The organism is Microtetraspora malaysiensis (assembly GCF_001528665.1).
In the GTDB taxonomy this organism is placed as follows: Bacteria; Actinomycetota; Actinomycetes; order Streptosporangiales; family Streptosporangiaceae; genus Microtetraspora_A; species Microtetraspora_A malaysiensis.
The window spans coordinates 114,267-344,952 of sequence record NZ_BBYJ01000004.1 but is presented as its reverse complement, the minus strand read 5'-3'; the positions used below and the strand labels follow the sequence as shown (position 1 = coordinate 344,952).

Annotated in this window: 198 protein-coding genes, 1 tRNA gene, 2 pseudogenes and 2 riboswitches (2 of these 203 only partly in view); of the genes and pseudogenes, 117 read left to right on the top strand and 84 right to left on the bottom strand. The window is 71.1% G+C overall.

The genetic code is table 11. The annotated features are described in order from the left end of the window. From AWQ71_RS01510 to AWQ71_RS01495, 4 genes are all read left to right on the top strand, one after another. Positions 1-650: the end of a peptidase domain-containing ABC transporter gene (locus tag AWQ71_RS01510; protein ID WP_067125253.1), read on the top strand. Its footprint begins 1,483 nt before the window's first position; 650 of the gene's 2,133 nt are visible here — the last part of the coding sequence; the start codon falls outside the window, past its left edge; its stop codon occupies positions 648-650. Between the two features lie 184 nt (positions 651-834). After that, on the top strand, positions 835-1,395 hold the full coding sequence (locus tag AWQ71_RS01505; RefSeq protein WP_067125250.1) for a hypothetical protein: 561 nt from the start codon (positions 835-837) through the stop codon (positions 1,393-1,395). Positions 1,396-1,407: 12 nt separating this feature from the next. After that, a complete protein-coding gene (locus AWQ71_RS01500) occupies positions 1,408-3,555 on the top strand; it encodes a flotillin family protein (RefSeq protein ID WP_245658056.1) in 2,148 nt (715 codons plus the stop codon). Positions 3,556-3,640: 85 nt separating this feature from the next. Further along, positions 3,641-8,806, top strand: coding sequence for a DNA repair ATPase (locus tag AWQ71_RS01495; protein WP_067125247.1), 5,166 nt, complete (start codon positions 3,641-3,643; stop codon positions 8,804-8,806). Positions 8,807-8,857: 51 nt separating this feature from the next. Here AWQ71_RS01495 and AWQ71_RS01490 read toward each other — a convergent pair whose 3' ends face one another. The 6 genes from AWQ71_RS01490 to AWQ71_RS41230 all read right to left on the bottom strand — a co-directional run bounded on the left by AWQ71_RS01490 (position 8,858) and on the right by AWQ71_RS41230 (position 16,992). Beyond that, positions 8,858-9,919, bottom strand: a complete 1,062-nt coding sequence (locus AWQ71_RS01490; RefSeq protein ID WP_245658055.1) for a DUF2293 domain-containing protein — start codon at positions 9,917-9,919, stop codon at positions 8,858-8,860. 69 nt (positions 9,920-9,988) lie between these two features. Then, positions 9,989-11,038 carry a D-alanyl-D-alanine carboxypeptidase family protein gene (locus tag AWQ71_RS01485; protein WP_084258312.1) on the bottom strand — a complete coding sequence of 350 codons (1,050 nt, stop codon included), beginning with the start codon at positions 11,036-11,038 and terminating at the stop codon, positions 9,989-9,991. 28 nt (positions 11,039-11,066) lie between these two features. Then, positions 11,067-12,896 carry a PH domain-containing protein gene (locus AWQ71_RS01480; RefSeq protein WP_067125242.1) on the bottom strand — a complete coding sequence of 610 codons (1,830 nt, stop codon included), beginning with the start codon at positions 12,894-12,896 and terminating at the stop codon, positions 11,067-11,069. Continuing rightward, on the bottom strand, positions 12,893-13,393 hold the full coding sequence (locus AWQ71_RS01475; protein WP_084258310.1) for a PH domain-containing protein: 501 nt from the start codon (positions 13,391-13,393) through the stop codon (positions 12,893-12,895). Before AWQ71_RS01475 ends, AWQ71_RS01480 begins: the two co-directional genes overlap by 4 nt. Before the next feature lie 67 nt (positions 13,394-13,460). Further along, complete coding sequence (locus tag AWQ71_RS01470; RefSeq protein WP_067125237.1) at positions 13,461-16,703, bottom strand: S41 family peptidase; 3,243 nt, start codon at positions 16,701-16,703, stop codon at positions 13,461-13,463. A gap of 139 nt (positions 16,704-16,842) precedes the next feature. After that, positions 16,843-16,992 carry a hypothetical protein gene (locus AWQ71_RS41230; protein ID WP_157570125.1) on the bottom strand — a complete coding sequence of 50 codons (150 nt, stop codon included), beginning with the start codon at positions 16,990-16,992 and terminating at the stop codon, positions 16,843-16,845. Between the two features lie 207 nt (positions 16,993-17,199). Between AWQ71_RS41230 and AWQ71_RS01465 the strand changes: the two genes are divergently transcribed. Both AWQ71_RS01465 and AWQ71_RS01460 read left to right on the top strand, forming a co-directional pair. Continuing rightward, complete coding sequence (locus AWQ71_RS01465) at positions 17,200-17,430, top strand: DUF6158 family protein (RefSeq protein ID WP_067125234.1); 231 nt, start codon at positions 17,200-17,202, stop codon at positions 17,428-17,430. Positions 17,431-17,436: 6 nt separating this feature from the next. Next, positions 17,437-17,745 (top strand): helix-turn-helix domain-containing protein, encoded by a 309-nt coding sequence (locus tag AWQ71_RS01460; RefSeq protein ID WP_067125230.1) that lies wholly within the window; start codon positions 17,437-17,439, stop codon positions 17,743-17,745. A 169-nt stretch (positions 17,746-17,914) separates the two neighbouring features. Here the strand turns inward: AWQ71_RS01460 and AWQ71_RS01455 are convergent, their stop codons facing one another. Further along, a complete protein-coding gene (locus tag AWQ71_RS01455) occupies positions 17,915-18,292 on the bottom strand; it encodes a DUF8711 family protein (RefSeq protein WP_067125228.1) in 378 nt (125 codons plus the stop codon). A 130-nt stretch (positions 18,293-18,422) separates the two neighbouring features. Here AWQ71_RS01455 and AWQ71_RS01450 point away from each other — a divergent pair, with 130 nt between their 5' ends. The 7 genes from AWQ71_RS01450 to AWQ71_RS01420 all read left to right on the top strand — a co-directional run bounded on the left by AWQ71_RS01450 (position 18,423) and on the right by AWQ71_RS01420 (position 27,830). Then, positions 18,423-19,415, top strand: a complete 993-nt coding sequence (locus AWQ71_RS01450; protein WP_067126090.1) for a LacI family DNA-binding transcriptional regulator — start codon at positions 18,423-18,425, stop codon at positions 19,413-19,415. Between the two features lie 124 nt (positions 19,416-19,539). Then, complete coding sequence (locus AWQ71_RS01445) at positions 19,540-20,556, top strand: LacI family DNA-binding transcriptional regulator (protein WP_084258397.1); 1,017 nt, start codon at positions 19,540-19,542, stop codon at positions 20,554-20,556. A gap of 334 nt (positions 20,557-20,890) precedes the next feature. Continuing rightward, a complete protein-coding gene (locus AWQ71_RS01440; protein WP_067125220.1) occupies positions 20,891-22,264 on the top strand; it encodes an ABC transporter substrate-binding protein in 1,374 nt (457 codons plus the stop codon). Positions 22,265-22,331: 67 nt separating this feature from the next. Continuing rightward, positions 22,332-23,249, top strand: a complete 918-nt coding sequence (locus AWQ71_RS01435; protein WP_067125217.1) for a carbohydrate ABC transporter permease — start codon at positions 22,332-22,334, stop codon at positions 23,247-23,249. A gap of 15 nt (positions 23,250-23,264) precedes the next feature. Continuing rightward, complete coding sequence (locus AWQ71_RS01430) at positions 23,265-24,263, top strand: carbohydrate ABC transporter permease (protein ID WP_084258308.1); 999 nt, start codon at positions 23,265-23,267, stop codon at positions 24,261-24,263. Positions 24,264-24,315: 52 nt separating this feature from the next. After that, positions 24,316-25,896 (top strand): glycoside hydrolase family 13 protein, encoded by a 1,581-nt coding sequence (locus tag AWQ71_RS01425; protein ID WP_067126084.1) that lies wholly within the window; start codon positions 24,316-24,318, stop codon positions 25,894-25,896. A 305-nt stretch (positions 25,897-26,201) separates the two neighbouring features. Next, a complete protein-coding gene (locus AWQ71_RS01420) occupies positions 26,202-27,830 on the top strand; it encodes a glycosyl hydrolase family 8 (RefSeq protein WP_067125214.1) in 1,629 nt (542 codons plus the stop codon). Between the two features lie 123 nt (positions 27,831-27,953). Here the strand turns inward: AWQ71_RS01420 and AWQ71_RS01415 are convergent, their stop codons facing one another. Together AWQ71_RS01415 and AWQ71_RS01410 are read right to left on the bottom strand one after the other, a co-directional pair. Then, positions 27,954-29,606 carry a serine/threonine-protein kinase gene (locus AWQ71_RS01415; RefSeq protein WP_067125211.1) on the bottom strand — a complete coding sequence of 551 codons (1,653 nt, stop codon included), beginning with the start codon at positions 29,604-29,606 and terminating at the stop codon, positions 27,954-27,956. Beyond that, a complete protein-coding gene (locus AWQ71_RS01410; protein ID WP_067125209.1) occupies positions 29,593-30,597 on the bottom strand; it encodes a LacI family DNA-binding transcriptional regulator in 1,005 nt (334 codons plus the stop codon). Before AWQ71_RS01410 ends, AWQ71_RS01415 begins: the two co-directional genes overlap by 14 nt. Before the next feature lie 404 nt (positions 30,598-31,001). Here AWQ71_RS01410 and AWQ71_RS01405 point away from each other — a divergent pair, with 404 nt between their 5' ends. The 3 genes from AWQ71_RS01405 to AWQ71_RS01395 all read left to right on the top strand — a co-directional run bounded on the left by AWQ71_RS01405 (position 31,002) and on the right by AWQ71_RS01395 (position 32,900). Beyond that, complete coding sequence (locus AWQ71_RS01405; protein WP_218001597.1) at positions 31,002-31,694, top strand: DUF305 domain-containing protein; 693 nt, start codon at positions 31,002-31,004, stop codon at positions 31,692-31,694. Between the two features lie 225 nt (positions 31,695-31,919). After that, positions 31,920-32,525, top strand: coding sequence for an AfsR/SARP family transcriptional regulator (locus tag AWQ71_RS39755; RefSeq protein WP_084258306.1), 606 nt, complete (start codon positions 31,920-31,922; stop codon positions 32,523-32,525). A 27-nt stretch (positions 32,526-32,552) separates the two neighbouring features. Then, positions 32,553-32,900, top strand: coding sequence for a cold shock domain-containing protein (locus tag AWQ71_RS01395; protein WP_067125203.1), 348 nt, complete (start codon positions 32,553-32,555; stop codon positions 32,898-32,900). Positions 32,901-33,034: 134 nt separating this feature from the next. On the opposite strand, the gene AWQ71_RS01390 is transcribed toward AWQ71_RS01395, so the two are convergent. Beyond that, on the bottom strand, positions 33,035-34,219 hold the full coding sequence (locus AWQ71_RS01390; protein WP_084258304.1) for a PucR family transcriptional regulator: 1,185 nt from the start codon (positions 34,217-34,219) through the stop codon (positions 33,035-33,037). 114 nt (positions 34,220-34,333) lie between these two features. Here AWQ71_RS01390 and AWQ71_RS01385 point away from each other — a divergent pair, with 114 nt between their 5' ends. The 5 genes from AWQ71_RS01385 (at position 34,334) to treZ (ending at position 43,451) form a co-directional block, all read left to right on the top strand. Continuing rightward, positions 34,334-35,608 carry an MFS transporter gene (locus AWQ71_RS01385; RefSeq protein WP_067125200.1) on the top strand — a complete coding sequence of 425 codons (1,275 nt, stop codon included), beginning with the start codon at positions 34,334-34,336 and terminating at the stop codon, positions 35,606-35,608. Beyond that, positions 35,605-36,852 carry an alkyl sulfatase dimerization domain-containing protein gene (locus AWQ71_RS01380; protein WP_067125197.1) on the top strand — a complete coding sequence of 416 codons (1,248 nt, stop codon included), beginning with the start codon at positions 35,605-35,607 and terminating at the stop codon, positions 36,850-36,852. Before AWQ71_RS01385 ends, AWQ71_RS01380 begins: the two co-directional genes overlap by 4 nt. A 171-nt stretch (positions 36,853-37,023) precedes the next feature. Continuing rightward, positions 37,024-39,141, top strand: a complete 2,118-nt coding sequence (gene glgX / locus AWQ71_RS01375) for a glycogen debranching protein GlgX (RefSeq protein ID WP_067125194.1) — start codon at positions 37,024-37,026, stop codon at positions 39,139-39,141. Positions 39,142-39,398: 257 nt separating this feature from the next. Next, on the top strand, positions 39,399-41,672 hold the full coding sequence (treY, locus tag AWQ71_RS01370) for a malto-oligosyltrehalose synthase (RefSeq protein ID WP_067126075.1): 2,274 nt from the start codon (positions 39,399-39,401) through the stop codon (positions 41,670-41,672). A 3-nt stretch (positions 41,673-41,675) separates the two neighbouring features. Then, complete coding sequence (gene treZ / locus AWQ71_RS01365; RefSeq protein ID WP_245658054.1) at positions 41,676-43,451, top strand: malto-oligosyltrehalose trehalohydrolase; 1,776 nt, start codon at positions 41,676-41,678, stop codon at positions 43,449-43,451. 38 nt (positions 43,452-43,489) lie between these two features. Here the strand turns inward: treZ and AWQ71_RS01360 are convergent, their stop codons facing one another. Both AWQ71_RS01360 and AWQ71_RS01355 read right to left on the bottom strand, forming a co-directional pair. Beyond that, a complete protein-coding gene (locus AWQ71_RS01360; RefSeq protein WP_067125191.1) occupies positions 43,490-44,155 on the bottom strand; it encodes a response regulator in 666 nt (221 codons plus the stop codon). Continuing rightward, positions 44,143-45,279, bottom strand: coding sequence for a sensor histidine kinase (locus AWQ71_RS01355; RefSeq protein WP_067125188.1), 1,137 nt, complete (start codon positions 45,277-45,279; stop codon positions 44,143-44,145). The genes AWQ71_RS01360 and AWQ71_RS01355 overlap by 13 nt, the downstream gene beginning before the upstream one ends. 131 nt (positions 45,280-45,410) lie before the next feature. Here AWQ71_RS01355 and AWQ71_RS01350 point away from each other — a divergent pair, with 131 nt between their 5' ends. The 10 genes from AWQ71_RS01350 to AWQ71_RS01310 all read left to right on the top strand — a co-directional run bounded on the left by AWQ71_RS01350 (position 45,411) and on the right by AWQ71_RS01310 (position 56,686). Then, the gene (locus AWQ71_RS01350) at positions 45,411-46,415 is read left to right on the top strand and encodes an AF_0692 family protein (protein WP_067125185.1); all 1,005 of its coding nucleotides are present in this window, start codon (positions 45,411-45,413) and stop codon (positions 46,413-46,415) included. 103 nt (positions 46,416-46,518) lie between these two features. Beyond that, entirely contained in the window at positions 46,519-47,580 is a 1,062-nt protein-coding gene (locus AWQ71_RS01345; RefSeq protein ID WP_067126070.1) for an ATP-binding protein, read from the top strand. Position 47,581: 1 nt separating this feature from the next. Continuing rightward, on the top strand, positions 47,582-49,396 hold the full coding sequence (locus AWQ71_RS01340) for a vWA domain-containing protein (protein WP_067125182.1): 1,815 nt from the start codon (positions 47,582-47,584) through the stop codon (positions 49,394-49,396). Between the two features lie 97 nt (positions 49,397-49,493). Next, a complete protein-coding gene (locus AWQ71_RS01335) occupies positions 49,494-50,231 on the top strand; it encodes a lysoplasmalogenase (RefSeq protein WP_067125179.1) in 738 nt (245 codons plus the stop codon). A gap of 194 nt (positions 50,232-50,425) precedes the next feature. Further along, positions 50,426-51,658 (top strand): MFS transporter, encoded by a 1,233-nt coding sequence (locus AWQ71_RS01330; protein ID WP_169806496.1) that lies wholly within the window; start codon positions 50,426-50,428, stop codon positions 51,656-51,658. A 124-nt stretch (positions 51,659-51,782) separates the two neighbouring features. Then, positions 51,783-51,917, top strand: a complete 135-nt coding sequence (locus tag AWQ71_RS44245; RefSeq protein WP_281195008.1) for a hypothetical protein — start codon at positions 51,783-51,785, stop codon at positions 51,915-51,917. A gap of 295 nt (positions 51,918-52,212) precedes the next feature. Then, entirely contained in the window at positions 52,213-53,295 is a 1,083-nt protein-coding gene (locus AWQ71_RS01325) for a ThiF family adenylyltransferase (RefSeq protein WP_169806495.1), read from the top strand. Beyond that, complete coding sequence (locus AWQ71_RS01320; RefSeq protein ID WP_067125165.1) at positions 53,283-54,593, top strand: PqqD family protein; 1,311 nt, start codon at positions 53,283-53,285, stop codon at positions 54,591-54,593. Before AWQ71_RS01325 ends, AWQ71_RS01320 begins: the two co-directional genes overlap by 13 nt. Positions 54,594-54,631: 38 nt before the next feature. Beyond that, positions 54,632-55,507, top strand: coding sequence for a hypothetical protein (locus AWQ71_RS01315; protein WP_067125163.1), 876 nt, complete (start codon positions 54,632-54,634; stop codon positions 55,505-55,507). Positions 55,508-55,753: 246 nt separating this feature from the next. Further along, positions 55,754-56,686 carry a hypothetical protein gene (locus AWQ71_RS01310; RefSeq protein ID WP_067125160.1) on the top strand — a complete coding sequence of 311 codons (933 nt, stop codon included), beginning with the start codon at positions 55,754-55,756 and terminating at the stop codon, positions 56,684-56,686. Positions 56,687-56,848: 162 nt separating this feature from the next. Here AWQ71_RS01310 and AWQ71_RS01305 read toward each other — a convergent pair whose 3' ends face one another. After that, on the bottom strand, positions 56,849-58,189 hold the full coding sequence (locus AWQ71_RS01305; RefSeq protein ID WP_067125158.1) for a carotenoid oxygenase family protein: 1,341 nt from the start codon (positions 58,187-58,189) through the stop codon (positions 56,849-56,851). Between the two features lie 79 nt (positions 58,190-58,268). On the opposite strand from AWQ71_RS01305, the gene AWQ71_RS01300 reads away from it, so the two are divergent. Beyond that, a complete protein-coding gene (locus tag AWQ71_RS01300; protein WP_067125156.1) occupies positions 58,269-58,820 on the top strand; it encodes a PadR family transcriptional regulator in 552 nt (183 codons plus the stop codon). Positions 58,821-59,159: 339 nt separating this feature from the next. Here the strand turns inward: AWQ71_RS01300 and AWQ71_RS01295 are convergent, their stop codons facing one another. The 6 genes from AWQ71_RS01295 to AWQ71_RS01270 form a co-directional block, all read right to left on the bottom strand. After that, a complete protein-coding gene (locus tag AWQ71_RS01295; protein WP_067125154.1) occupies positions 59,160-59,498 on the bottom strand; it encodes a hypothetical protein in 339 nt (112 codons plus the stop codon). A gap of 24 nt (positions 59,499-59,522) precedes the next feature. Further along, positions 59,523-60,200 (bottom strand): uracil-DNA glycosylase, encoded by a 678-nt coding sequence (locus AWQ71_RS01290; protein ID WP_067125152.1) that lies wholly within the window; start codon positions 60,198-60,200, stop codon positions 59,523-59,525. 205 nt (positions 60,201-60,405) lie between these two features. Then, positions 60,406-61,293 (bottom strand): carbohydrate ABC transporter permease, encoded by an 888-nt coding sequence (locus tag AWQ71_RS01285; RefSeq protein WP_067125150.1) that lies wholly within the window; start codon positions 61,291-61,293, stop codon positions 60,406-60,408. Continuing rightward, the gene (locus AWQ71_RS01280) at positions 61,290-62,777 is read right to left on the bottom strand and encodes an ABC transporter permease (protein WP_067125148.1); all 1,488 of its coding nucleotides are present in this window, start codon (positions 62,775-62,777) and stop codon (positions 61,290-61,292) included. The genes AWQ71_RS01285 and AWQ71_RS01280 overlap by 4 nt, the downstream gene beginning before the upstream one ends. Before the next feature lie 12 nt (positions 62,778-62,789). Then, entirely contained in the window at positions 62,790-64,118 is a 1,329-nt protein-coding gene (locus AWQ71_RS01275; RefSeq protein ID WP_174550659.1) for an ABC transporter substrate-binding protein, read from the bottom strand. Positions 64,119-64,121: 3 nt separating this feature from the next. Further along, entirely contained in the window at positions 64,122-65,387 is a 1,266-nt protein-coding gene (locus AWQ71_RS01270) for an ABC transporter substrate-binding protein (RefSeq protein WP_067125145.1), read from the bottom strand. Positions 65,388-65,526: 139 nt separating this feature from the next. Here AWQ71_RS01270 and AWQ71_RS01265 point away from each other — a divergent pair, with 139 nt between their 5' ends. The 5 genes from AWQ71_RS01265 (at position 65,527) to AWQ71_RS01245 (ending at position 71,475) form a co-directional block, all read left to right on the top strand. Further along, the gene (locus tag AWQ71_RS01265; RefSeq protein ID WP_067125143.1) at positions 65,527-66,033 is read left to right on the top strand and encodes a PadR family transcriptional regulator; all 507 of its coding nucleotides are present in this window, start codon (positions 65,527-65,529) and stop codon (positions 66,031-66,033) included. A gap of 64 nt (positions 66,034-66,097) precedes the next feature. Then, positions 66,098-66,844: an ABC transporter ATP-binding protein gene (locus tag AWQ71_RS01260; protein WP_067125141.1), complete on the top strand. Its 747-nt coding sequence runs from the start codon at positions 66,098-66,100 to the stop codon at positions 66,842-66,844. Positions 66,845-66,847: 3 nt separating this feature from the next. After that, the gene (locus AWQ71_RS01255) at positions 66,848-69,106 is read left to right on the top strand and encodes an ABC transporter permease (protein ID WP_067125139.1); all 2,259 of its coding nucleotides are present in this window, start codon (positions 66,848-66,850) and stop codon (positions 69,104-69,106) included. Between the two features lie 104 nt (positions 69,107-69,210). After that, positions 69,211-70,422 (top strand): hypothetical protein, encoded by a 1,212-nt coding sequence (locus AWQ71_RS01250; protein WP_067125137.1) that lies wholly within the window; start codon positions 69,211-69,213, stop codon positions 70,420-70,422. Between the two features lie 186 nt (positions 70,423-70,608). Continuing rightward, a complete protein-coding gene (locus tag AWQ71_RS01245; protein ID WP_157570124.1) occupies positions 70,609-71,475 on the top strand; it encodes a hypothetical protein in 867 nt (288 codons plus the stop codon). Positions 71,476-71,568: 93 nt separating this feature from the next. Here the strand turns inward: AWQ71_RS01245 and treS are convergent, their stop codons facing one another. The 3 genes from treS to AWQ71_RS01230 form a co-directional block, all read right to left on the bottom strand. Then, positions 71,569-73,239: a maltose alpha-D-glucosyltransferase gene (treS, locus tag AWQ71_RS01240; RefSeq protein ID WP_067126064.1), complete on the bottom strand. Its 1,671-nt coding sequence runs from the start codon at positions 73,237-73,239 to the stop codon at positions 71,569-71,571. A gap of 498 nt (positions 73,240-73,737) precedes the next feature. Beyond that, a complete protein-coding gene (locus AWQ71_RS01235; protein WP_067125132.1) occupies positions 73,738-75,495 on the bottom strand; it encodes an adenine nucleotide alpha hydrolase family protein in 1,758 nt (585 codons plus the stop codon). 102 nt (positions 75,496-75,597) lie between these two features. After that, entirely contained in the window at positions 75,598-76,869 is a 1,272-nt protein-coding gene (locus AWQ71_RS01230; protein WP_245658053.1) for an ATP-binding protein, read from the bottom strand. Between the two features lie 321 nt (positions 76,870-77,190). On the opposite strand from AWQ71_RS01230, the gene AWQ71_RS01225 reads away from it, so the two are divergent. The 5 genes from AWQ71_RS01225 to AWQ71_RS01205 all read left to right on the top strand — a co-directional run bounded on the left by AWQ71_RS01225 (position 77,191) and on the right by AWQ71_RS01205 (position 84,046). Continuing rightward, the gene (locus AWQ71_RS01225) at positions 77,191-79,314 is read left to right on the top strand and encodes a glycosyltransferase family 2 protein (RefSeq protein ID WP_067125128.1); all 2,124 of its coding nucleotides are present in this window, start codon (positions 77,191-77,193) and stop codon (positions 79,312-79,314) included. 44 nt (positions 79,315-79,358) lie between these two features. Next, positions 79,359-80,033 carry a DALR anticodon-binding domain-containing protein gene (locus AWQ71_RS01220; protein WP_067125126.1) on the top strand — a complete coding sequence of 225 codons (675 nt, stop codon included), beginning with the start codon at positions 79,359-79,361 and terminating at the stop codon, positions 80,031-80,033. Positions 80,034-80,288: 255 nt separating this feature from the next. Continuing rightward, a complete protein-coding gene (lysA, locus tag AWQ71_RS01215) occupies positions 80,289-81,668 on the top strand; it encodes a diaminopimelate decarboxylase (protein ID WP_067125124.1) in 1,380 nt (459 codons plus the stop codon). Further along, the gene (locus AWQ71_RS01210; RefSeq protein WP_169806494.1) at positions 81,665-82,963 is read left to right on the top strand and encodes a homoserine dehydrogenase; all 1,299 of its coding nucleotides are present in this window, start codon (positions 81,665-81,667) and stop codon (positions 82,961-82,963) included. Before lysA ends, AWQ71_RS01210 begins: the two co-directional genes overlap by 4 nt. Positions 82,964-83,116: 153 nt before the next feature. After that, on the top strand, positions 83,117-84,046 hold the full coding sequence (locus AWQ71_RS01205) for a polysaccharide deacetylase family protein (RefSeq protein ID WP_067125122.1): 930 nt from the start codon (positions 83,117-83,119) through the stop codon (positions 84,044-84,046). A gap of 10 nt (positions 84,047-84,056) precedes the next feature. On the opposite strand, the gene AWQ71_RS01200 is transcribed toward AWQ71_RS01205, so the two are convergent. Genes AWQ71_RS01200 through AWQ71_RS01185 form a run of 4 tightly spaced genes read right to left on the bottom strand, consistent with a single transcriptional unit; the run spans position 84,057 to position 90,485 of the window. Beyond that, positions 84,057-85,799, bottom strand: a complete 1,743-nt coding sequence (locus AWQ71_RS01200) for a glycosyltransferase family 2 protein (RefSeq protein ID WP_067125119.1) — start codon at positions 85,797-85,799, stop codon at positions 84,057-84,059. Next, entirely contained in the window at positions 85,796-87,793 is a 1,998-nt protein-coding gene (locus tag AWQ71_RS01195; RefSeq protein ID WP_084258295.1) for a glycosyltransferase, read from the bottom strand. The genes AWQ71_RS01200 and AWQ71_RS01195 overlap by 4 nt, the downstream gene beginning before the upstream one ends. Continuing rightward, positions 87,793-89,379, bottom strand: a complete 1,587-nt coding sequence (locus AWQ71_RS01190; protein WP_067125116.1) for a glycosyltransferase — start codon at positions 89,377-89,379, stop codon at positions 87,793-87,795. Before AWQ71_RS01190 ends, AWQ71_RS01195 begins: the two co-directional genes overlap by 1 nt. A gap of 11 nt (positions 89,380-89,390) precedes the next feature. Next, positions 89,391-90,485, bottom strand: coding sequence for a class I SAM-dependent methyltransferase (locus tag AWQ71_RS01185; RefSeq protein ID WP_067125114.1), 1,095 nt, complete (start codon positions 90,483-90,485; stop codon positions 89,391-89,393). A 347-nt stretch (positions 90,486-90,832) separates the two neighbouring features. Here AWQ71_RS01185 and AWQ71_RS01180 point away from each other — a divergent pair, with 347 nt between their 5' ends. Both AWQ71_RS01180 and AWQ71_RS01175 read left to right on the top strand, forming a co-directional pair. Continuing rightward, positions 90,833-91,972, top strand: coding sequence for a glycosyltransferase family 2 protein (locus tag AWQ71_RS01180; protein ID WP_067125111.1), 1,140 nt, complete (start codon positions 90,833-90,835; stop codon positions 91,970-91,972). Then, the gene (locus AWQ71_RS01175; protein WP_067125108.1) at positions 91,972-93,666 is read left to right on the top strand and encodes a glycosyltransferase family 2 protein; all 1,695 of its coding nucleotides are present in this window, start codon (positions 91,972-91,974) and stop codon (positions 93,664-93,666) included. Before AWQ71_RS01180 ends, AWQ71_RS01175 begins: the two co-directional genes overlap by 1 nt. A gap of 87 nt (positions 93,667-93,753) precedes the next feature. On the opposite strand, the gene AWQ71_RS01170 is transcribed toward AWQ71_RS01175, so the two are convergent. The 3 genes from AWQ71_RS01170 to AWQ71_RS01160 all read right to left on the bottom strand — a co-directional run bounded on the left by AWQ71_RS01170 (position 93,754) and on the right by AWQ71_RS01160 (position 99,635). Then, positions 93,754-97,326 carry a WD40 repeat domain-containing serine/threonine protein kinase gene (locus AWQ71_RS01170; RefSeq protein WP_067125105.1) on the bottom strand — a complete coding sequence of 1,191 codons (3,573 nt, stop codon included), beginning with the start codon at positions 97,324-97,326 and terminating at the stop codon, positions 93,754-93,756. 101 nt (positions 97,327-97,427) lie between these two features. Continuing rightward, on the bottom strand, positions 97,428-97,841 hold the full coding sequence (locus tag AWQ71_RS01165; protein ID WP_157570123.1) for a hypothetical protein: 414 nt from the start codon (positions 97,839-97,841) through the stop codon (positions 97,428-97,430). A gap of 216 nt (positions 97,842-98,057) precedes the next feature. Next, positions 98,058-99,635: a glycosyltransferase family 2 protein gene (locus AWQ71_RS01160; protein ID WP_067125099.1), complete on the bottom strand. Its 1,578-nt coding sequence runs from the start codon at positions 99,633-99,635 to the stop codon at positions 98,058-98,060. Between the two features lie 214 nt (positions 99,636-99,849). Between AWQ71_RS01160 and thrC the strand changes: the two genes are divergently transcribed. The 3 genes from thrC to rho all read left to right on the top strand — a co-directional run bounded on the left by thrC (position 99,850) and on the right by rho (position 104,350). Further along, positions 99,850-100,908, top strand: coding sequence for a threonine synthase (gene thrC / locus AWQ71_RS01155; RefSeq protein ID WP_067125096.1), 1,059 nt, complete (start codon positions 99,850-99,852; stop codon positions 100,906-100,908). 110 nt (positions 100,909-101,018) lie between these two features. Further along, on the top strand, positions 101,019-101,954 hold the full coding sequence (gene thrB / locus AWQ71_RS01150; RefSeq protein ID WP_067125094.1) for a homoserine kinase: 936 nt from the start codon (positions 101,019-101,021) through the stop codon (positions 101,952-101,954). 368 nt (positions 101,955-102,322) lie between these two features. Then, positions 102,323-104,350, top strand: coding sequence for a transcription termination factor Rho (rho, locus tag AWQ71_RS01145; RefSeq protein WP_067125091.1), 2,028 nt, complete (start codon positions 102,323-102,325; stop codon positions 104,348-104,350). An 84-nt stretch (positions 104,351-104,434) separates the two neighbouring features. Here the strand turns inward: rho and AWQ71_RS01140 are convergent, their stop codons facing one another. From AWQ71_RS01140 to AWQ71_RS01130, 3 genes are all read right to left on the bottom strand, one after another. Then, complete coding sequence (locus AWQ71_RS01140; RefSeq protein WP_067125089.1) at positions 104,435-105,397, bottom strand: hypothetical protein; 963 nt, start codon at positions 105,395-105,397, stop codon at positions 104,435-104,437. Position 105,398: 1 nt separating this feature from the next. Then, the gene (locus AWQ71_RS01135; protein ID WP_067125086.1) at positions 105,399-105,926 is read right to left on the bottom strand and encodes a SigE family RNA polymerase sigma factor; all 528 of its coding nucleotides are present in this window, start codon (positions 105,924-105,926) and stop codon (positions 105,399-105,401) included. A gap of 150 nt (positions 105,927-106,076) precedes the next feature. Then, positions 106,077-107,222, bottom strand: a complete 1,146-nt coding sequence (locus AWQ71_RS01130) for a hypothetical protein (protein ID WP_157570122.1) — start codon at positions 107,220-107,222, stop codon at positions 106,077-106,079. Positions 107,223-107,794: 572 nt separating this feature from the next. On the opposite strand from AWQ71_RS01130, the gene rpmE reads away from it, so the two are divergent. From rpmE to AWQ71_RS01100, 6 genes are all read left to right on the top strand, one after another. Next, positions 107,795-108,016, top strand: a complete 222-nt coding sequence (rpmE, locus tag AWQ71_RS01125) for a 50S ribosomal protein L31 (protein ID WP_067125081.1) — start codon at positions 107,795-107,797, stop codon at positions 108,014-108,016. Positions 108,017-108,136: 120 nt separating this feature from the next. Continuing rightward, positions 108,137-109,183: a peptide chain release factor 1 gene (gene prfA, locus AWQ71_RS01120; RefSeq protein WP_067125078.1), complete on the top strand. Its 1,047-nt coding sequence runs from the start codon at positions 108,137-108,139 to the stop codon at positions 109,181-109,183. An 8-nt stretch (positions 109,184-109,191) separates the two neighbouring features. After that, entirely contained in the window at positions 109,192-110,046 is an 855-nt protein-coding gene (prmC, locus tag AWQ71_RS01115; RefSeq protein WP_067125075.1) for a peptide chain release factor N(5)-glutamine methyltransferase, read from the top strand. Between the two features lie 34 nt (positions 110,047-110,080). Next, the gene (locus AWQ71_RS01110; RefSeq protein WP_067125072.1) at positions 110,081-110,731 is read left to right on the top strand and encodes an L-threonylcarbamoyladenylate synthase; all 651 of its coding nucleotides are present in this window, start codon (positions 110,081-110,083) and stop codon (positions 110,729-110,731) included. Between the two features lie 107 nt (positions 110,732-110,838). Continuing rightward, positions 110,839-113,184, top strand: a complete 2,346-nt coding sequence (locus tag AWQ71_RS41225; protein ID WP_067125062.1) for a hypothetical protein — start codon at positions 110,839-110,841, stop codon at positions 113,182-113,184. After that, positions 113,181-113,567, top strand: coding sequence for a hypothetical protein (locus AWQ71_RS01100; protein WP_245658052.1), 387 nt, complete (start codon positions 113,181-113,183; stop codon positions 113,565-113,567). Before AWQ71_RS41225 ends, AWQ71_RS01100 begins: the two co-directional genes overlap by 4 nt. Positions 113,568-113,723: 156 nt before the next feature. Here the strand turns inward: AWQ71_RS01100 and AWQ71_RS01095 are convergent, their stop codons facing one another. After that, positions 113,724-114,185 (bottom strand): class F sortase, encoded by a 462-nt coding sequence (locus tag AWQ71_RS01095; RefSeq protein ID WP_218001595.1) that lies wholly within the window; start codon positions 114,183-114,185, stop codon positions 113,724-113,726. A gap of 346 nt (positions 114,186-114,531) precedes the next feature. On the opposite strand from AWQ71_RS01095, the gene AWQ71_RS01090 reads away from it, so the two are divergent. The 15 genes from AWQ71_RS01090 to AWQ71_RS01025 all read left to right on the top strand — a co-directional run bounded on the left by AWQ71_RS01090 (position 114,532) and on the right by AWQ71_RS01025 (position 126,971). Beyond that, a complete protein-coding gene (locus tag AWQ71_RS01090) occupies positions 114,532-115,692 on the top strand; it encodes a glycosyltransferase family 2 protein (RefSeq protein ID WP_218001593.1) in 1,161 nt (386 codons plus the stop codon). Next, a complete protein-coding gene (locus tag AWQ71_RS42495) occupies positions 115,693-115,857 on the top strand; it encodes a hypothetical protein (RefSeq protein ID WP_169806493.1) in 165 nt (54 codons plus the stop codon). 186 nt (positions 115,858-116,043) lie between these two features. Then, positions 116,044-117,309, top strand: coding sequence for a serine hydroxymethyltransferase (gene glyA, locus AWQ71_RS01085; protein WP_067125056.1), 1,266 nt, complete (start codon positions 116,044-116,046; stop codon positions 117,307-117,309). Positions 117,310-117,366: 57 nt separating this feature from the next. Continuing rightward, on the top strand, positions 117,367-118,626 hold the full coding sequence (locus tag AWQ71_RS01080) for a glycosyltransferase family 4 protein (protein ID WP_084258283.1): 1,260 nt from the start codon (positions 117,367-117,369) through the stop codon (positions 118,624-118,626). Between the two features lie 152 nt (positions 118,627-118,778). Next, positions 118,779-119,201 (top strand): Cg1360 family ATP-synthase-associated protein, encoded by a 423-nt coding sequence (locus AWQ71_RS01075; RefSeq protein ID WP_067125053.1) that lies wholly within the window; start codon positions 118,779-118,781, stop codon positions 119,199-119,201. A gap of 63 nt (positions 119,202-119,264) precedes the next feature. Next, positions 119,265-119,480, top strand: a complete 216-nt coding sequence (locus AWQ71_RS01070; RefSeq protein WP_067126044.1) for a hypothetical protein — start codon at positions 119,265-119,267, stop codon at positions 119,478-119,480. A gap of 67 nt (positions 119,481-119,547) precedes the next feature. Next, complete coding sequence (gene atpB, locus AWQ71_RS01065; protein ID WP_067125050.1) at positions 119,548-120,339, top strand: F0F1 ATP synthase subunit A; 792 nt, start codon at positions 119,548-119,550, stop codon at positions 120,337-120,339. A 64-nt stretch (positions 120,340-120,403) separates the two neighbouring features. Continuing rightward, a complete protein-coding gene (gene atpE, locus AWQ71_RS01060; protein WP_067125047.1) occupies positions 120,404-120,631 on the top strand; it encodes an ATP synthase F0 subunit C in 228 nt (75 codons plus the stop codon). 29 nt (positions 120,632-120,660) lie between these two features. Beyond that, a complete protein-coding gene (locus AWQ71_RS01055) occupies positions 120,661-121,203 on the top strand; it encodes a F0F1 ATP synthase subunit B (RefSeq protein WP_067125045.1) in 543 nt (180 codons plus the stop codon). A 55-nt stretch (positions 121,204-121,258) separates the two neighbouring features. Beyond that, positions 121,259-122,068 carry a F0F1 ATP synthase subunit delta gene (locus AWQ71_RS01050; RefSeq protein ID WP_067125042.1) on the top strand — a complete coding sequence of 270 codons (810 nt, stop codon included), beginning with the start codon at positions 121,259-121,261 and terminating at the stop codon, positions 122,066-122,068. Between the two features lie 23 nt (positions 122,069-122,091). Beyond that, complete coding sequence (gene atpA / locus AWQ71_RS01045; RefSeq protein WP_067125039.1) at positions 122,092-123,738, top strand: F0F1 ATP synthase subunit alpha; 1,647 nt, start codon at positions 122,092-122,094, stop codon at positions 123,736-123,738. A gap of 3 nt (positions 123,739-123,741) precedes the next feature. Beyond that, positions 123,742-124,644 carry a F0F1 ATP synthase subunit gamma gene (locus AWQ71_RS01040; protein WP_067125036.1) on the top strand — a complete coding sequence of 301 codons (903 nt, stop codon included), beginning with the start codon at positions 123,742-123,744 and terminating at the stop codon, positions 124,642-124,644. A gap of 9 nt (positions 124,645-124,653) precedes the next feature. Next, positions 124,654-126,081, top strand: a complete 1,428-nt coding sequence (gene atpD / locus AWQ71_RS01035; protein WP_067125033.1) for a F0F1 ATP synthase subunit beta — start codon at positions 124,654-124,656, stop codon at positions 126,079-126,081. A 66-nt stretch (positions 126,082-126,147) separates the two neighbouring features. After that, positions 126,148-126,549 (top strand): F0F1 ATP synthase subunit epsilon, encoded by a 402-nt coding sequence (locus AWQ71_RS01030; RefSeq protein WP_067125025.1) that lies wholly within the window; start codon positions 126,148-126,150, stop codon positions 126,547-126,549. 23 nt (positions 126,550-126,572) lie between these two features. Then, positions 126,573-126,971 (top strand): DUF2550 domain-containing protein, encoded by a 399-nt coding sequence (locus AWQ71_RS01025; protein ID WP_067125023.1) that lies wholly within the window; start codon positions 126,573-126,575, stop codon positions 126,969-126,971. Positions 126,972-127,210: 239 nt separating this feature from the next. Here the strand turns inward: AWQ71_RS01025 and AWQ71_RS01020 are convergent, their stop codons facing one another. The 5 genes from AWQ71_RS01020 to AWQ71_RS01000 form a co-directional block, all read right to left on the bottom strand. After that, positions 127,211-127,996 carry a cytochrome d ubiquinol oxidase subunit II gene (locus AWQ71_RS01020; protein ID WP_067125021.1) on the bottom strand — a complete coding sequence of 262 codons (786 nt, stop codon included), beginning with the start codon at positions 127,994-127,996 and terminating at the stop codon, positions 127,211-127,213. A 32-nt stretch (positions 127,997-128,028) separates the two neighbouring features. Next, complete coding sequence (locus tag AWQ71_RS01015) at positions 128,029-129,282, bottom strand: cytochrome ubiquinol oxidase subunit I (protein WP_067126040.1); 1,254 nt, start codon at positions 129,280-129,282, stop codon at positions 128,029-128,031. A 118-nt stretch (positions 129,283-129,400) separates the two neighbouring features. After that, on the bottom strand, positions 129,401-130,069 hold the full coding sequence (locus tag AWQ71_RS01010; RefSeq protein WP_067125019.1) for a response regulator: 669 nt from the start codon (positions 130,067-130,069) through the stop codon (positions 129,401-129,403). A gap of 12 nt (positions 130,070-130,081) precedes the next feature. Beyond that, positions 130,082-131,233, bottom strand: coding sequence for a sensor histidine kinase (locus AWQ71_RS01005; protein ID WP_067125016.1), 1,152 nt, complete (start codon positions 131,231-131,233; stop codon positions 130,082-130,084). A gap of 199 nt (positions 131,234-131,432) precedes the next feature. Beyond that, positions 131,433-132,026, bottom strand: coding sequence for a cob(I)yrinic acid a,c-diamide adenosyltransferase (locus AWQ71_RS01000; protein WP_067125013.1), 594 nt, complete (start codon positions 132,024-132,026; stop codon positions 131,433-131,435). A 357-nt stretch (positions 132,027-132,383) separates the two neighbouring features. Here AWQ71_RS01000 and AWQ71_RS00995 point away from each other — a divergent pair, with 357 nt between their 5' ends. Continuing rightward, positions 132,384-135,821 (top strand): M28 family peptidase, encoded by a 3,438-nt coding sequence (locus AWQ71_RS00995; protein WP_067125011.1) that lies wholly within the window; start codon positions 132,384-132,386, stop codon positions 135,819-135,821. Between the two features lie 6 nt (positions 135,822-135,827). On the opposite strand, the gene AWQ71_RS43570 is transcribed toward AWQ71_RS00995, so the two are convergent. Together AWQ71_RS43570 and AWQ71_RS43565 are read right to left on the bottom strand one after the other, a co-directional pair. Then, positions 135,828-135,992 (bottom strand): helix-turn-helix domain-containing protein, encoded by a 165-nt coding sequence (locus tag AWQ71_RS43570; RefSeq protein ID WP_245658078.1) that lies wholly within the window; start codon positions 135,990-135,992, stop codon positions 135,828-135,830. A gap of 2,282 nt (positions 135,993-138,274) precedes the next feature. After that, a pseudogene (locus tag AWQ71_RS43565) lies at positions 138,275-138,727 on the bottom strand (ATP-binding protein); the annotation flags it as partial. A 320-nt stretch (positions 138,728-139,047) separates the two neighbouring features. Between AWQ71_RS43565 and AWQ71_RS00985 the strand changes: the two are divergent. Genes AWQ71_RS00985 through AWQ71_RS00970 form a run of 4 tightly spaced genes read left to right on the top strand, consistent with a single transcriptional unit; the run spans position 139,048 to position 142,809 of the window. Beyond that, complete coding sequence (locus AWQ71_RS00985) at positions 139,048-139,926, top strand: ABC transporter ATP-binding protein (RefSeq protein ID WP_067126037.1); 879 nt, start codon at positions 139,048-139,050, stop codon at positions 139,924-139,926. Beyond that, entirely contained in the window at positions 139,923-141,023 is a 1,101-nt protein-coding gene (locus AWQ71_RS00980) for an ABC transporter permease (RefSeq protein WP_067125008.1), read from the top strand. The genes AWQ71_RS00985 and AWQ71_RS00980 overlap by 4 nt, the downstream gene beginning before the upstream one ends. 14 nt (positions 141,024-141,037) lie before the next feature. Further along, positions 141,038-142,219: a sensor histidine kinase gene (locus AWQ71_RS43125; protein ID WP_245658051.1), complete on the top strand. Its 1,182-nt coding sequence runs from the start codon at positions 141,038-141,040 to the stop codon at positions 142,217-142,219. Then, a complete protein-coding gene (locus tag AWQ71_RS00970) occupies positions 142,216-142,809 on the top strand; it encodes a response regulator transcription factor (RefSeq protein WP_067125003.1) in 594 nt (197 codons plus the stop codon). The genes AWQ71_RS43125 and AWQ71_RS00970 overlap by 4 nt, the downstream gene beginning before the upstream one ends. A 36-nt stretch (positions 142,810-142,845) precedes the next feature. Here AWQ71_RS00970 and AWQ71_RS00965 read toward each other — a convergent pair whose 3' ends face one another. From AWQ71_RS00965 to nucS, 6 genes are all read right to left on the bottom strand, one after another. Further along, a complete protein-coding gene (locus tag AWQ71_RS00965; protein ID WP_245658050.1) occupies positions 142,846-143,451 on the bottom strand; it encodes a TetR/AcrR family transcriptional regulator in 606 nt (201 codons plus the stop codon). 184 nt (positions 143,452-143,635) lie between these two features. Beyond that, entirely contained in the window at positions 143,636-144,253 is a 618-nt protein-coding gene (locus AWQ71_RS00960) for a response regulator (protein WP_067124997.1), read from the bottom strand. Then, entirely contained in the window at positions 144,250-145,599 is a 1,350-nt protein-coding gene (locus AWQ71_RS00955) for a sensor histidine kinase (protein ID WP_067124994.1), read from the bottom strand. The genes AWQ71_RS00960 and AWQ71_RS00955 overlap by 4 nt, the downstream gene beginning before the upstream one ends. Further along, entirely contained in the window at positions 145,596-146,447 is an 852-nt protein-coding gene (locus tag AWQ71_RS00950; protein WP_067124991.1) for an ABC transporter permease, read from the bottom strand. Before AWQ71_RS00950 ends, AWQ71_RS00955 begins: the two co-directional genes overlap by 4 nt. Continuing rightward, positions 146,440-147,273 (bottom strand): ABC transporter ATP-binding protein, encoded by an 834-nt coding sequence (locus tag AWQ71_RS00945; RefSeq protein ID WP_084258279.1) that lies wholly within the window; start codon positions 147,271-147,273, stop codon positions 146,440-146,442. The genes AWQ71_RS00950 and AWQ71_RS00945 overlap by 8 nt, the downstream gene beginning before the upstream one ends. A gap of 85 nt (positions 147,274-147,358) precedes the next feature. Continuing rightward, positions 147,359-148,021, bottom strand: coding sequence for an endonuclease NucS (gene nucS, locus AWQ71_RS00940; protein WP_067124985.1), 663 nt, complete (start codon positions 148,019-148,021; stop codon positions 147,359-147,361). A 68-nt stretch (positions 148,022-148,089) separates the two neighbouring features. On the opposite strand from nucS, the gene AWQ71_RS00935 reads away from it, so the two are divergent. The 5 genes from AWQ71_RS00935 to AWQ71_RS00915 all read left to right on the top strand — a co-directional run bounded on the left by AWQ71_RS00935 (position 148,090) and on the right by AWQ71_RS00915 (position 152,524). Then, complete coding sequence (locus AWQ71_RS00935; protein WP_067124982.1) at positions 148,090-149,598, top strand: 3-hydroxyacyl-CoA dehydrogenase family protein; 1,509 nt, start codon at positions 148,090-148,092, stop codon at positions 149,596-149,598. A gap of 113 nt (positions 149,599-149,711) precedes the next feature. Next, positions 149,712-150,065 carry an Rv1322 family protein gene (locus AWQ71_RS00930; protein ID WP_218001591.1) on the top strand — a complete coding sequence of 118 codons (354 nt, stop codon included), beginning with the start codon at positions 149,712-149,714 and terminating at the stop codon, positions 150,063-150,065. 62 nt (positions 150,066-150,127) lie between these two features. Further along, positions 150,128-150,838: an alpha/beta hydrolase gene (locus AWQ71_RS00925; RefSeq protein WP_067124979.1), complete on the top strand. Its 711-nt coding sequence runs from the start codon at positions 150,128-150,130 to the stop codon at positions 150,836-150,838. A gap of 58 nt (positions 150,839-150,896) precedes the next feature. Then, positions 150,897-151,682, top strand: coding sequence for an SDR family NAD(P)-dependent oxidoreductase (locus tag AWQ71_RS00920; RefSeq protein ID WP_067124977.1), 786 nt, complete (start codon positions 150,897-150,899; stop codon positions 151,680-151,682). A 71-nt stretch (positions 151,683-151,753) separates the two neighbouring features. Then, positions 151,754-152,524, top strand: coding sequence for an alpha/beta fold hydrolase (locus AWQ71_RS00915; RefSeq protein WP_067124973.1), 771 nt, complete (start codon positions 151,754-151,756; stop codon positions 152,522-152,524). Between the two features lie 157 nt (positions 152,525-152,681). On the opposite strand, the gene AWQ71_RS00910 is transcribed toward AWQ71_RS00915, so the two are convergent. Continuing rightward, entirely contained in the window at positions 152,682-153,650 is a 969-nt protein-coding gene (locus AWQ71_RS00910) for a GlxA family transcriptional regulator (protein ID WP_067124970.1), read from the bottom strand. Between the two features lie 100 nt (positions 153,651-153,750). On the opposite strand from AWQ71_RS00910, the gene AWQ71_RS00905 reads away from it, so the two are divergent. Further along, positions 153,751-154,335, top strand: a complete 585-nt coding sequence (locus AWQ71_RS00905) for a hypothetical protein (protein ID WP_084258275.1) — start codon at positions 153,751-153,753, stop codon at positions 154,333-154,335. A gap of 335 nt (positions 154,336-154,670) precedes the next feature. Continuing rightward, a complete protein-coding gene (locus AWQ71_RS00900) occupies positions 154,671-155,654 on the top strand; it encodes a winged helix-turn-helix transcriptional regulator (protein WP_169806492.1) in 984 nt (327 codons plus the stop codon). A gap of 76 nt (positions 155,655-155,730) precedes the next feature. On the opposite strand, the gene AWQ71_RS00895 is transcribed toward AWQ71_RS00900, so the two are convergent. Together AWQ71_RS00895 and mce are read right to left on the bottom strand one after the other, a co-directional pair. After that, on the bottom strand, positions 155,731-157,023 hold the full coding sequence (locus tag AWQ71_RS00895) for a DivIVA domain-containing protein (RefSeq protein WP_067124964.1): 1,293 nt from the start codon (positions 157,021-157,023) through the stop codon (positions 155,731-155,733). A gap of 188 nt (positions 157,024-157,211) precedes the next feature. After that, complete coding sequence (gene mce / locus AWQ71_RS00890) at positions 157,212-157,634, bottom strand: methylmalonyl-CoA epimerase (RefSeq protein WP_067124961.1); 423 nt, start codon at positions 157,632-157,634, stop codon at positions 157,212-157,214. Between the two features lie 143 nt (positions 157,635-157,777). Between mce and AWQ71_RS00885 the strand changes: the two genes are divergently transcribed. Both AWQ71_RS00885 and meaB read left to right on the top strand, forming a co-directional pair. Continuing rightward, the gene (locus AWQ71_RS00885) at positions 157,778-158,971 is read left to right on the top strand and encodes an acetyl-CoA C-acetyltransferase (protein ID WP_218001590.1); all 1,194 of its coding nucleotides are present in this window, start codon (positions 157,778-157,780) and stop codon (positions 158,969-158,971) included. Positions 158,972-159,132: 161 nt separating this feature from the next. Then, a complete protein-coding gene (gene meaB / locus AWQ71_RS00880; protein WP_067124958.1) occupies positions 159,133-160,110 on the top strand; it encodes a methylmalonyl Co-A mutase-associated GTPase MeaB in 978 nt (325 codons plus the stop codon). A gap of 16 nt (positions 160,111-160,126) precedes the next feature. Here meaB and AWQ71_RS00875 read toward each other — a convergent pair whose 3' ends face one another. After that, on the bottom strand, positions 160,127-160,816 hold the full coding sequence (locus AWQ71_RS00875) for a DUF4230 domain-containing protein (RefSeq protein WP_245658049.1): 690 nt from the start codon (positions 160,814-160,816) through the stop codon (positions 160,127-160,129). A gap of 65 nt (positions 160,817-160,881) precedes the next feature. Next, positions 160,882-162,249, bottom strand: coding sequence for a hypothetical protein (locus AWQ71_RS00870; protein WP_157570121.1), 1,368 nt, complete (start codon positions 162,247-162,249; stop codon positions 160,882-160,884). A 343-nt stretch (positions 162,250-162,592) separates the two neighbouring features. Here AWQ71_RS00870 and AWQ71_RS00865 point away from each other — a divergent pair, with 343 nt between their 5' ends. After that, positions 162,593-163,099 (top strand): MarR family winged helix-turn-helix transcriptional regulator, encoded by a 507-nt coding sequence (locus AWQ71_RS00865; protein ID WP_067126017.1) that lies wholly within the window; start codon positions 162,593-162,595, stop codon positions 163,097-163,099. Positions 163,100-163,199: 100 nt separating this feature from the next. On the opposite strand, the gene AWQ71_RS00860 is transcribed toward AWQ71_RS00865, so the two are convergent. Beyond that, complete coding sequence (locus tag AWQ71_RS00860; RefSeq protein ID WP_245658048.1) at positions 163,200-164,918, bottom strand: S8 family serine peptidase; 1,719 nt, start codon at positions 164,916-164,918, stop codon at positions 163,200-163,202. 180 nt (positions 164,919-165,098) lie between these two features. On the opposite strand from AWQ71_RS00860, the gene icmA reads away from it, so the two are divergent. From icmA to AWQ71_RS00840, 4 genes are all read left to right on the top strand, one after another. Further along, the gene (gene icmA, locus AWQ71_RS00855) at positions 165,099-166,772 is read left to right on the top strand and encodes a coenzyme B12-dependent isobutyryl-CoA mutase large subunit (RefSeq protein WP_067124949.1); all 1,674 of its coding nucleotides are present in this window, start codon (positions 165,099-165,101) and stop codon (positions 166,770-166,772) included. 148 nt (positions 166,773-166,920) lie between these two features. Further along, positions 166,921-167,841: a tetratricopeptide repeat protein gene (locus tag AWQ71_RS00850; protein ID WP_067124946.1), complete on the top strand. Its 921-nt coding sequence runs from the start codon at positions 166,921-166,923 to the stop codon at positions 167,839-167,841. A 256-nt stretch (positions 167,842-168,097) separates the two neighbouring features. Further along, positions 168,098-169,507 (top strand): NAD-dependent malic enzyme, encoded by a 1,410-nt coding sequence (locus AWQ71_RS00845; protein WP_067124943.1) that lies wholly within the window; start codon positions 168,098-168,100, stop codon positions 169,505-169,507. Positions 169,508-169,602: 95 nt separating this feature from the next. Further along, positions 169,603-170,181 (top strand): YqgE/AlgH family protein, encoded by a 579-nt coding sequence (locus AWQ71_RS00840; RefSeq protein WP_067126007.1) that lies wholly within the window; start codon positions 169,603-169,605, stop codon positions 170,179-170,181. Positions 170,182-170,265: 84 nt separating this feature from the next. Here the strand turns inward: AWQ71_RS00840 and AWQ71_RS00835 are convergent, their stop codons facing one another. Both AWQ71_RS00835 and AWQ71_RS00830 read right to left on the bottom strand, forming a co-directional pair. Continuing rightward, positions 170,266-171,669, bottom strand: coding sequence for a cellulase family glycosylhydrolase (locus AWQ71_RS00835; protein ID WP_067124940.1), 1,404 nt, complete (start codon positions 171,667-171,669; stop codon positions 170,266-170,268). A 198-nt stretch (positions 171,670-171,867) separates the two neighbouring features. Further along, positions 171,868-172,467: a TetR family transcriptional regulator gene (locus AWQ71_RS00830; protein WP_067124937.1), complete on the bottom strand. Its 600-nt coding sequence runs from the start codon at positions 172,465-172,467 to the stop codon at positions 171,868-171,870. 135 nt (positions 172,468-172,602) lie between these two features. On the opposite strand from AWQ71_RS00830, the gene AWQ71_RS00825 reads away from it, so the two are divergent. The 5 genes from AWQ71_RS00825 to AWQ71_RS00805 all read left to right on the top strand — a co-directional run bounded on the left by AWQ71_RS00825 (position 172,603) and on the right by AWQ71_RS00805 (position 178,504). Further along, the gene (locus tag AWQ71_RS00825; RefSeq protein ID WP_067124934.1) at positions 172,603-174,171 is read left to right on the top strand and encodes a DHA2 family efflux MFS transporter permease subunit; all 1,569 of its coding nucleotides are present in this window, start codon (positions 172,603-172,605) and stop codon (positions 174,169-174,171) included. 134 nt (positions 174,172-174,305) lie between these two features. Beyond that, complete coding sequence (locus AWQ71_RS00820; protein ID WP_067124932.1) at positions 174,306-174,557, top strand: DUF3039 domain-containing protein; 252 nt, start codon at positions 174,306-174,308, stop codon at positions 174,555-174,557. Positions 174,558-174,809: 252 nt separating this feature from the next. Continuing rightward, positions 174,810-175,556 carry a zinc metalloprotease gene (locus tag AWQ71_RS00815; RefSeq protein WP_245658047.1) on the top strand — a complete coding sequence of 249 codons (747 nt, stop codon included), beginning with the start codon at positions 174,810-174,812 and terminating at the stop codon, positions 175,554-175,556. 102 nt (positions 175,557-175,658) lie between these two features. Then, complete coding sequence (locus AWQ71_RS00810) at positions 175,659-176,435, top strand: hypothetical protein (protein WP_067124929.1); 777 nt, start codon at positions 175,659-175,661, stop codon at positions 176,433-176,435. A gap of 317 nt (positions 176,436-176,752) precedes the next feature. Beyond that, a complete protein-coding gene (locus AWQ71_RS00805) occupies positions 176,753-178,504 on the top strand; it encodes a DEAD/DEAH box helicase (protein WP_245658046.1) in 1,752 nt (583 codons plus the stop codon). Positions 178,505-178,675: 171 nt separating this feature from the next. On the opposite strand, the gene AWQ71_RS00800 is transcribed toward AWQ71_RS00805, so the two are convergent. The 3 genes from AWQ71_RS00800 to AWQ71_RS00790 form a co-directional block, all read right to left on the bottom strand. Further along, complete coding sequence (locus AWQ71_RS00800) at positions 178,676-179,275, bottom strand: hypothetical protein (RefSeq protein ID WP_157570120.1); 600 nt, start codon at positions 179,273-179,275, stop codon at positions 178,676-178,678. Positions 179,276-179,471: 196 nt separating this feature from the next. Next, the gene (locus tag AWQ71_RS00795; RefSeq protein WP_067124923.1) at positions 179,472-180,044 is read right to left on the bottom strand and encodes a nicotinamidase; all 573 of its coding nucleotides are present in this window, start codon (positions 180,042-180,044) and stop codon (positions 179,472-179,474) included. Between the two features lie 64 nt (positions 180,045-180,108). Then, a complete protein-coding gene (locus tag AWQ71_RS00790) occupies positions 180,109-181,392 on the bottom strand; it encodes a nicotinate phosphoribosyltransferase (RefSeq protein ID WP_439650344.1) in 1,284 nt (427 codons plus the stop codon). 56 nt (positions 181,393-181,448) lie between these two features. Here AWQ71_RS00790 and clpS point away from each other — a divergent pair, with 56 nt between their 5' ends. The 5 genes from clpS to AWQ71_RS00765 all read left to right on the top strand — a co-directional run bounded on the left by clpS (position 181,449) and on the right by AWQ71_RS00765 (position 184,230). Further along, positions 181,449-181,718, top strand: coding sequence for an ATP-dependent Clp protease adapter ClpS (gene clpS / locus AWQ71_RS00785; RefSeq protein WP_439650348.1), 270 nt, complete (start codon positions 181,449-181,451; stop codon positions 181,716-181,718). Between the two features lie 88 nt (positions 181,719-181,806). Beyond that, positions 181,807-182,331, top strand: a complete 525-nt coding sequence (locus AWQ71_RS00780) for a DUF2017 domain-containing protein (RefSeq protein ID WP_067124914.1) — start codon at positions 181,807-181,809, stop codon at positions 182,329-182,331. Between the two features lie 4 nt (positions 182,332-182,335). Beyond that, positions 182,336-182,752 carry a M67 family metallopeptidase gene (locus AWQ71_RS00775; protein ID WP_067124911.1) on the top strand — a complete coding sequence of 139 codons (417 nt, stop codon included), beginning with the start codon at positions 182,336-182,338 and terminating at the stop codon, positions 182,750-182,752. 234 nt (positions 182,753-182,986) lie between these two features. Further along, a complete protein-coding gene (locus AWQ71_RS00770; RefSeq protein ID WP_067124908.1) occupies positions 182,987-183,265 on the top strand; it encodes a MoaD/ThiS family protein in 279 nt (92 codons plus the stop codon). Positions 183,266-183,282: 17 nt separating this feature from the next. Further along, entirely contained in the window at positions 183,283-184,230 is a 948-nt protein-coding gene (locus AWQ71_RS00765) for a PLP-dependent cysteine synthase family protein (protein WP_067124906.1), read from the top strand. 141 nt (positions 184,231-184,371) lie between these two features. Here AWQ71_RS00765 and AWQ71_RS00760 read toward each other — a convergent pair whose 3' ends face one another. After that, complete coding sequence (locus AWQ71_RS00760) at positions 184,372-185,970, bottom strand: DUF3352 domain-containing protein (protein WP_067124903.1); 1,599 nt, start codon at positions 185,968-185,970, stop codon at positions 184,372-184,374. A 154-nt stretch (positions 185,971-186,124) separates the two neighbouring features. Here AWQ71_RS00760 and AWQ71_RS00755 point away from each other — a divergent pair, with 154 nt between their 5' ends. Beyond that, positions 186,125-186,919 (top strand): thioesterase family protein, encoded by a 795-nt coding sequence (locus tag AWQ71_RS00755; protein WP_067124900.1) that lies wholly within the window; start codon positions 186,125-186,127, stop codon positions 186,917-186,919. A gap of 13 nt (positions 186,920-186,932) precedes the next feature. Here the strand turns inward: AWQ71_RS00755 and AWQ71_RS00750 are convergent, their stop codons facing one another. Further along, the gene (locus AWQ71_RS00750) at positions 186,933-188,282 is read right to left on the bottom strand and encodes a sensor histidine kinase (RefSeq protein WP_067124897.1); all 1,350 of its coding nucleotides are present in this window, start codon (positions 188,280-188,282) and stop codon (positions 186,933-186,935) included. Beyond that, positions 188,279-188,959 carry a response regulator transcription factor gene (locus AWQ71_RS00745; RefSeq protein ID WP_067124894.1) on the bottom strand — a complete coding sequence of 227 codons (681 nt, stop codon included), beginning with the start codon at positions 188,957-188,959 and terminating at the stop codon, positions 188,279-188,281. The genes AWQ71_RS00750 and AWQ71_RS00745 overlap by 4 nt, the downstream gene beginning before the upstream one ends. A gap of 102 nt (positions 188,960-189,061) precedes the next feature. On the opposite strand from AWQ71_RS00745, the gene AWQ71_RS00740 reads away from it, so the two are divergent. The 9 genes from AWQ71_RS00740 (at position 189,062) to AWQ71_RS00700 (ending at position 198,177) form a co-directional block, all read left to right on the top strand. After that, positions 189,062-189,769, top strand: coding sequence for an ABC transporter ATP-binding protein (locus AWQ71_RS00740; RefSeq protein WP_067124892.1), 708 nt, complete (start codon positions 189,062-189,064; stop codon positions 189,767-189,769). Beyond that, positions 189,766-192,078 (top strand): ABC transporter permease, encoded by a 2,313-nt coding sequence (locus tag AWQ71_RS00735; protein WP_067124890.1) that lies wholly within the window; start codon positions 189,766-189,768, stop codon positions 192,076-192,078. Before AWQ71_RS00740 ends, AWQ71_RS00735 begins: the two co-directional genes overlap by 4 nt. 93 nt (positions 192,079-192,171) lie before the next feature. Then, positions 192,172-193,083, top strand: a complete 912-nt coding sequence (gene murI / locus AWQ71_RS00730) for a glutamate racemase (RefSeq protein ID WP_084258266.1) — start codon at positions 192,172-192,174, stop codon at positions 193,081-193,083. Then, positions 193,080-193,832 carry an MBL fold metallo-hydrolase gene (locus tag AWQ71_RS00725; protein WP_067124888.1) on the top strand — a complete coding sequence of 251 codons (753 nt, stop codon included), beginning with the start codon at positions 193,080-193,082 and terminating at the stop codon, positions 193,830-193,832. Before murI ends, AWQ71_RS00725 begins: the two co-directional genes overlap by 4 nt. A 5-nt stretch (positions 193,833-193,837) precedes the next feature. Next, entirely contained in the window at positions 193,838-194,554 is a 717-nt protein-coding gene (gene rph / locus AWQ71_RS00720; protein ID WP_067125962.1) for a ribonuclease PH, read from the top strand. A gap of 48 nt (positions 194,555-194,602) precedes the next feature. Continuing rightward, the gene (locus AWQ71_RS00715) at positions 194,603-195,214 is read left to right on the top strand and encodes an XTP/dITP diphosphatase (protein ID WP_067124886.1); all 612 of its coding nucleotides are present in this window, start codon (positions 194,603-194,605) and stop codon (positions 195,212-195,214) included. Positions 195,215-195,281: 67 nt separating this feature from the next. Continuing rightward, complete coding sequence (locus AWQ71_RS00710) at positions 195,282-196,988, top strand: sulfite oxidase (protein ID WP_067124884.1); 1,707 nt, start codon at positions 195,282-195,284, stop codon at positions 196,986-196,988. Between the two features lie 125 nt (positions 196,989-197,113). After that, entirely contained in the window at positions 197,114-197,932 is an 819-nt protein-coding gene (locus AWQ71_RS00705; RefSeq protein WP_245658045.1) for a toxin glutamine deamidase domain-containing protein, read from the top strand. Beyond that, on the top strand, positions 197,929-198,177 hold the full coding sequence (locus AWQ71_RS00700; RefSeq protein ID WP_067124878.1) for an SUKH-4 family immunity protein: 249 nt from the start codon (positions 197,929-197,931) through the stop codon (positions 198,175-198,177). Before AWQ71_RS00705 ends, AWQ71_RS00700 begins: the two co-directional genes overlap by 4 nt. A gap of 64 nt (positions 198,178-198,241) precedes the next feature. Here AWQ71_RS00700 and AWQ71_RS00695 read toward each other — a convergent pair whose 3' ends face one another. The 4 genes from AWQ71_RS00695 to AWQ71_RS00680 all read right to left on the bottom strand — a co-directional run bounded on the left by AWQ71_RS00695 (position 198,242) and on the right by AWQ71_RS00680 (position 203,535). Beyond that, complete coding sequence (locus AWQ71_RS00695) at positions 198,242-200,743, bottom strand: ABC transporter permease (protein WP_067124875.1); 2,502 nt, start codon at positions 200,741-200,743, stop codon at positions 198,242-198,244. A 3-nt stretch (positions 200,744-200,746) separates the two neighbouring features. Then, a complete protein-coding gene (locus tag AWQ71_RS00690; protein ID WP_067124871.1) occupies positions 200,747-201,490 on the bottom strand; it encodes an ABC transporter ATP-binding protein in 744 nt (247 codons plus the stop codon). A gap of 115 nt (positions 201,491-201,605) precedes the next feature. Further along, positions 201,606-202,274, bottom strand: a complete 669-nt coding sequence (locus AWQ71_RS00685; protein ID WP_218001589.1) for a response regulator — start codon at positions 202,272-202,274, stop codon at positions 201,606-201,608. Between the two features lie 79 nt (positions 202,275-202,353). Beyond that, on the bottom strand, positions 202,354-203,535 hold the full coding sequence (locus tag AWQ71_RS00680; RefSeq protein ID WP_067124868.1) for a sensor histidine kinase: 1,182 nt from the start codon (positions 203,533-203,535) through the stop codon (positions 202,354-202,356). 170 nt (positions 203,536-203,705) lie between these two features. Between AWQ71_RS00680 and AWQ71_RS00675 the strand changes: the two genes are divergently transcribed. After that, positions 203,706-204,590, top strand: coding sequence for a hypothetical protein (locus AWQ71_RS00675; RefSeq protein ID WP_067124865.1), 885 nt, complete (start codon positions 203,706-203,708; stop codon positions 204,588-204,590). A gap of 111 nt (positions 204,591-204,701) precedes the next feature. On the opposite strand, the gene AWQ71_RS00670 is transcribed toward AWQ71_RS00675, so the two are convergent. From AWQ71_RS00670 to bcp, 9 genes are all read right to left on the bottom strand, one after another. Continuing rightward, positions 204,702-204,774: transfer RNA gene (locus tag AWQ71_RS00670), tRNA-Leu, on the bottom strand. After that, entirely contained in the window at positions 204,765-204,896 is a 132-nt protein-coding gene (locus tag AWQ71_RS44575; protein WP_439650347.1) for an HNH endonuclease, read from the bottom strand. The genes AWQ71_RS00670 and AWQ71_RS44575 overlap by 10 nt, the downstream gene beginning before the upstream one ends. A gap of 529 nt (positions 204,897-205,425) precedes the next feature. Further along, positions 205,426-206,520 (bottom strand): branched-chain amino acid ABC transporter permease, encoded by a 1,095-nt coding sequence (locus tag AWQ71_RS00665; RefSeq protein WP_067124862.1) that lies wholly within the window; start codon positions 206,518-206,520, stop codon positions 205,426-205,428. After that, the gene (locus tag AWQ71_RS00660; protein ID WP_067124859.1) at positions 206,517-207,383 is read right to left on the bottom strand and encodes a branched-chain amino acid ABC transporter permease; all 867 of its coding nucleotides are present in this window, start codon (positions 207,381-207,383) and stop codon (positions 206,517-206,519) included. Before AWQ71_RS00660 ends, AWQ71_RS00665 begins: the two co-directional genes overlap by 4 nt. 58 nt (positions 207,384-207,441) lie before the next feature. Next, the gene (locus AWQ71_RS00655) at positions 207,442-208,137 is read right to left on the bottom strand and encodes an ABC transporter ATP-binding protein (protein ID WP_067124856.1); all 696 of its coding nucleotides are present in this window, start codon (positions 208,135-208,137) and stop codon (positions 207,442-207,444) included. Continuing rightward, on the bottom strand, positions 208,134-208,910 hold the full coding sequence (locus AWQ71_RS00650; protein WP_067124854.1) for an ABC transporter ATP-binding protein: 777 nt from the start codon (positions 208,908-208,910) through the stop codon (positions 208,134-208,136). The genes AWQ71_RS00655 and AWQ71_RS00650 overlap by 4 nt, the downstream gene beginning before the upstream one ends. Then, positions 208,907-210,109 (bottom strand): substrate-binding domain-containing protein, encoded by a 1,203-nt coding sequence (locus AWQ71_RS00645; RefSeq protein WP_067124851.1) that lies wholly within the window; start codon positions 210,107-210,109, stop codon positions 208,907-208,909. Before AWQ71_RS00645 ends, AWQ71_RS00650 begins: the two co-directional genes overlap by 4 nt. Before the next feature lie 325 nt (positions 210,110-210,434). Next, complete coding sequence (locus AWQ71_RS00640; RefSeq protein WP_245658044.1) at positions 210,435-211,796, bottom strand: extracellular catalytic domain type 1 short-chain-length polyhydroxyalkanoate depolymerase; 1,362 nt, start codon at positions 211,794-211,796, stop codon at positions 210,435-210,437. A 256-nt stretch (positions 211,797-212,052) separates the two neighbouring features. After that, positions 212,053-212,520: a thioredoxin-dependent thiol peroxidase gene (bcp, locus tag AWQ71_RS00635; RefSeq protein ID WP_067124848.1), complete on the bottom strand. Its 468-nt coding sequence runs from the start codon at positions 212,518-212,520 to the stop codon at positions 212,053-212,055. 167 nt (positions 212,521-212,687) lie between these two features. Here bcp and AWQ71_RS00630 point away from each other — a divergent pair, with 167 nt between their 5' ends. Further along, positions 212,688-213,002, top strand: coding sequence for a DUF3618 domain-containing protein (locus AWQ71_RS00630; RefSeq protein WP_067124845.1), 315 nt, complete (start codon positions 212,688-212,690; stop codon positions 213,000-213,002). Between the two features lie 82 nt (positions 213,003-213,084). Here AWQ71_RS00630 and AWQ71_RS00625 read toward each other — a convergent pair whose 3' ends face one another. Beyond that, the gene (locus tag AWQ71_RS00625) at positions 213,085-214,254 is read right to left on the bottom strand and encodes an amino acid deaminase/aldolase (RefSeq protein WP_067124842.1); all 1,170 of its coding nucleotides are present in this window, start codon (positions 214,252-214,254) and stop codon (positions 213,085-213,087) included. Between the two features lie 185 nt (positions 214,255-214,439). Here AWQ71_RS00625 and AWQ71_RS00620 point away from each other — a divergent pair, with 185 nt between their 5' ends. Then, entirely contained in the window at positions 214,440-215,042 is a 603-nt protein-coding gene (locus AWQ71_RS00620) for a DUF6286 domain-containing protein (RefSeq protein WP_157570119.1), read from the top strand. 2 nt (positions 215,043-215,044) lie between these two features. Next, complete coding sequence (locus tag AWQ71_RS00615; protein ID WP_067124836.1) at positions 215,045-215,521, top strand: Asp23/Gls24 family envelope stress response protein; 477 nt, start codon at positions 215,045-215,047, stop codon at positions 215,519-215,521. Here AWQ71_RS00615 and AWQ71_RS00610 read toward each other — a convergent pair. Together AWQ71_RS00610 and AWQ71_RS00605 are read right to left on the bottom strand one after the other, a co-directional pair. Then, the gene (locus AWQ71_RS00610; protein ID WP_067124833.1) at positions 215,450-216,844 is read right to left on the bottom strand and encodes a hypothetical protein; all 1,395 of its coding nucleotides are present in this window, start codon (positions 216,842-216,844) and stop codon (positions 215,450-215,452) included. The two genes, AWQ71_RS00615 and AWQ71_RS00610, sit on opposite strands and share 72 nt — an antisense overlap. A 130-nt stretch (positions 216,845-216,974) precedes the next feature. Next, complete coding sequence (locus AWQ71_RS00605) at positions 216,975-217,934, bottom strand: sugar kinase (protein WP_067124830.1); 960 nt, start codon at positions 217,932-217,934, stop codon at positions 216,975-216,977. A 71-nt stretch (positions 217,935-218,005) separates the two neighbouring features. Here AWQ71_RS00605 and AWQ71_RS00600 point away from each other — a divergent pair, with 71 nt between their 5' ends. Further along, the gene (locus AWQ71_RS00600; protein ID WP_067124827.1) at positions 218,006-218,215 is read left to right on the top strand and encodes a hypothetical protein; all 210 of its coding nucleotides are present in this window, start codon (positions 218,006-218,008) and stop codon (positions 218,213-218,215) included. Here the strand turns inward: AWQ71_RS00600 and AWQ71_RS00595 are convergent. Genes AWQ71_RS00595 through gcvT form a run of 3 tightly spaced genes read right to left on the bottom strand, consistent with a single transcriptional unit; the run spans position 218,202 to position 221,081 of the window. Beyond that, complete coding sequence (locus AWQ71_RS00595; RefSeq protein ID WP_067124824.1) at positions 218,202-219,575, bottom strand: L-serine ammonia-lyase; 1,374 nt, start codon at positions 219,573-219,575, stop codon at positions 218,202-218,204. The two genes, AWQ71_RS00600 and AWQ71_RS00595, sit on opposite strands and share 14 nt — an antisense overlap. 34 nt (positions 219,576-219,609) lie before the next feature. Beyond that, on the bottom strand, positions 219,610-219,999 hold the full coding sequence (gene gcvH, locus AWQ71_RS00590) for a glycine cleavage system protein GcvH (protein ID WP_067124821.1): 390 nt from the start codon (positions 219,997-219,999) through the stop codon (positions 219,610-219,612). Continuing rightward, positions 219,996-221,081, bottom strand: coding sequence for a glycine cleavage system aminomethyltransferase GcvT (gene gcvT, locus AWQ71_RS00585; protein ID WP_067124814.1), 1,086 nt, complete (start codon positions 221,079-221,081; stop codon positions 219,996-219,998). Before gcvT ends, gcvH begins: the two co-directional genes overlap by 4 nt. A 30-nt stretch (positions 221,082-221,111) precedes the next feature. Beyond that, a riboswitch (glycine riboswitch) is annotated at positions 221,112-221,209 on the bottom strand. Continuing rightward, a riboswitch (glycine riboswitch) is annotated at positions 221,210-221,308 on the bottom strand. A 277-nt stretch (positions 221,309-221,585) separates the two neighbouring features. Here gcvT and AWQ71_RS00580 point away from each other — a divergent pair. Further along, entirely contained in the window at positions 221,586-222,200 is a 615-nt protein-coding gene (locus AWQ71_RS00580; protein ID WP_067124812.1) for a VOC family protein, read from the top strand. A gap of 102 nt (positions 222,201-222,302) precedes the next feature. Beyond that, positions 222,303-222,431: pseudogene (locus AWQ71_RS44835) on the top strand (AraC family transcriptional regulator); the annotation flags it as partial. A gap of 244 nt (positions 222,432-222,675) precedes the next feature. Here AWQ71_RS44835 and AWQ71_RS00570 read toward each other — a convergent pair. Further along, complete coding sequence (locus tag AWQ71_RS00570) at positions 222,676-223,227, bottom strand: GNAT family N-acetyltransferase (RefSeq protein ID WP_067124808.1); 552 nt, start codon at positions 223,225-223,227, stop codon at positions 222,676-222,678. Positions 223,228-223,278: 51 nt separating this feature from the next. Between AWQ71_RS00570 and AWQ71_RS00565 the strand changes: the two genes are divergently transcribed. After that, positions 223,279-223,914, top strand: a complete 636-nt coding sequence (locus AWQ71_RS00565; RefSeq protein ID WP_218001588.1) for a TetR/AcrR family transcriptional regulator — start codon at positions 223,279-223,281, stop codon at positions 223,912-223,914. Between the two features lie 197 nt (positions 223,915-224,111). Here the strand turns inward: AWQ71_RS00565 and AWQ71_RS00560 are convergent, their stop codons facing one another. After that, positions 224,112-225,110 (bottom strand): helix-turn-helix domain-containing protein, encoded by a 999-nt coding sequence (locus AWQ71_RS00560; RefSeq protein ID WP_218001587.1) that lies wholly within the window; start codon positions 225,108-225,110, stop codon positions 224,112-224,114. Positions 225,111-225,249: 139 nt separating this feature from the next. Continuing rightward, positions 225,250-225,825 (bottom strand): PadR family transcriptional regulator, encoded by a 576-nt coding sequence (locus tag AWQ71_RS00555; RefSeq protein ID WP_084258258.1) that lies wholly within the window; start codon positions 225,823-225,825, stop codon positions 225,250-225,252. A gap of 73 nt (positions 225,826-225,898) precedes the next feature. Here AWQ71_RS00555 and AWQ71_RS00550 point away from each other — a divergent pair, with 73 nt between their 5' ends. Together AWQ71_RS00550 and AWQ71_RS00545 are read left to right on the top strand one after the other, a co-directional pair. Next, entirely contained in the window at positions 225,899-226,609 is a 711-nt protein-coding gene (locus AWQ71_RS00550) for an ABC transporter ATP-binding protein (RefSeq protein ID WP_067124802.1), read from the top strand. Then, positions 226,606-229,419, top strand: coding sequence for an FtsX-like permease family protein (locus AWQ71_RS00545; protein ID WP_067124800.1), 2,814 nt, complete (start codon positions 226,606-226,608; stop codon positions 229,417-229,419). Before AWQ71_RS00550 ends, AWQ71_RS00545 begins: the two co-directional genes overlap by 4 nt. A gap of 13 nt (positions 229,420-229,432) precedes the next feature. On the opposite strand, the gene AWQ71_RS00540 is transcribed toward AWQ71_RS00545, so the two are convergent. Both AWQ71_RS00540 and AWQ71_RS00535 read right to left on the bottom strand, forming a co-directional pair. Then, complete coding sequence (locus AWQ71_RS00540; protein WP_067124797.1) at positions 229,433-230,290, bottom strand: SDR family NAD(P)-dependent oxidoreductase; 858 nt, start codon at positions 230,288-230,290, stop codon at positions 229,433-229,435. 181 nt (positions 230,291-230,471) lie between these two features. Beyond that, positions 230,472-230,686: the 3' end of a TIGR03619 family F420-dependent LLM class oxidoreductase gene (locus AWQ71_RS00535; RefSeq protein WP_067124794.1), read on the bottom strand. Its footprint extends 703 nt past the window's final position; only the last 215 of its 918 coding nucleotides appear in the window; its start codon lies beyond the right edge, outside the window; the stop codon is at positions 230,472-230,474.

The window sequence follows — 230,686 nt, the reverse complement described above, 5'->3', positions numbered from 1 at the left end:
CGCTCGCGGTCGGACCCGGGCAGAAGATCGCCCTGGTGGGCAGTTCCGGGTCGGGCAAGAGCACGCTGGGACGGATCCTGCTGGGCCTGTACCAGCCGGTCGAGGGTGACGTCTGGTACGACGGGATGCCTGCGTGGGACATCGACGCGCGCTGGTTGCGTAGCCGCTTCGGCGTGGTCACCCAGGAGCCGCACCTCTTCACCGGGACCATCAGGGACAACATCGGCTTGGCCGTTCCCGACGCCTCGCTGGAGCAGGTGGTGGCGGCGGCCAGGATGGCCTGCGTCCACGACGACATCATGGCCATGCCCATGGGGTACGAGACGATGCTCACTGAGGGCAGCGGCATCTCCGGCGGGCAGCGGCAGCGGATCGCGCTCGCGCGGGCGCTCCTGCCCCAGCCCAGGGTCCTGCTGCTCGACGAGGCGACGAGCCATCTCGACACCGCCGCCGAGGCCGCGATCGAGCGGAACCTCGCCTGGCTGACCCAGACCCGCATCGTGATCGCCCACCGGCTGAGCACGGTGCGCGACGCCGACCAGATCCTCGTCGTCGAGAGGGGCCGGATCGTCGAACGGGGCACCCACGACGAGCTGATGCGGCACGGCGGCCGGTATGCCGCCCTGACCGAGCGGCAGACCATCCGCTGACCAGCCGGTTCGCCGCGCGGGCGAGGCCCTCGCGCTGGAAGTCCCGGTGGGTGCGGGCCTCTGCATCAACGGCGCGAACTTCTCAATAGTTCCCATTATTCGCATTGAATTCGTGCTGACTTTTATTGCGACTTTACGCAATAATTGCAGTTGTCTCTGGGGGCCGGGATAACGGTGGGAGTCAATGGCGCGGTTCGTCGATGCGGTGCTGGAGTTTCCGGCGGTGCTGTTCAGCTTCATGCTGATCGTCGTCATCGTCTATTGGGCGCTCGTGCTGCTCGGCGGACTCGGGATGGAGCTCCCCGACGATTTCCTCGCCGGTCTCGGCCTACGGGGAGTGCCGGGTGCCGTGGCGCTGTCGCTGCTGGTCGTGGTCGCCTGGTTCGTCAGCCTGGTCGGCGTGGTGCTGGCCGAGGGGCCTCCCGCTCGGTGGGCGGTGCTCGTGGTCGCGCTGCTGGCCGGATGGCTCTGCGCCCGCCTGGTCGCGCGGGCGAGCCGCGCCCTGTTCCCCGCGGTGGCTTCGCCGTCCCGGGCCGATTTCGTCGGCCGCATGTGCGTCATCCGCACGGGACGGGTCGGGCACGACTTCGGTCAGGCCGAGGTCACGGCCGATGACGGCTCCTCGGCCCTTGTGCAGGTGCGCCAGACCGGAGACGAGGATCTGCGTGCCGGCAGCTCCGCTCTGATCTTCGACTATGACCCGGAGGGCGAGTTCTTCTTGGTCATGCCTTACGACCTTCAATAGCAGGGATCTTCGATGGTGGATGTGATCAGCACCGGGACGGGCGTGCTTCTCGCCGTTCTCCTTCTTGTCGTCATCGGCGCGGTCGTCGTCGTGAGCCGCCTCTATCGCAAGGTCGAACAGGGCATGGCGCTGATCGTCTCCAAGACGCGGCGGGTCGATGTCACCTTCACGGGCGCCGTCGTGCTTCCCGTTCTCCACAAGTCGGAGGTGATGGACATCTCCGTGAAGACCATTGAGATCACGCGTACCGGGCATGAAGGGCTGATCTGTCGCGACAATATCCGGGCGGACATCCGGATCACGTTCTTCGTACGGGTCAACAAGACGGTCGAAGACGTGATCAAGGTCGCGCAGGCGATCGGCACGGTACGCGCGAGCGACGAGACGACCTTGCAGGAGCTGTTCAACGCCAAGTTCTCCGAGGCGCTCAAGACGGTCGGAAAGCAGCTCGATTTCGTCGATCTCTATACCAAGCGCGACGAATTCCGGGACCAGATCATCAGGGTGATCGGAACCGACCTGAACGGCTACAGCCTGGAGGACGCCGCGATCGACTTCCTGGAGCAGACCCCGCTCGCCCAGCTCGACCCGGCGAACATCCTCGACGCGCAGGGCATCCGGAAGATCACCGAGCTGACGGCGATCGAGCACGTGCGCACCAATGAGTACCAGCGCAACGAGGAGAAGGAGATCACCCGCCAGAACGTCGACGCGCGGGAGGCCATCCTCGAACTGGAGCGGCGGCAGGCCGACGCCGAGGCCAAGCAGCGGCGCGAGATCGACACCGTGCGGGCGCGGGAGGAGGCCGAGACGGCCCGGGTGCAGGCGGAGGAGCGGCTCAAGTTCGAGGCGGCCAACATCCGTACGGAGGAGCAGCTCGGCATCCAGCGCGAGAACCGCGAGCGGGAGATCCAGGTCGCGGGGAAGAACCGCGAGCGGGTCATCGCCATCGAGAGCGAGCGGATCGAGAAGGATCGCCTGCTGGAGGTGATCTCCCGCGAGCGGGAGACCGAGCTGTCGCGCATCTCCAAGGACAAGGAGCTCGAAGTCGAGCGGCGGGCCATCGCCGAAGTGACCCGCGAGCGGATCGCCGTGGAGAAGACGGTCGCCGAGCAGGAGGAGAACATCAAGCGCCTGCGCGTCGTCGAGGAGGCCGAGCGGGTCCGTCAGGCGCTGGTGATCCAGGCGGAGGCCGAGGCACAGGAGAACCTGGTCAAGGACATCAAGGCGGCCGAGGCCGCGGAGCAGGCGGCCACGTTCAAGGCGCGCGAGGAACTCGTCCTGGCCGAGGCGCGGCAGCAGGCGGCCGAGCTCGACAGCCAGGCCAAGATCCGCCTCGCGGAGGGGCTGCGGGCCGAGGCGGCGGCCGCCGGGCTCGCCGAGGTGCAGGTACGCGAACGGGACGCCGAGGCGATCGAGAAGGTCGGGCGCGCGGAGGCCGCCGTGGAGCGGGAGAAGGGCCTGGCCGCCGCGCTCGCCGTCGGCGAGCGGCTCAAGGCGGAGGCCGAGGGCGAGCAGGCGAAGGCCCTCGCCGCTGCCGCCGCCGTGGGCGAGAAGCTGAAGGCGGAGGCGGAGGGCCTCAAGGAGAAGGCCGAGGCCATGGCGGCGCTCGACGAGGCGAGCCGGGGCCACGAGGAGTACCGGTTGCGGCTGGAGGCCGAGAAGGAGATCCGCCTCAAGAACATCGACGTCCAGCGGGAGATCGCGGACGCCCAGGCGACCGTGCTCGCCGCGGGCCTGGAGAACGCCGACATCGACATCGTGGGCGGCGACACCGTCTTCTTCGACCGGTTGATGAACTCGATCACGGCGGGCCGGAGCGTGGACGGCTTCGTCGAGAACTCCGCGGTGACGCGGGCGCTGGCCGGGCCATACCTGGACGGGACGGCGAGCCTGCCCGCGGACCTGATGCGCCTCGTCGGCTCGGTGGACACCGCCGACGTACGGAACCTCACGCTCTCGGCCGTGCTGCTGAAGCTGATCAACGCGGGTGGCCCGGACGCGGGCAAGCTCCAGGATCTGCTGAGCGCCGCCCGCAGCCTCGGCGTCGCCGACCGGTCGCTCTCGGCCGTCGCCGGGGCGACGGGTACGGCGGCCGGCTCGAGAACCGGTGCACCGGCCGAGGCCGGTTCGGCGCCGGCCAACTCGGCGAAGCACTGATGGTGCGACCCGGCACCGAGGACCACGTGACGCGCCCACGACAGCGCTGATGAGCACACCGATGAGCACACCGATGAGCACGCCCATGAGTACGCCGACGACCACATCCGCGGCCACGACGACCACACCGGCGGAGGCCGGGACCGGGCCGTCGGCCGCACCCGCCGAGCTGGACTCCAGCACGTACGAGGTGCTGCGAGACAGGCTGGCCACGCAGGCGAAGGAGCTGCTGCGCCGGACCGAGGAGCTGAACGCGCGGCGGCTGGAGGTCTTCGGCGGAGCGGATTTCCGCCTGCTCGGCACCGCCCGCGTCCGCACCGAGAACAACTGCGTGCCCCGCGACAGCGTCTCGCTCGGCGAGGTCATGCTGTTCGGCTACAACGTGTTCATCGGACTGAAGTCGGGGACCACCCCCCGGGACGTCTTCTCGTTCCACCGGTTCACCCGGGACGGGGACACGTTCCGGTTCGACGAGGTGCCGGGGCTGTTCGACGACCCGGCGTTCGAGCGGGACTTCGCCGAGCTGTACCGCTACTACAGCGAGACCAGGCTGTTGCAGCTCCGGCGGCTGGAGGGGCGGCTGCTGGCCGTGTTCCAGACCGGGCCGCAGGACATCCGGGTCCTGCGGTGGAGCGTCGCGACCGACGGCACAGTCCGCTATGTCGACAATCGGGGCGAACGCGACCACGTCTTCCCGCCGTCGCACGACTTCGAGTGGATCGAGACCACGCGGGACGACCACGTCCTCGGCCGCCATCCGCACATCTCGATCGAGGACGAGGTGTTCGTCGAGACGGTCGGCGGCGACCTCACCATCAAGATCGAGAACAACACCGAGACCGGTGAGGGCATCTACCGGGAACCGGTCGTGGAACCGCTGCAGAGCCTCGCCGACGCCGACGTCCACTACGCCAGGGTCGGGCCGCTGATCCTGCTGCGCGTACGGCCGTACAACGAGAAGGAGTGGCGCCACCTGGTGTTCAACACCAGGACCAGGAAGGTCGAACGCCTCGACGGCATCGGGCAGGCCTGCCAGCGGCTCCCCGAGGACCAGGGGATCGTCTTCCCCGGCGGATACCACCTCACCACCGGCGTCGTGAAGACCTTCGACCTCGACGTCGCCGAGCTGGAGTTCGAGCGCCTCATCCGCTCGCCCAACGGCGAGGACGTGCTGTACGTGTTCCACGCGCGGGCGGAGGGCCGGTCGCTGCTCCTGCCGTACAACGTGATCCGCAAGGAGGTGAGCAACCCGATCACGTGTCACGGGTACTCGCTCTTCGAGGACGGCACGCTCGTGTACTTCCGGACGCCCGCGCCGGTCGCGGGCGAGCAGGGCCGGACCGTACGCGAGGAGCCGACCCGGGTCCACCTGATGCAGATCTGGCAGACGCCGTACGTGTCGGACGTGTTCGAGGCGGCCCGGCCGGTGGGCACGGGGCCGCTGGAGCGGATCGGCAACGCCGACCTGGTGCGCGGGATCTCCGACTGCCTCTCCGTCGTGCGGATGGCCGACGCGATGGAGCCGTCCGTTCCGGTGTTCGAGGGGCTCATCGCGGCGTGCGTGCGGATCGCCGACCAGTACCACTGGCTGGACGAGCACGACCTGCGCTCCGGCGTCGGGGCGGTGCGCGCGACCGCCGAGCAGGTGCTCGACGAGTTCGAGCGGGTAGAGTCGCTCACCGCGCAGGCCGCGGCCGCCCTGGACGAGGCCGCCGAGAACGTCGCCCTTCTCGCCCGGCAGGTGCGCGGAGAGGCGCCGGCGTCGGCGGGCGAATGGGTGGCGCGGCTGGCCGAGCTGCGCCGCGCCCAGGGCCGGCTCGCGACGCTGCGGGAGGTTCGCTACGTCGACGTCGAGCGGCTGGACGCGCTGGCGGGCCGATTCGACACCGAGATCGCGGAGGCCGCGCGGAGAGCGGTCGAGTTCCTCCGGGGCGCGGACGCGTTCACCGGATATCACGCGGACGTGGACCGGCTCACCGCCGAGGCGCAGGCGATCGGGACCGTGGCGGAATCCGGCCCCGTGGCCGAGCGGCTGGCCGGGCAGACCGAAGGCCTTGAGGTCCTGACCGAGGTCGTGGGCGGGCTGGACATCGCGGACGCGACCGTACGCACCGGCATCCTGGAACGCGTCGCCGAGGTGCTCGCGGGGATCAACCAGGCGCGGGCGACGCTCGCCGCGCGGCGCCGCGAACTGCTCGCGGGTGAGCAGAGAGCCGAGTTCGCCGCCGAGTTCGCCCTCCTCGGCCAGGCCGTCAGCGCCGCGCTCGCGCTCGCCGGCACACCGGAGAGCTGCGACGAGCAGATGGGGAGGCTGCTGCTCAGGCTGGAGGACCTGGAGTCCCGGTTCGGGGATTTCGACGACTTCGTGGCCAAGCTGGAGGCCAGGCGCGGGGACGTCTACGAGGCGTTCTCCTCGCGCCGCCAGACGTTGCTGGACGCCCGGGCCCGGCGCGCGGAACGGCTGGTCGCCTCCTCCGGCCGCATTCTGGAGAGCGTCCGCAGGCGCGCCGGGAGCCTCGGCTCGATCGACGAGGTGAACACGTACTTCGCCTCCGACCCGATGGTGGCCAAGCTCCGCGCGGTCGCCGACGAGCTGCGGTCCCTCGGCGACCAGGTACGCGCCGACGAGCTCGACGGGCGGGTCAAGGCGGCCCGCCTCGACGCGGGGCGGGCGCTGCGCGACCGGCTCGACCTGTACGCCGACGGCGGTGAGACGATCCGGCTCGGCCGCCACCGGTTCTCGGTCAACACCCAGCCCATCGACCTCACCATGGTCCCGGTGGACGGGCGGATGGCGTTCGCGATCACGGGTACCGACTACCGGTCGCCGGTGGACGACGAGGCGTTCCACCGCACCAGAGCGTTCTGGGATCAGGTGCTCGTCTCCGAGTCACCCGAGGTGTACCGCGCCGAGCACCTGGCCGCGTCGATCCTCGACCTGGCCGAGTCGGCCTCCGGCGGCGGTCTGACGCTCGACGAGCTGCACGCCGCCCTCGCCGGAGGCGGGCTGCCGGACCTCGTCCGCCGCCTGGCCGAGACGCGGTACGACGAGGGGTACGAGCGCGGCGTCCACGACCACGACGCCGCCGCGATCCTCGGCGCGCTGCTCCCGGTGTACGCGCGTGCCGGGCTGCTGCGTTTCCCGCCGTCGGCGCGGGCCGCCGCCCAGCTCTTCTGGACCTTCGGCGCGGGTGCGGCCCAACGCGAGGCGTGGACCACCAGGGCCAGGTCGCTGGCCAGGGCGCGCTCCCTGTTCAGGCGCGGGGCGGACACGTCCGGCGCGCCGGACGCCCCGGCGGTCGACGGTGACGCCGTACGGGACCACGGCGACGCAGTACGGGATGACGGGGTCGGCGGCGCGATCGGGGAGCTGCGCGCGGAGTTCGCGTCGGCGATCGCCGCCTTCCTGCGCGACCGGGGCGTACGCCTGGACGACGCCGAGCCGGCCGGGGACTACCTGTTCGACGAGCTCGCCGTCTCAGAGGCGGGGTTCACGACCGGCCCGCTCGCCCGGCGGCTGGTCGAGCGGTTTCGCGAGGCGCTCGGCGGGTCGGCCGCGCAGTTCGACGCCGAGCTCCGGGCCCTGGGCGACGACCTGGCCGCCAGGCACCAGCTCGTCATGGCCTGGCTGACGGCGTTCCTCGGCACGTCTCCCGATCTCGTGTCGCCGCTCCGGTCGGGAGCCGTACGGCGAGAAGGCGGCCGGCCGGGCACAGCGGCGGACGTGCGCGCCGGAGATCTCGCCGAGGCCGTCGCCGTCCTGCTCTGCGACCTGCCGCGGCGCGAGGCGTCGATGTCGCTCACGGTCACCGTGGAGGGGCTGCTCGGGGCGCACCCCCGGCTGAACGGACGGACCCTGACGCTGCGCCTCGACGAGGTCCTGGCCCGGACCCGGCGGTTCCGGACCGAACGGGTGCCCGCCTACCGGGCGTACCAGAAGCGGCGCGGCGAGCTGCTCGACCGGGAGCGGGCCCGGATGCGGCTGGACGAGTACCGGCCCAAGGTGATGAGCGCGTTCGTGCGCAACCGGCTCCTCGACCAGGTCTACCTGCCGCTGATCGGCGACAACCTGGCCAAGCAGCTCGGCGCGGCGGGGGAGGGACGGCGCACCGACCAGATGGGCCTGCTGCTGCTCATCTCGCCGCCCGGGTACGGCAAGACCACGCTGATGGAGTATGTCGCGAGCCGGCTCGGGCTGATGTTCGTCAAGATCAACGGCCCGGCGTTGGGGCACGCCGTCACCTCGCTCGACCCGGCGGACGCGCCGAACGCCACCGCCCGGCAGGAGATCGAGAAGGTGTCGTTCGCGCTGGAGTGCGGGAACAACGCGCTGCTCTACCTCGACGACATCCAGCACACCTCGCCGGAGCTGCTGCAGAAGTTCATCTCGCTCTGCGACGCCCAGCGCCGGATGGAGGGCGTCTGGAACGGCGGCACCCGGACGTACGACCTGCGCGGCAAGCGCTTCGCCGTCTGCATGGCAGGCAACCCGTATACGGAGTCGGGGCAGCGGTTCCGCGTCCCGGACATGCTGGCCAACCGGGCCGACGTGTGGAACCTGGGCGACGTGCTCTCGGGCAGGGAGGACCTGTTCGCGCTGAGCTACATCGAGAACGCGCTCACCTCCAACCCCGTTCTCGCGCCGCTGTCCACCCGCGACCCCGCGGACATCGAGCTTCTCGTACGGTTGGCGCGCGGCGACGCGGACGTGCGGGCCGACCAGCTCGCCCATCCGTACCAGAAGGTCGAGCTCGACCAGGTCACGGCGGTGTTGAGCAAGCTGACCCGGATCCAGCGGGTGGTGCTCGGCGTCAACCGGGCGTACATCGCGTCGGCGGCGCAGGCGGACGCCTCGCGAACCGAACCGTCCTTCCGGCTGCAGGGGTCGTACCGGAACATGAACAAGCTCGTGGAGCGGATCGTCCCCGTGATGAACGACGCCGAGGTCGAGGCGCTGATCGACGACCATTACGCGGGTGAGGCGCAGACACTGACGTCCGAGGCCGAGGCCAACCTGCTCAAGCTGGCCGAGCTGCGCGGCAGGATGAGCGACGAGCAGCGACGGCGCTGGGCCGAGGTCAAGGCCGGATATCTCCGCGCCCGTGCGCTCGGCGGCGACGAGGACGACCCGATGGTCCGGGCCGTCGGCGCCATCGGGCTCCTCGCCGACCGGGTGGGCGGCGTCGAACGGGCCATCGACCGCACGACCGCCCACCCCGACGAGCCTGGGCCGGCCGCCCCGCCCGCGTGAGGACCGCCCCCAGCCGCCTCGCCGGGGCGTCGTGGGCGGCCGTCGTCCATCTCAGGCGCGCCAGGCGGTGAGCACCTGGTCGATGCGGTCGCGGATGCGGTCCCGCGCGTCCTGCCGGGGAACCCCGGCCATCAGCAGGCGGTCGTAGTCGGTGTCCAGGTGGCGTACCGAGGCGACGACGGCCAGGGTGACGGCCCGCTCGTCGAGCACGCGGGCCGCGGCCGTGCGGCCCACGCGCCCGCTGCCGCGCAGCCCCGCGTGCAGGGCGATCGTCTCGGCGCGCTCCGGCGGGCATCCGGGGAACAGCCGCCGGATCTCGGCGGCGAGCTCGGCCTGGAACTCGACGTCTCCCGCTTCGCGCCGCAGCCGGTCTCGCTCGCGGCGGCGGAGCCGTACCTCCTCGTCGGCGAGGCACTGCTCCTCGGCGCGGGCCAGCGCCTCCTCTTCGACGAGGATGCCCTGCCGTTCGAACCGCTTTCTCCGGCGGTTGAACTGGACGACCACCGCCGACAGCACGCTCTCTTTCTTGGCCCGGCGGCTCAGCGCCGCGTTTCCGGCGGGCAGGAAGGCGAGATGGTCCATGTCCGCGCAGGTCAGGCAGTGTGGCCGGTCGTCTTCCATGATGTGGTGCGGCCCGGTGTCTCCACAGCCCGCGCAGGTCCATGGTTCGAGGGGCGCGACGACCGTCAGGTCGGGCGGCTGCGCCTCCCGCTCGGCGAGCCGCTTGCGCCGGGCCTCGCTCAGCTCCGGAGAGAACCAGTGGACCCGGAACGCGCGCTCCACCTCCTCGCCGCCGTCGACGGTGAAGCGCAGCGGGCGCCGGTCCCGGCCGCCCGACACGTATGTGGACTCGCCCTGGACCAGCCCGCGCGTCAGCGCCCACTCGCGGAGGAGTGCCACGGCGTCGGCCATCTTGGCCGCGTTCACCGCGGTCACCCGCTCCAGACTGTCGGCCCGCCCCTGCCGCCAGGTCTCGACGTCCCTTATATAGGACCACCGCAGGCCGGTGATCACGTCGACCGCCGTCACGTGCCCTCGCAGGGTCAGCGCCTCATGCGCCGCCCGGGCCACGCGCCCGGCCAGCCTGCTCCCCGCCGCCTCGTCGTTTCCCACCGCACAAGGGTGCCGCATCCCCAGACCGTACGGCGCCGCACCGGCCGAGCCTGTGGATAACGGCGGTCCTCAGCGCACGCTGCGGTACAGGTCCCGGGCGAGGGCGGTCAGCCGGGTCGCCGACGAGCCGTAGGACGCGCCGGCCGGTTGGGTGGTCAGCACCACCATGATGAACCGGTCGCCGATCATGCCGGTCGTGTGGAGCACGGGACGGCTGAAGTCCACCGCGTTGCCCCGCCGCAGACTCGCCGCACGACCTGTCGTAAGGCCTGCCGTGCGACCCACGGTGAGATCCGACCCGAGACTCGCGGTGACACCCGCTGCGAGACCCGCGGTGAGATTCACCGCGAGACCCGCTGGGCCGGCCGTGACGGCGGTGAGATCGGTGGCGCTCGCCCCGGTCGTGGCCGGGCCCGCCGCGCCCCTCGGCGCCATGCCGGGCGAGGAACTCGCGGAGCGTACGCATTTGACCGGCGGCACAGAGCCGTACCCCGACCAGCCCTGCTTGACCGCCCACGGGCGGGGGACACCGCGCGGGATGCCGAAATACTGGTCAAAACCGTCCGTCGCGCACTGTTGCGCCTGGCGCAGGTGGCCCAGCACGGCGTCGCGTACGCGCGGCTGCGCCGTGTCGAGCAGGTATCGGTAGACCCGGGCGATGTCGAGGGCGCTGATCGCGGTGTATCCCCAGAACCCCGGCTTGGCGGCCGGGGGCGGCGCGGTGTCGGTCAGACCGACCTTCCGGGCCATGCGCTGGACGATCTTCCCCTGACCGCCGCGCCGCCACAGCGCGGTCGCGGCGTCATCGTTGCTGCCGCGCAGCATGGTGGCGAGCAGCGCCGCGTCGGCGGCCGGGATCGCGCCCTTCCGCCGTTCGAGGTAGTCGATCGCGATGAGCACCTTGACCACCGAGGCGGACCTGAACCGGTGATGGACCTGGCGATTCGCGATCACCTTGCCCGCCTGCCGGTCGAAGACGACGTAGCCCGCCGTCACCCCGGACGGCACCCGCACGGGCTGCGGCGCCGCGGCCGCGGCGGGCGCGGTCGCGCCCACGACGAACTGCGCGGCCGCCAGCGGGGCGGCCAGGGAGACGGCCGCCCTCGTGAAGCGCTTCATCGGATCTCCTTGCGCGGGTTTGTCCAGGTCAGGGGGTGTTCTTCTCCGGGACGACGAGGAACGGATCGAGCAGGCCGGGGAGGCCCGCCGCCGCGAGGTCGATCGCCTCGCTCATCGCCACGTCCGAGACACCGTAGCCCTGCCTGCCGGCCGCCGTGGTCGCCGTGAGTGTGGCCAGCCCCGCCCGGCGCTGGAAGAAGGACCGGGTGACGTTCCAGCCGATGATCCCGTCGCGTTCCAGGGCGACCCGCCTGCGGACCAGCGATCCCCAGCGGGTGACCAGGTACTCGGGGGTCATGGCGTGCCCCAGGCTCCGGTAGCGGTCGGCCGCGAGCAGCGCCGCGAGCGGGAGGCACGCCAGGGCCGTGATCCAGGTCCAGGCCGGCACGCCCGCCCACTCCCACAGCGCCAGGAGCGCCAGCACGGCCAGGGCGTTCACGCCGAGCGCGCGGGTGAACCGGCGGCGCAGCGCCGCGGGACCGTGCGGGACGAGAGGGACCGTGATCGGCGACGCCTCACCTGGCGACGCCTCGCGCGGGGAGGCGGCACCGGACGGATCGGGGGCGAGGATCACCTCGGCGAGCCGCTCGACCTCGGCGACCGGCGCGGGCGGCAGGAGCATCGAGCCGCCGCGCTGCGCGCCGCGCCCGACCCGCAGGCCGGTGGTCACCGCGATCAGCCGGGCCCCGCGTACGGCCCGCAGCAGCAGCGGCTCGCTAACCTCCACGCCGCGCAGCCGCCGCTCCTCGATCGTGGTCGCCCGGGCCGTGACGAGCCCCCGTGTGACGTGCAGCGTGCCCCCGGAGTGCCGGGTCAGCCGGAACCCCCAGAACGACAGGACGTACCCCAGCGTGGAGGCGACCGCCACGAAGACGATCAGGGCGACGACGGACGCCGCGATCGCGGTCCACACCGGGATGTCGGTGAACCACGCCCAGCCGTCGCGCAGCGCGCCGACCTGGCGCAGGTCCACGCCGCCCTCGTTGATCAGCCGCGACAGGAATCCGGCGACGACGCCGATCGCGACGATGCCCGAGAGCGTGAACGGGGCGTACCTGATCCAGCGCGGCCGCAGCCGGGCCAGCTCGGTCTCCTCCTGTCCGGCATCCCAGGCGGGCGCCGCTTCGGTGGGCCACGCGTCGTTCTGGTGGGCGGCGGCGGTGACCGGCGCGGCGTCCCCGCGCGGATCAGCCGGTGATCCCCGGCCCGCGCCGTGCGGACCGGTCCCGGCCGCCGCGTGTCCCGTGCTCGTGAGCGCGTCCGTCTCCGCCCACGGGGCCTGGCCGGAACCGGGGCTCGCGGCCGGGTCGCCGTCCGCCGGGCCGGTCACCACGCCGACCGAGGTCGCCGCGTACGGGCCGGGGGTGCCGGTCAGCGCTTCGCCGGTCCGCGCGGCCGCCGCGGGCCGGCGGTGCAGCAACTCCTCGCGAAGGTGGGCGGCCTCGGCCATGCCGAGCGCGTCGAGCTTTACCGCCCCGCCGCCCTTCTGGTCCGAGCGGCCGGTGCCGATCTCGACCCGCGCCAGCCCGAGCACGCGGTGCAGGATGTGCGAGGTGACGTCCACGGAGCGCACCCGGTCGCGGGGGACCGTCACCACCTGCCTGCGGAAGAGTCCCTTGCGCACCTGGACGTGCTCGTCGGTGATCCGGAACGTCGTGGTGAACCACTGGAGCACGCCGATCACGACCATCAGCCCCAGGGCGCCGAAGCTCAAGATGTGACCGGGGATGCCGCCGCGCGACCCGGCCACGGACAGCCCGAGCAGCGCGGGCACCGCGCGCACCGCCACATGGAACGGGTGGACGGCCAGCATCCGCGGGTGGAGCCGCCGCCACTCCTCGCCGCCGTCGCCGTTCACGTGGCGTCACCGGCGGTGGCCTGCGCGCTCGCGGTCAGCTCGTGGACGACGCGGTCGGCGGTCGCGCGGTCCAGGCCGCCGATCTTGATCGGGCCGGCCGCGGAGGCGGTGGTCACCGTGACGTTGGCCAGCTTGAAGAGCTGCTCCAGGGGGCCGCGCTCGCTGTCCACGGTCTGGATGCGCGAGACCGGGGCGATCCGCCACTCCTGCTTGAACCACCCGGACAACGTGTACACGGCTTCCGGCGTGGTCTCCCAGCGGTGCACGTGGTACCGCCACCGGGGCATGACGATCACGTGCGCGGCGGCCAGGACCGCGGTGACGCCGAGCGCCGAGATCCGCAGCGTGCGCTGATCACCACCGCCGGCCACCATCCAGGCGACCTGCCCGCCGATGAGCACCAGCCACCCCAGGCACGCCCGTACGGTCCAGTACCAGATCGCGGTACGGCTCACGCGGTGCAGCGGGGGACGGAGGGTGGTGGTGGGGGTTTGCACGCTTATTACTCTGCCAGATCGCCCACCGCCGCATGCCGGTCAGCTCCTCGTTCTCGCAGGACAAATGTCATGCGCGGGGCGGCAGCGTCGGTGTGATCGGGCGGGGCCGGTCCGCCGGGTTCGCGGTGTGCGACGGTGAGACGGCGAGGCGCTCCAGCGCCACGTCGATGGCCATGTCGAGCTGGCTGTCCACGCCCAGCGCGTACTCCCGGGGTGTGATGTCCACCTCGACGTCCGGGTCGGTGCCGTAGTTCTCGATGCGCCAGCCGACGTCGTCGAACGCGAAGGAGAACTCCGGCTGCGTGGTCACCGTGCCGTCGGCCAGGTGGTGCCGGGGCCAGATGCCGACGACCCCGCCCCAGGTCCGCTTGCCGATCAGCGTCCCGAGCTTGAGCAGCTTGAACGTGTGGCAGAAGATGTCGCCGTCCGATCCCGCCCACTCGTTCGTCACCGCGACCAGCGGCCCGCGCGGCGACTCCGGCGGGTACGGCTCGGGCACGCCCCAGCGTGGGAAGTCGTACCCGAGCCGCCGGCGCGAGAGCTTCTGCAGCAGCAGGGCGGACACGTTGCCGCCGCCGTTGAAGCGGACGTCGACGATCAGCCCTTCGCGGTCGTACTCGGCCAGGAAACCGCGGTGGAATTCGGCGAAGCCGTGCGGCCCCATGTCCGGGATGTGCAGGTAGCCGACCCTGCCCCTGGTCCGCTCGTGGACCAGGTTCCGGTTGGCGGTCACCCAGTCGCGGTACCGGCCGGGCGTCTCGTCCGCGAGCGCCCGTACGACCACCGCCCGGGTCTCGCCGTCGCGTTCGACGGTCAGCTCCACCTCCTCGTCGGCGAGATTGACCAGGAGCTGGTTCGGCGTGGTGTGGACGCCGAGCGGCTGCCCGTTGATCGCGATGATCGCGTCGCCGGGCCGTACGTTCACCCCGGGCCGGGTGAGCGGCGAGGTCGCGTCGGGGTCCCAGCGGTCGCCGGAGACGATCCGGGCGATGACGTAGCGCCCGTCGCGGTAGGACCAGTCGACGCCGAGTTTTCCCTGCCAGTAGTGCGGCCGCTCGCGGTACTCCCCGCCGGTCTCGTACGCGTGCGAGGTGCCGAGCTCGCCGAGCAGCTCCCACAGCAGGTCCGAGAACTCGCCCCGCGTGGTCACCCGGTCGACCAGGGGGAGATAGCGGTCATAGACGGCGTCCCAGTCGATGCCGGCCATGTCCTCGTCCCAGAAATGTTCGCGTTGCAGCCGCCACGCCTCGCGGAACATCTGCCGCCACTCCGCGTCCGGGGCCACCGAGACCTTCACCCGGTTCAGGTCGATCCACCCGCTGGTACGGCTCGGTGTGTCGTCGTCCGGCGGCTCCTCGCCCGCTTTGAGGACCCGCAGCCGGTCGCCCGCGCGGTAGAGCAGCGTGCTGTGGTCGCGGCCGAGCTGGAAGTCGGTCAGGCCGCTCACAAGGGCCTCGGCCTTCTGCTTGGCGAAGTCGTAGCAGCGCAGGGTGGCGGGCCCGCCGAGCGTGGGGAACGTCGTGTAGACGACCTTGCCGTCGAGCCCCGCGACCCGGCCGTACCGGCCCTCCGGCAAGGGGAAGGAGATGATCCGGTCGGTGAGCCCCGCGGTCTCGATGACCAGCGGCGCCGGGGCCTCCTCGGCCTCGCCGCCCGGTTCCTCCGAAGCCCGGCCCGCGTTTTCCGCCGGAGTGGCCGTGTTTTCCGCCGGGGTTGCCGTGGGTTCGGAGAGCGGACGGGGCTCGGGCACGAACGGCGACGGCACGTCCGAGCGCAGCGCGATCGCGTACGGCCGCGTGCCGAGCGGGAAGCCGAGGTCGAACTGGAGCTCGTCGTAGACGGGGGTGAACGCCCGCTGCCCGATGAAGTAGAGGTAGCGGCCTCCCGGATCGAACGACGGCCGGTGGTCCACCAGCAGCGGCAGCGTCGCCATGAACGTCTCGCCGGTCTCGGCGTGGAACAGCTTGATCGCCGTGGCCTGCGCGGAGATCGGGCAGGCGTAGGCCAGCCACGACCCGTCGGGCGACCACTCCGGGTCCTCGATCGCCCCGAACAGGCTGGCCTCCACCTCGGTCACGCGTACGCCGAGCTCGTCGGCGAGGTGGGCGAGATCGACGACGAGGAGCTCGTTGCGGTGGTTGGTGACCGCCACCCGGTCGCCGGTCGGGCAGACGGCGAGCCGGTTCACCCGCCCGGTGTCGGCGGAGTCGAGCCGGATCGGCTCCGTCTCGCCGTCGGCCGCCAGGATGACCAGCACCTCGCGGTCGCCGTCGTCGCTGGCCGCCGCGATCAGCCGCCGGTTGTCGTTCAGCCAGGTCAGGAAGCGGTAGCGGACGCCGTCCTGCACGCCGTGGCGGCGCACCGGCCCCTCCCAGTTGGCGAAGGAGAACGCCTTGCCGCGGGTGGTGATCGCGAGCCCGCTGCCGTCGGGGTTGAGCGTCGCGGTGTCCAGGTATTCCGCCGCCGAGACGAACCTGCGGTTGCGCTGGGTGCGTGAGCTGCCGAGCAGTACGTCGACCTGCCGCGCCTCGCCGTCGGACGGGTCGAGCAGGTAGACGGCGCCGTGGGCGTGGTAGACGAGGCAGCACCCGTCCGAGGACAGGTTGCGCGCGTAGTAGTCGCCGTGATCGGTGTGCCGTCGCAGGTCCTCGCCCTGCGGAGTACAGGAGTAGACGTTGCCGATCCCCTCGTGGTCGGACAGGAAGTAGATCCGGTCGCCGACCCAGCAGGGCGAGGCGAGGTTCCCGGGAAGCTGGACGAGCCGCTGGAACGCCCCGCGCCCGGTCGGGTCCACCCACAGGTCGCCCACTGTGCCGCCCCGGTACCGCTTCCAGCGCGCCGGGTCGGCCGTGTTGCGCCCCAGCACCATGCCGCATCGCCCCTGGCCCGGGGTGGGCGGGCCGTACGAGATCGTCCCGGCCGGGCCGTACGGCAGGCGTTCGGGCACGCCGCCGGGACGGACGCGGTGCAGCCACCGGTAGCCGTCGAAGGGCTGGCACTCGTCGCTCGCGTAGACGACGGCGCCCGAGGGGTCCCAGCCGGTCACCACGGAGCTGGCGCCGTGGAAGGTGATCCGCCGTGTCGCCCCGCCCTCCGCGGGCATGACGTAGACCTCTTCCGGCCCCTCCTCGCGCCCGACGAAGGCGATGCGCCCCCCGTCGGGGGAGAACCGGGGGTACGTCGCCTCCGCCAGGCCCGCGGTCAGCCGGAAGGCGCGACCGCCGTCCGCGTGGACCATCCACAGATCGTCCTCGCAGGCGAAGACGATGACGTCGCGAAAGATTGTCGGAAAGCGGAAGTATCCAGACATGCCGCCTCGTCGGGTGTCGCGGATGTGTCCGGATGGTCACGCCGTGAACCTGGCGGGCGGCGCCGGCGCGGGCGTGGCGCGTCCGGGGCCGGGCCCGGATCGGGTGGCCCGGCCCTTCGGTCAGCTAGTGGTTCTGCGGCTATTCGTTCTGAGTCGTCGGCCGCTCGTCCATGGAGCCGGTCGATCCGGACGACTTCTTGGACTGCTTGGCCGAGCGGGCCTGCTTGATGGCCGACTTCTTGGCCTTGCCCGTCGACTTCGCGGCTTTCTTCTTAGGTGCTTCAGCCATAATTCCCCCGTTTGGGCCATGATGCGAGCCCATGTCCGCATCAACGCGATTGATACCCAATTCGGTTATTTGTCACCCCGTGACGAGGTTTGCTGACTCCAGGCCGGGCAGAGGTGCGGCATACGAGGCCCGACGAGCGCTGGGACAAGCCGATCCAGGTCGCGCGAGCGAAGCGAGCGCAAATGAACATCGTCTGAGGGGGCAGAGATGACGACCAGGGAGATGGGGGTCGACCCCCGGGAACTCGACGACGACGATCTCTTTCGCGAGATGCGCCATCTCCACGAGACCCGGACCGACACCCTCCTGCACGGATCCGACGACGCGCTGGAGCACCACACGATCCGGACCAGGCAGCTTGAGGGGGAGTACCTCAAGCGCTACCCCGAGCGGGACGTGGATCCGGAGCGCCTGCGCAGCGGAGCACGGCTGAGGTGAGCGGCCATGAGCAGAACGAAGACGGGCCGGAAGGCGCACGGCCGCGCCGGTGACGCCCCCGTCCGGGTCGCGGAGGCCCCTTGGCCGCTCGCCGACGTGCAGAGCGTGTACGACGACGACATGCGCGTGTACGAGACCGTGGCCGCGCTGGGCGTGGACCGGCGCCCGGCCACCGTCGCCGAGATCACCCGGCTCGCCGACCTCCCCGAGGAGTTCGTCCGGCAGAGCCTCGATGTCCTGGTGGCCGACGGATGGTTGGTGCGCCGCCAGGGCGTCTACCTGGTGGGGCCCAACGACTGGAGCCTGGAGTACTGAGCCGCGACGGTGAACGCGGGCGGTGAATCCCGGCGTGACCACTGCCGACATGGCGAAGCCGCCGCACCTCGCGGAGTGCGGCGGCTTCGGTGTGGATGGGTGTCCGCGGGGGGAGCCCTTTGAAGGGAGAGCTCTGTGTGGGGAAGCCCGAAGACCTAAGCGTCCGACGTCAGGCGCAGGCGGAGGCGAAGGCCGTGCTGGCCTCGGTGACCTTCTTGGCGAAGTCGCCGACCTTGGTCGCGGCGGCGGGGTCCTTCGGGTCGACCTTGAGCTCGTCGAAGGACTCGCCGAACTTCGTCAGCGAGCTCTGCAGGTCGCCGTCGGCCTTGCCCGCGATCTCCTTGAGCTTGGCCGCCAAGTCCGAGCTCGCCTGGTTGAACCCGTCGAGGTTCGTGCCGGCCGAGGCCATCGCACTCGCGTAATCCGTCATCGCCTTGGTGGTCTCCGTGCAGAGCGCCACCTTGTCAGCGCCTCCGCCGCAGGCCGAGGTCAGGGCGAGAACCGCGGACGCCGCGACGACGGCGAGGGAGTTCCGGACGATGCTCATTGATTGCCTTCCTAGTGATCTTTGAGACGGGGAGCGACGTTAGGGACGCCCCCTTGCAGGTCACTTACAACCCGCTTACAAAAGCAGGAGATCGTAAAGTACCGGTGTTGCCGGACCTATGCTTGCGCCCATGACGCGACGACTTGCCGAAGTTGCCAAAAAAGTGGGGGTGAGCGAGGCGACGGTGAGTCGCGTGCTCAACGGCAAGGCGGGCGTTTCGGACGCGACGCGGGAGGCGGTGCTCACCGCGCTTGACGTGCTCGGATACGAGCGGCCCACGCAGCTCCGCGGAGAGCGGGGCCGCCTGGTCGGCCTGGTGCTCCCGGAGCTGCAGAACCCGATCTTCCCGGCGTTCGCCGAAGTGGTCGGCGGCTCCCTCGCCCAGCAGGGGTTCACGCCCGTGCTCTGCACCCGTACCGTCGGCGGCATCTCGGAGGCGGACTACGTCGATCTCCTGCTGCAGCAGCAGGTGTCCGGCGTGGTCTTCGCGGGCGGCCTGTACACGCAGGCGGGGGTGGTGCACGAGCACTACCTCAGGTTGATCGACCGGCGGCTGCCGACGGTCCTCGTGAACGCGGCCGCCGACCACTGGGAGTTCCCCCGCGTGTCGTGTGACGACTCGATCGCCGTCGAGCAGGCCGTGGGCCACCTGCGGTCGCTCGGGCACGAGCGCGTCGGCCTCGTCGTCGGCCCGCCCGACCACATGCCGTCCGTACGCAAGCTGGAGGCGTTCCGGGCGTCCGGCGGCGAGCTGGTCGAGCACACCATGCACTCGCTGGAGGGCGGCCACGCGGCGGCGGCCAAGCTGCTCGCCCGGGATGTGACGGGCATCGTCTGCGGCAGCGATCCGCTCGCGCTCGGGGTGGTCCGGGCCGCCCGCCGGCAGGGGTTGCGGGTGCCCCAGGACGTGTCCGTGGTCGGCTACGACGACTCCGCGCTGATGACGTGCGTGGATCCGCCGCTGACGACGATCCGGCAGCCGATCGAGGCGATGGGCCGGGCCGTGGTCGAGCTGCTGGTCAACCAGATCGACGGGACCGCGGTCGCGACCGGCGAGTTGCTCTTCGAGCCCGAACTGGTGGTGCGCGCCTCCACGGCCCGCCCCCGCGCTGCCGCCGGTTGACCGCCTGATTCACCCTGCGCCGCCGGTCGGCTCGGCCGGGCGACCGTGGCGGTCGCTCCGGCCGGACGCGTACGCCGCGCAAGCGAACGCAAATTCTTACGCGAATTGTCGTATGCTTGCGTTCATGACGCGACGGCTTGCGGAAGTGGCCAAGAAGGTGGGCGTGAGCGAGGCGACGGTCAGCCGCGTCCTCAACGGCAAGCCCGGCGTGTCCGACGCGACCAGAGAGGCCGTGCTCACCGCCCTCGACGTGCTCGGGTACGAGCGGCCCTCGCGGCTGCGCGGGGAGCGGGGCCGCCTGGTCGGCCTGGTGCTCCCGGAGCTGCAGAACCCGATCTTCCCGGCGTTCGCCGAGGTCGTCGGCGGAGCGCTGGCCCAGCAGGGATTCACGCCCGTGCTCTGCACCCGTACGGTCGGGGGCGTCTCGGAGGCCGACTACGTCGATCTGCTCCTCCAGCAGCACGTGTCCGGCATCGTCTTCGCCGGCGGCCTGTACGCCCAGGGCAACGCGTCACACACGCACTACGAGCGGGTGCGGGAGCGGGGGCTCCCCATCGTGCTGGTCAACGCCGCCGTCGAGCACCTGCGCTTCCCCCAGGTCTCCTGCGACGACGTGGCCGCCGCCGAGATGGCGCTCGCCCACCTGCTGGCCCTCGGCCACCGTCGCGTCGGCATCCTGCTCGGCTCGCCCGACCATGTGCCGTCCCGGCGCAAGCTCGCCGCGTTCCGGGCGTTCGCGGAGGAGAAGGGGCTGGAGCTGGGCCCCGAGCAGGTCGAGCACGCGTTGTTCTCGATCGAGGGCGGCCACGCCGCGGCGGCCCGGCTGGTGCGGCGCGGCGTCACCGGCATCGCCTGCGCCAGCGACGTGCTGGCCCTCGGCGCGATCCGCGCCGCCCGCCGGGCCGGGCTGTCGGTCCCGGGGGACGTCTCCGTCGTCGGCTACGACGACTCGGCGCTGATGAACTGCGCCGATCCGCCGCTGACGACCGTGCGCCAGCCCATCGAGGCGATGGGGCGGGCCGCCGTCGAACTGCTCGTCTCGCAGATCCGCGCGGGCGCCGTCCCGGGTGACGAGCTGCTGTTCGAGCCCGAGCTGGTCGTACGCTCCTCCACGGGACCCGCGCCGGCCGATCCCGCCTGAGCCCGGTCTCTCCCGCCCGTGTGGCCCAGTCCCGCGCGTCCGGTCCCGCCTGGGCCGGTCCCGCCTTGGCCGGTCACGTCGGCCGATCCCGCCCGGGTGACCCCCTGATCCGGGCCCGATGCCGCCCCTCCTCATGCCGTCGGCGATCGATGGGCGCTGCCATGGAGATTCGCATTGCTGTCACTTTTTTGCATCAGACGCACCAGCGTCTTGCTCTTATATGTGGCGCTTTGTATGTTTCAGGCAAATGTCCGGCTCGTGGCCGTTCGATGAGACGGTGGGCGAGCGGGGGCGCCTAGACGGGTCGTGGTGTGCCGTTCCAGGAGGGAACAAGATGAAATCCCGCAACCTCTCGATACTGCTGGCGGCAGGCATCACCCTCACCGTCGCCGCCTGCGGCAGCGGCGGTGACGACGCGAAGGACAGTGCCAAGCCCGCCGCGTCGGCCGGGGCGGACGCCCCGGTCACGATCACGGTCGGCTGCCAGCCGCCGAAGAGCAACCCGAAGGAACGCGCTCAGTGGGACGCCGACGTCGCCGCGTTCCAGAAGCTCCACTCGAACATCACGATCGAGAGCAAGGACGCGTTCCCCTGCATCGTCCCGGAGACGTTCCAGGCCAAGCTGGCCGGAGGGGAGATGGAGGACCTCTTCTACGTCTACTACACCGACGTCCAGAGGATCATCGCCGCCGGGCAGGCCGCCGACATCACGCCGTACGTCGACACGGTGACCACGCTGAAGGACATGCGCCCGGACGTGCTGAGCGTCTTCAAGAGCGGCGACAAGATCTACGGCCTTCCGCGCACCAACTACTCCACGGGCCTGGTGTACAACCGCAAGCTCTTCACCCAGGCCGGTCTCGACCCGGACAGCCCGCCCAAGACCTGGTCCGAGGTCCGGGAGGCGGCCAAGAAGATCGCCGCGCTCGGCGCCGGCTACGTCGGGTACGGCGAGTACAGCGCCGGCAACACCGGCGGCTGGCACTTCACCTCCGCGCTGTACGGGCGGGGCGGCGAGATGGTCACCCCCGACGGCAAGCAGTCGGCGTTCAACGGCCCCGAGGGCAAGGCGGTGCTGGAGAACCTCAAGGAGATGCGCTGGACCGACAACAGCATGGGCACCAAGCAGCTCCTCCGCTGGGAGGACCTCATGCGGATGATGGGCTCCGGCAAGCTCGGCATGATGATCGGCGCCCCCGACGTCGTCCAGGCCGTCAACAACGACTTCAAGGGCAAGTTCGAGGACTACGGCGTGACCGCGCTGCCCGAGGCCACGCAGTCGCTGAGCGGCGGCGACGGCTACATGTTCAACCCCAAGGCCACGCCCGAGAAGATCAAGGCGGGCCTGATGTGGCTGGAGTACCGCTTCCTGACCCCGGGCCAGGGCCAGTTCAACTACGAGCGGAGCAAGACCGACGGGCTGCCGGTCGGCCTGCCCAGCACCGACCTGTACGGCTCGACCCCGCCCGGCGTGAAGATCAACGAGCAGCGCACGCAGTTCGCGACGGTTCCGGTCGACCACTTCCAGTCGTACGTGGACGGCGCGGCGAACGTCCAGTTCAAGCTGGAGCCGCCGAAGGCCCAGGAGATCTACGCGGTGCTTGACACGGCGATGTCGGCGGTGCTGACCAGGCAGGACGCGAACGTCGACCAGCTGCTCGCGGACGCGCAGAAGAAGGTCGACAACATCCTCGCCAAGTCGAGCTGACCTCGGCTCCGGGGCGCCGCCGACGCGCGGCGCCCCGGTGGTCACGTCGATTCAGGAGTCAAAACCGATGACCACAATCACCGTGCGGAGCTCGCGGCGGCGGGGCCGGGAGGCGATGAGGCGTGCCGTGCGCCGCAACCTCACGGCGTACGGGTTCCTCTGCGGGGCGCTCGTCTGCTTCGCGTTCTTCTCCTGGTACCCGATGATCCGGGAGTTCCTGCTCAGCTTCCAGAAGACGAACTTCGTCGGGCCGCCCGAGTGGGTGGGGCTGGACAACTTCCGCACGGTGACGGAGGACCCGGCGTTCGGGCCGGCCTGGATCAACACCGCGATGTTCACCCTGCTCGCGCTGGTCGCCGGATACGCCGTGCCGTTCGTGATCGCGCTGGTCCTCAACGAGCTGCGGCACGCCAAGGCGTATCTCAGGGTCGTCGTCTACCTGCCGGTGATGCTGCCGCCTGCCGTCGCGGTGCTGCTGTTCAAGTGGTTCTACGACCCGGGTCCCGGGCTGTTCAACCAGATACTCGACGTCGTCCACCTGCCCACGCTGAGCTGGCTCGACTCGACCACGACGGCGCTGATCTCGCTGGTCATCGTGTCCACGTGGATGAACCTCGGCACCGGCACGCTGATCTACCTCGCGGCGCTGCAGAGCATCCCCGGCGAGCTGTACGAGGCGGCGGAGCTGGACGGTGCCGGGCTGCTGCGCCGGGTCTGGCACGTCACGATCCCGCAGACCCGGCTGATCCTCCTGGTGATGCTGCTGCTGCAGATCGTCGCGACCATGCAGGTCTTCATCGAGCCGTACCTGCTGACCGGCGGCGGGCCGGAGAACGCGACCGTCACCGTCGCCTACCTCATGTACCAGTACGCCTTCAGCTTCGGGAACTTCGGCGGCGGCGGCGCGCTGGGCCTCATGCTCATGATCGTGCTGATGGTGTTCTCGGCCGTCTACCTGCGCGTCTCGCGGGACGACAAGAACTGAAGGGGAGTGGCACCGATGTCGAACCGCACGGCCGGGGCGTCCGACGCCGACGTCCGCCCGGACCGGCGGGCCCCGCTCGGGCCGCCCACGCCGGTACGGAGGAGCGGACGCCGCCGTACGGGCCGGACGGGGGAGCGGCGCGCGGCCCGCGGCCTGGTCTCGCCGCACACGCTGACCACCACCCGCGGCCGGATCGTCTACTGGACGGTCCTCGTCGCCGTGGTGACGGCGTTCACCGCGATCTTCGTCTTCCCGCTGTACTGGATGGTCACCAGCGCGCTGAAGTCGCCGGAGGAGATCGCCCAGATCCCGCCCTCGCTCTTCCCCGAGAAGATCGACTTCGGGGTGTACATGGAGGCGTGGGACCAGCTTGACCTGGGCCTCTTCCTGCGCAACACGGTCGTCTACGCCGTCGGGGCCTGGCTGTTCACGCTGGCCTTCGACGTGTCCGCGGCGTACGCGCTGTCGAAGCTGCGGCCGCTGCTCGGCAAGGCGGTCCTGGCCATGATGCTGTCGACCCTGATGATCCCGCCGATGGTGATCCTGCTGCCGGCGTACCTGACGGTCAAAGAGCTGCCGATCCTGGGCTGGAACCTGCTGAACACGCCCTGGGCGATCTGGCTGCCCGCCGCCGCGAACGGGTTCTTCATCTTCCTGCTCAAGCGGTTCTTCGACTCGATCCCGCGTGAGCTGATCGAGGCCGCCGAGATGGACGGTGCCAGCCCCGCGCGGATCCTCTGGTCGATCGTGCTGCCGGTGTCGCGGCCGATCCTCGGCGTGGTGTCCATCCTGGCGGTGGTGAACGTCTGGAAGGATTTCGTCTGGCCGCTGCTCGTGCAGCCGGACACCGACAAGATGCCGATCAGCGTCGGCATTTCCTCCCTTTCCGCCCAGATGCCGCAGAACGTTCTCATGGCCGCGCTCGTCATCGCCAGCGTCCCCGCCATCGTGGTCTTCCTGTTCTTCCAGCGCAGCATCATGGCCGGCCTCACCGCTGGAAGCCTCAAAGGCTGACGCGGCCGCGCGTCCGCCGGTTCACCCATCTGTGTAAGGAGCTGTGTTCAGCATGTCCGGCAATGCCTCTCGGGGGACCACTCCACAACCCGAAGAAGAATGGTGGCGCGGCGCCGCGATCTACCAGGTGTACCTGCGCAGCTTCGCCGACGGGAACGGCGACGGCACCGGAGACCTGGCGGGGCTGCGGGCCCGCCTGCCGTACCTCGCCGATCTCGGCGTGGACGCGATCTGGCTCAACCCGTGGTACCCGTCGCCGATGGCCGACGGCGGGTACGACGTGGCCGACTACCGGGGCATCGAACCGGTCTTCGGCACCCTGCCGGAGGCGGAGGCGCTGATCGAGGAGGCGCACGCCCACGGCATCCGGGTCATCATCGACGTCGTGCCCAACCACGGATCCGACCGCCACGCCTGGTTCCAGGAGGCGCTGGCCGCCGGTCCCGGTTCGGAGGCCAGGAAGCGGTTCTGGTTCCGCGAGGGCGACGGCGACACCCCGCCCAACGGCTGGCGCTCCATCTTCGGCGGGCCCGCCTGGACCCGTGTCCCGGACGGGGAGTGGTACCTGCACCTCTTCGCTCCCGAGCAGCCGGACTTCAACTGGGAGAACCCGCGGGTCCGCGCCGAGTTCCTGGACATCCTGCGGTTCTGGTTCGACCGCGGCGTGGACGGCTTCCGCATCGACTCCGCCGCCGTGCTCCTGAAAGACCTGGACAGCGTGGAGGAGTCCTACACCGACCACGACGGCGTCCACGACATCTACCGGGAGTGGCGGCGGGTCTGCGACGAGTACCCGGGCCGCGCGCTCATCGGGGAGGTGTGGCTGCCCGACCAGGAGCGGTTCGCCCGGTATCTCCGGCCGGACGAGCTGCACACCGCCTTCAACTTCGACTTCCTCTCCTCCGCCTGGGAGGCGGGGGCGTTGCGCCGGGCCATCGACCTGACCCTGGCGACGCACGTCCCGCTGGGCGCCCCCGCGACCTGGGTGCTGTCCAACCACGACGTCGCCCGCCCCGTCACCCGGTACGGCAGGGCCGACACGTCCTGGGACAACGCCGACCGCAGGGACGGCGCGCCGCACGACCCCGAGCTGGGGTACCGCCGGGCCAGGGCGGCGGCGCTGCTCGCCATGGCCCTGCCCGGCAGCGTGTACGTCTACCAGGGCGAGGAGCTGGGGCTGCCGGAGGTGGAGGACATCCCGGGCGAGCTGCGCGAGGACCCCATGTGGCGCCGCTCCGGGCACACCGTGCCGGGCCGGGACGGATGCCGCGTGCCGCTGCCCTGGTCGGGCAGCGAGTCGCCGTTCGGGTACAGCACGGGCGAGCCGTGGCTTCCGCAGCCGGCCGCGTGGAAGGACCTCACGGTCGAGGCGCAGCGGGCCGATCCCGGGTCGATGCTGTCGCTGTACCGGGCCGCGCTGCGCCTCCGCCACGAGCGGCTCGGCGACGGCGCCATGACCTGGCTGCCGCTGGGCGACTCCGTGCTCGCCTTCACCCGCGACACCGGCGTGACCTGCGTCGTCAACCTCGGCCCCGACCCCGTGCGGCTGCCGCCGCACGAGGCGGTGCTGCTCGCCAGCGGGCCGCTCGACGGCGACCTCCTGCGCGCCGACACGGCGGCCTGGCTGGTCTGAGGCACGACGGGCGAAGGGCCCGGACGGGATCGCTCCCGTCCGGGCCCTTCGCCGTGGAGCGGCGTCAGGCGGGGAGTCGGCCGGGCGGATGCGGCTGATTTTTGGGTCTTGACGATGGGCGGCCCGGCTGGTGCCATAGCAGCAAAAGTTAGGAAGCTTTCCTAACCTTCGCCCCGTCCTGACCGCGCGGCACCCCGTCCCCCCGCCCGGACGCGAGTCGTCCGGGCCCCGACCGATCTCCGGGTCCGTACCGGCCCCGGCGCACGCCTCCAGCCGATCCTCGTCACCACACAGGATGAGATGAGATGCGCATTCGACCATTGATCATCGTCGCGGGACTGCTGCTTCCCCTGGCCACGGCCCATCCCGCCGCCGCGGCGACGACCGTCTACCAGGCCGAGGACGCCACGCTCTCCGGGGCCTCGGTGGCCACCAACCACACCGGATACACCGGGACCGGATTCGTCGACTACGTCAACGCCGCCGGCGGCTACGTGCAGTGGTCGGCGTCCTCGGCCGCGGCCGGCCCGGCCACGCTGACCCTCCGGTACGCCAACGGCACGACGACCGCGCGCCCGATGGACATCGCGGTCAACGGGACCACGGTCGCGACCGGCGTGTCCTTCGCGGGGACCGGGAGCTGGGACACCTGGGCCGACACGTCGGTCTCGGTCACCCTCAAGGCGGGCACCAACACCGTCCGGGCCACCGGGACCGGCGCGGACGGCGGGCCGAACGTCGACAAGCTCACCGTGGTCAGCCAGGACGGCGGCGGCGGCACCGGCCCGGCCGTGCCCTTCGGCAGCCACCAGTTCGCGTACGCGGCCGGGACGCTGCGCCCGACGGGCTCCCAGGCGACGCTCGACCAGAAGGTGATCGACTACTACGGCAAGTGGAAGTCCGCCTTCATCCGGCAGAACTGCGGGAACGGCTGGTACCAGGTGATCTCGCCGGACGCCGACCACCCCTACGTCGCCGAGGGACAGGGCTACGGCATGGTCGTGGTCGCCACCATGGCCGGGGCCGACTCCAACGCGAAGACGATCTTCGACGGGATGGTCAAGTACATGCTGGCCCACCCGTCCGTGCACAACCCCAACCTGCTCGCGGCCGAGCAGGACTCCTCGTGCAAGAGCGTCAACGGCTCCGACTCGGCCACCGACGGCGACCTGGACGTCGCGCTCGGCCTGCTGCTGGCCGACCGGCAGTGGGGGAGCTCCGGGACGTACAACTACAAGGATCTGGCCGTCAAGCACATCAATGCGATCAAGGCCAACGAGGTGAACCCGACGACCCACCTGACGCTGCTGGGCGACTGGAGCACCTCGGGCGACTCGCTGTACTACGTCACCCGCTCGTCCGACTGGATGATCGACCACTTCCGGGCGTTCAAGAAGGCCACCGGTGACAGCGCGTGGGACACGATCAGGACGGCGCACCAGAACCTGATCACCTCCCAGCAGGCGAACTACGCGTCAAGCACCGGCCTGCTCGCGGACTTCGTGGTCAACACGAACACCACACCCAAGCCCGCGCCGGGCAAGGTGCTGGAGGACGCGAACGACGGCAAGTACTGGTGGAACGCCTGCCGCGACCCCTGGCGCATCGGCGCCGACGCCGTGACCAGCGGCGACAGCGCGTCCCTGGCCTCCGCCCGGAAGATCAACACGTGGATCAAGAGCAAGGCCGGCGGCAACGCGAACAGCATCGGCGTCGGGTACGCGCTGAGCGGCTCACAGATCAGCAGCGGCAGCGAGCCCGCCTTCTTCGCCCCGTTCGCGGTGACCGCGATGACGGACCCGGGCAGCCAGGCGTGGCTCGACGCGCTGTGGACGAAGATGGTCAACACGTCGTTCTCGTCCAACGACTACTACTCGGCCAGCATCCAGCTCCAGGTCATGATCCTGGCCTCCGGCAACTACTGGCTGCCGTGACCCGGCCGGCCTGAGGTCCCGAGCTCGAACCGTTCCCGGCAAGGCGTCCCGTCTTGCCGGGAACACCGTGTTTCAGGCGCGGGTTTCAGGCGCGGGGTTCAGGCGCGGGTTTCAGGCGCGGGCTCAGGCGAGCGAGCGGGTCAGCGCGGTGTGGACGTCGTCGACGGCGCCGCCGAGCCGGCGCATGAGCGAGACGGACAGCTTGCCCTCCCGCAGCCGGTCGTCCAGCTTGGTCCGGACGTGCGCCACGCCGTCGACGTCGCGCCCGCTGACGGAGTTGTGCAGCACCTGCTTGAGGTCCAGCGCCGCGTCCGGGCTGATCTCGGCGTCGGCCAGCCCGTCGGCGAGAACGACGTCGAAGCGGGCGACGGCGCGGTCCAGGGGGACCCGCCCCGAGGTGGCGAGCGGCAGCGCGGACACGTCGCGCTCGCGGCCCGACGTGCGGCCCGACGTGCGGTCCGCCTGCCGGGTGCGCGCCGGCCGGGACTCTCCGGCACGCGGGTCGGGGTCTGCCGCGGGGCTCTCCGACGGCCGGTCGCTCGCCTCGCGCTGGGGAGGCTCGCGGTGGCCACCCGGGTCCGCCGTGGGCCCGGTCGGTTGCCCGGTCGGCTGCGGCGCCGAGGTTGCCTGCCCGGCCGGCTGCGGCGCCGGGGTCGGCTGGTTCCCGGCCGGCTCGGGCGTCTCCCGGCGGCCCGGCGCCTGCCCTCCGCCCTCCGCGGCGTCCCCCGGCACCGCGGGCGGGTTCGTCCGCCGTCGCTCCGCCGCGGCCTGGGCGGTGACGCCGGAGGCGACGGGCGACGCGACGGCCGGCGTCGGCGCGTCCGTCGTCGGCCGGGCGGCCACGATGCCGCTCCCCGCCGCGCCCAACTGCGACCACATCAGGACGCCGACCGCCACCGCCCCGGCCGCGGCGGCCGCCCCCCATCCCCGGCGGCGGTGCCCGTCCGGGGCCTGTCCCGGCGCGAGCGACTCGGCCACCTCGTCCGCGCTCGGCCGTTCGGCGGGGTCGGGGGAGAGGCAGCGGCGGCAAAGCTCGCCGATCTCGGCGGGCCGGCCCGCCACATCCGGCACCGGGGGCGGGCCGTCGCGCCGCGCCGCCTCGATGCCCTCCCAGGTCGTCTCCGGATACGGCGGGGCCCCGGTGAGCATCTCGTAGAGCAGCACGCCCAGGGCGTACACGTCCACCGCCGGGTCCGCGGTCATCCCACGCAGCCGCTCGGGGGCGACGTACGGCGGCGTGCCGAAGTCGGCCACGAGATGGTCGTCGGCCTCGCCGGTGAAGGCCGCGATGCCGAAGTCGAGCAGCTTGGCCCCGTCCGGGGTGAGCAGCACGTTCTCCGGTGTGACGTCGCGGTGGACGATGCCGCGCTCGTGCGCGGCGGCGAGCACTCGCGCCAGCCGGGTCGCGATCTGCGTCGCGTCCGCCCAGGGCAGCGGTCCCTCGGTGACGCGGTCGGCCAGCGAGCGTCCCTCAAGGAGGCGCATGACCACGTACGCGGCGAGGCGGCCGCCGTTCGTGACGGTCTCGCCGTAGTCGTAGACCTCGATGGCGTCCGGGTGGATCAGCCGGGCGGTCGCCCTGGCCTCGCGCCGGATCAGCTCGCGGCCCGGGTGGTCCCCGTCCAGCGCGCCGTCCAGCACTTTGATCGCGACGGTGCGCTGCAGGGACTGGTCGAAGGCGCGCCAGATGACCGACATCCCGCCCGTCGCGATCCGCTCCTGCAGGAGGTAGCGGCGGGTCAGGACGTCGCCCTCGCGGAGCTCAGGACGATTCACGAACCACCAGTTCCGTGGGCAGCACCGGGTCGCCCTCGGACACCCTGGCCTCGGCCACCGAGGCGAGGAGCAGCTTGGCGGCGAGTGAGGCGAGCTCCTCGACGGGCTGGCGGACGGTGGTCAGGGTGGGGGAGGTGTGCCGGGCGATCGGCGCGTCGTCGAAGCCGACCACGGCGACGTCGTCCGGCACCTTGCGCCCGGCGCGGCGCAGCGTCTGCATGGCCCCGGCCGCCATGACGTCCGACGCGGCGAAGACGGCGTCCAGGTGCGGCGCCCGTTGCAGCAGCCACTGCATGGCGTGCGCGCCGGAGGCGTGGCTGAAGTCGCCGTACGCGACCGGCGGGTCGGCGACGCCCGCGTCGCGGAGCGTCTGGCGGAACCCGTCCAGGCGGTCCCTGGCGGCGGGGAGCGTCGGGGGGCCGGCGATGATCGCGATGGCCCTCCGGTTGCTCAGCAGGAGGTGCTCGGCCGCCTGCCGCCCGCCGTCCTGGTTGTCAATGTCGACGTACGGCAGCTCGACGCCGTCCGGGGGACGGCCCGCGCAGCGTACGGGGATGCCCGAGGCGGCGAGGGTGACCGCGAGCGGGTGGCGCGATCGGGCGCTCACCAGGAGCACCCCGTCCACCGCCCCCGCGACCAGCGGCGGGGCGGCGATCGCCGTGGTCGCGGGCGTGGCGGTCATGACGACCATCGGGACGCCGTGCGCCGCCAGCGTGTCCTCGCAGGCGGACAGCAGCCTGGCGTAGAAGGGCTCGCTGAAGAGTCGCGGAGTCTGCTCGCAGACGACGGCGGCGATGATCTGGTCGGTGCGCCTGCCCCCGGAGCCGCGGGGCGCGCGTCGCCGTACGTAGCCGAGGCGGGACATGGCGTCGTGCACCTGACGGCGGGTGGAGGTCGTCACGCGGACCGAGCCGGTGAGGACCCGGGACGCGGTCGCCGGAGAGACGCCGGCTGCGGCGGCTACCTCCGCGAGGGTGGGAAGATCGGCCATTCCGTCTCCTCGGCCCGAAGTGTTACGGCTTGGGAGCGCTCCCAACGGAACGTATCACTGTTTCGTGCGTGTCAACAGAGGTTTCATCCGTATGAAACCTTTCGGAGTATTCGGCCCCCGTTCGATATGGTCAGGGGCCTGCTGTCCTGTTGTTTTCGCGGCAGTTCGGTGGCAGTTCAATAGCAGCTCAACGCGGGATTTCGCCGTGGAGAACGCGAACGTATTCCGGCGAACGGCGATGAAGAAAGCGGGTTGACCGGCGCCTTGACCATCAATGGTCGAACTGAGTGACGAAGGGCTGCGTGCTCGTCGCGGTAGGGTCCTTGACAACGAGATCACGGACCGGCGGAAGCCTCTCTTTCGGTCTGTACCATTCTGGCCCCGCTGAGAAAGGTTCCTTCCGAGTGACCAGCTTTAGCCGGATCGTCCTGCCGGTCGTCGCGGGCGCGGTCGCGCTGACCATGCTCGCCGGGTGCTCCGGCTCCGGAACGGACGCCGCGGCTCCGTCCCCGTCGGCCGCGGCGGCGTCCGACACCGCGGCCGCGTCGCCGTCGGCCGTCGCCTCGGACACGCCGTCCGCGGCCGGGGAGCCGTCCGACTCTCCCTCCGAGTCTCCGTCCGATGCTGGGGACCCGGGTGACGCGGCGGGGCACAACGACGCGGACATCTCCTTCGCGAAGATGATGATCCCGCACCATCTGCAGGCCATCGACATGGCCGGGCTCGCCCGGACCCAGGCCGGCGACCAGTGGATCAGGGACCTCGCCGCGAAGATCACCGAGGCGCAGGACCCGGAGATCCGGACCATGAAGGGGTGGCTGGACGGCTGGGGCGAGGAGCCCCTCCCGCGTGACCACGCGATGCCGGGCATGCTGGCCAAGGCCGATATCGCCAAGCTCGCCCAGGCCGACGGCTCCCCGTTCGACCGCCTCTTCATCACGCTGATGATCAAGCATCACCAGGGTGCGATCAAGATGTCCGAGGAGGAGATCGCCTCCGGTGCCTTCGCGGACGCCAAGGCGATGGCCAAGACGATCATCGGCACGCAGAAGGCCGAGATCAAGGAGATGAAGGGCTACCTCGCCAAGCTGAAGTGACGGGGCGGCCCGCCTCGCCAAGCTGAAGTGACGGGGCGGCCCGCCTCGCCAAGCTGAAGTGACGGGCCGGCCCGCCTCGCCTTGAGCGTGGCCGCGCCTCCGGCGGTCCGTCGTGCTCTCGCGCGACCGGCCGTCACCGGCGCGTGTGATGCGTATCGGCCTCAACCACCTGGCCTATTTAAGCGTCCGATATCTGCATAAAGTCGGCGCAGCGCGACCAGGAGAGTGACCGACGTGGAGTTCCGCCTGCTCGGCCCCGTGTCCGTGATCAGCGACGACGGGACCGTGCTCGACACCGGGCCGGCGCAGCAGCGGGCCGTGCTCGCGCTCTGCATGCTGGCCGTGCCCCGGCCGGTCAGCGCCGCCCGGATCGTCGACGCGCTCTGGGCGGAGGAGCCGCCGCCGCGGGCGGTCAACACCGTCCAGGCGTACATCTCCAAGCTGCGCCGCGTCTTAGAGCCGGGGCGCACCCGGAGAGACAGCCCGTCCGTACTGGTCAGCACGCCCGGCGGGTACGCGCTCGTCATGCCCGAGGACGGTTACGACCTGGGCCGGGCCAGGGACCGGATCGCCGAGGGGCGGCGGCTGGTCGGTGGCCGACCTCTGCCTCGGACGGCTGGCGCTGGCGTTCGGCGATCAGGAAGCCGCGGTTCGGCACCTTACGGCGGCCCGCGACCTGGTCGCCAGGTCGGGAGCCGTACTGTACGAGCCCCGGGTGCGCGAGCTGCTCGCCCGGGTGTGCTGACGCCCGGGCGAGCAAGCGCGCGCCAAGGTGTGCGTGCCCGCGGTCTGTCGCGCGCCGTCCATGATGGAAGGGGTGACGCCCGCTGAGGGCGGGTTCGTGGAAGCGAGGTTCACATGACCGATTCCCGGCCGCATTTCTGGGCGGAGGGTGTCGTGGCTTCGTGGAGTGACGAGGAAGGTTTCGGCATCGTCAGGTCCGGCGACGTGCCCGGCGACGTGTTCGTCCATTTCTCGATGATCTCCCAGCGAGACGCCGGGTACCGATCCCTCACGTCAGGCGAAACCGTCTACTTCACCTGGGAGGCGTTTCCCCAGGACGGTTGCCGGATTCGCGCCATCGAGGTGCGTCGTCCAGGGGCCGGTCCGGATCATTCGCGCGTCGGAGAGTCGCGTGTGGGAGGGACCCAGACCGATGACGGCGCCTACGTCAGCCGGCTGCGTATTGAGTTCGACCAGGACTAGGCGAGGAGCAGGTGAACAGGTGGCCGGAACGGCCGGCATCGGGCGCGCTGCGCACCTGGTGTGCCGTCGCGGTCAAGCCATGACGACGCCTGCCGAGGTGCTCCCTTGTCTCAGCGGCAGCGCCCAAGGGAGCGTCACGGATCCGCGAGGGCGGCGGTGTTGAGTTTGCGGGCGGTCAGGGCGGCGCCGATCAACATGACGCCGCGCGCGGTGCGAGGATCGGCGCCGATCAGGGTGGCGACCTTGGCCAGGCGGTTGTCCACGGTGTTGGGGTGGACGCCGAGCGTGCCAGCGGTGGCGCGCCGATCGAAGTCGGCGGTGAAGTAGGCGTCGAGGGTCCCGACCAGCGTGGAGTCCAGTACGTCGAGCAGGCCGGCCAGCTCGGTCCCGCTGTCGCCCGGAGCGCCCAGATGGTAGTCGAGCAGCACGTCGCGGAGTTCATACACGCCACTGGGCCGCCCACCCGCGCGGGCCACCTCGGCGATCCTGGTCGCCCGGCGGGCCGCGCCGGGGATCTCCGCGATGTCCCCGGCGACGGTCACCCCCGCGTGCACCGGAGCGACGGCGTCCACCAGGCGGTGGGACAGCAGGGAGGCCGGTATGGCGATCCGCAGTGGGAGGAGCGCATGCCCGCCGTCGGTGTCGAGCGAGCTGAGCACAGGTTCGCCGGCGAGCCGGTCGAGCGTCGCCTGGATCGCGTGTACGCGGCGGCGCCCCTTCGGCCCCGGAGACGGATCGCCGAACACGAAGGCGAGTACGCGGTAACCGGGTTCGAGCGCCACTCCGTGCCGGGCGGCCACGTCGCTCGTGGCCCGGCCGGAGAGCAGCATCCTCGCGACGGTCCGCAGCGCTTCGCCACGCTCGGCCAGCATGACCTCGCTCAGGTAGGCCTCGCTTGCCGCCGTGGTGGTCCGCTCCAGCGTCATCAGTATCAGTTCGCCGAGCCGGTGCAGCCCGGCGTCCTCCCCGGGACGGGTGGCCGCGCACAACGCACGCCACAGTGCCCGGTGGCCGACCAGGTAGCCGTTGAGCAGGTAGGCCAGCGGCACGCCGTCGCCGACCCGCTGCGCGGCGCGTTCCCGGAACAGGCGCATGTCGGCGTCTTTGATGGCCTCTCCTCGCGCCACGCGCAGGAAGAGCCGGAGTCCGTGCCGGGTGGTCGAGGCGATCTCCAGTTCCTTGATCGCGCCGGGGAGTGTGGCGAGCCCGGGCACGACCGCCTCCTGCTCGGCCAAGATCTCCCGGGTGAGCCGGTTCACCTGGGGCACACAGCGGGCCGCGATCCGGGCGGCGAGGACCGAGGAGTCGTCCTGTTCCACTCCACGGATTGTGACATGTCATAGTCCGGCGTCAACAGGGCTGGGCTTGGGCTGATTGTGCGCACCGGAGGCCCGGCCGCACAGTGAGGTCACCCCTCGCCCCGGAGAGTGTCGATGGTCACGATCACCGAGCCCGATGTCCCGGTCGCCGTCCGGCGGCGTGCCTGGGGCGTCGTCACGATGCTGTTGCTGTTCATGCTGGTCAACTTCATGGACAAAGCCGTGCTCGGTCTTGCCGGCGAGTCGATCACGGCCGAGCTCGGCCTCACCTCGACCGAGTTCGGCGCCGTGGGCAGCGCCTTCTACCTGCTGTTCAGCCTCTCCGGCATCGTCGTCGGCGGGCTGACGACCCGGTTCGACTCCACCTGGATCCTGGTCGCGATGATGGCGTGCTGGTGCCTGTCACAGTTACCGCTGCTGATCCCCGCCGCCGGATTCGGCACGCTGGTTGCCACCCGGGTCGTTCTCGGCGCGGCCGAGGGCCCGGCCCATGCCGTCGCCAACCACGCCGCTTTCACGTGGTTCCCCGACAGGATGCGGAACCTTCCCGCCAGCGTGCTGACGCTCGGCTCGGGCATGGGCGTCGCGCTGGGCGCGCCGGTCCTCATCTTCATCATCACGAACTGTGGCTGGCGCTGGGCGTTCGGCTTCACCGCGCTGGCCGGGCTCGCCTGGCTCCCGTTCTGGCTGCGCCGCGGCGGCGAAGGCCCGTACGGCGCACGGAGCGAGACGGCGTCGGCCGAGAGGCGCGCGCCGTACCGGCGGCTGCTCTGCAACGGGACCGTGCTGGGCGGCGTCGCGGCGAGCTTCGCCGTCTATTGGACGCTCGCGCTGGCGCTCACCTGGTTCCCGCAGTACCTCCAGAAGGTCAGGGGATACAGCCTCGCCCAGGTCGGGCCGCTCTCGATCATCTGGAACGTCGCGGGATTCGTGGTCATCGTCGTGGTGGGCGTGCTCACCCAGCGGCTACTGGCGCGCGGGGTCTCCACCCGGATCGCCCGCGGGGTGGTCGGCGGCGTCGCCGTCCTCGTGGCCGGAGCGGCCATGACGGCGCTGCCCCGTGTCGGCGACCCCGCGACGCACCTCGTGCTGCTCACCGTCGCGGCGTCCTTCGGCTATGTCGTCTTCCCCTTGGCCACCGCGGTCGCCGCCGAGATCGCCCCTGTCGCCCAGCGTGGCGCGGTTCTCGGCACCGTCACCGCGGTCGCCACCATGGCGGGCGTGCTGGCACCGGTGGTCACGGGGGCATTGGTACAGGGAGCGGCGGATCCGGCCGAGGGATACGGCACGGCGTTGACCGTCGCGGGACTGCTCATGCTGGGGGGAGGCGCGCTGGCCGCGCTGGCCGTCCGCCCGGAGCTGGACAAGGAAAGGCTGGCTTCCCGTTGAACATCACCGAGTACGCCGACAGCGTCTGGCGGGGCGAGGTCCCGGACAGCATCGTGCACACGGGCCTCGCCGGGCAGGGCTTCGTCGAGGTCGCCGACGGCGTGGGCTTCCGCAGCGGGTTCGGCAACACGATCGCGATACGCGAGGGCGGGAAGGTCACGCTCTTCGACACCGGCAACCCCTTCGACGCGGACCGGCTGCACGCCGAACTGCGGGCGTGGACCGACGAGCCGGTGACGACCGTGATCTATTCGCACGGGCACATCGACCACGTGTCGGGCGTGGGCCCGTTCGACGCGGAGGCCGACGCGGCGGGACGGCCCAGGCCCACGGTGGTGGGACACGAGGCGATCCCCGCCCGTTTTGACCGGTACATCCTCACCAACGGATACAACGCGGTGATCAACCAGCGGCAGTTCCAGGCGCCGGACCTGACCTGGCCGACCGAGTACCGCTACCCCGACGTGACGTACCGCGACGAGCTGGCGGCCGGGCCCGTGGAGCTCTTCCACGCCAAGGGCGAGACCGATGACGCGAGTGTCGGGTGGGTGCCGTCGCGGCGCATCCTGCTCCCCGGCGACCTGTTCATCTGGGTGAGCCCCAACTGCGGCAACCCGCAGAAGGCGCAGCGTTACCCGCGCGAGTGGGCCGTCGCGCTGCGCCGGATGGCCGCGCTCGGCGCGCAGACCATGCTGCCGAGCCACGGCGCCCCGATCTTCGGTGCCGACCGGGTCGAGCAGGCGCTGACCGAGACCGCGGAGTGGCTTGAGGCCATCGTCGAACGCTCCCTGGAGATGCTCAACGAGGGGGCCAGGCTGGACGACATCGTCCGGGCCGTACGGCCTCCGGCGCGGCTGGCGGACCGGCCCTACCTGCGGCCGCACTACGACGAGCCGGAGTTCGTGGTGCGCAACATCTGGCGGCTGTACGGCGGCTGGTACGACGGCAACCCCGCCCACCTGAAGCCCGCGCCCGACGCCGTGCTCGCCGCGGCCGTGGCCGAGCTGGCGGGCGGCACGGAGCGGCTGCGCGACGCCGCGCTCAAGGCGCTGGCCGACGGCGACCAGCGGCTGGCGGGGCACTTCGCGGAGATGGCCGTACAGGCCGCGCCGGACGACCCAGGGGCGCACCTCGTGCGCGCCCGGGTGTACGCCGCCCGCGCGGCGTCGGAGGCGTCCCTGATGGCGCGGGGCGTGTTCGCCTGGGCGGCCGAGGAGTCACGGAAGGCCGCCGGAGGCGCCTGACCAGGAAGCGGACCAGGAAGCGGACCAGGAAGCGGACCGGAAGGACGGACCGGAGCGACGGCCCGGCAGCCGAACCCACCGGCTTCGCGCCACTCCCTGGGAAAACCAGGACACATGTCTTTAACATCGCCGAACTGTCGAAGTCCCCCGAGGGTGGGAACGATGGCGTGAGTGAACGAGGGCAGAGAGATTTGGCCGGGTGCCCCCTATCCGTTAGGGGCCACCTACGACGGGGCAGGCACCAACTTCGCGCTCTTCGCCGAGGTCGCGGAGAAGGTCGAGCTCTGCATGTTCGACGAGGACGACGCCGAGGAGCGGGTGCCGCTCGCCGAGGTCGAGGGGTTCGTCTGGCACTGTTACCTGCCCGGCGTCGGCCCCGGCCAGCGGTACGGCTACCGCGTCCACGGCCCGTACAACCCGGCGCGGGGACAGCGGTGCAACCCCGCCAAGCTGCTGCTCGACCCGTACGCGAAGGCGGTCGAGGGCGCGGTCCGCTGGGACCAGGCGGTGTACGGCTACCGCTTCGGAGAGCCGGACAGCCGCGACGGCAGCGACTCGGCGCCGTACATGCCGCGCGCGGTCGTGACGAACCCGTTCTTCGGCTGGGGACACGACCGGCCGCCGGCCACGCCGTACCACGACACGGTGATCTACGAGGCGCACGTGCGCGGGCTGACGATCCGCCACCCGAGGATCCCGGAGCGGATCAGGGGCACCTACGCCGCGCTCGGGCACCCGGAGATCATCGACCATCTGACCGGGCTCGGGGTGACCGCGATCGAGCTGATGCCGGTCCACCAGTTCGTCACCGACCATGTGCTGGAGAAACGCGGCCTGACCAACTACTGGGGATACAACACCATCGGGTTCTTCGCCCCGCACAACGAGTACTCCAGCTCGGGCCAGCGCGGCGAGCAGGTGCTGGAGTTCAAGGCGATGGTGAAAGCCCTGCATGAGGCGGACATCGAGGTGATCCTCGACGTGGTCTACAACCACACCGCCGAGGGCAACCATCTCGGGCCGACGCTGTCGATGCGCGGGATCGACAACGCCAACTACTACCGCCTGGTGGAGGACCACCCGGCGTACTACATGGACACCACGGGCACCGGGAACAGCCTGCTGATGCGCAGCCCGCACGCGCTGCAGCTCATCATGGACTCGCTGCGGTACTGGGTCAGCGACATGCACGTGGACGGCTTCCGCTTCGACCTCGCCTCCTCCCTCGCGAGGGAGCTGCACGCGGTGGACCGGCTGAGCGTCTTCTTCGACCTCGTCCAGCAGGACCCCGTCCTCTCGCAGGTCAAGCTCATCGCCGAGCCGTGGGACGTCGGGCCGGGCGGCTACCAGGTGGGCAACTTCCCGGCCCGCTGGACCGAGTGGAACGGTCGCTACCGCGACACGATCCGCGACCTGTGGCGCGGCGAGCCGGCGGCGCTGCCGGAGTTCGCCTCGCGGCTGACCGGGTCGAGCGACCTCTACCAGGACGACAGCCGCCGCCCGGCCGCCTCGATCAACTTCGTCACCTGCCACGACGGGTTCACGCTCCAGGACCTGGTCTCGTACAACGTCAAGCACAACGACGCCAACGGCGAGGACGGCAGGGACGGCGCGAACGACAACCGGTCGTGGAACTGCGGGGTCGAGGGGCCGGCCGGCGGGCCGGTCCAGCGGCTGAGGGAGCGGCAGAAGCGCAATCTCCTCGCCACGCTGTTCCTCTCCCAGGGCGTGCCGATGCTCTCGCACGGCGACGAAACGGGCCGCACGCAGGGCGGCAATAACAACGCCTACTGCCAGGACAACGAGACGAGCTGGGTGGACTGGTCGGACACCCGGGAGAACCGGCTGCTCCTGGACTTCACCCGGCGGCTCTCGCGGCTGCGTCGCGATCACCCCGTCTTCCGCCGCCGCCGGTTCTTCTACGGCAGGCCGGAGCGCGGCTCGCACGACGAGCTGAGCGACATCGCCTGGCTGACGCCGTCCGGCACGGAGATGACGGACCAGGACTGGCACAACGGCTATGCCCGGGCGCTCGCCGTGTTCCTCAACGGCGACGCCATCACCGAGCCGGATCGGCGCGGGCGGAAGATCACCGACGACTCGTTCCTGCTGCTGTTCAACGCCCACCACGACGTCATCCGGTTCACCGTCCCGACCGGCTTCGGCGAGATGTGGACCACCGCGCTCGACACGGCGCGGCCGGTCGGCGCCGACTCGCGTGTCTGCCGGGCCGGTGAGGAGGTGCCGGTGTCCGGCCGTTCGGTGCGGGTTCTGCGCCGCGCGGGATGACCCGGCGTGCCGCCGGGCGGGATGGCCTGGCGGTGACGTGGTCGCGCCGTCAGTATGAGGACGAAGCCAGGGAGTTACGGATCAGGCGAGCGGCCGGTCCACGTGCCGTCCCGGCCCCCGGACCGCCCGGCACGAGGCCGGTGGAGACGCCGGAGGCACCGGAGACACGGCGGGACGGCCGCGCCGGCGTGGCGGGGCGCGCCCGGCGGGATCCGCGGAACACGACCGGGCCGCAAGACCCGACGAAGGGTGGTGCCGTGACCTCGACGTACCGACTGCAACTGACCCCCGACCTCGGATTCGCGGAGGCGGCCGAGCTGACCGGCTATCTCCGGGAGCTCGGCGTCGGCGCCCTCTACCTCTCGCCGGTCCTGCAGGCCGTGCCCGGGTCCGCGCACGGATACGACGTCACCGACCACGCCGCCGTACGGGCCGAGTTCGGCGGCCTCCCGGCCCTGCGCGCCCTGGCCGCGCGGGGCCTGCCGCTGGTCGCCGACGTGGTGCCGAACCACATGACCGTGCCGGTCCCGGAGTCGGGGAACGCGGCGTTGTGGGCGGCGCTCCGGGACGGGCCGGCCTCGCCGTACGCCCGGTGGTTCGACCTGGAGTGGCCGGTGGCGTTCCCCGTGCTCGGCGACGACGTGGGCGACCTGTACGGAGGTGGGACCGGTAACGAGGGCGGGGCCGGGTGCGATGGGTTCTCCGTGGACGGCAACGTGCTGCGCTATCACGAGCACGAGTTCCCGATCAGGCCGGGCACGGAGGGCCTCCCGCTGCCCGAGCTGCTCAGGGCCCAGCACTACCGGCTGACCGGCTGGCGCGACAGCCCCGGCTACCGGCGGTTCTTCGACGTCTCCTCGCTGATCGGCCTCCGCGTGGAGGACCCGGAGGTCTACGACGCCACCCACGCGGTGATCCTCTCCCTGCTCGACGGGGGCGTGCTCCACGGCCTCCGGGTGGACCACCCGGACGGGCTGGCCGACCCGCGCGGCTATCTCCGGCGGCTGCGGCCCCGCGTACCCGGGCCGCTGTGGGTCGAGAAGATCCTGATCGACGGCGAGCGGCTGCCGGAGCACTGGCCGTGCGACGGCACGACCGGCTACGACCCGCTCAACATGGTCACCCGGCTGTTCGTGGACCCGGCCTCCGCGGAGCAGCTCGTCAAGACGTTCGCCCGCCACACCGGCGTGACCGAGGACTACGAGACGGTGCGGCACACGGCGAAGAAGCACGTCATCGAGCTGTTCTTCCGCGGTGAGATCGACCGGCTCATGGCGGCCCTGCTCGGCGCCCGGCCCGAGACCGGCGGTGACGCGGACGCGCTGCGCGAGGCGGTGGTCGAGCTGCTCGCCGCGATGCCGGTCTACCGGGCGTACGTCGATCCCGGCGAGCCGCCGCCGGTGGAGTCGATCCGCGTCGTCAGGGGCGCGGCGCGGGAGGCGGCCGCGCACGCCGACCCCGCCGCGGTCGCGCGTGTCGCCGACCTGGTCCTGTACGGCCCACCCGCGGCGGTGACGCGGTTCCAGCAGACCTGCGGTCCGGTGATGGCCAAGGGGGTCGAGGACACCGCGCTCTACCGGTGGTTTCCGCTGGCCGCGCTGAACGAGGTGGGCGGCGAGCCGGACCGGTTCGGCGTGTCCGCGGCGGAGTTCCACGCGTTCTGCGCCGGGCTGCCGCCGCGCACGATGACCACCCTGTCCACCCATGACACGAAACGCTCGGAGGACGTGCGGGCCCGGTTGGCGGTGCTGTCCGAGATGCCCGACGAGTGGGCCCTCGCCGTCGACTCCTGGGCGGCGGAGGTGACGTTCGACCCCCGGCTCGACTACCTGGGCTGGCAGACGTTGATGGCGTCCTGGCCGATCAACATCGAACGTTTCACGAAATATCTGCTCAAAGCGGCACGGGAGGCCAAGACGGCGATCTCCTGGCAGAACCGCGAACCCGGCTACGAGAACGGCGTCAGGGAGTTCGCCCAGCGGGCGATCGACGTCTGCGGCGCGTCGGTGGCCGCCTTCACGGCGGTCGTGGACCGGTACGCCCGGGCCAACTCGCTCGGCCAGAAGGCCGTCCAGCTGATGATGCCGGGCGTACCGGACGTCTACCAGGGCAACGAGATCACCGACTTCTCCCTGGTCGACCCGGACAACCGGCGGCCGGTGGACTTCCGCCGCCGCCGGGCGCTGCTGGCCGAGGTGCTCGCCCCCGGGGCTCGCCCCACCACCTGGGAGGGCCAGAAGATGCTGGTCACCGCCACCGCGCTGCGGCTCAGGGGCCGGCTCGACCCGGCCGCGCCGTACGCGCCGGTGGAGGCGGGCGAGCACGCGGTCGCCTTCGCGCGCGGCGACGAGGCGGTGGTGGTGGCCACCCGCCTGCCCGTGGGACTCGAACGGCGCGGCGGCTGGGGAGGCGAGACCCTCACGCTTCCCCGGGGCCGGTGGCGCGATCTGCTGACGGGACACGAGCACACCGGGCGCGTCCCGATGGGGCACCTGCTGTCCCGGTATCCGGTCGCGATCCTCGGGCGGTGACCTGTGAACGACCCCACGTACGACCCCATGCACGACCCCATGTACGACACGGCGGAGCACAAGGACGGGAGAGGCATGTTCGAGGTCTGGGCGCCCGAGGCGGAACGCGTGGAGGTCGAGTCGGGAGGCGTCCGGCGGGACATGACGGCCGGCCCGGGCGGCTGGTGGCGCGCCACCGGCGCGGAGCACGGCGTCGACTACGCCTTCCACGTGGACGGGGAGGGTCCCTTCCCCGACCCGAGGACGCGGCGGCAGCCGTACGGCGTCGAGGGGCCGAGCCGGGTCTACGACCACGACCGGTACACCTGGAGCGACCAGGACTGGCACGGTCGGGACCTGCGCGGGTCGGTCATCTACGAGCTGCACGTCGGCACGTTCACCCCGGATGGCACCTTCGCCGCCGTCGCGGAGCGGCTGCGGCACCTGGTGGACCTCGGCGCCGACTTCGTCGAGCTCATGCCGGTGGCCCCGGTCCCCGGCCGGCGCAACTGGGGGTACGACGGCGTCGACCTCTACGCGGTCAACGAGGTGTACGGCGGGCCGGACGGCCTGAAGGACCTGGTCGACGCGTGTCACCGGGCCGGGATCGGCGTGATCCTCGACGTGGTCTACAACCACCTGGGCCCGTCGGGGAACTACCTGTCGATGTTCGGGCCGTACCTGCACGGGTTCAAGGGGTCGTACTGGGGCGACGCGATCAACCTCGACGGCCCGGGTTCGGACGAGGTCCGGCGGTACTTCATCGAGAACGCGCTGCAGTGGCTGCGCGACTACCACGTCGACGGCCTGCGGCTGGACGCGGTGCACGCGCTGCACGACCGGCGCGCGACGCACTTCCTGGAGGAGCTGTCGGCCGAGGTGGAGGCGTTGTCCACGAACCTCGGACGCCCGCTCACGCTGATCGCCGAGTCGGACCTGAACGACCCGCGCCTGGTCACCTCGCGCGAGGCGGGCGGGCTCGGGATGCACGCGGCGTGGAACGACGACGTCCACCACGCCATCCACGCGGCGGTGACGGGGGAGCGGCACGCCTACTACGCGGACTTCGCCGATCTGTCCGCCCTGGCTAAGGTGCTCACATCCGGATATTTCCATGACGGAACCTATTCGTCGTTCCGTGGGCGGACCCACGGCAGGTCGGCGAACGGGGTTCCCGGCTACCGGTTCGTCTGCTGCGTACAGAACCACGACCAGATCGGCAACCGGCCGCTCGGCGACCGGGTGGAGCCCGAGCAGCTCTGGGTCGCCGCCGGGCTGCTGCTGACCGCGCCGTTCACGCCGATGCTGTTCATGGGCGAGGAGTGGGGGGCCACGACGCCGTTCTATTTCTTCACCGACCACCACGACCCGGAGCTCGCCGCGGGCGAGGCCGAGCGGCGCAGGCGCGAGTTCGAGGGGTTCGGCTACGACTGGAAGGCCCCCGACCCGCAGGACGAGGCCACCTTCCTGCGCTCCAAACTCGACTGGAGCGAGATCTCCGAGGACGGGGGGATGTCCCTGCTCGGCTGGTACCGCGACCTCATCGCGCTGCGCAAGACGCACCCCGACCTCGCCGACCCGCGCCTGGACCGGGTCAGGGTCCGCTTCGACGAGGAGCGCCACTTCCTCGTCATGGAGCGCGGCTCGCTGCGCGTCGTGGCCAACTTCGGCTCCTTCCCCACCCCGGTACGGCTCTCGCCGGGGGCCCGGCACGTGCTGCTCGCCTCCGACGACGCCGTCGGGGTCATGGGCGGCGATCTCTACCTCCCCGCCCAGTCCTTCGCGGTCGCGCAGATCTGATCCCGGCCGTCCCCGGGACGCCGGGCGCCTCCGGTTGTCTAGGACGGGCGGTCGTCGTGCGCGATGAGGGCGAGCTGGACGCGGTTCTCCAGGCCGGTCTTGGCGAGGACGCGGGAGACGTAGCTCTTGACCGTGCCGACGCTCATGTGGAGCTCGGCCGCGATGTCACCGTTGGACATGCCCCGCCCGACCGCCGCGGCGACCTCGCGCTCGCGGCCGCTGAGCCTGGACAACAGCCGGTGGGCGTCGTCGCGGCGGCGGCTCTCCGTCTCCGGCGCCAGGTGGGCGATCAGACGCCGGGTCACGTCGGGCGACAGGATCGGCTCGCCGGCCGCGACCCGGCGGACCGCGTCCACGATGCCCTCCGGCGGGGTGTCCTTGAGCAGGAACCCGCCGGCCCCGGCACGCAGCGCGCCGAAGACGTGCTCGTCGGCGTCGAACGTGGTCAGCATGACGACGTGCGGCGGGTCGGGCCGCCTCCGCAGCAGCCGGGTGGCGTCGATCCCGTTCAGGCCCGGCATCCGGATGTCCATGAGCACCACGTCGGGCGCGTGGGCGTCGACCGCGGCCGCGACGTCGGCGCCGTCGGCCACGCCGCCCACCACGACCAGTTCGGCGGCGCCCTTGAGCATCAGCGTCAGCCCGGCTCTGACGAGTGGGTCGTCGTCCACGATCAGCACGCGTATGGCGCTCACGCCGGCCATGGTAGCCAGACCGCCAGCCGGAACTCGCCGTCCTCCGCCCCCGCCCGCTCGACCCGTCCGCCCGCCAGCTCGGCCCGCTCCCGCATCCCGGCCAGGCCGGCGCCCTCGCCCCGGCCCTCGCCCCGGGGAGCGTCCACGACGGGGTTGCGCACCTCGATGGTGAGCCCCCGGTCCGGCCCGCCGTCGAGGCGGAGGGTCACCGGCCGGGCCGGCGCGTGCTTGCGGGCGTTGGTGAGGCCCTCCTGGACGATCCGGTAGGCGGCCCGCGCCGTCGCGCCCGGCAGGTCGGGCACGCGTACGCCGCCGTCGTCCATCTCGACCGTCATGCCGGCCCGCCGTACCTCGTCGACCAGGGCGGGCAGGTCCGGTTCGGCCAGGACGGGCGCTTCCCGCAGCACCGAGATGACCTGGCGCAGCTCCTGCAGCGCCTGGTGCGCGTTGGAGCGCACGACCGTGGCCGCCTCGACCACCTCCGCCGGGTCGGCCCGCGCGTTGAATTCCAGCGCTCCCGCGTGCAGCGCCAGCAGCGACAGCCGGTGCGCCAGCACGTCGTGCATCTCGCGGGCGATGGCCAGGCGTTCCGTGTGGCGGGCCCGCTCCGCGCGCCGCCGCTGCTCCTCCTCGGCTCTGTGGGCCTCCTCCACGAGCGACAGGACCACCCGGCGGCGGGCCCGCAGGAGCATCCCCCAGCCGGTCAACGCCACCCCGAACAGCACCGCGACCAGCGCCCACACCGGGTACGGCGCCAGCCCCGGCGGCCGCAGCCGGAACCGGGCCAGCGTCGCCGCGACGTAGGCCGCGCCCACCCCGAGCGCCACCACCGGGCGCCGGTACAGAGCGGTCATCAGCGTCGCGATGCCCGCCGCCACCGACGCCGAGGCCGCGGGCACCGACAGCGCCACGGCCGCCAGCGCCGTCGCGACCGGCCACCGGCGCGACCACAACAGCGCCAGGGACGCCGCCGCGCCGCCGGCCACGTCCGCGACCAGGTACCAGGCAGGCGCCGTGCCGAGGTCACCTGCCACGGCGACCGCCGCCGCGGCCGCCGCGCAGGCGAAGGTGCCCATCCGGGTCGCCCGGTCCCATCGGCTTCTGGCGGGGCCCGGCCGTACGTCTGCCACCACGGACGCCCAGCGTAATCAGGCCGGCCCGCCGACGGGAGTGACCAAAGTCGATGCCGAGATGTCACCTGGGTTGCCACGGACGGGACCCGGGGCGGCAGCCGCGGGCCCCGGGCGCGGACCACCCTGGCCGCATGACGACGAACCGGACCCGCGGCCGCTGGGCCGCGCTGCTGCTCGCGGTGATCACACCGCTCGTCGCCGAGTTCACCCTCGGCAACTCGCCACCGCGCATGGCCTGGCTCCTGCTGCTGTGGATCCCGATCTACGGCGCCGGCGTCGTCCTGGTGCGCGAGCTGGTACGTCGCGCCGGGACGGGCCGGGCCGGGGTGCTGCTCCTCGGCGCCGCCTACGGCATCGTCGAGGAGGGCTTGGCGCTGCAGGCGCTGAGCAGCCCCACGATCTACGGCGCCGCCGGGTGGGCGCCCCGGATCCTGGGCGTGAACAGCGCCTACACCCAGCTGCAGATCCCCTACCACGCGGTCTTCAGCGCCGCGATCCCGATCCTGCTGACCGACCTGATCGTCCCGTCCCTGCGCGACCGGCCCTACCTGGGCAGGCTCGGCACCTGGCTGGCCGGCGCGGTCTTCGTCCTCGGCGCGCTGTTGCTGCGGGTGACCGTGGTGACCTCCATCGACCCCGGATACCAGGCGCCGCCGGCGATCATGGCGGGCTGTGCGGCCGCCGTGGTCCTGCTGACGGTGGCGGGCCTACGGCTGAAGCCTCGTCCGGGAAGGTCCTCGGCCGGGCCGCCCGGACCGGTGGCGGCCGGGGCGTTCGGCGCGGTGGCCGCCTTCGGATACCTGGCGTTGCTGTTCCCCTTCGGCGGCGCGACCCAGCCCGCCTTCACCCACGGCGGGTGGGTGGCCGTTCCCATGACGGCCGCGGCCGCGCTGGCCGTGGTCGCCGGATGGCTCCTGCGGCGCTGGACGGTCGGCGGCCTGTGGACGGACCGGCACAGCCTCGGCCTGGCCACCGGCGCCCTGGTCGCCCACACCGCGTTCGGCCTGATCTCCAACGCCGACACGGTGGCCGACCGGATCGGCCTCGCGGTCGTCGGCGCGGTCATGGTGTGCCTGCTCGCCCTGCTGGCCCTCCGGATCTGCCGGCCCCGCGCCGCCGCCCCCGGCAGGCCGTAGCAGTGTCCGACGCGGCTCCGATCGCATCGGGTCAGCGGCTCGGTCCAGAGGCGTCTGGATAAATCGGGTGCTTTCCGGCGGGTCGTACGGGAATCTGGTCGCCATGCAGGCCACCGTGACCGTGACCCCGGCACAGCTTCCCGACGTGCTGCTGCACGTCGCGGTCGCGCGACCGGTATTCCTCTGGGGAGCGCCCGGCATCGGGAAGAGCTCGCTGGTCCAGGCGTTCGCCGCGTCACTCGGGCTGGACTGCGTCACGCTGCTCGGCACCCAGCTCGCGCCGGAGGACCTCATCGGCGTGCCCCAGATCGTGGACGGCCGCAGCCGCTTCGCGCCCCCCGAGACCATCGCCAGGGACGAGCCGTACTGCCTGTTCCTCGACGAGCTCAACGCCTCGGCGCCCGAGGTGCAGAAGGCGTTCTACTCGCTGATCCTGGACCGCCGCATCGGCACGTACGAGCTGCCCGAGGGGTCGGTCGTCATCGGCGCGGGCAACCGGGCGGCCGACAACGCTCTCGCCAGGCCGATGGCGTCCGCCCTGGTCAATCGCATGGTGCACGTCCACCTGCGGGCGTCGGTCGACGACTGGCTGAAATGGGCGGCCGACCACGGCATCCACCCGTGGATCGTCGGCTATCTCACGCAGCGCCCGGACCACCTGTGGAGCGCCCCACCGAAGGTGGAGGAGCCGTTCTCCACGCCGCGCGGCTGGCACATGCTCTCCGACGCCCTCCACTCCTACGGCCAGGGCATCGACGACGACATGCTGGGCGTGCTCGCGCACGGCACCCTCACCGCCGCGCACGCTTCGGCGTTCCGGGCGTACGTGAAGACGGTGCGGCACGCCTACGACCTGGACGCCGTGCTCAAGGGAGACGCGGGCTGGCCGCGCGACCCGGAGAACCGCGACCTGCTCTACTTCCTGGCCGAGACGTTCCGCGCGCGCCTCATCCGGGGGCTGCCGAGGTCGAAGGAGCACGCTCCGCCGGACGGGAGGCACCTCGCCTTCCGGGCCAAGACGCTGCTCGTCGAGCTCGCCGAGATCTCACTCGAATGCGCCCAGCTCGTCATCGCCACGGGAGACGACGGCGCTCCGGTGCTGCCCTCGTGGTTCCTCGTCGAGGTCAGCCGGGACCTGCCCCGGCTCGCCGCCGCGCGGAGCTGACGTGGCCCGGCGCGCGAAGAAGGCGGACCCCTGGCGCGACGCCGTGCACAAAGGGTGGGACCTGATGGCGGCGCACCCGCTGTTCGGGACTCTGCGCGGCTACCTGTACGAGGCCCGGGACGGCGAGCTGCCCAAGGACGCGTGGGCGTACATCACGGCGGGCGGCAATGTGCACCACCATCCGAAGAGGCGGGCGGACCCGGCCGAGTGGGCCTGGGTCTTCGCCCACTGCCTGCTGCACGCCGGGTTCGGCCACCTCGACCCCCGCTCGGCCGCCGCGGAGGACCTGGGGCCGGACGAGGCCGCGCGATGGAACGGGCCGCGACGCGCGCCCTCGGCCGCCTACCACGCCGCGTGCTGCCTGGCCGTCGACCGGTTCCTCCACACCCTGAAAATCGGCCGGCCGCCGGAGCCGCTGCCGCATACGCTCCCGGAGGAGGACGAGCGGGCGCTCGCCGCGCGGTGGCGCGTCACCGGGGTGCCCGCCGACTACCGCACCACGGGGTTCCCGGACTTCTTCGCCGGTTCGGAGCAACTCGCCATTCGGCTCGACTTCCCACGCTCGTTCGCGATCGGGGTGTCGGCCGCCGCCACCCTGGCGATCGAGGTCGCGGGCGGCGCCAGGAGCTCGCTCGCCGACGGCGTCAAGAAGCCGTGGGACGTCGCCCTGGGTTGGTTCGTGTCGTCGTACCCGCTGCTGGGCGCGCTCGCGACCGGTATGACGATCGTCGCGGACGCGGACCTGACCCGCTCCTGGGACATCTCGATCGCCGCCGTCAACGCCCAGGCCGCCGAGATATACGTCAATCCGCTGGTGACGATGACGACGCACGAGTGGCGGTTCGTGCTGGCGCACGAGATGCTGCACGCGGCGCTGCGGCACGGCGACCGGGCCGGGTGGCGTGATCCGTACCTGTGGAACGTCGCCTGCGACTACGTCATCAACGGCTGGCTGGTGGAGATGGGTGTCGGGACGATGCCGGAGGGGCTCCTCTACGACCTGTCACTCAAGGGGCTGTCCGGCGAGGCCGTCTACGACCGGATCGTCGGAGACCTGCGCCGGATGCGCAAGCTGGCCACCCTGCGCGGGCGCGGGGTCGGCGACGTGCTGGGCGAGCCGCTGCCGCGTCCCGGGGCTCCGGGACGGTACGTCGACCTCGACGACTACTACCGGAACGCGCTCGCGAGCGGTCTCGTCTACCACCGCGGCAGCGGCCGCGGCGACGTCCCCGCCGGCCTCGAGGAGGAGATCCGCGCGCTCGACCAGCCCCCGCTGCCGTGGGACGCCGCGCTCGCGCGCTGGTTCGAGGAGCACCTGCCCGCTGTCGAGCGGCGCCGCTCCTACGGCCGCGCCTCGCGGCGGCAGTCGGCCACGCCGGACATCCCGCGCCCCGGCTGGACCCGTCCCGACGAAGTCGTACGGCGGGCCACCTTCGGCGTCGTGCTGGACACGTCCGGCTCGATGGACGCGAAGCTGCTCGGCAAGGCGCTGGGCGCCATCGCCTCCTACGCGATCGCCAGGGACGTGCCGCGTGCCCGCGTGGTGTTCTGCGACGCCGCGGCGTACGACGCGGGATATCTCGCCGTCGAGGACATCGCCGCGAAGGTCCGCGTACGGGGCCGGGGCGGCACGGTCCTCCAGCCCGGGATCGATCTGCTGGAGCGGGCGGACGACTTCCCGGCGGACGGGCCGATCCTGGTGATCACCGACGGCGCGTGCGACGTGGTGCGGATCCGCAGGGAACACGCCTTCCTGATCCCCGCCGCGGCGTTCCTGCCGTTCCGCCCGAGAGGGCCGGTCTTCCGGATGACCTGACACCCCGGGGGCGGGCACGAAGCCGCGCCGCACCCGGGCCGGTGGGCGTCTCGCCAGGGGTCTTACTGACGGGAGGCCCGCTCACTAGGATCCCTCCATGGGTGAGAAACCGAACGTCGTTCTGTCGGGTCCTGTCCCCGGTGCTCCGGCACGGGTCGCCGGGCCGTTGCTGGTCCTCTTCTGGGCGTGCTCGGTGGTTCACCTGGTCGCGGGGCTCGCCGGGCTCGGCCTGGTCGACCCGGTGACCAAGGCCCTGTTGATGCCGCTCCTCGCGCTCTGGGTGATCGCCAGGCGCGGCCCCGGGATCATCGTGGCGGCTCTCCTGGCCTCCACCGCGGGGGACATCGCGCTGGAGATCGACGGGATGTTCGTTCCCGGCATGGGGTTCTTCGCCATCGCGCACCTCTGCTACATCACCTTCTTCGTGCGGAAGCGGCCCGGGTTCCGGACCTCCGCCGCATCCGATTCGGTGGGCGTCGGCGGAACGTCTGGGCGCCGGCCGGTCCGGTGGTGGATGTCGGTGGCGGCCTACGCGGTGGTGTGGGCGGCCTTGGTCGCGTTCCTCTGGCCCGGGCTCGGTGCGCTCCAGATCCCGGTCGCCGCGTACTCCCTGGTGCTCACCGCCACCGCGGTCACCTCGTCGTGGTACGGGCCGCGGGCCGGGGTCGGCGGCGGGTTGTTCTTCCTGTCGGACACGCTCATCGCGTTCGGGATCGCCGACCTCGATTTCCCGTACCGGGGATTCGTCATCATGGCCACGTACATCGCCGGCCAGTATCTCCTGGCTTCCGCCGTCGTACGCCGGGGGAGATGGGAGCCCGTGAATCCCGGGTGAGTTCTCGAACGGGCTGTCGAGGGACATTGTGTGGGGCAGGGGTCTCGGTCCGCGCGAGGGCGAGAAACAACCCGGTGAGCTGTAGGCGGGAAATAACATCTATTGCCTGATTTGAACGGGCAGGGATGATTTCGTGCATGCGCGCTCGTATGCGAAGGCTCATTCGTCCGCGCCGACCCGCCGATGGCTCCCTGGTGCGAAACCGTGAGTTTCGACTGCTGTGGCTCAGCTTCACGATGTCGGTGGCGGCCGATCAGATCTTCCCGGTCACGGTGACCATCGCGGCCCTGAACTCGGGTGGGACCGCCTCGACCGTGGGCGCGATATTCACCGGCCGGTGGATCGCGCTGATCCTTTTCGCGTTGCTCGGCGGGTTGTGGGCGGACCGGCTGCCCCGCCGGACGGTCATGATCGTCTCTCTCGGCTTCCAGTGCTGCGCGGTCGCCGTCGGGCTGCGCGGCGACGCTCCCGCGTCGCTCCTCGCCGTCCTGGTCTTCCTCGTCGGGGCCGCGGAGGCGTTCCACCGGCCCGCCTACCAGGCGTGCCTGTCGTCCGTCCTCACCCCCGAGCAGCGCCCGACGGGCGTCGCGATGGGCGCGGTCTCCTGGCGGATCGGCGCCATCGTCGGGCCGGGGCTCGGCGCGTACGTGGTGACCGTCTGGTCTCCCCGGGTCGGGTTCCTCGCCGTGCTGGCGGCCTACGTGCTCGGACTCCTCCTGCTGCTGCCGCTGCGGGAACCCCCGGTCGCCGCCGCCCCGCGTTCCTCGGCCGTACGGGAGATCGCGGACGGCCTCTCCGAGGTGCTGCGGCGGCCCTGGGTGACCGGCGTCATCATCGCCGTCGCGCTCCAGCTCATGCTCACGGTCGCGCCCACGCAGGTCCTGCTGCCCCTGGTCTCCCGCGACACATTCGGTGGCGACGCCGTGTACGGCACCGCCCTCGCCCTGCTCTCGGTCGGCGGCCTGGCGGGCGGGGTCGTCAGCATGAAATGGAAACCCGGCCGGGCCGGGCTGACCGGCGTCATCGGGCTCGCGCTGTACGGAGCCGTGCCGCTCGCCCTCATCTGGCCGGTGACGCCGGAGTTCCTGTACGGCTGCTACATCGTCGCCGGGCTGGGGCTGGAGATCTTCGCCGTGCAGTGGGTCATGAACCTGCAGCGCGAGATCCCTCCGGAGCGGCTCGCCCGGGTCACGTCGGTGGACTGGCTGGCCTCCTCCGTCATGATGCCCCTCGGGCTGGCGCTGACCGGTCCGGTCAGCGCGGCGATCGGCCGGTCGGCACTGCTGGTGATCGGCACGGTCGGCGGATTCGCCGTGCCACTCGCCGCTCTCTTTTTCCGTGGAATGACGCGTTTCCACAGCGACGTCGCTCCGGCCGCCCCGGACGGGGCGGCGGAGGCGACGCCGACATCGCTCAAAGCGCCCTGACGAAGAGTTCGAAATCGGCGGTAAATCAGATCTTTCCCTTACGTGGCCGGTGATCTACTCTGACATCCGCGCCGGCCGCTAATTGGTCGGCAACGTCAATCAGGTGTGCGAAAAGAGGAAGCTCGTGAGCGAACTCAGGGACCTCGACGAGAACAAGCCCGCGGAAAACACCTCAGTCGAGGAAGCGGTCAAGATCGAGATCCGCCGGCTCGACCGGCTCGAAACCACCGTACGGATGAGCAACTCCACGGGAAACTGATCCCGTATCGCAGGCGGAGCCACGAGAGGAGGCCTTTCCGGCGCCCGATCGCGGCTCTCCGCGTTTCCTGGATCCCGTACGCCTTTATCTGACTTTCGGCGCGCCTTTTCCTTTCTTATCCGACCCTTTCTTGGGGTGCTCGTGTCTTTTTCCGGGCTTCATCGTCGGCGTCCTCCGGCGGACGCACGGGCGGGGAAAGGGGAAAGCGCGCGGGCCGCGCCGTGGAAAGCGCATGGAGACGGTGTCCGGGTGGCATGAGAGCGGTTTCACATCTTTACGGGAGGCCCGATTGCGGTTGCCGAGAATAAAGCCCGAGCATGCGGCCTATCGCCTTGACGACGGCCGGATACGCATCGGAGGCGACATCTACGGGCTGGCCCATGAAATCAACGACCCCCACGGCTGGGTGTGGACGGCCATCGAGGCGATGAACGGCACGCGCACCTGCGCGGACGTCGCCGAGGTGGTGCGTGCGGGCTTCCCGGAACTGACCCGGCACGACGCGGTGGCGATCGTCGCGCAGCTCGTCGGCACCGGCCACATCGAGGACGCGGGGGCGACGGAGGCCCCCGAGCTGAGCCGCCGGGAGCGCGAACGTTACAGCCGGGGCCACGCGTTCTTCCGGTGGGCCGACCTCACCCCGCGCGAGCGCGGCTGGGACGCCCAGCTCAGGTTGCGCCGGTCGCGGGTGCTGCTGGTCGGCGTTGGCGGCGCGGGGGCGTCGGTGGCGCTGGCCCTGGCCGCCTCCGGAGTGGGAGCCCTGCATCTGATCGACGACGACCGGGTCGAGCTGTCCAACCTCAACCGGCAGCTCATCTTCGCCGAGGACGACATCGGCCGCCCCAAGGTGGAGGTCGCCGTCGAGAGGCTGACGACGCTGAACTCCGACATCGAGGTGTCCGGCGTGCCGGCGCGTGTCCGGGGCGAGCAAGACCTGGCCGACCTGCTGCCGGGGTTCGACGTGCTGGCGCTGTGCGCCGACGAGCCCAGAGGCGAGGACGGCATCCGCGTCTGGGCCAGCCGGGCCTGCTTCGCGGCGGGGGTCCCGTGGGTGGGCGGCGGCTACAGCGGCCCTCTCGTCACCACGGGCGTCTTCGTGCCGGGGCGAGGGGCCTGCTATGAGTGCATGCAGCGGATCGAGGACCGGAAGCGGACGGACGCCGCGTACCGTCCTGTCGATCTCGGGGGACCGGGCGCCATCGCCACATCGGCGGGGTTGTGCGGCAACCTCGTCGCCCAAAGCGTCCTCCGCGTCATCACCGGCGTGCCCCCGATCACCGCCGGTTTCATCCAGGGAACCAACCTCATCGCCCCGCAGCAGCCGATCTACGCCGAGTTCCCGCGCGGTGAAGCGGGGTGCTCCGTATGCGCGCGGTGACCGGAGCGTCCCGCGTGCGGCTGCACCCGCTCCGAACGCGCCGCGACGGCGACGACTGGATCGTCGGACGGGTCGAGACCGGGGATTTCGTGTCCTTTCCGGACATCGGGCAACGGGTCATCGAGTTGCTGGCCGAGGGCGGGCCCATCGACGCCGTGGCCGCACGCGTCGCGGCCGAGACCGGGACCACCGTCGACGTGGCCGACTTCGTCGCGGCTCTGATCGACGTCGGCTTCGTCGCCGAGATCGACGGACGGCCCACCGGCGAAACCGACCGGGAGAGCCCCTCGCTGCCCTGGCTGAAGCCGCGCCATGTCCGGTGGACGCTGAGGTCGGGGGTGCACGCCGGGCTGGTGGGGCTCATCCTCTGCGGGCTGGCCGCGCTCGCCGTACGGCCGGAGATCATGCCGAGCCCGAGCATCATGGCCTGGAGCGAGTTCGGCACCATCTCGCTGGTCTCCCAGATCGCCATCGCCTGGTCCCTGGTGATGCTGCACGAGCTCGCCCACCTGTGCACGGCGCGGGCCGCCGGGGTGCCCGGACGGATCACCCTCGGCTCGCGCCTGCAGTTCCTCGTGGCGCAGACGGACGTCTCCGGCGTCTGGGGCGAGGAGAAGCGGGTCCGGATGACCGTCTACCTCGCCGGAATGGCCCTGGACGCCGCCATCGCCGCCGCCGGATTTGTCCTGTTGTGCGTTGTACCGTCGGAGGAGGGCGCCCACACCGGCCTCTCCATCGTCGTGCTGACGCAGATCGACGCGATGAGCTTCCAACTCCTCATCTTCATGCGTACGGACCTCTACTTCGTGGCCCAGGACCTCGCCGGGTGCCGGAACCTGTACGGCGACGGCGTGGCGTACGGGCGGCACCTGATCGCCCGCCTGCTGGGCCGGGGCGGCGCGAACCCGCTGGCGCGCTTCTCCCGGCGGGAGCGCTCCGCGGTGCGCCTCTACACGATGCTTCTCGTGCTGGGCACGGTGGTGTGCCTGGCGGTCGCGACGACGATCGTGGTGCCGGCCCTCTCAGCCATCGCGATGCCCGCGATCGGCACCCTGCTGAACGGCGGCGAGGGGGCGGCGGTCGCCGACGCCGTGATCGTGGTCGCGGTCCTGGCCGGGGTCCAGGGGCTCTGGGTGCGCACGTGGTGGCGCAGGCACGGGTCCAGGATCAGGCGATGGTTCGCGTCGGTCGTCGCGGTCCTGGCGGCTCCCATCCGGGCCGGCGGCGCCCGCCCGGCTGTGGATGAGCCGGAGTTTTCCACAGAGCGGCGTTCGGTTGAGCCGGGCCGCCGCGCGTGACCGCAGGCTGGGGTCTCCAGGAACGACAGGAGGACCTCATGAAGATCACCTATCCCGTCCCGGCCGAGACCACCTCGGTGTTCGTCGTCGCCGCCGATCGGCGGTCGGCCGATCTTGGCGCGGCCGTCCCATGGCGGACGGGCGGGCCGCATCGGAAGGCGGCCGCCCGGGCGATCGGCACGCCCCGGCTGGACCTGCGGGTGTTCCCCGCCGCGCAGTCACCGTGGCGGCGCACGAGTCTTGGTGACGAGGGGCGTGCCGCGCTCCACGCGGCCCGTCATCACATCGTGGTCACCGCCACCGCGCCCGTCGCCGGGCAGCCCGAGGCGGCGCAGGTCGCCAGGGCGGTGGCCCGCGGTGTCGCCGACACCTGTCGCGGCGTGATCGTCGACGTCCGCACCGGTGGCGTCGTGCCGCACACGGGATGCCAGGCGGAGCCGGGCGAGTTCCACCTTGAGGACGACTGGCTCGGCTGGAGCACGGACGTCGGCTCCGGCGGCTCCTGCCCGCCCTGCGATCCGGCGGGCAGCGGCGCCTGCACCTGCCTCACCGTCGCGACACGCGGGCTCCGGAGGTTCGGCCTGCCCGAGATCATGCTGGAGGGGGCCGCCTGCGTGCACGGTCTCTGCACCGTCTCCGTGCTCCGCAGTGTGGCGCGGTGTCTGCTCCCCGGGCATCTCGCGTGGAGCGCCGCGAGCCCCAAGGCGAGGTGCCGCTCGATCGGCGAGCACCTGTGGATAGGCGGCGCCGAGTCCGCGCGCGTCTCCGGCGCCCCCGATCTCGGCCGGCGACCGTTCCGGGTACGGCTCGGCAGTCGCGCCGACGGCTCGTGCCTCAGCATCGGCCCGCCGTCCGGCTTCGCCGGAACGCTCAACGACTGGCTCTGCCGCACTCCCGGCTTACTCGCCGCCTGAGTCGTCACCGGCCGCATCGGCTGCATCGCCTGCGCGAGGGCGAGCGGGGCGCAGAGGTGAGGAGGGCGGGGGTGAGCGGGGGCGCGGGGGCGCGGGGAGTGCGCGAGGGCCTGGCCGTTCGTGGCGTGCGGGTTGAACGCGTCGAGGGTCGGCTGCAGGTTCCCGGCGAGACCCCGAGTGAGGCGGGGTGACCGGAAGCGGAGGGAGGTGGGGAACGCTGCCGGTCGCTCGTACGTCTTGTCGGATATGACCTCCTTTGACGCTCTTGACGAAGAGATCCGCGACGCCAGGGAGCGGGCCCGTCGCCGGGAGCGGCTGACCCGGCAGCGCGCCGCTCTCACCGGGCAGATCGACGAGGTCGCCCGGTTGCTCGCCGAGCTGGAGCGGCAGCTCGCCAAGGAGGATCGGGACGTCGTCAAGCTGGAGCAGGGCGGGTTCTTCGCCTCGCTCCTCGGCACCAAGGAGGAGCGGCTCGCCCGCGAGCGCGCCGAGGCGGAAGCCGTCCGGCAGCGCGTCCACGGGCAGCGCACCCGGCTGGAGTGGCTGACCGCCGACCTGCGTACCGCCGAGGCGAGCCTCGCCGAGGTGGCGAGCGCCGACGGCGAGCTCAACGGGCTGCTCGCCCGCAAGGAGCGGATGCTGCTCGACTCCGACGACCCGCGCGGCCGGCAGCTGGCCGGGATCGCCGAGCAGCTCGCGCACGTCGAGGCGGATCTGCGTGAGCACGAGGAGGCGCGGCACGCCGGGATGGCGGCGGCCAACGGGGTCGGGCACGTCCTGCGCTCCCTCGGCGGGGCGCGCGGCGCGTCCACCTGGGACGTGCTCGGCGGCGGCACCATCGCCGACATGGTCGAGCACGGCCATCTCCGGGACGCCGACCAGGCGGCCTGGCAGGCGCAGCGAGCGCTCGACGCGTTCTCCCGTGAGCTGGCCGACGTCGGAGTCGTTGCGCACCCCCGGCTTCCCAAGGTGGACACGCGCTGGTTCGCCGACATGGTCTTCGACAACGTCATCGTCGACATGTACCGGCATCAGAAGATCACGCGGACCGGCCAGGAGGTTCAGGAGGTGGCGCGCTGGATCGACGGCATGCTCGGCCAGCTCGCCGCTCAGTGCGAGGAACTGTCGCGGCAGCGGGACGCCCTCGCCACCCGCCGCGAAAACCTGCTTGAAGCCTGACGCCTCGCGTTCAGGCCAGGCCGGGAACGCCGCACAGACCGCACGCCCCGTCTGGGCCCACCTCGACCCGTACGGCCGTCCGGAGCCCGGCGTGTCCAACCACCTCCACCTCGGCCTGCCCGAGGTCGCGACGCCGGGACGACGGCACCGCGAATGTGCTTCTCAGGTGGTGACCGGGGCGTCGGCGATCCATGAGCCGTGGAAACCTGCCGGGACGGCCCGGGGCAGGTCGACGGCCGCTACCGGGGGTGCGGTCAGGTCTGCGGCGTCGAGCACCAGGAGCTGGGAGGCGCTGCCGTCGTGCCGGGTGGTGATCGACAGCAGCCAGCCGTCGTCCTCCCGGCGCGGACCGGTGGTGGCAGGTACGAAGACCGCCTCTCCGACGTAGATGCCCGGCTCCAGACGGTGACTGCTGACACCGCCGCCGACGAGGTCGTATTTGACGATCGCGGAGTCGTCGCTGGTGTAGAGGTAACGGGCGGCGCGGCCGACCCGCTCGTCGTCCAGGGTCGGGAACTCCACCGCGCGGTCGTCGAGCGGCTGCTCGGTGACGGTGCCGGCGGCGGGATCGAGAGTCCAGCGGTGGAGCCGCGCCGCGCCGTCGGGGGAGGCGGCCGCGGATGCGGCGGGGCCGGCCGGGTTCGCGGCGCCGCCCGCCACCCGCCAGACGGCGGTGAAGTCGGCACGGCTGTAGCGGACGGCGTCGAGCACGATACGCCCGCTGTCGTCCTCGTGGGCGTTGCCCACATGGAAGACGTAGCAGGGGGCGATGTCGAACCAGTGGACCGGGGCGTCGGGACGGTCGTGGCGCATGACCCCCAGCCGGGCGCCGTAGCGGTCGTCCCACTGGTAGGGCATGGTCGTGCCGACCAGATGCGGTTGGAAGGTGACCGGCAGGTCGAGCCAGACGACGTGATGCTCGGTGACGGCGAAGTCGTGCATCATGGTGCCGCCGGGGACCGTGACCTCGCGGCTGTGTACAAGTGCGCCTGATGCGTCCAGCCGGTGGTACGTCAGGTACGGCGGGCGCACCCCATAGCCGAAGAAGTGCAGGTCGCCGGTCACGGGGTCCTGTTTGGGGTGGGCGGTCATGGCCGTGGTCAGCCGGCCCTCGAAGTCCACGGCGCCGACCGTGTCGAGGTCGGGGGTGATCTGGTGCGGCAGGCCGTTCTCCACCAGGGCCAGGATGCGTCCGGCGTGCTCGATCACATGCGTGTTCGCCGACGCCACCGCCAGATCAGGGTGGCCGTCGGGTCGCACGTTCGGTCGACCGGCGAGCTTGCCGGTGTGCACCCAGCGATTGCGGTACCACTCCGCCCGGCCGTCGCGCAGCCGGACACCGTGCACCATGCCGTGCCCGATGAACCAGTGGCCGGACCGTTCGCCGGGCAGCGGGTTGGGGCCGTTGCGGAAGTAGCGGCCGGTCAGTTCCGGCGGCAGCGCGCCTGATACGGGCAGGTCGACGGCGTCGATCTCGTCGGGCACGGGAGTCAGGTAGGACATCTCAGCTCCTTCGTGAGGTCCCCCCGAGTTTCCACGTATCCAAATGGATATGTCAATTTGGATAGGTAAAGTGGGGTGCATGGCATTGCGATACGCCCTGCTCGGCCTCCTGTCGGAACGGCCCGCGAGCGGCTACGACCTGGCCAAGGCGTTCGAGGGCGAGCTTGGGTCCTACGCCTGGCACGCCGGACACAACCGCATCTATCCGGAGCTGGCGCGCCTGGTCGACGAGGGGCTGATCGAGCACGCCGATGAGGGGGCCAGGGGCCGCCGCACTTATGCGGTCACCGAGGCGGGGCGCACCGAGTTGCGCAACTGGCTGCTGACGCCACGCACGGGCGGCGCCGTCCGCAACGAGCCGGTGCTCAGGCTCTTCCTGCTGTCCGCGCTCGACCCCGAAGACGCCCGTAAAGTGCTGCGCGACATCGCCGACGACAGCGAACGCCAGATCGCAGAACTCGGCGAAGCGATGGCGGGGGACACACCGGTCTCACCCGACGGACGGCTCCCCTTCGGCTGGCTCGCCGCCGGCTACGGACTCCGCCAGTACGAGGCGTCTCACGACTGGGCCCGGTGGGCGCTCGGCGAGCTCGACAAGGTCGCGCGCCGATCTCCCCCATCACACTCTTAGTGCCCGGGCGCACCGGCAAGAGGGCGCGGTACGCCGAGGTCGAGGGAGTTTCCCGGCGTTTCTGCCGCCGGTGGTGGCGAACTCCGGGGTCTTCTCCCGGATCCTCGCGGTCGCGCCGGGCGGCGGCACCGCGAACGCTCGTCGCACGGCCCCCGAGCGGACGGCCGGGGACGGGTGGAGTGCGTTTCCGGGTTGTTGGGCTGACCGTTGCGGTGGGTCAGCCGGGGAAAGTGGAGTGACGGGGGAGAAGCGGAGTGGACGGCGCGCCCAGTGTCGTGCTGAGCGCGCGTGCTCACTTCTCAGCGGTTGCGAGCCCGATGCCGGGCTCGCGGTGTGTGCTCAGTGCGCGTGGTCGTCGTGGTCGTGCTCATCCTCGTCCTCGAGGATGCCGTCCGACGGCTCGACGCCGAGCATCGCCTCGCGGGGCTCCACGTCGGTCACGTGCTCGACCAGGCCGAGGACGTGGTCGGGCTCGATCAGCCACTGGAGGGCCGCCGCACCCGTGTCGTCCGCGTTGACCAGCTCGGTCTGCTCCTGGCGCTCGTCGTCGTCAAGCTCGGCGTCCGGGTGGCGGATCTCCGCCAGGGCCGCCGCCTGCAACGCCTTAACATCCTGAACCTCGACCACCAGGTCGACCGTCAGTCGAAGGTAGCGTCCGGTATCCGTTTCATCGCTCATGGTGGTTGATCCTAGTGCCAGCGGTCAGGGGAGCTTCCACTCGACAGGGGCGGCGCCCTGCTGTACGAGCAACTCGTTGGCACGGCTGAACGGGCGAGACCCGAAGAACCCGCTCCGCGCCGAAAGGGGGCTGGGGTGCGCCGACTCGATGCACGGCACCTGGCCGAGCATGGGGCGCAGGTTCCGGGCGTCACGGCCCCACAGGATGGCCACCAGCGGGCCACCCCGCTCGACGAGCGCGGTGATCGCCCGCTCGGTGACCTGCTCCCAGCCCTTGCCCCGGTGCGAAGCCGGCTTGCCGGGCATCACGGTCAGCACCCTGTTGAGGAGCAGCACTCCCTGCTCGGTCCACGGGGTGAGGTCGCCGTTGCCGGGCTTCGGATAGTCGAGGTCGGCCACGTACTCCTTGTAGATGTTCACCAGGCTGGCAGGCAGCGGGCGGACATCGGCGGCGACGGAGAAGCTCAGACCGATCGGGTGGCCGGGCGTCGGATAGGGATCCTGGCCGACGATCAGCACGCGGACCTCGTCGAGGGGCTGCTGGAACGCGCGGAGCACGTTGGCCCCGGAGGGGAGATACTGCCGTTCTTCGGCGATCTCCTGCCGGAGGAAGTCACCCATGGCGGAGATCTGCTCAGCGACGGGTTCGAGGGCCGTGGCCCATCCGGCTTCCATGATTTCGTTTAAGGGACGCCCTGCCATGGTGGGGAAGCCTATCGGCTTTTCGGGATCAAGGATGAAGTGTCGGTACAACCGCTCGGACGACAAATCTCTCGGCACGGCAGGGGCCCGGGCGCGTGCCCACCCCTGAGGGGCACGCGTCCGGGCCATACGAGCCGTCCGAGCCGCGGCGGGGGCTCCGGACCGCACGTCACCGGTCCGGAGCCGCCGCCGTCGCTTCGGGGCCCTACTTCACCGATCCGGCGAGCAGGCCCTGGACGAAGTACCGCTGGAAGGCGAAGAAGAGCACCAGCGGGATGATCAGCGACAGGAAGGCGCCGGGCGCGAGGATGTCGACGTTGGTGCCGAACTGCCGCATCTGGGACTGCAGGGCCTTGGTCATCGGCTGGTTGGCGCTGTCGGCGTAAACCAGGGCCACCAGCAGGTCGTTCCACACCCACAGGAACTGGAAGATCCCGAGCGACGCGATCGCCGGCTTGGCCAGCGGGAACACGACCGTCATGAAGATCCGCCACTCCGGCGCGCCGTCCATCCGCGCCGCTTCCAGGAGCTCGCGGGGGATGCCCACGAAGAAGTTGCGCAGCAGGAAGATCGCGAACGGCAGGCCGAACGCCACGTGGAACAGCACCACTCCGAGGATGGAGCCGAAGATGTCCAGCGCGCCGTACAGCTTGGCGATGGGGATCAGGGCGATCTGGACCGGCACCACCAGCAGGCCGATGACCACGAGGAAGATGGCGTCCCGGCCGGGGAAGTCGATCCAGGCGAACGCGTACGCCGCCATGGCCGCGATGCCGATGACCAGCAGCGTCGCGGGCACGGTGATCAGCACCGTGTTCCAGAACGACGAGGTGAACCCGGAGGCCAGCAGGTTGCTGTAGTTCTCGAAGGTGACCTGGGCCGGCTTGGTGAAGAGGGTCCACCAGCCGGTGGAGTTGTTCTCCTTCTCGCCCCGCAGCGAGACGACCAGCAGGCCGAGTGTCGGGACGAGCCAGAACACCGCGATGAGGACCAGGGCCACCTGGAGCAGGCCGCCGCCGATCCGGTCGACGAGGCGCCCGAGGAGGCCGCGCTGGATCGCACGCGCGTGCCCCGCCTCGGTCAGGGTTGTCATCGCTCGTCCCTCCTGAACCGCCGGATATTGAAGATCATGAACGGCAGCACCAGGATCAGCAGGAAGATGGCGAGGGCGCTACCCATGCCCTGGTTGCCGCCACCGCCGAACGACACGCGCCACATCTCCAGCGCGATCACGTTCGCCTGCGGTTGCACGGAACCCGGCGCGATGATGAACACCAGGTCGAAGACCTTCAGCACGTTGATGACCATCGTGACGAAGACCACCAGCAGGACCGGTGCGAGGAGCGGCACCGTGATCCGCCGGAACACCTGCCACTCGGTGGCCCCGTCGATGCGGGCGGCCTCCAGCGCGTCCCGCGGGATCGCCGAGAGCCCGGCCGCGATCAGCACCATCGCGAACCCCGCCCAGACCCAGATGTACGCGCCGATGATCGCCGGAGTGATCAGGGTCGGGCCGAGCCAGGTGAGGCCGTTGAACGACGCCTCGAAGTTCGACTGGGGAAGCCGTACGTCGTAGGAGCCCGCGGGCAGGCCGGAGAAGTAGAAGGTGCCGTCGGCGGCGGTCTCGGTGGTGGCCTTGACCTGGCCGCCCGCCACCGCCTCCACCGTGATCCCGGCGAGGCCCTTCTCGTCGCCGTCGATCTGGTTGACCGTGCCGCCGCCTCCGCGTACGACGTCGAGCCAGACGGTCCCGCTGAGGCCGCCCGCGGCGGCGGCCTTGGCCGGCGCGGCCTTCTCGACCGCGTCCGGCTTGAGGCCGACGAGCGGGATCAGGACCTGCTGGCCGGGCTGGACCGGCTGCCGGGTGACGACGTCGCCGTCCTTCAGCGCCACGGGGGCTTCGTCGTTCTCGCGGGGACGGGCCCCGGGATAGCCCTGGCCGCTGCTGAAGGTGTCGTGCACCGTGGTGATCACGGCGTTGGCGACGCCCTTGTCCGGGTCCTGCTCGTAGACGAGCCGGAAGATGACGCCGGCGGCGAGCAGTGAGACCGCCATCGGCATGAACAGGATGAGCTTGAACGCGGTCGCCCAGCGGATGCGTTCGGTCAGCACCGCGAAGATCAGGCCGAGCACGGTCACGATCAGCGGGGCCACCACGACCCAGATGATGTTGTTCCTGATCGTGGTGAGCGTGCTCGAGTCGCTGAAGATCGCGGCGTAGTTCTCCAGGCCCACGAAGCGGTCGCCCGCCGCGTCGAACAGGCTCCGGAAGATCGAGAAGATGATGGGGTAGATCACCCAGGCGGCCAGCAGCAGGAGCGCCGGGAGCAGGAAGAACACCGCGATCTTGGGCGACGGGCCGAGCCGCGCCGCGGCCGTGCCGGCGGCCGTGGGGCGGGGGGCCGTCGCGGTGCCGGTGCCGCTGGGGCGAGGGGCCGTCGCGGTGTCGGTGTCGGTGTCGGTGTCGGTGTCGGTGGCCGGGGGCCGCGCGACGCCGGGTTCAGTCTCTGCCGGTCCGGGGGAGCCCCCGGCGACGTCGTCGCCGGGGGCCTGCGGGCCGTCCAACCGTTCGGTCACGGCCTTCTCCCCTTACTTGGTGTAGGCCTTGGCGGCGTCCGCCTCGAGCTTCTCCTGGATCCCCTTGATGTCCTTGGGGTTGCGCAGGAAGTCCTGCAGCTGCTTCCACTCGCCCTTGCCGTCCGTGCCGCCGAAGGCGCTCGGCGCGAGGTCGGACATGTCGTAGCGGACTGCCTCACCCGAGGAGATGATCGTCTCGGCGAGCTTCTTGGTCAGCTCGTTCGGGTAGTTGTCGGGCGAGACGTTGCGGTTCGGGGAGAGGTAACCCGGCTCCTTGGCCCAGACCTCGCCGCCCTCCTTGGAGGCCAGGAACTCCAGCAGCGCCTGCGCGCCCTTGGAGTCCTTCATGACCACGCCGACGTCGCCGCCGAGCACGACCGGAGCGGTGTCCCCGACCTTCGGGAACGCCATGATCTTCGCCTCTTCGCCGACCTGGGCGCCCGACTGGCCCACGGAGGCGGCGACGAAGTCGGCCTCGATGACCATCGCGGCCTTCTTCTGGCCGTAGACCTGGGTGACGCAGGTCGGGAAGTCGGTCTGCAGCGCGCCGGACGACCCGCCGAGCATGAAGTCCTTCTTGCCGAAGATCTGGGCCATCTTCTCCAGCGCGGTGGTGACCGACGGGTCGGTCCACGGGATCTCGTGCTTGGCCAGCTTGTCGTAGTTCTCCGGGCCCGCCGAGGACAGGTAGACGTTCTCGAACAGGTCGGTGAGCGTCCACCCGGAGGCGGCGCAGAGCGCGAACGGGGCGGTGCCGGAGTCGGCCAGCGTCTGCGCGGTCTTGCCGATCAGGTCGTCCCAGGTCGCGGCCTCCTGGACGCCCGCGTCGTCGAAGGCCGACTGGCGGTACCAGACCAGGGACTTGTGCGCCGCCTTCACGAGCACGCCGTACACCTTGCCGCCCGCGGAGCCGAGCTCCTTCCAGTACGGCGTGTAGTTCTGGTCGATCTGCGACAGGACTTCGGGGGTGAGCGGCTTGAGCGCGCTCTGGTCGGCGTACTGCTGCACCAGGCCGGGCTGCGGCAGGATCGCCACGTCCGGCGGGTTGCCGCCCTCGATGCGCGGGCCGAGGTAGGCGCCGGTGTCCTCGCCCGTGGAGGCGTAGGTGACCTTGGCGCCGGTCTTCTCCTCGAACGCCCTGAGGACCTTCTCGAAGCTGGCCTGCTCGTCACCCGTCCACTTCGCCGCGACCTCGATGGTGGTGCCGGCGAGGGGCTTGGCCTCCGACGAGGCGGCGGCGTTTCCGGTGGTGGCGGGCTCGGACGGTGAGCTGCTGCACGCGGCTGCCGCGAGGGCGAGGGCGGCGGCCACACCGATCTTGAGCGGGGGGAGTTTCCGCATTGTCTATCCTCCGGTCTGAATGACCTCGCCGAGCTGCTGTTTCAGCTCGGTGACTGTTTCGTCGACGGGTTTGCCGAGGGTGAGCGCGCTGGAGACGGCGCTGGAGATGACCAGACTGAGCTGGTTGTAGTCGGCGGTGACCGGCCTCGGCCGCGCTGAGAGGATCGCCTCCTTGAGCACGGGCAGGTACGGGAACCGCTTGATGAGCTCCGGATCGTCGTACAGGTCGGCCCACACCGGGGGGAACGACCCCTGGGCGAGGACCAGCCGCTGGCACTCCGGTCCGGTGAAGTAGCGGATGAAGTTGAGAGCCGACTTCTGCCGCTTCGAGTACGCGCTGATGGCGAGGTTCTGCCCGCCCAGCGTGCTGGACCCCGGGCCGGTGCGGCCCGGGAGCCGGGTGACCTGGAACTTGCCGGCCACGGCGGAGTGCGTGGCCGGGCCGTACGCGTGCGGCCAGTTGCGGGTGAAGAGCAACTCGCCGCGCTGGAAGGCGAGCCGCGACTCCTCCTCCTTGTACGCGAGCGCCTCCTGGGGGATCCACCCCTCCTTGAGGCCGTCGGCGAGGAAGCTGAGCGCGGTCCGGGCGGTTTCCGGGTCCATCGTCACGGTCCGCGCGTCCGACGAGAGGATCGTCCCGCCGGCCGAGTGGACCGCTTCCGTGAAGTTCACCGTCAGTCCCTCGTACGTCAGGAACTGACCCGCATATCCACCTATGTCATATTTCTTCCCCAGGCGCTTGGCCTGATCGCGGAGCTCCGCCCAGGTCGTGGGCGGTTTGAGGTGCTCCTTCTTGAGGATGTCGGACCGGTAGTACAGCAACCCGGCGTTGCTCGTGAACGGCACGGCCCACAGCCGGTCCCGGTAGACGGCGGTGTCCACGACCGGACGCAGCAGCTTGCCCATGGGGAACAGGCCGCGGTCCAGCGGGACGATCCACCCGGCGTCGGCGAACTCCGCCGTCCAGACCACGTCCAGCCCGAGCACGTCATAGCGGTCGCTGTGCGCCTGCAGGTTGGCCACCATCTGGGCACGCTGCTCGTCGGCCGCCTCCGGCAGTTCGAGCAGCGTCACCCGTTCGGCGGGATGGGTCTGGTTCCACCGGTCGAGCAGCGGCCGGAGGTACGCGGTCGTGTCGCGGCCGATGGCGAGCGTGATCGGACCGGTGCCCCCGGTGCCGTCTCCCTGCGCGGGGCCTGGCTCGCCGCCGAACCCGGAACATCCCGCGAGCAGCAGGGTGGCCAGGAGCAGACAGCCGCGGCGAACCACGTGACCTCCGGATTAAGTCCGAGTTACATACGTGTTAGGTAGGTGCATGCATGTTATGCATAGCGATAATGTGGGCGTCAACGGGTGTATCCAGTCCGCTCGGTAACGTTCCGGTCACTACGCTCTGGGAGGTGTGCGCGTGCGGCTGCCGCTGCTGGCGCTCCTCGCGAAGGAACCTGCCCACGGCTACGAACTGAAGCATGCTCTCGAGAAGACGTTCGGAGACGCGTACCCGTCGCCGAACATCGGCCAGATCTACGTCACGCTCGGCCGCCTGGAGAAGGACGGCTTCGTCCGCGCCGTGGACGTCGAGCAGGTGAACCGGCCGAACAAGAAGGTCTACTACCTTACGGCCACCGGCCGCGAGAAGCTGGACGACTGGGTCGACGAGCCTACCGAGGGGCCGCGGGTGCGGGACGAGTTCTTCATGAAGCTCGTGCTCGCCCCGCTGACAGGCATCGCCGACCGGATGACGCTGGTCAACCGTCAGCGCCGCCACTACCTCTCGCTGATGCGGGACCTCAACGAACTCGCCGAGCGCACCGATCCGGAGAATCGGGTGGCTCTGCTGCTGATCGAGGGCGCCATGCTCCACCTGCAGGCCGACCTCGACTGGCTGGAACGCTGCCAGGAGGAACTTCCCTGATGCCCCCCACACCCCCCACGCTCCGAACCTTCCGCGCATCGCGTACCCCTGAGAGGGGCCGGTCGTGACCGGCGCCCCCGCGATCAAGGCGATCAACCTCGTCAAGATCTACCAGTCCGGCGGCGTCCCGGTTCCGGCCGTCCGCGGCATCGACATGCGGGTCGAGAGCGGGGAGTTCGTCGCCATCATGGGCCCGTCGGGTTCGGGCAAGTCCACTCTCGTCCACATGCTCGGCGGGCTCGACGTCCGGACGAGCGGGGAGATCTGGCTGGACGGCACCCGCGCCGACACCCTCTCCGAGAGCGGGTGGGCGCTGCTGCGGCGGCAGAAGGTCGGCTTCGTCTTCCAGTTCTTCAACCTGGTCGCCAACATGACCATCGCCGACAACGTCGAGCTGCCCGCGCTGCTGGGCGGGGCGTCTCCCCGCCAGGCCCGGGAGCGGCGCGAGTACCTCCTCGGTGAACTGGGGCTCACCGAACGGGCCGCGGCCGCTCCCGCGCAGCTCTCCGGCGGCGAGCAGCAGCGGGTCGCGCTGGCCCGCGCGCTGGCCAACCAGCCCCGGCTGCTCCTCGCCGACGAGCCCACCGGCAACCTGGACAGCCGCAACACCAAGGACGTGCTGCGCCTGCTGTCCGACGTGCACAAGAAGGGCCAGACGATCGTCCTCGTCACCCACGACGCGCGGGTGGCCAGCATGGCCGACCGCGTGGTCAGCCTCCTGGACGGCGAGGTCGTCGACGACGGCGCCCTGCCCAGGACGCGCCGCCGCCCGATGGGCACGGTCGGCGACGTCGTCGAGCTGCGAGGCTGAGGCGTGCGGGCGGAGCTGCGCTGGATCCGCGCCGACCTGCGGGCGCGCCGGGGGCAGGCGCTGCTCACGATCCTCACCGTCGCCGGGATCGTCACCGCGCTCATCACCGCCGCCACCCTGCTCGAAGACGGCACGAACCCCTGGCGCGGCCTGTTCACCCGGGGGAACGGCGCGCACATCTGGATCCACACCAAGGACACGCCCGACGTGGTCGCCCTGCGGTCGCTGGACGGCGTCACCGACCTCGCCGGGCCGTACCGGAGCGCGCCGGCCACCCTGGCCGCGCACGGGCGCAAGGTGCCCATCGCCCTGCAGGAGACGCCCGCCGCGTTCCAGGCCGTCGCGCGCCCACTGCTGCGCGAGGGGCGCTGGCTCGACGTGCGCGACCCGGACGCGGTCGTGGTCGAGCGGTCGTTCGCGCGCGAACTGGGGCTGCGGCCGGGCAGTCCGTTCCCGGTCACCGGCCTGAACGGCGCCTCGCACGCGCTGGTGGTGGCCGGGCTGGCCGAGAGCGGCGACCAGGGCTTCTACCCCGACTGGGCTCCGGGCCTGGTCTGGACGCTGGCCGGGACGCTCAACGTGGTCGAGCCCGCCGCCGGTCGCACCGAGAGCGTCATCGGGTTACGGCTCACCGACCCCGACGACACCGACCTCGTCGTGCAGCGCGCGGTCACCGTGCTGGACAACCAGGTGCAGCGGGTCTCCACCTGGCGCGAGGTACGGGCCTCGATGGAGCTCGACAACCGGCTGCTCGGCCTGCTGCTCGCGCTGTTCGGCATCGCGGGCCTGGTCGCCGCGGCCCTCGCCCTCGCCAACGCCACCGGCGGCCGGGTGCTCGGCCAGGTACGCGACATCGCCACGCTGAAGTCGCTCGGATTCACCCGGCGCCAGGTGACCTGGACCCTGGTCGCCGAGCACGGTGTCCTCGGCCTGCTCGGGATCGTGCTCGGGCTGGTCGCCGGCCGGTCGATCACCGTGTACGCGCTGCCGGACACCGTGGTCGTCCCGCTCTCGCCCGGGCCGTTCGCCGCGATCGCCCTCGGCACGGGGCTGGTGGTCCTGGGCTCGGTCTGGGTGCCCGCCTGGGGCGGCGGCCGGACGCCGCCGATCCCCGCCACGCCGGCCGCGCCCCCGAGCGGCCACCTGTCCCGGCTGGCCCGGCTGGCCCTGCTCGTACGGCTGCCGCCCGCGCTGGTGCTCGGCGCGCGGGACGCGTTCACGCGCAGGACGCCGGCGCTGCTCACGGTGTGCGGGGTGGCCATCCCGATGATGATGATCGCCATCGGGCTCGGCTGCTGGGCGACGCTCGACGACTTCATCCGCCATCCCGAGCGGGTCGGCCAGGCGGCCGCGCTGACCGTACGCCCGGGAGACCTGGCGGCGGACGAGGCACAGCGGCGGGCCGCGGCCGACCCGGACGTGGCGGCGGTCTATCCCGGAGCCGAGCCGGACGCGCTCGTGCCGTGGCAGACCAGGACGGTGCGCACCCGGGCGCTCGGCCGGTCCGCCGACCCCTATCCGTTCCCCGTCGTGGAGGGACGGATCTACCGGGACCAGGGCGAGGCGGTGGCCGGGCAGGGGCTGCTCGACCTGCTCGGCGTCCGCATCGGCGACCGGGTGCGGATGACGATCGGCGGCACCCCGCTGATCGTCAGGATCGTCGGCCGGGTCGTGGAGCCGGAGCACGACGGCGAGGTGCTGTCGTTCGGCCTGGACAGCCTGGCGGCCAAGGACGCGGTGCCGCAGTTCTACAGCATCGTGCTGCGCGAGGGCGCCGACCCCGCCGAGGTGCGGACCCGGCTCCTCAACGTGTCGCTGGAGGTCTCCCCGGTGGTGAACCCGGCCGAGCGGCTGGCGATCATCAGGGTGATCATCATCGCGCTGGTCGTCGTGCTGGCGCTGATCGGCCTGGCGAACCTGCTGACCGCGAGCGCGCTCGGGCTACGCGATCACGCGCCGGACCTCGCGGTGCTCAAGGCGATGGGGCTCACCCCGCGCCAGGTCATGGCGACGCTGGTGACCGGCACCGGCCTGCTCGCCGTCGGCGGCGTGGTCATCGGCACCGCGGCGGGCGCGCCGCTCGCGGCCGTGCTGATCGATCTGGAGGGCCGGGAGAGCGGTGTCGGAGCGGGGATCGGTCGCGCTCCCACACCGGGGATGCTCGCCGCCTCCATGCTGGTCGCGGTGGGCGCGTCCCTGCTCGTCACGCTGATCCCGGCCCGCCGGGCGGCACGCGCCCGGGTTCCGCACAGCGCCCGCTGACACTCCGTACGGCCCGCTGGACGCGTCACCGAAGGCGACGATCAAGGGGGTTGCAAGCGGTCGGTCGCAGACTGCGCCCAACGCAGCCTGAGAGGATCTTTGCGATGGTCATCCCCCACGCCCCGGCCGGCGACCCGATCGTCGGCGCAGCCATCCCTCCGCACGTTTCCGCCGGCCCTCGGAGGCGGCGGAAGCTCACGCGTGCCGCACTCGCCCTGGCCCTTCCGATCGTGGTCGCGTCCGCGATGACCGGCGGGGTCGCGGAAGCCGCCGCCCCGCAGTGGCGGGTCGTTCCGGGCACCACCCTCGGGCCGGACGGCGGCGGCCTGATGGAGGTGGCCGCGACCGGCCCGCGGGACGCCTGGGCGGTGGGGTACGCCTGCACCGTGGAGAAGCACGTGCCGTGTCCGGCGATCGCGCGCTGGAACGGCGTCCAGTGGAAGAACGCGACCATGCCCGCCTACCGCTTTCCCGCCGGGTACGACTCGGATATCTACACGTTCGACGCCGTCAGCGCGGCGTCCGGCGACGACGTGTGGGTGGTGGGCAACGGGCGCACCGTGCGGGTCGGGCACTGGAGCGGCGGAAGCTGGCGCATGTACCGGCCGTTCGGCGTGTCCGAGAACTACCAACTGTCCGACGTCGAGGTCGCTCAGGGACGGGTGTGGTTCGCCGGGACCACCAACGACAACCGCGGCGTCATCCTGAGCTGGAACGGGCGCACGGGGTTCACCAGCGAGTCCATCCACAATGGCGCCCTCGCCGCGGTGTCCGCCCGCAGCAGGACCGGCGAGATCTGGGCCGTCGGCCACTCCACCGACGGGCCCCTTGTCGTGCGGGGAACCGGGAAAGCCGGCGCCATGGGTTGGAGTGAGATCTCCGTCCCGAGGACCCCCGAGGGCGTTCTCACCCAGGTCTGGCCGATCAGCGCTGCCGACGTCTGGGCGATCGGTCACATCGGCGCCGGCCGCGACCTCGCGTCGGCGAAGCCGCTCATGCTCCACTTCGACGGCAGGTCGTGGACCCGGGTGCCCCTCCCGGTGAAGAAAGGCCGCCTCACCGGCATCACCGCCGACGCGTCCGGAGACATCTGGGTGACCGGCATCGACGCGTCCCACCCGAAGCAGGCGCTCTTCCTGCGGCAGTCGCGGGGCCGATGGACCACGACGTACGGGCCCGACTTCCGGTTCGGCGAGGTGCGCGCGGTGAGCATCACCCGGATTCCCGGCTCGAACGGTATGTGGGCCGTCGGCCGGAACGGCGACGGCGACGGCGGGATGGACGGGGAGAAGACGTCCATCCTCCGGTACGGCTGACGCTGCCTGGCGCGGAGGCCAGCCCCGCGACTCCTGGCAGGTGCCCCTGCGCTGTCAACCAGATCGCCCAGCGCTCAGGCGAAGCAGCTGGAGGGAATTGATCCGCGCTCGCTCCGCGGGCTCTCTCCTCGAAGGCTGTCGCGCACCGACCTGTGTCCGCCGCGCCCGCGCCGGACCGGACCCTCAATGGAGGAGACGATGAGTCCTCTACGGAAGATCATGGCAGCCGCTGCGATGGTCCTGACCGCTGTTTCGGTGGCCTCCCCATCGGCGTCGGCGGATACCTCCCGGGCCGCCACCACCGCCCGCTATCAGTACCGCGCCTACCACGGCCTGGATGAATGGGGGTTCATCTCCTCGGTCCCGAAGTCCGGCTCGGGGTTACGTCCGGTGGTCATCACGAACGGACAGCAGAAGTCACAGGAAAGATATGCCATGTTCTGGGACAACAGGCCTGGGCCCGACTGGAAGCTGGGCGGGGGTTCCAGTGGGAGCGGCACCTATCAGCAGGAATTCGATCGGCTCACCGCGCAGGGCTACCAGCCCACCATGGTGACCGCGACGGGTAGCGGATCGAGCGCCAGCTTTATTGCCATTTGGGAGAAGAAGCCGGGCAAGTTCTACGCCCGCCACGGCCTCAGCATCCCCGAATTCCAATTGGCCAACAACAGCTTCAACGCCAACGGCTACATGCCGATCTCCGTCAACCTGTACGGCACGCCGTCCGACCCGCGCGTGGTGGCGGTGTGGGCGGCCAGGCCGTCAGGCGTCTTCGCGCACGTCACGGTCTCCTCGTCCGCGGCCGAGTACCAGAGCGATTTCGAATACAACGTCAAGCGCGGATTCCGATCGTCCGCCATCGCGGTGAGCCCTGACGGCAAGGGCTATCTCGCTGTCTGGCGCAATGACAGCATCGGCGCCTGGTACTCCTTCCACGCGATGAGCGCCGCTCAGTACCAGGCGCGGTTCGACGAGATGACGGCCAAGGGCCTGTACCCGATCTGGATCGACATGGAGAACGGCGTCTATGCCGCCGTGTTCACCGCCAGGTGACGGGCCTTCCGTGGATGCCCGTCCGGTTGGGGCGCGCGCCGAAGGCGCTCGCCCCAACCGACGAGAAGCAGACGAGAGCCGGGAGGACGGTTCTCAGGGGCGGATCGAGAACCAGTAGAACCCGTGGCCCGGCAGGGTCAGCAGGTACGGCCGCTCGCCGATGACGGGGAAGGGGACCCCGCCGCGGCACTCGACCGGCGTCATACCGGCGAACCTGCGCAGGTCGAGCTCGACCGGCTGCGGATGCTTGGACAGGTTGTTGACGCACAGCATCCGGTCCTCGCCCTCCTCACGGAGGAAGGTGAGCACGGCCGGGTTCGGCGACCACAGCTCGATGTAGTCGCCGGTGCCGAACACCGGGTGCTCCCGCCTGATCTGCAGCATCCGCCGGGTGAAGTGGAGGAGCGACGACTCGCTCTTGAGCTGCGCCTCCACGTTGACCGACTGGTAGCCGTAGATCGGGTCCATCACGGCGGGCAGGTACAGCCGGCCGGGGTCCGCGTTGGAGAACCCGGCGTTGCGGTCCGGGCTCCACTGCATCGGCGTGCGGACCGAGTCGCGATCCTCCAGCCAGATGTTGTCGCCCATGCCGATCTCGTCGCCGTAGTACATGACCGGCGAGCCCGGCATGCTCAGCAACAGCGCGGTGAACAGCTCGATCTGGTCCCGGTCGTTCTCCAGCAGCGGGGCCAGCCGGCGCCGGATGCCGAGGTAGGCCCGCATCCGCGGGTCCTTGGCGTACTCGGCGTGCATGTAGTCGCGCTCTTCCTCGCTGACCGTCTCGAGCGTCAGCTCGTCGTGGTTGCGGAGGAAGATGCCCCACTGGGCGTTCTCCGGCAGCTTCGGCGTGCGCGACATGATTTCCGTGATGGGTTCCCGGTTCTCCCGGCGCACGGCCATGAAGATGCGCGGCATCAGCGGGAAGTGGAACGCCATGTGGCACTCGTCGCCGCCGGTCGTCGGGTCGCCGAAGTACTCGACCACGTCCTCGGGCCAGCCGTTCGCCTCGGCGAGCAGCACCCGGTCCGGGAAGAGCCGGTCCACCTCGGCCCGCACCCGCTTGAGGTACGCGTGCGTCTCGGGCAGGCCGGAGCAGGACGTGCCGTCGCGCTCGAAGAGGTACGGCACGGCGTCCAGCCGGAACCCGTCCACGCCCAGGTCGAGCCAGAAGCGGAGCACTTCCAGCATGGCGTCCTGCACGGCCGGGTTGTCGTAGTTGAGGTCCGGCTGGTGGTGGAAGAACCGGTGCCAGTAGTACTGGCCGCGCACCGGGTCGTACGTCCAGTTGGACTCCTCGGCGCCGATGAAGATGATCGGCGCGTCGGGGTAGCGCGTCGGGTCGTCGGACCAGACGTAGAAGTCGCCGAAGGGGCCCTCGGGGTCGTGCCGGGACGCCTGGAACCACGGGTGCTTGTCGCTGGTGTGGTTCATGACGAGGTCGGTGATGACACGGATGCCGCGCTCGTGGGCGGCCTCGATCATCTTGATGAAGTCACTGAGATCGCCGAACTCCGGAAGGATCTTCAGGTAGTCGGCGATGTCGTACCCGCCGTCCCGCAGCGGGGACTCGTACAGCGGCAGCAGCCAGAGGCAGTCGATGCCCAGCCACTTGAGGTAGTCCATCTTCTCGATGAGCCCACGCAGGTCGCCGGTGCCGTCACCGTTCGAGTCCTTGAAACCGCGGACCAGCGCCTCGTAGAAGACCGCCCGTTTGTACCAGTGGGGGTCTTGTGAGGTGAAGTCCTCGATCTCGGGGGTGGGCATGAGGGCGCCGAGGCTGAGCCCGGCGGTCTCGCGAGCCGGCACGGGGGCGTGGCGGCTCGTGGATCCAGCGACCGGCGGTGCAGCCGGGATGAGGTTGCTGGGCGCCGTGACCTGGGGGGACAGATCGGCGGCAGCCTCGGAATCGGGTTCCGGGCATGGCGAAGCAGCGTTCATCTGGTCTCGCTTGATGAAGAAGGGGTGGGGGTGGCCTGGTCACACTCCGCAGCTGTATGCCAGCTCATGCCATATACATAACAAGAAACTACCATCAGCCCGGGTTTGACAAGGAGTCGTTACCTCGTCCTGACAAGTGCTTTTCGTCTGTTGCCGTCTGGTCGCGCACAGTTATCTCGCTGTCGCCCGCAGAGTCGCCCGCAGAGTCGTGCGCGGGCGACGGCGAGGCCGCCGGAACGGAGTCGGCGGCGGACGAGACGCCGAGGTGCGGCGCGGGTCAGCCGACGCTCCCCGCCCACGGTGGCGTGAGGTCGCCGAAGACGGTCAGCCGAGGTTCCCGGCCCACGGCGGCGTGAGGTCGCCGAGGACGTCCTCGTAGTCGGCCAGCCAGGTGCCGAACAGCACCAGGCCGCGCAGCCAGAACCGGGAGTTCCATGAGCCGAACGACGCCAGCGCGTCCGGCCCCTCGGCCACGACGTCCAGCATCTGGGGCGACATCAGGCCGGGGATCGTCGCGGCCTTCAGCAGCATCCGGTGGTTCCACTCCCGGGCGACCGGCCCGTTCGAGCGCAGCGGCACCCGGCGGTGCGGGAGCGCGCCGTTGGTGGACGGCAGCGTCGCGACCTTGAGGTTGGCCGCCCGCAGGATCTCCCGGTAGAACTTGCCCCCCTCCTTGCGGGTGACGGGCACCGAGAGGGCCGCGTCGAAGAACTCCGGGTGCAGGAACGGGAACACCGGCGTGGCCTCCGGGCCCACCAGGTTGACCGGGGAGCGGGCGATGCCCCGGGCGGTGCGCGTGTGCAGCACGCTGAGCGGCAGCTCGGAACGGTGGCCGTGCAGCATCGAGGTCGCCCGGGTGAAGGCCGCGCGGACCCTGCCGTCCATCCAGCCGAGCGCGGCCTCGCCGAGGACGGGCATGTGCGGCTCGCCGGTCGCCAGCGCGGCCAGGAGCGCCTCACGGCGGGAGGCGCCGGTCCCGGCGTCCACCGCGTCGGCGGTGATGAGGAAGTTCTTCATCAGCGGGCCGCCGGCCAGGCCGTCCACCACCGGTCGCCCCGCCGCGTGGACCTCGCGGGCGAACGGGGAGTACCAGGCGTGGTGGCTGGTCAGGTACTCCAGCCGTCGCGCCGCCCACAGCGCCTCTTCCGGGTATCTTTCGGGATATTGCGGGATAATCCGATGCGCCAGGCCGAGTTCCCGCGTGATGTAGCGCGCGAAGTCGATGTCGTTGTCCAGCCCGTCGTCCGGACTGGTCGTCCACGACTCGACGTCCATCTCCCTGGCCACCGCGACGCTCGCCAGCAGCCGCGAGTCGTACCCGCCGCTCACCGGGACCAGCACGCGGTCGTACGGCGCGAGCGCGTCGTGCAGCAGCGCGACCAGGTCGCCGCCGGTCACGCCCCGGTCGAACGGCTCCTCACGCACCCAGCGCGGCGCCCGCCGGTCCACCCGCATCCGCCGGTCGGCCCGGGACCAGATCAGCGCGGACGCCCCCGGCAGCCGCTTGACCTGCCGGTACGGGGTGTCCTCAAGCAGCGGATAGGTCAGCTTGAGAATGGCGGCCCAGGCGTCCCAGTTCACCTCGTACGGCGTGCGCGCCAGGGCGAGCAGCGGCTCGATCAGGCCCGCGAAGTAGATCACGTCGCCGTCGGCCAGGTAGTAGACGTCGTCCAGGCCGAAGGCCCCGGTGTGCAGGATCACCTCGTCCGGCTCGTCGATCAGGCCGGGCGTCTCGTAGGTCTCGGCCGCGGACAGCCAGCCCGGCCGGGCACCCGTCCCGGCGGGCACGCCCGGAAGCCCGCCTCCCGGAGCGGCGCTCGCCGTCAGGCGGCCGCCCCAGGCGAAGGCGGCGTGGCCGGAATCGCCCGCCTGGCCCCGCTCCCCGCTGTCCGACGCGTCTGTCCCCGTGCCGTACGGGCGGATGGGCGCGGAGGTGAGAAGGGCCGCGTCCGGCGTCCGGTGGACCAGCCGCACGGCCGGGCCCGAGCGGGCCAGCACGTCCAGCCTGGCCGGATCGAAGGGCCCGATGGCACCACACACGTACGGCCTGGCCTGGTATCGCGGCCACTCACCTTTGCGCACCGTTTGCCCTCCTTCTACTTCGACGGGAGAGTCTACGGATTTAGGCCACCACCCAACGACGCGCGAAACCGCGCGGCCCGCTCAGCCGCCGCCCTGGCGGGCTCACCGCCCGGCGACCTCCCACAGCGCGCCCACCGGCATGGCCCGCAGTTTCGGCCCGAAAGGCAGCGTCTGCGTCCCCGTGTAGAGGACGACTCCCGCGACGAAGTCGTCACCCAGCCGGTCCGCCAGATGGCGCAGCCCCTTGAAGTCTTCCGACCGGACGGTGGAGGAAGCCTTCACCTCCACGCCGACGACCTTGCCCTGGCGGTTCTCCAGGACGGCGTCCACTTCGATCATGTCCTTGGTCCGGTAGTGGAAGAGCTCCGCACGTTGATCGGACCAGGTCAGCTGACGGGCGAGTTCCGTTAGCACGAATCCCTCAAGGAGTGGTCCGAAGGGGCCTTCGGGGCGTACCAGGCTCCGGGCGTCGACGCCGAGAAGGTTCGCCGCGACACCGGAATCGACGAAAGCCACCTTGGGGGTGGATGTCGCTCGCGAACTCAGGTTCCGCGACCAGGCGGGGATGCGCTTGATCAGGAAGACCTCTTCGAGAAGGCTCAGATATCGGCTCGCGGTGTTCCCGGGCAGTCCGGCGCCCCGGCCGAGCGAGGCACTGAGCAGAAGTTGCCCCGATCGTGCCGCGACGAGCCGTACGAGCTGTCGCATCTCACTCGTCCGCTCGATCTCCGACAACTGGCTGACGTCGCGGGCGATGAGATCGGAGACGTAGGAGTCGAGGAAGCGTTCCCGCCGCCGCGGATTGGTCCGCGCCACCGCCTCGGGAAATCCACCGCGGACCACTCGCGCCGCGTAATCGCCGCGTGTCACGGCAGAGGTGTGGTGGAGGTTCTCGCCTTCGGCGAAGATCGCATCCACGAATCCGTCGGGCGCGCCGTCGATCTCTCCCTGGGAGAACGGCCACAGCTCGACCGTCTCCATGCGCCCGGGCAATGTGTCGGGCAACGTACGCAGGCCGAGCACCCGCGCGGACCCGGTCAGCAGATAGCGGCCGGGGCGGGGATCCTCGTCGACCTGCTCCTTGATGGCCAGGAGCAGTTCCGGGGCTCGCTGGATCTCGTCGATCACCATGAGCTCCGGGAACGCCACGAATCCGCCCGGGTCGGCGAGTGCGGCCTGCCGTACGGCGGGCGCGTCGAGATTGCGCCACTCCGCCGTCCGATCCTTCGAGATCAGTCGCACGAGCGTGCTCTTGCCGCACTGTCGTGCTCCGTTGAGGAGCACCACGCGGGTGTCCGACATCGCCTCCGCGACCGTACGTTCGGCATGGCGCGGAACGACCCGGCCCAACGGCGTCTGAGAAGGGGTGACCACCAGGTCACGATGCCACACAGACGCGCGCGGGAGAAGCCGGTGTGGCGAGATGGCCGCTGGGTGTGTGGACGGATAGTCGCCGGGGGCGTGGCGAGATGGTCGCTAGGTGTGCGGATGATTCGTCGCCGGTGCCGTGGACGATTCGCCAGCGAGCCTGGGCCGGATTCGCGGGGTATGTCGTGGCGCTTCGCCGGTAAGTTCATGATCGGCGGGATCTTGGGGGCTATGGAGCGCTTCGCGATGGTTCGGGGAGCTGAGATCGATCCAAGTGATCTGCGAATATTGTGGCTCCCGCCTTTTCGGACTACCGCGGAGTGACCCATGAGCGAGACGAGCGACCTCGAGAGCGTCAAACGCGCATTGGCGCAGGCCGTCGAGGAGGCCGCGGGGGCGGCGGAGCTGTCCCGGCTGCTCACCGAGTACGAGCGGCGGCTCGACGAGGTGGCGCGCTCGGAGGCCGAGGCACTGACGCGGATGCGCGAGGCCGAGGTGCGGGCGCGGAGGGCCGAGCGGCAGAACGCGCAGCTCGCCAAGCAGCTGGCCGAGCAGCGCTACCAGACCGAGGTCGCCACCTGGAAGCTCGCCTCGGTGCAGGACAGTCGCTGGCTCAAGCTCGGCGACGCCCTGCACACCAAGAGCCCCGGCACGGTGGCCCGGACCCTCAAGGAGCCGGTGAAGAAGCGGCCCGCGCCCAAGCGTTCCGAGTTCAAGCCGGAGCTGCCGGACGTCGGTGAGCCCCCCGCGACGCCGGCCGCGCCAGACCCGCGCGCGCCGCAGGTCTCCGCGCCCATGGTCGACGGCTTCGAGGTGCCCAAGGGGCCGCTGGCCCGGCCGTACCTCACCGTGGCGTCGATCGTGGACCGGCAGACCGAGGCGCTGCTGCGCTACGAGTGGCGGCAGGTGACGAACTTCGGCCCCGAGAACTGGGCCGCGATGCTCGACCAGCACCAGCCGCACCTGCTCTTCGTCGAGTCCGTACAGCCCGGCCCGCGGCAGGGCAACGGCGGGCGCTGGCTGGAGGCCCTGGCCGGGGAGTCGCGGGCGCTGCGCGACCTTGTGGAGGCGTGCCGCAAGCGCGGCGTCAAGACCGTCTTCTGGCACTCCGGCGGCGCCGTCTCCCGCGCGGTGCCGGCCGCCGAGCACTTCGAGTACGTGCTGACGGCGACCGAGGCCCGGGTCAGGGAATGGAAGGCCGCGCTGCGCCACGATCGCGTCGGCGTCCTCCCGATGGCCGTCCAGCCGCGCATCCACAACCCGATCCCCGCGATCGGCGGGCGCACCTCCGACGTCTTCACGCTCGGCCCGGTGGCGCTGCCGGTGCCGCCCGTCGAGGTGAGCGAGCCGGACCAGGCCGGCGCGGCGCCGCGGGCGGAGGCCGCCGAGCCCGCCCCGGGCGGCCGCGCCTGGCAGCCGCTCCCCGGGCAGGACGACGACAAGACGTCCTACGACGACGTGCTGACCGCGTACCGGCGGGCCGGGCTGGTGGTCGCCGTGGCCGACGCGGACGCGCGGGTGGTCGCGGAGATCGCCGCCTGCGCCACGCCCGTGCTCAGGCTGGCCGCGGGCGTCAAGCCCGAGGTGACCGTGGCGCAGGCCGAGGCGCTGCTCGCGGACGCCGCGGGCCTCGAGCGCGAGGCCCACCTGGGCTGGCGGCGGACCGTTCCGATCACGCCGCTGCTCGACCCGATGTTCGACGTGGTCGGGCTGCCCAACGTCCGCAACACCGGCACCGTCTCGGTCATCGCGGCCGTCCAGGGCGCGGCCGAGCTGGAGCACCTTCTGGACCAGATCGCGCGCCAGGCCCACGTGCCGGGACAGCTCGTCATCGTGGCCGAGGGACTGGACGCCGGGCTGGTCGAGAAGAGCGCCCGCCAGATCCTCACCCCGCTCCAGACCTCCGCCGAGGCCGCCCCGGGGCTGTCGCTCCCGCAGGGCGTGGCCGTCCTCCAGGACCTCGTCGTACGGGTGCCGGACGCCCCGATGACGCGGGGCGCGGCGCTCGACCGGGCGCTGCGGATGGCTGAGGGCGACTACGTCGCGGTCTTCGACCCCCGCGACGTGTACGGCCAGCATTACCTGTCCGATCTGATCCGCTACTTCGGCTCGACGGAAACCGAGATCGTCGGGAAGGCGTCGTTCTACGCGCACCTGCCCGAGGTGGGGGCCACCCTCCTGCGCCAGCCGGGCGCCGAGCACAGGTTCCTGCCCGAGATCGGCGGCGGGACCCTGCTGGGCCGCCGCCAGGCGCTCGCCGAGCTCGGCTTCGCCGACGTCTCGGACGACTGGGACGAGACGCTCATGCGTCAGTGCCGGGCCGACGGGGTCCGGGTGTACTCGGCGGACCGGTACTCCTATGTCTGTGTGCGCGAGTCCGCCGTCGGCCGCCTGCTCGGCTCCGCCCAGCTCCAGGGCTACTTCCCCGTCGAGCCCCTCGCCCTGATCTAGCCGCACAACCGGGGATTTCGCCGGACACTGGCTAGGCTGCCGGGATGACTCCTGACCTGCTCGCCGAGCTCCTCGGGGCGCCGCCCGCGCCATGGGGATCGTGGGCGAGTGAGGCGGTCTACGGCTCGCCGGTCGCGTTCCGTGCCGCCTCGGGGCGGCCGCCGCGCGAGGTCGCCGCGGAGATCGCGGAGCGCCTGCGCGAGCACCGCGGGATTCAGGAGGTCAGGGTACGGCCCGACGGGCTCCTGCTGATCGCGGTGACGGCGCCAGGCGAGGTCGCCGGTGAGATCGTGCGGAAGGGGCCGCCGGAGATCCGCGAGCCCGCCGCGCTCGCCCCGGACTTCCCCCGCACGTGGGACAACCCCGGGTTCGTCGTCCGGTACGCGTACGCGCGGGCGGCGGCGGTACGGCGCTGGGCGCGCGCTCTCGGCGTCCCCGAGGAGGGGTTCCGGCCCGAGGCGCTGGACGATCCACGCGAGCGCGCCGTGTTGCGGCTGCTCGCCGAGCTGCCGAGCCGTATGACGAGCCGCGACCCGGCGTGGGGGACGTACGCGGGGCAGCTCGCGCTCGCCTACCACGACGCGCACGAGCACTGCCCGGCCGTGCCGTGGGGAGATCGGCCCGCGGGCGACGTCCACACCGCCCGGCTCCGGCTGGCGGCCGCCGTACAGGCCGTCCTGGCCGCGGTCGTGGCGCCCGCTCTGCCCGAACGGCTGTGACGGCGTCCGGTGCCGGCTTCACCCGTCCTTCCACAGTCGTGCACCGCCGTCACGACCGTGGCCGGAGCGGAGACGATCGGGGGACGCCGCAGGGGAGGGCGCTCCCGGGCCACGGAAAAGGAGGTTCACTATCTTCGGGGCTTTGCAACGAATTTTTCGTTGGAACGATGATATTCCCGCATTTCATATGGTCGTCTGTCTCGCCTATCGGTCATCCGTCTCGCCGTGCCGGTGGGGTCGGATAGCCTCGTTCGGGTGAGCCGATTCGCCCATTCCGCCGGTGACGGGCACGCTGAAGCGCTGCCCGAGGTACCACCGCACGCCCCCACAGATCTGAACACCCTCGATCCGGCGATCTGGACGCGAACGTCCGGCCGCATCGACGGTGCGATCACGATCGGCGGCGTCGACGTACGCGATCTGGCGGCGCAGCACGGCACGCCGCTCTACGTGGTCGACGAGGAGGACTTCCGCTCCCGCTGCCGCGACTATCGCGCGGCGTTCAGCGACGGCGAGGTCCACTACGCGGGCAAGGCGTTCCTGTGCCGGGAGATCGCCCGCTGGATCCAGCAGGAGGACCTCGGCCTCGACGTGTGCAGCGCGGGCGAGCTCGCGGTCGCGCTGAGCGTCGGTTTCCCGCCCGAGCGCATCACGATGCACGGTAACAACAAGTCGCTCGCCGAGCTGGAGCGGGCCGTCGACGTCGGCGTCGGCCACATCGTGGTCGACTCGTTCGAGGAGATCGCCCGGCTCGGGTTCCTCGCGGAAAAGTACGGCACCCGCCCCAAGGTCATGATCCGGGTGACGGTGGGCGTCGAGGCGCACACGCACGAGTTCATCGCCACGGCGCACGACGACCAGAAGTTCGGCCTCTCGCTGAACAGCGGCGCGGCGGCGGAGGCGGTCCGGCGCATCCTGGCGCTGCCCCAGCTCGAACTGGTCGGCCTGCACTCCCACATCGGGTCCCAGATCACCGACACGGCCGGCTTCGAGGTGGCGGCGCACCGCCTCGCCGCGCTGCTCGTCCAGGTCAAGGAGGAGCACGGCGTCGTCCTGCCCGAGTTGGACCTCGGCGGCGGCTACGGCATCCCGTACGTCCAGGGCGACGACGTCCTGGACGTGAAGGAGCTCGCGGACAGCCTGCGCGACATCATCATCAAGGCGTGCGAGGCGGCCGGCCTGCCCGTGCCCCGGCTGACCGTCGAGCCGGGCCGGTCCATCGCCGGGCTCGCCGGTGTGACGCTCTACGAGGTCGGCACGGTCAAGGACGTCGAGGGCCTGCGCACCTACGTCAGCGTGGACGGCGGCATGAGCGACAACATCCGCACCGCGTTGTACGGCGCGGACTACACCGCGACGCTCGCCTCCCGTGAGAGCGAGGCCGAGCCGATGCTCTCCCGCCTCGTCGGCAAGCACTGCGAGAGCGGCGACATGGTCGTGCGCGACCTGTGGTTCCCCGCCGACCTCGCGCCGGGCGACCTGGTCGCCGTGGCCGGGACCGGCGCGTACTGCCGCTCGCTCGCCAACAACTACAACTACCTGCCCAAGCCGGCTGTCGTGGCGGTGGCCCACGGCCAGTCGCGCGTCATCGTGCGCCGGGAGACCGAGGACGACCTCCTGAGGGGACAACTGTGACCAAACCGCTGAAAATCGCGCTGCTGGGCTGCGGGGTCGTCGGCTCGCAGGTCGTCCGGCTCCTGCGCGAGCAGGAGAACGACCTCGCCGCGCGCGTGGGCGCCCCGCTCGAACTCGCCGGGGTGGCGGTGCGCAAGATCGGCCGCAAGCGCGACACCGAGATCGACCCGGAGCTCCTCACCACGGACGCCGAGAGCCTGGTGACCCGTGACGACGTCGACATCGTGGTCGAGGTGATCGGCGGCATCGAGCCGGCCCGGTCGCTGATCCTGTCCGCGATGGCCTCCGGCAAGTCCGTGGTCACCGCCAACAAGGCGCTGCTCGCCGAGGACGGTGCCACCATCCACCGCGCCGCGCGCGAGAACAACGCCGACCTCTACTTCGAGGCCAGCGTCGCGGGGGCGATCCCGCTGCTGCGCCCGCTGCGGGAGTCGATGGCCGGTGACCGCGTCCAGCGGGTGCTCGGCATCGTGAACGGCACCACGAACTACATCCTCGACAAGATGGACTCCACCGGCGCGTCGTTCACCGACGCCCTGGAGGAGGCCCAGGCGCTCGGCTACGCCGAGGCCGACCCGACCGCCGACGTCGAGGGCTTCGACGCCGCGGCCAAGGCGGCGATCCTCGCGGGCATCGCCTTCCACACCCGGGTCACCGCTGCGGACGTGTACCGCGAGGGCATCACCGAGATCACCGCGGCCGACGTCGCCTCGGCCAAGGCCATGGGATACGTCATCAAGCTGCTCGCCATCTGCGCGCGGTCCGACGACGGCGGGTCCGTGGGCGTCCGGGTCCACCCCGCGATGATCCCGAGGTCCCACCCCCTCGCGGGCGTCCGCGAGGCGTACAACGCGGTCTTCGTGGAGGCCGAGTCGGCCGGGCGGCTGATGTTCTACGGCGCGGGCGCGGGTGGCGCGCCCACCGCCTCGGCGGTGCTCGGCGACATCGTCGCCGTCGCGCGCAACCGCATCGCGAACACCCGGGGCCCCGAGGAGTCCACGTACGCGGACCTGCGGGTGCACCCGATGGGTGACAGCATCACGCGGTGCCATGTCTCCCTCGACGTGGCGGACAAGCCGGGCGTCCTCGCCAGGGTGGCCGAGATCTTCGCCAAGCACGACGTCTCCATCCAGACCGTCCGCCAGGAGGGTAGGGGCGATGACGCCCAGCTCGTCATCGTCTCCCACCGGGCCACCGACGCCGCGCTCCAGGCGACGATCGGGAGCCTGCGTGAGATGGACATCGTCCGCGCGGTCGCCGGCGTCATGCGGGTCGAAGGCGACGAGGCCCCGTAAAGAGGCCCCGTAACGAGGCTCCGTAACGAGGCCCTGTAACGGGCTCTCCGGCATCTCCTGCCCCTCGGGCCTCGCAATTCCGATATATCTGGGAATGTGAGGCGCGAGGGGCGCGCCCGTAGGCCGGAAGGCCGGACACCGCGGGGACGTGAGATGCGCAGAACACTGTGGGCGACACTCGCGCTCTCCGCTCTCGCCGCCTCGGTGTTCGCGGGGCCGGCCGCCCACGCGGCGTCGCGTCCCGCACTCCAGGCCGCGAGCCGTCCCGCCGTCGCGGGGGGGACCGCGGCCGCCGCCGTACCGGCGGCCAAACCGACGGCGAAGCCCGGGAAGAGCCCCAAGCCGAGGCCCGCGCGACGACCCACGACGGTCGTCGCGCTCACCTTCGACGACGGCGACCGCAGCCATGCCGTGGCCGCGAGGCTGCTGGAGAAACACGGGCTGCGCGGCACGTTCTACGTCAACAGCGGCGATCTCGGGACGTCGGGCAAGCTCTCCCGCCGCCAGGTGACCGCGATCGCGAAGGCGGGCCACGAGATCGGCGGCCACACGGTGGACCACGAGCGGCTGACCGACCTCGACCCCGAGGAGCAGGCGGAGACGATCTGCGCCGATCGTCGCGCCCTCCTCGGAACGGGCCTCCAGGTGCGGACCTTCGCCTACCCGTACGGCGCGGTGGACGCCACCGCCCGGCAGGCCGCGCGGGACTGCGGCTACAACGCGGCGCGGACCATCGGCGGCATCGCCCAGCGGCCGTGCCGCGACTGCGTCGTGGCGGAGCCCGCCCGGCCCGAGCGGCCCTACGAGATCCGCACGCCGGGATCGGTCCGCGAGAGCGCCACACTGGCGGCCCTGAAGGGCTACGTGATCCGCGCCGAACAGGGCGGCGGCGGCCTGCTCCCGCTGGCCTTCCACAAGGTGTGCGCGCGAGGCTGCGGCACCTTCTCGGTCCGTACGGACGTGCTCGACGGGTTCCTCGCCTGGCTGGCCAGGCGTGAGGGGCACGGCACGGCCGTCCGCACGCTCGGGGACGTCACCGGGGGCCGGGTGCGTCCCGTCCCCGCCGATCCCGCCGCCCCGTAACACGGAGATGTCAGGTTGCGGGGGGTTCGGGGCGGTCGCGGAGCAGGCGGCGGGCCTTCCTGATCGCCCGGCGCACGACCGTCAGGTCGCGCTCGCGCCGCAGGCGGACCGCCTCGACCCGCCACTGTTCGGCCTTGGCCCGCCACCGGGCGGTGTCCGCCTTGCCCTTCGCGGCCTCCTTCCGCAGCCGGGCGACCTCCTTCTCCAGCGCCGTCAGGCGTGACTTCACCCGTCCGCCGTCGATCTTGCGCTGGACGGCCAGCGCCTTCCAGTGGGCGGCCTCAGTGTTGCGGCCGCGCCGGGGCGGCCGGTCCGCCGGGTCGAGCCGGGTGAAACCCCAGGTCTCCCCGTCGAGCCACTCCACGCCGAAGGTCTCGTGGATCACCTCGTCGAGGTGCTCGCCGTCCTCGGCCAGGCGCGCCGCCCGCGCGACGGACGACGTCCGTTCCAGGCGGGCGCACAACACGCCGCCGGTGTCCTCGTCCAGAGCCACGCACAGCAGCCCGAGGTCGCCCTCCTCGGCGTACTTGATCAGCCGGTCGAGCGTGTCGGCCGCGACGCCCCAGCCGGGCGGACAGACCAGCCGGAACGGCGCGGGAGCCGCCGACGCGGGGGCGGAGGCGGCGAACCCGACCCGCCCGTCATGCGTGTAGCGGCCCCGGACGAGCCGGAGATCGAGGAGTGGGTCGTCCAGCGGCGCCCGCCGCCCGTCGTCCAGCGCGTTCCACGGGCCGGTCACGGTGACCTGGACGTCCGGGAGCGTGCTGACGAGCGCGGCGTCCACGGTCCCTGCGACGCTCTCGTAGCCCGCCGCCGACGCGTCCACGAGCACCTCGACGTACGGCACGAGCCACTGCCGGCCGCCCTCGACCCGCAGGAAGCGCCGGTAGGGGATGCGGTCCGCGACGAACGGTGAGTTGTACCGGCGGACCTCGTCCCCGCGCCGCATGGCGGTCGGCGTGCCGAGATGCCAGCTCCGCGCCGCCCGGTCCGGCACGAACACCGCCCCCGCCTGGGTGAGGCGATATCCCAACTCGGTGTCCTCGGCGAGGACCAGCGACGTGTCCAGGCCGCCCGCCGCGCGCAGCAGCCCGGCGGGGAGCGAGGCCGTCGCCCCGACGTGGACGCGGTGCAGGACGGAACTGGGGGCGGTCCTGAACCCGTCGTGCTCGTCGACGAGGTCCTCCCACCAGTCGTGCGCCGCGCTGGACGGCAGATCGAACAGCGCGTCCGCGTTCCGCGCCTCCACCGCGCTCCGTACGTCCGAGGGGGAGGGCAGCCCGTCCGCCACGTCGGCGAACCGCAGTGTCCCGAGGACGACCAGGTAGTCGGCCAGGTGATGCCATCGCATGTGCGTCTCGACGTGCACCCGGTACGGGACGATGTCCGCGTCGACGCGATGGATCACGTCGCCCTCGGCGAGGGCCGTACCGGTCGCGAGGGCCCAGGCTATGCCCCACCCCCCGGGACGGGCCGGCACGAGGCGGGTACGGCTCGGCGCGATCGGGGGCACCCGGAGCGGCGGGCCGCTGCCGTCGTCCACGACGATCACTTCCAGGAGGTGGTCGGGGTAGCTCTGCCCGGCCAGCGCCGCAAGGGTGAGATCCAGCTTCTCCTGGCAGTTCCGGGCGGGGATGACCACGCTGACCGACAGGTGGGGCTCCCACTCGCCCGGCGCGGGCACGTCGAGGACCGCGTAGTCGTTGCGCCGGATCCGCGGAGCGCGGCCCGTGAACGGCGCCGACGGGGTCATGACGCGCCCTCCGGGAGCTCCATGAGGGCGCTCGGCCGGAAACCGCGCCACTGCCGCTTGTTCCTGCGCAGGAAGGTGCCGATCGGCTCGCGCCAGGTGTGCTGGGACGCCGGGCCGCGCCGCAGCACGTACCCGAGGCCGTGGGTGCGGTACACCTGCCCGCCCGCGCTCTGCACGGCGTGCTGGAACTGGGTGTCCACGGCGCGGGGGAGCGGGCGGAAGCCGCCGACCGCGTCGAACGCCGCCCGCTCGGTGAAGATCGTGCCGCCCGCCACGAAGTTGGTGATCTGCTCGGTGACCTGGTCGCGGCGTACGGTGATGTCGATCGCCGCGAGGTAGACGAACTCCAGGGCCGCGCCCAGCACGTTCGCGCCGGTGTACGAGTGGGCGAGCAGCAGGTCGGCCAGGAAGTCCGGGCCGTACCAGTCGTCGTCGTCCATCTTCAGCAGGAACGAGCCGGACGCGCGGGCCGCCGCCCGGTTGAGCAGCGCCCCGAACGCGAGCGACGCCGCCCCCTCCACGACCGTGATCGGCCGCTCGAACGAGGCGACGGCCGGGGCCACGGACGGATGATCGCGCGGGATCCCGTGCAGGGCCAGGACGACCTCCAGCTCCGCGTCGCGCTGCCGGGCCGCCTGGCCGAGGGCGAAGGGCACCATCTCCGGGCGGCGGGTGGTCAGCAGCACGGACGTGAGCGGCCGCTGCCGGGCGGGGGCGCCGAGCCGCTCCCATCGGGCCTCGACGCCGTGGTCCCGGAGGGCGCGCCTACGGAGCAGGACGCTGTGCTCCTCACGCCGCAGGTCGTCCTCCAGGTCCTCGGGCGTGACCGCGCGGAGCAGCCCGATGAGCCCGTCGCCGAGCGCCCCGGCCCACGGAGGGATCTCGCCGGCCAGCATCGGCACGCCCGCCGCCGCCAGCGAGGCGACCACCCGCACGGCCGCGATCGGCCCCGTGTGGCCGTTCCGCCAGTCGATCCGCAGCCCGCGCACCTGCCGGAGGCGGGCGACGTCCGTGACGGTGACGCACCCGGACGCGGCGAAGCGGGTGAGCACCTTCCCGTCGTGGACGGCGTTCCAGCGGCCGTCGGCCAGTTCGAGGCGGCCGACGCCCAGCGTGGGCGTGGTGACGAAGCCCATCGGATTCACCGACCGGTCGTCCACCGGGGGGAGCAGCCGGACATCGTTCACATGTACGGCAGGCCGCCTGTTCGCGGCCTCCGTACCGACGGCCAGAGGCACGGCGCCTCCGGGCTCGCCGAGGCGTTCCCAGCTCAGCTCCTCCAGGGCGGGGAGATCCACCACGGGCGCGTCCCCCTCCCAGGCGGGCAGGCCCTCCGGGAAGGAGGTGCGGAGCACCACGTCGCCGCCCGGAGCGCCGACACGTACGGGCAGAGGACCCCCCGGCTCCACCGGGGACGCGTTGGGGTCCCCCGGCCGCCAATGGGCCGCGCCCGGCCCGGCCAGCGCCGCCACGGGGGCGGCGATGCCGTCGAGGCGGTTCCCCGCGAACGCGCGGGCGGTCGCGGCCACGGTACGCCCGGCCGGGGTCGCGGCGGAGAACCTCGCGTCCACCGCCCACGCGCCGTTCGCCGGCCGGTGGACTCTCAGCTCCGTGAGGGCCCGCCAGCGGTGGGCGGGCGTGAGCGACGGCGCGGGCGCCGGGTACCAGTACGGGGTCTCGGCGGTGACCACGATCACCCGTTCGGCGCGGGGCAGCAGCGTGTGCAGGGTCGCGGCCCGGCGCAGATCCGTCGGAGTGCGCGCGAGCACGAGGACCTCGGTAACCTCCTCGTCCGGCGACGGAGCCGCCCCACCCGGCGGCGGCGTCCCGGGGCTCTCCGGAGGCAGGGCGCGCCGGGGGTCGCCGTCGAGGTCCACGAGGTGCCGGACGCCCGTGACGGCGAGGCTCTCCGGTGACTCCACTCCGACGCAGTACACGGCGACCCGCCGCCCCGCGCCGCGCCGTACGGCCTCGCCGATGATCCGCTCGAACATCAGCGCCGCCTGAACCTCCGGCCGCGAACACCGCGAAGGCCGCGAACGCCGCGACCGGTGTCGGCCGCCTCCGTGTCATGGGCGTGCCGGAGGTCGGCCTCCAGCCGGGCCACCTCGGCCCGCAGCCGTGTAGCCTCGGAGCGCCACCTGGTCGCGCTCGCCCGCCACTTGGCCGGGTCGCCGCCCACCGGCTCGGCGTTCTCGTCCCGCACGACGCCGAAATCCTCCGCCGCGACCCAGATCGACCCGTACATCTCGTCCACCAGTGCGTCGGGGGCGTCGGCGCCCGGGAAACGGGCGGCGCGGGAGAACGCGGCGGTCCGTTCCAGCCTCAGCGCCGACACGCCCGCCGCGGTCTCCTGCACGATCGCCGACACGAGGCCGTACCCCCGGCGTTCGGCCAGCTCGACGAGCGACGCCAGGGAGTCGGGGCCGAGCACCCATCCGGCGGGGCAGGTGACCCGGAAGGGCGTGGGCGCGCAGCTCTCCGCCGCCGCCCGCGCGAAGCGCACCCTCGGCTCGTGCTCGTACAGGTTGTACGCGAGCCGGGTGTCGAGCATCGGCTCGTCGAGCGAGGCCCGGCGGCCCGAGGGCAGCTTGTCCCACGGGCCGAGGAGCACCACCGAGGTGTCGGCCACGGTCCCCGCCAGGGCGGCGTCCACACTGGCGCGCACCTGCTCGTACGTCGCGCCGTGCGCGTCGATCACCACCTCGACGTAGGGCACCGCCCAGTGGCGGCGGGGATGACGGCGCAGCCAGCGCAGGTCGGGGATCAGGTCGCCGAGGAACGACCAGTTGTGCCGGTGGACGTCGGCCTCCCGGCGCATGACCGTGGACGTGCCGAGGTGCCACGCCCGGGCCTCGGGGTCCGGGATGAAGACCGCTCCCTGCTGCGCGAGCCGGTATCCGAGGTCGGTGTCCTCGGCCATGTTCAGCGACGTGTTCACGCCGCCCGCCGCCTTCAGCAGCCACGCGGCGACCGACGTTGTCGCGCCGGAGTGCAGCCGGTACGCCCCGGCGACCTCGTCGCGCAGCTCCCGCGTCGTGCCGAGCACCTCGGCGGTCCAGCCGTGCGGCCGTGCCTCCTCGAAGGCCGCCGCGTCCTCGTACGTCCCGGCGAAGACGGCCTCGGGCGCGGGCGGCAAAACGTCGTCGGCGACGAACCCCACCCTCCCGTGGACCACGGCGTAGCTCGCCAGGTGGTGCCACCGCAGGTGCGCCTCGATGTGGTCCCGCGCGAGGATCATGTCGGAGTCGACCCAGTGGACGACGTCCCCGCCCGCCGCCTCCGCGCCCGTCTGCCTGGCCCAGCCGCGTCCCCACCGGCCCTCGGGTACGCGTACGATCCGGGTCGCCTCGGGGGCGATGCGGGGGACGCGGAGCGCCGGGTCGCTGCCGTCGTCGGCGACGACGACCTCCGTCAGATCCCGGGGGTAGGTCTGCGCGGCGAGCCCGGCGAGCGTCCGGTCCAGCGCCTCCTGGCACTCGTACGCGGGGATGACGACGCTGACCGTCAGCCGGGGCTCCCAGGCGCCGAGCGCCGGGGGACGCAGGGTGCCGTAGTCGTTGCGTCGAACGCGCGGCATATCCGGAATTGTCATGGCGTGGCGCGGGTGAGTGTCACGAGCCCCTTGTCGGCCTCGTGCTCCACGGCTTCCAGGGGGAACTCGTCCAGCCAGCGCCGGACCGCCGCCCGCTCGTCGGCGCGGGCGGCGTCGTCGACGAGGATGCGCACGTCCTTCGCGCACCGGTCCAGCAGGGCCGGGACGGCCGGATAGCGCGCCTGCGGTCCGGTCGCGCCGGGCGGGCCGTCCACGAGGAGCAGGCCGATCCCGTCGAGATCCCGCGTGGCGTCCTCGTCGTACCAGCTCCAGGACTCGGCGCCGTGCCGCCAGGGGCGCAGCGGGGCGTGCCGCACCTCCACGATGTGGGACAGCCCGTGGGCGCGCACCAGGTCGCGGGAGAGCGCGTAATAGCGCTCGTCGTGCTCCAGGGAGACGACCCGGCCGCCGCCGTAACGTTCCACGGCGTAGCCGAGCCAGACGGTCGACGATCCGCTGCCGCACTCGACGACCAGCCGGGGCCGGTGCTCGCAGATGTGGCCGACCAGCCGGCGCAGCAGGTCGGGCGAGGCGGCCCACCCTCTCAGCTCGGGCAGCGGCGCCCGCGGCTCGATCAGCGACCGGAGATCGACGTACGCCTCGACCTGGCGGTACCCCTGCCGGAACTCCCTGGTCAGGGCCTTCTCGACGTGGTCAAGCCGGGTGCCGACGAGCGCGCCGGCGTCGCCCACGGCCTTCTCGATCTCCTGCCGGGCGAGCGTCGCGTTGACGCGGTCCTCCCCGAGCGAGGTGAGGATCGCGCGCAGGTCCTCCTCGCGGCGCGGGCCGCGCGCCTCGGCCGCCGCCGCGACCTGCTCCAGCCGCTCGGTGACGCTCCCGAGGGCGTTCGCGACCTTGGCGAGGGCGGCCTCCTGGCGCTTGACCCGGTCGTCGATGCGCAGCGCCTTCCCGTCCACGCGGCGTACGGAGAGGGCGACGAGGAACATCAGGCCGGTCGCGCAGATCAGGAGGCCGAGGGTCAGCCCGGCGAGGATTTCGACGATCTCCAGCAGGATCAGCACGGTCAACGCCGCCAGCGTCAACGCGCCGACCGCCGCGGCGGCCACGATGAGCCGACGGGTGGTGGGCATTCGTTGTCTACCTCCGTGGTACGTCCCGACGGCTCACCTGCGAGCGCGGGGCATCTCCCCGGATCCGCCCGCGCCGGCGTCAGGAGGACCTCGGCGGCGGTGCCGCCGCGCGCGTGTCGCGCGCTCTCTCCCCGCCTCGTGGCGCGTCCGTCCGGATCCGCTCGGGCGGCGGATCCGCGGAACAGTACCGAAATGGTCTACGGGACTGTTGTAGTCACGACTTCAATGGAATTGTGATGATCACCGAACATTGCGGAATCTTCCGAGCTTCGGCGTATATGTATGTTCTAGCGATGTTTCGTAGGTAAACCATGGATAATTCCTGAAAGTTTCCTGATAGGACGGTCATGACGAGCCCTCAGGGGTTCCTGAGCAGTGCGGACGCGGAGCCGGCGCAGGCCACATGGGACGGAATCCGGTGGATGGTCGCCGGAACGCCCTTCCCCGAAGAATCGCCAGGGGAGGCGGTGGCGCCGCTGCGCGCACACCAGAGCGTGCGCCTCGCCTGGCCCGGCAGCGTTTCCGCCCACGCCGCCCCCACACCCGACGGCGAAACGCCGTACGACGCCGACGCCCGCCGATCTCTCGACGCCGTGCTGACGCTCGCGGCGGCCGGGGTGCCGCTGCACGCGGAGACGGTCCCGCGGTGGCTCGCCACTGACGATCCCGCGCTGGCCGAGCTGCTCACCTCGACCGGCTGGCTCGAACCGGAGACCGACACGTCCGGGGTCTCCGTGGCCGCGCTCCGCCGGGAGGAGCACAGCGTGCGGCTCCGCCGCCACGCCCTCGCCGCCCGCCGTACGCGGGCGAACGTCAGCGTGATCATGGCCAGCAGGCGGCCGTCGATGGCGGGCTGGGCACTGGCCCAGATCGCCCGGCAGCGGCACGTGGACGTCGAGGTCGTCTTCGCCGCCCACGGCTACCCCGCCGACGTCGTACGGCGGGCCGCCAAGGGGTTGGACATCCCCGTCGAGGTGATCGAGGCGGACGGCGACACGATGTTCGGAGACGTGTTGAACGAGGCCGCGCGCCGGGCGAGTGGAGACCTGCTCGCCAAATGGGACGACGACGACTGGTACGGCCCCGAGCACCTCGCCGACCTCCTGCTCGCCCGCTCCTACTCGGGCGCGGACATCGTCGGCACGACGGCCGAGTTCTTCCATCTCGAACCGCTGAACCTCACCATCCGGCGCACCGACTACAAGAGCGAGGTCTGGAACCGGCACGTCGCGGGCGGCACCATCATGCTCGACCGCGCCGTGTTCACCGGCTTCCCCTCGGTGCCGCGCGCGGTGGACGAGGGGATGCTCACCGCGGCCGACGCGGCGGGAGCCCGCATCTACCGGACGCACGGCCTCGGCTACATGCTCAGGCGCTCGACGGCGGACCGGCACACCTGGCGGCTGCCGCTCGCCCACTTCCTGAAAGTCGCGACCAACCAATGGCGGGGCGTGCGGCCCAGCCACATCCTGGAGCCGGCCCATTGATGGAAACGCCCGTAAGCGTCCCCCGGGTCAAGGGGAACGACTATTCCCTCCTCACACCCGCTGAGATCGGCTCCTGGACGCCCCGGCTGTCGGTCAGTGTCGTCATCCCCGCGTACGGCGGGCAGGACAAGCTCGACCTCGTGCTCGCCGCGCTCGCCGTCCAGACCTATCCGGCGGAGCTCACCGAGGTCGTGGTCGTGGACAACGGCAGCTCCCCGCCGCTGCACCTCCCGGAGTTGCGGCCCGTCGGCACCCGGCTGATCAGATGCGAGACGCCGGGCCGGGCCGACGCCAGGAACGCCGGGCTCGCCGCGTCCGGCGGGGACGTCGTCCACTGGCTGGACTCCGACGTCGTGCTGGAGCGGGACGCGGTCGAGGCGCAGATGCGCTGGCACCACCTCGCCCCCTACCTCTCCGTGACCGGATATCTGCGGTTCAGCGAGGCGCGGCCGCCCCAGCCCGCGCAGATCGCGGACGCCGCGGAGCTCGCGCCGTTCTTCGAACCCGCTGAGCCGCACTCCTGGATCGTCGACCTCGTCGGGCGTACGGACGGCCTGCGCGACGCGCGCCGGGCCTTCAGCCTGCACGTCGGGGGATCGACCTCGGTCAGCCGGCGGCTGATCGAGATGACCGGTCCGATGGACACCGGCCTCATGCTGGGCCAGGACACCGAGATGGGATACCGCCTGGCCCAAGCGGGCGCGGTCTTCGTCCCCGAGCCCCGCTCTCGGGCCTACCACCTCGGCCCCACGATGCGGATGCGCGACATGGACCGGGTCACCCGGGTCAGCCACGCGTTCATCCCCGATCGCGTCCCGCAATATCGCTGGCTCCGCTCCCACCCGGCCCGCCAGTGGCTGGTGCCGTACGTCGAGGTCGTCGTGGACGGCGCGGGCGCCTCCTACGAGGACGTACGGGCCACGGTGGACACCGCCCTCGCCGGCACGGTCCCCGACGTGGGCGTGGTGGTGACCGGGGTGCCCGAGCCGGAGACCCGGGAACGGCGGGCGCCGCTGACCGACCCCTCCCTCGACCTGACGCTCGTCCATGGCATCTACGCCCACGAGGCGCGCGTACGGTTCACCCCGTCGGCTGCCCCCGCGCCGTTCCGGTTACGCGTCCCGGCGGGGTGGGCGCTGGGGGAGGACACCCTGGCGACGCTCGTCGACCTGATCGAGGAGCGCGGGCTGGGCCTGGTCGGCCTTCTCCTGTCCGAGGACGGCGAAGGCCCCGGGGGAGGGGTGACGGTCGCGCGTCTGGAGCGTACGGCGGCGTTCAACCGGGCGACCTTCGTCCAGGAGCCCGGAGCGGCAGGAGCGGCCGGACGGGCGGCCGGCGCCGGGAGAAGCGACGCGGAAACGGAGGCGCTGGACGACGCCGTGGCCGAGATGTTCGGCGCGGTGTGGATCGACGGGGCCCCCGCCGGCCTCCTCCCGGCGGACCAGGCGCCGGTTCCCACCGGGCGGCGCAGCGCCTACCGGGCGAGGGCCGAGGCGCAGGCCGAGGCGGCCAAGCTCGCCAAGGAGGTCGAACGGCTGCGCGGCCAGGTGGGGAAGTGGCGCGACGAAGCCGCCAAGTGGCGCAAATCCACCGTGGAACTGCGCCGCGAGGTGAGCTCCCTGCGCAAGGAGGTCGGCGCGTTGCGCCGCAAGCGGGGCATCAAGGCCATCGTCCGCCGCGTGATCTACCGCTAGTCAATGGCGGCGGTGTGGAAAGTCCCCTGGGTCCTCTGGTGATCCGCCCTCGGCCCCCAGGCCAGGGGGCCGGACACCGCTCGCGCCTCACGGAGTGCTGGAGGCGCTCTGGCGCCCCGCAGGCGGGCAGATGTCGAGATAGGGGACGTCGATCAGATAGCGCCGCCATTCGGCGGGAGCGAGCGTGCGGCCCGCACGCTCGCACACGACCTCGGCGACCTGGTCCTCCGCCACCGGGATCTCCGACAATGTGCCCCGCCGGTCGATCGCGATCAGCCGGCGGCCGTCCGCGGTGAAGGCGAGGCCCTTGGCGGCGTCGCCGAAGAGAGGGACGGCGGCCACAAGGCGCTTGGTCTCGACGTCCCACACCTGGACGAGCCCGCTCCTTCCGGACGTACCGATGACATTCTCGTCGTCGCCGTACGCCGCGACGAGGCTGCCGTCCGGGCTGAAGGCGAGGCTGACCGCGCTGATTCCCAGCATTCCCCGCAGTGCCGGCGAGACCGGGGCGTACTGCTGGGTGTCCCAGAGAACGAACGTCCCCTCGCCGCCGCTGACGGCCACCAAGGGGCCGATCGGGCTTGTGGCGACGAGCCCGGCCGAACCGATCGTGGGGAAGCCCAGGTCGACCGGCCTGCCGGTGGCCGCGTCGAAGATCCTGCCGACGTCGGAGACCACCGACTTCCCGTCGCCGGTGTAGGCGACAGAGCCGATCGGCATGCTCAGTGGCACCTTCCTGATCGGTCGGCCGCTGCCGGCGTCGAGCTCCCAGAGGCGATAGACCGGCCGGCGTCCTCGCTGGAGATGCGCGAGCACCACGAGGAGCCTCTTGCCGTCCGCGGTGAAGGTGGCATCCGTCACCACGTCGCCGTCCGGAACGGGCGTCCGCCATCGCAACCTGCGCGTGGCGACGTCCCAGGCACGTAGCAGATCGTTCCCCGAGATCCCGGTGACCACGGTGCGCCCTGACCTGTCGAAGACCACATCCCCGTTGGAGAACTCGGTGCCGGGCAGGACGCCCGAGTATCGGCGCGCCCGCACATCCCAGATCCGCAGCGGGGACTCGCCGTTCCCGTCGGTGGTGACGACCCAGCGGCCGTCGGGGCTGAGCCGCGGCTCCTCACCGCTTCTCCGCATCGTGGACGTGGAGACGGGGGACCGCGCGTCGAGGCTGACGACCTCGTCGTCCTGCAGGTAGCGGATGGTCCGTCCGTCGGGGTCGATCCAGACGTCGGACGGCACGCCTTCCGTGTGATAGCTGAAGAGCCGCGCGCCCGTCGTCACGCTCCACAGTCTGATCGACGCGTCGGCGAAGCCCACGACCAGCGTGCCGTCGGCGCTGAACCGCACGCCCTTGTGCACGGCCCGGTCGACTTCGACAGCCGATCCGTCCTCCGCCCAGGCCCACCACGCGGTGTCGTCCGCCACCGGCACCGCCTCGCCCGTCGCCACATCGAATCTGGTGAGCTCGGCGCCGGCGCACAGCAGGTATCTGCCGTCCCGGCTGAACGTGACGAGCGTGCCGCAGTCCTCGGGGAAGCGGGTGTCCTTCCCCAGCCCGGGCAGCCGGCGCACCTCCAACCCGCGGAGGCCCACACCCGCCACCATCCGGCCGTCCGGGGCGACGACCACGCTGTCCATCTGCCCCAGCGGGGTCTGCACGATCCTGCCGGTGCGGACGTTCCAGAGGACCGCGTCCTCGCTCTCCAGCTTGATCGCCACGATCGACTCGTTGCCGCCGAAGGCCGGCACCGCGCTCGCCCCGTCCTTGACGGGGTGCTCCGCGAGCTTCGCGCCTGTCATGGTGTCCCACGCGATGACCGAGCGCTCCGTGACCACCACGAGCAGCTTCCCGCTCGGGCTCAGCTCGGCGGCGAGGGGCACGATCCTCGCGCCCGGCCATTTCCAGAACGCCCGGCGCCTGCCGGTGGGCACGTCGTAGACCGCCGTGCCCTCCTCACTGGCGCTCACCAGCGTGCGCCCGTCCTGGCTCACGGTCCGCACTCCGATGCCCTTGGCCGGCGGCTGCCGGAAAACGGCTCTCTCCGGACGGTAGAGCGAGGCCATCAAGCTCGCCCTGGTGTCGGCACCGGGCGCGAGACGCCAGCCGGCCACACTCAACAGCATCGCCTTGACCGCGTCCGTGGTGCGCAGCCGGTCGGCCTCCGCGGCCACCTGCCTGCCGATGGCGATGTCGCGCCGGTCGTCGGCGAGCCCGCTCTGCCGTACTGCCACGCCGCCCGCGGCGAGGGCCGCCACGAGCAGCCCCGCCAGTGCGATCGTGGTGAGCCGGCGCCGGCGGGCCCGTTTCCTGGCCAGTGAGGTGCCCGCGGTGAGGAAGTCGCGCTCCCGCTGGGTCAGCGACAGGTGCTTGCGCCGGGTGGCGGCCCAGCTCAGTGCGCCCTCCAGGCGGCTGCCCTGCAGCAGGTCGCCGTCCCTGCGGCCGTTCTCCGTCCAATACCGTGCCGCGGTGGCGATCTGGCCGAGCAGGGCCAGCCCGTCACGGTCGGCCTCGACCCACATCCGCAGCCGGGGCCAGGCCCGCAGCAGCGCCGGGCGGGTGAGCCCCACGGCGCCGTCCTTCTCGCTGACCAGGTAGGAGAACACCCGCAGGATGTGCTCGACGGCCGTGGCCTCGCGCTCGGGCCGCCCCTCGATCAGCTCCTCCCTGGGCGCCAGGCGGCCTGACTCACGCCCGTCCTCGCCGATCGAGACCAGCCGCAGGAACACCTCGGGCGCCAGTTCCCGCTGCTCAGGGGCGAGCGCGCCGTAGGCGTCCTCGGCGATCGTGCCCAGTGCTGGATCTGCGGTGTCGGGCACATGCACGCCCCTGGCCGTACGGGTGCCCTCCGCCATGAGCCCGGGGGTGTCGCCGCCGTAGCCGCTGACCAGCGCGAGAAGCAGGCCACGAGAGGTCGGGCGGGCCTCGGGATCCTTCTCCAGCGCGGCCTCCACCAGCGGGCGCATGCTGGGCGGGATGGCGCTCAGGTCCGGGTGCAGCGACAGCACCTTGTGCATGACAGCGCCCAGGGTGTCCGCCCTGAACGGGTCCTCGCCGGTGGCCGCGAACACCATGATCGCGCCCCAGGCGAACACGTCGGCCTTCGCGTCGGCGCGTTGGCCCGTGAAGACCTCCGGCGCCATGTACGTCGGCGTGCCGGCCACCTGGCCCGTCGCGGTGAGCGACATGTCGGCCGTACGCGCCACGCCGAAGTCGATCACGCGCGGCCCGTCAGGGGAGAGCAGCACGTTGTCGGGCTTGAGATCGCGGTGCAGGACTCCGGCCTCGTGGATCGCGGTCAGCGCGGTGACGATGGCCGTGCCGAGCCGGTGCAGGTCGTCACCGGTGAACCGGCGCCCTGCCGCACGCAGGCTCCGTCCCTCGACATATTCGCTGACGATGTAAGGCTTGCGCGCCTCGAGATCGGTGTGGAGGACGCGCGCCGTGCAGAAGGAGGCGACGCGCCGCGCGGCGGCGGCCTCCCTGGCGAGCTGCTCACGCGTCCGCTCGTCGCCGGACGCATGCAGCACCTTGATCGCGACCCGGCGCCCCTCGCCGTCGTAGGCGTCGTAGACGACGCCCTGACCGCCCTCTCCCAGCCGCCCCGCCAGCCAGTAGTCGCCGACGTGGTGGGGATCGCCGGGCAGCAAGGATTTCACAGCGGGTTGGATGCGGATCATTCCCGCAAAGTTCCCCGCCTTCGGACCGGGGTTGTCACGGCGAACCCCGCCCGGGCCGTACGGCCCGGGCGGGGGATGGATCAGCCGAGGGGGACGCAGATCGCGTAGAACTCGACACTGATCTCCTTCTTCATCGGGTTCACGGCGACGAAGTCCCACGCGTTCTGGACGCCGCCGGGATCGTCGCGCGTGCTGCCGGGCGCGCTGACCGGGAAGGCCACCGGCTTGCGCGGGTCGTGCGCGCCGTGGAAGGCGTGACCGCCGCCCACCGCGCGTCTGCCCTTCCCGCACACCACGTTGGTGTCAAGGATTCCGCGGCCCGGGACCTTCCGCGTCTCCTTCACCACGGTCACCTCCGACCCGCGGAGCCCGCTCGACCCGCCGCTCTGGTCTGCCGAGGCGATCCCGCCCAGCGCGAGCGCCCCCATCGCCAGCACCCCGACTCCGGCGCCGATCAGTGCGATCTTCCTGCCCGGATGCCCGAGAAGCTCCATGTGATCCCCCTTGTCGATCTGATACGCACGCGGTTCGGCCGCCGGCGCCGTCGCGTCCGGCAAACGTTCCGATCGCGAACCGTTAGATGCGGGGTTCTCCCGGATTGTTCTCACGTTCGCCCCTCGGGTCAGTTCGCGCAGTGAGGCGCCGTCGATATCGCCGACGCAGAGAGCACCACCCGGCGGCTCCGCTACGCATGGACGCAGGCGGGAGGGCTACGGACGAATCCGGTAGTGGGTCCGGATGGCGGTGCGCAGCCGCCGGACCCACGAGCGCTTCGCGCGCGGGCGCGCGGCGGGCCCGCGCGCGTCGGTGAGGCCCGCCATCGCCGACCTCATGTCCTTCTGCGGAGCCGCGGCCCGGACGGGGGCGGCCGGCGGTTCCGCCGCCGAGGGCCAGAACGCGTCCGCCGGGCTGTGCCGTACGCCGTGGGTCTGCCGGATGACGTCCGCACGCGGCTCGCCCGGGCGGGCCAGCCGGAGGGCCCGTCCCACGGCCTCGGTGCGCTCCACGGTCGCGGTGCGGCCGTCCGGGAACGTGACGACGAGCATGCCGACCCGCTCGTCGAGCACCGTCTTGACCATCCGTTCCAGCGTCTCCGGCGCGAGCGGGACGTCCACCGGCCCCGAGTAGCGGAACGGCACGGGCGTCGCGCTCGGCGGCACGTCCTCGGCCAGCCGTACCCGGGGGTCGTCGGCGAACCCGGTCCGCAACATGCGCAGATCGAACCCGGGCGCGGTCAGTACCGGATGACGGCCGGACGGCAGCGCCGACCACGGCGCCACCAGCGTGACGGCGACGTCGGGCAGGGACCCGTCGAGCGCCGCGTTCACCGCCGCGCGGGTGACCCGCTCGCTCGCCCCGGCCACGTCCAGGACCACCTCCACGTACGGCACGCGCCAGCCGCGGCCCCGCTCCTTGCGCAGGTCGCGGCGGAGCGGCACGCGATGGGCCAGGTAGGGCTCGACGGTCCGCACCGTCGCCCCGCGGTCGCGCCGCTGCGCGGGCAGGCCGAGATGGACGGCGCGGGCCGTGAGATCCGGCACGAAGACGGCGCCCGCCTGGGCCAGCCGGTACCCCAGCTCGGTGTCCTCGCCCCGCTGGACCTCGGTGTCGAAGCCGCCGACGTCAAGGAAGAGCGTCCGGTGGAGGGACAGGGTGGGGCCGGTGCAGACGTGGTAGGGGTTCTTGCTGCTGCGCATCCCGTCCAGGCGGAGGATCGTCATCTCCGTCGTGCTGGGGATGGTCTTCTCGGGGTCGAACAGGCGGGTCAACGTGTCACCGGTCACGGCCTCGTGCACCTCGGCGGCTGTGACGGGGCTCTCCTCGATGAACCGTTTGCCGCCGATCGTGACGAGAAGGTCGGTGAGGTGGTGCCAGCGCAGCAGGGCCTCAAGATGATCGCGGTGGAGGATCATGTCGGCGTCGACACGCTGCACGACGGTCCCGTCGGTGGCGGCGACGCCGGTGTTGACCGCGTGTCCCGGTCCCCAGCCGTCCGCGGTCGTGACGATCCGGGTGTTCTCCGGGCGGATCTGCGGTAATCGCAGCGGCGGGGCGCTGCCGTCGTCCACGATGACGACCTCTGTCAGATGGGCAGGGTAGGTCTGCGCCGCGAGCGAGGCCAGGGTGAGATCGAGCCGGTGCTGGCCGCCGTACGCGGGGATGATCACGCTGACCGGCACTTCCGGACGCCAACCGCCGATCGGCGCGGGGACCAGGGGAGAATAGTCATTGTGCCGAATCCTCGGCCGGACCTCGTCGCCCGCCACGTGTCCCTCCTCGGTTGTCACCTGTCAAGTCAAGTCAGGGGATCGACCCTAGCGAAGTGAACTTGTAGTTCGCTGAGAGCGCGAAGCGCTGCTTGTCCCGCTATATCGGTCCCATGTCCAGAAATGTGTCCATAAGCTGGACGGTGGATCCCGCAGGTAGAGCGGTTGGCCGTAAACTCGATGGCCAATACCGCAGGTGGGCCCGTGTGGCGGAGCCCGCGTAGAAGGAGCAATCATGACCAGGGCTTGGCGTGGCCTCATCGAGGAGTACCGTGACCGGCTTCCGGTGACCACCACGACGCCCGTGGTCACCCTGCTCGAAGGCGGCACGCCGCTCGTGCCCGCCAGGCGCGTCTCCGAGATGACCGGCTGCGACGTCTATCTGAAGGTCGAGGGACTCAACCCGACCGGCAGCTTCAAGGACCGCGGCATGACCATGGCCATCAGCAAGGCCGTGGAAGACGGAGCGCAGGCCGTGATCTGCGCCTCCACCGGCAACACCAGCGCCTCGGCCGCCGCCTACGCCGTACGCGCCGGGCTGACCTGCGCGGTGCTCGTGCCGCGCGGCAAGATCGCCATGGGCAAGCTGGCCCAGGCACTCGTCCACGGGGCCCGGCTGCTCCAGGTCGAGGGCTCCTTCGACGACTGCCTGGAGATGACCAGGAAGCTCGCGGAGAACTACCCCATCGCCCTGGTCAACTCGGTCAACCCGTACCGGCTGCAGGGGCAGAAGACCGCGGCGTTCGAGATCGTCGACACGCTGGGCGACGCCCCGGACGTTCACTGCATCCCCGTCGGCAACGCCGGCAACATCTCGGCGTACTGGATGGGCTACAAGGAGTACGCCGCGGACGGCATCGCCACGAAGACCCCGCGGATGCTCGGCTTCCAGGCGAGCGGCGCCGCGCCCATCGTCAACGGCGCCCCGGTCACCCACCCGCACACCATCGCCACCGCGATCAGGATCGGCAACCCCGCGTCCTGGAAGCTCGCCGAGGCGGCGCGGGACGAGTCCGGCGGCGACATCCAGGCGGTGACCGACCGCCAGATCGCGGCGGCGTACAAGCTGCTCGCGCAGAGCGAGGGCGTCTTCGTCGAGCTCGCGTCGGCGGCGAGCGTCGCGGGCCTGCTGCAGGCCCACGAGCAGGGGCTGCTGACCCCGGGCCAGCGGGTCGTCTGCACCGTGACCGGCAACGGCCTCAAGGACCCCGACTGGGCCATCTCCGGAGCGCCCGCCCCGGTGACCATCCCGGTCGACGCCTACGCGGCGGCCACCGCGCTCGAACTGGCCTGATCCTGAGCGGTCGCGTGAACGGCGCCGGCCCGGCCCGCGCCGTTCACGGCCACGTGCCGCGCGCCCTCCCCGTGGCGGCTGCCCGGGGACTCCATCTCACGAGGAGTTCGATGACAGGTAGCAGCAGCGTGGTCGTCCGGGTTCCGGCGACGAGCGCCAACCTCGGCCCCGGATACGACACCCTCGGCCTGGCGCTCGACCTGTACGACGAGGTCGAGGTCGCGCTCTCCGACGACGGCGTGACGGTCGACGTCGAGGGACAGGGCGCCGGGGAGGTGGACCCGGGTGAGGGACACCTGATCGTCAAAACCATGCGGGCGACGTTCGACCGCATGGGCGTTCCGCAGCCGTCCGGCGTCACGCTCCGCTGCCGCAACCGCATCCCGCACGCGCGCGGGCTCGGCTCGTCCTCCGCCGCCATCTGCGCCGGCATCCTCGCCGCCCGGGCGCTCGCGCCCGCCCTCTCCGGTACGGCCGACCTGCCCGGCATGCCGGACGACGACGCGTTCGCCCTGGCCACCGAGTTGGAGGGCCATCCCGACAACGTGGCGCCGTGCCTGGCCGGCGGGCTCACCATCGCGTGGACCGAGCGGTCCGGCACTCCGCGTATGGTGAAACTGCCCCTGCACGAGGACGTCCGGCCGGTCGTGTTGATCCCGCCCTTCCGGTCGTCCACGAAGGAGGCGCGCGGGCTGCTGCCGAATGAGGTGCCGCATTCCGACGCCGCCGTCAACGCGGGGCGGGCTGCGCTGCTCGTCGCGGCGCTGACCCGGATGCCGGAGCCCGGCCTGCTTCTCGCCGCCACCGAGGACCGCCTGCACCAGGACTACCGCGCGCCTGCCATGCCGCAGACCGCTGACCTGGTACGACGGCTGCGCGCCGCGGGTGTTCCCGCGGTCGTCTCGGGAGCGGGTCCGACGATCCTTGCCTTTTCGACAGCGGACACCGAGGATTTGATCGCACCAGAAGTGGGTACGGACTGGCTCATCCAGCCCTTGAACGTCGACCTGCATGGTGCGGGCGTTCAGTTTCCCGAGACACGCTGATGCCTCTTAGACCTCCAGGGAATAGCCGTGCGCGCTGGTGATGTTAGGCTGATAGCCGCACCAGATGCCCCCATGTTGGGTGCGTGCTTGTCATTCGCACATCGCTGCACTTCGCTCCGCGTCCTTCGACGCGGGCAGGGCGATTTTCCCGAAACCGTTTCCTCCCGTTGCCCCGATCGGCGCGGCGAGAGGTGGGGTTCTCGGAGGCATGCGCGTTCGAACCACTTCGACATCTGGCAGCTCGCGAGTCCGGAGCGTCACCAACACCTGAGATTCGCGAAGCCCGACCCGGTCTGTCCCGCCGGGTCGCACCACCGGGACACCAGGACGCACGAGTCCGGTGCCCGACCCCTGGGAAGGACCCTTAGTTGAGCGACACCACCGAACTCCTCTCCGACGGCCAGGCCGCCGGCGACACCCCCACCACTGCCCCGGCTCGACCGCGTCGTCGCTCCGGCACCGGCCTGGCCGGCATGGTGCTGCCCGAGCTGCAGGCCATGGCCACAGGTCTCGGCATCACCGGGATCGGGCGGATGCGCAAGAGCCAGCTCATCGCGGCCATCCAGGAGAAGCAGGGGGCGACGGGAGAGGCGCAGGCGGAGCCGAAGCCGGCCGCGGAAGCGCCGGCCGCCGTCGCCGAACGCCCCGCCCGTGGTCGCAGGGAACGTTCCCGCGCCGCCGCGCCCGCGCCCGTGGTTGAGAGCCGCGAGGAGCAGCCCGTCGCCGAGCGCGTGGACAGCGCTCCCGCCGCGGCCCCCGCCGTCGCCGCCGCCTCCAGCGCCGTCACCGCGAGCGCTCCCGCCGTCGCGGACGCCCCGGCGGTCACCGAGCCCCAGGGCGACGCCCAGAACGAGACGCGCGGCGACAGCCGTGGCGAGCGCTCCGACCGTCGTGAGCGCCGCGGCCGCGGCGACCGGCGCGAGCGTTCCGACCGCTCCGGCGACCGCGACAGCCGTACGGACCAGCGGGCCGCCGACGCGGGCGACGCTCAGACGCGCGGCCGTGACCAGCAGGGCCGTGACGGGCGCAGCGACAACCGCGCCGACCGTGGCGACCGCGCCGAGCGCGCCGACCGTGGCGACCGCGCCGAGCGCGCTGACAGCCGTGGTGACCGTGGCGACCGCGCTGACCGTGGTGACCGTGGTGACAGCCGTGGCGACCAGGGCGACGACGCCCGCGGCCGCCGTGGCAGGTTCCGCGAGCGCAACCGTCGTGGCCGCGACCGCTTCGACAGCAACGAGCCCGTGATCAGCGAGGACGACGTCCTCATCCCGATCGCCGGCATCCTGGACATCCTCGACAACTACGCGTTCGTCCGCACCAGCGGCTACCTGCCCGGCGCGAACGACGTGTACGTGTCGCTGGCGCAGATCCGCCGCAACGGCCTGCGCAAGGGCGACGTCATCACCGGCGCCGTCCGGCAGCCGCGCGATGGCGAGCGGCGCGAGAAGTTCAACGCGCTCGTCCGCCTCGACACGGTCAACGGCATGGAGCCGGAGCAGGCCCGGCAGCGGCCCGACTTCAACAAGCTCACGCCGCTCTACCCGCAGGAGCGCCTGCGTCTGGAGACCGAGCCGAACGTCCTCACCACGCGGATCATCGACCTGGTCTCGCCGATCGGCAAGGGCCAGCGTGGCCTGATCGTCTCGCCGCCGAAGGCCGGTAAGACGATGGTGCTGCAGTCGATCGCCAACGCGATCACCCGCAACAACCCCGAGTGCCACCTGATGGTCGTCCTCGTGGACGAGCGTCCGGAAGAGGTCACCGACATGCAGCGGTCGGTGAAGGGCGAGGTCATCCACTCGACCTTCGACCGTCCCGCCGAGGACCACACCACGGTCGCCGAGCTCGCCATCGAGCGGGCCAAGCGCCTGGTGGAGCTCGGCCACGACGTGGTCGTGCTGCTGGACTCGATCACCCGTCTCGGCCGCGCCTACAACCTGGCCGCGCCCGCGTCGGGCCGCATCCTGTCCGGTGGTGTGGACTCCACCGCGCTGTACCCGCCGAAGCGCTTCTTCGGCGCCGCCCGCAACATCGAGAACGGCGGCTCCCTGACGATCCTCGCCACGGCGCTGGTCGAGACCGGCTCCAAGATGGACGAGGTCATCTTCGAGGAGTTCAAGGGCACCGGAAACATGGAGCTCAAGCTCAACCGGTCCCTCGCCGACAAGCGGATCTTCCCGGCGGTGGACGTCGACGCGTCCGGCACCCGCAAGGAAGAGATCCTCATGTCGAAGGACGAGCTCCAGATCGTCTGGAAGCTGCGCCGGGTGCTCCACGCCCTCGACATGCAGCAGGCGCTGGAGCTTCTCCTGGAGAAGATGCGCGAGACCAAGTCGAACGCCGAGTTCCTGCTCCAGGTGCAGACGACGACGGTCAGCAACGGCCGCGACTGAGTTTCTGTACGGCGAAACGCCCCGGGTGGTTCCGACCACCCGGGGCGTTTCCCTTTCCGGGCGACGCTGTGGTTGTGGGATGTGTCAGGAGAGCCGCGGCGAAGGGGCGGCCCGGTCGTCCTCAGCCGGAGGGACGTCGTCGCCGGACACTCCGCCGCCCGCAGGGGCGGAACCGGACTCCGAGCCGGTGCGCCCGGCCGTGAGGAACTTGACGTCCCTCCGCTCCCCGAGAATCCGGCCGGCCTCGCCGTACGCGGTGACGGTGACGTCGGGGGAGGCGACAGTGGTCGGGGGTTCGGCGCGGCTGCCCCCGCCGTCGCCTGAGGCGGGAACGAACGCGGCGGGCACCCGCCCGAGGAAGAAGCCGTCGTGCACCTGGGCGGCGGTACGCCGGCCGTCCGCCCAGTCGATCTCGACCCGGCGCACGTCGGACGCGACGCGTCCGGCGACGACACGGTAGCCGCCGCCAGATTGGTCGCCGTCCCGCATCGCGTGCGAATCGGTCTGCACCTCGTACGCGTCCACGGTGAGGGCCCCGGTCAGGCCCGCCTCCAGATCGCCCGGCGGGGCGTAACCCCAGTACGTGAACACCGCACGGTCGGCGAAGTCCGGGTACTTCTGCGGCGTGCACAGGACGAATCCCGCGGTGCTGCCGACGAATGCCGTCGATCCCACGTCATCGCGATATTCCGCAAGCACGCGGAAATCGTCGACCTTGCCGTGCTCCAGGATGCGCTTCCGGCCGTCCATTTCGTGCACCGGGCCGCCCAGGGGCATGCAGTCGCGTATGAGCTTCACCTGCTCGCGGGTGTTGTCCGGCAGCTCGTGGACGCTCGCCGCGATGTCCTGGCCGCCGGATGCCGGGAGTACGGCCACGACCCCGACCACGGAGGCCGCGGCGACCGCGAGCCCCGCGAGCGACCACGACAGGCGGCGCCGCGCCGATCGGGCCAGCGCCCGTGCGGCGTAGACGTGCGCGTCCACCGGCCGGGCCTCCCGCGCCATGACGTGAAGTTCCTGGGCGATCTTCTGCTCATCGAGATCCATGTCAGCTCTCCTGAGTGACGGGCGCGCCGACCAGACGGCGGAGCCGGACGATCGCCTGGTGGGCCTGGCTGCGTACGGTTCCCACCGAGCAGCCCATGATCTTGGCGACCTCTGATTCCGGGAGGTCCTCGTAGTAGCGCAGCACCAGCACGGCGCGTTTGCGCGCCGGAAGGGCACGCATGGCCTGGGCGAGGCTGACCCGCGTGTCGATCTCCCCGCTGTGGTCGCCGACCGGCTGCTCGGGAAGGACGTCCGTGGCCCGTTCACGCCCCCAGCGGGGGCTTCGCCATCGGTCGATCTGCTCGTGGTACATGACCCGGCGTACGTACGCTTCGGGGTTGTCGCGGATCTTCCGCCACCGTCCCGCTGTCTTGGTCAATGCGGTCTGCAGAAGATCCTCGGCCGCGTGCTGGTCGCCGGTCAGGAGGTACGCGAGCCGGATGAGGCTGTCCGATCGGCCGGCCACGAACTCCGTGAAATCGTCTCGTCTGCTGGGGTGCAAAGGTTCTCCTCGGGTCTCATCACCCATGGGGACGAGCGCGAGGTCGCGGTTCTATGGCGTCTTTCTCGTCTCCGGACATGAAAAAGCCCGCACGGTGTGAACCGTGCGGGCCTTTCCCGGTGCTGTACGGCTTGCGCCAGGGGTTGGTGACGCGAGGCGTGCAGATCCCCTGAGCCGCTACTTGACCGTGACGAGCTTGTAGTTGGAGTAGGAGCCGTAGGTCGAGCTGGTGCCCGTGGCCGCCAGACGCCAGTAGCCGGTGTACTTCGGCTTGACGGTCTTGCTGAAGTTACCGCTCGAGTTGGAGCCGACGTAGCCCACGAACGACCACTTCGAGGAGCCCTTCTTCTTGAAGTAGAGCTTCATGATCTTCTTCTTCCAGGCCGCGGAGCCGCGGTAGACCTTGCCGGAGAGCTTGGTCGTCTTGCCCTTCTTCACCTTGGTGGGCGAAGCGGTCATCTTGATCTTCGACGTGGCCTTGGAGGAGCCGGTCTTCCTGACCTCGAAGCCCTTGACGAAGCTGTAGGTCTTCGAACCACGGGTGACCGTGATCTTCAGCTGCCAGGAGCCGGTCGAGGTGCTGTAGTCGAAGGCGGCCGAGTCGTGGTACGACTTGCCGTCCGTCTCCAGGCCGGTGCTGAGCGAGAAGTAGTCGTCGTAGCTCTTGCTCTCCAGCCGGACGTCGGTGACCTTCTCGTCGCCCGACTTCTCCAGCTCGAACGCCACGAAGACGTCGACTTCCTTGCCCGACTTCAGCGTGACGGGGTTCGGCGAAACGCTCGCCCCGTTGACCCGCGTCGCGGCCTTGACCTCGAACGCCGTCTTGGCGGCGTCCTTCCAGGCCGCCTCATCGGTGACCGAGGGGGCGGTGGCGGAAGCTGCAGTCTGGATGACCTGGAGCAGCCACTTGTCCCCTGGCTTGTCGCTGGAGGAAATGGACATCGACCCCGACATCGATGCCTTGTCCGGCGGGTTGGTCTCGCTGTTCTTCGAAAGCTGGGTGAGGTCACCGGCCTTCCAGCTCGGCGTCGTGGCCGAGGAGTCAGTGGTGAACCGGGCATAGGCCTTGAACTTCGGCTCACCCTTCTTGTCGCCGCTCTCCTCGTAAGGGTTGGCGATCGTGAAGGAGAAGGTGATCTTGTCGCTGCCGGTGGGCGGGATGAAAAGGTCGCTTCCGGGCTTCAAGTCACTGATGTCGCCCGCTGTACGGAGGGCGACCGCCGATACGGCGTTGGCGGGGGAGGCTACGGTGATGGCCGCACCGGTGGCGAAGAGGGCTGCCCCCGTTGCGGCCGCTACTGCAAGCCGCAGGCTCTTCCTCATGGATACCCCTAACATTGGTAAAATTGAGGGAAAAGTCGGGTTATGGACACCGGAGCTTAGTGGTGCCTGTGAGGTGCGTCCACCCGGATGGTGAGGGTGATGCGCATTTACTGAACCCTTTCCCGGATGTTCCACAATGTTGGGATATGGGCCACCAGCTGGGGACTCGAGAGTTATCCACATCCCGGGGTGTCCCTGAGGGCATTCCGCCAAGCGCCGCAGAAACTGATCTTCGACGCCGAAAGTGGCAAAGGACACATCACGCCAGGTCGACGGCGCTCCACTTTCCGGCGTCTCCCGCGGCGTCTGGTCAGGCCGCCTACCAGAGGCCGTGAGGACCCGGGAGAGCCGGGTCGCGTGATCCGCCGACATCCCGGCGGACGCCTCGTGTACAGGCGGGGAATAGTCGGCGGCGTGGAGCGGTTTCCTGATCTGGCACACTGGTAGCCGAACCGCAGCGGTACCGGTTCCCGCGCGCGCGTCCGTGTGCCTGACGCGCGCAAGCCTGCACGGGCGATCCTGCATGGTGAACAAGCGACCCGGCGACCGCGCCTAGCGTTAGGAACTGAACAATGAAGGCCGAGATTCACCCGGACTACGTCGTCACCCAGGTGACCTGCACCTGCGGGAACAGCTTCACCACCCGCAGCACCGCCAAGAACGGCGTCATCCACGCCGACGTCTGCTCCGCCTGCCACCCGTTCTACACGGGCAAGCAGAAGATCCTCGACACGGGCGGCCGGGTGGCGCGCTTCGAGGCGCGCTTCGGGAAGAAGGCCCAGAAGGGCCAGTAGCTCTTCACAGACGCCGGCTCGGACCGCTTCTTTCGATTTCGACAAGAGGCGTGCCCGGGTCGGCGTTCTTCGTGATGGAGGCCGAATCCCGAAAGCCGTACCCAAGGAAAGGAGCGCGCGGTGAATCTTGACGAGATCATCAGTGAGTACGCGGATCTGGAGTTGAAGCTCGCCGATCCCTCCGTGCACGCCGACCAGGCCAAGGCACGGACATACGGCAAGCGCTATTCGACGCTCACGCCCATCGTCACGACGTACCGCGAGCTGGAGGGTGTCCGGGAGGACCTCACGGCGGCGCGGGAACTGGCGGCGGAGGACTCGGCGTTCGCCGACGAGGCCGCCGAGCTGGAGGGTCGCATCCCGGCGCTGGAGGAGCGGCTGACGCACCTCCTGGTCCCGCGCGACCCGAACGATGACAAGGACATCATCATGGAGATCAAGGCGGGTGAGGGCGGCCAGGAGTCGGCCCTGTTCGCCGGCGACCTCCTGCGGATGTACCTGCGATACGCCGAGCGCGTCGGATACAAGACCGAGATCATCGACGCTCAGCACTCCGACCTCGGCGGCTACAAGGACGTCACGGTCGCGATCAAGGGCAGAGAGGGCGTCTGGGCCCGCCTCAAGTTCGAAGGCGGCGTCCACCGCGTCCAGCGTGTCCCGGTGACCGAGTCCCAGGGCCGCATCCACACCTCGGCCGCGGGCGTGCTCGTCTACCCCGAGGCCGAAGAGGTGGACGTCCAGATCGACGCCAACGACCTGCGGATCGACGTCTTCCGGTCGAGCGGCCCCGGTGGCCAGAGCGTCAACACCACCGACTCCGCCGTCCGGATCACGCACATCCCGACCGGTGTGGTCGTGTCCTGCCAGAACGAGAAGAGCCAGCTCCAGAACAAGGAGTCGGCGATGCGCATCCTGCGGGCCCGCCTGCTCGTGATGGCCCAGGAGGAGGCCGAGGCGGCGGCCATGGCCGAGCGCAAATCCCAGGTGCGTACGGTCGACCGTTCTGAGCGGATCCGCACCTACAACTTCCCTGAGAATCGCATTTCCGACCATCGGGTGGGCTTCAAGGCCTATAACCTCGACCAAGTCCTGGACGGGGACCTGGACGCGGTGATACAGGCATTGCTCGACGCCGAACTGGCGGAAAAGCTGGCCGCCCATTCGTAAGTGGACCTATGACCTTCCTGCTTGACGAGATAGCACTCGCCACCGCTCGGCTCGCCGAGGCGGGCGTGCCGTCACCGCGAACCGACGCCGAGGAGATCGCGGCCTTCGTGCACGGTGTGCCGCGCGGCAAGCTGCACACCGTCAAGGACGCGGACTTCGACGCCCTTTTCTGGGAGGGCATCGCGCGCAGGGAGGCCCGGGAACCGCTGCAGCACATCACCGGCCGGGCCTACTTCCGCTACCTCTCCCTCGAAGTGGGCCCCGGTGTGTTCGTCCCCCGGCCCGAGACCGAGGTCGTCGCCGGCTGGGCGATCGACCGGCTGCGCGAGATGGACGTCGCCTCACCCGTCGTCGTCGACCTCGGCACGGGATCCGGCGCCATCGCGCTGTCGATCGCGCAGGAGGTGGCGCTCGCCCAGGTCCACGCCGTCGAGGTCGACCCTGTGGCGTACGGCTGGGCCAGGCGGAACATCCTGGAGCACGGCCAGGGCCGCACGATGCTGCATCCGGAGGACCTCACCGACTGCCTGCAGGAACTGAACGGCAAGGTCGATCTGGTGATCTCCAATCCGCCGTACATCCCGCCGGGAGCCGTCCCGCGCGACCCCGAGGTACGCGACTACGACCCGTCGCGCGCCCTGTACGGTTCCGGACAGGACGGCCTCGACGAGGTCAGAGCGGTCGAACGCACGGCACGGCGGCTGCTGCGGCCGGGCGGGTTCATGGCCGTCGAGCACGCCGACGAGCAGGGCAATGCCGTCTACTGGCTCTTCTCCGAGGACAACGGCTGGCGTGACGTACGGCTGCGCCAGGACCTCACCGGGCGGGACCGCTTCGTCACCGCGCGCCTCGGGCAGGAGTGAGAGCCGTGCCGTACCTGAGAAGGAGATCGGACGCATGAGCAGTAGGCGCTATGACTGCGCGAACCAGGGCGAGCGCGCCTCCGGGCTGATCGACGCTGCGTCGGTCGTACGGCGGGGCGAGCTGGTGGTGATGCCGACGGACACCGTGTACGGCATCGGCGCCGACGCCTTCACCCCGTCGGCCGTGACCGCGCTCCTGGAGGCCAAGGGACGCGGCCGCGAGATGCCGGTCCCTGTGCTCGTCGGCACGGGGCGCGCGGCGACCGCCCTGGTCGAGGAGTTCGGTCCGTACGGGCAGGACCTGGTGGACGCGTTCTGGCCCGGCCCGCTGACGTTGATCTGCCGGGCCAACCGGTCGCTGTCGTGGGACCTCGGCGACACCAAGGGCACCGTCGCCCTGCGGATGCCGCTGCACGCCATCGCGCTTGACCTGCTCAAGGACACCGGCCCGATGGCGGTTTCGAGCGCGAACCGGTCCGGTGCCGCGCCCGCCACCACCGCTGAGGAGGCGGAGGCGCAGCTCGGCGACTCCGTCGCCGTCTACCTCGACGGCGGCAAGTGCGCCGACGACGTGCCCTCCACGATCGTGGACCTGACCAGCGCGGTGCCTCGTGTGCTGCGCAAGGGGGCGCTCTCCGTGGAGAAGCTGCGCGGTGTGGTGAGCTACATCGCGACCAGCGACTGACTCAACAGCAGCAAACCGGGTCAATCATGCCGTCTGGCTATCGAAGGCATGTCGGGCTAACGTCGCGGTTACGGTAAGTGCGCCGATGTCTTCGTGGAGGCGTGCCCATGCCCAAACTGGACGGGATGGATCCGAAGCTGGTCCGCGAGCTGCTGGCCCACGTCAAGCAGGCCGCGAAGCGGATGGACGACATCGAGGCCCAGGTCATCCGGCTCACGCGCGCCGCCGGCGTCGCCGTGCAGACGACGCACCGTCCCGCCCAGGTGGCGGACGCCTGCGGCGCGATGGTGAAGGACGTGGCCGCCCGGCTCGACCTCCTGGAAAAGAAGGAGAAGCAGTCGTCCGGGGCGGCCAGGCCCTCGTCATCGTCCTCAGGCGGCGAGCGCGACATCACGAAACCGGCGGACGACCCCAAGGACGACACCGCCAAGAAATCCGAGTCGGACAAGGACTCGCATTCAGGCAAGGGGTCGGACTCGGCCAAGGGATCCGACAAGGGGTCCGATAAAAGCTCTGACAAGGGCGCGCACGGCACATCCGAGGATTCGCCGCACAAGAAGACAACGTCTCCGGACCATGACACGTCCAAGGGCGCCGACGCCGAACGGGACATCACCCGGCCGGCGGACGACCCCAAGGACGGCGCAGCCAAGGACTCCAAGGACTTGGGCCGCGAATCCGGCGCGGAGACCGCCAAAGAGCACGGGAAAACGTCCGGCAAGGAGTCCGGGAAGGACGCCGGGCACGGCTCCACCGGCAAGGAGACGGACGGCCGGGGGAGCGCCGAGAATCCCGGTAAAGACCCCGGGAAGGCCAAGGAACACGCGCCCAAGACCAGCGGATCCTCCGGCGGGAGCAAGGCGACCGAAGAGCCGATCCGGGTGGACATCGCGTCGAAGGACGTCGCCCCGAACACCACCACCGCCCCCGCCCCGAAGGTCGCCGTCGACAACCCCCATCCGGACGCCGTCTACGACACCTGGACCGGCACCGACGCCGGAGGCGCGTCCACCGGCACAACGGGTGCCGGACATGCGTCGACCGGGACGGGAATCGCGGGTGCCGGAGATACGTCCGCTGGGACGACGGGTGCCGGAGGCTCCTCTCCTGGTGCGGCGGCTGCTGCCGGACATGCGTCGACCGGGACGGCCACCGACGCCCCCGGGGCGGGAATCACCGGCACGACGGCAGACGGCGGCTCCGTGGGGTCGACGAGAGACGCGTCCACGAGCGCGACCGGCACCCCGGCGACGGGTACGGCCTCCGCAGGCACCGGCTCTGGGGTGATTCCCGCCGCCACGACCGACGGTACGGCCACGAGCACGGCCGGGGGCGTACCGTCCGGCAGCACCGGGACACACGCGCCAGGTGCGCCCCTCAGCGGTGCCGACGGCGCGTCCACCGCCGCATCCCCCGCGTACGGCGATGGCGGGGCTGAGGTGCGGACGACCTCCTATGGCGAAACGGCAGCGGGCCCCGGCTCGGGGGCGCCGTCCGGTGACCTGCCCGGTGTGGGGAGCGGCGGCGATGCGGGCGTCCCGGCTGCCGGCCGGCCCGGGGACGCGTCGGCGGGCACGTCCTCAACTGCCCCAGCCGCCACCGGCGGCGGTGCGGGTGCGGCCTCACCCGCGGGCGGCACAGGCGATGCCTGGGGGAGCTCGATCATCGGCACGGCCGGTGACGCGTCAGCCGCCTCTTCCACGGGGGCGGCGACCGCGGCCTCCGGCGATACCGGGACAGCGTCGCACGGCGTCTCCGGCGGCGTGGGCGGCGCGGGGACGGCGACGCAGGGCGGCTCCGCCGGCAGCGGCGGCCCGGCCGTGGGCGGCGTGGGGGCGACCCCGGGTGTCTCCTCGGGTGAGGGGACCGCGGTAAACGGTGGAGCGTCCGGAGCCCCTGGTGCGGTCGCGGGTGGCGGTGCGGGGGCGGCCGCGGGTGCCTCCGCCGGTGACGCCCCGGCTGTCACGGGCGCGGTGGCACACGGCGCCGACGGAGGGGGCGGAGCTTCGGCCGCCGGCGTGGGGCATTCACGGGACGATTCCCTCATCATCGACACGCCGTGGAAGGACCATCCGGACGACATCGATCAGACCGCCGGGCGGCAGGTGATCGTCGTGGATGGCGTGAAGGTCGTCTCCACGCCGATGAACCACGTCGCCGACGCCTCTCTCATCTCGGTGGACGGCAGCGCGGCCCAGCCCACGACCGCGCACGGTACGTCGCCCGGGCCGCACCCCGACGGTCCGCCGGGATTCGTCGAGCCCCTGGAGCCGACCCGTCAGAGCGTACGTCATGCGGGGCTGGCCCCCGGAGATCCTCTCGGAGACTACGTGGGAACGCCGGAGGACAACGTCACGGAGGATCCGTTCGCGACGGGTGGCGGTGACGCCGTTCACGGCACGCCGGACTCCGTGGACGCGGCGAGAGAGAAGGCCAAGGGAGGAAAGACGTGATCTATGGGGATCCGCCCGCGCCCACACCGCTCCAGCCGGGAGAGACGCCGCCCGCGCCGTCGGCCACGGATCTGCTCGCGCCCGGCGGCCAGCACACGACGTGGGTGTTCAACCCCGAATATCAGCGGCTCGTCGATCTCTGGCTCCAGGTTCTGCCGCTCATGGAACAGCTCACCGGATCTCTGGACAAGCCGCATCAGATGGCGCGGAGCGCCGACGTCTGGGACGCCCCTGTGGCCAAGCGGTACGTGGACGACGTGACCGAGTGGCGCAACCGGCTGGCGATGTACCGGCAGGCCGTGCTGACCGCCATCAGCGACCAGGCCGCCGACACGCCGCGGTGGATTCCCGGGGGCGTCGGCGCGCCGCGCGCGTTCTCCTGACAGCTCGCCGCCGGGCAACGCCCATGTTGGCCCGCCTTCCCCTGAGCCGGGCCGGCTTCACCCAAGCGGGTCACCGAAGCCGGTCGTCCTACCGACCGTGGCCGCCGTCACCGGCCCGGGGTGTCCACGGCCCGGAGGAATCCCGAGCGTCCGAGATCACCTGGAAGAAACCAGGTGCGCGTAGACGATCACGTTGTCGAGGTAGTGCCCGCTTCCCCGGTCGAACGTTCCACCACAAGTGATCAGTCGCAGACCCGGGAAATCTGTCATTCCATACACTTTGGCCGTCGGAAAACTATCCTTTCGTACGCTTTCTAGGGAATCGACGCTAAATGTGGCCTGTGCCCCGTCCTGTCGGGACACCTTCACGGTGTCGCCCGGCCGCAGGTCGCCGAGGCGGAAAAAGACGCCCGGCCCCTCCTTTGAGTCCACATGCCCGACGATCACGGCCGGCCCGGTCGCTCCTGGCGTGGGGCCCAGCCGGTACCAGCCTGCCTCGTCCACCCGGGAGAGCGGCGGCACCTCCAGCGTGCCGTCCGGGTTCTTGCCGAGCGTCATGAGGCTCGTACGCACGCCGATCTGCGGGATTTCCAGTCGTACGGGAGGCGAGGCGGGCATCGCCTTCGCGGTCGGCCTCTCCGGTTCGGCGGCCGTTGGCGCCGCCTCCGCGGTGGCGGCACTCCGGGGCGGAGCGGGTGGCAGAGACGGGTCGGCGGCGGGGGAGCAGCCGAGCGTGAACGCGGCGACGGACGCGGTGGCCAGGGTGAGAGCCGCGACTCCGCCCGCACCCCCGTGCCGCATCAAAATGCTCCGGTTTTGATCGTTTGCTGTGATTTAAGCAACACGACAGCATTTTGTCTCATAGGTCACAAATGTACCTCTAGGATCGTTTGGAACGGTCTATAGAGCTTGTTCGGGATGGTCAGTGATGGTTCGGGTGGGGACCCGGCGCGCCCCTCATCAAATGCGGCGCCTCGGCACCGAGGCGCGCGCGCACGGCGACCCAGGCCGGCATCGGGCCTCCTCGCGGGCAGGCGGGGCAGGCGGAGGCCACGACCTGCCCCCGGTGGACACCTCCGAGATGCGGGTCATCGTGCTCGTTCCCGCGCACAACGAGGAAGACCAGATCGCGGAGACCATCCAGTCGCTCCACCTCCAGCAGCGCAAGCCCGACAAGATCATGGTCATCGCCGACAACTGCACCGACGCGACCGAGGAGATCGCCCGATCGTACGGCGCCGAGGTGATCAGGACGGTCGGCAACCGGCACAAGAAGGCGGGTGCGCTCAACCAGGTGCTGGAGATGCTGCTGCCGGACCTGGACAGCCGGCACGCGGTGCTCGTCATGGACGCGGACTCGGCGCTCCATCCCGGGTTCATCCACAATGCGCTCGTCAGGCTGGCGCCGGGGAAGCTGGCCGCGATCGGCGGCACGTTCACCGGCAAGCCCGGGGGCGGCCTCGTGGGCATGTTCCAGCGGAACGAGTACGCCCGCTACGCCCGGGACGTGCGCAGGCTCCAGGGGAAGGCTCTGGTGCTGACCGGTACGGCGACGCTGTTCCGCGCCCTCGCGCTCAAAGAGGTCGTGTCCGCCCGGCGCGCCGGCCTTCTGCCCGGACGCGACCAGGTGTACGACGTGCGCGTCCTGACCGAGGACAACGAGCTGACCCTGGCCCTGCTGCACCTGAGGTTCCGCATCCTCTGCCCTGCCGAGTGCACACTCACCACAGAGGTCATGGAGACCTGGGCAGACCTCTTCAAGCAGCGTCTCCGGTGGAAGCGTGGGGCGCTGGAGAACCTCATGGACTACGGCTGGACGCGGGTGACCCTGCCCTACTGGGGGCGCCAGCTCCTGTCGCTCGTCGGCATCATCGTGATCTTCGCCTATCTCGGCGTGACGACATGGTCGATCGTCGTCGCGGGCGGACTGGTGATTCATCCCCTCTGGCTGGCCGTCACGGTCATCTTCGTGATCGAGCGGATCGTGACCGTCAGCAGCAGGGGTCCCAAGCAGATGGCGATAGCGAGCCTGCTGCTCGTCGAAATGGTTTTCGACGTCTTCCTGCAGATCGCTCAGGCGAAAGCCTTCTGGGACGCCGCATGGCGTAGAGAAAGGAAATGGTAAATGTACAACAATCCCCCTGTCGGCGGTGTGGCCGCCGGTTTCGGAGGCGGCGCGCTGTCGGCTCCCTTTGTCGGTGGGAACGCTTTCTGGATCGCGCTGGGCGCCTTTACTCTGGTCTCCGCGGCGGTCGCGATCAAGCGGATCATCCCGAAGCGGGAGTCGTGATCGCCGTTCGGCAATAGCCGGCTGCGTGTTCACGTAAACGGCCCGCCGCGGTGATCCCATGACGCTTTGCCGCAATTTCCCCGATATTCGGTAGAGCTTCCGTAAAGCCGGTTGGGGGCAGCCGTGGCGGGCAGATCCGGGCTTACCGTTGAGAGAACGGTCATTCCTGCGATGTGAGCCCGGTCGATGAATGAGACGCACCCGTTCTACGGACCCGATTTCTCCCAACTGGCGCGACAGGATCCCGAGGTCGCGCAACTGCTTCTGGACGAGCTCGCCCGGCTGCGCGGCGGGCTCCAGCTCATCGCGGGCGAGAACTTCACCTCGCCCGCCGTGATGGCGGCCCTCGGCTCCACGCTCACCAACAAGTACGCCGAGGGATATCCCGAACGGCGGTACTACGCCGGATGCGAGGTGGTCGACCAGGCCGAGCGGCTCGCCGTCGACCGGGCCAGGCGGCTGTTCCGCGCCGATCATGTGAACGTCCAGCCCCATACCGGGGCCTCGGCCAACTTCGCCGCCTACGCCGCGCTGCTCAAGCCCGGCGACACCGTGCTCGCGATGGCGCTGCAGCACGGCGGCCACCTGACCCACGGGTCCAAGGCCAACTTCTCCGGCCGATGGTTCGACGTCGTCTTCTACGGCGTGCGTCGGGACAACGAGCTGATCGACTACGACGAGGTCCGCGACCTCGCGCTCAGGCACCGCCCCAAGCTGATCATCTGCGGCGCGGCGACGTACTCCCGGCTGATCGACTACGCGGCCTTCCGGGGGATCGCCGACGAAACCGGGGCCTGGTTGCTGGTGGACGCCGCGCACACGATCGGGCTGATGGCGGGGGAGGCCGTCCCGTCCGCGGTGCCGTACGCGGACGTGGTCACGTTCACCACCCACAAGACGCTGCGCGGGCCGCGCGGCGGCGGCATCCTTTGCACCGCCGAGCTGGCGCAGCGGATCGACCGCGCGGTCTTCCCTTTCGCCCAGAGCGGCCCGCTGATGCACGCGGTGGCCGCGAAGGCGGTCGCGTTCGGCGAGGCGCTGCGGCCCGAGTTCCGCACGTACGCCGCGAGGGTCGTGGAGAACGCGGCGGCCTTCGCCGAGGCGGTCACCACCGAGGGGTTGCGTCCCGTCTCCGGCGGTACGGACACGCACCTGGTTCTGCTCGACGTACGCGGTGCGGGCGTGACGGGGGCGGAGGCGGAGGGCCGCTGCGAGGAGGCGGCGATCATCCTCAACCGCGGCGCAGTCCCGTATGACCCGGAGCCGCCCACCATCACCTCGGGCATCCGGATCGGCACGTCCTGTGTGACCACCCAGGGCATGGGGCCGGGGGAGATGAAAGAGATCGCCTCAGCCGTCGTGCAGGCAGTGTGCAAGCCTGGTGCTATAACGTCAGTGATCGAACGGGTAAGGGCGCTGACCGCCGCGCATCCGGCTTATCCCGGCGAATGAGGTGCTTCGCGGCCTTTTCCCGTCACAACTGGTCCGCTCAAGCGAGAAACTAGGTCCGTGCGCGAATATCTGCTCCTGGCGCTCGTCACGGCCGCGGTCACCTACCTGCTGGTGCCTCCGGTCCGGGTGTTCGCACTGCGCATCGGCGCGGCGCCCGAAGTGCGGGACCGGGACGTGCACACGGTGCCGATCCCGAGGCTGGGGGGCCTGGCGATGTTCGGCGGGATGGCCGCCGGACTGCTGCTCGCGACACACCTGCCTTACGTCGGGGCGCAGCTCGCCACAGGTCAGGCGGGGCAGACGGTGACCGCGCTTCTGGTGGCGGGCGGCGTGATCGTGCTGACCGGCTTCCTGGACGACTGGCTCGGCATGGACGCGCTGGTCAAACTGGGTGGTCAGATCGCGGCGGGCGGCCTGCTCGTGTACTTCGGGATGTACCTGCCCTGGCTGCCGCTGCCCAAGGACATGGGCGGCTCGACCGGGCTCGACCCCAACCTCCGCACCATCATCACGATCATGATCGTGGTTGTCGTGATCAACGCGGTCAACTTCGTGGACGGCCTGGACGGCCTGGCCGCGGGCATCGTCGGCATCGGCGCCCTGGCGACCTTCGCCTACTCCATCGCTCTCTCGCAGAGCAGCAGCGGGTCCCGCATCAACGTCACCGCGGCCATCGCGGCGATCCTGATCGGCATGTGCCTCGGCTTCCTGCCGCACAACTTCAACCCGGCCAAGATCTTCATGGGCGACACCGGGGCGATGCTGATCGGGATGCTCCTGGCCACATCGCTCATCACGATCATCTCGTCGGTCGACTCGGGTGCTCTCGACCGGATGAACAAGTTCCCCGTGGTGCTGCCGCTGCTGCTGCCGATCGCGGTGATGGTTCTCCCGTTACTGGACCTGGTCATGGCGGTGGTCCGCCGAACATCCGCCGGCCTGTCGCCGTTCGCGCCCGACCGCGGCCACCTGCACCACCGGCTGCTCGACATCGGTCATTCCCAGCGCCGCAGCGTGCTGATCATGTACGGCTGGACGTTCCTGTTCTCCTTCACGCTGGTCGGCCTGTCGATCGGCGGCGTACCGCTGATCCTGTTCCCGATCACCGTTGTGCTGGCGATCGCGGTGCTCATCCTGATGGCCTCGCCGCGGTGGCGCTCGCGCAAGGGCGAGCGGCGGCGTGGCAAGAACAAGCCCGGGGGCGGCGGCGCGAGCGGGCCGGGCGGCGGTCAGTCCTCCGCGTTCGGCGCCGGCCCCTCCGATCCGGGTACGGCGGAGGCCAGCGCGACGAGGCACACCCGCGCCACCACCCTCTGACCGCCGTACCGAACTCCTGGCCGTGGCGCCGCGAACTGGCAGGTAAAGGCAGCCCCCGCTGAGCTTGTGATAGCTTTCACTAGCAGGGATTCCACATGCTGGAATCTCTCTGGAAGCAATCGCTCGCTTGACAACCGGTTCATGGAGTTCCGATGCAGGCCAACGACGTGCGCGTGCTCAAGGGCGCCGCCCTCCCCACCCTCGCGGTGGGCCTGGTCGCCGTGGTCGTCGCGGTGATCCTCGCCGGTGTCCAGGGCGCGATCGGCGCGCTCATCGGCATCGCTCTGGTCGCGGTCTTCTTCACCGTCGGCCTGGTCGCGGTCTCATGGGCCGGCCGGATCTCGCCGCAGATGATGATGCTGGCCGCGATCGCGAGCTACGCGGTCAAGGTGCTGGTCATCATGGCTCTGCTCAAGGCCTTCGAGGGCGCGACCGCGTTCAGCCCCCGTGCGTTCGCACTCACCGTCGTCGCATGTACCGTGGCCTGGACGGTGGGCGAGATGCGCGGCTTCATGAAATTGCGGCTGCTTTACGTCGAGCCCGAGGCCCGGGTGCCCGGGCAGGGAAACCCGTGACCGGCGTCATGGCGCAGTCCGATATGACTAGTCCGGTCCCTGCCTGCTATCGTCGTGCCCGCGATGAGCGAAAAGGAGCGCAGCCCCGAACAGGACGGCCGCGACTTCGCCAACGCCGCCTGGTCGATTCCCAGCTACCTCATCTCGGGAATGATTATCTGGGGCGGCTCCGGCTGGTTGCTGAGCCGATGGTCGGGCGTGCACGCCTTCTTTCCGATCGGAATCATCATCGGGGTAGTGCTTGCGATCTACCTCGTCTACTTGAAGTACGGTCGCTGAACTCAGCTGACGGTCATCCCTCTGGGCAAGCCATCCTGATCCACCTCCACGTTGAAGGGAACGCCGCGTGAGCGCGCTGACGGTTCTCGCCGCCGACGAGTTCAAGGCCCCGGGGCTTGAACTGTTCGAATTCCCCCCGCTCTGGGACGGGGCGCCCGTCTGGCTGACGAAGCCGGTGCTGCTCGCGGTTCTGAGCTCGCTGGTGGTCGTGGGCTTCTGCTGGTCGGCCTTCGCCAATCCCAAGCTGGTGCCGCGGGGCGTGCAGAACATCGGTGAGATGGGCTACATGTTCGTGCGCGACCAGGTGGCCCGCCCGTTCCTGGGCAAGGACGCCGACCGCTACATGGGCCTGCTGCTCAGCCTCTTCTTCCTGGTCTGGATCTGGAACCTGATGGGCGTCGTCCCCGTCCTCCAGTTCCCGGTCGCCTCGCACATCGCCTTCCCCATCGTGCTGGCCGTGGCCGTCTATGGGCTCAAGATCTTCCTGGGCATGAAGCACCAGGGTGCGCTCGGTTACTTCAAGAACATGATGTTCCCCCCCGGGCTGCCCAAGCCGATCTACTTCCTGCTGGCTCCGATCGAGTTCCTCTCGAACATGATCGTCGCCCCGTTCACACACGCGGTCCGACTGTTCGCGAACATGTTCGCCGGTCACATCATCATCGCGTTCTTCAGCATGGTCGGCTTCTGGTTCCTCTTCGAGAAGCTGACCCCGCTCGGAGCGCCGGTGGGAGTACTGGGTGTTGTCTTCACGATCGCCATGACCGGCTTCGAGTTGTTCATCCAGTTCCTGCAGGCCTTCCTGTTCGCGCTGCTCGCCGCCATGTACATCGGCGGCTCCCTGCACGCCGAGCACTAAGACCCCTTCCCGCCTAATCCAGACCGGTGACACCCTGCACCGGCCGTCCAGTAAAGGAAATGCAATGAGCGTTCTCGCTGAGGTCACTGGCAACATCGGTTCGATCGGTTACGGCCTGGCGACCCTCGGCCCCGGCATCGGCGTCGGCCTCATCTTCGGCAACGGCCTCCAGGCCATCGCCCGTCAGCCCGAGGCGTACGGCCTGATCCGGCAGAACATGCTCCTCGGCTTCGTTCTGGTCGAGGCCCTCGCGCTGATCGGCCTCGTTGCGCCGTTCATCTACCCCTCCTGACGAAAGACCCCTGACGGAAGGCTGCATCCATGAAGTCGGCAGCTACGCTTCTCGCGGCTGAGGGCAACAGCCCGATCATGCCGCACATGTACGAGCTCGTCGTCGGCGTCTTCGCGTTCCTCTTCGTGCTCGTCTTCGTCGGCAGGATCCTCACGCCGCGCATCCAGAAGACTCTGGCTGAGCGCACCGAGGCGATCGAAGGCGGCATCAAGAAGGCCGAGGACGCTCAGGCCGAGGCCCAGCGCACGCTGGAGCAGTACCGCGCCCAGCTCGCCGAGGCTCGCCAGGACGCGGCCCGCCTGCGGGAAGAGGCGCGCGAGCAGGGCGCCCGGATCAAGACCGAGCTCCGCGAGGAGGCGCAGGAAGAGGCACGTCGCCTCATCCAGGCGGCTCACGCGCAGATCGAGGCCGACCGGCAGCAGGCCATGGCGCAGCTGCGCGGTGAGATCGGTCGCCTGTCCACCGAACTCGCCGGCCGCATCGTGGGTGAGTCCCTGGAGGACGAGGCCCGGCAGCGCCGTGTCGTCGACCGGTTCCTCGAGCAGCTCGAGGGAACGCAGGCGGTTCGCTGATGTCGCGGCGAACCCGACGCGCTGAGCGCGGCGAACGAGGGGCGGTGATCGGCCGATGAGAGGTCTGAGCAGGGCTTCGCTCGCCGAGGTCGAGGAGCGGTTCAACACTGTTGCCGGCTCCGCCGACCTCGGCACGCTCGCGGACGAGCTCATCGCGGTCGCCGGCCTGCTCGATCGCGAGCACGGCCTGCGCCGCAACCTTTCCGACCAGGCCCGCCCGGCCGCGCAGAAGGCCGAGGTCGTGCGGTCTCTGCTGTCGGGCAAGGTGAGCATGGCCACGCTGGAGGCCGTGGTCGCCGCCGCCGAGGCCAAGTGGTCTCGGCCGGGCGACCTGGCCGACGCGCTGGAGCGACTCTCCGTGATCGCCGCTTCCGCCGAGGCCGAGGGCCAGGGCCGTCTCGACGACGTCGAGGACGAGCTCTTCCGCTTCGGACGGATCCTCGCGGCCAACCCGGAACTGCGGCGCACGGTGAACGACGCCACCGTTCCGGGCGACCGCAAGCGGGAGCTCCTCGGCTCGCTGCTGGCCGACAAGGTCGCGCCGACGAGCCTCCGGCTGGTCACCCAGCTCGCGGCATACCCGCGAGGACGTAGCCTGGAGTCGGGGCTCGACGAGTACGGCTGGATCGTCGCCCAGCAGCGGGAACGTCTGGTCGGAGTGGTGCGCAGCGCCGTTCCGCTCGACGCGACCCAGAGGCAGCGCCTCGCCGCCTGGCTGCGTACCACGTACGGACGTGATGTCCACCTGAACGTCGAGGTGGACCCCAAGGTGCTCGGTGGCTTCTCGATCCGGATCGGCGACGACCTGATCGACAACACCATCGCAGGACGTATCGAAGAAGTACGCCGCCGGTTGGCCGGCTAGGCGAATAGGGAGACAGAAGAGAGATGGCGGAGCTTACGATCCGGCCGGACGAGATCCGGGACGCGCTTGAGCGCTTCGTCCAGGCGTACGAGCCGGAAGGCGCCGCGCGCGAGGAGATCGGGACCGTCGTCGACTGTGGCGACGGCATCGCCCATGTCTCCGGCCTGCCCTCGACGATGGCGAACGAGCTGCTCGAGTTCGAGGACGGCACGCGTGGCCTGGCACTGAACCTGGACGTCCGGGAGATCGGTGTCGTTATCCTGGGCGACTTCAGCAAGATCGAGGAAGGGCAGCAGGTTCGCCGTACCGGCGAGGTCCTCTCCGTTCCCGTCGGTGACAACTTCCTCGGCCGCGTCGTCGACCCGCTGGGCAACCCGCTGGACGGCAAGGGCACGATCGAGTCCGAGGCCCTGCGCGCCCTGGAACTGCAGGCCCCCTCGGTCGTGCAGCGGCAGCCGGTCAAGGAGCCCCTTGCCACCGGCATCAAGGCGATCGACGCCATGACCGCGATCGGCCGCGGCCAGCGCCAGCTGATCATCGGCGACCGTGGCACCGGCAAGACCGCGATCGCCGTCGACACGATCATCAACCAGAAGGAGAACTGGCTCTCCGGCGACCCGTCCCGGCAGGTCCGGTGCGTCTACGTCGCCGTCGGCCAGAAGGGCTCCACCATCGCCCAGGTCAAGGGCCGCCTCGAGGAGGCGGGCGCGATGGAGTACACCACCATCGTCGCCGCTCCGGCGTCCGACCCCGCGGGCTTCAAGTACATCGCGCCCTACACGGGTTCGGCCATCGGTCAGCACTGGATGTACCAGGGCAAGCACGTCCTGATCATCTTCGACGACCTTACCAAGCAGGCCGACGCCTACCGCGCCGTCTCGCTGCTGCTGCGCCGTCCGCCGGGCCGCGAGGCGTACCCGGGTGACGTCTTCTACCTGCACTCGCGTCTGCTGGAGCGCTGCGCCAAGCTCTCCAACGACATGGGTGGCGGCTCGATGACCGGTCTGCCGATCATCGAGACCAAGGGCAACGACGTGTCGGCGTTCATCCCGACCAACGTCATCTCCATCACCGACGGCCAGGTCTTCCTCGAGACCGACCTGTTCAACGCCGGTGTCCGCCCCGCCATCAACGTCGGTGTGTCGGTCTCCCGAGTCGGTGGCTCGGCGCAGACCAAGGCGATGCGGAAGGTCGCCGGCACGCTCCGTCTGGCGCTCTCCCAGTACCGCGACCTCGAGGCGTTCGCCGCGTTCGCCTCCGACCTCGACGCCGCGTCCCTGGCGCAGCTCGAGCGCGGTCAGCGCCTGGTCGAGCTGCTCAAGCAGCCGCAGTACAGCCCCTTCCCGGTCGAGAAGGAGGTCGTCTCCATCTGGGCCGGCACCACCGGTGAGCTGGACGACGTCCCGGTCGAGGACATCCGCCGCTTCGAGAGCGAGTTCCTCGACTACCTCTCCGGCAACAAGGGTGTGTTCGACAGCATCCGCGAGACCAAGGAGCTCTCGGACGACACGATCACGTCCCTCAAGGACGCGATCACCGAGTTCAAGAAGGGCTTCACGACCTCGTCCGGCGAGCTGCTGGTCAGGGACGTGCCGGTCGAGGCGCTCGAGGCCGGCGAGGTCGGCCAGGAGAAGATCGTCAAGCACGTCCGCAAGTCCGAGAAGAAGTAACTCATGGGTGCCCAGCTGAGATTGCTGCGGCGGCGGATCTCGTCGGTCAAGTCCACCGCGAAGATCACCCGTGCGCAGGAGCTCATCGCCTCGTCGCGCATCGTCAAGGCGCAGCAGCGCATGCAGGCGGCGGTGCCGTACGAGCAGGAGATCACGCGGGCGGTGTCCGGCGTCGTCAGCAACACGGCGAGCGTCGACCACCCGCTGACCGTCGAGAAGGAGCAGCCGCACAGCGCGGGCGTGCTGATCGTCACCAGCGACAGCGGGTTCTGCGGCGGTTTCAACGCCAACGTCCTGCGTGAGGCTGAGGCGCTGCGCGGGCTCCTGGAGGAGCGCGGCATCCAGGCCGTGCCGTTCGTCGTCGGCCGCAAGGGTGTCACCTGGCACACCTTCCGGAACCGTGAGATGGGCGGCCACTGGGACGGCTTCTCGCGGCGGCCGTCGTACGCGGACGCCAAGATGATCGCCGACACGCTGATCGAGTCGTTCAAGGAGGAGAACGGGATCGACGAGATCCACATCGTCTCCACCGAGTTCGTCTCGATGCTCACGCAGAACGTCGTGGTCAGGCGGATCCTGCCGCTGGAGGTCGTGGAGTCGGAGGCAGAGTCCGACGACACGATCCCGCCGTACTTCGAGTTCGAGCCGAACGCCGCGGAGGTGCTCGACTCGCTGCTCCCGCGGTACGTGGAGTCGCGTATCTTCAACGCGCTGCTCCAGTCGGCGGCGTCGGAGGAGGCCTCGCGCAGGCGGGCCATGAAGTCGGCGACCGACAACGCCAACGAGCTCATCCGCGTGTTCACCATGCAGATGAACCAGGCTCGGCAGGCTGAGATCACCCAGGAAATCAGCGAGATCGTCGGTGGCGCCAACGCGCTCGCTGACGCCGCAGCGGGGAAAGAGTGAGTAACCACAATGACTGTTGAGACCGCCGTGGCCACCGTTGGTCGCGTGGCGAGCGTCAAGGGTCCCGTCGTCGACGTGGAGTTCTCCGTCGAGGCGATGCCGGACATCTACAACGCGCTGAACGTCGACGTGACCATCGGCGGCGAAACCAAGACCCTCACCATGGAGGTCGCCCAGCACCTGGGTGACAACCTGGTCCGAGCCATCTCGATGCAGCCCACCGACGGCCTCGTTCGCGGCGCCGCGGTGACCGACTCCGGTGCGCCGATCTCGGTGCCGGTCGGCGACGTCGTCAAGGGCCACGTGTGGAACGCCCTCGGCGAGTCCCTCGACGTGCCGACCGCGTCGCTCCAGGTGACCGAGAAGTGGGGCATCCACCGTCCGTCCCCGGCGTTCGACCAGCTCGAGTCGCGCACCGAGATGCTGCCGACCGGCATCAAGGTCATCGACCTGCTCACGCCGTACGTCAAGGGCGGCAAGATCGGTCTGTTCGGCGGCGCGGGCGTCGGCAAGACCGTTCTGATCCAGGAGATGATCCGCCGCGTCGCGCTGAAGTTCTCGGGCACCTCGGTGTTCGCGGGCGTCGGCGAGCGCACCCGTGAGGGCAACGACCTCTGGCTGGAGATGGACGAGGCCGGCGTTCTCAAGGACACCGCCCTCGTCTTCGGCCAGATGGACGAGCCGCCGGGCACCCGTCTGCGGGTCGCGCTGTCCGCTCTGACCATGGCGGAGTACTTCCGCGACGTGCAGAAGCAGGACGTGCTGCTGTTCATCGACAACATCTTCCGGTTCACCCAGGCCGGTTCCGAGGTGTCCACCCTGCTCGGCCGTATGCCGTCCGCGGTGGGTTACCAGCCGACCCTGGCCGACGAGATGGGCGTTCTCCAGGAGCGCATCACCTCGACCCGTGGTCACTCGATCACCTCGATGCAGGCGATCTACGTGCCCGCGGACGACATCACCGACCCGGCGCCGCACAACGCGTTCGCGCACCTCGACGCCCAGACGGTGCTCTCGCGTCCGATCTCGGAGAAGGGCATCTACCCCGCGGTAGACCCGCTCGACTCCACCTCGCGGATCCTCGACCCGCAGGTCGTCGGCGACGAGCACTACGCGGTGGCCCAGGAGACGAAGCGAATCCTGCAGAAGTACAAGGAGCTGCAGGACATCATCGCCATCCTCGGCATCGACGAGCTCTCCGAAGAAGACCGGGTCACGGTCAACCGGGCCCGCCGCATCGAGCGGTTCCTCTCGCACCCGATGTACGCCGCCGAGGCGTTCACCGGCCAGCCGGGCGAGTTCGTTCCGCTGGACGAGACCATCGCCTCCTTCAAGGGCCTCTGCGCGGGTGAGTACGACCACCTGCCCGAGCAGGCGTTCTTCATGGTCGGCGGCATCGACCAGGCCATCGCCAAGGCGAAGGAACTCGAGCGCTAAGACGCCTCCGACGCCTGTACGGCTCCGCGTGAGCCGTACAGGCGTCTATCGAAAGGGAGCCCTGAAGTGGCAAAGCTTCGCGTTGGCGTCGTGTCGCCGGAACGTGAGATCTGGTCGGGCGAGGCCGACATGGTGATTGCGAAGACCGTGGACGGCGAGATCGGTATTATGCCGGAACACGCTCCCGTACTCGGGGTCCTCGTCGAGGGCGGTGTTCTTCGCGTCAAGCGCGGTGGCGAGAGCGACCTCGTCGCCGCGGTTCACGGCGGGTTCATCTCCGTCGCGAACAACGATGTGTCGATCCTGGCCGAGGCGGCCGAGCTCGGCTCCGAGGTCGACGTGGCCGCCGCGAGGGACGCGCTCCAGCGGGCGCAGTCCTCGATCGAGGCCGGCCAGGAGGACGCGGACATCCGTCTGGCGGCCAAGCGTGCCAGGGCCCGGCTGCGCGCAGCCGGGGAAGAGGTCTGATTCTTTTCTGAAGGAGGGCGGCGATGGTGGCGCTCGACGTTTTCGCCGGCGTTTCCCTTGTCGCTGCCCTCCTCGTCGTACGCGGTTTCGCCCTGGCCATGAGCCGGGGCAACGTCGTCTGTCGGGTACGTACGGGAAACCAGGGCTGGAAAGCCGGGGTAGCCCGCTACACCGGGGGAGAGCTGCACTGGATCCCGTTCTTCGGACTCCGCCTGAGGCCGCGCCACGCAATCGCGAGGCGCGGCCTTACGGTTTCCCGGCGCAGGCGTCTCGGCAGCGGCGAGGGGCCTGAGGGCTACTGGGCGGTCGAATGCTCCGCCGAACGCGGCCCGCTCGCCCTCGCCATGAGCGAGGACGCCCTCACCGGCTTCCTCGCCTGGCTCGAATCCGCCCCGCCCAGCGCCTACCTGGACGCTGCTTAGAATTGCCGCGCCTCCGGCGCGGCGGGCTCGGTGCGCCTTGAGTCGATGTCTTCCCTCGTCACTGTGTCTATTTGCGCTCGCTTCGCTCGCGCGGCTCGGTGCGCCTTGAGTCGATGTCTTCCCTCGTCGCTCGGGGTCGCTCGTCCCTCGCTCCCCACTCGCTCCTCAGTCCAGACACCGCCGCGCCCCTCGCGTGGTGGTTGGGCGCCGTGATGATCGCGTGATGGTTGGGTGCCGCATCAGTTGCTCGTCTCCATGTTTCGGAGAGTGTGGGCATCGGCGGGACGCGTGAACATCCACCACATGCACACCTGGGCGGCCACCAGCAGTGGCGTGAGCACCAGCAGCGCGGGGGTGAGCAGGGCCAGCGTCGCGGGGTCCGCCGTGGTCTGAGCGAGCGGCAGCCGCAGCCCGGCGGAAACGCACAGCAGGGCCATTCCGCCTGAGGTGAGGGCGAAGGTCACGCCCGCTCCCGAGGTTCCGGACAGTCCCCGGGCGCGGGTCCGCAGGCGTCCGCGCAGCCGCAGAGCCGCGAAGGCCAGCCCGTGTGTGGCGAAGAGCACGGCGATGGCCGGGATCCCCAGCAGCGCGACGGGCTCCGTGAGGGGACGGTCGACGACCCCGGAGAGGAAACCGGCAAACATCCATCCCCAGCTCAGCACCACCGTCCAGCTCCCGGCCACCACGGCGGTGTCGCACATGGCGCGCCAGGCGGCCCAGTCGACCCGGCCGCGTGTCCACAGCCCGACGTCCCGGACGATCCAGCCGATGAGCAGCGTGACGACGACGGGGTACAGCCCGCTGAGCAGCCTCCCTTCGAGGAGGGGGAAGGCGCCTGTGAGGACGCCCGCCACGGCCACCAGCCAGACCTCGTTGCCGAGGAAGAGCGGCGTGATCGTGGAGAGAACCCGGCGGCGCTCGTCCGCGGTGCGCCCAAGGTAGGGAAGCAGCATTCCGACGCCGATGTCCGCGCCGCCGAGGACGAAGTAGCCGACGGCGTAGAAGGCGAGAAGAAGGATTTCCATGTCTGTGCTCCGTATCGATGGCCGGACGAGCCTCAGAAGGCGATGACGGGCGCCGGTTCCGCCGGCAGAGAGGTACGGCCGATCGCGACGGCGTCCGGCCCACGGCGGGCGTGGCGGGCGAGCAGCCAGGTGTTGAGCACGATGAGCACGCCGAACAGCGCGCCGAACGCGATCAGCGACAACCGCACCGCCGCCGGGGACACGTCCGACAGCGCCTGCTCCGTGGTCAGCAGCCCGTACACCACCCACGGCTGCCGGCCCACCTCGCGGAAGACCCAGCCGGCGAGCATGGAGACGAAGGGCAGCGGAATCATGGCGGTCAGCAGCACGTGCCACAGCCGGAACCGGCGTACCGCCGCGGGGAGCATCATGAGCAGGAAGTTCGCCATCGACATGAACAGCAGCACGGCGAAGACCAGCAGCATGACGATGGCGCCGCCCATGACCAGCCCGGTGGGCGGGAGGTAGTCACCCGGGCCGTGCGCCGCCGTCATCTCGGCCTGCAGCCGCGTCATCATCTCGGTGTCGCCCTGGTACGCGGCCAGCTTCGTCGGCTGGAGGAGGTCGAACTGGACGCCTCCGAACGAGGCGGTCGCCACCAGCGCGGGCAGTGTCACGGACACGCCGATCCGCAGCGACTTGCGGAAGAACTCCTGCTCACCGGTCCGCCTGCGCAGGTGGTAGGCGCTCACCCCGGCCATGAAGCACGCGGCCACCACCAGCGAACCGCAGAGGATGTGCAGGAAGGCCCTTACGGCGGCGGGGTTGGTGAGCACTGCGGCCGCGTCGGTGAGCCGCAGCACGCCGTCCACGACCCGGTAGCCGACGGGGTTCTGCAGGAACCCGTTGGACACCAGGATCCAGTACGCCGAGGCGTAGGCGGTGATCGTGACCACCCAGAGCGCCGCCAGGTGGACCCACCGGTTGAGCCGGTTCCAGCCGAAGATCCAGATCGCGAGGAACGTGGACTCGACGAAGAACGCCATGAGCGTCTCCATCGCCAGGGCCCCGCCGAACACGTTGCCCGCGAAGTGGGTGAGGCCGCTCCAGGTCAGGCCGATCTGGAACTCCATCACCAGGCCGGTGACGATGCCCATCGCGTAGTTGATGACGTACAGCTGTCCCCAGAACCGCGTCATCCTCTCGTGCACGGGGCTGCGGGTCAGGGTGGCCCAGGTCTGGACGACGGCCACCAGCGTGGCCAGGCCGATCGTCAGCGAGACGAAGAGGAAGTGGGATCCCGCCGTCAGGGCGAACTGCAGGCGGGCGAGGTCGAGCGTGTCCATGAACACAGGCTTCGGGGACGGCTCGCCGCCGCGCGTCCCGCCTGAGTGGGCAACGGCCGTACTCCGGAAGTCGCATGTCGCCGCGAGCCGTACTCCCCGGGTTGCGGCCGGGCGCCGGTCAGCCGGCGAGCCACCTCGGGGTGACCATGCCCGCCTCGTAGGCCAGCACCACGAGCTGGGCGCGGTCGCGGACGTTCAGCTTGGTCATGATGCGGCTCACGTGGGTCTTGGCGGTGGCCGGGCTCAGTACCAGCTCGGCGGCGATCTCGTCGTTGGACAGGCCCGCGGCGACCAGGGACATCACTTCGCGCTCACGCTCGGTCAGGCCGTTGAGCTCGGGACCGGGTTCGGGGCGCCGCACCCGGCCGGCGAACTCGGAGATCAGGCGCCGGGTGATCGACGGGGCGATCAAGGCGTCCCCCCTGGCCACGACCCGTACCGCGTGGATGAGCTCGATCGGCTCGGTGTCCTTGACCAGGAAGCCACTCGCGCCCGCGCGGAGCGCGCCGTACACGTAGTCGTCGAGGTCGAAGGTGGTCAGGATGATGACCTTCACCTCGGCCAGGCGCGGGTCGGCGATGATCCGCCTGGTGGCCTCCAGACCGTCGAGCTCGGGCATACGGATGTCCATCAGCACGACGTGCGGGCTCGTCTCGCGGGCGAGCCGCACCGCCTGCGCGCCGTCGGCGGCTTCGGCGACGACCTCGATGTCGTTCTCGCCGCCGAGGATGGACCGGAAGCCGGCCCGCACCAGGGTCTGGTCGTCGGCGAGAAGCACGCGTATCACGGGAAGGTCCTTTCAGGGGGACGCGGGTCGTGTCGGGATGCGGGCCAAGACGTGGAAGCCGCCGCCGGGACGAGGTCCGGCTTCGAACGAGCCGCCCAGGGCCGTGGCGCGCTCCCGCATTCCCTTGAGGCCGAAGCCGCCGCCGGACGCCTTCTCGGCGGATGCCTCCACGTCGTGTGCCGTCGCGTCGCCGGACATGCCGTTGTCGATCTGTACGGTCACATCCTCCTCGCCGTAGTGGATGGTGACCAGGGCGGCGGTCCCGCCGGAGTGGCGGGAGACGTTGGTGAGCGCTTCCTGCACGATGCGGACCGCCGCGAGGTCGACCTCGGCGGGCAGGTCCCGTGTCTCGCCCGCCAGTTCGGTCCGCACGGTGAGGCCGGTCCGCTCGATCAGTTCGTGCACGCGGGCGAGGCTCGGCGCCGGAGCGACCGGGGACTCCTCGTCGACCTGGCGGAGCACGCCGAGTGTCGCCCGCAGTTCCCGGAGTGCCTCCTTGCTGGTCTCCTTGATGGCGGCCAGCGCGGGCTCGGCCTGTTCGGGCCGCTCCTTGATCCGATGGAGGGCGGCGCCCGCCTGGACGTTGATCAGGGAGATGTTGTGGCCGATCACGTCGTGCAGTTCCCTGGCGATTCTCAGCCGCTCCTCGACGGCCCGGCGCAGCGCCTCCTCCTCCTTGGTCCGCTCGGCCTCGGCCAAACGCCTGCGGGCTTCCTCCAGGTAGGCGTGGCGGTTGCGCGTCACCCCGCCTATGGCCACGCTCGCCACCATCCACCCGGCGAGCAGGAGGAACTCGCTGTCGTCCAGGTGGCGGCTCGGGCCGAGGACCTCGCCGTAGCCCATCATGAGCAGCCCGACCGCGGCCACGGTGATCGCCGCGGTGAGATGTCCCAGGTCGGCGGCCGTGTACAGGGCGACCAGGACGGCCAGGAAGAGCGGGCCGTCCAGCGCCGCGAACGGGTAGTACAGGCCGCACGCCGCGGTCACCGCGACAAGGACCGGCACCGGGTGGCGGCGGCGGAACAGCAGCGCGGCGCAGGCGACGAGCGGAAGGAGCACATCGGCGAGGCGCGGTGTCACGTCCCGATTGACGATCCAGGTGACGGCTGTCCCGGCGAGGAGGCTGGCGCTCACCAGGACGGTGGCGATGGTGCTCGCCGTCATCCCCCGAAGCTCTGAAATCACCACGAACGCACCCTAGAGCATCGCTCATGGAGCGCCCAGGGGTCTGCCGGTCGCCTGCTCCGACGCGTGAAAGGCACGTTCGGGGGTGCAGGAAAGAGAAACGCCCGGAGTGAGGACGTGACGAGGGCACGAGCCGACTTGAGGCGCCCCGAACCCGCGTGAGCGGAGCGAGCGCAATTCAGCGTCGTGAGGCGCCGGGAACCCAGAGGATCTCGTCGCCGTCGGCGGCGATCCGGCACAGGATGAACATCAGGTCCGACAGCCGGTTGAGGTACTTCGCGGTCAGCGGGTTCACGTCGTCGTGGGCCTCCAGGGCGGCCCAGGCGGTCCGCTCGGCCCGGCGGACGACCGTACGGGCGACGTGCAGGAGCGCGACGCCGGGGGTTCCCCCGGGCAGGATGAAGCTCCGCAGCGGCTTCAGATCCGCGTTGAACCGGTCACACTGCTCCTCCAGCCACGCGATGTAGGACTCCTCCACCCGCAGCGGGGGGTACTCCGGGTTCTCCTTGACGGGGGCGCACAGGTCGGCGCCGAGGTCGAAGAGCTCGTTCTGCACCCGCCGGAGGACGGCCGGGATGTCGCCGGGCAGCGCGCCGATCGCCAGCGCGACGCCGATCGCGGCGTTGGCCTCCTCCACGTCGGCGTACGCCGCGAGCCGTGGATCGGTCTTGGACGTGCGGCTCATGTCCCCGAGTGTGGTGGTCCCGTCGTCGCCGGTCTTTGTGTAGATCTTGGAAAGAACGACCGGCTTGTCGTTGTCAGCACGCGTCATACGGGCCAGCGTAACGGTGCGCCGCCGGCCGCTCGGAGGCGCGATCCTCCGTATCGGCCGGTCTTCTCGTGACCGTGTTCTCGCGCCCGGGCCGGACGCGCCCGCGAGTTGGTCATGCGTGACCAGGGCCGACGAATTATCGGTATCGCTTACCGATGGCCATACGGATTTCCACTCGGCGGCACGGAGCCTAGCGTCTGGCGGCAATGAGGCGCGAAACGGTTCGCTCACCTCTTCGTCATGTTCTTTCACCCCCCGATTCCCCGTCCCGTCACCGTGTGACCCCTCGGCCCGCGCCCGCAGGCGCGCGCTCAGCGGTGGCCGGCCCGGGGAATCCGCCGAAAGGAGCACGACAGCGTGAAACGCTTACTCGCGGCCGCCGTCGGCGTGGCTACCGCCGCGTCGGTGGCTCTGCTGGCCTCCCCCGCCGGCGCCGCCGCCCCACCGGGCCCCTCGAAGGACCGGTACCAGGCCCCTGAGCGGATCGCCGCGGACCCGGCGACGGTCGCCGCGGCAGATCCGGCGTCGCTCGCCGCGGCGGTGGCGGACAAGGCCGTCGCCAGCGGGATCGACGAGCTGAGAAGGGGACCCGACGAGGCGTACCGCCGTATCGCGGTGACGCCGAGCGCGGGCGACATGTACTTCGTCGCCTACGAGCGCACGTACAAGGGACTGCCGGTGGTCGGCGGCGACGCGGTCGTCGTGACGGACGCGGCCGGGCACGTCCGCGACACCGTGGCGGCGACGGGGCCGAGCGCGGCCGACGTGCCGACCAGCCCCAAGATCAGTGCCGCGCGGGCCACCGAGGTGGCGAAGTCCAGGCTGTCCCGCGTGGACGACTCCGCCGAGCCCCGCCTGGTCGTGCTGGCGTGGGGCGATGGGCCGCGGCTCGCGTGGGAGGCGACCGTTTCCGGCCTGGCCGACGGCAAGCCCAGCGTCCAGCACGTCTTCGTGGACGCCAAGACCGGCAAGGTCGCCGACTCCTACGACCTGGTCCGCGAGGGCACCGGCAACGGCTACTACTACGGCCAGGTCACCATCGGCACGAGCGGCTCGGGCAGCTCGTACTCGATGACCGACACGAGCCGGCCCGGCATCCAGTGCGGCGGCCAGACCGGTTCGGCCTACACCGGCACGGACGACGCGTGGGGCAACGGTTCGGGCACCAACCTGGAGACGGCCTGCGTGGACGCCCTCTACGCCGTGCAGCGCGAGTGGGACATGCTGCGCGACTGGCTGGGCCGCAACGGCATCAACGGCTCCGGCCGGGGCTACCCGGCCCGGGTCGGGCTGAGCGACGTCAACGCGTACTGGAACGGCAGCTACACCAATTTCGGGCACAGCCAGGACAACGCCCGGCAGGCGACGAGCATCGACGTCGTGGCGCACGAGTTCGGCCACGCGATCTTCCAGACGACGCCGGGCGGCGCGGGCTCGGGCAACGAGAACGGCGGGCTCAACGAGGCCACTGGCGACATCTTCGGCGCGCTGACCGAGCACTACGCGAACGACCCGAACGACCCGCCGGACTACCTGGTCGGCGAGAAGGTCAATCTCGTCGGCAGCGGGCCGATCCGGAACATGTACAACCCGAGCGCGCTCGGTGACCCGAACTGCTACTCGTCCTCGATCCCGAGCACCGAGGTCCATTCGGCGGCCGGGCCGCTGAACCACTGGTTCTACCTGCTCGCCGAGGGCAACAACCCCGGCGGCGGAAAGCCGTCCAGCCCGATCTGCTCCGGCGGGCCGTCGTCGGTGACCGGTGTCGGCATCCAGAACGCCGGAAAGATCTTCCTGGGCGCGCTGAACCGCAAGACGTCCACGTGGCGCTACACCGACGCGCGCGCCGCGTCCGTGGCGGCCGCGATCGAGTTGTTCGGCGCCGGCAGCGCCGAGTGCAACACGACCAAGGCGGCGTGGAGCGCGATCAGCGTGGCGGCGGCGTCGAACGAGCCCGCCTGCGGCACCACCACCGGCGACTTCTCGCTCACGCTCACCCCGACGTCGGGCAACGCGCAGCCCGGCGGGCAGGCGACGGTCACGGTGAACACGCAGACCACCTCGGGCTCCGCCCAGACGGTCACCCTCTCCGCGTCCGGTCTGCCGAGCGGCACCACGGCGTCCTTCAGCCCGTCGTCGGTGACCTCGGGCGGCTCCTCGACGCTGACGCTGTCGGTCGGCGCCGCCACCGCGCCGGGCTCGTACCAGATCACGGTGACGGGAACCGGCTCGACCGCGCACAGCGCCACCTACAGCCTCGTGGTGGGGCAGGAGCCGGGCGGCAGTGAGCCGCCGGATGTCAGCGTCACCAACGTCAAGGGCCACCTGACGCAGTTCCAGAGCATCGCCACGAGCAACGGCGGCACCCGCAGGTCCACCACCAACGGCTACCTGCAGTCGGTGCAGTACGTCGAGGACAAGCTGAAGGCCGCGGGTTACACCGTGACCAGGCAGAGCTGCACCTCGCGCTGCACCAGCGGCGCCGGTCCGAACCTGATCGCCGACTGGCCGGGCGGTGACGAGAGCCAGGTCATCATGTCCGGCGCCCACCTCGACAGCGTCTCGGCCGGCCCCGGCATCAACGACAACGGTTCCGGCTCGGCCACCCTGCTCGAGGTCGCGCTCACCCTGGCGAGCAAGAACCCCAGCCTCGCCAAGCACGTGCGGTTCGGCTGGTGGACCGACGAGGAGCAGGGCCTGAACGGCTCGGCCTTCTACGTCAGCTCGCTCAGCTCCACCGACCGGTCGAAGATCAAGGTCTACTACAACTACGACATGGTGGGCTCGCCCAACGGCGGCTACTTCATCAACAACATCACCACCACCGGCGCGCAGTACCTGAAGGAGTTCTACGACAAGCTGAACCTTCAGCCCGAGGAGAACACCGAGGGCGCCAACCGCTCCGACGACGCCTCCTTCCGGAACGCGGGCATCGCCAGCTCCGGCGTGGCGGCCGGCGCCAGCTACACCAAGACGGCGGCGCAGGCGGCCAAGTGGGGCGGCACCGCGAGCCGGGCGTACGACTCCTGCTACCACGCCTCGTGCGACACCACGAGCAACATCAACGACACCATCCTCGACCGGGCGGCCGACGCGGCCATGTACGCGGTCTGGAAGCAGGCGGCCGGCACCGGCACGCCGCCGACGCGGGACTTCTCGATCTCCGCCAACCCGGCGTCCGGGACGGTGAAGGCGGGCGCGCAGGCCACCTCCACGATCGGCTCGGCCACCACGGCGGGCACCGCGCAGACGGTGAACCTGTCCGCGAGCGGTCTGCCGACCGGGGCCTCGGCCTCGTTCACCCCGCAGTCGGTGACCTCGGGCGGCTCGTCCACCCTGACGATCTCGACCGCGGCCACCACACCGGCCGGCTCCTACACCGTGACGGTGACGGGTGTCGGCGAGACCGGCACCCACACCACCACGTACGCGCTGACCGTCCAGAGCACCACGGACAACAGGACGTTCACCAACAACACGCGCGTCGCCATCCGGGACTGGTCGAACGCGCAGAGCACGATCACGTCCACGGCGTCGGGCGCGGCGGTGTCGCCGGTCAAGCTGTCCATCACCATCAGTCACCCCTGTGCCGAGGACCTGGACATCTGGCTCCGCGGTCCCAACGGCACCTGGTACCTGGTGGACGCGTACGGCGGCACGACCTGCACCCCGTACGGCACCAGGACCTTCTCGGTCCCGGTGAGCCAGAACGCGTCCGGCACGTGGGTGCTCGACATCGAGGACGTCTACCTCGGTGACCAGGGCTACCTGGACTCCTGGAGCATCACTGTCTGACCGCGACTAGTAGTCGGGCCCCGGCCGGTCGTCCGGCCGGGGCTCGCGCACGTCGTTGCGGGTGCGCACGCCGAGCTTCCGCAACACCCGGGCGACGTGGGTGTCCACGGTGCGGCGGGATAGGAACAGCACCTCGGCGATCTCCCTGTTGGTACGGCCCAGGGCCACCATCCTGGCCACCTCGGCCTCCCGGGGGACAGGACGCCCGCCCTCCTGGTCCGGCGCGCCGGTCCGGCCGCGCCGATCTCCCGCAGCAGGCGGCGGCAGCGGGCCGCGTCGCGGGTGGCGTCCAGCGCCGTGTACCGCTCGGCCGCGCGGGAGACGAGGGTGGCGGCCTCCTCGCGCTCGCCGAGGCCGAGCCGGGCGCCCGCCTCCGCCTCCGCGGCCCGTGCGGCGGCGTGCGGGCGGGGCATCCCCTCGTAGGCCGACTTGGCCCGCGCGTAGTGTCCCGCCGCCTCGTCGCGCCGTCCCTCGTGCTCGGCCAGTCCGCCGCGGGCCAGGTCGAGCGCCGCGTGCGCGGACGGCGCGGTCCTGCCGTCGACGCCCGCCGCGAACTCGGACACCAGATCGGCGGCCTCGTCCGCGCGTCCGGCCTTGAGCAGCGCCGCCATCGCCTGCGGGACGACCTGGTCGCCCCACACCCACAGGCCCTTGCGGCGCAGCCGGCCCACCGCCCATTCGGTCTCGGCCAGGGCGGCGTCCAGCGCGTCGCGGGTCAGGTGCAGTTCGATCAGGCCGGCGGACGCCGGCGCGGTCACCGGCAGATATCCGGAGTCGGGGTCGCGCACGCCGGTCGCGTCGAGCTGCTCCCCGGCCTCCTGCCACTCACCCCTGGCCAGGGCGAGCATGCCGAGCACCAGCCGCGCCTCCACGGCCAGCAGCGGCGCCTCCAGCGTCATCTCCACCGCCGCGACCGCGCGCTCCCGCAACCCCTGCACCCGTCCGGTGAGCCAGTCGAGCCTGATCGACGACATCTCCACCAGGTACACCGGGTAGAGCGCCCCGCTCTCGTCGGAGATCCTCCTGCTGCGCGCCGCGTACTTCTCGGCCGCGCCGTAGTGGCCGAGCGCCGTCGCCGCGTCGCACAGGTTCGAGTACGCCCGCGCCGCCTGCCTGCGCACCGCCGCCGACGGATGGTTCTCCGGCAGCGCCGAGGCCAGGGTGAACGCGTGAGGTGAGCCCACCAGCATGGCCAGGGTGACCTTGTTGGCGTGGACGGCGGCGGCCAGCTCGGGATCCTGGTCCTCGCCGGACGCGAGCAGCCGCTCCGCCTCGTCCATCCACGCCTCGTGGATGTCCAGCGGCTCGCCGCCCCACGCGGGCAGCCCCAGCAGGGCCAGGCCGCGGGCGGCCAGGTCGGGCCGGTCGTGCAGCTCGGGCAGCGCGGCCAGGATCTCCTGCCGTCCCGCGGCGTTCGCGCCGGCCTGGTTCGCCAGCAGCACGCCCAGGTTGAGCCGCGCCTCGCTGCGGACGTGGCGGGACAGGAAGCCGTCCGACAGCAGATGCCGCAGCAGCCGCACCACCCGCCGGTACGACAGGCCGACGGCGGCGATCCTGCTCAGTCGCAGCGCGAGTGGGCCGCGGGCGTCGCGCGGCAGTTTCGGGTCGGCCAGCATGCCTTCCAGCACCTCGACCGCCAGGGGCACGTCGCCGACGGCGGCGGCGTGGTCGGCGGCCGCCGCGCCGTGGCGCCGCCAGGCGGCCAGGTCGCCCGCGTGCCTTGCGTGGTAGGCGAGCCGTACCAGCGGCGGCGGGTCGAGCGCGGAGAGCGCGGCCATCGCCCGCCTGTGGATGGGCCGCCGATCCGGCCCCGGGATCGCGTCGTAGGCGGCCTGCTGGGCGAGCGCGTGCCGGAAGCCGTACTGGCCGTCGGGGTGTTCGAGCAGGACGCCGGCCCGCAGCGCCTCCGACAGGCCGCTCTCGTGCGCGTCGGCGTCCGGGCACTCCGCGCCGGCCACCGCGGCGAGCAGCGGTTCGTCGGCGGCCATCCGGAGCACGGCCGCCGCGCGGACGGCGCGCAGGGCGGCGGGGGAGAACCCGGCGAGCCGCTCGGCCATCGCCTCGCGCAGCAGCAGCGGCACGGGGATGCGGTCGAGCACCTCGGGCGCGTCCTCGCCGCCGGGTAACCGGCCCGTGTCGTCGAGCAGGGAGCGCACCACCTCCTCGATCACGAACGGCACTCCGGCGGTGCGCTCGTGCAGCCGGGCGGCGAAGTCATTCGGCACCGGGGCGCCGCCGAGCAGCGCGCTGGTCAGGCTTCCCACGGCCTCGACGTCGAGCGGGGCCAGCGAGATCACCTCGCTGCGCACGCCGGGCCGGCGGCGGTAGGCGCGCCCGAACGGCAGGCCGGGCACGGGGAGGTCCTCCCTGCGGAACGTCACCACCAGCGCCAGGCCCTCCGGTGGCTGGCCGGTGAGGAAGCAGAGCAGGTCCCGGGTGCCGTCGTCGGCCCAGTGCAGGTCCTCGACGACGAGCGCGGCGGGCGCCGCGGCGGCGAGCAGCGCGTGCACCGCGCGGAACAGCCGGTGCCGCTCGGCGCGCGCGTCGTCGAGCGGCGGTGGCGAGGGCGCGGGCGGCAGGTGCCCGGTGAGCTCGGGCAGGTATCCGCGCAGCGCCCCGGTCACGGGGTTGAGCCGGTCGCCGGCGGGCAGCGCGGCGGCGGCGTGCCGCAGCGCGTCGAACACCGGGCCGTACGGGAACGGCTCCCTGAGCTGCTGGCAGTGGCCGAGCAGCACGGTGCGGCGGTCGGCGCGTAACCGCTCGATCGCCGTGTGGACCAGGCGGGTCTTGCCGATGCCTGCCTCACCCTGCACCAGGATCACCGCGGGCGGGTTGCCGGCCGCCTGGAGGAGGGTCCGTAACTGGGCGTCGCGGCCCACCTGGGCCAGGGAAGCAGGGCCGATCATGGGCGGCTCCGTAACAGCGCGGGTTTACTCCCCGTGTCGGAACTCAGTTATCCAATACCGGTCAAGCATGGTCAACCCTCGCGTATCCCCGTAAGCCCGGTCGGTGCCGGGTCCCGCGGCGTTCCGGCGTGAACCCGCTCAGGCGCTCGGACCCGTCTTCTTGACACGGGCGCCCACGTAGTCGCCCGCCTGATGGGCGGCCGCTTTGTCGTCGCCGGCGTGCGTCAAACGGGCCAGGAGCGACCGCATGACATATGTCATCCGGAAGGTTTGATATCGACGTCTACAGGCGTCCGGCGGAGCGCGAAATGATCGGTGACATGTTGGAGACGCAGGAACTGCGCAAGACTTTCGGGACGGGCAAGGTCGCCCTGGACCGGGTGAGCTTCGCCGTACGGCCGGGCGAGATGTTCGGTTTCGTCGGCGCGAACGGCGCGGGCAAGACGACCACGATGCGGATCGTGATGGGCGTCATGCAGGCCGATTCCGGTGAGGTGCGATGGAAGGGCGCTCCGCTGGGTTTCGCGGAGCGGCGGAAGTTCGGCTACATGCCGGAGGAACGCGGCCTGTACCAGAAGATGCGGGTCGCCGATCAGATCGAATACTTCGGGCGGCTGCACGGGCTGTCACCCGCGGCGGCCGGGAAGGCGGCCGGCGACCTGGTGGAGCGGCTCGGGCTCACCGAGCGCGCGAAGGACGCGGTCGAGTCGCTGTCGCTGGGCAACCAGCAGCGGGTGCAGCTCGCCGTGGCCCTGGTCCACGACCCCGACGTCCTCGTCCTGGACGAGCCGTTCTCCGGGCTCGACCCGCTGGCGGTGGACGCGCTGGCCGAGGCGCTGCGCGAGCGGGCCAGGAGCGGCGTGCCGGTGATCTTCTCCAGCCACCAGCTCGAACTCGTGGAGCGGCTGTGCGACTCGGTCGGCATCATCTCCGCCGGGCGGATGGTCGCGAGCGGCACCGTGGACGAGCTGCGGGCCTCCGAGGGGCGCAAACTGCGTGTGGTCGTCGCCGATCCCGAGCCGGGATGGGCGCAGGACCTGGCCGGTGAGCTGACCGTCGAGGGCGGTCGCGAGGTGCTGGTCACGCAGGACGACGACGACCAGCGCGTGCTGCGCGCCGCGATGCGCGCGGGACGGGTCGAACACTTCGGGGTGGAGCGTCCGACGCTCACCGAGATCTTCAAGGAGGCGGTGGCGTGAACGGATTGTTGCTGGTGGCCGGGCGCGAGATCCGGACCCAGGTGCGGTCGAAGTCGTTCGTCATCAGCCTCGTCATCTCGGCGCTGCTGATCGGGGCGGTCGCGTTCGCGCCGAAGATCCTGGGCGGCTCGGACTCGTTCAAGGTGGGCGTGGTCGCCTCCCAGCGGCTGCAGGTGTGGGGCGACGCCAAGGTCGAGTGGAAGGACTACGCCGACGAGGGCGCGGCCAAGCGGGCCGTGCTCGACGGCGACGTGGACGCGGCGCTCGTCGGCGGCACCAAGGTGCTGACCGACGGTGAGATCGACGACCAGCTCGGGCTGCTGCTGCAGAGCGCGCACCGCGAGGCCCAGATCGGCGCCGCCGGGGTCACGGTCACCCCGCTTGTCATGCAGTCCGTCGGCGCGGACACGCGCTACCAGAAGACCCGCACCGGCATCGCGGTCGTGCTGGTGGTCATCCTGTTCATGCTGGTCATCGGTACGCCGATGATGGTCGCGATGGGCGTGGTCGAGGAGAAGAGCAGCCGCATCGTCGAGATCCTGCTCACGTCGGTTCGCCCCGTGCAGCTCCTCGGCGGAAAGATCCTGGGGTTGGGGGTCGTCGGCCTGATCAACCTGGTCGTCGCCATCGCGGCGGGGTTGGTCGGCGCGCTGGCATCGGGACTGGCGGTCGACTTCCCACCGGGGATGGCCGGGATCGTGGCCGGCGTGGTGGTGTGGTTCGTCCTCGGCTACCTCTTCTTCGCGGCGTTCGCCGCCATGTTGGCCTCGCTCGTCTCGCGGCAGGAGGAGGTCGGCAACGTCCTGACACCGATGACGATGACCATGATGGTGACGTACGGCGTGGCCTTCTACTCGGCCGCTGACCCCACCAGCACCGTGGCCACGATCACGTCGTTCGTCCCGCCGTTCTCGTCGATGGTCATGCCGGTGCGGGCGGCCGCGGCCGAGGTCCCCTTCTGGCAGGTGGCGGTCTCCGCCGTCGCGATGGCCGCCGCGGCCGTGGCGGTCGCGCTGCTGGCCGCACGGATCTACGAGCGGGCCGTGCTGCGCACGGGCGCGCGGGTGCGGCTCCTTGACGTGGTCAAAGGCCGCTAAAGTGGAGCCGGATGGTGGCTGAGGGGTTGAATCGGGCGCGCAAGGTCGTCCGGTGGACGATGATCGGGACGCTGATCCTGGTCTGGTTCCTGGCTGCCGTGACGACGGCGGCGGCGGTGGCCCTGGGGATCCTTACGTGGCCCCGCGCCCTCCTCGCCGTCGCCGGGCTCGTCGCCTTCAGCGTTTTCTTCTTTCGCATCAGCGACGCGGTCCTGGCCCACCGCTACCCGGTGCGCGACGTCGTGGTCGCCGGCGCCCTGTCGCTGGGCGTCATGATCGTCGGCGGCTCGCAGATGACCGGGTGGGGGTTCGCGCCGCTGGCGTGGCTGTCGCTCGCCGCGATCGCCGTGCCGCGCCGGGTCGCGGTGCTGCTCGGCGCCGGCACCGCCGTGGTGGTGACCCCGTTCGGCGTGCTCGGGGCGCTGGCCGGCGCGGATCCCAGCATTTCGCTGGACACGAACACCACGATGGGCGGGGTGGTCGGCGTCAGCGTCTACTACCTCGTGATGTGCTCGATCTTCCCCTGGACCAACCGGCTCTGGGTGTGGATCTACCGGCTCGCCGAGGAAGCCCACGCCGGACGGGAGGCCCAGGCGCGGCTGGCCGTCGCCGAGGAACGGCTGCGCTTCGCCCGCGACCTGCACGACCTGGTCGGCCACCAGCTCTCCGCCATCGCGGTCAAGAGCGAGCTCGCCGTACGGCTCACCGGCGCGGACGCCGACGCGGCCAGGGACGAGATGGCCGAGGTCCGCGGCCTGGCCCGGACGGCGCTGCGTGAGCTGCGGGAGACGGTGCGCGGCTACCGGCGGCTCGACCTCGACGCCGAGCTGACGACGGTGCGCGGGGTTCTGGAGGCGGCCGGGGTGACCTGCCGCCTGCATCTGCCGCACCGGGAGGTGCCGGAGGAGGTGGCGCCGGTGTTCGCGTGGGTGGTCCGCGAGGCGGCGACGAACGTGCTGCGGCACAGCTCGGCGTCGCGATGCGACATCACGGTGCGGCACTCGGACGAGGAGGCGGTGCTGGAGGTGCGCAACGACGGCGCGGCTCACCGGGCGGTGGAGGATGTCGGAAGCGGCCTGGCCGGGCTGGGTGAGCGCATGGCGGCGGTCGGGGGCACGCTGGAGGCGCGGCCCACGGGATCGGGCGAGTTCGTCCTGCGGGCGGTCGCCCCGCTGCCTGTGGAGGTCGGGGCATGATCCGCGTCCTGCTCGCCGACGACGAGCGGCTCATCCGGCAGGCGATCGCCATGCTGCTCGGCCTGGAGGCCGACATCGAGGTCGTCGCCCAGGTCGGCAGGGGCGACCTGGTGGCCCAGGCCGTACGGGAGCACGAGCCGGACGTGCTGGTGCTGGACGTCGAGATGCCGGGGATGGACGGGTTGTCCGTGGCGGAGAGCCTGCCCGGCCGGGCGATGCTGATCCTGACCAGCTTCGGGCGGCCCGGATACCTGCGGCGGGCGCTCGCGGCCGGGGTGCGCGGATTCGTGCCCAAGGACGCGTCGGCCGAGGAGCTGGCCCGCGCCATCCGGAAGGTGCACGCGGGCGGCCGCTACCTCGATCCGGAGATGGCGGCCGCCGCGATGACCGCGGGGGAGAACCCGCTGACGGAGCGGGAGCGCGACGCGCTGGCCCTGGCGGGCAAGGGCGCGTCGGTGGTGCGGATCGCCGCCGAACTGCATCTCACCGAGGGGACCGTCCGTAACTACCTGTCCAGCGCCATCAGCAAGCTGGGAGGGGGAAACCGCATCACCGCGATCCGCGTCGCGCAGGACATGGGGTGGATCTGAGGCCGCACCCGGGCTCCTGCGTCGCGCTCGCCGATGTCAGGGGTGGAACGAGCTGCGGAAGATGTGGATCGCCGTGGCGACGAGCCGGTCCACGGGGGGAGCGGGGTCGCTCAGGACCCACTCGATGAGCAGCTCCGTGATGGCCCCGATCACGCCGAGCGCGAGCAGGTGGGACTCCAGCGGGGGGCGGTGCTGCACGTCGTCGACCGCGCGCTCGATCACCTTGCTGAACTCCAGCACGGAGCGCTGCCGGGCGCCGCTGAGGACGTCGCCCGCGCGGCGGACCTCCACGTGCATCACGCGGGCGCGCCGGGCGTCCTTCGTTACAAACCGGACGTACTCTCCGATGCCGGCCACGATGCGGTCGTCCAACGTGGGCGGCGCCTGCTTGATGGCCGCCGACACGGAGGAGAGCGTCTCCTCCACGCATCGGTCGTAGACCGCGCGCATCAGGTCGTCGCGCCCCGAGAAGCACTCGTAGAACGCCCGGTTGGAGATGCGGGCGGTCGCGCACAGCCGCTCGATCGTCGTGCCGTGGAAGCCTGGATTGGCGAACAGCGCGTACGCGGCCGTGATCAACCGCTCTCTTCGGTCGGCCAGCCGTTGCTCGGCTGACATCCCCCGGTATTCGCGTCCCGCCACTACTTCACCTCACGCCGTCAATGACCCCCCAGAAGCAACCATTATGGACGCAAGATCCTTTATGCGAAAGTATCTATAAATTAGCGCTTTCGGCCGCCCGAAAGGAAGGTCATTTACTTGACAAGCTGGTCAATTCACCCTTGTATTCGATCTTGATTCATCCTTTTACGGGGCGTAACGACGGTCAGATGAGGCCGCGGCCGAGCGCGGTGGTGACGGCCGCGGTGCGGTCGGAGACGCCGAGCTTGGCGAAGACGCGGAGCAGGTGGGTCTTCACCGTCGCCTCGCTGATGAACAGCTCGGTCCCGATCTCCGCGTTCGTCAGCCCCCGGGCGACGAGCGAGAGCACCTGCGCCTCGCGCGGCGACAGGGACTCCGCGACGGGCGCGCGCATGCGCGTGACGAGCTTCGTGGCGACGGACGGGGCCAGCACGGTCTCTCCCCGCACCGCCGACTCGACCGCGCCGAGCAGGTCGGCGCGAGAGATGTCCTTGAGCAGGTAGCCGGCCGCGCCCGCCTCGACCGCCCGCACGATGTCCTGGTCGGTCTCGTACGTCGTCAGCACGATCACCCGGCTCTCCGGGCGTTCCGCCAGGATCAGCCTGGTCGCGTCGACCCCGTCGCCCGACGGCATCCGCAGGTCCATGAGGATGACGTCCGGCCGCAGATCACGGGCGCGTACGACGGCCTCCTCGCCGGAGCCGGCCTCCCCGACCACGTCCACGCCCGGGGCGGACTCCAACATGCCGCGCAGGCCCTGGCGTACGACGGGGTGGTCATCCACGATCATCAGGCGGATCACGGAACGTCACTCTCCTTCTCGGGAATCGGCGGCGGCGCCGGCTCGGGCAGGGTGACGGTCAGCGTCGTCCCCGATCTGGTCGCCGTGCGTCTCGCCGGTCCTCTCGCTGGGCCGGTCACCGTGTCGGTCATGGAGCCGGTCTTCGGGGGCGTCGTCCCCGAACCGGTCACGTTCAACGCACCGCCCTCCTGCTCGACGCGGCTCCGCATGGCGCGCAGGCCGTACCCCGAGGTCGGGCCGGGGCCGAGCCCGCGCCCGTCGTCGCGGACCACCAGCGTCACCTCGGCCGCACCGTACACGAGGCGAACCTGAACGGCCGACGCGGCGGCGTGCTTGCGGACGTTGGCCAGGGCCTCCTGCGCCGCCCGGACCAGCACCACCTCGCTGTTGGCGGGCAGCGCGCGCGAGATGCCCTCGACCGCGAAGGACGCCTGGATGCCCAACTCCTCGCCCAGCCGGGTGGTGAGTCGCCGCAGCGCCTCGTCCAGGGTGGACCCGTCCAGCGGGACCGGGCCGAGCGCCGCGACGAGGGCGCGCGCCTCCGCCAGGTTCTCCCTGGCGGTCTGTACGGCCAGCGCCAGATGCCGTGACCCCGGCGCCGCCCCCGGCTGCGACTCCGCGGCCTGGATGAGCATGATGATGCTGGTGAATCCCTGGGCGAGGGTGTCGTGGATCTCCCGGGCCAGCCGTTCGCGCTCGGTCAGCGCGCCGCGCTCGGCGGACAGGCGGGCGACCTCGGCGCGGCTGGCGGACAGCTCCTCGATGAGCCGCGCGCGTTCGGTGCTCTCGGTGATGATGCGGCTGATCCACGACCCGAGGACGCCGGCGAACGCGACGCCGATCAGGACGATGCAGACGAACCCGAGCTTCGCGGCGGTGCCGTACGCCGCCAGGAACATGCCCACGGGGCCGATGTTCAGCGCCAGCAGCACCGCGACGGCCCGCCGGTCGCGCAGAAGCATGAACACCTGCGGGCAGAGCGCGAACAGCCCGATGGCCGCCGACGTCGTGATGATCGTGGCCGGGACGAAGGTCGCGATCATCACGCCCACATAGAGCAGGCCGCGGCGGTCGCGGGCGCCGCGTTCCCCGATCGCCGGGCGGCCGAGGAGCAGGTACCCGGCCGTGCAGCAGCCGAGCAGCGCGAGCGCGACCGCCCTGGTGACCGCGGTCAGGTCGTCGTCCGCGAACACGAGCGCGACCGTGACCGCCAGCACCAGGGCGTAGAGCAGCTCCCAGCCGTGGAACGCCTTCCACGCGTGGCCGGCGCCGGGCGGGCCGTCCTCACAAGGGACGGCGATGCCCTCGGCGGAGAAGCGCCGGTCCCGGCGCCGGAACGCGCTCATCCGTCGCGACGGCCCTTCCAGCGGAAGGTCGTCAGGCACAGCACCAGACCCCCGATCACCCAGGCGGCGAGGATCAGGGCCACTCGGTCCAGTTCGTACGACTTCGTCAGCTCAAGCGAGGCGCCGTCGGCTCCGAGGAACACCGCGCGGAACCCCTGGCACATCCACTTCAGCGGGAACACCGAGGCGATGTTGATCAGCCACTCGGGCATCTGGGTGAACGGGATGAAGACCCCCGAGATGAACTGCAGCACCACGAACGGCATGCTGATGACCGCGGCGGCGCTCTTCGCCGAGCGGGGCAGGCTGCTCACCGCAGTGCCCAGCAGCGCCGCGCCGGTGACCCCGAGCAGGAACACCCAGGCGAAGGTCACCCAGCTCGACACCTGGCTGGGCAGGTCCAGGTCGTACATCAGGACCCCGATGGCCAGCAGGATCACGACCTCCAGGAACGCGATCACCAGCACGTTGATGATTTTGCCGATGAAGTAGGCGCTGCGCGGCATGGGCGTTCCGGCCAGCCGCTTCAGCGTGCCGTCGTCGCGGTCGCCCGCGATGCCGATGCCGAGGCTCTGGAAGCCGGCGCCCATCACACCGGCCCCGATCAGCCCGGCGGTGTAGAGCTGCGACACGGTGACCCCGGACCCCTCCAGGGGGCCGGCGAAGATCGACCCGAACAGCATGAGCAGGATGATCGGGAAGGAGAAGGTGAACACGACGGCGTCCTTCTCACGGAAGAACATCTTCGTCTCCACCGCTCCGCGGGACAGGCCGAGCTTCAGGGCGGAGGGCATCGCGCGCGTGGCGGCCGTACGGCTGGGGGCGGTGCCGGTGGCGGTGTCAGTCACGGGGGGCCTCGATCAGCTTCAGATAGATGTCTTCGAGCGTGGGGCGGTGAACAGCGAGGCCGGGGACCTCTCCGTCGTAGCGGCGGCTCAGCTCCACGATCGTCTTGGTCGGCGTGCTCGTCTCGACCGATCCCTCTTCCCAGGTCACGACGGCCTTCGCGGTGTCCCGGCCGCCCAGCGTCGCGGGCTCGCCCTCCGCGACGATCCGGCCGCCCGCGATGACCGCGACCCGGTCCGCCAGTGCCTCGGCCTCGTCCAGATAGTGGGTGGTCAGCACGATCGTGCTGCCCGTTTGCGCCAGTCCCTCGATCAGCTCCCAGAACTGCCGCCGGGCCTCGGGGTCGAAACCGGTGGTGGGCTCGTCCAGGAAGATCAGCTCCGGGTTGCCCAGGATGCCGAGGGCGACGTCCACTCGCCGCCGCTGCCCGCCGGAGAGCTGGCGGACCCGCTTGTTCGCCTTGTCGGAGAGTCCCACGGCGGCGATCACCTCGTCGGGGTCCCTCGGGTTCGGGTAGTAGCCCGCGAAGTGGCGCACCGTCTCGAGCACGCTCAGCTCGGCGGCGTCGTTCGCGGTCTGCAGGACGATGCCGATGCGGGAGCGCCACTCCCGGGTCGGCCGGCCCGGGTCGACGCCGAGCACCGAGATCTCGCCCGCGTCCCGCTTGCGGTACCCCTCAAGGATCTCCACGGTCGTCGACTTGCCCGCCCCGTTGGGACCGAGGAAGGCGAAGACCTCGCCCCTCCTGATGTCGAGGTCGATGCCCTTGACCGCCTGGACGTCGCCGTACCGCTTGGTCAGCCCGCGGACCTCAATAGCGTTTTTCACGCCCCCAAGGATCTACCGGCGCTTTACGTCAGAACACCCCTGGTCGACTGAATCCTGATGTCCACCGTTCGGTGGACACCGGACGTCAGAAGAGTGTGGGATTCTCCGGCTCGATGCCGCGCAGCGCGTCGTAGTCGAGGGTGACGCAGTCGATGCCACGGTCGGTGGCCAGCACGCGGGCCTGGGGCTTGATCTCCTGCGCCGCGAAGATGCCCTTGACCGGGGCGAGCAGCGGGTCGCGGTTGAGCAGCTCCAGATAGCGGGTCAGCTGCTCGACGCCGTCGATCTCGCCGCGGCGCTTGATCTCCACCGCCACAGTGCCGCCGCGGTGGTCGCGGCAGAGGATGTCCACCGGGCCGATGGCCGTCATGTACTCGCGGCGGACCAGCGTCCAGCCGTCGCCCAGCGTGGTGATGTGCTCGGCGAGCAGCTCCTGCAGGTGCGCCTCGACGCCGTCCTTCTGGAGCCCCGGATCGACGCCCAGCTCGTGGCTGGAGTCGTGCAGCACCTCCTCGATGGTGAGGATGAGCTTCTCGCCGGTCTTGCCGTGGGTCACCGTCCAGGTGCCGTCGTCCTCGCGCAGCTTGCACGGAGGGTTCATCCAGTTGAGCGGCTTGAACGCCCGATCGTCCGCGTGGATGGAGACGCTGTTGTCCGCCTTGATCAAGATGAGGCGGGGCGCCATGGGCAGATGGGCCGTCAGCCTCCCCACGTAATCCACGCTGCACCGCGCGATGACCAGCCGCATAGCGGCCAACCCTACCGGTCGCGCCGCCTGCCCTCTGCCGGATCGGCCCCCTCTGCGAGACTGACCCCATGGCGCAGACGTTTGAGACTGTCGGTGTGGTGGGACTCGGCACCATGGGTGCGGGGATCGCCGAGGTCTTCGCCCGGTCGGGCCGTCGGGTGATCGGGGTCGAGGCCGACGACGCGGCCCTGGAGCGCGGTCGCGGCCACCTGGAGCGCTCGACCGGCAGGGCCGTCGCGAAGGGCAAGCTCACCGAGGACGCGCGGCGCGAGATCCTCGGCCGGGTCTCCCTGACCACCTCCCGTGCGGACCTGGCCGACGCCGACCTGGTGATCGAGGCGATCCCGGAGATCATGGAGTTCAAGCGCGTCCTGTTCGCCGACCTGGACCGCGTCTGCAAGCCGTCGGCGGTGCTCGCCACCAACACCTCGTCGCTGTCGGTCACGGCGATCGCCGCCGGCACGTCCCGGCCCGGACGGGTGATCGGGATGCACTTCTTCAACCCCGCCCCGGTGATGAAGCTGGTCGAGGTGATCCACACCGTGGTCACCGACGACGGTCTCGCCGACGACATCGCCGCGCTCGCCCGGAGCCTCGGCAAGACCCCGATCACGGCCGGCGACCGCGCCGGCTTCGTGGTCAACCGGCTGCTGCTCGGCTATCTCAACCACGCCTGCGTCCTGCTGGAGGCGGGCGTCGCCGGCCGCGACGACATCGACGCCGCCATGAAGCTGGGCGTCGGGCTGCCGATGGGGCCGTTCACGCTGCTCGACCTGATCGGCCTGGACACCTCCTACGAGGTGTGCGAGGTCCTGTTCCGTGAGACCCGCGACCGGCGGCACGCGCCCGCGCCCGTGCTGCGCGAACTGGTCACCGCGGGGCTCCTCGGCCGCAAGACCGGCCGCGGCTTCCACTCCTACGGCGAAGCCGCCCCCGCCACACCCGAGGCCCGCCAGGCGGCCTCCGTGTCCACGGTCGGGATCGTCGGCGGCGGGCCAGAGGCGGAGACGCTCGCCACGGCCGTCGAGCGCGCCGGGTTCAAGCCCGTGGTCGCCGAAAGCGCCGACCTGACCCCGGTCGGCGACGCCGACGTGGTCCTCGCCCTGTCCGACCGCCCCGTCGTCGAGCTCGCCGTACGGCTGCCGCACCCCGAGCGGCTGGCCGGGCTGCACCTCGTCGGCGACGGCGTGGCCGAGGTCGCCTCCACCGTGCTGACCTCGCCGGAGACCACCGCGGCCGTACACGACCTGGTGCGGATCCTCGATCGCACCCCGGTGATGTGCGGAGACCGGGCCGAGTTCGTCGTCAACGCCCTGCTGTACGCGTATCTCAACGACGCGGTCCGCATGCTGGAGTCGGGGTACGCCTCCGCGGGCGACATCGACACCGGGATGCGGCTCGGCTGCGGATATCCGGCGGGGCCGCTGGAGATGCTCGACGCCATCGGCCTGGAGGCGGTCAGGGACGGGCTGCGCGCCCTTTACGCGGAGTACCGCGAGCCGGCGTTCGCCCCCGTGCCGCTGCTCGACCAGCTCGTCACGGCCGGCGTGCGCAGCATCCGGGAATACGCCGGCTGACCACTCGTTCTGACTGACATGACCCCCGTCGCGCCTTTCCTGCCCCCTGCCCTGCCGTACCCTTCCGTCCGTACGCGTCCCGAGTGGGCCGCGCGCGTCCGCGAGGAGGCCCGGTGAGCCCGCGCCGCGCCCGCCGTTCTGACGGCTCCTCGCGCCGCTCACGGCGTCCCGGGAACGGCGGACGCGGAGGAGACGGGGCCGACGACGAGGGCCTGGGCTTCGCCGGGCGGTTCGGCATCGGCCAGGTCGAGGAATGGCCCGACGGCGAGTGGCAGGTGCGGCGCATCGTCGGCGGGGCGGCGGACAAGATCTACCGCTGCCCCGGTTGCGACCAGGAGATCAGGATCGGACTCGCGCACCTCGTCTCCTGGCCCAACTGGACCGGCGGCGAGAACGAGCGGCGCCACTGGCACACCGCCTGCTGGCGCAACCGGGTCAAGCGCGGCCCCGGCCGCACCCGCTACTGACGGCCGCGGCCATCGGCGGGTTTTCACCAGCTCTTCAGAGGAACTGTGCAGGAGGTTTGGCGATGGTGGCGGAGATCCGGGCGTCGACGGTGCTGCCCGCGCGGCGGGAGGACATCGAGCTGCACACGGCCGACGGGCTGACGCTGGTCGGTGAGATCGCGCTGCCCGAGGACCGGCCCCCCGCGGCCACAATGGTCTGCCTGCATCCGCTGCCGACCCACGGCGGCATGATGGACAGCCACGTGCTGCGCAAGGCGTCGTACCGGCTGCCCGCGCTGGCCGACCTCGCGGTGCTGCGCTTCAACACCCGGGGCACCACCTCGGACCGGGGGACGTCCGAGGGCGCCTTCGGCCATGGTCAGGACGAGCGGTTCGACGTGGCGGCGGCCCTGGAGTACGCCGAGTTCCACGACCTGCCCCGCCCGTGGCTCGTCGGATGGTCGTTCGGCACCGAGCTGGCGCTGAAGTGGGGCCGGGACCCGCTCGTCGAGGGCGCGATCCTGCTCTCGCCGCCGCTCCACCGCGCGACGGACGCCGACCTGGACGCCTGGGCGGAGTTCGGCCGGCCCCTGGTCGCGCTGGTGCCGGAACACGACGACTATCTGCGGCCCGACGAGGCGCGTACGCGGTTCGCCCGGGTGCCGCAGGTCGAGGTGGTCGGCGTCGAGGGCGCCAAGCACCTGTGGGTGGGCGAGCCGTACGTGCGGATCGTGCTCGACGAGATCGTCAAGCGGGTGAATCCGGCCGCGGGCCCCCTGCCCACCCAGGTCTGACATCCGGGCCGGATGCCATCGTGGGTGCCGAAGCGGTATAAACAGGAACAGTAGAGCTATGTTCTGTTCCAGTGGAGGCACCGTGCAGGCGTTCGATCTCTCGGGCAAGAAGGCGTTCGTCACAGGGGCGTCCCGCGGCATCGGCAGGGCCATCGCCCTCACGCTCGCCGAGGCGGGCGCGGACGTCGCGCTCGTCTCCCGATCCGCCGAGAGCCTCGCCCAGGTGGCCAAGGAGATCGAGGACCACGGGCGCGCGGCCCACGTGATCCCCTGCGACGTGACCGACCGCGACGCCGTGGCGGGCGCCGTCCAGGCCGCGATCGAGGCGCTCGGCCACGTGGACGTCGTCGTCAACAACGCCGGAGGGTCGAGCTTCCTCGCCGAGTTCAAGGACCTGCGGCTGACCGGCTGGGACAAGACCATGCGGCTCAACCTGGACTCGGCGATGGCCGTCCTGCACGCGTTCGCCCCGCACCTGCTGGAGCGCGGCGGCGGGTCCGTCATCAACGTCGCCTCCGTCGCCGCCAAGGGCGCCCCCTTCCTCGCGCCGTACGGGGCGGCGAAGGCGGGGCTGGTCGCTCTCACCAAGACCCTCGCGGTCGAATGGGCGTCCCGGGGCGTACGGGTGAACGCGTTGTGCCCGGGCTGGACGGCGACCGAGCTCAACCGCAACCTGTGGGAGGACGAGAACGCGAGCAAGGCCACCATCAGCGGCGTCCCGATGGGCCGCTGGGGGACCGCCGAGGAGATGGCCCAGCCCGCGCTGTTCCTCGCCAGCCCGGCGTCCGCGTACATGACCGGCCAGGTGCTCTTCGTCGACGGCGGCCAGACCGCGTTGTCCTGACCGCTCGCGCACTCGACGTGACAGCGTGGGCCGGCAGGCCATGGACGGCGATCGCGGGTTACGTTGGCCAGATGCGGCTCTACTCGCGATCAGCCGGTTCCGGGACGCCCGTGGTCCTGCTCCACGCCTTCCCGTTCTCCTCGGCGATGTGGCAGGCGCAGCGTGAGGGGCTGGCGCGCGCCTGCACGGTGATCACTCCAGACCTGCGCGGCTTCGGCGGCTCACCCCTCGGAGACGACGCGCCCTCGCTCGACGTCATGGCCGACGACGTGGCGCGGCTCCTCGACCGCGAGGGGATCGAGCGCGCCGTGGTCGGCGGCCAGTCCATGGGCGGGTACGTCACGATGGCCTTCTGCCGTCGCCACGCCGACCGCCTGCTCGGCGTGATCCTCGCCGACACCAAGGCGGCGGCCGATCCCGCACCCGCGAGGGAGAACCGCGAGCGGATCGCCGCGGCGGTCCTCCGGGACGGTCCGGCCATCCTCGTGGACGAGGTCCTGCCGCCGCAGCTCGGCGCCACGACCGCGCGGCGCAGGCCCATGGTGTCCGGCCGGGTACGCGGCCTCGTCCAGTCCGCGCCGCCTCCGGCCGTGGCGTGGGCGCAGCGCGCCATGGCGGCCCGCCCGGACTCCTTCGACACGCTCCGCGCCCTGACGGCGCCCGCGCTGGTCATCGTGGGCGACGAGGACGAGCTGTCCCCGCGGGCCGACGCGGAGGCGATGGCCGAGGCCGTGCCCGACGGCAGGCTCGCCGTCATCCCCGAGGCGGGCCATCTGTCCGCGATGGAGAATCCCGAGGCGTTCAACCACGCCGTCGCCGACTTCGTCCGCTCCCTGCCCTGAACCCGGGCATGGCGAAGGGCACGGTGTGAAGCACGCTCCGCGGTTCCAGGCGCCCTGGCCCTGCTGGAGGAGGCCGCGGATCCCCGCGACACCGGGTGGGGAGAGCGGAGGCCGACGTGGGAGTCGGCCGGTTCGGTGCCCTCGCGGAAGCGGCGTCTCAGCCGTGGGTCGCGTTGGCGGCGCGGTGCCGCGAGGGGGTCGTTCCGTACCGGCTGACGAACGCCTGGCGGAGCGCCTCGGCCGTGCCGAACCCGCACCGGGCCGCCACGCGGGCGACAGGTAGGGCGGTCGTGGCCAGCAGGTGGGCGGCCGCCTCGGTCCGGGCCAGGCGGACGAAGCGGCCGGGTGACTGGCCGAGGTGGGTGAGGAAGAGCCGGGTGAGGTGCCGCACGCTGACGCCGGCGATCGAGGCGAGCGTGGCGGTGGTGAGGTCCGCGTCGAGGTTCGCGGTCACGTGCCCGACGACTCGCCTGACCACGTCGTGCTCGGCGGGTGACGCTGCGGTGAACATGCTGATCTGGGCTTGGTTGCCCGGCCGCTGGAGGTAGGTCACCAGGGCCCGGGCCACCTGCCGGGCCGGCCCCGCTCCGTGGTCCTCCTCAATGAACGCGGTCATCAGGTCGAGGGCGCTGGTCACGCCGGCGGCGGTGGAGATCGCACCGTCCCGAATGTAGATCGGATCGGCGTCCACGGTGACGGCGGGGTGGTGGGCGGCGAGCTGCCGGGCGAACTGCCAGTGAGTGGTCGCCCGCTTGCCGTCGAGCAGTCCCGCCGCGGCGAGCACGCTCGCCCCCGTACACACGGAGGCCACCCGGCGGCTCTCCCGCGCCAGCCGGCGTACGTTGCCGACGATCACCGGGTCCTCGGCGGCGCGCGTGTGGCCCCATCCGCCGGACACGATCAACGTGTCGATCGGGCCGATGGTCCGCTGCAGCGAGCCCTGGCTGTGCAGGGTCAGCCCCGACTGGCGCGCGATCGGCCGCCCACCCGGGCTGACCACCGAAATCCGGTACGGCGGGCGCACCGAGCCGACCCGGTTGGCCATCTCCAGGCTGGTCGTGATGCAGGCGATGTCGAGCAATTCGGCGCCCTCATAACCGACCACGACAACCCGCCGCTCTGCCATCTCTGGATGGTAGGTCTGATCGGGTAGGCATCCCAAGTTTTCGGACATACTTTCCACGGGCGCTCGGCAGGGAAGTGGCTGGCCGGACAGGCTCGGGGCCATGACGCACCCGATGCTTGATGACCGCAGGCCCGCTGTACGCCGGTCGGCTCCGCTGCCCCGCATCGTGAGGGCGCTGGTGCGCCGGTGGCCGACATGGCTGGGAATCGCCTGCGCGTTCCTCTTCCATGTCGACGATGGGCGAGCAGCCGGCGTCTTCGTGTTCGTCGCCGCGCTCGCCTATCTGACGACAGCGGTTCTGGACCGGCCTCGTTCCGCCTGGTTGACAGTGCTCGGGCTGACCGTCGTGGCGGTGGTCAGCCAGGTGCTGGGCGTCGGCTACGCCGTTGTGCTGGGCCCCGCCGCGCTCGTCATCGCCGTGATCGGCCTGGTCCGGGGGCAGCTACGCAGGCCGGGGCTCTGCGCACTACAGGCGCCGGCCATGCTGGTCTTCGGCGCCGTCGTACTGGCCGCCGTGCACGCCGGTTGGGCGCTGGGGAGCGCCGTGATGGCCGCCGCTCTGATCGCGCACGGGATCTGGGACATCTTCCACTTGCGCGCGAATCGGATCGTCTCTCGGTCCATGGCGGAATGGTGCGCGATACTCGACCTCCTGCTGGGCGTCGGCATCCTGGTCCTGCTGTGAATGACGACGCGGTCGTCGGTGGGAGAGCCCGGCCGGGAGAAGCGCTGGAGCCGCGAGCACGTTTCCGGCCGGACCGCACATCCCGGTTGAGGGCATGCGGGGCAAGCCCGTTGAGCGAAGCGGGGGCGCCGGACGGCGGCGGGTCTGGAGCGCCGGTGTGGCGATGAGCGAGGGGCGGACGCGGCCGACGGGGTCACCGTCCAGGCCTGCGTCCCCTCCCTCTGCTTTCCTCCCTCAAGGAGCTCGCGGAGGCAATACTCCGCGTTGGCTCCATGCCGCTACCTTTGCAGTGCGACACCACGATTGTGATACAAACATGTGACCTGATCCGGCCAATGACCGGAACATGCCACGGAGGTGCCACGTTGTGGGACGCCATCGGCCTGGACATCCTCGAAGAACGGATCTACCGCCTGCTGCTCCGTGACCCCCGCTGCTCCGTCGAGGAGTGCGCGCGGCGGCTGGAGGCATCGCCTGACGCGGTCCGCGCCTCGGTGGACCGGCTCATGGAGCTCGGCCTGTTGGAGTCGGCCGAACGGCGCGGCCTGCGCGCGGCCGACCCGAGGATCGGCCTCGGCGGGGCGATCCGCCGCCGCCGCGCCGAGCTCGACCGGCTCAGTCTGGTGGCCGACGAGCTGGCCGCCGACTTCCAGGAGGGGCTGCTGCGCGCCGACCCGGAACGGGTGATCGAGGTGGTCGAGGGCAGCGCCGCCGCGAGCCGCCGGGTGGGGGAGCTGCTGGCCGGCGCGTCCAAGGAGGTGCTCGCGCTGGACGCCCCGCCGTACGCCGCCTCCTCGGGGACGTCGATCAGCGCCGAGGAGGCGGCGCTGGCGCGCGGCGTGCGCTGTCGCGCGATCTACTCCTCCGCCGTGCTGGATCTGCCCGCCAAGCTCGACGAGATCCGGCAGATGATGAGCCTGGGCGAGCAGTCGCGGGTCCACGCCAACCTGCCGATCAAGCTGGTCCTGGTCGACGGTGTGACCGCCCTGCTGCCGCTCACCGGCAACGAGGAGGGCGTCCACTTCACCTCCGTCGTCGTACGGCACAGCGCTCTCACGGACGCCCTCGTCGCCCTGTTCGAGACGCTGTGGCGCGAGGCGGCGCCCCTGGCGGGGGCCCCGTCCGTGCCGGCTCTGGACGCGGTGGACCGGCAGATCCTGGAGCTGCTCGGGGTGGGGATGAAGGACGAGGCGATCCTGCGGCACCTCGGCATCTCCGAGCGGACGCTGCGGCGCCGGATCGCCTCGCTGCTCGGCCGCCTCGGCGCCACCGGCCGTTTCCAGGCGGGCGTCCAGGCCGCCCGCCGCGGCTGGATCTAGGGCCCGGCGGAGGTGATCCGCCGGGCCCTGCTCATGGTGTCGTCATAGCCGTCGACTGCCCCGTTAGCGCCGGTTGTTACTCCTGCCACCACTCGGCGTCGTCGTCGGCCTTGCCGTTGCTCTCGACGGGCTTGGCGACCGAGACCGGCTTGTCCGCGCTCGGCGCGGCGGACAGCGCGGGCTTGGCCGGGGCGGCCGCGACCGGCGCCGGCTCGGCGTCCATGCCCGGCAGCGGGGCGCCGCCGAGGAGCTGCCGAAGCTGGGCGAGGTGGCTGGTGATGCTGTCGCGCTGGCGGGTCAGCTCGTCGACCTGGCGCTGCATGGAGGTGCGGGTGCGCTCGGCCTCGTTCTTGGCGTCGGTCACGATCGACTCGGCGCTGGCCTTGGAGTCGGCCACGAGCTGGTCGGCGTTCTTCCGCGCGTTGGCGAGGAGCTGCTTGGCGTGCGAGTCGGCCTCGCGCCGGGTCTGCTCGGCCTGCTGGGTGGCCTTGCTGGCCCGCTGCTCGGCCGTCGCGGCGCGCTGCTCCGCCTCGGCGACGAGCTTCTGCGTGTTGGCCTGGGCGGTGGCGTGGCGCTCGGCCTCCTGCCGCTCGGCCTCCTCGCGCCGGGAGGCGAGCTGGATCTCGAACTCCGCCTCCTCCTGGGCCCGCTTGGCCTCGGACTCCTCAAGGACGCGCTGCGCCTGGGCGCGCATCTCGTCGGCCTGGCGCTTGGCGGTGGTGAGCACCTCGTCGCGCTCGCGCTTGGTGGAGGCCCGGAGCTGGGCGACCTCGCGCTCGGTGGTGGTGCGGAGCTTGGCGATCTCCCGCTCGGCGTCCGCCCGCTTCTCCGCGACCTCGTGGTCGGCGGTGGCCCGGACCTTCGCGACCTCGCGCTCAGTGGTCGAGGTCAGCTCGTCGGCCTCGCGCTTGGCGGTCGCGCGGATCTCCTCGGCGTCGCGCTCGGCCGTGCTGCGCATGTCCTCGGCCTCGCGGGCGGCGAGGGCGCGCTTCTCGGCGGCCTCGTTCTCGGCGGCGGCGCGCATGTCGGCGGCGTCCACCTTGGCCTGCGCCTTGATCTCGTTGGCCTCCGACCTGGCGGCCTGGACGAGCTCGGTGGCCTGTTCCTCGGCAAGACGAAGCAGCTGCTCAATGCGGGCGCCGAGACCGGAATAGGTCGGACGCTCCTGCTCCTGCAACTGACGCTGCGAGTCAGAAAGCTCCCGCTGGAGCCCGCTCACCTGTTCACGCGCCTGACGCAGTTCTGTGTCGAGCGTCTTCAAGTGGTCGTGGACCTGGTGCCGGTCATAGCCGCGGAGCACCACGTCGAATTCCCGAGAAGGGGCGTCTTCAAAGAAATTGTTGAGTTGGGCGTCGATGTCGGACTGCATGAGGCTCGATCCTGGGTTGTCGAGACGGCTACACGGGCCGGACGGGGGGTTCGGACAGCCGAGGGGGGAGTCCATCACGGGTCCTCGTCCGGTGATACGCCAGCGTACTCCGGTACTGCCGCGTTGGCCGCCCCCTCAGGCTTTATGTGCGACTTGTTACGTGTGAACCTTTCTTGCGTTCAGAGGGGTCAATGCCGCGCTGTCTCGACCAGCTCCGTCAGGACTCCTCCCACGTCTTTCGGGTGAAGAAACGCGATTGAGGCGCCCATTGAACCGTGCCGCGGACGCTCGTCGATGAGTTTTATGCCCTTTGCGGCGATATCCTGTAGAGCTTGCGTGACATCGGCCACTCCATAGCCAATGTGATGCATGCCCTCGCCGCGCTTCGCCAGGAACTTGCCGACGGCGGTGTCGGGGTGGAGCGGTTCCAGCAACTGCACGTACGACGCTCCGCTCGGCGCGTCGGCGACGTGCAGCATCGCCTCCCGTACGCCCTGCTCCTCGTTCACCTCTCGGCTCACGACGGTGAGCCCGAAGGTCGTCTCGTAGAACTCGATCTTCTCTTCGAGGTTGTGGCAGGCGATGCCCACGTGGTCGATCCTGAGCAGCATTTCCTCACTCCTCCGCGTCTGCGGTCCGCGCTCTCGCCACTTTGCCAGGCCCGGGAGATGTGGGCGACCACCATGGCGATCACTCGGACACTCCTGGGTATCGTGACATCGTCGCCCAGATTCCGTGATGGAGGCCCCATCCCATGTCCGGTTCCGTGATCGTCGCAGGAGCTCGTACGCCCATCGGGCGGTTGCTCGGTTCGCTCGCCGGCCTGTCCGCCGTCGACCTCGGCGGCGTCGCCATCAAGGCGGCGCTTGAGCGTGCAGGCGTCGCCCCCTCAGACGTGCAGTATGTGATCATGGGGCAGGTGCTCCAGGCGGGCGCGGGGCAGATCCCGTCCCGGCAGGCCGCCGTGAGGGCGGGCATCCCCATGACCGTCCCGTCGCTGACGATCAACAAGGTGTGTCTGTCCGGGCTCGACGCCATCGCGCTGGCCGACCAGCTCATCCGGGCCGGCGAGTTCGACGTCGTCGTCGCCGGCGGCATGGAGTCCATGACCAACGCGCCGCACCTGCTGCCCGGCCTGCGCAAGGGCGTCAAGTACGGCCCGGCCGGCGTCGTCGACTCCATGGCCCTCGACGGGCTCACCGACGCGTTCGACCAGCTCGCCATGGGAGAGTCCACCGAGCGGCACAACGCCAGGTTCGGCATCACCCGCGAGGAGCAGGACGAGTTCTCCGCCCGCTCGCACCAGCTCGCGGCCAAGGCCACCAAGACCGGCGTCTTCGACGACGAGATCGTGCCGGTCACCCTGCCGGGCCGCAAGGGCGGCGAGCCGATCGTGTTCTCGGCCGACGAGGGCATCCGCGGCGACACCACGGCCGAGACGCTCGCCGGGCTGCGGCCCGCCTTCGCCAAGGACGGCACCATCACGGCGGCCTCCGCCTCCCAGATCTCCGACGGCGCCGTCGCGGTCGTCGTCATGTCCCGGGCGAAGGCCGAGGAGCTCGGCCTGGAGTGGCTGGCCGAGATCGGCGCGCACGGCAACGTCGCCGGTCCGGACAACTCGCTGCAGTCCCAGCCCGCCAACGCGATCAAGCACGCGCTGGCCAAGGAGGGCATCACCGCCGACGACCTCGACCTCGTCGAGATCAACGAGGCGTTCGCCCAGGTCGTGCTCCAGTCCGTCAAGGAGCTCGACGTCCCGCAGGACAAGGTCAACGTCAACGGCGGCGGCATCGCCCTCGGCCACCCGATCGGCGCGTCGGGCGCGCGGATCGTGCTGACGCTCGCCCACGAGCTGAGGCGGCGCGGCGGCGGCGTGGGCGCGGCCGGCCTGTGCGGAGGCGGCGGCCAGGGCGACGCCCTGATCGTCCGGGTGCCCTCCCGCGACTGATCCGCGGCCTCTCCACCGCCCATTCCGCGGCCTTTCCCCGTCTTTCCGCCGCCTCTTCGTGTCCGCCCCGCGGCCCGGCGCGCGCCGTACGCGCCGCCGGGCCGGCCTGAGATCGCGTGTCTAGGCTTGAACCGCGGGCGGCGAGCGATGCGGAGGTTGCCATGGACGTCGGGACGCTCGTGGCGGACGCGCGGCGCGGGCGGCCGCGGGCGGTCGCCCGGCTGATCACGCTGGTCGAGAACGCCGCCGCGGCCCCGGGCGGCGACGAGCGGCTGCGCGAGGTGATGGCGGCGTTCGCCACCGCGACCGGCCCCGAGGGCGGCCGCGGGCCGTACGGCGCGCGCGTGATCGGGCTGACCGGCTCTCCGGGCGTGGGGAAGTCGACCTCGACCGGCGTGCTCATCCGGGCGTTCCGCAGGCGCGGCCGGCGGGTGGGCGTTCTGGCCGTGGACCCGTCCAGCCCGTTCACCGGCGGCGCGCTGCTCGGCGACCGGGTGCGGATGCAGGAGCACGCGACCGACCCCGAGGTCTTCATCCGGAGCATGGCGAGCCGCGGCCACCTCGGCGGGCTCGCCTGGGCCACCCCGCAGGCCCTGCGGGTGCTGGACGCGGCCGGGTGCGACGTGATCCTGGTCGAGACCGTCGGCGTCGGCCAGGCCGAGGTGGACGTGGCCCGGCTGGCCGACACCACCGTCGTCCTGCTCGCGCCGGGGATGGGCGACGGCATCCAGGCGGCCAAGGCCGGCATTCTCGAGGTCGCCGACGTGTTCGTCGTCAACAAGGCCGACCGCGACGGCGCCCAGGCCCTGGTCCGCGAGCTGCGGAACACGGTCGCGCCCCTGCGCGGGCCGTGGCGGCCGCCGATCGTCTCCACTGTGGCGTCGAAGGGCGAGGGGGCCGACGACCTGATCGCCGCGCTCGACAAGCACACCGCGTACCTCGATGAGTCGGGGGAGCTGCGCCGCCGCCGGCTGGCCCGCGCGCGGGACGAGATCGAGACCATCGCGCTGGCGCGGCTGCGCGCCCGGTTCGCGGCCGAGGGCCGCGAACGGCGGCTCGACCGCCTCGCGGAACGCCTGGTGGCGGCCGAGACCGACCCCTACACCGCCGCCGACGAGCTGCTCGCCGACCTCGGCTGAGCCGTCCGGCGGGCGGTCAGGGTTCGGAGGAGTACTGGATCACGACGTCGGTGAAGCCGAGCGTCGTCAGCATGCCCTCCAGCATCGACCGGGTGTTCTGGTCGGCCCGCGCGCGCAGGTCGCTGGACGTGGCCGCTTCGGCGATCTTCTTCTCGGCCAGTACGTACAGCTCCTGCTGGTTCTGCGGCGAGGACGAGAGGAAGTCCGACACGCGGTCGAGCAGGCCGCGCTGCTGGGCGAACACGTACGACCGCCCGTTGTCCAGGTTGGGCTTCTCCAGCTGGGCGTGCGGGAGCCGTACGGTGACGGAGGTGCGGTCGGGGGAGACGGTGATGGCGTCCTTGGCGAGCGCGCCGAAGTCCACGTAGGCGTCGACGTTCCCCGCGCCCACGAAGAGGGTCCTGGTGCCCTTGATGGCGTCGGGCAGGAAGGCGGCGTCCTTCTCCAGATCGACGACGACCTGGAAGTTCCCGGTGGCTGCCTCGAACCGGCTCAGGTTGTGGATCGACCGCAGCAGCACGGGGCCGCTGCGGTCGAAGGTGCGCTCGCCGAACGGGTCGAGCCAGGAGAAGGCGAGCCGCGCGCCGACGACGAGGATCAGCACGACGAAGAGGAACCCGGCCAGCCACCGCCAGCCGCGCCGGGAGCGCCGGATCGGGGGTTCTGGGACCGGCGAGCCCTCGGGGGCTTGAGTCTGGCGGTTCACGGAGGGAATCTTCCCGAGATCGGCCCGAGTCTCACCTTCGCGCGGCATGTCGCGATCCGCCGGGTTCAGCGGACGCGGGAGGGCCGCCGGGCCGTCTCGCCCGCCCCGGGAGTGGGGGGCTCGTGGCGCGACGGGGCGGTGTCCTCGTGCTCGTACGGGGGGTTCATGGGGTAGCTGGGAGCGGCGGGGGGCTCCCGCCGGACGTCTCCGCCGAAGTAGCGGCTCTGCAGCCGGCAGGTGGCGAAGTCCGTGAAGAACATCCGCAGCCAGTCGCGGCGCTGCGTCTCGGTCAGCCGGGCGAACCAGGCGGCGGCGCGCCGGTGCTCGGGCAGCGGACCCGAGGGCAGCGGCTCGTCGCGCAGCCAGGCGACGACGATCGCGCGATATCCGCCGGCCGGGGAGCCGGGGCACGGCCGGGCCAGCCCTTCGACGAACTCGGACGCCGCCCGGTCCGCGTACCCGGCGTCGAGGTCGTCGACGTGGATGGGCACGATGCCCTTGCCGACTTCCTCCGTGTCGGAGCGCGACCGCTGCTCCACCCGGTTGAACGCGGCGGGAGTGCCGGCCAGGCGGGCCGCGATCGTGGTGAACGTGCTGCCCAGATCGCCGAGCCCGCCGCGCATCCCCGGATGCACGCACACGACGATCGGCCACTCCTGGCAGGTGTAGGCGATGTTCTCGCTGGCCGCGACCTCATGCGGCTCGCCCAGCAGCCGGGCCACCCCCGTGCCCGCGGCGAGCAGCGCGATCAGCGCGGCGGCCAGCGCGAGCGTCTGCCGGGTGATCAGTGCCGCCCATCCCAGCAGGATCGCGGTGGTGATGCCGACCAGCCACAGGGCCTGGTCGGTGAACGCCGCCGCCGGCATCATCCGCAGCGCGTCGTACGGGTCGTGCACCGCCGGCGCCAGCCGGTCGGCCCAGGGCGCGCCGCCGGCGAGCCACGTGAACAGCGCGTACGTGCCGAAGCCGGCGGCCAGCGGCGCGACGGCGACCGGGGCCACCCAGCCGACCACCCAGCCCGCGACCACATAAAGGGAGAGACCGGCGGCCCCCATGGCGACCCCGCCGGGAAGCGGGCCGTCGCCCTCCCCGGTGATCAGGGCGCGGACGGCGAGCACGGTCATGGTGGCGCCGAAGGCGCCCACCACGACCATGAGGATCGCGAGCGGCGGCCGTACCGCCTGCCACGTCGTGAGCGCGCGCAGGCGGTCGGCGCGGCGGCGGCGCGCCGCGACCCACGCGGCGAAGGCCGCGGCGACCGGACCGGTCAGCCGGAGCGACCCGATGACCGCGACCACGATGTTGTCCCAATCCATGACGCCTGGAATGAGGACGCTCCACGCGCTGACGAGCCCAAGCACGAGCAGCACGGCCAGAAGCACGACCGCGCCCTGCTTGAGTTCCTCGCGTGAAACGCCTCTTCGGCTATCCACGGCCGGGCGCGGCCCCCGGCCACGCCCAGGACCGTGCGCGGCGCAACGTCCGCGCCGTCACCTGCTTGTTGACCATCGAACAAACCCCCCGTGCGGGTGGGCGGCGGCGCGGACCGCGCCGGTCCCCGTGGCGCTGGTCGCAGGGCGCGCCCGCCGTCGCCTGCCGACTAGCAGACTTGGCTCGCGTTGCCCTCCGGGTTTGCCGCCGCCTCACCTTTTGACGTGGCAACCATAACGGAGCGTGATGTTTGACGCCGGAGTTCTGGGGTCAAGGAATCAATTTGGTTACACAGCGTACGCAGCGCAAACGGGACTAAGGTCGCGCTAACGTATCGCTGTGTTCATCTCGAAGCCGCTCAACCTCCCGTTCGACCCCATTGAAAGGGCCGCCGAGAGCTGGCGAGCGAACTTCGGGCCGTCCTCCGCGATGGCCGCCGTAACTTCGATCATGAGAGCCCACCAGATACTCCTGGCGCAACTGGACGCGCTGCTCAAGCCGTACGATTTGACCTTTGCGCGCTACGAGGCGCTGGTGCTGCTCACGTTCAGCAAGGCGGGCTCGCTGCCGCTCTCCAAGATCGGCGAACGGCTCATGGTGCATCCGACGAGCGTGACCAACACGGTGGACCGCCTGGAGCGGGCCGGGCTCGTGCGCCGGATGCGCAACCCGCGCGACGGGCGCGGCGTGCTCGCCGAGATCACCGACCGGGGCCGCGACGTCGTACGGCTCGCCACCGCCGATCTGATGGCCGCCGACTTCGGCCTCGCGATGTACGGCGAGAAGGAACTGGGCGAGATGTTCGACCTGCTGCGGACGCTCAGGGTCGCCGCCGGGGACTTCGCCGACTGAGACCCAGCCGGGGCCGGACGGCCTCCCGGCGGCCCGGCCCCGACGCCCCGACGCGCCGGCGGACCGTGCGGTCCGCCGGCGGTCACAAGAGGGGCGCGGCCTATCGGCGGACGGCGTTCAGGGCGTCGACGATGCCCTTGCCGTAGAAGCCGTTGCCGCCCGTACCGCCCTCGCACGTGTGCGTGTCGGTCACGGTCGAGCCGGACGGCAGGTGCCGCGTGTAGGTGAACGCCGCCGGGCTCGGGCAGGCCATGGGCGTGGCCGTGTCCAGCAGGATCCGCTCCACGGCGGCGGGGTCCATGGCCAGACGGGCCGGGCGCCGAGGGTCGTGCTTGCCGTACTTGCTGATGATCAGAGCGGCGACGCCGACGGCGCGCGGCGAGGCCATCGACGTGCCCTGGAGGTACTGGTAGTAGCCGCAGGTGGAGCCCTTGCAGTCCTTCACCACGTAGGGGACGGTCGGCTCGCCGTTCTCGTCGATCTCGCCGTTGGCGACGGCGAGCGCCTTCGGGTACGCGGCGAGGGTCGCCTTGCTGATGTCGCGCGTGTCGTCGGGCGTGTCGTACACGTCGCCGCCGGGAGCGGCGATGTGGACGAAGCCGTTGCCGTAGTTGGAGAAGTACGCCTTCCGCTTGCTGACGCCGGTCGACGAGACCGAGATCACGTGGTTGCCCTGGCCGGGCATCGACTTGCAGCCGGCCGGCGTGATCGTGCGGGGATACGGCGCCCGGCCGGGCACGCTCGCGAAGTCCGGGCTGGTCGTGTCGACGTTGGTCTTGGTGTAGTCCATCGCCTCGTTGCCCGCCGCGCTGATCAGGGTCACGCCCCTGTTGTGCGCGTAGTCGAGCGCCCGCTGGGTCGCCTTGATGACGGTGGCCTGCTCGAGCTGGTTCTCGGGGGAGTCGGCCGGGTTGTCCACGCAGTTGAACAGCCACGGGTCGACGTAGTAGCTCATGTTCACCACGTTGATGCCGATGTCACCCGCGTAGGTGAGTGCGTCCACGGTCGGCTGCAGGAAGAAGTAGCCGGAGTCCTGGCCGGCCCGGATGTTCACGATCGTGACATTGGGGGCCACGCCCGAGACGCCGAGCTTGTTGATCGGGGACGCGATCGACGACGCGACGTGCGTGCCGTGGCCGTCGTCGTCCACGTCCACGGGGTCGACGCAGGACGCCACCTCGCAGGGGCCGTCCACCTCGTTGCCGTCGGCGTCCGTGGGGATGTCGACGGTGAAGTTGCGGCTCAGCGCCTTGCTGAAGTTGGGGGCGATGTCCGGGTGGGTGCCGTCCACTCCGGTGTCGATGATGCCGACGAGCACCCGCTTGTCGCCGCGCTCGTACTTGTGCGCCTCGTTCGCGTGGATCTGGTCGAGGTCCCACTGCAGATCGCTGAGCGGCTCGTTCGTGGGCTTCTTGCCCCTCTTGGCGTGTGCCGCGTCGGCCCTGCCCTCCTTCTCGACCGCCTTGGACCGGATGGCCCTGACCACGCCCGCCTGGAGCTTGGCGGTCTTGGGCGCGACGCCGACGGCGCGGTTGCGCGCCACCCCTTCGATCGCGGAATCGTCCCTGATCGCGGCGACGAATCCGCTGTTGGTCGTGGTGACCGTCGCCACGCCGACCGCCTCGTTGACCTTGACGATGGAACCGCCCGCGGCCTCGATCGCCTTCTGGGCGTCGGCCGCGTTCGCGCCTTCCTTGTAAAGGACGACGTACTCGGTCTGCGCGGCCGGCTCGGCCGTGGTGCGCACCGCCTGAGCCGGCGACGCCAGCGTGGCCGCGGCGAGTGCCGCGGCCGCGGCGACGACAATGACGCGCTTCACATCCACCTCCATGGGGACATCAACCATGCGCGTCTCATATTTCGGTAACGACGGCCCCTGTCATAGATCCGTGTTGCATTGCGGCCAAGGTGTGATCTTTGGTGCTGCGGTTACCCGAGTGGTGGTGCTATGGCGGGATTTAGTAGGACGTCCTAGTATTTTTCTGATGGGGGTGGGCACATGAACGCGGACGAGATCGAGGCCGGACGCGCCCGCTGGCAGGCGCGGTACGACGCGGCGATGGCACGCGGCCCCCGGAAGGAGCACCGGACGCTGTCCGGGCTGGAGGTGGCGCCCGTCTACGGGCCGGAGGGCGACGACCCCAGATACGAGCGCATCGGCTGGCCGGGGGAGTACCCCTACACCCGAGGCCTGTACGCCACCGGATACCGGGGACGCCCCTGGACGATCCGGCAGTTCGCCGGGTTCGGCAACGCGCGCCAGACCAACGAGCGCTACAAGATGATCCTCCGCAACGGCGGGGGCGGCCTCTCCGTGGCCTTCGACATGCCGACCCTGATGGGCCGCGACTCCGACGACCCGCGCGCCCTCGGTGAGGTGGGCCACTGCGGCGTCGCCGTCGACTCCGTGTCCGACGTGGACGTGCTCTTCGACGGCATCCCACTGGGCGAGGTGACCACCTCGATGACGATCAGCGGCCCCGCCGTACCGATCTTCTGCATGTACGTGGTCGCGGCCGAGCGCCAGGGCGTCCCCGCCGCGCGGCTGAACGGGACGCTGCAGACCGACATCTTCAAGGAGTACATCGCCCAGAAGGAGTGGCTGTTCCCGCCCGAGCCCCACCTGCGGCTGATCGGCGACCTGATGGAGTACTGCGTCGCCGAGATCCCGGCGTACAAGCCGCTGTCGGTCTCCGGTTACCACATCAGGGAAGCCGGGGCCACGGCCGCACAGGAGCTGGCCTTCACGCTCGCCGACGGCTTCGGATACGTCGAGCTCGGGCTCTCACGCGGGCTCGACGTGGACGTCTTCGCCCCCGGGCTGTCGTTCTTCTTCGACGCGCACATCGACTTCTTCGAGGAGATCGCGAAGTTCCGTGCCGCGCGCCGCATCTGGGCCCGCTGGATGCGCGACGTGTACGGCGCCCGTACGGAGAAGGCCCGGTGGCTGCGGTTCCACACCCAGACGGCCGGCGTCTCGCTCACCGCCCAGCAGCCGGACAACAACATCGTCCGTACGGCGATCGAGGCGCTCGCCGCGGTCCTCGGCGGCACCAACTCGCTGCACACGAACGCGCTGGACGAGGTGCTCGCCCTGCCCTCGGAGAAGGCCGCCGAGATCGCGCTGCGCACCCAGCAGGTGATCATGGAGGAGACCGAGGTCATCAACGTCGTCGATCCGCTGGGCGGCTCGTGGTACGTGGAGGCGCTCACCGACCGCTTGGAGGCCGAAGCAGAATCCATTTTCACGAAAATTCGGGACATGGGGGGTGGCGGCGCGATGACGTCCGGCATCCTGCGCGGGATCGAGGACGGCTGGTTCACGACCGAGATCGCCGAGTCCGCCTTCGATTACCAGCGCAAGCTGGAGAAGGGCGACAAGAAGATCGTCGGCGTGAACTGCCACACGTCCACCGTCGAGCAGCCGCTGGAGATCCTGCGGATCAGCCACGAGGTCGAGCGGGAGCAGCGCCGCGCCCTCGCCGCCCGCCGCGCCGTACGCGACCAGGCTGTCGTGGACGCCGCCCTCGCCGCCCTCGTCGCCGCCGCCCGATCGGACCGGAACATGATCCCGCCCATGCTGGACGCCGTACGGGCCGAGGCCACGCTCGGCGAGATCTGCGCCGCCCTCCGGGAGGAATGGGGCACCTACTCCGAGCCCGCGCGCTTCTGACGCGGCTCCCGCCGCCCGCGCGCGCCCGCCGCGACAGAGCCGTCGCGGCCCCGTCATGGAGCCGTTCCGCGCTGGGCGGAGCCCCCGGGCGCCCCGAGGAGGCACGGTTGGCATGGAACAGCCACGCGCGTACGGCAGGATTGGACTTATGGCAGCGGACTTCAACCGACCTGGATCGCTCTACGGCGCCGTGGACCTCGGCGCGCGCAAGCAGGCTCTGGAAGCGCAGGCGCGGCGCGAGGCGGCCGCGCACAACCCGGACGCGGCGGCGGCCACCGTCGTCGAGGTCACCGCGGCGACCTTCACCGCCGACGTCGTCGAACGCTCGATGAGCGTTCCCGTGATCGTCGAGGCCACCGTGCCGCGGGCCGAGCAGGTCCAGCAGTTCAGCCAGACGCTGGAGAAACTGGCGGCGGAGGCGGACGGCGCGTGGATCCTGGCCCGCGCGGACGTCGAGGCCAACCCGGAGCTGGCGCAGGCGCTGCGGATGCGCGCCGTGCCGACCGTCTACCTGGCCGTCCAGGGGCAGCTCATGCCCCTGTTCGAGGGCCCGCTCTCCGAGCCGCAGTTGCGTCAGGCGCTCACGCAGGTGTTCGAGCAGCTCGGCGTCGAGCTGGCCGCCCCGGGCGGGGCGGAGCAGCCGGCGGAGCCGCCGCTCGACCCGGACCTGGCCGCCGCGGACGAGGCCGTGGAGCAGGGCGACCTGGACGCCGCCCAGGCCGCGTTCGAGCGGCTCCTCGCGCGGGAGCCCGGAAACCCGGAGGCGAAGATCGGCCTCGCGGGCGTGGGGCTGGTGCGCCGCACGCAGGGTCTCGATCCGGCGGACGTGCTGGGCCGGGCCGCCGAGCAGTCCGGCGACGTCGGCCTCCAGACCCAGGCGGCCGACCTGGAGATGCTGGCCGGCGACGTGGACGCCGCCTTCGACCGGCTCATCGGTGTCGTACGGCGCAGCGCCGGAGACGACCGGGACCGGGCCAGGGTGCACCTGATCGGCCTGTTCGACACCCTGCCCGGCGACGACCCCGCCGTCTCCAAGGCGCGGCGCAACCTGGCGAGCGCGCTCTTCTGACCATGTCGGCCCGTTCCGGCCCGCGCCGTCTCCGGCGCGGGCCGGTCGGATGTGCCCCGGCCGGGGCGCTCGCCCGCGCGGAAGCCTTCGCCGCGACGTCTCCGTGACGCCGTGTCCTCGAAGGAGCGGATGCATCCCGCCGGGACCTGTAATGTGTGGACACTGGTGCGTCCCCGGCGCCGTCACGGACCGACAACGTCACGGTCTCCGGAGACGCGCATGCGCAGACAGCACATGACAACAGGAGCGTATTCACGTGGCCACCGTGCCGAGCGTCTCGTACTCGATCACCGTTCGTCTTGAGGTGCCGGCAGGCGGCAAGGCCGTCAGTCTCCTCACCCACGCGGTGGAGAGCGCCGGTGGTGTGATCACCGCGCTCGACGTCAGCACGGCCGGTCACGAGAAGCTCCGCATCGACGTGACCTGCGCCGCGAGGGACACCGATCACGCGCAGGCCCTCGTCGACGCCCTCGGCACGGTCGAGGACGTCGCCATTCACAAGGTGTCCGACCGCACCTTCCTCATGCACCTCGGCGGCAAGATCGAGATGCAGTCGAAGGTCCCGCTGCGCAACCGCGACGAGCTCTCCATGGCGTACACGCCGGGTGTGGCGCGGGTCAGCATGGCCATCGCGCGCAACCCCGAGGACGCCCGCCGGCTCACGATCAAGCGCAACTCGGTGGCCGTGGTCACCGACGGCTCGGCCGTCCTCGGCCTCGGCAACATCGGCCCGGCCGCGGCGCTGCCGGTGATGGAGGGCAAGGCGGCGCTGTTCAAGCGGTTCGCGGGCATCGACGCCTGGCCGCTCTGCCTCGACACCCAGGACGTCGACGAGATCGTGCGCACCGTCCAGCTGATCGCCCCCGGCTTCGGCGGCATCAACCTGGAGGACATCTCCGCGCCGCGCTGCTTCGAGGTTGAGCGGCGGCTGCGCGAGCTCCTCGACATCCCGGTCTTCCACGACGACCAGCACGGCACCGCGATCTGCGTGCTCGCCGCGCTGACCAACGCGCTCAAGGTGGTCGGCAAGGAGATCGGCGACGTCCGCGTCACGCTCGCCGGAGCGGGTGCGGCCGGGACCGCGGTCCTGCGCCTGCTGCTCGCCGGCGGCGTGCGCCACGTGGTGGTCTGCGACTACCTCGGCGCCGTCCACGAGGGGCGCGACGACCTCGACGAGTCGCTGCGCTGGATCGCCGAGCACACCAACGCCGAGGGATACAGCGGCGACCTGCGCGGCGCGGTCAAGGGCGCCGACGTCTTCATCGGCGTCTCCGCCCCCGGCATCCTCACCGGTGACGACATCGCGTCCATGGCCGAGGGCTCCGTGGTCTTCGCGCTCGCCAACCCCGAGCCGGAGGTCTCGCCCGACGAGGCCAGGGAGCACGCGGCCGTGGTGGCGACCGGCAGGTCCGACTACCCGAACCAGATCAACAACGTGCTGGCCTTCCCCGGCGTCTTCCGCGGCCTGCTCGACGCCCAGGCCAACGTGGTCACCTCGGAGATGCTGCTCGCCGCCGCGAAGGCGCTGGCCGCCGTCGTGACGGACGAGGAGCTCGGCCCCAACTACATCATCCCGAGCGTCTTCCACCCCGACGTGGCCGGCGCGGTCGCCGCCGCCGTGCGGGAGTCGGCGGGCGGGCGGGCCCGCGGTTTCACGGAGGCCTGACCGGCTCCCGGCGGGCGCCGGATCCGCCGGGAAAGACGAAGTCGATGCCCGGGGCGGCGTGCGTGATTCCCGCCTTCTCCCTCATGATGGAGGGTATGGCGGAAGGGATCTACGTCGGTCGGCTGCTCGTCGCGACGCCACTGCTGGAAGACCCCAACTTCCGGCGCAGCGTCGTCCTCATCCTTGAGCACGACGAGAGCGGCGGCTCGCTCGGCGTCGTGCTCAACCGCCCGAGCGAGATCTCGGTGACGCAGGTGCTTCCGTCGTGGGACGCGCTGGTGACCGGCCCCTCCGTGCTCTTCGAGGGCGGCCCGGTGCAGACCGACAGCGCGCTGGCGCTCGCCGCCGTGCAGAGCGGCGGCGATCCGCTGGGCTGGCGCCGCCTGCAGTCGGGCCGGTCGGCCGCGTACCGGCTGGGCACGGTCGATCTCGACGCGCCGCCCGAGATCCTCGCCGGGGAGATCTCGCAGATGCGCATCTTCGCGGGGTACGCGGGCTGGACGTCGGGCCAGCTGCGCAACGAGGTCGAGGAGGGGGCCTGGTACATCGTCGACTCCGAGCCGGGCGACACCTTCCACGCCGACCCGTCGGAGCTCTGGCGTGCCGTGCTGCGCCGCCAGGAGGGGGAGCTCTCCTTCGTGGCGACCTATCCCGACGACCCCGAACTGAACTGACCGCGGAGCCGTACGGGTGAACGCGCGGGAGGCCGGACGCGCGGGGAGCGCGCCCGGCCGGTGCCCGCTCCGGTCAGCGCCGGGTCAGGCGGCCGTGCAGCTGAGGGACGGCGTGCCGTTCGCGCCGTCCGGGCCGTTCCGTGAGCCGAGGAAGCCGAACGTCGTGCTCGCCCCGGCGCCCAGGTCGCCGTTGTAGCTCACGTTCTTCGCGGTGACGCTCGACCCGCTCGACGTGATCGTCGCGTTCCAGGACTGTGTCACGGTCTGGCCGTCGGCGTAGGTCCACTTCACGGTCCAGCCGCTGATCGGCGCGCCGCCCGCGGTCACCGTGACCTCGCCCTGGAAGCCGTCCTGCCACTGCCCGACCACGGTGTACGTCGCCGAGCACGCCCGCCCGCCGCCGGTCGGAGAGGCCGACGGGCTCGGGGACGGCGAGGGGCTGGCGGACGGCGAGGGGCTGGGGGAGCTCGACGGGCTCGCCGAGGGGGAGGGGCTGGGCGTGACGCCGCTGTAGACCGTGGCCTCCTTCGCCGTCTCCCTGATGCCGTTCGCGCCGTTGAACAGGCGCTGTCCCCAGGAGGTGAGCTGGCTGACGTTGAAGTTCGTCACCTGGTCGAGGTACTCGACGCCGCCGCCGTTGCCGCTCCACGACCAGCCGAGGTAGCCGATGCCGCGCGCCTGCGCCTGCGCCATGATCGTGTCCTCGTCGGGGTCGCCGTCGGAGTGCAGGTTGCCGAACTCGCCGATCACCAGCGGCAGCCCGGCCGTCTGGAACGCCTGCAGGTAGGCGGTGATCTCGGCCGCCGTGTCGAAGACGCCGTACATGTGGATGGAGAAGACGGTGTTCTTCTGCGGGTCGGCGGCGAAGACGGTCGCGGCGGTGTCCCGCATGACGAAGCCCCAGTCCTGGCCCCAGTTCGGCGCGTCGACCATGAGCATGTGCTGGAAGCCCGCCGCGCGCATCCGGCTGATCGCGTTGGACGTCGCGGCGGTCCACGCGGAGGCGTTGTTGTTGCCGTACGGCTCGTTGCCGATGTTGATGACGACGTGGTTCTCCTGGCCGGCCAGGACACTCTTGAGGCCGATCCAGTAGTCGACGGCCTGGTCCAGGGTGTAGGCGCCGCTCTGCTCGCCGTACCCGGTGGTGTCGTGGTTCTCCAGCACGCAGATCAGCCGGTTCTGCGTGCAGAGGGCGATGACGTCGGAGACGTCGCTCGCGCTGTTGGCGGTCCACCGGCCGCCGCTCAGGACCACCCGTACGGTGTTGGCGCCGAGAGACTTGATCCCGGCGAAGGAGCCGGTCTGGCTGGGGAACCACGTGTGGGCGTGGCTGGTGCCGCGCATGATGAACTGGCTGCCGTTGGCCTCGTAGATCTTTCCGCCGCTCACCCGGAGGCCCACCGCGGCCTGCGCGGGCGCGGTGAAGGAGAGCAGCGAGATCAGGAGTGCGGCCAGGGCGGCGGCCGCGGCGGCGAATCGTGTACTCATGACCCACCTTCGATCGTGTCCTAGGGGAGCGCTCCCAGGACGATAGGCGCGGACCCTACGCCCGTACAGGCGACGCGGGGCCGAGATCGAGGGGGCGGAGGCTGACCAGCGGGATCGGGACGGCCGCCGATGAACGGTACATTGATCGAATTTCGGCGGAGAGGCCGAGCCGGGGCCCAGGGCCCCTTGGCCGGCCTCTCAGCGGTCCCAGCCGGGACGCAGGCAGCGCTCGGCGACGGCGAGGATCCGCTCCATGCGTTCGAGCAGAAGCGAGAGGTCGTCCGGGCCGTGTTCCATGAGGACTCGGTTGATCGTGGTGAGGAGCGACACCACGAACTGGGTGTGCAGATCGTCCACGCCGGTGCCGCGGCGGCGCGCCACCTCCTCGGCCAGCCGCCGCTCGCCCTGGGCGATCAGGCACATCTGCGCGGCGATCAGCGACGGGGTCTCCTCCATGAGCCGCCCCACCTTGACGAAGCGGTCGACCGTGGCCGGATCACCGTCCCGCATCGTGGCCAGGGCGGTGCGCATCGCCCCCGTCACCGCCTGGTACGGTGACTCGTCCGCCGGCCGGGCGGCCAGCTCGCTCTCGAAGATCTCCTGGCCGTCGTGGCACGGGGAGAGCACGACCTCCTCCTTGGACGCGAAGTAGCGGAAGAAGGTCCGCGGCGAGACGTCCACGGCGGCCGCGATCTGGTCGACCGTCGTTATGTCGTACCCGTGTGTTAGGAACAGGTCGAGGGCAGCGTCGATCAGCGCGATCCGGGTCTTCTGCTTTTTGCGTTCCCGCAGACCCATGGTTGTCACCTTCACGAAACCCTCGCTTCATAATCTGCCACATGGCACCGTATGCCGGAAAAAAGAGTTTGTCATCTGTCATGAGGTGACATAAGTTACTCCGGTTGTCTTCTCTGGATATGGGGGGTCTCGATCATGGCTCAGGCGTTGGCCGTACAACCAGACGCGTCCGCGGGGAGCGGCAAGAGTCATCCGTGGATGACGCTGCTCGCGGTCTCGCTGGGCGTCATCATGGTGATGCTTGACGGCACCGTGGTCTCGATCGCGAACCCCGTGATCCAGGCGGAACTGAAGGCGTCGCTCTCCGACCTCCAGTGGGTGACCAGCGGCTATCTGCTCGCGCTGGCGGTCTTCCTCATCACCGCCGGCAAGCTGGGCGACCTCTTCGGCCACAAGCGGATCTTCCTGATCGGCGTGGCCGGCTTCGCGTTGACGTCACTGGCGATCGGCCTCAGCGGCTCGGTCGGCGCGCTGATCGCGCTCCGCGTGCTGCAGGGTCTCTTCGGCGCGATGCTGCAGCCCGCCGCGCTCGCGCTGCTGCGCTCCGCCTTCCCGGGTGAGAAGCTCAACATGGCGATGGGCGCGTGGGGAGCGATCATCGGCCTGTCCAGCGCCGGCGGTCCGATCATCGGCGGCCTGCTCGTGGAGAACGTGAGCTGGCAGTCGGTCTTCTTCATCAACGTGCCCGTCGGCGTCATCGCGCTCGCCGTCGGTCTGTGGGTGCTTCAGGAGAGCAGGGCGCAGACGCTGTCGCGGGTCGACTGGCTGGGCGTCGTGCTGTTGTCCGGCACGATGTTCTCGCTGGTGTGGGCGATCATCAAGGCCCCCGAGTGGGGCTGGGGCGACCCGTGGACCATCGGGTTCATCGCCGCGACCGTGGTGATCGGCGCGATCTTCCTGTTCTGGCAGTCCCGCGCGCGGGAGCCCCTGCTGCCGCTCAGCCTGTTCCGGAACGTCTCGGTCTCCATCGGCACCGGTCTGATGATCATGGTCGCGTTCTCGATGTTCGGCGCCATGTTCTTCCTCACGTTCTTCTTCCAGGGCGTGCACGGGCTGTCCCCGATGGAGTCCGGTCTGCGGATGCTGCCGATGAGCGCCGGCATGATCGTCGCGTCGCCGCTCGCGGGCGTCCTCATCGGGAAGCTCGGCCCGAAGATCACCATCGCGGGCGGCATGCTGGTCACCGCGGTCGCGATGTTCCTGATGTCCCGGCTGGGCATGGACGCCGCGTTCATCGACACGGCGATCCCGTTCGTCCTGCTCGCGTTCGGCCTCTCGCCGGTCTTCGTCGGCGCGACCGAGATCATCGTGGGCAACGCGCCGGAGGACCTCAGCGGCGTCGCCGGCGGCGTGCAGCAGTCGGCCATGCAGGTCGGCGGCGCGCTCGGCACCGCCATCCTGGGCGCCGTCGTGTCGTCGAAGGTGGCGGAAATGTTCGTCGGCAACCTCGGTTCGGCCGCGTCGGCGATCCCGCCGAAGGATCTCGCCCTCTTGGAGAAGGCCGCCACCGTGGGCGGTGGCGGCCTTCAGGGGCTTCCCGAGCCGATGGGCAGCCTCATCACCAAGGCGGCGCACCTGTCCTTCATGGAGGGCCTGCACCTCGGCTTCACCGTGAGCACGGGCGTCGCCATCCTGGCCGCGCTCCTCGCCCTCTTCGTGAAGGCGGGCCGCAAGACGGAGGGCGCGCCCGTCCACGTGGGCTGACCCCGTCCCGCACCGTGCCGGCCACCCCGTGTGTGGCGTTCCTCCCAGGTGTGGCGCCTATCCGCCCCGCCGGTCCTCCCTCTCCCGGGCGGACCGGGCGGGGCGGTTTCCTTTCCCGCGTAAAATCGGTACTCGTGAGCGGTACGAAGATTCTTCCCGAGAGCGATGTCACTCCGAGGCTCTCGCACGGGGACGGCGACCACGAGCGGTTCTCGCACTACGCCGACAAGAACAAGATCACCGAGAGCATGGTGACCGGCACGCCGATCCGCGCCCTCTGCGGCAAGATCTGGGTGCCCAGCCGGGATCCGAAGAAGTACCCCGTCTGCCCGGAATGCAAGGAGATCTACGAGGGGCTGCCCAAGGGAGAGCCCTCCGACGAGTGAGTGTCGATCCGGGATGACCGCTCCCGGTGCGGCTAGCGTCAGCTGTCTGTCTGACCAGTCGTATCGGGGGAGCGAATGGCCCGGCGCGTGCTCGCCGTCTCTTTGGCATGTCTCTTAACGGTGTGCGGGTTTCCCGCCGAGAGCCGAGCCGGGTCCATCGGAGCCAGAGATGCGTGCCGGGCCCGGGCGCACCATGACGCCCCCGCCAGACTGGCGGAGCCGCGCGCTCCGGACACCCGGCAGGTCCGCCGGATGTCCGCCGACCTGCACCGCCGCCTGGCACAGGTGAAGGTCACGAGCCGGAGCGGGCGGGTCCGGAAGGCCGTCGAGGTCATCACCGTGCCGCTGTGGGTGCACGTCATCAAGGACGGCGCGTTCGGCGCGCCGGACTCCGCGGTCCGCCGGCAGGTGGACGCGCTCAACTCCGCCTACGGCGGCAAGGTGGGCGGCGCCGACACCGGCTTCCGCTTCGAGCTCAAAGGCATCACCCACACCGCCAACGCCCAGTGGTTCCGCGATCCCGTCGCGAACGAGGATCCGATGAAGCGCAAGCTCCGGACCGGCGGGCCGGAGACGTTGAACCTCTATGTCGGCCAGCTCAGCCAGCTCGTTCTCGGATACGCCACGTACCCGTACTGGTACAAGGACGAGCCGAAGCTCGACGGCGTGGTGATCGACTGGCGCAGCATGCCCGGAGGGCCGCTGGTCAACTTCGACCGTGGCTACACCGCCGTACACGAGATCGGCCATTGGTTCGGCCTGCTGCACACCTTCGAGAACGGCTGCAAGCCTCCAGGTGACTCCGTGGACGACACGCCTCCGGAGGCGTCACCCAGCCCCGGTTGCCCCGGGCGCAGAGACTCCTGCCCCTCCCCAGGTGACGACCCGGTCCACAACTTCATGGACTACGGGTACGACCGGTGCATGTACGAGTTCACCGCGGGACAGGCGGCCCGGATGCACGAGATGTGGGACACCTACCGCCGGTCGCGGGCCTGAGCCCGCCGGTGGCGAATGCCGGGATCCCCGTTGACGGGCGGCCGCGGGCATGACTAACTCCTGAGCAGCGCTCGTGCCGCCGGGCGCGGTTCAGGAGGCGCCGTGGACGAGGAATGGGCGCGCCGGGTGTGGCCGCCCTCCGACCAGGACGACACCGCCCGGCCCGACCCTTCGCGCGGCGGTGCCGTCCCGCCCGGCGCCGGTCCGGATGCCGCCGAAGGCGGTGGGACCGGGGGAGCTGGGCAGGGCGCCTTCTTCGACGACGACCTCGGCGAGAGCCTGCCGCCGTCGGCCAGCCGGTACGGCACGCCGATCCCGCCGCCGCGCCGCATGCCCCGCCGGCTCGTCCGCCTCATCGTCGGCACCCTCGCCTCGGCGGCGGCCGGCCTGGTGATCGGCGTGCTGGTCGTCACCGTCATGGGCGGCGCCCCCGCCGGTACGGTCGACGACCCGCTGGCCCGGGTCGCGTACGACCTGCCTCCCGGCTGGCGGGAGGGCGTCGTCGCTCCGGTCACCGGGTTCACGTCGGTGGCCGTCCACGAGGGGCAGGCCACAGTGATGGTCCGGCGTGGCGAGCGGGCGGACCCGGCCGACCCCCGCCCGGCGGTGGTCTCCCTGACCGATATGTACGGTCGGCTCCTGCTCCGCGGCGACAAGATCGACGTCGTGGACGACCGGGCGGTGACCGCGGGCTCCCGCCGGGGCTACACGCGTGCCCTGCGCGCGGACTACCGGGACGCCGTGAACCAGCCCGCCTTCCTCCGCGTGACATTGCTCGTGGACGCCGAAGGCACCAGCACCGTCCTCCTGGGGCTCGCTCACCCCGACGAACCGGCCGCCCGCGCGGAGATCGACGCCGTCATGGCCGCCGTACGGTGACGGAATTCCCCTCGTCCGGCATTCGGGCGGACGCGAGCCGCGGCCACACAGCCGGCGTCCATCGTGATCATCGCCCCCAGCGCCGCCCATGAGGGGTGGCGGCCCCGTATTCGGCGTCGCCGGGCAGGTGGGGCGGTTGGCGCGGACGACTGTGAGGCATTTCTCAGCGTCGCGGGCGCCGTAGCACAGCGGGACAATCGCCGCCAGGATCTCGACAGGTCGGCACGTCTTGTCGGTCGGGCGGGCTACTCTGAGGTCACTGTGAGGGAGCGAACCGATAGATACAGCATTGTTCCAACGGGATGGGGGAGGCGTCGTTGAGCGTATCCGCCGCATCGCATCTCTCGCCCTCCTATCCCGACCGCGCCGCCTGGGGCACCGCGACCAAGCTGCGTGCCTGGCAGCAGGAGGCGTTCGACCTCTACTTCCGGCGTGAGCCGAGGGATTTCCTCACTGTCGCGACGCCGGGCGCGGGAAAGACCACGTACGCCCTGCGGATCGCCAGCGAACTGCTCTCGCGCGGCATCATCAAGGCCGTGACCGTCGTCACCCCCACCGAGCACCTCAAGCGGCAGTGGGCCGACGCCGCCAGCCGGGTCGGCATCGCCATCGACCCCGAGTTCAAGAACAGCCAGGGCGCCACCTCGCGTGACTTCACCGGCGTCGCCATCACGTACGCCCAGGTCGCGATGCACCCGGCGTTGCACCGGGCGCGCACTGAGGCGCGCAAGACGCTGGTCATCTTCGACGAGATCCACCACGCGGGCGACGCGAAGTCGTGGGGTGACGGTGTCCGAGAGGCGTTCGAGCCGGCCACCAGGCGGCTGTCGCTGACCGGCACGCCGTTCCGTTCCGACGACAGCCCGATCCCCTTCGTCACGTACGTCGAAGACGGCGACGGCACGATGCGCAGCGCCTCCGACTACTCCTACGGGTACGGTCCGGCGCTGCGCGACGGGGTCGTGCGCCCGGTCATCTTCCTCGCCTATTCCGGTGAGATGAAGTGGCGGACGCGGGCGGGCGACGAGATCGCCGCCACGCTCGGCACCCCGCTGACCAAGGACCAGCTCTCCCAGGCGTGGCGGGCCGCGCTCGACCCGAAGGGCGACTGGATCCGCCAGGTCATCCACGCGGCCGACCGGCGGCTGACCGAGGTGCGCCGAGGCGTCCCCGACGCCGGAGGGCTCATCATCGCCTCCGATCACGAGTCGGCCCGCGCGTACGCCCGGCACATCAGGACGGTGGCCGGCGAGGGGGCCACAATCGTGCTCTCCGACGACCCGGACGCCTCCAAGAAGATCAAGGAGTTCACCGCCTCCCAGGCGCGCTGGCTGGTCGCGGTCCGCATGGTGTCGGAGGGGGTGGACATCCCCCGGCTCTCCGTCGGGGTCTACGCCACCAGCACCTCCACGCCGCTGTTCTTCGCGCAGGCGGTCGGACGTTTCGTCCGGGCCCGCAAGCGGGGCGAGATGGCGTCCGTCTTCGTGCCCAGCGTTCCGGTCCTGATGGGCCTGGCCGCCGAGATGGAGGAGGAGCGCGACCACGTCCTGGGCCGTGCGCAGGCCGAGGACGGGCTGGACGACTCCCTGCTCGAACGCGCCCAGCAGGAGCGCAACCAGCCGGACGCGCTCGGGGACGAGCTGCCGTTCCAGACGCTGGAGGCGTCCGCGACGTTCGACCGGGTGCTGTTCGACGGCGGCGAGTTCGGCACCGCGGCCGCGCCCGGCTCTCCCGAGGAGGAGGACTTCATCGGCCTTCCCGGGCTGCTTGAGCCCGACCAGGTGGCGTCCCTGCTGCGCAGGCGGCAGGCCGACCAGCAGGCCGCCAAGCGGCGGAAGGGCGCCCCGGAGCCCGCGCCCGCCCTCGCCCCGCACGAGCAAATGCAGGAGCTGCGCAAGGAGCTCAACGGCCTGGTCGGCGCGTGGAACCACCGCACCGGCCAGCCGCACGGCGTCATCCACGCGGAGCTGCGCCGCTCCTGCGGCGGGCCGGCGATCGCGCAGGCCTCGGCGGAGCAGATCAAGGAACGCATCGCCATGATCAGAAAGTGGGCCACCCAGCGGAGGTGAGCCCCCGCTCCTGATCGCGGCAAACGGTGTCCGTGGGGCCGGGGTCCGTACGACCCGCCCCACAGCCTCGTGACGGCGGCTGCGGCGTCACCACGGCTCGCATCCGGTGGGGCGGCACGGCGCGGCCTCACCGGCATCCATGCCGCCGTCCATGGCGGGCGGCAGGCGACGTCAGCCGTTCGACGGGCGTTTCTCCGGGATGCGGTGGCCGGTGCGGCCGTCGACGGCCAGCAGCCGGACGCCGGGGCGCAGCGGCGGCATGAGCGTCAGGTCGAGCGCCGCCCGTCCTTCGGCGACGTGTACGGGCAGCGTCCGGGCCTGTCGCCCCTGGATGTCGTCGCCGCGCGCGGGCCCCTCCTCCAGCCAGACCCGCACCTGGCGGCCGGCGCGCCGGAAGGTCACCGTCGCCGTCCCGCACTGCTGGGGCGCCGCCGTCCAGTAGATCGTCATGCTCCGCACGCCTTCGTGTCCGCGCTGCTCCGGCCGTACGAACTCGGGGGCGGGAGCGCGGGTCGCGCAGGCGGGAGAGGCGGACGCGGACGGCGTGGGGGTGTGCGCCACGACGTCCCCGGACTCTCCGGCCATGCCGTGCCTGGCCATCTCGTGCGACGGCTGGTCCGTCCAGGCGACGGCCAGTGTGGCCGCCTCCAACGTCGCCAGCGTCAGCACTCCGGTCAGGCGGGCGAGCCTGGTCTGGTCGCGACCGAAGAGCCGCCAGATGCAGATGGGAGTGAGGACGAGCCAGGACAGGCCGAGCAGGAACGCGAACATCGACGCCGCCAATCGCGAGGAGTTGTCACTCTACGTAACACATCTCTCGCGCTTCGTGCGGGCCAAATTGAACATTCGCTCGCCATCCCCGCCTGAACGCTCCGCGGAAAGCCGGGGGAGCCGAGCGCCTCGACGCGCCCCGCTTTCAGGGGCCTCCGGCTGCGGGTCCAGGGCCTCCGGCCGCGGGCCGGGGAGGTCAGCGGCGCACGATCGGGGTTCCGGTGAGCCGCACGCCGGCCTCGGCCATCTCGGCCAGCCCGGCCTCGGTCGTCTCCGGCGCCACACCCGCGGTGAGGTCGAGCAGCACCTGTACGGCGAAGCCCTCGCGGGTGCCGTCCACGGCGGTGGCCCGTACGCAGTGATCGGTGGCGATGCCGACGATGTCCAGCGTGTCCACGCCGTGCCGGCGGAGCCAGCCGGCCAGGGTGGTGCCGTCGTCGGCGACGCCCTCGAAGCCGCTGTAGGCGGCCGCGTGGGCGCCCTTGCTGAACACTTCCTCGATCGGGGCGATGTCGAGTGACGGGTGGAATCCCGCGCCCTCCGTGCCCGCGACGCAGTGCGCCGGCCAGGTGTCCACGTAGTCGGGCCGCTCGGCGAAGTGGTGCCCGGGGTCGACGTGGTAGTCGCGGGTCGCCACCACATGGTCGTAGCCATGCCGCCGCGCGTACCGGCTGATCGCGGCGGCCACCTCGGCGCCGCCTCCCACCGCGAGGCTGCCGCCCTCGCAGAAGTCGTTCTGCACGTCCACGATGATGAGCGCGGATTTCATGCAAAACAGAGTAAAGCGACCGCGAGGGGACCGGCGTCGTCCTCATCCGCCGGTCCCCCCGGGATCAAGTGAAGATAGTAGGGATCGCGGGGTCTCCGGGGGAGAGGCTGTGCGCCATCGTCGGCAGCTCCGCCACTGTCGCGCGATGCCGCGCCCGCGCGTCCTCCAGTGGCTCGCGGCCCACGACCTCGCCGTCCCGGACGAGCTCCGCGAGCAGCGGCCGATGCCTGCCCTCCACCGGCTCGCCCGTGACGATCTCGGCCACGGCCGTGCCGTCCTCGACCGCGCGGTAGGCCCACTTGCGGCCGCCCCTGCTGGGCTTGCCGACCGACTGCTTGGCCACCGGACGCAGCACTCCGCCGGCGTCCTCGCGGGCGACCAGCTTGTAGACGAAGTTCGCCGTCGGGTGGCCGGAGCCGGTCACCACGGAGGTGCCCACGCCGTACCCGTCGACGGGGGCGGCGGCGAGCGCCGCGATGGCGAACTCGTCGAGGTCGCCGGTCACGACGATCCTGGTCCGGTTCGCGCCGAACGCGTCGAGGATCCGCCGCACGTCCAGGGCGACCTCGGCCAGGTCGCCGGAGTCGATCCGCACCGCGCCGAGGTCGGGTCCGGCCAGCTCGACCGCCGTACGCACCGCCTTGGCCACGTCGTACGTGTCGACGAGGAGGGTCGTGCCGACGCCGAGCGAGTCGAGCTGGGCGCGGAAGGCGTCCTCCTCGGAGTCGTGCAGCAGCGTGAACGCGTGCGCGGCGGTGCCCGCGGTCGGCACGCCGTACAGGTGCCCGGCCATCAGGTTCGAGGTGGAGCCGAAGCCGCACAGGTACGCGGCGCGGGCGGCGGCGACGGCGGCGAGCTCCTGCGTGCGGCGGGAGCCCATCTCGATGATCGGCCGCCGGCCGGCCGCCTGGACCATGCGGGAGGCGGCCGAGGCGACCGCGCAGTCATGGTTGAGGATCGACAGGATCACGGTCTCCAGCAGGACCGCCTCGGCGAACGTGCCCTCGACGACCAGGACGGGTGACCCGGGGAAGTAGGACTCGCCCTCGCGGTAGCCGTACACCTGGCCGGTGAAGCGGTATCCGGCGAGGAACTCCAGCGTGCGCTCGTCGACGACACGGCCGGCGCGGAGGAACTCCAGCTCCTCGTCGCCGAACCGGAAGTTCTCCAGCGCGTCGAGCACGCGGGCCGTCCCCGCGACCACTCCGTATCGCCGGCCTCCGGGCAGGCGACGGGCGAACACCTCGAAGACCGACCGGCGGTGCGCGGCTCCCCCGGCGAGGGCGGCCTGCAGCATGGTCAGTTCGTAGTGGTCTGTGAGCAAGGCGCTGCTCATGGTCATCTGCACGTGTCGAGACTACGGCGGGTGTGGTGCAGGATGGTTACGTGGGTGCTACCGCTCCGATGGAGGTCGAACGTCCGTCGACGGACGTACGGCCGGATCTGCCGTGGCTGACGATTGTCTGGAATGATCCGGTCAATCTCATGTCGTACGTCACATACGTCTTCCAGACGGTTTTCGGCTACCCACGCCAGAAGGCGGAGAAGCTGATGATGGACGTGCATCACAAGGGCAAGGCGGTGGTCGCCAGCGGCAGCCGCGAGGAGATGGAGCGCGACGCCCAGACCCTGCACTCGTACGGCCTGTGGGCCACGGTCCAGCGGGACAGCTGATGGGTGTGGCGCGTGCGGGGCGGCCCCGAAGGTATCGGATCGGTGGCGGGCGAGGAGTTCGTCCGCCGTACGGTGAACGGAGTGACGGGTGAGCACCGGCTTCACGCCCGCGGGCGAGGGTGTGTCGATCGTCCTCGACTCCGGAGAGGTGGCGGTTCTCGCGTCGCTCGTCTCCCAGATCCTCACCCTGGTCGAGCCTGGAGTGACGGGTGAGGACCCGCTGGAGCGGGCGCTCGGCATCGGCTCGGGCGAGGTCCCCTCCGATCCCGTGCTCGCCCGGCTGTTCCCGTCGGCGTACGCCGAGGACGACAAGGCGTCGGAGGAGTTCCGGCGCTACACCGAGGCGACGCTGCGCGACGGCAAGCGGGCCGACGCGCAGACGCTGCTGGACACGGCCGAGCCCGGCGTGGTGAAACTCACCGCGGAGCAGGCGGGGGCGTGGCTGCGCGCGCTCAACGACGTGCGGCTCGCGCTCGGCATCCGGCTGGAGGTCACCGAGCAGATCCACGAGGAGATGGCGGAGATGTCGGAGGAGGATCCGCGCTACCCCGCTCTCGCGATCTACGAGTGGCTGACCTACCTCCAGGACACGCTCGTCCGTGCCCTATGGTGAGGCCATGCTGACCATCGCGCGCGAACTGGTGGACAAGATCGTGGCCCACGGACGGGCGGATCACCCGGACGAGGCGTGCGGCGTCATCGCCGGCCCGGTGGGCTCCGACCGGCCGGAACGGTTCATCCCGATGGAGAACGCCGAGCGCTCCCCGACGTTCTACCGCTTCGACTCCATGGAGCAGTTCCGGGTGTGGCGGGAGATGGACGACAGGGACGAGGAGCCGGTCGTCATCTACCACTCCCACACCGCGACGGAGGCGTACCCCTCGCGCACCGACGTGTCGTACGCGTCCGAGCCGAACGCGCACTACGTGCTCGTCTCGACGGCCTCGGAGGACGATGTGGAGTTCCGCTCCTACCGGATCGTGGAGGGCGTCATAACGGAGGAGCCAGTCAAGATCGTGGAGGCGTACGGCTAGACTGGCGTCATGCCTTTTGATGACGTCCGCCCCGGGCTGTCGTCGGCTGTCCTCCCGGGCCTAGTGTGTCCCGGATCTCCCGTGCAGAAGTTCCTCTTCGCGCACACCCCTTCTGTCGTCGTCTACGACTGTCGCTGAGTTCCGTTCCGCAGCGGAATCGCCGCCTGCCCGCCTCCGTTCCAATGAGGTGGGCTGTTCACCATGACGACCACTGATCAAGGAGACTGACCCGCGATGGCCATCGAGATCCGCATTCCGACCATCCTCCGCACCTACACCGGCGGCGCCAAGGCCGTGGACGGCACGGGCGCCACCCTGGAAGAGCTGATCGGCGACCTTGAGTCGCGTCACCCGGGCCTGCGGGACCGCTTGGTGGACGACTCGGGGCTGCGCCGATTCGTCAACGTGTACCTCAACGACGAGGACGTCCGGTTCCTCGGCGGACTGAGCACGCCGGTCGCCGACGGCGACACGGTGACGGTGCTGCCCGCCGTCGCCGGCGGCGCCCGCTAGGCGAGAGCCGTACCAGCATGCGTTTCGACTCGCTGATCGACTCGGTCGGCCGCACGCCTCTGGTCGGCCTGCCGCGCCTGTCCCCCTCGGACGACGTGCGGATCTGGGCCAAGCTGGAGGACCGCAACCCGACCGGGTCGATCAAGGACCGCCCCGCGCTGTGGATGGTCGAGCAGGCGGAGAAGGACGGCCTGCTCACCCCCGGCTGCACCATCCTGGAGCCGACCTCCGGCAACACCGGCATCTCGCTGGCCATGTCCGCCCGGCTCAAGGGATACAAGCTGATCTGCGTCATGCCGGAGAACACCTCCGAGGAGCGCCGCCAGCTCCTGCGCATGTGGGGCGCCGAGATCATCTCCTCGCCGGCGGCGGGCGGCTCCAACGAGGCGGTCCGGGTCGCCAAGGGGCTCGCCGCCGAACATCCCGACTGGGTGATGCTCTACCAGTACGGAAACCCCGCCAACTGGCGCTCCCACTACGAATCGACCGGGCCGGAGATCTTCGCGGATCTGCCGACGGTCACCCACTTCGTGGCGGGTCTGGGCACCACGGGCACGCTCATGGGCGTCGGGCGCTACCTGCGGGAGAAGGTGCCCGACATCAAGATCGTCGCGGCCGAGCCCCGGTACGGCGAGCTGGTCTACGGCCTGCGCAATGTGGACGAGGGGTTCGTCCCCGAGCTCTACGACGCCTCGGTGCTGACCACACGGTTCTCGGTGACCTCGGCCGACGCGCTGCGCCGGACCCGGGAGCTGCTCGCGACCGAGGGGATCTTCGCCGGCATCTCCACCGGATGCGCCCTGCACGCCGCCCTCGGCATGGCGCGCAAGGCCGTACAGGAGGGGGAGCGGGCCGACATCGTGTTCATCGTGGCGGATGGCGGCTGGAAATACCTGTCCACCGGCGCCTACGAGGGCACCCTCGACGAGGCGGAGGATCGGCTCGAAGGCCAGCTCTGGGCCTGAACCCCCGAACGGCGTTTCGCTGATCTTCACGCCGGCGGGGATCCGCGAGACCCCGCCGACACGTGACCGAGGGCCGGTTCCGATCTGATCGGAACCGGCCCTCGACGTTTTCCCAGGCCCGAACCAGGGTTCCAGGTCGGGTCAGTTGAACAGGACGCGGAGCGTGAAGCCGGCGTTCTCGCCGGAGATCCGGCCGCTGAGGCCCACCGCCCGCAGCACCTGGAGATTGGCCCGCTCCTCGGCCTGCAGGTCGCCGAGGTAGAACTCCTCGAACCGGTCGAGGTCGGCGTACAGGCCGAAGGTGGCGTTGTCGGCGCCGGGCACCGCCAGCCGGAACGCCTCTTCGTCGCCGAGGGCGCCATCGGTGGCGAGCGTCTTCGCGTAATCCTGCGAGGTCGCCACGACCAGCTTGCCGTCCCCCTCGGCCTTGACGAGCTCGGGCGCGACCCCGCCCTCGGCCGCGGACGACTCAAGCTTGGTCAGGACCTCGCGTGCCTTGGCCGGGTCGGTCCGCAGCACCACGCCGGCGTTCGGCTGGTCGCCGGTCAGGCCCTCACGGTCCACGGCCACGGTGGCGCTCTCGCCGAGCAGCGTGACCAGGTCGTCCGGCAGCTTGATGCCGTACTTCTCGGTGGACTGGGTGAGGGAGCGACCGTCGGCGGTCTCCTCCACCGCCGTCCGCAGCTTCTCCCACTGCTCGCGCACCATGTCGCCCAGGCCGGAGACGCCGAACGCGGCGGCGGTGGTGGCGGGCAGCTCGCCCAGCTTGACGGGCTTGACGTCGGTCTCGGCCGGCTTGAGGCCGGTGCCGCTGACGAACCCCGTCAGCTCGGCGTAGTCGTCCCCGAACCTGAGGGCTCCGGTGAACCGGCTGTTCCGGACCAGTTCGGCCGCGGCTCCGTTCTGCGCCTCGCTCTTGGCGATCGCGCCCAGGTCGGCCCAGAAGGACAGCACGCCGGGCTCGCCGAGCGCGTCCGTGTCGCCGGCGAACCGCTCGTTCTCCGACAGCGGCGCCGCCTTCGCGTACTGGTCGGCTTCCGCCTGGCTGCGCGCGAGGATCGCGTATCCGTCGCGGAAGGCGATGCCCGACCCGCTCTCCTTCGTGCCGGCGCCCAGCTTGTTCAGGCCCGCGCGCGCCGCGGCCTCGTCCTTCACCTGTACGGCGAGCGCGACGTTCTCGCCCGCCCGGTCCCCGGAGGTCTGGGGCAGCACGGCGAAGCCCACGCGGTCGCCCAGCCAGGGCTCGACGTCCTTGGCGTAATCGACTCCGTCGAGCTCGCCGCCTGCCTCGCGGAGCACCTTGAACAGGGACTCGCGGGGATCGTCTCCGGAGAAGACGTCCTTGGTAACGGAGAACTTGCGCGCGATGCCGAACAGCGCGACCTTCTGGTTGGCCGCCGGGTCGAGGTCGAGCCGCAGGTAGCCGATGGCGTTGCCGGGAAGCACGTCGTGGGGCTGGGTTCCGCCGCCGCTGAGCACGCCGGCGGCCCACACGCCGCCTCCGCCGACGACGCACACGAGCACCGCCGCGACGAGCGCGATGATCCAGCCGCGGCCGCGCTTGGCGGCGATCGGCGGGCCGGGCGGCGTGGTCGGCGGGCCGAGCTCCTCCGGGTGCGGCCACTGCTGGGTGTGCCCGTCGCCGAAAGGCTGCTGCTGCGGGTACGGCTGCGGCCTCTGATTGGGGGTTGTCCGATCGGGATCCTGGCCGTGAGGGAACGGCGGGATATCGGCAGGCATCTCTCTCTCACATGTCCGGTGACAGTGGGCAACTCTCAACGTAAGCGGCAACGGTAGCGAAATGCTTGCACTTCGGTTGACCCGAAACAGGGCGGATGCCGAGGAGCCGTTAAGGTACTGATTACTAGAACAACATTCGGGAATCGGGGGCGCGGTGACCAAGTTCGACGAGGCGACGCAGGCGATCAAGGTGGACGACACGACCTACGACGTCTGCCTGGACGACGGATACGCCATCGGCGGCCCCCTCAACGGCGGCTACCTGATGGCGGTCATGCTGCGGGCGGTGACCGACTCCTCGCCGCACCCGCACCCCGTCTCGACCTCGGTGCAGTTCCTCAAGCCCATCCCGCCCGGACCGGCCACGGTCAGACTGGAGCGCCTCAAGACGGGCCGGACCGCCGCCATGACGCGCGCCACCCTCGTCAGGGACGGCGAGCGGTACATCGAGATCCTGGTCACCACGGCGACGCTGGACCCGCAGGCCGCGCCCCACTGGTCGGGCGCGCCCCAGGTCGCCATGCCCGATCTCGCCGACTGCCTGCGGCTTCCGCCGCCGAAGCCGGAGTCGAACATGACGCTCGGCGCGCAGGTGGACCTGCGGTTCGACCCGAGCTCGATCAGCTGGCTGCACGGCGCCCCGAGCGGACGGCCCGAGTCGCGGGCGTACTTCCGGATGGTCGAGCCGCAGGATCCGGACCCGTACATCATCGCGCTCGCCGTGGACGCGCTGCCGCCCGTCGTGTTCTCGGCCGGCGGCCGGGGGTGGGCGCCGACCGTCGAGCTGACCTGGTACCTGAGGGCGCTGCCCGCGCCCGGCTGGCTGACCGTGCTCGGCAGCGGCAGGCTGGTCAGCGACGGCTGGTTCGACGAGGAGATCGAGGTGTGGGACTCGGCCGGCCGCCTGGTCGCCCAGTCCCGCCAGCTCGCCCGCGTCGGCCGCGGCTGAGCCGGGGGTTGTGTCATGGACCCCCTGATGCTCCGAGTGTGAGGCCCACGACGGCTCCGCCGCCCGAGCGGTTGGCAGCGAAGGCGGCACCGCCGTGGCGGTGTGCGACGTCCTTGACGATGGCCAGGCCCAGGCCGGATCCGGGCAGGTCGCGGGTGGCGATCGCGCGGTAGAAGCGGTCGAAGACGCGCTCCAGGTCATGCTCGGCGATGCCGGGGCCCCGGTCACGGACCTCGATCCGCCCGGCCTCCGTGACCAGCTCGATCGGCTCGGCGCCGTCAGGGTCGAACTTCGCGGCGTTGTCGAGCAGGTTGGACATGGCGCGCTTGAGTGCCACCGGGCGCGCGGTGACCACGGCGGGGGCGGCGCGTACCCGGATCTCCCGCCCGCTGCGGCGCCTGGCCATGGCCGCCGTCTCTTCGGCGAGGTCGGCCAGCTGGATCTCGACCGGCTCTTCGCCCTCGTGCTCGCCGGCGGCCAGCTCCAAGAGCTCGTCGACGAGGGTGGTCAGCTGGCGCGACTCCTGGGTCAAGTCCCGTAGGAGGTTCTCCCGCTCCTGCGGCGGCAGTTCGCCCAGGCGGGGCAGGATCGCGATGTTCGTGCGCAGGCTCGTGAGCGGCGTACGCAGCTCGTGCCCTGCGTCCTGGACCAGACGTTGCTGGTCGTGCTTGGCGCGGGCGAGACGGCCGAGCATGTCGTCGAAGGAGCGGCCGAGCCGGCCGATCTCGTCCTCGCCGGTGACCGGCACGGCCACTTCCAGCTTGCCGGTGGAGGCGACCTCTTCGGCGACGGCGGTCAGCCGGATCAGCCGCCGGGTGCTCCTGCGGGCCAGCCACCATCCCCCTACCGCCGCGATGACGACGACGGCCCCGGCCAGGAGCATGACGCGTCGGCCCAGTTGGGCCAGGAGCCCGTCGGTGTCACTGAGCCGCTGGGTGATTCTGATGGCGCCACGGCCGTCGCCGAGTGGCACGGTGGCGGTGCGGTAGCGCACGCCACCGATGGCGAACTCGCCCCGGGGCCCGTAGCCGGGCTGTCGGTCGGTGCCCGGCCGGTCCAAGGGGAGCGGGGCAGGGCGCTGCGCGGCGGGACCCAGGACCTGGATGCTGATCCGGGCGGCCCGGAACAACTTGGGCAGCACGTTCCGGCTGGGGTTGTCGGTGATGAGGTCGTCGGCCGTGAAGCGTCCCTGCCGCACCTGGATCTGCAGGTCGTTGACGATCCCCGCGAAGAGGGCCTTCTCGTCGGCGCGCACCATGTCGGCGGCGGTGTCGTAGCTCAGCCCGCCGACGAGCACGATGACCAGCGTTCCCATGGCGGCGAAGCCAAGCGCCAGAGTGGTGCGCAGGCTGCGACGGCTCATGGTCGCCTCAGGGCGTAGCCGACCCCGCGCACGGTGTGGATCAGCGGCGGCCGCCCAGGCACGTCCAGCTTGCGGCGCAGGTAGCCCACGTAGACGATGAGGTTCTTGGCCCCGGGGCCGAAGTCGTAGTCCCAGATGCGCTCGTAGATGGTGGCGTGGCTGAGCACGATGCCCTGGTTGCGGGCCAGCAGTTCGAGCAGGTCGAACTCGGTGCGGGTGAGGGCGAGCTCGCGCGGGCCGCGCCAGGCACGCCGTGCGGCGGGGTCCACGCGCAAGTCGCCGACCTGGATGACGGCGCCGTCCTGGCCGTGCCCGGCGCGACGCAGCAGCGCGCGCAGGCGGGCCAGCAGTTCCAGGGGTTCGAACGGCTTGGGCAGGTAGTCGTCCGCGCCGGCGTCCAGGCCGGCCACCCGGTCGGAGGTCTCGACCCTGGCGGTGAGCATCAGGATCGGCGTCTGGTCGCCTTCGGCGCGCAACACCTGGCACACGCCGAGCCCGTCGACACCCGGCATCATCACATCCAGCACCAGCACATCAGCGGCGCGATCATGTGCGGCGGCCAGGGCCTGGACGCCGTCGGCCACGGCGATCACCTCGTACCCTTCCAGGCGGAGGATGCGCACCAGGGAGTCCCGGATGGGCCGGTCGTCCTCAGCGAGCAGCACGGTGTAGGTCACCAGCGAATTGTGGCAATGACAGCACGTTTGTCGGTGATTTCTTGCCATCCTCTTGCCTTGCTCACGTGGTGCTGTAGCCCGGCCCGGCCACGCTGATGTGCCATGACAATGGACGACAACGCGGGAGAGCCCGTCATCCGGGTCGAGGGCCTGCGTAAGGAGTACGGCAGTGCGGCGGCACTGGACGGAGTCTCCCTGGAGATCCGCGCCGGGGAGTCCGTGGCGGTCATGGGCCCTTCGGGCTGCGGCAAGTCGACCCTGCTCAACATGGTCGCGGGCCTGGATCGACCGACCTCGGGCACGATCCTGGTGCACGGGCAGGATCTGGGCCGGCTGGACGAGACCGGCCTGGCGCTGTTCCGGCGCCGGCAGATCGGCATGATCTTCCAGTTCTTCAACCTCATCGACGACCTGCCCGCGCTGGACAACGTCGCTCTGGCCGCGCAGCTGACCGGCACCCCGGCCAGGCAGGCGCGCCTGCGCGCACTGGAGTTACTCGAGGAACTCGGCGTGGCCGGACGCCGCGACAACTACCCGGCGACGCTGAGCGGGGGCGAGCGTCAGCGGGTCGCGGTCGCCAGGGCTCTGATGAACCGCCCTGCCCTCCTGCTGGCCGACGAGCCGACAGGAGCGCTGGACAGCGGCTCCGGCCGGCAGGTGATGGACCTGCTGATCGAACTCAACCGGCTCGGCCACACCCTGCTGATCGTCACCCACGATCCGCAGCTGGCCACCCGCTGCGCCACCCGGCTGGTCGAGTTCGCCGACGGCAGGGTGGTGCGCCAGAGCGCCCTGGAGACGACCCCATGAGCGCGGTGTGGCAGGCCGCGCGCGCGGCGGTACGGCGGCGCAGACTCCAGACCGTGGTGATCGGGCTGGTCGTGCTCGCTTCCAGCGCCACCAGCATGCTCGCTCTGGGGCTGCTCGACGCCGCCACATCCCCCTTCGACAAGGCATTCGGCCAGCAGAACGGTGCCCACGTGGTCGCCGTCTTCGATACCGCGAAGGTCTCGCGCGCCGAGTTGGAGAAGACCACACGGCAGGAGGGCGTCGAGGCCGCGGCCGGTCCTTTCGACCAGACGATCATCGCCGTCCCCAAGGGCTCGCCCGCCGCGCCCGCCGGACCTCTCGTCGTAGCCGGCCGGGCCGACCCCGCAGGTGCCGTGGACCGCGTCGAGGTCGTCCAGGGGCGCTGGCCCTCCGCCCCCGGAGAGATCGCCATCAACCAGGGCTTCAACGTCCCACCCAAGCCCGGCGCCCTGGGATCGAAGCTCAAGCTGCCCGGGGGAACGTCACTGACCGTCGTCGGCTTCGCCACCAGCATGAGCCGATCCGCCGGTGCGTGGGTGCTCCCCGAGCAACTTGCGCTCGCCCCGGCCACCAGCCAGATGCTCTACCGCTTCGCATCGGCGGCGACGGAGCAGCAGATCCGCACAAGCCTGGCCACCATCACCGCGGCGCTGCCGGAGGGGGCCTTGAGCAGCTCCCGCTCCTATCTCTCCGTCAAGGCGGCCTTCTCCGGCCAGAGTGAGGACTACCTGCCCTTCATGACGCTCTTCGGCGTCCTCGGACTGGTGGTCGCGGTCCTGATCGTCGGCAACGTGATCAGCGGCGCGGTCATTTCGGGGTTCAGGCACATCGGCGTGCTCAAGGCACTGGGCTTCACCCCCAACCAGGTGGTCGCGGTCTATCTCACCATGGTCTGCCTGCCCGCCGTGGCCGGCTGCGTCCTGGGAATCACGCTCGGCGCCCTGCTGACCAAACCCGTTCTGCAGGCCGCCTTCGAGGGCATCGAGACCGGCACTGCCACCATCGGGACCAGCGCCTGGGTCCCGATCGTCGTCCTGATCGCCATGCCCGCGCTGGCCGCCCTCGCCGCGCTGATCCCCGCACTGCGGGCGCGCCGGCTCTCGGCCACCCGCGCCCTCAACGCGGGCAGCGCGCCGCGCACCGGCCGCGGGCTGCGGGCGCAGCGCCTCCTCGGCGCGACCCGACTGCCGCGTTCCCTCAGCCTGGGCCTGGGCCAGCCGTTCGCCCGCCCTGGACGCTCCCTCATGGCCATGGGCGCCGTCATCGTAGCTGTGGCCACGGTGACCCTCTCCACCGGCCTGACCAGCACGCTCGTCGCCTTCGCCGAAGCCGGCGGCACCGGCGCGGCCACCGAGTTCTACGTGCGCGCCGGCAGGACCGGACTCGGGCAGCCGACGCGGAAGCTGAGCGACCAGGAGACCGAGAAGATGCTCCGCGCCCTGCCCGGCACCCTCAAGGTCACCGCGGGCGTCTTCGTCGGCGTGGACCTGGCCGGCTACCAGCAGCAGCCGCTCGACGTGCAGTTCCTGCGCGGGGACACGCCCAGCCTGGCCGACCAGATAGTCAAGGGCCGCTGGTTGGAAGGACCGGGCGAGGTCATCGTCCCGCCGGCATTCCTGTCCCAGAGGGGCCTGAAGATCGGCGATGAGATCACCCTGACGCTCAAGGGCAAGCAGGAACCGGCCACCATCGTCGGAGAGGTCATGGACGGCGGGCCCCGCTTCATCTGGTCCTCCTGGCAGACGCTGGCAGCGCTCGCCCCGAAGATCCCAGCCGACCTCTACCACGTCCAGCTCAAGCCCGGCGCCGACCCCAAGGCCTACGCGAAGGCGGTCCGATCCGCCGATCCCGGACTGCGTGCAGAAATCGACGCGGACCTGGGCGAGTCCATCAGTACTCCCACCGTGGTCGGTTTCGCCTCGATCTTCACCGTGCTGCTCACGCTGGTCGCGGCACTCGGCGTCTTCAACACCGTCCTGCTGAACACGAGGGAGCGTCGCCGCGACCTGGGCATGCTCAAATCGATCGGCATGACGCCGCGGCAGGTCACGGTGATGATGACGGCCTCCATGGCGCTTCTGGGCACAGTGGGCGGGCTGCTCGGCATCCCCATCGGGATCGCCGGACACCGCATCGTCGTGGACAGTGTCGGCTCGATCGTCTTCCCCGAGTCGGCGAAGGCGGTCTGGCATGTGCCGCAGCTGGCCCTGTTGACCCTCACGGGCCTGGCGATCGCCGTCCTCGGCGCGTTCGCTCCCGCGCGGTCGGCGGCGCGCCTGACGATCTCCAAGGTGCTCCACACGGAGTAGCCGCTACGCGAAGCCACCCGGCGCGAAACCCACCGGCGGTGTGAGCATTCTTACCCTCAGCGAATCGCCGCCGGTCCCCTAACCTTGGGACTCATGCCGGAGAACAGCAGGCCGATCGGGATCTTCGACAGCGGGGTGGGCGGCCTCACCGTCGCCCGCGCGATCATCGATCAGCTCCCGCACGAGCCCATCGTGTACGTGGCCGACACCGCGCGCCAGCCGTACGGGCCGAAGGCGATCGCCGAGGTCCGCAGGTACGCCCTGGAGGTCATGGACCACCTGGTCGAGCACGACGTCAAGATGCTCGTCATCGCCTGCAACAGCGCCAGCGCGGCCGTGCTGCGCGACGCGCGCGAGCGGTACGACGTACCGGTGGTCGAGGTGATCCAGCCGGCCACCCGGCGGGCCGTGCGCGCCACCCGCAACGGCAAGGTCGGGGTGATCGGGACGCGGGCCACGATCGCGTCGATGGCCTACCACGACGCGTTCGCCGCCGCGCCCGACGTCGAGCTGATCGGGGTACCCGCGCCCCTGCTCGTCGACTTCGTCGAACGCGGCGAGACGATGAGCGACGAGCTCATCGAGGTGATCCGCGGCTATCTGAAGCCGATCCAGGACGCCGGCTGCGACACGCTGATCCTCGGCTGCACCCACTATCCGCTGCTCACCGGCGCGGTCTCGTACGTCGCCGGGGACGGTGTCACGCTCGTGTCCAGCGCCGAGGAGACGGCCAAGGACGTCTTCCGCATCCTGCACGACCGGGGGCTCGCCGGCGCACCGGGCGAGCCGCCGCGGCACGTCTTCCGCGCGACGGGCGAGACCGCCCTGTTTGAGCAGCTCGGGCGGCGCTTCCTCGGCCCGGAGATCCAGGCGGTCGAGCTCGCCCCGGTCGGCGACGGCTCATCCTCGGGCTCGAAAGACGGCGTGGGAGACGGTTCCGGAGACGGCCGGCCGGCCTCCTCGGCTCCCGGCGGCGACGGCTCCGGCGAGGGGAGGACCCGATGAAGGTCACGATCGTCGGCTGCTCCGGCAGCTTCCCCGGCCCGGACAGCCCCTCCTCCTGCTACCTGCTGGAGGCGGAGGGGTTCCGCCTGCTCCTGGACTTCGGCAGCGGCTCGCTCGGGGCGCTGCAACGGCACACTGGGCTCTACGACGTGGACGCGGTCTGCCTCTCCCACCTGCACGCCGACCACTGCCTCGACCTGTGCGCGTACCACGTCGTGCGGACCTACTCCCCGGACGGGCCGCTGCCCAAGGTGCCGGTCCACGCCCCGGCCGACGCGTCCCGCCGGCTCAACGCCGCCTACGCGATGCCGGACGAACCCGTCATGGAGCGCTCTTTCGACTTCGTACGGCTCCGGCCCGGCACCCGGCGCATCGGTCCCTTCGAGGTGGTCGCCGCGCCCATGAACCACCCCGTCGAGACGTATGGCTTCCGCGTCTCCCACGCCGGGCGCTCCGTGGCGTACTCGGCGGACACCGGCGAGTCGGCGGAGCTCGTCACGCTGGCCCGCGACGTGGACCTGCTGCTGTGCGAGGCGTCCTTCGTCGAGGGGCCGGGAGAACGGCCCGACATCCACCTCACCGGACGGCAGGCGGCCGAGCACGCGGCGCGGGCGGGGGCGCGGAGCCTCGTGCTGACCCATCTCGTGCCGTGGTACGACCCCGAGCGGGTCCTCGCCGACGCGGCCGCGGGCGGCTACCGCGGACGGACCGAGTTGGCCCGAAGCGGTGCGGTATATGACCTAGGGTGAAGGTCATGGCTCGTGCAGACGGACGTCGACCCGATCAGCTTCGCCCCGTGACGATCACCAGGAACTGGCTCGCCCATGCCGAGGGTTCCGTGCTCGTCGAGTTCGGCGAGACCAAGGTGCTGTGCGCCGCGACGGTGGAGGCCGGCGTGCCGCGCTGGCGCAAGGGCAGCGGCCTGGGCTGGGTCACCGCCGAGTACGCCATGCTGCCCCGCTCGACCAACACGCGCAGCGACCGCGAGTCCGTCCGCGGCAAGATCGGCGGCCGGACGCACGAGATCTCCCGCCTGATCGGCCGCTCACTGCGCGCCTGCGTGGACTACAAGGCGCTCGGGGAGAACTCCGTCGTCCTCGACTGCGACGTGCTGCAGGCGGACGGCGGCACCCGCACCGCCGCCATCACCGGCGCCTACGTCGCGCTCGCCGACGCGATCGCCTGGATGCGCGCCAAGAAGATGTGCCCGGGCAACCCGCTGGTCACCTCCGTGGCCGCCGTCTCCGTCGGCGTCGTCGGCTCCGCGCCGATGCTCGACCTGTGCTACGTCGAGGACGTCAAGGCCGAGACCGACATGAACGTGGTGATGACCGGCAAGGGCGACTTCGTGGAGGTCCAGGGCACCGCCGAAGGCGCGCCGTTCGACCGCGCCGCGCTGGACGGCCTGCTCGACCTCGCCGCCGCAGGCTGCGCCGAGCTCACCCGCCTGCAGACCGAGGCGCTCGCCTGAGCAGCCCGTACGGCCCGGCCGCCCCCGGCCGGTAGCAAGGGAGAAAGAATGCACAAGGTCGTCCTGGCCACCCGAAACGCCGGGAAGGTCGCGGAGCTGCGCCGGATCCTGGCCGAGACCGGCGCGCCGATCGAGATCCTGGGGATGGACTCCTTCCCCGAGATCCCGGACGTCGCCGAGACCGGCCTCACCTTCTCCGAGAACGCGCTGCTCAAGGCGCACGCCGTCGCCTCGCGTACCGGCCTGCCCGCGATCGCGGACGACTCCGGCATCTGCGTGGACGCGCTGAACGGCATGCCGGGCATCTTCTCCGCGCGGTGGGCGGGCGCCCACGGCGACGACAAGGCCAACCTCGACCTGCTGCTCGCCCAGGTCTCCGACGTGCCGGACGGGCGCCGCCGGGCGCAGTTCGCCTGTACCGCCGCGCTCGCGCTGCCGACCGGCGAGGAGCACGTCGTCGAAGGCGTGATCGGCGGGGTTCTGCTCCGCGAGCCGCGCGGCACCGGCGGCTTCGGCTACGACCCGATCTTCGTGCCCGACGGCGAGACCCGGACGACCGCCGAGTTGTCGCCCGAGGAGAAGAACGCGATCAGCCACCGCGGCCGGGCCTTCCGGGCGCTCGCCGCCGACCTCCCCGAGCTGCTGCGCACGTCCGCCTGACCATGTCCCCGGAGCCGATCTCCGCATGGCCTCCCGGTCGTGGCCGCGGAGGCATACCGTCGGACGTGTGAACACGAACGCGAGAGGCTCGCGCCCGCCCGCGTGGGCCGCCGCGCTCGCCGGCGTGACGGCGGGGGCTGTGGGGCTCGGCGTCGCCGAGCTGGTGGCCGGGCTGACCACCGCGAGCGCGTCGCCGGTGGTCTCCGTCGGCGGCGCGATGGTGGACCGGACCCCCGCCGCGCTGAAGGATTGGGCGATCCGCACCTTCGGTGAGAACGACAAGACGGTCCTGGTCGCCGGCATCGTCGTCGTGGTCGCTCTGATCGCGGCCGCTCTCGGCCTGATCGCCCGATGGCGCGTCGGGTACGGCACCGCCGGCCTGGCCGCGTTCGGCGTGGTGGGGATCATCGCCGCGGTGAGTCGCCCGGACTCCGGGCCGCTCGACTTCCTCCCCTCGATGGTCGGGGCCGCCGCGGGCGCCTGGACGCTGGTCCTGCTCTTCCGCCGCGCGGGGGCCACCGCGCCGCCGGGCACCGAGCCGGCCCCAGAGCCAGGTACAGAGCCAGGTACGGAGCCGGATACGGAGCCGGGTACGGCCGAGACGGGGACCGGGCCGGGCATCGGGGCCGGAAGCGGCGGACGGGCCGAGCCGACGACCCCCGCCGGACCTTCCGTCAGACGGGCCGGGGCCGACCTCTACGCGTTCGACCGGCGCAAACTCCTGACCGGTGTCGCGGTCGGCGCGGGCGTCGCCGGGGCCGGCGTGGTGACCGGGCGCCTGCTCGCCGGGCGCGGAGACGTCACCAGCGCCAGGAGAAGCGTGGCGAGGATGCTGCCGCGCCCCGCGGTCGCGGCGAAGCCGCTCCCCGCCGGGGCCGATCTGCGCATCAGGGGGCTGGCACCGTTCGTCACGCCCAATTACGAGTTCTACCGGGTGGACACCGCGCTGGTCGTGCCCGGCGTCGATCCCCGGTCCTGGACCCTGAAGATCCACGGCATGGTCGACCGGCCGGTCGAGCTCACCTTCGCCGACCTGCTCAGGCGTCCCCTGGTGGAGGCGGACGTCACCCTGACCTGCGTCTCGAACGACGTCGGCGGGCCGTACGTCGGCAACGCCCGCTGGCTCGGCGCCCGCCTGGCCGACGTGCTGCGCGAGGCCGGGATCAGGCGCGACGCGGACATGCTGCTCAGTGTCTCGCAGGACGGCTGGACCAGCGGCACGCCGGTGGACGTCGTCATGGACGGCAGGGACGCGCTGCTCGCGGTGGCGATGAACGGCGAGGTGCTGCCCGCGGCCCACGGGTTCCCGGTGCGCCAGGTCGTCCCCGGCCTGTACGGCTATGTATCCGCCACCAAATGGATCACCGAGATCAAGGTCACCCGGTTCGACGAGGACACCGCGTACTGGACGCCCCGCGGATGGGCCCCCCGGGCTCCGATCAAAACCCAGTCCAGGATCGACGTCCCTCGCGAAGGAGACAGCGTGCCCGCCGGCCGTACGACCGTCGCGGGCGTGGCGTGGGCACAGCACCGTGGCGTGGACGCGGTCGAGGTCCAGGTGGACGGCGGCGAGTGGCGGCGGGCGACGCTGGCCGAGGTGCCCGGGCCGGACACCTGGCGGCAATGGTCGATCGACTGGGATTTCGCCCCCGGTGGCCACACGATCGCCGTCCGCGCGACGGACGCCACCGGATACACCCAGACGGCGGCTGTCGCCCCACCTGCTCCGGACGGTGCCACCGGCCACCACACCATCAGAGTCCGGGCGGGTTGAACCGGATCTAACCGGCGAACCGGTGCGACCCGCCCGGGCGTGTGCGGGAATGAGGCCTGCCGGGGGCCGTCCCCCTCTAGCATCGGCATCCTGATACGCGCCTGAGTCGAGGGGAGCCGCGGCACGTGCCTCAGGAGATGACCCACCGGCAGTCCCGACGGCAGTCCCACGGCACGTCCCGGTGGCGGTTGCCGACCGGCGTCTACAACCCGGTCGTCGCCCCCGACGGCCGCCGCTGGCTCGACTACGAGAAGGCCGCGGAGGTGCCGGCGCAGTCGCTTGAGGAACCTCCGCCGCGGGTCCACGCGCCGATCGCGCTCGCCGGAGGCCCGGACTGGTTCGACCGGCCGACGCGCCCGCCCCGCCTCGACCTGGCCCGGCCGTACGGCGTGCCGGGCGGGCTCGCCGAGCCGGACTCGCAGGCGCAGCGGGACCTCGACCAGGCGGTCGGCGGGCGGTTCCCCGACCCGCGCGGGACCTGGATCCGGCTCATCAACGCCGAGGGGCCCTCGGAGGACCCGTTCCGCTCCACCAACGCCGTCGACTGCGCGCTCTCCGTGCTGTCCACCTGGCACGGCGAGCCGATCGTGGCCGCTCCGCGGCTCCCCGAGCATGACGAGAGCGGCGCCCCCGTCCTGACCGGCGAGGCCAAGGGCGTGTCCCGGGCAGAGCGGTGGATCGGGCACCGGTTCGAGTACGTGGGACACGGCCGCCGGGCGTACGCCGTGATCGGCCGGCGGCTCCTCACCGGCGGGCACGGCGCCGCCGCGATCCTCATCACCCGCTGGCCGAGCGGCGGCAGCCACGCGTGGAACGCCGTCAACAGCTACGGAGAGATCGTCTGGATCGACGCCCAGCGCGGCCACATGGCGGTCGAACCGCCGTACGCCGACGTGACAGGCGTCTTCAGCGTGATCATCGACCGGGAGGGGCTGCGCCTTTGACGGTCTCGCTCCAGAAGGCACGCGAACTGGCGAAGGCCTACTTCACCGGCCGGCACGGCAAGGTGGAGATCTTCACTATCGGCCGCGTGTACGTGGCCTGGGCGCGCGGCGCGGACCCCGACGACCCCCGGTCGCTGCCGGAGACGGTCGGGGGCGGCTGCCTGGTCATCGACAAGGACACCGGCGAGACCATGGTCCGCCCCCTGCTCGCCCCGCAGGCCGTCGCCGACCAGTTCCCCCGCTGACCGGCCTTCGAACGGTACGGCAACGCCTCCCGGGGCGTCCCCGGGAGGCGTGTCCGCATGGTCGTCAGCTGCTGGCGAGCGAGCCGACGATGGACGCCTTCGCCGCGCGCCGGGCGGGGAGGAGGGCGGCGACCACGCCGGCCACCCCCGAGAGGGCGACGAAGCCGAGGATCTGAAGGACCGGCGCCCGGAAGACGACGTCATTCACCATGGTCTGGGTCGCCGCCCACCCGAAGGTGGCACCGAGGGCGACGCCCACCAGCGCTCCGATGAGGCCGAGCACGAACGCCTCGATCGAGAGCATCCGGCGGAGCTGGGGCCGGGTGAGGCCGAGCGCGCGCAGCAGCGCCGACTCCCGGGTCCGCTCGTGCACCGACAGCGACAGCGTGTTGGCGATGCCCAGCAGGGAGATGAGGACCGCCAGCCCCAGCAGGCCCGTGATGATCATCGTGATCATGTCCAGCGCCTCGTCGAACGCGCCCCGGGTCTCGGTCACGCTCTCCACCAGGACGGCCGGGTACGGCTCGGTCGCCGCCTCGACGATCCGGCGCGAGGTCTCGGCGGCCACGCCGTCCTTGACCTTGATCAGGACTGACCTGTCCATGGCCTCGGGGAAGGCGGCGTCGAAGTCCTGCTCGGTCAGGCTCACGCCGTACACGGGCGTGGCCTGGTCGGAGAGGAGCGCGACGACGCGGTAGCCCTTGCCGGCCGCCTCCAGGGTGTCGCCGACCGCTACGCCGAGCTCCTTGGCGGTCCAGCTCGTCACCGCGGCCGTGCCCGGTCCGAAATCCTGCATCGACCCCGTGACCGGGGCGACCTTGAACTCCGGATCGACGGTGAAGGTGCCGACGTTCACCGACTGCCCCTTGATCCTGGTCTGGGTCTCCCGGACCGCGACCACGGACCCGAACTCGGGCTTGGACCGCAGGTCCGCGGCCACCGTGCGCGGGATCGTCGCGTCGTGCTGCTGAGTGCCGATCATGTAGTCCACCGGGAACTGCGCGTCCAGCTGCTCGGAGACGGTCGCGCGGGTCGTGGTGGTGACCACGGAGATGAGCGTCATCAGCGTCACGCCGATGGTGAGCGCGACCGTGGTCGTCGCCGCACGCTTGGGGTTGCGCCGCGAGTTGTCCACCGCCAGCTTGCCCGGGACCCCGAAGAGCCGTGCGGGCAGCCAGCCGACGAACGCGCTCAACGGCTTGACGATCAATGGCGCCAGGATCAGCACGCCGAGGAAGAAGACACAGCCGCCCGCCATGACCGCCAGCAGGGCGTCCTGCCCGGGGTCCTTCGACACTCCCAGCGCCGTGATGCCCGTACCGGCCAGCAGGAAGAGCGCCCCGAAGACGATCCGCAGCATGCCGGCGCGGAAGGTGCTCTCCTCGACCTGGGCCCGCAGCGCCGCGATCGGCGCCACCCGGGTCGCCGCCCGGGCGGGCAGCAGGGCCGCCGCGACCGTCACGATGATGCCGATGACCAGGCCCACGACGATCGTCCGGGTGGAGAGGGAGACGCCGACCCCGGTCGGGATGGGGGCGTCCACCGCGCCCAGCACCGCCAGTGCCCCCGCGCCGAGACCGAGCCCGATGAGCAGGCCGAGCACCGAGGACAGCACGCCGACCACGACCGACTCCAGCAGGATCGAGCCGAAGACCTGCTTCTTCGTCGCGCCGATGCAGCGCAGCAGCGCCATCTCGCGGGCGCGCTGCGCCACCAGGATGTTGAAGGTGTTGTAGATGACCAGCGCCGCCACGAGCATCGCGATCACGCCGAACAGCAGGAGGCCCATCCTGATGAACGCGGTGTCCATGTTGTTGGCCGCCGCCAGGTCGTCGGCGAGCTGCGTGCCCGTCTTGACCGTGTAACCCGAGCCGAGCGCGGCGGCGACCGAGGCGCGCAGGCCCTCCGGAGATACACCGTCGCCCCCGCGGACGTCGATCTCCCGGAACCCCTTCGCCCCCGTCATCTGCCGCGCGGTGTCCGCGGTGAAGCCGACCGCCCCCGTGAAGGACAGCTCCTGGTTGACGCCGACGTCGAACAGCCCGACCAGGGTGAACTGGTGCTTGACCTGCTTCGCGTCGAGCACCGTGATGGTGTCGCCCACCGCGAACTCGCGGGTCTTGGCGGTGTCCTTGTCGAGCACCGCCTCCGTGGCGGCGGCGGGCGACGAGCCCTCGGTGATCACCGTGCGGTTGAGCGCGCCCTCGGGGACGGAGATCCCCGCCGTCGCCCTGCTCCCCGCGACCTTGCCGTTCTTGCCGAGGAGAGGGGCGGTGCCCTGCACGATGCCCTGGGCGTCGGCGACGCCCCGCACCCCGCGTACCTTGGCCAGGTCGCCGGTGGTGAGGATCGGATCCTGCCGCCGGTCGGCCTTGTCCCCGTCGGGAAGCACCGCGACCGAGATCTTGGCGGCGTCCGCGGTGAACTTCTGCGCGAACGCCGCGTCGATCGTGTCCGTCAGCACGAACGTGCCCGCGATGAACCCGACGCCCAGCGTGATCGCGAGCGACGTGAGCAGCAGGCGCAGCTTGTGCGCCAGCAGCCCGGCCAGAGTCGTCCTGAACACGGCTCAGGCCTCCAGCTTCATCAGCGTGTCGAGGACGGTCTGCGCGGTCGGCTCGAAAAGCTCGGTCACCAGCAGCCCGTCCCGCAGGAAGATCACCCGGTCGGCGTACGACGCCGCGACCGGATCGTGGGTCACCATGACGATCGTCTGGTTCAGCTCGCGCACCGACCGGCGCAGGAACGCCAGCACCTCGGCGCCGCTGCGCGAATCAAGGTTGCCCGTCGGCTCGTCCGCGAAGATCACCTGCGGCTTGCTGATCAACGCGCGCGCCACCGCGACCCGCTGCTGCTGGCCGCCGGAGAGCTGGGTCGGCCGGTGCCCCAGCCGCTCGCCCAACCCCACCGTCTCGATCACCCGGTCGAACAGGACCTGGTCGGCCTGCCGGCCCGCGATCTCCAAGGGGAGCCGGATGTTCTGCTCCGCGGTCAGCGTGGGCAACAGGTTGAACGCCTGGAACACGAACCCGATGCGCTCCCGGCGCAGCAGCGTGAGCTGCTTGTCGTTCAACTTCGTGATCTCCACGTCGCCGATGTGGATCTCACCCGCGGAGACCGTGTCGAGCCCGGCCAGGCAGTGCATCAGCGTCGACTTGCCGGAGCCGGACGGCCCCATGATCGCCGTGAACGCCCCCGTGGCGAACCCCACCTCGATCCCGCGCAGAGCGTGCACCGCGGCGTCGCCCTGGCCGTAAACCTTCTTGAGTCCCCTTGCCGTCACGGCCTGTCGGACGTCCGTAGTCATCGTCATGCGGCCAACGCTATGGCCGTGATCATGCGTTTCTCTCGGCTGGAGGAAGGGACCTGACCTGCCCCTTCCGCGCATCCGCGACGCCCGATGTACGACTCTCGGTGTACGTCCGTTGCTACTGAAGTCCGCCGCTCGGCACGACCAGCCCGGTCTCGTACGCGTAGACGACGGCCTGGGCGCGGTCGCGGAGCCGCAACTTGGCGAGGATCCGGCCGAGGTGCGTCTTCACCGTCGCCTCGGCCAGGTGCAGTCGCGCGGCGATCTCCGTGTTCGACAGGCCCTGAGCCACGTGGACCAGCACCTCGCGTTCCCGGGCGGTCAGGCCGTCCAGGTCGCGCGGCGCGTCATTGTCGTCGGGGAGGTGGACGGCGAATCGCTCAAGCAGCCGGCGGGTCGTGCTCGGCGCGACCACCGCGTCCCCGGCGTGGACCGCCCGGATGGCGGTCAGCAGGTCGGCCGGCGGCACGTCCTTCAGCAGGAAGCCCGACGCCCCCGCCTTGATCGCCGCGAAGGCGTACTCGTCCAGGTCGAACGTCGTGAGGATGAGCACCCGCGGTCCGGACGACGAGGACGCGCAGATCTGGCGGGTCGCCTCCACGCCGTCCATACGCGGCATGCGCACGTCCATCAGGACCACGTCGGCCTCGATCGAGCGCACGGCCTCCACCGCCGCCGCCCCGTCCGCGGCCTCGCCGACGACCTCGATGTCCGGCTGGGCCCCCAGCACCATCCGGAAACCCGTCCGCACCAGCACCTGGTCGTCGACCAGCATCACGCGTATCACAGTTCCTCGCTTCGTCCAGGGGCGGGCTGGTTTGTGCCACTTCGGGGGATCGTGCCGTGTTGGGCACCCTCTGAGGCTCTCATGCCGTCTGGCCGATCGGGAGGCGGGCGGTCACCCGGAAGCCGCCTCCCGGGCGAGGCGCCGCGTGGACCGTGCCGCCGTACATCCCGACCCGTTCCCGCATGCCGATCAGACCGTGCCCGTCGTCCGCGCGCGCCGCGGAGGCGCCCCGCCCGTCGTCGGACACGGTCAGCGTCACGTCGTGCGCGCCGTACTCCACCTGGACCGAGGCGCTGACGCCGGGGCCGCCGTGCTTGAGGGTGTTCGTCAGCGCCTCCTGGATGATCCGATAGATCACCAGTTGCTCTCCATCCGGCACTTCAGGCTGAGGGCCGGACCTGGTGAAGTCCACCGGCAACCCCGACGCGCGGACCTGATCGATCAGATCGGCGAGCTGCTCCAGACCCGGCTGCGGAGCGTACTCGCCGCCCGATGTGTGGTCGTCGCGCAGCACCCCCACCAGCCGCCGCATCTCCGCCAGCGCCTGCCGCCCCGTCGAGGACACCGCCTGCACGGCACGGCGGGCCTGCTCGGGATCGGTGTCGATGGCGTAACCGGCGCCGTCGGCCTGGACGACCATCACGCTGACGTTGTGCGCGACCACGTCGTGCAGCTCACGCGCGATCCGCGTGCGCTCGGCGGCGGCCGCGATGCGCGCCTGCTGGTCCCTCTCGCGCTCGGCGCGCTCCGCCCGCTCAACCAGACTCTCGACGTACCGCTGCCGCATGTTGACGTAGATGCCGCTGATCCAGATCGCGACGACGAACACGGTCGGCCCGGGCCAGGCGTTGAGGACGTCATGGGATTCGCGGACCAGCGACAGGAAGATGCCGATCTCGGCGACCACGGCCGCCGCTATCGCCCATTTCAAGGGGCGGCGCGCGGCCACGCCGTACATTGCCACGAGGACCGCCAAGTTGACGGGCAGGATGGCGATCCCGGCGGCCCACTGGACGAAGCACACGAGAGCGACGATCGCGAACGCGCCGACCGGATATTTCCGCCGCCAGATCAACGGCACCACGAGCATGGCACTGAGCAGCAGCAGCACGACCGGGCCGAACCTGTCTCTCCCGGACACGTCCGCATAGGAGGAGGTGGACAGGGTGGAGAGCAGGCCGAGCAGCGCCAGCGGTGCGAGAGCGAGCGTGTCAACGAGGAGGGAGTGGCGTCGCTTCCAGGCGCGCAGTCTGCCGAACACGGCACTAACGATAGGTAATGCGCAGGTGGGCGCGGTTCCCCCCTGTGACGGATCCCCGTCTACGACCCGGGTCGCATAGCGACATGTCCACATTTACGCCACACTTACGGTTCGTCGGGCACTCTTTACGAGGGGATGCCCTTGCGGGCGAGTAAAGGGAGATCTGTGTGATGGCGGATCGTGACGCCGGGTCGCGCGGCGCAGAGGATGAGCCGCGCGACCCAGACGGCCAGGCACTCGGGGAGCGTCACGACTCCGGCCCGGCCACGGCGGCGCCTGCCGACTCCGCGGCGCAGCCGTCTTCCGGACACGCCGGAACCGCCGAGCAGCCCGCCGACTCCACCGACGCCGCCGCGGGCGCCACGCCCACGACCGCCGACTCGATGTCCGACCTCGGGCTCAAGCCCTTCACGTCGCCGAGCGGAGCGCCGGGGCCGCGTCCCGGTGGGCCCGGACCCGCACCGACCTTCGCACCTCCGTACGGCCCGGCGACCACGCCGATGCACGCCCCCGGCCCGGCGCCCCACGGGTGGACGCAGGAACCCGGTCCGGCGCGTCCGCCCGGGCCCGGCTACGGACCGGGCGGCATGCCCGCGTCCGGCCCTGCGGTCACGCCGATGTACGGCCAGCCCGCCGTCGTGGCCGGACCGGCTTTCGGAACATACGCGTACGGCCCCGGCGGTCCCGGCTGGGCCGCGCCGGGATGGGCGACCACGGCCGGAGGGGCCGGAGCGGGCTCCGGCAGCCGGCCACAGTCGGCCGCCCACCGATTCGGCGCGTTCGCGCGCGGGCGAGGGGGCCAGTTCATCGTCGCCGGGCTGATCGGAGCGATCCTCGGCGGAGGCGCGGTCGCGGTCGGCACCGCCATCTGGAACCAGGAGCACGCGTACAGCGCGCCCTTCGAGAACGGCTACCTGGACGGTCGTGGCCAGCGGGACCGATCCTTCGGTGGGGGACAGCGCATGAAAGACCTGCAGGAGCAGTTGTCGCAGCTCTGTCAGCAGACCGAGAGCGGATTCCGCTGCGCGGTGCCCCGCTCCGGCCGCTCCGAGTAGCGTCCCTGCGCATGCCCCCGTCGCTGAGGTGTGGCGCGGAATCGGCACTTCCGTGAAAGAAAAGCGAAAGCCGCCTCTGTGGAAAGAGGCGGCTTTCACTTAATTTAAATGTGGGGTCGGCGGGATTCGAACCCGCACTGTACGGCACCTAAAGCCGTCGTCTCTGCCGTTGGACTACGACCCCTGTGACTTTCCCTCGCCTGCGAAATCATCCGTTTGTGAATGACGGCTCGGGCAAAAGAATCGCAGATTCTCTATTCTGTTGTCGAGTCGATTTCCGCTGATGTGGTCGGCGTGTAGCGTCAGCGACTGACCCGGCCAAGTGCCGCCTATCCTACAACGTGAGCACTCGTAGGGAACTCCTACTTCGCGAAGGGCACGGCGTAGGAACGCCGGTCGCTGTCAAGAACTGCCCTTTGGCGGCATGACCAGGATCTCCGTCGCGGGACGACGAGCGGGGGACCATGTGCCCCGGCTATGTGCCTGGCCGAGGAAGTGCGGGGTCGATGCCGAAGTGTTTGAGGCGGCGGCTGATGTGCGCGTGCGTGCCCCCGGGTCACGGGATTCGGAGATGGCGGAGCACATCGGCGATGCTGATGGAGTTGGCGGCCGCCGCAGCGAGCGGCTCGGGGGTGTATTTGTACTCCGGGTTCGCCATGGTCTGAGCTTATGGAGCGGCACCGACAATTTCGGTCGGGCCGAATTCGGACTAAATTCGGAAATGTCCGTGATGTGACGCCGGATCCGGCGTCCCGGGACAACGAAGCGGACATGAATATCCACGCCGTCGTCACGAGACGCCGGGCTCATCCGTGGGCGAGGAGGCGGCGGCCGATCATCTCGTACGGCCGCGTAGGCGGGCGGCGAGGCTGGCCAGCCCGCCCGGCAGGAAGTACACCATCACGATGAAGAGCACGCCGAGCACGAACAGCGGCTCGGACAGCGGCGCGCGCAGCACCTCCGGCAGGCCCGCGACGGCGTCGGACGTGCCGAGCGCGGCGAGCCGGTGGTCGAGGTAGGTGTACAGCACGCCGCCGAGCATGGCGCCCCAGCGGCTTCCCGTACCGCCGAGCACCACCATGACCAGGAAGGCGAGGGTGAAGTTCGACGTCGTGATCTGCGGGCTCGATCCGCCGACCAGGAAGAGGTGGACGACCCCGCCCAGTGTTGCCAGGAACGACGCGATCACGAAGGCCAGCAGCCGGAACCGGTACGGCGGGAGACCGAGGACCGACACCCTGCGCTCGTTCTCGCGGATCGCCTGCCAGACGCGGCCGGGCTCCGACGCCACCACCCAGGCGATCACCGCCAGCACGACGATCAGGTAGCCGAGGGCGATCCAGTACAGGTTCGCGGTGTTGGTCACGCCGGAGAGGAACGCCGGGATCGCGTCGGGCGCGAGTGGCAGCCCCTCCTCGCCGCCGGTGAGCCGCCCCGGATCGCTCATCACGAGGATCGAGCCGACCTGCGCGGTCGCGAGGGTCACCATGGCGAACGCGATGCCGTTCACCCGCAGCGCCACGGCGCCGAGGAGCGCGGGCACGACCAGGCCCACGAGTACGGCGAGCAGCAGCGCGGCGGGGAGGGTGAGGCCGAGCTTCGTCACGGCGATGTTGACCGTGTAACTGCCCAGCGCCACATAGAGCGCGTGCCCGAAGGACAGCAGCCCCGTACGGCCGAAGAGCAGGTCGTACGTGGCCGCGAGCCCGGCGAAGACGAGGCAGACGGCGAGCAGTTGCAGCGATCCCGGGCTATTGGCCGGGCCGGGCAGCAGCCCGGGCAGGTCCAGCGTCGAGAACGGCAGGATCGCCAGCACGGCGAAGGCGGCCACCGGCGCGCCGCGCCGGATCCAGCGGCGGCGGGGTGAGTCGGGACGCGGGCGGAGGTCGTCCGCGGTCGCGGTCTCGGAGGCGTCTGCTGTCGTGGTCACGCTGCCCTCCCTGCGAGGCCTCCCGGCCGGGCCAGCAGGACCACGGCGAGCAGGAGCACGACCGAGGCCTCCCCGACGCCCGCGGCCGCGTAGAAGCTGGTGAACTGCTGGACCAGGCCGACGAGTACGGCGGCGATCGCCGAGCCGGTGACCGAGCCCATGCCGCCGATGACGACGACGATGAAGGCGAAGATGAGCAGGGAGGTGCCCTGCCCGGGGGAGACGTTGCCGAAGTAGACCCCGGCGAGCGCTCCGGCCAGTGCGGCCGCCGCGCCGCCGATGGCGAACACCAGCGTGAAGGCGGTGCGTACGTTGATGCCGAGGGCGGTGACCATGGTCCGGTCCTCGACGCCGGCCCGGACGATCAGGCCGAAGCGGGTCCGGCGCAGGAACACCTGGATCGCGACCAGCACCACGACGGCCGCGCCGATCAGCAGGAACCGGTCGTTGGGCACGATCGCGCCGAGGATGCGCGTGGTCCCGGTGGCCCATTCCGGCCGGGGGAACGTCAGCGGGTCGGCGCCGAAGGCGGCCTGCAGCAGCGCCACCCCCGCCAGGCTGAGGCCGACGGTGACGAGCACCTGCTCGATCGTCCGGCGGTAGAGCGGCCGGATCAGCAGTGTCTCGACGAGTACGGCGGTCACCGTGCCGGCCACGACGCCGAACATGACGGCGGGCACGAACGGGAATCCGAGATGCGTCGAGGACCACCAGGTGCCGTACGCGCCGACGGCGAGGAACAGGCCGTGGGCGAAGTTCAGCACGTCGGCCAGTCCGAAGATGAGGGACAGCCCGGAGGCGATGAGGAAGTAGAGCGCGCCCAGGCCGAGGCCGGTGAGCGCGAGGAGCACGATGTTGCTCATCGAGCCTCCTCACGTGCGGGATCGCCGGGCCGCGGCCGTGAGAAGAGTGCGGAAGAGGTCACGCCACCCCCAGGAGTTCGCGGGTGAGGTCGGGGTCGGAGAGCAGGGAGGCGGCCTCGCCGGTGTGGACGACGGTTCCCTGCTCGATGACCACGACATGGTCGGCGATCCGCCGTACGAGTGCGAGGTTCTGCTCCACCAGCAGGATGGGCACCTCGCGGGCGGCGCGTTCCAGCACGTCGGCCACCTCGGTGACGATCTTCGGCGCGAGCCCCTTGGTGGGCTCGTCGACCAGCAGCATCCGGTTGTCGTTGAGCAGCGTGCGGCCGATCGCGACCATCTGCTGCTGGCCTCCGGACAGGGTGCCCGCGCGCTGCGCGCCCCGCTGCTTCAGCTCGGGGAACATCTCGTAGACCAGGTCGTATCGGTGCGGGCCGCGTCCGCGTTCGGCCAGCCGGAGGTTCTCGGTGACGGTCAGCCCGGCGAAGATGCCGCGGTCCTCGGGCGCGTAGCCGAGGCCGCGCCGGACGATCGCGTGCGTGGGCAGTGCGCCGATCTCCTCGCCGTCCAGGCGTACGCTCCCGGTCTTCGGCACGATGCCGAGTACGGCCTTCAGCGTGGTGGTCTTGCCCGCGCCGTTGCGTCCGAGCACGGCGGTGACGCCGGTGGCCGGTACGGCGAAGCCGATGCCCTGGAGGATGTGCGAGCTGCCGATCCGCACGTGCAGGTCGGCGATCTCCAGCAGCGGTGTCACAGCGCCTCCCCGAGGTAGGCCTCCTGCACGACCGGGTCGGCCATGACGGCGTCCGGCGCGTCGAGGGCGAGCAGGCTGCCGTGGTGCATGACGGCGACCCGGTCGGCGAGGCCGAGCAGGACGTCCATGTGGTGCTCCACCATCAGCACGGTGCGGCCCTGTTCGCGGTGGACGGACCGGATCACCTCGGTGAGCGCGGGCACGTCCGCCACGCCGACCCCGGCCATCGGCTCGTCCAGCAGGATGAGGCGGGGGTCGGTGGCCAGCAGGATGGCGATCTCCAGCTTGCGCTTGTCGCCGTGGGACAGCGATCCGGCGGTCTCGCGGGCCCGGTGGGCGAGCCCCACGCGTTCGAGGGCCTCGGCGGTGGCGAGCCACGCCGCGCGGTCCGACTCGGCGCGCCGCCAGATCCGCAGGCAGGTGCCGCGGTGCGCCGCGGCGGCCAGCCGTACGTTCTCGGCGACGGTGAGGGCGGGGAAGACGCTGGAGGACTGGAAGGTGCGGCCGAGCCCCTGGCGGGCGCGGCGGTGCGGCGGCGCGTGGGTGATGTCGCGGCCGTCCAGCTCGATCGTGCCGCCGGTCGACCGGGTCAGTCCGGAGATCAGGTTGAACAGCGAGGTCTTGCCGGCGCCGTTCGGGCCGATGACGGCGACGAACTCGCCCTCGGCCACGTCGAAGCCGACGTCGGAGACGATGTGGGCCCCGCCCACCGCCCAGCTCAGCCCGCGTACGCGCAGGACCGGCCGGGCGGGGGCGGCGACGGTGCCGGTCACTTCTGCGCGGCCGCCGCGGGCGCGACGGCGTCGGCGTCGAGCTTCTTGACGACCTCGGCGGTGGGGGTCGCGCCGCCGGTCAGCTTGGCCTGGAACATCGGCTGGAGGAGGGCGTGGTCCTCGGCGCGTACGGTCATCGCGCCCTTGACGCCGTCGAAGCTCCATCCGGCGAGGCTCTTGACCATCGCGTCGGGGTCGTCGCCCTTCTCGGCGGCGTGCACGATCATCTGGGCGGCGGTGAAGCCGTCGCCGGTGAACAGGTCGACGGCGCCGCCGGCCTTGGTGACGCGCTCCGTCATGGCTTTCTCGACGTCGGTGCCCGCCGCGTCGGCGAAGTAGTGCGACAGGAAGTTGACCTTGTCCGCGACCGGTCCGTACGCGGGCCAGGTGGCGGTGATGTCGAGGCCCGTCACGACGGTCGTCGCGTCGAAGACGCCCTGCTGGCCGAGGGCGGTCCACATCGCCTGCGCGGTGGTGCCCGCCCAGGCGACGAACAGCAGGTCGGCCTTGGCCTCCTTGGCCTGGGTGGCGAACGGCGTGAAGTCCGTCGCGCTCGCCGGGACGAGCAGCGGCTCGACCTTCCCGCCCTTGGCGCCGAGCACGGCCTGCACGCCGGCCACGTTGGCCTGGCCGAACGCGCTGTCCTGGGCGAAGACCACGACTTTCTTGCCCTGGACGTCCCCGATGAAGGCGGCGGCGGTGTTGATGTCCTGCGCGGTCTGGCGGCCGGACCTGAACGTGTACGTGCCGGCGCCGGTGACCGCGTCGGTGGCGGCGGGGCCGGAGACGAAGAGCACCTTGTTCTGTTCGGCGATCGGCGCGACCTGGGTCGCGACGCCGGAGGAGGTGGAGCCGGCGAGGATCTTGTATCCCTTGCCGATCAGGTCCTTCGCCGCGGACACCGCCTTGGCCGGGTCTCCGGCGTCGTCCACCTCGGTGACCTCGACGGTCCGGTCGCCGATCTTCTTGCTTCCGTTCGTGGCGTAGTCGAGCCCGGCCTGGAAGCCCTCGATGTACTGCTTGCCGTACGAGGCGAGCGGTCCGGACTTGGAGTAGACGAGACCGACCTTGATCGGTTCCGTGCCGCCGCCGGTTCCCGAGCCGGCGGTGCCGGGGCTGCCGCACGCCGCGGCGAGGAGCAGGACCGCCGCGGTGGTCAGCGCCGCGGGAAGCCGGACCGGGTGACTCTTACGACCCATGGTCAACTCTTTTCTGCAGGCATGGGGGGAGATCGGGAAAGCGCAGGCGGAGAACCTGACCGGATTGGCGGAAAGGCTAGGCAAAGCGTGATCGCGGTTCCATGTGCTCTGTCCCCACAACGGGCGGGGATGTGGTGTTAGGCCCAGCCATCTCGCGGCCCCGCCGGGTGCTTCCGAGTTCGCTCCGCCGGTTCTCGTGCGCGCGGGCCGGCCCGCCGATGGGGGAGTCGGCGGGCCGGCGTGTCCGGTCCATACGTGACGTGGGCGCGATGTGTCGGTCCGCCACGTGGCGGGTGGTGCTACAGGCGGGTGGCCGCCGGGGGGTTCAGCACTGGCCGTCGGCGAGCTTCCAGTAGCCCGGTCCGGTCTGCCGGAGCGTGTGGGTGACGAAGACGTTCCACAGGCCCATGGCGTCATCGGATCCGTTGGCGTAGGTGTATCCGCCCGCCTGGTAGGCCCGGCCCGCGACCGTGTGGGCGTAGTTGCTGGCGGTCACGCAGACCGCGCTCGGGGTCGCCGTCGGCGTCGGTGACGGTGACGGTGACGGCGACGGCGACGTGCTGGGCGTGGGTGTGGGTGTGGGCGTCGGGCTCGGTGTGGGGCTGGCCGACGGGCTGGGGGTGGGGGAGCCGTCGAGGCCGAAGAACCGGGTGTCGTAATAGGCGGAGCAGACGGTGTCGAGGAAGTAGGCCCCCGCGGTGCCGCACTGGTCGGCCGCGCCGCCGGGATCCACCGGAGTTCCGTGCCCCATCCCGGCGACCTGGTAGAACCGGACCGCGTCGTCGCCGTACCGCTCCAGGGTGGTGCCGGCGGGCAGGCTCTCGGTGGACGTCGGCGTCTGGCCGACCCCGGCCACGTCGGTGAACTGGTCGCGCAGCTCCACGCCGTTGGCCTTGTTGACGACGTAGTCGGCCTGCCCGTGCCAGACGGCGACCCTGGGGCGCGGTCCCGCGTACCCCGGATAGGCGGCCCGGACGAGGTCGCCCCACTGGGCCGGGGTCTTGGCGACCGCCCCGGTCATGCAGGTGCTCGACGAGGCCGGCGGAGAGCATCGGTACGGCAGGCCGGCCACGACGGAGCCGGCCCGGAACAGGTCGGGGTAGGTGGCGAGCATGACCGCGGCCATCGCGCCGCCCGCCGACAGGCCGGTGATGGAGATGCGCGCGGGATCGAGATGATAGGCGCCGGTGGCGTGGCCGACCATCTGCGCGACGGACAGCGCCTCCCCCTGGCCCCGCTTGATGTGGGCCTCCTGGTACCAGAGGAAGCAGTTGGAGGGGAAGGCGGTGGCGTCGATCCGCTCGGGGAGGATCAGCGCGAAGCGGTGCAGGTCGGCGAACTTCCGCCATCCCGAGTTGGTGAAGTAGTCATTGGCGGTCTGGGTGCAGCCGTGCAGGGCCACCACGGCGGGCGCGCCGTCGGGCAGCCCGTCGGGGCGGTAGACCCACATGTTGAGGGCGCCGGGGTTGGATCCGAACCCGGTGACCTTCTCCAGTCCGGCGGCGCGGGCAGGACGCGCCCCGGCGAGCAGGACGGCGATCAGCCCGAGCGCCGTGAGGGCGGCGACGACGGGCAGGGAGGCGGACACCCGCCGGCCGGGGTGTCCCGGCGGGCGGGTCGCGGGGCGGCTCGGCGAGTGTTTCTGGGGGGAGGACAGCGGCGCTCCGCCGTCGGGGAGTGGGATCACGAGCGGCTCCTCGTTCACAGGCCCGACATCTGCCCGTGACGGTATAGACGACCGCCGTTCCGTGATATGTGGTGTGTCCCCCGTTCGGCCGCCGCCGGAATATGGGATCGCGACGTGTGCGCCGCCCACACAGCGTCGCCGCGCCCACACCGCCGTGCTGTCGTCGGCGGGGCCGGTGGCCGCCTCGGCCCGGCCCGCTCGCCGCGCGGCCGCCGTTTCGGGCGGCCCGGCGACCGCGACACGCCTCCTTACGCGGTCAGGAGACGCCGAGCTCCTTGAGCAGGCGGGCGACGTGACCGGTGGCCTTCACGTTGTAGAGCGCCTTCTCGATCTTGCCGTCGGCGTCGATGACGAACGTGGACCGGATGACCCCCATGATCGTCTTGCCGTAGTTCTGCTTCTCGCCGTACGCGCTGTACGCCTTGTGGACGTCCAGGCCGGGGTCGGAGAGCAGCGGGAAGGTCAGCGCGTCGTGCTCGCGGAACCGCTGGAGCTTGGCCGGGGTGTCCTTCGACACACCGAGGACGGCGAAGCCGTGGCCGGTCAGCGCGTTCAGGTTGTCGCGGAAGTCGCACGCCTGCTTGGTGCAGCCGGGCGTCATCGCGGCCGGGTAGAAGTAGAGGACGACCTTCCTGCCGCGGAACGACTCGAGCGAGACGTCAGTTCCGTCGGCGTCGGTAAGGGTGAAGTCCGGTGCGGCGTCGCCCGGCTCGAGCCTGCTCATCAAGTCCTCCTGCTATTGGACGGAAAAGCCCATGGTTCGCGCGCAACGCGGGTGACCCGCGAGGATGCGGGTAGGCGCTTATAAAGCTACCGGGTCGGCCGCCGTACGACGCGGCCACGTGAACTGGCAGACTGATCGGACATTTAGTACCACAGGAGGGGGTCGCCATGGCGGACACCGATCCCGATGCGCTTGAGCGGGAGATCGAGCGTACGCGAGTGGAGCTGGCTCGTACGGTCGACGCCATAGCTGACCGGGTGAGCCCGAAGCGCGTCGCCGAGCGGAGCGTGGCGAAGGTCAAGGCGAACGCGGAGCGCCTGGTCGGGGGCCAGCATCGGCAGGTCAGGCCGGGCGAGGAGGGGCAGGCCGGTGTCTGGGAGGAGTACCCGCCCAGGGACATCAGCCCTGTTCTGATGGTGGTGGGCGCGGCCCTTGTCGTGGGCGCCGCCGTCCTCCTGCTCCGCCGTCGCAGGCGGAGCTGACCGCACGCCGGCGAGCCGGCAGAGCGCCAGAACGCACCAGGACCCCTGATCGGAGACTCCCGATCAGGGGTCTTCGCATGAGTCAGAGGAAGGTCTTGCCCTCGCCCCGATAGGTGGGGACCTCCTCCACCACCCGGTCGCCCTCGATCAGGTGCAGGCTGGCGAACCGCTCGCACAGTTCGCCCGCCTTGGCGTGGCGGAACCACACCCGGTCGCCGACCCGCAGGTCGGAGGCGGCGTCGCCGAGCAGCGGCGTCTGCACCTCGCCCGCGCCCTCGTTGGCGTCGTACCGCAGCCCGGCCGGCAGGTACGGCTGCGGCAGTCGCGTCGGCCCGGGGGACCCCGAGGCGTGGTAGCCGCCGCCGAGCACCGTCGCGATGCCGGGCGCGGGCTTGCGCACCACGGGCAGCGCGAACAGCGCCGCCGGGTGCCCGTCGAAGTTGCGGTAGAAGTCGAACAGCCGCGGGTGGAAGAAGCCGGACCCGGCGGCCACCTCGGTGATCGCCTTCTCGCGCACGGTCGTCTCGATGCTGCCGGTGCCGCCGCCGTTCACGAACTCCAGGTCGGCGACCCGTCGTACGGCCTGCACGATCCGGCCCCTGCGGACGATCAGCTCGCGGCGCGAACGCGCCTGCATCCAGCGGACGACCGTGCCGTACGGGCCGGGGATCTTGTCGCCGACGCCGGCGATCTGCGCCTCGTACGCCATGAGTCCGGTGAGGCGGAGGCCGGGACGCCGGGCGATCTCGGCGGCGATCTCCGCGGCCTGCGCGGGCTCGCGCAGAGGGGAGCGCAGCGCCCCCGCCCGCAGCTTGCCGGCGAACGCGACGAACGCCGCGTCGATGTCCAGACATACCCGGATCTCGTGGGGCTGGCCCTGGAGCAGGTCCAGGTGCTCGGGAGAGTCGACCATCAGCGTGATCTCCCGGGCCGCGACCGGGTCGGCGCCCAGGGCGCGGATGGCGTGGCGGTCGGTGGTCGGGTAGGCCACGAGCACATCGCGCATCCCCGTGGAGACCAGCCAGAGCGCCTCGGGGAGGGTAAACGCCATAATCCCGGCGAATCCCTCCATCGCGAGGACGCGTTCGAGGATCGGGCGGCAGCGGATCGACTTGCTGGCCACCCTGATCGGCTTGCCGGCCGCCCGGCGGGCCATGCTCTCCGCGTTCAACCGCAGCGCGTCGAGGTCGAGCACCGCGAACGGCGCCTCCAGATGAGCGGTGGCCCGGTCCAAGCGCTGTCGGTCGTCCATGTCGGCAGCTTAGTACCGCTCTTCCGGAATATATGAGTCGGGTTCACATTAATCGCGGGGCAAATTTTGCGGCGGCGGACCTCCAAGATTCAGTCGATGGAGTGGTGCATCACCCCCGCCGATCTTTTGCGGTGTACGCATATGCACGTGAGCATGCCTGTACACGGGAAGTGGTGATCGGCCCGATGAGCATCGTCGAGGACATCCTCGCGGCCTCCCCGTCAGCGTCGGGGCGAACGGAACAGCGCACGCTGCGGCGCAACGCCGTCCGCGCGCTGCGGCCCGGGCGCGCTCCCGCGGGCGTCCTGGTCTCCGTCGTGATCGCCACGGCGGCGTGGACCGTGCTCGCGGTGAGCATCGGGAGCCTCTTCGGCGCCCCGGCGGGGCCCCGGCTGGGCCGCCTGCTCTCGCTCACGTTCGGTGACCCGGCCGTCCGGAGCGTGGCGAGCGCGATGATCGTCCTCGGAGCGCTGCTGGTCGCCCTCGCACTGACCCCCGGGCGTCCCCGGCTCGTCGCCGTGGAGACCACCGACCCGCATCTCGTGATCGGCCTCACCCGCAGTGGCCTGCGCCGTACGCTGGCGAGCGCGGCGCGGGGGGTCGAGGGGGTCGAGGCGGCCCGTGTCCACATCCACCCGCGGCGCATCGAGGTGACCGTCGTCACCCGCGCGCAGGGCGCGGGCGAGCTGCTCCGCGCCGTCGGCACCGCCGTCGGGGACCGGCTCGCCGGCCTCGGCGTCCAGGGCCGTCAGGACGTCGTCGTACGGCTGCGCCGGGCGAGGGTGTGACGATGCGCGCGTACCTGGGAAACCGCGTCGGCATCCTCGTGGTCGGCCTGGCCCTGCTGGTGGGCGGCGTCGCCGTGCTGCTCGCCGCGGGCGAGCGGCCCGGGGACCCGGTGCTCGACCTGAGCTTCTTCACCGAGAACGCCTGGGCGCGGCCCTTCGGCGTTCTCGTACCCCTGGTGATCGGCATCGTCGCGACGCGCTGGCTGCTCGTCGCCCTCGGCTGGGGGCGGATCGGCACGCGTACCGGCTCGGGGATCGCCATGCTCGGCGTGGCGCTCAAGGGCGTTCAGGGCATCGGCAGGCTGTACGTGCGGCTGGTCGGCGACAGCAGGATGCGGATCAGCATCGACCTCCTGCCCGAGGCGGACCCGGCCGACGTGATCGGCCGGCTGAACGCCGAGGCGGTGTCACGAGTGCGCAGCATGGTCGGCCGCGGAGACCTTCCGACGCTGGTCAGGCTGCACATCCGGCGCCGCTGACCGGCGGGCGCCCAGTGCCAGCCCGGCCGCGAGGCAGGCGAGCGGCACCACCGGCACGATGTAGCGGTGGTCGAAGGCCGCGATCATCGGCGGGGCGAAGAGCAGGGCCGCGGCGGCGGCCAGCGGCGGGATCACGGCCCACCGCCGCACGAGCAGGCCGCCCAGCCCGATCAGCAGGATGACCGCGAGGAACGGCCCGCGCAGGTAGCCCTGCTCCTGGTAGGCGCGCAGCCACCCCGCCCACGGCTCCACCACCCGGGTCTCGCCCGAGGAGCCCTGGTAGGCGGTGGTGAGCTGCGTCGCGGTGCGCCCCGCGGACGCGATCTTGTCGGGGAACGGCTTCGCCGAATCAGGGAAGACGTACGCGCTCTGCGGCCCGGGGGAGGGGTAGACCCGGCGCTCCCACTCGAAGGCCCAGAGGGCGTCGCTCAACCCGGTGCGCAGGAAGTCGAGCGGCTGGCTGCGGATCGCCAGCGACGCGAACTCGCCGGCCAGCTCCTCCCGTTTCGCTCCGACGCGCTGGAGCGGGGAGGTGGCGTCCCAGATGTAGGCGGGCGCGGCCAGTCTCGGCTCGGTGGGGCAGAGCGGGGTGAGGCGCGGAGCGGGGTCCATCTTGGCGCAGTCGGCGAACGTCATGGTGCGCGACCACAGCCACGTGCTGCTGCCGCCCATGCCGTACGAGCCGTGGGCGCTGTGGAACCAGACGGCGTAGCCGCCGAGGACGACCGCCGCCGCCGCGACGCCCGAGACCAGCGCTCGCGCGCCCGCCCGGGTCAGCAGCAGCCAGCCGGCGGCGATGACGATCAGCGGCAGCCCGATGGTCCGGGTGACGGTCGCCAGCGCCAGCACCAACAGCGCCGCGGCCGCGGCCGTGACGGACGGTTTCGGCCGCCACACCAGGATCGCCACCCCGGCCACGGCCAGGAAGGTGAACAGCAGGTCGGCCATCATCAGGTGTTCGAGCTGGATCTGGTGGGCGTCCAGGAGGATCGGCGCGGCGACCAGCGCCGCGATCCATCCCCGCAGTGCCGTACGGCGGCGCAGCATGACGTAGACGAGGACGGCGATGCCGATCCCGAGCAGATGCTGGACGATCACGACGGCCTGGATGTCGCGCAGCGGGCTGAGCAGCCACAGGAACAGCGAATAGCCGGACGGGCGGGACGCCAGCGGGCGCAGATCGAGGCCCGAACTCAGGTACGCGAACGAGTCGGCCCAGAACCACAGCGCCGGGCGGTAGCCGAGCACGGCCAGCGCCCGCAACGCCACGCCGAGCACGAGCACGGCGGCGAACGCCAGGTGCGACCGCAGGAACGAGGACACCTTCCCCCTTGCGGTTGCCTAACCGACCGACAAATCAGGAACCGCCAGGATAAAGCATGATCCTGTGAAGAAAGGCGTTGCCTTGAGGCGCCGAGCGCCGTCACGCCGGAGGCGTGACAATAGGCAGGGTTCAGCGGGTGACGCCCTCCTGGCGGGTGAGGAGCCCGAGTTCGGCGCGGGTGGGCAGGCCCTCCCAGTCGCCGGAGACCGTGCAGGCGAACGCCCCGGCGGTGACGGCGGTGTCCAGGCGGGTCTCGGGCGGCGCGCCGGCCAGCAGTTCGGCGAGGTATCCGCCGACGAAGGCGTCGCCCGCGCCCACCGGGTCGAGCACCTCCACGGGTACGGCGGGGCGGACCAGCGGACGGCCGTCCACCAGCGCGGCGCACCCCTCGGCGCCCAGCTTGACGACCACCTGCGTCGGCCCGAGGTCGGCGAGGGCGGCGGCGAGGTCGAGCGGGTCGTCCTTGGCGGGTACGAACAGCTCGGCCTCCTCGATCCCGGCGAAGACCACGTCGCTGTCGGACAGGATGCCCGACAGCCGTTCGGCCGCCTGTGCCCGGCTCCAGAGCCTGCCCCGGTAGTTGACGTCGAAGGAGACGGTGACGCCGTGGCGGCGGGCCAGGCCGACCGCGTGGCGCACGGCCTCGGCGGCGGAGTCGGAGAGCGCCGGAGTGATGCCGGTGACGTGCAGCAGCGCGGCGCCGGCTATGGCGTCCTCGGCCACGTCGGCGGGGCTCAGCCGCGATCCGGCGCTGCCCGCCCGGTAGTACCAGACGTTCAGCGACTGGTTGGTGCGCCGTTCCTTCACCATGAGGCCGGTGGGCGCGCCGTCGTCGACGATCGCGCGTACGTCGAGGCCCTCGGCGCGCAGTTCGCGCAGCACCAGGTCGCCGAAACCGTCGGCGCCGACCCGGCCGATCCAGGTGACGGGGACGCCGAGCCGCCGCAGCGCGATGGCGACGTTGCTCTCCGCGCCGCCGACGCCGACGGCCATGCTCGGCGCGTGCCGGAGCGGACCGGTGCGCTCGGTGGTGAGCAGGGCCATGGTCTCTCCGAGCGTGATCGCGCCCCGCGGCTGCGGCTCACCCATCGCGCTTCCCTCCGTTCTCGGCGGTTTCCCGGCGGTCCCGCGAGTCGCGGGGCTCACGGCGGGGACACCCGGTGCTGGAGTCGGCGCTCGCCGCGTGGGCCCGGCACACCCACGACGACGAGCCGGACGACCCCGCGGCCGCCCGGCTGCGCGCGGCCTGGTCGGGACGCCGGGACGCGGAGGCCGTACGGGCGCTCCTGCTCGTCCTCGGCGCCACCGACCTCGCGGACGACACCGGCCTGGTCACCGCCGTGGCCGGGCGCCTGATCAGCACTCGATGACGTTGACGGCGAGGCCGCCCCGGCTGGTCTCCTTGTACTTGTCGAGCATGTCCCTGCCGGTGTCACGCATGGTCTTGATGGCCTTGTCGAGCGACACGAAGTGGCGGCCGTCGCCGCGCAGCGCGATGCGGGACGCGGCGATCGCCTTGACCGACGCCACCGCGTTCCGCTCGATGCACGGGATCTGAACCAGTCCGCCGATCGGGTCGCAGGTCAGGCCCAGGTTGTGCTCGATGCCGATCTCGGCGGCGTTCTCGACCTGCTCAGGGGTGCCGCCGAGCGCCTCGGTGAGCCCGGCCGCGGCCATCGAGCAGGCCGACCCGACCTCACCCTGGCAGCCGACCTCGGCGCCGGAGATCGAGGCGTTCTCCTTGAAGAGCACCCCGATCGCCCCCGCGGTGAGCAGGAAGCGCACGACGCCGTCGTCGTCGACCCCTTCGACGAACCGCGTGTAGTACGACAGCACCGCCGGGATGATGCCGGCCGCGCCGTTCGTCGGGGCGGTGACGATCCGGCCGCCCGCCGCGTTCTCCTCGTTCACCGCGAGCGCGAACAGGGTCACCCAGTCCATCGCGCGCAGTGGGTCGCGGTCGGCCTCGGTCTGCAGGCGGCGGTACAACTGGTTCGCCCGCCGCCTGACCTTGAGCCCGCCCGGGAGGACGCCCTCCATGGTGGTGCCGCGCCGTACCGACTCGGCCATGACCGACCACAGGTGCAGCAGCCCCTCGCGGATCTGCGCGGGCGTGCGGCCGAAGGCCTGCTCGTTCTCCAACATGAGCGCGGAGATCGACAGGCCGGTCTCCGAGCACCGGGCGAGCAGCTCCGCCCCCGTGGTGAAGGGGTGGGGGAGCACGGTGTCGTCCGGCTTGATGCGGTCGGCGCCGGTGGCGTTCTCGTCCACGACGAACCCGCCGCCGACCGAGTAGTAGATCTTCTCGCGCAGGATCTCGCCCGAGTCGGTGAAGGCGGTGAACCGCATCCCGTTCGGATGGTGGGGCAGCGTGATCTTGCGTTCGAAGACGAGGTCGTCGCCGACGACGAAGGGGATCTCGCGGGAGCCGTACAAGGTGACCGTGCCCGACTCCCGCATGGCGGCGAGCCGCGCGTCGACCGTGTCCACGTCGACCAGTTCGGGCTTCTCCCCGGACAGGCCGAGCAGCACCGCCTTGTCGCTGCCGTGGCCCTTGCCGGTCAGGCCGAGCGAGCCGTACAGAATGACCTCGACGCGCGAGGTCTTCTCAAGTAGACCGTCCTGGTGAAGGCCGCGGGCGAACTTGTGCGCCGCGGCCATCGGGCCGCCCGTGTGGGAGCTGGACGGCCCGATGCCCACCTTGAACAGATCGAAGACACTGATCGCCATGATCCATGCCCTTATCTGGAAATCTCAGGGAATATCAGGATTCGCCCGAGGTGAGGGTGGTGTACTCGGCGGCCGAGAGCAGGTCCTCCGGCTCGCCCTCCATACGTACGCGGAACAGCCAGCCCTCGCCGTACGGGTCGGAGTTGACCAGCGAGGGGTCGTCCACGACCGCCGGGTTGGTCTCCACGATCTCGCCGCCGACCGGGGCGTAGATGTCGCTCACCGACTTGGTGGACTCCACCTCGCCGACCGCGTCACCGGCCTCGACAGTGCTGCCCACCTCGGGCACCTGCACGAAGACCACGTCACCGAGCTGCTCCGCGGCGAACGCGGTCACACCCACCGTCACGGTGAGACCGTCGTCAACGCCGGCCACCCACTCGTGCTCCTTGGTGTAGCTCAGCTCTTCGGGGATGCTGCTCACTTGCTCCTCCTGTAGAAAGGCAGATCAACGACGTCAACGGGCTCTTGGCTGCCACGGATGTCCACGGCCAGATTTCCCTTTTCGAGGGCGTCGGCCGAGACGTACGCCATGGCGATGGGCTTGCCAAGAGTCTGTGAAGGCGCACCGCTGGTCACCACGCCGACGACCTCGCCCTCCCGCGTGACCGGGTATCCGTGGCGGGGGACCCGTCGGCCGCGCGCCACCAGGCCGACCAGGCGCCGCTCGGGGGCCGGGTGCCCAGACAGCGCGGCCTTCCCGACGAAGTCGCCCGGCTTGTCGAACTTCACGACCCGGCCCAGCCCGGCGTCGAAGGGCGTCATCTCCGCGGACAGCTCGTTGCCGTACAGGGGCATGCCCGCCTCCAGCCGGAGGGTGTCGCGGGAGGACAGGCCGCACGGCCGCAGCCCCAGCTCCGCGCCCGCCTCGGTGAGGGCGTTCCACAGCCCGGCGGCGTCCTCGGGCCGGGCGAACAGCTCGAACCCGTCCTCGCCGGTGTAGCCGGTACGCGCGATCATGACCTCGAACCCGGCGACCGTGCCGGGGAGGCCCGCGTAGTACTTGAGTCCGACCAGGTCGGCGTCGGTCAGCTTGCCGAGGATCGCGGTGCTGTTCGGCCCCTGGATCGCGACCAGCGCGTACGCGTCCGACCGGTCCTCGACCTGGGCGTCGTACGACTTCGCGCGCTCGGTCAGCTCCTGTGCGACCTTGGCGTAGTTGGACGCGTTGGCGACGACCATGAAGTCCTCCGGCGCGAGCCGGTAGACGATGAGGTCGTCCAGCACGCCGCCGTTCTCCGCGACGATCATCGTGTATCTCGCCCGGCCGGGCTCGAGCACGCTCAGGTGGCCGACGAGGGCGTAGTCCAGGGCCTCTCCCGCCTGCGGGCCGGTGACGTGGATCTCGCCCATGTGGGACAGGTCGAACAGCCCGGCCGCGGTGCGCACCGCGTTGTGCTCGGCCGACTCGCTGCCGTAGCGCAGGGGCATCTGCCATCCCGCGAAGTCGGTGAGCGTGGCGCCGAGGCCTTCGTGAACCTCACGCAACGGGGTAGATCGTGACATGATCGCACCTCAGGAAGACGGATGAGAGCATCCTCCCCCTCTGTCATCGGTGCCTGAGAGCTTCGTCCGTTTTTTGCCGGACTTTCACCTTCGGCGAGGCCGGTCACGGCCTGCTTTCCAGAGGTCACCTGGCCCGCACGGTCCTTTGCCTTGAGAGGTTCGCGGGGAGGGCTTGCTCCTTCAGGGGACCTGACCGGCTTGTCAGGACGCTCTCCCGCACGGGTTCATTCGGTGCCCCGCCAGCCTAGTGGTCGGACGCGGCCGCGCGAAACCGGTCCTCTCACGATCGGTAGATGTCGTGATACCCGACGGCCAGCCAGGTGATCACTGTGTCGCCGGACTCCTCCTGATCCATCGTGAATGTGAACAGTTCGTCGGCGGCTGCTCTTCGGCGGCGCCCTCGGGCAGTTCCTGGCCGCCGGGCGGCGGGAGTGGCGAAGCGGGCGACAGAGCGATCAGGAATCGAGAAGCGCCGGTCAGGGGGCCGCAACTAGCGTCATCGCCATGGCTTCCATCGAATCCGTCACCCTTGAGGTGGCCGACCCCACCGCCGTCGAACGCTTCTACACCGACGCCTTCGGATTGGACTCGCCGGTGCGCCTGCGGGCCTCGGAGGCGCCGACGACCGGCTTCCGTGGGTTCACGCTGTCGCTCACGGTGTCCCAGCCGGCCAACGTCAACAGTCTCATCGGCGCCGCTCTGGACGCCGGCGCATCGCCGGTGAAGCCGGTCACGAAGTCGTTCTGGGGCTACGGCGGCGTCGTCCAAGCCCCGGACGGGACGATCTGGAAGGTCGCGACCTCGGCGAAGAAGGACACCGGCCCGGCCACCCGGCAGATCGACGAGATCGTGCTGCTGCTGGGAGCGGCGGACGTGGCCGCGAGCAGGCGGTTCTACGTTGACCGTGGCCTGGCCGTGGCGAAGAGCTTCGGCCGCAAGTACGTCGAGTTCGCCACGGGGTCGAGTCCCGTCAAGCTGGCGCTCTACGGGCGCCGTGCCCTTGCCAAGGACGCCGGCGTCTCTCCCGAGGGCACCGGATCGCACCGGCTCGTGATCGGCGGTGACATCGGGTCCTTCGCCGACCCGGACGGGTTCGCGTGGGAGACCGCGTCGCGTTGAGCCGGGTGGCGCGGCCGCACCCGGCTCCGCCCCTTCTGTCCCGTGGTGGCTACCCGGCGTGCGGCCCAGATGCTCGCAGGCATCGATGAAAGGAGTTCTCTCATGTGTCACCCTTCGTGGACGCGCGCACTCAACGAGGCGCACCGCCGGGGCGACCTCGCGCGGCTGCGGCGTGTTCAGGACCGGATCGACCGGGAGTACGCGCAGCCGCTGGACGTGGAGGCGCCGGCCGGCGCGCGCGACGGCGGGGATGCCGTCGTGCGTGATGAAGCAGGCGACCAGACCGGTCCGGAACCGAGAGGCGCCGACCCCCGAGCCGCGACCGGCCTGACCGGCGCGGACATCACCATTCGCACGTGACGGCCCGAAGGCCCCCGGCCTTCGGCGCTCGCCGCGCGATCCGGGCCGGCTGTGGGTGGGCGTGGGGCTTCGGGACATGACGCTCGCGGTGTCCCGTGCGCCACCGGTCAGCCGGTCACCGGCCCAGGGCGCGCCATTCGGGAGCAAGGACCGCCCAGACCTGCTTGTCGTAGCGCACACCCTCGTATGGCCATGCCTCGCGTCGCACGCCCTCCAGCGTCATGCCGAGCCGCTTGGCCACCGCTGAGCTGCGGTCGTTGTCGGCCCGGCAATGCCACTCGGCCCGGTGCAGCCCCCGGGACGTGAACGCCCAGTCCAGCAACACGCCACACGCCTGCGTGATCAGGCCGTGGCCCTCAGCGGACGGCTCCAGCCAGCAACCGATCTCACACGAGCCGAGAGCGGTATTGAAATCGGTGAACATCACACCGCCGGCCAACACTCCGTCCCGCCAGATGCCATATATGCGGGCACCGTCGGCGGCCTGGCGTTCGGCATATCGCTTGAGCGTGGCCCGCGCCCCGTCGATGTCGTCGGTGACGAACGCGGACCCGACCCACGGGCGAATGTGCTCGCGAGCCCGATCCAGATGGTCGGCGAACTCCTCGGCATGCCAGACCTCCAGCCCACCAAGGCGAGCACCGTCGCGCAGCGGCAGCGAGAACATGAGGGCCTCCCCATTCACATAACAAGCGTTATGGCAATGTACCGTGGCAGCGTGTCACGCACCAAGGGAGATCACGAAGCCCGCCGACGCGACGTCTCCGAAGCGGTCTGGCAGGTCATGGCCACTCGCGGCTTCGCCGGCCTGACCCTGCGTGCCGTCGCCGCCGAACTCGGCGCGACCACCGGCCTGCTCACGCACTATTTCCCCACCAAACAGGCCTTGGTGGCGTACGCCCTCGATCTACTCGAACAGCGCACCGTCTCCCGTCCCCGCCGCCACACGGGGGAAGGTCTGGCCGCCCTCAGGGACGCACTGCTGGACATCCTGCCGCTGACCCCTGAAGCCGCCGACAGCAATCGAATCTGGGTCTCCTCCTGGGACGCCGCGCTCTCCGACCCCGCCCTGGGCGCCGACTACGCCCGCAAGTACGCGCAAAGCCGCGACGGGCTGCGCGAGCGGGTGGCCGCGGCCCAGAAGCTCGGCGACCTGCCTCCTGGCGACCCCGCGCACATCGCGGCCGGCGCTCAGTCCTTCATTCTCGGCCTGGTGGTCCAGGCCCTGTTCGACCCGGCGGCGTTCCCGCCACAGCGGCAAGTCGAGCTCCTGGACGACTACCTGGCCGCCCTGACCACTCGTACTGATGATCCGACGACGATCACTCGGCCCGCTCCCGGCGGGGGGCTCTGAGCTGCTCGTCGGGATACGGTGAGTCACCTAAGCCCCGGTGTTGCCTCTGCATCGCAGGCCACCCGGGGCACAGCCTTTTCCGGGCGATGGAATCACCCGTCCTATTGGTTCGCTCGTGGATCACGACACGCGAGCCGGAGGATCGATCGGTGCGATGTGAACGAGGACAGATGGATCCAGCGGACCATGTGCCTCCCTCAGAGCCAGCCACGCGCTGACGCTTCGGCACCGGCCTGGAACCTGGTGGTGGCGCCCAGCCGTTCGACGACCGCGGCGATCCGGCGGGTGGCGGTGCGCGCGCTCACCCCGAGTTGCCTGGCGATCGTCTCGTCCTTCAGCCCGGCATTGAGCATCCGGAGCACCAGGAGGTCCTCCTCGTCCGGCCTGTCGCCGACCGGTGGCGGGGCGCCGGTGAGCGGCTGACCGCGCTCCCAGTAGGCGTCGAACAGCTCGATGAGCGCGTCGAGCAGGCCGGAGGGGCGGATCAGCGCGACGTTGTCGTAGACGCCGTCCACCAGGGGCATCAGTGCCAGCCGCCGGTCGGCGACCCGCAGCTTGAACGGCAGGCTGGGCAGGAGCCTGGACCGCTCACCCCCCTCGGCCAGCCGGAGGAGGGTCTCGAACCGGCCGGGGCGTTCCAGGGATTCAGGGCAGTACACGACCCGGATGTCCACCCCCCGTGCGATCAGCTCCCGGGTGCTGGCGATCTCCGATTCGTTGGTGTCCACCGAGTCGTCGGGCCACCCCAGGTAGGGCGGCCGGTCGAGCACCAGCAACTCCGACGTGACCGCCCTGTTCAACTCCGTCATCTGCCGCTTCACCGCGTCCTCGCCCGAGAGGATCTCCACCAGGCCGGCCGGGTCGGCCCGCAGCCGGCCCGACTGGTAGAGCTGCGCGAAGTCGGCGACCGTGGTCCGGACCTCGGCCAGTCCCGCCTCGGCCTCCAAGCGGCGCCTGTCGATCAGCCATCCGAGCGCCGCCTCGGGCGCCACCGGCTCGTACCTGCCCGGCCTGGTGCGTCGCAGCAGTCCGAGTTCGGCCAGCCGGGCCAGCGTGTGCCGTACCCGTGCGGTGCTGACCCGCAGCGAGCCCGCCAGGTCGGCGACGGTGCGGTCGGGGTGGCGGAGCAGGAATCGGTAGACCTGTTCGTCGAAATCGCCGATGCCCACCGCACCGAGCACTGACTGGTCCTCCACCTACCACCTGACCAGATAGTGACGCTTTTCGCCATGTGACCGAAATCGCCTGCACTATATCCCGACAACTGATCCACACGGGCCGTTCACTTCTCCCTGCCTCCCGGCGACCTTGCCGCGGGTGACAGCCGCAGGCTCCTCAGGCGGTGGCCTGGTCGCCGGTGGTGGTGGCGGTGTGGATCGGGACGTCTCCCGAGGTGAGGCCGGTCAGGCGTTCCTCGGCGGAGTCGATCACCTGCAGGTCGGCCTTGATGTGCGCGGCGGCGGCGTCGATGAGCAGCGCGACGAGCGGGTCACCGGAGTGGGCGCGGCGCTGCCTGGTGAGCGCGCCGAGGTCGGCCAGGTGGGCCTGTCGCTGGGCGGAGACGAACGCGGCCAGCGCCTCGGAGCCGAGCCGGCTCGCCCCGAGGAGCTTGAGGAACAGTTCGTCGCGGAAGCCGGAGGTGCGGACCCATGGGGTGGTGGCCCAGGTCTGCAGCTCCTCCGCGCCTCCGGGCGTGAGCTGGTAGATCGTCTTGTCGGGGCGGTCGCTCTGTGCGATGTGGTCGCGGACGACGTGCCCGTCCCGGACCAGGCGGTCGAGGATCTGGTACAGGTGCCCGATGTTGAGCCCGCCCCACTGAGGTCCGACGGCCGCCTCGAACCTGGTCTTCAGCTCGTAGCCGTGGCTGGGGCCGTCGGCGAGGAGGGTCAGGACGGCGTGGCTGAGCGGCATCCGGAGCCACCTTCCTCAATTGTGACAATGTAGGACCTCCCATGCTGCCCTACATTGTGACAATGTACCGGCCATGGGAGTCGAAGTCAGCCTGCGAAGCGTCACCCGGAAGTACGCGTCGGCCGTGGCGCTCGACGAGGTGAGCCTGGACGTCGAGCCGGGAAGCGCGGTCGCGCTCATGGGGCCGTCCGGCGCGGGGAAGTCGACGTTGCTCCATCTGGTGGGCGCGATGGACCCGCCCGACGCCGGTGAGATCGTGGTCGACGGCGAACGCGTCCACGACCTCTCACGGCGGGGACTCGACCGGTACCGCCGGCGTATCGGGTTCGTCTTCCAGCGCTTCCACCTGCTGCCCGCGCTCAGCGTGCTGGACAACGTGCTGGCCCCCGTGCTTCCCCGACGGGTGGATTTCGACCGCAGAGCCCGGGCCATGGAGCTGCTGGAGGCCGTGGGGCTGGCCGACCGCGCCTCGGCCTTGCCGAGCCGGCTGTCCGGGGGCCAGCAGCAGCGGGTCGCCATCGCCCGAGCGCTCATCGCCCGGCCGCCGCTGCTGCTCGCCGACGAGCCCACTGGCAACCTCGACAGCGCCACCGGACACGAGATCGTCGATCTGCTGCTCACGCTGCGGGAGGCGCACGGCATGACCATGCTGATGGCCACGCACAACCCGGAGCTGGCGGCTGTCTGCGACCGCGTCGTACGGATGAAGGACGGGAAGGTCGTCTCCGACGAGCGGCTCACGCCATCGCAGGACGTGCTCGACCGGATCGGACGGCTCGGATGATCCGCCTGGCGTGGGCCCGGCTCCGCCGGGAGCTGGGCCGTTCCCTCGTGCTGCTGGCCGGCATCCTCGTCGCGGCCACCGGGTTCACCGTGCTCACCGGAACGGCCGAGACCCAGCGCCTGGAGATCGTCGGGACCGTCGGGAAGAACTTCCGCGCGCAGTACGACATCCTGGTCCGTCCCAAGGGGTCGACCACCGAGCTGGAGCGGACCCGCTCGCTGGTGCGGCAGAACTACCTGTCGGGCATCTTCGGCGGCATCACCCTCGACCAGTACGAGAAGATCAAGCGGATCAACGGCGTGGACGTCGCCGCGCCGATCGGCATGGTCGGCTACGTCACCCAGGGCGGCTCGGCCAGCGTCGACGTCACCGACGTGCTCCACAAGGGTGACCGCACCATGCTGCGGGTGGACCAGACCCGGGTCACCGACCGCGGGCTCACCCGGATCTCCTACGGCGGGCCGCGTTACCAGTACGTCACCCGCCGGCCGGTCCGGGTGCCCCTCAACAAGCGCAGCGGCGGCGGTGACGTCAGGCTGCTCGCCAAGGAGAACCTGGCATCGGGACGGGAGGTCGCGCTCGGCCCGTCGCTGCTCGACCGGAAGGAGCGCGGCTGGGCGAACCAGAAGACGTTCCCCTTCGACGGGGGCGCGCAGATCGGGTACTGGTCCACGAGCACGGCGTACGGCCTGGGAACGACGACCGAGGACATGTGGAGCCACCGGGGGACCCCGGGACGGGCCGTCGTCAGCGTCGACCAGGAGTTCCCCTTCCTGCTCGCCGCCGTCGATCCGGACGCCGAGGCCCGGCTGGCGGGGCTGGACGAGGCCGTGGTCGCCGGCCGCTACCTCAGAACGGAGGAGGAGTACCAAATACCGCCGACCGGAGGCGGCAAGGAGATCGTGCTCCTCGCCGCGGCGCGGCCGTACGCCGACCAGCGGGACGAGGTCGTGATCCGCAGGCTGCCCGCCGAGGCCGCGGGCGAGGTCGTCAAGGGGACGCCGGTGAAGGCCCTGAAGAAGTACCTCGCCGCGCAGGACGGCGAGATCGTCAAGCGGGTGACGCTGGACGCCGCGGGCGCCTACGACAGCATGCTCGACGGGTGGCAGAACATCCCGAAAGGGCAGATGTCGATGGCCCTCACCCGCTTCTGGACGGCGGGGTCGACCGAGTATCGGGAGCTGGGAGACCGGCACGTCGCCGCCGTGCCGGTGGGCGACGATCCGGCCATCTGGAGGGACCCGGCTTTGGGCAAGGCATTCGGGGAGACGGCGAACTTCTTCCTCGGCTGGGAGGGGCACGCGAACGCCCCCATCGGTGCGGCGGACGCGCAGTTCCGGCCGCTGCGTCCCACGTTCCTGCCGGACTGGGACACGCTGTCGACCCGGGTGATCGGGCGGTTCGACCCGGAGAAGCTGCCCGGGTTCAGTGAGCTGGCGGGGCTGCCGATGGAGACGTACCAGCCGCCCGCCGCCCGGCCCGGCGACAGCCGTACGGAGAAGCTGCTCGGCGGGCGAAACCTGCTGCCGAACGACAACGTCGGCGGATATCTCCAGACGCCGCCCCTGCTGCTGACCAACCTCGAAGGGCTGGGACGGATCAATTCGGTCACCGGGGGCACGGCCCCGCTCAGCGTGGTCCGGGTCCGCGTCGCGGGAGTGACCGGTCCGGACGCGGTCAGCCGCGAGCGGATCAGCCAGGTGGCCAGGGACATCGTGGCGGCGACCGGCCTGGACGTGGACATCACCATCGGCTCGTCACCGTCGCCGATGACGGTGGAGCTGCCCGCCGGGTCGTACGGACGGCCCGCGCTCACTCTTGAGGAGGGGTGGGTGAACAAGGGGGTGGCCTACCGGATCCTGACCGCGGCCGACCGCAAGTCGGTCATCCTCTTCACGCTCATCCTGGCCGTGTGCGGCATGTTCGTGGTGAACGCCGCGTCGGCCGCCGTACGGGCCCGCCGGGTCGAGCTGGGCGTGCTCGGCTGCCTCGGCTGGTCGCGCCCCCGGATGTTCGGCGCGGTGCTCACGGAGGTCGGCGTGATCGGCCTGCTCGCGGGCGGCCTGTCCGCCGCGCTGGCCGCTCCGCTGTCGTCGTGGGCGGGTCTGCCCGATCCGGGCGTGCGAGCCTGGCTGGCCGTGCCCGCGGCGTTGCTCCTCGCGCTGCTCGCGGGGCTGGTGCCGGCCTGGCAGGCGTCGCGGGTGCCGCCGGTGGAGGCCGTCCGTCCGGCCGTCCGGCTGCCGGGGCGGGCGAGGTCGCCGCGAGGCGTGACCGGACTCGCGCTCGCGGGGCTGACGCGGGCGCCCGGCCGGGCCCTGCTCGGCGCGTCGACGCTGACGGTGGCGGTTTTCGCGCTGACGCTGCTGCTCGGCGTGACGTACGGCTTCCGCGGCCGGGTCATCGGCTCCCTGCTGGGGGACGCGGTCGTCCTGCAGGCGCGCACGGCCGACTATGTCGCGATCGCGGTCATGTTCGCGCTGGCCGCGCTGGCGTTGGCCGACGTTCTCTACCTCGGCATCCGGGAGCGGGACGCCGAACTGGCGGCGCTGCGGGCCACCGGGTGGTCGGGCGGCGCGATGGCCCGGCTGATCGTGACGGAGGGGGTCGCCATCGGTCTGGCCGGCGCGCTCACCGGAGCCGTCCTGGGTCTCGCCGCGTCGCTCGCCCTGGCCGGTGAGCTGCCCGTCGCTGTGATCGCGGGGGCGGGGGTGGCCGGGGCTCTCGCGATCGCGCTGGCCGCGCTCGCCGCCGTGGCCCCCGCGCTGCTCGCCCAGAGGCTGCCGCTCGCCCGGCTGCTGGCCCAGGAGTGAAATGGCCAAGGGGTCAGATGCCGTAGCCGCCGTCGACGTCCAGCTTCTGTCCGGTGACGAATCGGGCCCGGTCGGAGGCGAGGAAGCAGACCGCCTCGGCGACGTCGTCGGCGGAGCCGAAGGTCCGCAGCGGGATGTTGCCCATCGCCACGTCGAGGGCGCGCTGGTCCAGGTCGCCGGACGCCAGCAGGCGGGCGGACATGCCGTCGGTGAGCATGCCGGGGCCGACGCAGTTCACCCGGACGCCGAAGCGCCCCTCCTCCGCGGCCAGCCCGCGCGCGAGCGCCTCCACCGCGCCCTTCGGCCCGGCCGACAGGCCGTCGCGGACGGGGTACCGGCGGGTCGCGGCGGTGGTGACGGCGACGATCGACCCCCGGGAGGCGCGCAGGGCGGGCAGCGCGCACCGCGCGACGGTGAAGAAGCCGGTGACGTCGGCGTTCAGCTGCTCGGTGAGCGCCGCCGGGCTGACCGTGGAGAGGTGGACCATCGGCACGTGCGGGCCCGCGGCGTGCACGAGGGTGTGGATCGCGCCGAACCGCGCGACGATCGACTCGACGTAGGCGGCGACCGCGTCGGCGTCCGTGAGCTCCACGCGCGCGGCGGTCACGACGGCCGGATCCGCGCGTTCCGCCTGGTCCGTGCGTCCGGGGTTCACTGATCGCGCCTGGTCCGGCGGCCGTCCGGCGGGTACGGCGGTCGCCGGGCCGGCGGAGAGTTCCGCCACCAGCGCGTCCGCGGCGGCCGCGTTCGACCGGTACGTGAACGCGACCGCGGAGCCGCGCCGCGCGAGGTGGCGGCACACGGCCGCCCCGATGCCGCCGGAACCGCCGGTGACCACGGCCACGCCCGGCCTGCCGTCGAAGTCCCTCACTCCGCGCACCTTCCTGCCCGAGCCTCACAAACAAGCGTTTGGTCAGGTTAGGGACTTCCGGAACCGGTTCGCAACCCCGGGACCGGTTGCGGCGACCCTAGGGCTGAACCCCTGTTCCTCGACCCCGGCTCGATCGGCTGTTCCGGCAGGAGAGGGCTTACGTCGCCAAGCCCGACCCGGCTCAGCCGGCGTGCAGCCTGGTGATGAGCTCATGCGCGACGTCCAGGAACTGATCGCGCGAGGACGTCGTCGTCTGCAGGTCGACGAACGCCTCGTGGGCACCGGCTTGGGCGAGGGTCAGCAGGTAATCACCGATCTGCTGCACGGTTCCGGCGTGCGGCACCTGGTCGTCGGGCGCGGGAGAATCGGTGATCTTCGGATTGACGCGCACCACCA

Excerpts from the sequence above, each read along its gene's own strand:
- AWQ71_RS00800 (WP_157570120.1), bottom strand. The coding sequence starts at position 179,275 with ATGTTCGCGTTCCTGCTCGGCCTGTCCTGGCTCGTCCTCACTCCCATC.
- AWQ71_RS01440 (WP_067125220.1), top strand. The coding sequence starts at position 20,891 with ATGAAATCCCGCAACCTCTCGATACTGCTGGCGGCAGGCATCACCCTC.
- AWQ71_RS01410 (WP_067125209.1), bottom strand. The coding sequence starts at position 30,597 with ATGGCCGATCTTCCCACCCTCGCGGAGGTAGCCGCCGCAGCCGGCGTC.
- AWQ71_RS01020 (WP_067125021.1), bottom strand. The coding sequence starts at position 127,996 with ATGGAAATCCTTCTTCTCGCCTTCTACGCCGTCGGCTACTTCGTCCTC.
- bcp (WP_067124848.1), bottom strand. The coding sequence starts at position 212,520 with ATGAGCAGGCTCGAGCCGGGCGACGCCGCACCGGACTTCACCCTTACC.
- AWQ71_RS00750 (WP_067124897.1), bottom strand. The coding sequence starts at position 188,282 with ATGAGCCGTCGCAGCCTGCGCACCACTCTGGCGCTTGGCTTCGCCGCC.
- AWQ71_RS43570 (WP_245658078.1), bottom strand. The coding sequence starts at position 135,992 with ATGGTGGCCCTGGGCCGTACCAACAGGGAGATCGCCGAGGTGCTGTTC.
- AWQ71_RS01360 (WP_067125191.1), bottom strand. The coding sequence starts at position 44,155 with ATGGCCGGCGTGAGCGCCATACGCGTGCTGATCGTGGACGACGACCCA.
- AWQ71_RS01350 (WP_067125185.1), top strand. The coding sequence starts at position 45,411 with ATGACGACGAACCGGACCCGCGGCCGCTGGGCCGCGCTGCTGCTCGCG.
- AWQ71_RS01040 (WP_067125036.1), top strand. The coding sequence starts at position 123,742 with ATGGGTGCCCAGCTGAGATTGCTGCGGCGGCGGATCTCGTCGGTCAAG.
- AWQ71_RS01190 (WP_067125116.1), bottom strand. The coding sequence starts at position 89,379 with ATGCCGCGCGTTCGACGCAACGACTACGGCACCCTGCGTCCCCCGGCG.
- AWQ71_RS01195 (WP_084258295.1), bottom strand. The coding sequence starts at position 87,793 with ATGTTCGAGCGGATCATCGGCGAGGCCGTACGGCGCGGCGCGGGGCGG.
- AWQ71_RS01470 (WP_067125237.1), bottom strand. The coding sequence starts at position 16,703 with ATGTCTGGATACTTCCGCTTTCCGACAATCTTTCGCGACGTCATCGTC.
- AWQ71_RS01110 (WP_067125072.1), top strand. The coding sequence starts at position 110,081 with ATGAGCAGTAGGCGCTATGACTGCGCGAACCAGGGCGAGCGCGCCTCC.
- AWQ71_RS00830 (WP_067124937.1), bottom strand. The coding sequence starts at position 172,467 with ATGGGTCTGCGGGAACGCAAAAAGCAGAAGACCCGGATCGCGCTGATC.
- AWQ71_RS01055 (WP_067125045.1), top strand. The coding sequence starts at position 120,661 with ATGAAGTCGGCAGCTACGCTTCTCGCGGCTGAGGGCAACAGCCCGATC.
- AWQ71_RS01180 (WP_067125111.1), top strand. The coding sequence starts at position 90,833 with ATGACGAGCCCTCAGGGGTTCCTGAGCAGTGCGGACGCGGAGCCGGCG.
- AWQ71_RS01425 (WP_067126084.1), top strand. The coding sequence starts at position 24,316 with ATGTCCGGCAATGCCTCTCGGGGGACCACTCCACAACCCGAAGAAGAA.
- AWQ71_RS01070 (WP_067126044.1), top strand. The coding sequence starts at position 119,265 with ATGAGCGAAAAGGAGCGCAGCCCCGAACAGGACGGCCGCGACTTCGCC.
- clpS (WP_439650348.1), top strand. The coding sequence starts at position 181,449 with ATGGAGGTCGAACGTCCGTCGACGGACGTACGGCCGGATCTGCCGTGG.
- AWQ71_RS00630 (WP_067124845.1), top strand. The coding sequence starts at position 212,688 with ATGGCGGACACCGATCCCGATGCGCTTGAGCGGGAGATCGAGCGTACG.
- AWQ71_RS00645 (WP_067124851.1), bottom strand. The coding sequence starts at position 210,109 with ATGGGTCGTAAGAGTCACCCGGTCCGGCTTCCCGCGGCGCTGACCACC.
- AWQ71_RS00915 (WP_067124973.1), top strand. The coding sequence starts at position 151,754 with ATGCGGCTCTACTCGCGATCAGCCGGTTCCGGGACGCCCGTGGTCCTG.
- AWQ71_RS01005 (WP_067125016.1), bottom strand. The coding sequence starts at position 131,233 with ATGACGGCGAGCACCATCGCCACCGTCCTGGTGAGCGCCAGCCTCCTC.
- AWQ71_RS01290 (WP_067125152.1), bottom strand. The coding sequence starts at position 60,200 with ATGGCAGGGCGTCCCTTAAACGAAATCATGGAAGCCGGATGGGCCACG.
- AWQ71_RS01130 (WP_157570122.1), bottom strand. The coding sequence starts at position 107,222 with ATGAGGAAGAGCCTGCGGCTTGCAGTAGCGGCCGCAACGGGGGCAGCC.
- AWQ71_RS01310 (WP_067125160.1), top strand. The coding sequence starts at position 55,754 with ATGACCTCCTTTGACGCTCTTGACGAAGAGATCCGCGACGCCAGGGAG.
- atpA (WP_067125039.1), top strand. The coding sequence starts at position 122,092 with ATGGCGGAGCTTACGATCCGGCCGGACGAGATCCGGGACGCGCTTGAG.
- AWQ71_RS01295 (WP_067125154.1), bottom strand. The coding sequence starts at position 59,498 with ATGAGCGATGAAACGGATACCGGACGCTACCTTCGACTGACGGTCGAC.
- AWQ71_RS01135 (WP_067125086.1), bottom strand. The coding sequence starts at position 105,926 with ATGGGTGATGAGACCCGAGGAGAACCTTTGCACCCCAGCAGACGAGAC.
- AWQ71_RS00660 (WP_067124859.1), bottom strand. The coding sequence starts at position 207,383 with ATGAGCAACATCGTGCTCCTCGCGCTCACCGGCCTCGGCCTGGGCGCG.
- AWQ71_RS01345 (WP_067126070.1), top strand. The coding sequence starts at position 46,519 with ATGCAGGCCACCGTGACCGTGACCCCGGCACAGCTTCCCGACGTGCTG.
- AWQ71_RS01165 (WP_157570123.1), bottom strand. The coding sequence starts at position 97,841 with ATGGAGCTTCTCGGGCATCCGGGCAGGAAGATCGCACTGATCGGCGCC.
- treS (WP_067126064.1), bottom strand. The coding sequence starts at position 73,239 with ATGCCCACCCCCGAGATCGAGGACTTCACCTCACAAGACCCCCACTGG.
- AWQ71_RS00725 (WP_067124888.1), top strand. The coding sequence starts at position 193,080 with ATGAAGGTCACGATCGTCGGCTGCTCCGGCAGCTTCCCCGGCCCGGAC.
- rph (WP_067125962.1), top strand. The coding sequence starts at position 193,838 with ATGGCTCGTGCAGACGGACGTCGACCCGATCAGCTTCGCCCCGTGACG.
- AWQ71_RS01015 (WP_067126040.1), bottom strand. The coding sequence starts at position 129,282 with ATGGACACGCTCGACCTCGCCCGCCTGCAGTTCGCCCTGACGGCGGGA.
- AWQ71_RS01090 (WP_218001593.1), top strand. The coding sequence starts at position 114,532 with ATGCGGCGCCTCGGCACCGAGGCGCGCGCGCACGGCGACCCAGGCCGG.
- AWQ71_RS00895 (WP_067124964.1), bottom strand. The coding sequence starts at position 157,023 with ATGCAGTCCGACATCGACGCCCAACTCAACAATTTCTTTGAAGACGCC.
- AWQ71_RS00775 (WP_067124911.1), top strand. The coding sequence starts at position 182,336 with ATGCTGACCATCGCGCGCGAACTGGTGGACAAGATCGTGGCCCACGGA.
- AWQ71_RS01075 (WP_067125053.1), top strand. The coding sequence starts at position 118,779 with ATGCAGGCCAACGACGTGCGCGTGCTCAAGGGCGCCGCCCTCCCCACC.
- AWQ71_RS01395 (WP_067125203.1), top strand. The coding sequence starts at position 32,553 with ATGACCGATTCCCGGCCGCATTTCTGGGCGGAGGGTGTCGTGGCTTCG.
- AWQ71_RS00605 (WP_067124830.1), bottom strand. The coding sequence starts at position 217,934 with ATGGGTGAGCCGCAGCCGCGGGGCGCGATCACGCTCGGAGAGACCATG.
- icmA (WP_067124949.1), top strand. The coding sequence starts at position 165,099 with ATGAACGCGGACGAGATCGAGGCCGGACGCGCCCGCTGGCAGGCGCGG.
- AWQ71_RS00545 (WP_067124800.1), top strand. The coding sequence starts at position 226,606 with ATGATCCGCCTGGCGTGGGCCCGGCTCCGCCGGGAGCTGGGCCGTTCC.
- murI (WP_084258266.1), top strand. The coding sequence starts at position 192,172 with ATGCCGGAGAACAGCAGGCCGATCGGGATCTTCGACAGCGGGGTGGGC.
- AWQ71_RS00920 (WP_067124977.1), top strand. The coding sequence starts at position 150,897 with ATGTTCTGTTCCAGTGGAGGCACCGTGCAGGCGTTCGATCTCTCGGGC.
- AWQ71_RS01275 (WP_174550659.1), bottom strand. The coding sequence starts at position 64,118 with ATGCGGAAACTCCCCCCGCTCAAGATCGGTGTGGCCGCCGCCCTCGCC.
- AWQ71_RS00595 (WP_067124824.1), bottom strand. The coding sequence starts at position 219,575 with ATGGCGATCAGTGTCTTCGATCTGTTCAAGGTGGGCATCGGGCCGTCC.
- AWQ71_RS00675 (WP_067124865.1), top strand. The coding sequence starts at position 203,706 with ATGGCGGATCGTGACGCCGGGTCGCGCGGCGCAGAGGATGAGCCGCGC.
- AWQ71_RS01335 (WP_067125179.1), top strand. The coding sequence starts at position 49,494 with ATGGGTGAGAAACCGAACGTCGTTCTGTCGGGTCCTGTCCCCGGTGCT.
- AWQ71_RS01300 (WP_067125156.1), top strand. The coding sequence starts at position 58,269 with ATGGCATTGCGATACGCCCTGCTCGGCCTCCTGTCGGAACGGCCCGCG.
- AWQ71_RS01420 (WP_067125214.1), top strand. The coding sequence starts at position 26,202 with ATGCGCATTCGACCATTGATCATCGTCGCGGGACTGCTGCTTCCCCTG.
- AWQ71_RS00715 (WP_067124886.1), top strand. The coding sequence starts at position 194,603 with ATGCACAAGGTCGTCCTGGCCACCCGAAACGCCGGGAAGGTCGCGGAG.
- prmC (WP_067125075.1), top strand. The coding sequence starts at position 109,192 with ATGACCTTCCTGCTTGACGAGATAGCACTCGCCACCGCTCGGCTCGCC.
- AWQ71_RS01465 (WP_067125234.1), top strand. The coding sequence starts at position 17,200 with ATGACGACCAGGGAGATGGGGGTCGACCCCCGGGAACTCGACGACGAC.
- AWQ71_RS00910 (WP_067124970.1), bottom strand. The coding sequence starts at position 153,650 with ATGGCAGAGCGGCGGGTTGTCGTGGTCGGTTATGAGGGCGCCGAATTG.
- AWQ71_RS01455 (WP_067125228.1), bottom strand. The coding sequence starts at position 18,292 with ATGAGCATCGTCCGGAACTCCCTCGCCGTCGTCGCGGCGTCCGCGGTT.
- AWQ71_RS01175 (WP_067125108.1), top strand. The coding sequence starts at position 91,972 with ATGGAAACGCCCGTAAGCGTCCCCCGGGTCAAGGGGAACGACTATTCC.
- AWQ71_RS01500 (WP_245658056.1), top strand. The coding sequence starts at position 1,408 with ATGGTGGATGTGATCAGCACCGGGACGGGCGTGCTTCTCGCCGTTCTC.
- AWQ71_RS00690 (WP_067124871.1), bottom strand. The coding sequence starts at position 201,490 with ATGACGATGACTACGGACGTCCGACAGGCCGTGACGGCAAGGGGACTC.
- AWQ71_RS00935 (WP_067124982.1), top strand. The coding sequence starts at position 148,090 with ATGGCGCAGACGTTTGAGACTGTCGGTGTGGTGGGACTCGGCACCATG.
- AWQ71_RS00625 (WP_067124842.1), bottom strand. The coding sequence starts at position 214,254 with ATGGACGACCGACAGCGCTTGGACCGGGCCACCGCTCATCTGGAGGCG.
- AWQ71_RS41225 (WP_067125062.1), top strand. The coding sequence starts at position 110,839 with ATGCCCAAACTGGACGGGATGGATCCGAAGCTGGTCCGCGAGCTGCTG.
- AWQ71_RS00795 (WP_067124923.1), bottom strand. The coding sequence starts at position 180,044 with ATGAAATCCGCGCTCATCATCGTGGACGTGCAGAACGACTTCTGCGAG.
- AWQ71_RS00550 (WP_067124802.1), top strand. The coding sequence starts at position 225,899 with ATGGGAGTCGAAGTCAGCCTGCGAAGCGTCACCCGGAAGTACGCGTCG.
- AWQ71_RS01250 (WP_067125137.1), top strand. The coding sequence starts at position 69,211 with ATGGTCATCCCCCACGCCCCGGCCGGCGACCCGATCGTCGGCGCAGCC.
- AWQ71_RS01385 (WP_067125200.1), top strand. The coding sequence starts at position 34,334 with ATGGTCACGATCACCGAGCCCGATGTCCCGGTCGCCGTCCGGCGGCGT.
- AWQ71_RS00615 (WP_067124836.1), top strand. The coding sequence starts at position 215,045 with ATGCGCGCGTACCTGGGAAACCGCGTCGGCATCCTCGTGGTCGGCCTG.
- gcvT (WP_067124814.1), bottom strand. The coding sequence starts at position 221,081 with ATGTCACGATCTACCCCGTTGCGTGAGGTTCACGAAGGCCTCGGCGCC.
- AWQ71_RS00985 (WP_067126037.1), top strand. The coding sequence starts at position 139,048 with ATGTTGGAGACGCAGGAACTGCGCAAGACTTTCGGGACGGGCAAGGTC.
- AWQ71_RS01495 (WP_067125247.1), top strand. The coding sequence starts at position 3,641 with ATGAGTACGCCGACGACCACATCCGCGGCCACGACGACCACACCGGCG.
- AWQ71_RS00620 (WP_157570119.1), top strand. The coding sequence starts at position 214,440 with ATGAGCATCGTCGAGGACATCCTCGCGGCCTCCCCGTCAGCGTCGGGG.
- AWQ71_RS01185 (WP_067125114.1), bottom strand. The coding sequence starts at position 90,485 with ATGCCCACCACCCGTCGGCTCATCGTGGCCGCCGCGGCGGTCGGCGCG.
- AWQ71_RS01205 (WP_067125122.1), top strand. The coding sequence starts at position 83,117 with ATGCGCAGAACACTGTGGGCGACACTCGCGCTCTCCGCTCTCGCCGCC.
- AWQ71_RS01000 (WP_067125013.1), bottom strand. The coding sequence starts at position 132,026 with ATGACGCGTGCTGACAACGACAAGCCGGTCGTTCTTTCCAAGATCTAC.
- AWQ71_RS01050 (WP_067125042.1), top strand. The coding sequence starts at position 121,259 with ATGAGAGGTCTGAGCAGGGCTTCGCTCGCCGAGGTCGAGGAGCGGTTC.
- AWQ71_RS01225 (WP_067125128.1), top strand. The coding sequence starts at position 77,191 with ATGAGCGAGACGAGCGACCTCGAGAGCGTCAAACGCGCATTGGCGCAG.
- AWQ71_RS00825 (WP_067124934.1), top strand. The coding sequence starts at position 172,603 with ATGGCTCAGGCGTTGGCCGTACAACCAGACGCGTCCGCGGGGAGCGGC.
- thrB (WP_067125094.1), top strand. The coding sequence starts at position 101,019 with ATGACAGGTAGCAGCAGCGTGGTCGTCCGGGTTCCGGCGACGAGCGCC.
- AWQ71_RS01315 (WP_067125163.1), top strand. The coding sequence starts at position 54,632 with ATGAAGATCACCTATCCCGTCCCGGCCGAGACCACCTCGGTGTTCGTC.
- AWQ71_RS01320 (WP_067125165.1), top strand. The coding sequence starts at position 53,283 with ATGCGCGCGGTGACCGGAGCGTCCCGCGTGCGGCTGCACCCGCTCCGA.
- AWQ71_RS01435 (WP_067125217.1), top strand. The coding sequence starts at position 22,332 with ATGACCACAATCACCGTGCGGAGCTCGCGGCGGCGGGGCCGGGAGGCG.
- AWQ71_RS42495 (WP_169806493.1), top strand. The coding sequence starts at position 115,693 with ATGTACAACAATCCCCCTGTCGGCGGTGTGGCCGCCGGTTTCGGAGGC.
- mce (WP_067124961.1), bottom strand. The coding sequence starts at position 157,634 with ATGCTGCTCAGGATCGACCACGTGGGCATCGCCTGCCACAACCTCGAA.
- AWQ71_RS01285 (WP_067125150.1), bottom strand. The coding sequence starts at position 61,293 with ATGACAACCCTGACCGAGGCGGGGCACGCGCGTGCGATCCAGCGCGGC.
- AWQ71_RS01095 (WP_218001595.1), bottom strand. The coding sequence starts at position 114,185 with ATGCCCGCCTCGCCTCCCGTACGACTGGAAATCCCGCAGATCGGCGTG.
- glyA (WP_067125056.1), top strand. The coding sequence starts at position 116,044 with ATGAATGAGACGCACCCGTTCTACGGACCCGATTTCTCCCAACTGGCG.
- AWQ71_RS01305 (WP_067125158.1), bottom strand. The coding sequence starts at position 58,189 with ATGTCCTACCTGACTCCCGTGCCCGACGAGATCGACGCCGTCGACCTG.
- AWQ71_RS00735 (WP_067124890.1), top strand. The coding sequence starts at position 189,766 with ATGAGCGCGGTGTGGCAGGCCGCGCGCGCGGCGGTACGGCGGCGCAGA.
- AWQ71_RS01140 (WP_067125089.1), bottom strand. The coding sequence starts at position 105,397 with ATGGATCTCGATGAGCAGAAGATCGCCCAGGAACTTCACGTCATGGCG.
- AWQ71_RS00850 (WP_067124946.1), top strand. The coding sequence starts at position 166,921 with ATGGCAGCGGACTTCAACCGACCTGGATCGCTCTACGGCGCCGTGGAC.
- AWQ71_RS01445 (WP_084258397.1), top strand. The coding sequence starts at position 19,540 with ATGACGCGACGGCTTGCGGAAGTGGCCAAGAAGGTGGGCGTGAGCGAG.
- AWQ71_RS00815 (WP_245658047.1), top strand. The coding sequence starts at position 174,810 with ATGTCCGCCGACCTGCACCGCCGCCTGGCACAGGTGAAGGTCACGAGC.
- AWQ71_RS00970 (WP_067125003.1), top strand. The coding sequence starts at position 142,216 with ATGATCCGCGTCCTGCTCGCCGACGACGAGCGGCTCATCCGGCAGGCG.
- AWQ71_RS00885 (WP_218001590.1), top strand. The coding sequence starts at position 157,778 with ATGTCCGGTTCCGTGATCGTCGCAGGAGCTCGTACGCCCATCGGGCGG.
- AWQ71_RS00760 (WP_067124903.1), bottom strand. The coding sequence starts at position 185,970 with ATGCCTGCCGATATCCCGCCGTTCCCTCACGGCCAGGATCCCGATCGG.
- AWQ71_RS01025 (WP_067125023.1), top strand. The coding sequence starts at position 126,573 with ATGGTGGCGCTCGACGTTTTCGCCGGCGTTTCCCTTGTCGCTGCCCTC.
- AWQ71_RS01450 (WP_067126090.1), top strand. The coding sequence starts at position 18,423 with ATGACGCGACGACTTGCCGAAGTTGCCAAAAAAGTGGGGGTGAGCGAG.
- AWQ71_RS00765 (WP_067124906.1), top strand. The coding sequence starts at position 183,283 with ATGCGTTTCGACTCGCTGATCGACTCGGTCGGCCGCACGCCTCTGGTC.
- thrC (WP_067125096.1), top strand. The coding sequence starts at position 99,850 with ATGACCAGGGCTTGGCGTGGCCTCATCGAGGAGTACCGTGACCGGCTT.
- AWQ71_RS00925 (WP_067124979.1), top strand. The coding sequence starts at position 150,128 with ATGGTGGCGGAGATCCGGGCGTCGACGGTGCTGCCCGCGCGGCGGGAG.
- AWQ71_RS01430 (WP_084258308.1), top strand. The coding sequence starts at position 23,265 with ATGTCGAACCGCACGGCCGGGGCGTCCGACGCCGACGTCCGCCCGGAC.
- atpE (WP_067125047.1), top strand. The coding sequence starts at position 120,404 with ATGAGCGTTCTCGCTGAGGTCACTGGCAACATCGGTTCGATCGGTTAC.
- AWQ71_RS00840 (WP_067126007.1), top strand. The coding sequence starts at position 169,603 with ATGGCGGAAGGGATCTACGTCGGTCGGCTGCTCGTCGCGACGCCACTG.
- AWQ71_RS00570 (WP_067124808.1), bottom strand. The coding sequence starts at position 223,227 with ATGTTCTCGCTGCCGCTGCGCGACGGTGCTCGCCTTGGTGGGCTGGAG.
- nucS (WP_067124985.1), bottom strand. The coding sequence starts at position 148,021 with ATGCGGCTGGTCATCGCGCGGTGCAGCGTGGATTACGTGGGGAGGCTG.
- AWQ71_RS41230 (WP_157570125.1), bottom strand. The coding sequence starts at position 16,992 with ATGGCTGAAGCACCTAAGAAGAAAGCCGCGAAGTCGACGGGCAAGGCC.
- AWQ71_RS01505 (WP_067125250.1), top strand. The coding sequence starts at position 835 with ATGGCGCGGTTCGTCGATGCGGTGCTGGAGTTTCCGGCGGTGCTGTTC.
- meaB (WP_067124958.1), top strand. The coding sequence starts at position 159,133 with ATGGACGTCGGGACGCTCGTGGCGGACGCGCGGCGCGGGCGGCCGCGG.
- AWQ71_RS01460 (WP_067125230.1), top strand. The coding sequence starts at position 17,437 with ATGAGCAGAACGAAGACGGGCCGGAAGGCGCACGGCCGCGCCGGTGAC.
- AWQ71_RS00740 (WP_067124892.1), top strand. The coding sequence starts at position 189,062 with ATGACAATGGACGACAACGCGGGAGAGCCCGTCATCCGGGTCGAGGGC.
- AWQ71_RS00555 (WP_084258258.1), bottom strand. The coding sequence starts at position 225,825 with ATGCCGCTCAGCCACGCCGTCCTGACCCTCCTCGCCGACGGCCCCAGC.
- AWQ71_RS01220 (WP_067125126.1), top strand. The coding sequence starts at position 79,359 with ATGACTCCTGACCTGCTCGCCGAGCTCCTCGGGGCGCCGCCCGCGCCA.
- AWQ71_RS00770 (WP_067124908.1), top strand. The coding sequence starts at position 182,987 with ATGGCCATCGAGATCCGCATTCCGACCATCCTCCGCACCTACACCGGC.
- AWQ71_RS00955 (WP_067124994.1), bottom strand. The coding sequence starts at position 145,599 with ATGAGCGCGTTCCGGCGCCGGGACCGGCGCTTCTCCGCCGAGGGCATC.
- AWQ71_RS00900 (WP_169806492.1), top strand. The coding sequence starts at position 154,671 with ATGACCGGAACATGCCACGGAGGTGCCACGTTGTGGGACGCCATCGGC.
- atpD (WP_067125033.1), top strand. The coding sequence starts at position 124,654 with ATGACTGTTGAGACCGCCGTGGCCACCGTTGGTCGCGTGGCGAGCGTC.
- AWQ71_RS01200 (WP_067125119.1), bottom strand. The coding sequence starts at position 85,799 with ATGACCCCGTCGGCGCCGTTCACGGGCCGCGCTCCGCGGATCCGGCGC.
- AWQ71_RS00580 (WP_067124812.1), top strand. The coding sequence starts at position 221,586 with ATGGCTTCCATCGAATCCGTCACCCTTGAGGTGGCCGACCCCACCGCC.
- AWQ71_RS00835 (WP_067124940.1), bottom strand. The coding sequence starts at position 171,669 with ATGAGTACACGATTCGCCGCCGCGGCCGCCGCCCTGGCCGCACTCCTG.
- AWQ71_RS01485 (WP_084258312.1), bottom strand. The coding sequence starts at position 11,038 with ATGAAGCGCTTCACGAGGGCGGCCGTCTCCCTGGCCGCCCCGCTGGCG.
- AWQ71_RS00905 (WP_084258275.1), top strand. The coding sequence starts at position 153,751 with ATGACGCACCCGATGCTTGATGACCGCAGGCCCGCTGTACGCCGGTCG.
- rpmE (WP_067125081.1), top strand. The coding sequence starts at position 107,795 with ATGAAGGCCGAGATTCACCCGGACTACGTCGTCACCCAGGTGACCTGC.
- AWQ71_RS01245 (WP_157570124.1), top strand. The coding sequence starts at position 70,609 with ATGGAGGAGACGATGAGTCCTCTACGGAAGATCATGGCAGCCGCTGCG.